The sequence below is a fragment of the Stakelama portus genome (assembly GCF_003171655.1).
Taxonomy (GTDB): Bacteria; Pseudomonadota; Alphaproteobacteria; order Sphingomonadales; family Sphingomonadaceae; genus Sphingomonas; species Sphingomonas portus.
Genome location: NZ_QFZL01000005.1, coordinates 1 through 230,686 on the forward strand (window position 1 = coordinate 1; position 230,686 = coordinate 230,686).

The following is a 230,686-nucleotide window of genomic DNA, read 5'->3' on the forward strand; positions in this document are numbered from 1 at the left end:
GCAGAGGACCTGTGTGAAGCCTGTCAAACAGCTGTCTCGAGTGGCGGACCGGTCGCGCTGGTATGGTGATGCACAATCTTGAAATGACGCTTAGGACCGACGCCCCGTTTATGGGTTCACAACCTAGGTTCAAACCTGTGGCGCACGAAGATAAATCGGCGTACCGGATAGCTGGATCGGCGAATCCACGCTAATCATGGTGCCGAAACAATTGTATGCGTGTGCACCCGGCGGCGGCCTTACCATCAGAGGTGCACCGCTCCGTGTCCACACGATGTTGCCAAAACGTCCGGCTGAGTCGCGGAACTTCTGCGACAGAACACCGCCTTCCTCGAACGGACGGAAAAGAATTGCGCCGTCGAGCATGTCAGCAAGCACCGCCAGCGCGTGACCGGGCGCGGCGATGCGCAAACGCGGCCGATCGGCGAATAGGTGGATCAGGCTGAAATCCTTGTCCGCCGCATAATAATATTGGCGCTCAAGGCCGTAGCCGAGCGAAACCGCGAAGCCTCGGAGCAGATAGCCGATCGCCTGTTGCTCAGCCATAGAATGCGTGCGCTCAATCGCCGATGCCTCCTCTCTGCGATATTCGCCCCAGCCGAATTCGGTGGACCATAGCGGTTGATGAAAGCCGCGATCGTCGGCAAGCTTACGCAACCGCTCGACCAGCGGTCCTATAATCTCGGGCTCGCGCGGCTGGACATACGTGTGGCAGCCCAGCGCATCAATCAGCGAGCCCGCATTCGCGCGCTGCAAATGAGTGAGATAGCGTCCAAAATAGGCGCCCCCATCCGAAAAGGGCTGGGGCGCGGCGGAAACTACGATGATGTCGCGCCGCGCCGCGCGCGCGGCGGTCGCCTGGGCCTTGGTGATCGCGACAAGCTGTTCAATCGTGCCGTCGAAATAGCGTTCGAAATTGGGCTCGTTCCAGATTTCGACGGCCTTGATCTGCGGATAGCGATTCAGCAGTTCGGTAACGAATTCGGCGCCATAGGCCGGATCATTGGGCACGTGTGGACTATAAGTGCCGCGGCTACTTTTCGGCCGGGTCGCCCAGTCGGGCGCTTGGCCAAGACAAAAGAGCACGTCACGATACGCCTTTCTCCATTGCGCCATCTCTGCGTCGAGCGTCCGCCAGTCATAGCGATTACGCGCGGGATTGAGCATCCGCCAGGTCGCGCCGGTGTCCCACACGCGCACCGATCCGCAGCCGAAATTGACCGGGGGCGTCCGCGCGCCGCCGGGCTGGCTCCATCCGGTCACACCCACCAGGTGCATACCAAAGCTGGTGCGAGTGATTCGCCGCCCCACTGATCCGTCCGGCCGATCGAGCGGCGGCATCGCAATCTGCGGAGCGCCGCGCCGCGCAGCCGCACCGTTCTTGCTGCCGGACGTCGCTAGCAGAAGCGCCGTCCGACCGGCGAGCCTCAATGATTCTCGACGGTTAAGCATCGTGATCTGCATTCCAGAGCCCTGCGCTGCGCATTGCCTGACGATCCCGGCGAGCAAATTTAAGCGACATGTGTACTGTGCCGGCATCTCTACTCACAGAAACCGCAATTCCTTCCCTCGATGAGGCAATATCAGTTTCGCCCCCCATTCCAAGCATGCCTTGCGTGCAAAGCCCGCAGCCACGCAAGTATTTGCCCCGGCACTGACATGAGTATCATTCGCGCCGCCTATTGCGTCAGCAGCGAGACAGTCGGAGCAGACGGTGGAACGCCAAACGCGTTGCGCGATCCTGGACATGCTGCGCGGCCTCTCCGCAGGGCTGGCGCTGCTCGGCCACGCCGGCGCCATGTTTCTGGGTCGCGAAAGCAATCGCGTCCCTGGAAAGGGGCTGGCAGTCATTTTCTTCTTCATGCTGTCGGGATTCGCGATCGCGACTGTCTATCGATCATGGCGTATTACATGTCCGGCTCGGCCGACAGCGCGTCGAATATCCGTTTGAAGACATCGGCATCGCGCCACTTTCGGAAACGCCGGAACGCTGTGCTCCAGTTGCCGAAGCGCTCCGGCAGGCTGCGCCACGGACTGCCCGTATCCATACACTGCCTCCATGAACAGCCGGTTGTCCCTCCTGCTGCGTCCGGGATCGCTCGGCTTACCCAGACATTGCCGCTCGATCTTCACCCATTGGGCGTCTGTCAAAACATCTCGGTCCACCCGAAGCGCGGATCACATCCGCCGACCCTCGTGAATCCCCACAGGCCCTAGCATGAAGCGTAACGTTTAGGTGTTGTGCCGCTTGCGGGTGCGCCGGCGATCCGATATTGCAGCGCAGCCGGAAGAGACCGCCGCAACGTTCCGTGAGGCCTTACCGGCTCGCGCAGCGAAATGGCGAACATGTGATCACGTTGTTGCGAGTGAACAGAACCTCAAGTGACGCAATACTCTTCCTCACCTGGGTCGCTGTCGCGGCTTTCAACCATCAGCCTGATCCGCGCCGATCTTGCCGCGAATAGTTACCGCAAAGGTCTCGGAGGCTTCGTAACCGCAACGCTTTTCAATCCAGGCTTTTCCACCATCTTGCGCCATCGTCTGGTCGCCTCCATCAGCCGCCGCGGACCGCTAGGCAGTTTGCTCGGCCGCTGGATCTGGCGTGCGGGCGTACGCAAGACCGCGTGCCATATCCACTGGCGCTCACGCATCGGTCCGGGTCTTGCGCTCCCGCATCCGACGGGCATCGTCATCGGCGAAGGCGTTCAAGTCGGCGCGCGCGCGACGATCTACCAGCACGTCACGCTGGGCACCAATCGCAAGGGAGGAACGCTCTATCCGGTGATCGGGGACAATGTGATCCTTTATGCCGGCAGCGCTGTGATCGGATCGGCGACGGTCGGTTCGGACAGCATCATCGGTGCCAATGTTGTCATCCACCAGGACGTCGACCCGGGGATGAGCGTCACCGGCAAGGAGACCCGTCCGCTGCAGGAGCGCACCGCGTGAACGACCGGCAGTCTGCACAGGCAAATCGCGCAAATGCGGTAACGTTGTTGCCGGTGGTTCTCATCTTCTCGAATCTGCTGAGTGTACTCACGCAGGTGTTGGTTCCGCATCTGCTCGTTCCCGACGAATATCTCGGCTTTTCTACAGCATGGGCCTATGGACAGTTCGTCGCGGCCGCGCTGTTCGAATGGTTGCGGCTTTCGGCGCTCCGTTTCTGGGAGGGCGCCGATGCGGATCAGACGCGGATGCGGCGCGCGTCGATGCTTGTCAGCGCGACCGGTATCTCGCTGGCACTCCTCGCACTCAGCCTGATCGCCTACGGGCTAAATGTGCTGGCCGGTATACCTGTGCTTCTATCGGTGCTGCTGTTCTACGCGCGCTGCCAGGGAATGTTTGATTTCGGGCAGGCACGCAATCGCGCGCTCGGGCTCCATGGGCCGTTCGTGCTGGCGTGGTCGACACGCAGCATTCTCGGCCTGATCTTCGCGCTCGTTGCTGCATATCTCACCGGCTCGGGCACACAGACGGTCCTGGCGATCGCGTTGAGCTACCAGGTTATCCTGTTTTGGCGCGGCTCGATTGCGCGGTCGATCCACGAACGGCACAACGTGGATCGCGCCACCCTGGGGCATCTGCTGCATTTCGGGCTGTTTATGGCGAGCGCAAACGCGCTCGGCCTGCTGTTCCCTGCGGTCGTGCGTTCGCTGGGTGTGCTGATGCTTCCGGACGATCAAGCCGGTGGTCTCGCGCTAGCGTTCGACTATCTTCAGAAGATCGTGGGACTCTCCGGACTCGCGGTTAATATCATTGTCGCTCAGCAATCGTTCCGCGCCGCTGAATTCGGCACCGCCGATCAGCAACTTAAGCAGATCCGGCGGCAGATGCTCGTGCCGCCAGCGTTCATACTGCTTTCCGCAACCGGCTTCACCGCAGTTCAGGGTGCTCTCGCGCCGCTACTGATCCCGCACGCGTTCTTACCGTCCTATCTAACGGCGGTGCATTATGCGGCTGCGGCATCGACAATCATTGCAATTCGCATGTACGCGCTCGATCCACTATTCGTGATGTCGGGTGCGACCCGCTTCGCGCCAGTCGGGCCTACAGTCACCCTGCTGCTGTGCATTGCTGTGGCGGTTCTGCTGGATGCGGCAGGCGTTTCGGGCTATCACGCGATCGGCTGGGGCGCGATCATCGGTACTGCAGCCGGATCAGTGCTTTCTTATCTAGCTCTGCGCGACAAGCTTACTTTACCGGCAGTAGGGCGCGAGTTTGCTGCTTTAGGTTTGGGAACCGCGACCGCGATCGGCGCCGCCGCGCTGCTGCCCGACGCCCCGATTTGGACTGGTTTCTTCTTCAAGGGCGCGCTAGTGTCGGTGGTGATGGCAGTGGCTTTGGCGTACGCGTTACGCAAAGAACTGGTAGTATTAACTCATCATTTGAGACAGCGTCCGAGAGCCTAGGCCTCGCTGGATGCTCGCGCAATACGAAAGAGTAGCCTGCGTATGGTTATCACACCTGCTCCTGTTTTCGAAGCCGAAGCCCGCGCTGATATAAGAATGGCCGCACGTCGCGCGAGCGTTCTTGATATCGTCGTGCCCCGGCTGCTTGCCTGGGGCAGTGGTGTGCTGATCTTCGCTATGCCGATTGCTTCGGCTGCGCGCGGTTTTTCGGATGAGATTGGTCGGACACTCCTCGCGATGACTGACGCGATGCTGATTGCGCTGTTCGTCCTATCCCTGCGTTACTCGCGGAATCGCTGGTTCAGTTGGTTGGTCGTATTTTTGCTGGTCTATGCGTCGCTGTTCATGGTGGTTGGGAGCGATTTCCCGTCCTTTAGTATTTCCTACCAAGGTCTTCGCAAATCGATGCTGTGGCTGTTCGCCATCGGCGTCGGCCTCGCGCTTCCGCAGAGGTCGATCCGGCCGCTGTCGCGAGCGATGATCGCCGTGCTATTCTTGGTCTGCCTCTATGCGGTCAAGCAGTTCTTCATAACGTCCGATTTTGACAGAAACTTGCTCGACGCCCAATCAGCATCTGTCTATGCTAACAAAATCGGGCAATATACGCGCGCAACGTCGATCCTCTCATCAGGGTTCCACGTAGGCATCGCGGGCTGTTTGTTGATCTGCTTCGCACTCAGCACACGGAAGATGTCCTTAATCGTACGCGTTCTGCTAATCGGCGTCTCCTTGTTCGCGATCTACGCGTCGTTCACGCGCACGTTCCTCATCCTTGCTGGAGCGGCAATCATCCTGCGCTTCACCGCACGCAGCGCTAGCCGAATGTACGTCGTTATCACTAGCGCCTTGCTCGTGCTCACGGCGCTGCTGATGCTCAACTTCGACGTCGTCGACGATGTGTATTCCGCGCTGGTCAACGACGACCGTTTTACGGGCCGCGGCGATAGCTATGATGCGTTTGTATCTTACTTAGAGCAATCGCCGGGTGGACTGCTGACTGGATTCGGACCGGGTACTGCTGGAAGTACGCTGGGTGACCTCTACCACCCCTACGGCGCTCCGTGGATCGAGCCGCACAACATCTTCACCAAGTATATCTTCGAATTTGGCCTGCCGCTCGCGCTGGCGCTATTTCTGACGGTCGGCGCAATGGTGCTCCGACGCCCCGCCTATTACGAGGAAAAACAGTTTCCACGCGAGATCGCTCGGCTTGCGATGTTCGTTTTAGCCTTTTCCGGACTCTCGATCACGTCGGTCGAGACCTTTCCAGTTAGCATCTACATTGGCTTTCTAGTCGGCATGCTCTGCCGGAACGGATAGGCTCGTTGAGTTTGCATCTGAGGAGAATGATCGATTGCCAAAAACAACCCTTGTCTGCGGATTCTACAACCGGTCCCATCTAGTTAAGCGGACCATTGCCGGTCTCGCCGCCCAGACCCTTCAAGACGTTGAGTTTTTATTATTCGACGATGGCTCGTCGGACGATACCGCCGAGGTGATCGCAGCCGAGCTTGCGCGGCTCGGCGATGCGCGCTTCCGCTTTCGTCGGCATGTGGAGAATATGGGGCTTACGCGCGGTTTAATCGCTTCAATTGAGGCGACCGATTCCGCATTCATAGCGATACATGACGCGGGTGATTTTTCGATGCCCAACCGGCTTTCGCATCAGGCCGACTTTCTGGCCGCGCATTGCGATATCGTCGTTACGGGCTCACACTATATCAATTACATTGAGGAGATAGGGATCGCACGAACTCGGAAGCCCTGCGCCGATGGCGCAGATCTCGCAGTACTGCTAAGCGATCCCACCTTCACCCATGGTGAAGTTATGTTCCGCCGGGACGCATATCTTAGGGCCGGTGGATATAGGCCAGAATTTCGCTTCTCGCAAGACAATGACCTTTGGCTGCGGATGATCCATGAAGGCCAGTTTCACACTGTGCCCGAGATTCTCTACATCCGCTGCATCCAGCAGCAGGGTATTTCGTACAATCCGGCGAGCCTTGCGCAGCAATCGGCCTTCTATGTCTTGGGCAAGAAGATCGCCACCGGCGAGATTTCGGCCGATACTGCACTCAATACACTACGTGAAAGCGGCGACGTATTCGCGGTGCTCCCAAAGGAAGCGCCCGATGTTCAACGCGTGATCCAGCGCGCCGCGCTGCGTTCGCTGGCGTTCGGATCACCCAGAGGTGCCGACCGGATCGCAGAGCAGCATGTTCTGAACGGCGCTTCCAGCGCGGCCATTCGCGTAGCTGCAGCGATGTTTTCCAATCTTTTGGCGGATAAGGTGCTAAAGGCAATTTGGTCTGGGAAAACTCGCGAAGCTCAGAAGTATATATCGGTGATGCTCGCGGCTGAACAAATCTGATAAGGACTGTTTTTTAGCGCTGCCCCAGTCCCACATTGTGTTGTTGAAGCGCAGCGCTAATTTTTCTCGCCTTGATCTGGGCGCGAGGCGCTGGTGCTATGACGATGCCATGTGATGATGTTGGCACGAGCGAGGTCCAGCAGTTCGAAGTTTTCACCAGACGGGGACGACGGAGGGACGGGGACCCGAGACGAAGGCGTTGATCGTCGCCGAGAGCTATTCCGAAGCGGAGACGGTGAGTGCGGTGGCGCGCCGGCATGGGATGAGCCCGCCGCAGTTGTTCAAGGGGCGGGGCGAGTTTCGCAAGCAACTGGAAGATCGCGGCCTGACCTTCCCAGTTGCATCGTCACCGCCAACGGCATTCGTACCCGCCATGATCGAGCCCGAGCCAGCGTGCGAACCTGCTCTGGCGGTGAAGCGCTTCCGCAGACAGCGGCGTTCCAAGGCCGGAGTTGTCGAGCTGGAGTGACCTGTGAGGTGGTGCTGGAAACCTGGACAGGGTGTTAAGCTAATCCCGACCTGATGGATTGGTACGGGAATGAAGACGACCAGGAAGCGCTACAGCGCGGATTTCAAGGCCAAGGTGGCGCTGGAGGCGATCCGGGGCGACCTGACGCTGGCGGAGCTGGCAGCCAAGCACGGCGTGGATCACACGATGATCGCGGCGTGGAAACGGCAGGCCATCGACGGGATGACGGGCACGTTCTCTGGCGCTGGCGATGTGGCCACTATGCTCAATTTTGAGGGGATGGGCCCGGACAAACGCGAACAAATATGAACCGTCGAGGAGCCAATGCGGGCAACTGTATCGCTAAAAGTCGAAAAAAACCGAACGATCTCGAACGTCAGCGGTCTGACGCGGCCGCCTGATTTGAGGACTCCCGCTCCGCCAGTTTTTGTTTGCGCCTCAAGCGCCGGTGGCGACATCCGTCGCCTTGGCTTTCCTCGCATAAGCTCGGGCGGCCGTTCGGCCTTGCGAACCGTGACGGGTTCGAAGAATCTCGCTCCCGCTCCGGCGCTCTTTGTGCGCTACCGCCTTCGGCTGCTTGAGCGCGTGGCTCCGAGTTCGAACTACGTACGAACGCTCCCACAGTCTCCCACGCTATTGCGATGGGAGGGCTATGTCGACACCGCCTCCGCGCTCGACTGAGCGGATATCCGCCCTGGCTGTATCGCGGTGATCAGGTCGATATCGGCCTCTCGCGACCGGCCCAGAATCTGATCGGCAAGCAGTCGCGCGAGTGCGGGTGCGCTCTGGACGCCAAAGCCGCCGAGCGCGCCCAGCCAGTGCAGTCCCGGCACGTTCGGATCGGGACCCACCAGGGGGCTTTCGTCGGGCACGAAGCTGCGCAGGCCCGCCCAGCTGCCATGGACATGGCTCACCTTGTTGCCGGTGAGCCTTTCATAACGATCGACGGCGATGGCGAGATCGAGATCCTCGGGCCAGCAATCATGCGGTTCGACTGGTGTGGCGTCCGCAGGGGAGAGCATCAGCCGGCCGGCATCGGGCTTGAAATAGACCGTCTCGTCGACGTCGACGACCATCGGCAGCCCGGCAATCTCGATGTCGCCCGGCGGGTCGATCAGCACCGCACTGCGCCGCATCGGCGTGACGCCGCGTGGTGACGCGCCGAACAGCATCGCGACCCGGTCCACCCAGCCGCCCGCGGCGTTGACCACGACCGGCGCCGACAAGCGCTGCCCACCGGCTTCGACGTGCCAGCGGTCGCCACGATATTCGGCCAATCGTACCGGTGCCTCGGCGATCAGTTCGCCGCCATGCGCCCGCAGGACGCGCAGATAGCCGGTCTGCATCGCATGGACGTCGATATCGCACGCCCCCGGTTCCCACCAGCCATGATCGATCCGGTCGGCGTCGAGGCACGGCATCAGCCGCACCGCCTCACGCGCGGTCAGATATTCGCGGAACGGTGCCTCACCCGAATTGGTCGAACCGCTGGGCGTCACCACCATCACCCCGCGCGGCGGCGCGAATGCGGAAAAAAGCCCGTCGGATTCGGCCTGGGCGAACAGGATGGCGGCGCGCGCGGTGATCGCCTGGACCACGTCATTTCCGTAACTGCGCACGAAGATCGCGGCGGAACGCCCGCTGGAATGGTGGCAGGGATGCGCTTCCTGTTCGACGAGCGCGACCTTCCCGGCCGGTGCCAGCTCGGCGGCGGCGGCGAGCCCGGCAATCCCTGCGCCGATGATCAGAAAGTCGAATTCGCCCATCTCCTCGCCTCCCTTGCGCGTCTTTGGACCGTTCTGTATATAAACCTGATGTCAGTGTCATCTTTTTTTCGGATCCCGGTCGCCCTCGCCTGCGCGGCACTGGCGTCGGGCTGCGCGTTCGGGCCGAACTATGACATCGTGATCGCGGGGGGAACGCTGTACGACGGCACCGGGGCCCCGCCGCGTGAGGCGAGCATAGCGGTGAAGGATGGCAGGATTGCCCGCGTTGCCGCGCCCGATACGCGGCTGCGTGCGCGCCGCCATATCGACGCCACCGGCCTGGCGGTTGCCCCCGGCTTCATCGATCCGCACAGCCATGTGCCCGAATCGGTCCCCGAAATGCCCGGAGCGATGCTGGACATTCAGGATCTCTCGCAAGGCGTGACGACGATCATGGCGAGCCCCGATGGCGAGCTTTCGGTGCGGCAGATGGGCAGGTTGCGCGACGAACTCGCGCGGCGTGGCTCGGGCCCCAATTACGGCTGTTATGTTGGCCATAACGGTATTCGCCGCGAGGTGATGCCGGGCGAACACCGCACCGCGACGCCGCAGGAAATTGCGGCAATGGCGGTACAGGTGCGCGCGGGGATGGAAATGGGCTGCGTCGGCCTGTCGACCGGGCTGATGTATGATCCGGGCATGTATGCCGATGAGGCGGAGGTCCAGGCGCTCGCGCGCGAAGTGCTCCCCTTTCACGGCAGCTATGATTCGCACGTCCGCGATCCCGGCGCGCATCTGCTCGAATCGGATCGCGAAGTCGTGCGGCTGGGCCGCGCGACCGGTGTGCCGGTTAAGATCGCGCATCTGAAGGCCGTGGGCCTCGCTAATCGCGGCCGGATCGGCGACGTGATCGCGATGGTCGAAGCCGCCCGCGCCGAAGGCGTATCGGTAGTCGCCGATCAATATCCCTATGACGGCGCAACCCTGCGCTTTGCGCGCGAACTTCTGCTCGGCCCCGACGGCAAAGTGCCCGACGCCGATGCGCTGACCGCGATGCTCGCCGATCCCGCGCGGCGCGCGGCCCTGCGCGAGGCGACCGAGCAGGGCGTCGATGGCGGCTTTTCCTGGATCAAGGCCGTCGGCGGATATGGATCGATGCGCATCGTCGACGCGCCGGATGCGCCCGACCTGATCGACCGCAACCTGCAACTGCTCGCCGAGGATTGGGGCGTGCCGCCGTTCGAGGCGCTGATCCGGCTGGTGACGCAGCATCACGACGTGCGGCTGACGCTCGGCAGCATCGACGAGGCGGACATCCGAAAACTGATCGTCCGGCCCTGGGTGATGATTTCGAGCGACGGCTTTTATGTCGACGATACGGTCCGCAGGCTGGGCAAGGCGCATCCGCGTTCCTGGGGCAGCTTCACGCGCGTGCTCGGCCATTACAGCCGCGACCTGGGCCTGTTCCCGCTCGAAGAGGCAATTCGCAAGATGACCTCGCTCCCCGCCGATCATCTGGGCTTTTACGATCGCGGGAGGATTGCCGTGGGCAAGGCCGCCGATATCGTCATCTTCGATCCCGCGACAGTCGATGCGCGCGCCGATTATCTCCATCCCTCACGCCCCTCTGCGGGAATCGGCACGGTGCTGGTCAACGGCGTCGTCGTCTATCAGGACGGCGCGGCGACCGGCGCGACGCCGGGCGGGTTCGTGCGGCGGCAGCAGCCCGAGTGAGGCGGCGCCTCTCCCTCGTCTTCGTAGCGTTGCTCGCCTGGGCGCCGGAGGCGCAGGCGCAGGCGCTTCCTGTCGAGGCGATTGCCAGGCAAGCACATGACTGGGTAGCCGAGGGCAAGGCACCGGGTATCGCTATTGGGGTAATGGCGGGGCATCGGATCGTGCTCGCGCGCGGCTATGGCCTTGCCGACCTCGAACATGATGTGCCGGTAACGCCCGACACGGTGTTCCGCATCGGATCGGTGACCAAGCAATTCACTGCCGCCGCCGCACTGCGGCTTGCCGAAGCGGGGCAGCTGACGCCCGACATGCTGCCCGGCCCGGCGACCCTGTATCAACTGCTCGGCCATATCGGCGGCGTCCCCTCCTTCACCGACAGTAATGTCGCCCCGGCCCAAGGCTGGTCACGTCGCCGCAGCGAAGCCGAAATGCTGGCGATGATCGCCGGCCTGTCGCCGCCGCGGCGTTTCGCGGCCGGAGCCGGCTGGGATTACAGCAACAGCGGCTATTATCTGGTCGGCACCGCGATCGCGCGTGCGAGCGGGATGCCGCTTGGCAGCTATCTGCACAGCGCCTTGTTCGTCCCGCTCGGAATGAATCGAACCGCACTCGACGACGAACGCGACATCGTGCCCGACCGCGCCATCGGCTATGCGACCGATCCGGAGGCACCGGGCGGGTTCGTCCATGCCGCCTGGGTGTCGATGACCGTTCCGGGCGGCGCAGGCGCGATGCGATCGAACGTGCCCGACCTGCTCCGCTGGCAGGACGCGCTGCTCCATGGCGCGGTGCTGTCTGCGGAAATGCGTGCGCGGATGCTGATGCCGACACGGCTTTCCGACGGCAGCCTTGCGCGGCGCGGGCCAGAGGGGTGCCGCGTCGCCCAATATGGCCTCGGCGTCTATGTCGACGCACCGAACGGAGTCGCGCATGTCAGCCACTATGGCGTGATCGCGGGCTATCGCGCCTATCTCGCCAGCTTTCCCGAGCGCGGATTGGCGGTGGCAATTCTCACCAACGGCGAAAGCGACCTCGCGCCACTGGTCGCGCGCGTCGAAACGCTGATGGTCGGCGCGGATCCGGTGCCGCTCTGCTCTGCTGAAACCGTCGCGCGCATGTCGCGCCCCGAGGGGGCTATCCCATGATTTCGAACGTGCAACGCCGGCTGGGCGGGCTCGCCGCGATGCTTGCCCTCACGCTCGCGCAGATCGCTCCGGCGGCGGCGCAACACCGTGTCGATATGGCAGCGTTCGACCGGCAAGTGCGGGCGGAAATGACGCGCTGGCATCAACCGGGCCTGGCCCTCGCCGTCGTGCGCAGGGGGCAGCCGGCATGGTTGCGCGGCTATGGCGTGCGCGACATACGCAGCGACGAACAGGTCGATCCCGACACGCTGTTCGCGCTCAGTTCGTGCAGCAAGCCGTTCGCCGCCGCAGCGATTGCCCTGCTGGTTCAGCGCGGCAAGCTCGGCTGGGACGATCCGGTGACCGACACCCTGCCCTGGTTCCGCGCGCGCGATCCCTGGGTGACGCGCGCGCTCACGATCCGCGACATATTGTCCAATCGGTCGGGTCTGCGCAGCCAGTCGATCCGCGCGGTCGCGCCGAGCCGCCGGGCGTTTCTGGAAGGCGTCGCGGCTTCGGAGCCGATTCACCCGTTCCGCGCCAACTATGCCTATGCCTCGGACATGTTCGCGCTGTCGGGCGAAGTCGTCGCGTCGCAAACCGGGATGTCCTGGCGCGATTTCGCACGGGACAATTTCTGGCTGCCGCTTGGCATGACGCGAACCGATGCCGATTATCGCATCGCGCGCGCCGATCCCGACTCTGCCACGCCGCACGACCTGATCGACGGCAGGATGGTCCCGATCGCATGGCGTTATGACGATCAGGTCGGCCTGCCTGCGGTCGGCATCAACAGCAGCGTACGCGACCTTTCGAAATGGCTCGCCTTCCAGCTTGGCGAGGCGGAGGGGCCGGAACTGACGCAGGCGAGCCTCGCGGCGACGCGCGAGGCGCAGATTCCCTTGCGCGGGCCCTATTATGATTCACCGTTCCACGACGTGCCCGGCGTCACCGACGAAGCCTATGGCCTCGGCTGGTTCATGATGCGCTATCATGGCACCAGAATATTCTATCACCATGGCAGCCAGGACGGGTTTCGCTGTTTTGCCGCGATCGTGCCCGACCAGGGGCTGGGCTTTGCCGCGCTGGAGAACAGCCCCAATGCCGCGCTCCCGCGTGCGCTGTTCCTCGATCTGATGGACCGGATCGACGGGCGCGAACCGGGCCAGTGGGGACGCGATTTTCTCGCCCGGCAGGACGCGATCATCGCGCGTATCGCTGCGCGCGAGGCTGCATTGCGTGCGGCCGCGCAGGCGAGCCCCCGCCCGCCTTTGCCGCTCGCCGCCTATGTCGGGCGCTATGACGATGGCGGACCGATCGGCGCGGTGGAGGTAACGCGGCAGGACGGCTCCCTCGTCCTGCGCGTCGGCGACGGCAGCTTTGCACTGCACCACTGGAACGGCGACCGGTTCGAAATGCTCGGGTTGGACGATCCGCGTGCGCAGCGCCTCGCCTTCGTGACGTTCCGCACCGGCCCCGACGGTGCGGTGGCGGCGATGGCGATCGACGACCTTCCACTGGAGCGACAGCAATGATCTCGATGAAGCGGCTCGGGCGGATCGCCCTGTTCACCGGCGTGGGCCTTGCCGGGCTGGCCGCCGCGGCAACCGGCGGCGGCTATCTGTGGCTGCGCAGCTCGCTGCCCGACTATTCGGCCAGCCAAACCGTTGCGGGACCGCGTGCGGGAATCGAGATCATCCGCGACTCCCATGCGGTACCGCATATCTTCGCGCAATCGCGCGAGGACGCCTATTTCGCGCTGGGCTATGTTCATGCGCAGGACCGGCTGTGGCAGCTAGAGATGGCGCGGCTCGCCGGACAGGGCCGGATTGCCGCGGCGGTGGGCACCTCCGGCCTTGCGACCGACAAGCTGGTCGCGGCGCTGGATCTCGACCGCGTCGCCGCCGCGACGCATGCGCGCAACAGCCCGGAAACGCGATCGGCGATCCATGCCTATGTGCTTGGCATCAATGCCGGCATCGATACGCGCAAGGGCGCGCTGCCGCCCGAATTCATACTGCTGGGCGTGAAGCCGGGCCATTGGACCGACGCCGATGTCGATCGGCTGGGCGGGCTCGCTGCGCTGGGGATGGGCGACTGGCGCGAGGAAATGCTGCGCGCGCGGCTGGCAACGAAGCTCGATTGCGCACATCTGCACGACCTTTATGCGCGCCCCGACGAGCGGCCGGTCACCTATCCCGCGCTGCCCGCGCAATCGCGCGAAACGGCCGATAGCTGCGGCGCGATATCCTGGCGCGGAGAGTCGGCCGCGAAGCTGCCGTCGCTGCCCTTTGGCCGATCGCAGCCCGCGTCGAACAGCTGGACGGTGTCCGGCAGCCGCACGGCCAGCGGCAAGCCGATGCTCGCCAATGATCCGCACGGACCGCTGGGCGCACCGGCGGACTATTATCCCGTGCGTATGCGCTGGCCCGGGTTCGAAATCGTCGGCGCCTCGCGTCCCGGATCGCCGGCGGTGGCATCGGGGCGCAACGGCTTTATCGCCTGGGGCATCACCGACATGATGGCGGACCAGTCCGACATTTTCGTCGAGCGCATCGACCCGGCTGATCCTGGGCGCTATCTGACGCCCGACGGATCGGCGCCGTTCCGCACGCGCCGCGTTTCGATTCCCGTAAAGGGCGCCGAACCCCAGCAGGTTACGTTGCGCTACACCCGGCACGGCATCGTTATTTCGGATATCGACGATGACGCCGCGCAATTGGTGAAGGACCAGATCGGTCCGGGCTATGTCCTCGCGGTTTCCGGGCTCGACAATTCGGAGGGCAATCCACTGGTGCAGGCGTTTCTCGGCATGGCCGAGGCACGCGACTGGCAGCAGTTCGAGGTCGCCGCCCGCGCATTCGGATTGCAGCATAACCTCGCCTTCGCCGCGCGCGACGGAACCGTCGGCATGATTTCGGCGGGGCGTATTCCGTTGCGCAAGGGCGACGGTTTCCTGCCCGTTCCCGGCTGGGAAACACGGTTCGACTGGACCGGGTATCTGCCAGCCGACCAATTGCCCGCGCAGCGCGATCCGGAGGCAGGGTTCCTCGCCAACGGCAACAACCGGCTGGTCGCGGGGAGCGGCGGACCGCTCGACAGCGCGGCGTTCGAACCCGGTTGGCGCGCGGAACGGATCGAGGCGGTACTCGCACCCGCACAGGGCATCGGCATCGATCGGATGACGGCGCTGCAACGCGACACGGTCTCACTCGAAGTCGCGGCGCTCAAACCCGTTCTGCACGAAGCGCAGCCACAGACCGAGCGGGGCAAGGCGGCATTGGCGATGCTGCTCGCATGGGACGGCGACATGGCGCCCGACCGGCCCGAGCCGCTGATCTGGGCCGCATGGCAACGCGCGGCGGGGCTGGCGCTGCTGCGGCCCAGGCTCGGCGCGCTCGCCGACAGCTGGCTCAAGGAAAACCGCCCCCGGCTCGACCGGCTGCTATGGGCGAAAAACGGTTGGTGCGCCGATTGTCCCGCGCTCGCGGCAAAGGCACTCGATGACGCGGTCGCGACACTTGCCGAAACACAGGGTGGCGACATCACGCGCTGGCGCTGGGGTAAGCTCCATCGCGCCACGTTCCGCCACGACATCCTTTCCTATGTTCCGCTGATCGGCGGGCTGGTGACGATCCGCGTGCCCGCGGGCGGCGACGCCCACACCATCAATGCCGGGCAGACCGATTTATGGGGCGCCGATCCCTGGTCGGATATTTATGGCCCGCGCTATCGACAGGTGATCGATCTCGCAGCGCCGGAAAAGAGCCTGTTCATGATCGCGCCCGGTGTTTCGGGCAATCCGCTGTCGCACTGGTTCGGCAGCTTCGCAAAGCCGTGGAGCCGGGGCGAATATGTCATGCTGACCGGTGATCGCGAAACGCTGCGCAAGACGGCAGTGGGTGACATGACGCTGACGCCTGCGCGGTAAGCGCCGTTCCCGAAATCGCCGACACACCGCCGCGACGGCCGCCAGCCGCTTCAGCTAGGAAGCAGCTGGCTTGGCCTCGCCCAACCTGCGTTTCCCGCATTCGGGGGAATGACGATGCGAGTCAGTCCCGGGGAACCAGTCGATTGTGACGCGCCAGGATTTCCACCAGCTGGTCCCTGGGCAGCGCATAGACCTTCACGCCGTTGGCGCCGGTCATCGTCTCCGAAGCGACAAGCTGGTTGACCAGCGCCTCTTCGGTCGCCTGCACCACAGCCGCGAACAGCGCGTTCATCGTGTCGCTGTCGGTGTCGGCGATCATTCCGTCCATATGCACTTCGCCGCCGGGCGTGGAGACGTTGGTGGTGGAGAATGCCAGCACCATTTCGCCCGACAGATTGCTTGCGGTGCTGCCGTTGCGCCCGACGCCCATCGCGGCGCGGCGCGCCATGCGCTGGAGCTGATGCGGCATCAGCGGCGCATCGGTGGCGATGACGATCAGCAGCGAATTCTTGTCCTGCGGTTCGCCTGCATTGGGGCCGATCGCGGCGATGCCGTTCACCTCCGGCCAGTTCTGCTCGATTTCGCGGCCGACCGGAATGCCGGCGATGCGCAGGTCGTCGCGGTTGCCGTGATTGGCCTGGACCAGCACACCGACCGTATAGCGTTTGCCGCCGACTTCGATGATTCGCGACGACGTGCCGATCCCGCCCTTGAAAGTATAGGCGATCATCCCCGTGCCGCCGCCGACATTCCCTTCGGCGACCGGACCGCTCGCGGCATTGTCGAGCGCGGCGAACACATCCTCGCGCGACAGCGGGTGGCCGAACACGTCGTTCAGGCGGCTGTCGAGCGTTTCGCCGACCACCGGCAGCACGCGCGTGACGAGCAGCGGCGCGGGCACATGTTCGAGCGACCAGTCCATCATGCTCTGAATCACCAGCCCGACATTGCCCGATCCGGTGAGCGCGACCGGCCCGAAGAACAGTCCGGTTTCGTCGACCAGATGCATCCCGGTCCATTCGCCGGTACCGTTGATCACCGCGCGCCCGGCAGCGACACCATCGACGCTGTTCTTGCCGAGCGGATGGATGATGGTGACGCCCGTGCGGGCGGGGCCTTGCCCGACCCGCAACGGTCCGTCGCCACGGATCACCGTGGTCTGGCCGACTTCGACGCCGGGGACGTCGGTGATCGCATTATATTCGCCCGGCGTACCGTCAAACGGCACGCCCAGATCGCGCGCGCGGTCCTGCGCCGCGGCGGGCGCCGCCGCGAGGAACAGCGCGGCAAGGCCGAGCGTGAATGCGGCGATCAGATCGGACTTCACGGCATATCCCTTCATTGGTTCGGCTCCACCCCCGGGCTCAGAAGCGCATCCGGGCTTCGAGCCCGACCGTGCGGGGCCGGCTGGCGACGATGCGCGGCCGACCGGGAAGTTCGATCGCCAGCGACGGCAGGTCCGACAGATTCGCCGCTTCATCGAACAGATTCTGGGCAAACAGGCTGATGTCCACACCGGCAAGATGCGCCGTCGCGCGCAGATTGACCATGTCATAGGCCGGACGGACGCGCCGCGTGGCGGGTACGTTCGAGCGGCTGTAGCTCATGTCGACATGCGAATAATCGGCGTGCAGCGTCAGCGGAAAGCCGACATCCACATCGGCATCGACCCCGCCATTATAGGTCCATTCGGGCACCTGCTGGATCCGCGCGCCGTTGGGAAAGGCCGGATTGCCCCCGCCATTGGTGATATGCGCATCGGTATAGCCCGCGCCGAAATTGAAGCTGAGCCAATCGGTCGCTGCGAAATTGCCTTCGATCTCGCCGCCCTGGCTGCGCGCTTCGCCGCCATTGACGAGCACGCCGAACCCGCAGGAAAGCGACATGCCCTGCTGCACATCGGACCAGTCGATCCGGTAGAGCGATCCGTTGAGCGTCAGGCGGCGTCCGAACCAGCGCGTCTTGGCGCCGATTTCATAGCTCCACAGCGAATCGGAATCATAGGAACGCACATCGTCGGGCGTCAGCCCGACCGCGGCGAGCGATCCCGAACAGAGCGAGGCCGAAAAGGCGTTGACCCCGCCAAGCCGGTATCCCTTGGCGGCGCTGATATAGACCATCGCATCGGGCGCGACATCGACCTGCACTGCGAAACGCGGATCGACGCCGCTCTCCTTCTGCCGTCCGGTAAAGCTTGCCGGCGTGACGGCGACGCCCCCCTGGCTGCCGGTAAAGGTCACACGCGCGTCGAATACACGCGCGCCGGCGATCACGCGGACCCCTTCGACCGGTGTGACGGTGACTTCGCCGAACGCGGCATATTCCTCGGTCTTGGTCAGGAAGTCCTGATCATAGACGTTCGACACGACGCCCGGCAGCGGCGAGGGCGGGAAGACGAGACGATTGCTCGCGTCCTGATAGAAGAGACCTGCAGTGAGATTCACCGGGCCGTCGAAGTCGGACGTGAAGCGCAACTCCTGCGCGGTGCTGTCATAATCGCTCGAAGCCGTCATCACCGCCGGGATGGCGGGGGTGCCGAACAACAGCATCGCGACTTCGGAATAATCCTCGCTCGCATCGACACGGCGATCGAAGAAGGTCGTCGCCGAGGTGATCTTGCCAAAGCCCGCGTCATATTCCAGCGTCAGCGTGCCGAGGTCCCAGTCGTCGCTGCCCGGTTCGGCGATGTTGAACAGTCGCTCCTGGACATAATTGCCCGCCTTGACGTCGGCGAGCGAGCGGCCATCGGTCGTGCCGCGCTGGAACATGTAGCGCGGCGTGAAGGTGAGCGCGCCCATCTTTGCGGCGAGCGTGATGGTGCCGCCGAAACGCTCCGAGCTGTCGACATCGCGTATCGTGCCGAAATCGACCGGCGCGGCGGGGGAAGCGGTGCGATCATAGACGCCCGATTGGGCCTCCCAATAGCCCGACACGCGCAGCGCAAGCTGGTCGCGTACCAGCGGAACGTTGATAGCGCCGTCGATCGAGCCGTTTTCGCCGCCATGCGTCGTGGTGGAAACGCGGCCGAGCAGCGACCCGGAAAATTCGTCGGCATCGGGCTTGCGGGTGATCAGGCGCACCGTGCCGCCCATCGAACGGGCGCCATAGAGCGTGCCCTGCGGCCCGCGCAGCACTTCGATCCGGTCGAGATCGAGCACGCGCGGATCGATACTCCCCGGCAGCGGTGAGTCGTCGAGATAGAAACCGGTCGTGTTTTGACCGAACACGCCGCGCAAGGTCACTGTCTGGGCGGTGCCGCCAAGGCTCTGCGTATAGCCATAGGCGATATTGGGGATCTGCGCCGCATAGTCACGGAAATCGGTGATGCCCTGTGCCTCGAGCTTTTCGCCCGACAAGGCGGTGATGCTGAGCGGCACATCCTGCACCGACTGGGCGCGATACTGGGCGGTGACGACGATTTCGTCCGACGCGGCGGCTTCCTGTTGCGTGCTGTCGTCCGATGTCGCCGACTGCGCCAGCGCCTGTCCCGGCAATGCCAGCGCCACCAGCAGCGAAGCCGATCCGAGCCAGCGAGCGATTCCCGTCTTCATGCCGTCACCCCCAATAAAATAAATGTGACGTCAGTGTCATTTTTATCGATGCTTCTGTCAACCCGATAGCGGAGTGCCTCTAAATGGCAGTAATCAGACGATTTCAGCCGTTGCTGTCGCCGAGCATCCGAGTCAGTGCCTGTGCCGAATCGCCGATTCGCGCGCCCTGGGGGATCGGACCGTACAGCGCCTGGTACCAGAGCACGGCGAGGAAATCGGCGAGATCCTCATTCTTCGGCACGGCGCGCTCCTTGAGCGCGAGCAGGGCGGGATCGGGATGGATCAGCAGCTTGCGCGCCAGCTCGTCCATCATCGCGCCGAGCGCATAGGCGGAAAGCAGCGCCACGTCATAGGGAACTGCCGTCTGGGGATGATCGCGCAGCAGCGACTGGGCAATCCGTTCATACCATTGCTGGTTGGCGCCATGGGCGAGATCGCGGAAATCCTCGACTTCGTCGCCGAGTTGCAGGATGCAGCGCATCAGTCCGGCATTGGCCTGCATCACTTCGAGCCATTTAAGGTGCGAGGCACGAATCGCCTCGAACGGCCCCTTGCCTTCCGGCCGCACCGCCATCATTTCCATCGCCGCTTCGAGATATTCGGCAAGGACGACGTGCGTCACCTGCTCCTTATTGTCGAAATAGAGATAGAAGGTCGCCGCCGCGACGCCTGCCGCCTCGCATATGTCGGACACGCGCATCGCGTGATAGCCGACATCGTCGAGCACCTTGATCGCGCCGAATTTCAGCATGTCGCGCGTGCGCTCACCCTTGGTGCGCTTGGGCGCTGCGTCGATCACATGCGCCAGATAATCGGCATATCGCGCAAAGGAATTGACCTCGCGCAGAGGAACTTCCCGGGTTTTCTGTTTTCTTGCACTGCTCGCTGTCCGCGCCATCGGCTCTACCTTGCGTCCTAAAACTGATGCTGATATCAGGTTTCTATTCTTCAGGGGACAGTATGGACGTTCAGGACAAAAGAGCAATCGTGGCGGCAACTCCGGGCACGGCGCTGGGCGAATCGCAATGGCTTACCGTGACTCAGGCGATGATCGACCATTTCGGGATCGCGACGCTGGACGATGATCCGATGCATGCCGATCCGGAATGGGCGGCGAACAAGGGGCCATTCGGCAAGACCGTCGCCTATGGCTTCATGACGATGGCGCTGCTCACCCATATGCTCCACGAGACATTGGGTGAGGGCCCGGCGCGCGAGCCGGAGCGGACCGGCTATTTCCTCAATTACGGATTCGACAAGATGCGGCTGGTTGCGCCGGTCCCGGTCGGATCGCGCATCCGTGGCAAGTTCCGGCTCGACGATCGCACGCTCGACGAATCGGGGCGCGCACGGCTTACGATCGGCGTCGAGATCGAAATTGAGGGCGAGGAACGCCCCGCGCTTGCCGGCACCTGGCTGGCGATCTGGGTGCCGCCCAGCCGCGACGCTCAGCCGTGACCGAGCGCGCCGCGCTGACCGGACCCAGGCTCGGTTTCTGGGCGCTGGGCGGATTCGGGACGGGCGTGATCAACACCGTCCCGGCCGCCCTGCTTCTTTATTTCTGTACCGAGATACTGGCGATATCGCCGGGACTGGCGGCGCTGGCGGTGCTGTTGCCCAAGCTGTCGGCGATCCTCTGGGATCCGATCGTCGGCGGCTGGTCTGACAATACGCGCAGCCGGATGGGTCGACGGCGGCCCTTTATCCTCGCCGGTACGATCGGCGTGCCGCTCTTCTTCATCCTGCTCTTTTCCTGGCCTTATCCGCAGGGCGACGCGGCGTTTTTGCCGGTGATGCTCTTCTATCTGTTGATGACCAGCGCCTATTCGCTGTTCGCCGTGCCGTTCGTCGCGGTGCCCGCCGAGGCAAGCCCCGATCCGGTAGTGCGCGAGAGGATCACGGGATGGCGGATCGGCTTTGCGATGATCGGGGTCTTCTTCGGCGCGGCGGCCGGCCCCTTCATCGCCGAACAGGTCGGTGGCGGACGTGGCGGCTATGTGGTGATGTCGATCGTCATCGCGGCAATGTGTCTGTTCGCGCTCACCAGCACCTTCTTTGCCACGCCGTCGCATTTCGTCGCTCCGCCTTCTGGCGACGTTGCTCCGGCGCGCGCGCGATTCCGGGCCGGCGCCCTGATCCGGGGCGCGGGCAGGTTCTGGATGCTCACCGCCGTCTATATCCTTCAGCTGATCGGAATCGGCGCGGTTACGGCGCTCACACCCTATTGGATGGTGCAGCTCGCCGGGCATTCCGCCGGAGAGACCGGCACCGCGCTCGGTGCGATGTTCCTCGCGACGATCGTCACCGTGCCCCTGTGGATGCGTGGCATCGCGCGCTGGGGAGCGAACCGGGCGCTGATTGCGGCAGCGGCGATGTTCGGCGGCGCCGCGCTGCTGCTGTCGATGCCGGACCGCGTGCCCATGCTGCCGATCTATGTCGCGCTCGGCGTGCCCTTCGCGGGAATCCAGGTCGCGGCGTTCGCGCTGGTGGCGCATGCCATCCATGCCATTCCGGACGATCGCGAGGGGTTGTTCACCGGTATCTGGACCGCAGGCGAAAAGAGCGGCCTCGCTCTGGGTGCCGCACTGTCGGGGCTGGGGCTGCAACTGGGCGGATTCATCTCCGCCGCACCGACGCAAAGCACCGAAGCCGTCGAAACGCTGCGCTGGCTGATCGCGGCAGGGCCGCTTGCCTGTATGGTGCTCAGCCTCGCCCTGCTCGTTCTTGGGAACCGCAAATGACCGATCTGCCCGATACGCTGCTGATCGACGCCATTCGGCGCTGGGCACGGGATACACCCCAGGCCGAGGCGCTGATCCATGGCGCGCGGCGCATCTCCTATGCCGAGCTTGAGCGTGAAATCGACCGGCTGGCACTGGCGATGCTTGCCAGCGGTGTGGCGCCGGGCGATCGGGTCGCCTGCCTCGCCCCACCCGAACCGATATTCGTGACGAGCCTGATCGCGGCCAATGCGATCGGGGCAATCTGGATCGGGCTCAACCCGCGCTACAAGCTCGAAGAGCTGCGCTTCATCGTCGGCGACAGCACCCCCCGGCTATTGATCGCGCGCGGCGAGATCGACGGGCGCGACTATGGCGAAGAACTGGCGGCGCTTGCCGCGGAATGCCCGGGGATGCGCATCGTCGTCGATCGGGACCTGCCCCAATTCCTCGCCGAAGCCAAAGCGCTTCCCGCCAAGGATATCGCCGCGAACCGACCGGACGGACGCGAGGCGAGCATGATCGTCTACACTTCGGGCTCGACCGGCCGCCCCAAGGGCGCGCTGTTGTCGCAGGCGGCGATCCATGCCTTTGCCGAGGCGCAGAACCGGCTCTGGCCGATCGCTCCGCTGCGCGTGCTCAACTATTTCCCGATCAACCATATCGGCAGCGTGGTCGACATCAGCCTGCCCGCGCTGGTCGCGGGCGGCACGGTGGTGCTGATGGAGAAATTCGATCCGGCCGCATCGCTCGAGCTGATGCAACGCGAAGGCGTCACGCTCTGGGCAAGCGTGCCGAGCGTTTTCCAGATGCAGCTCGACTTGCCCGATTTCGACCGGTTCGACCTGTCGGCGGTGCAGCTGATCGTCTGGGAAGGCGCGCCGATGGCCGAGCCGCTGATCCGGCGGCTGCACGCGATCCTTCCGCAGCTGGCGACCAACTATGGCATGACCGAAGCGACAAGCGCGATCCTGGCGACGCCGCCGTGCGACGATCCGGCGCTGCTCGCCCGATCGGTCGGCCATCCTTTCGCCTATGCCGAAGTGCGACTGGTCGACGCGTCGGGCAATGTCGGTGAGGAAGGCGAAATCCAGCTGCGCTCGCCACTGGCAACGCTCGGCTATTGGAACCGGCCCGACGCCACCGCCGAAGCGATCGACGCCGATGGCTGGCTGCACACTGGCGATATCGGACGACGCCTGGCTGACGGCAGCTACGCGATCGCCGGGCGGATCAAGGAAATGTACAAGTCGGGCGGCTACAATGTCTATCCGCTCGAAGTCGAAGCGGTGATCGAGGAGCATCCGGGCGTCCATGGCTGTGCCGTTATCGGCGTCCCCGATCCGCTATGGGATGAAGTCGGCGTCGCCTTCATCATCGCCGATGCGAACGTGACCCAGGCCGATATCCTCGCACATTGTCGCACGCGGCTGGCCAACTACAAGCTGCCCAAGCGCATCGAACTGCGCAGCGCGCTGCCGCTGCTGCCGATCGGCAAGGTCGACAAGGTGGCATTGCGCCGCGAAGCCCGCGAACACGCGCCCGGCTGAACCGGGCACCGAAATCGTTCCTGCGCAGACCGTTGGCGGACATGAAGCCATGTCCGGACCATGGGCATGCCTGTCGGAAATGAAGGAAAATCTCGCGCCCAACCCGCCTGACTCGTCACAAAACGGATTAGACATTTGTAAAACTGATGTCATAATCACTTTTGGGAATCAGGGAGGGTCGTTGTGACAAGTCATATTCGCAAGATCGTGAAGTGGAGTCTTTGCACCGGCGTCGCATTCGCCGGCATCGCACAGGCACAGGCACAGCGGGCGCCGCAGAGCAGCCCGACCGCACAAGACGATGCGGTCCCCGAGATCGTCGTCACCGCCGAACGTCGCGAAACGCGGCTGCTCGACACGCCAATCGCGCTGACGGCATTCACCGCCGCCGATCTGGAAGATGCCAATGTCTCGCGGATCGAGGATCTGGCGGGGCAGATTCCGGGCGTTTTCATCGCCGACCGCAGCCTGCGCACACAGTCGATCGCCATTCGCGGGCTTTCGGCCGATCTCAACAATCCCGGACTCGATCAAAGCGTCGGCATCTATGTCGACGGCGTCTATATGGGCCGCGCGACCCCGGGCAACGCCAGCCTGTTCGACCTGCAACGGATCGAGGTTCTGCGCGGGCCGCAAGGCGCGCTCTATGGCAAGAACACCATTGCCGGCGCGATCAACTATATCACGCGCCTGCCGGGCGATACACTCGAAGGCAGAATCGAAGCGGGATATGGCAATTACGATGCCTGGCAGCTCCGCGCTTCGGCGAGCGGGCCGCTGAGCAACGGCATATCGCTCGGGCTGGCCGGTGCAATCGATCAGCGCAGCGGCTTCGTCCACAACACGGCCACCGGCACCGATCAGGACAATCTCGACGCACTGGCGCTGCGCGGCACGTTGCGCATTCAACCGAGCGCCGACATCGATATCATCCTGCGCGGCGATATCGGCCGCGACCGCACCAATGCGGGCAGTTCGGATGTGCTGAACAATGGTGCCTTTGCCGGGACGCCGCTGGCCGATGCCGATCCGAACGACCGCACCGTCACGCAGAATCGCGATCCGGTGCAGGATCGCGACACCTGGGGCGTTTCGGCGGAAATCGACTGGACGCTCGGCGCCGGGACGCTGACCTCGCTCACTGCGTGGCGCGGCTTCACCTGGCACAATTTCGCCGACAACGACTATACCGTGCTCGACATGCTCGCATCGGGCATCGACGAGGACCAGCAACAGGTTTCGCAGGAAATCCGCTATGCGGGCGAAGCCGGCGCGCTGACCTATGTCGCCGGGCTCTACTATTTCCATCAGCAACTCGACACCAACTCGATCTCGACGGTCGGCGTCGATCTGGGCATCTATCCCAACCCGGTCGACGCGATCGTGAAGGGCGACGTGACGAGCGACAGCTATGCCGCGTTCCTGCACGGCGACTATGCCTTTTCGGACCGGCTGAGCCTGACCGCCGGGCTGCGCTACACCTATGAAAAGAAGAAGCTGGTGCATGCGCAGCAGGGCGACCCGTTGCAGCTATTGCTTCCCAATATCCCGCAGCGGACGCTCGACCGGTCGGAGGATAATTTCTCCCCTTCGGCGAGCCTCAACTACAAGCCGGGCGAGGATGTGCTGCTCTATGCCAGCTATTCGCGTGGCTTCAAATCGGGCGGCTTCAACGTCTTCGGCGTCTCGCCGACCGACGATGCGCGCTATGCCCCGGAACATGTCGACAGCTATGAAATCGGCGCCAAGGCAGCGATACTGGGCGGCCGCGGGCGTATCGCGATTGATGTCTTCCGCATGGATTATTCCAACCTGCAGGTGAATCAGCTGATCAATGTCGGCGGCGTGCCGCGTTTCATGACGTCGAATGCGGCATCGGCGCGGACGCGGGGGCTGGAGGCGGAACTGGTGCTGCGTCCGGCACGCGGCTTCGATCTGACCGCCACCTACACCTATCTCGACGCGAATTTCGTCGACTATCGCAACGCGACCAGCGGCGGCGCCGACTATACCGGCAACCGGCTGCCTCGCGCACCCGAACATAGCGGCAGCATTGCCGCGCAATATGTGACGCCGCTCGCCGGCTCGCTTGAACTGTTCGTTCGCGGGGAAGCGACTCTGCACAGCCGCGTCTATTTCGGCGCCGACAATGCCTACAGCCAGGGCGGCGTTGCGCTGTTCAACGCGCGTTTCGGCATTCATGACGAAAAGAGCGGCTGGGGCGTCTATCTCTGGGGCCGCAATATCGGCAATCGCGACTATGCGATCCAGCGATCGAGCGGCGCGATCGTGCCCGGACAGGCGATCCAGACGCTGGGCGCGCCGCGCACCTATGGCGTCGAAGCGACGTTCGACTTCTAACCCCATCCTTCGGGTCGCAACAAAAAGGGGCGGCGCGGGAATTCCCCGCGCCGCCCCAATTTTTATCGCGGTATGCTATTGTGCGGCCTTCACCATCGGGAAGTCGCCGTCATAATAGCGCATGCTGAGCGTCACCGACCCGTCGGGACGCCGGGAGAAAGTGAAGCGCTGTTCGGTATCGACGCGCGATGCATAGCGCCCTTCGCCCAACCGTATCAGTGCGATCGGCGGAGCGCCGCTGTCGACGCCGCCAAAGCTCAGATAGAGCCCATCCTCTTTCGCGACGAAGCCAAGCCGGTCGAAGCCGAGCCGATGGGTGGTGACGTCGTAATTCCCCGCGATCCATGCTGCCTCGGCCGGATCGAACGCGATTCCCGACAGATCGGGTTCGGCCATCCCCAGGAAGATGCGCGCGATGCGGTGCTCGAGCGTCAGCGCCGGGAAATTGCGCCCCTGGCTGTTGGTCAGCACGACCACGGTGAGGCGATCATCGGGATAATAAGCGAAATGGCTCGAAAAGCCGTAGATCGAGCCGGGGTGCGAAACTTTGCGCCGCCCATCGAGATCGCCTTCGATCAGACAGCCCTTGAGATAGGTGTTCGCAGCCCCATCGGTCAGCGTATCGCCCGACAGCGCCAGCGCACGTACCGCTTCGGGCGTCGCATCGCCGAACAGCCCGTCGGAAAAACGCACCAGATCTTCCGCAGTGGAAACGATCGCTCCGGCGGAAAACGGCGCGAGCCAGTCATAGGCGGGGGCAGGAGCAAATTCGCCTGCGCGGGCCAGATAGCCGCGCGCATGATCGGGATCGGCGCCGAAATCGGCCTGGGCCATTCCGAACGGCGCAAAGACATGGTCGGCGACATAATGATCATAGCTTTGACCCGTCACCGCTTCGATCACCAGTCCAAGCAGGAAAGTGTCGGAGTTGGAATAGTTGAACCGGGCTCCGGGCGCGAACATCAGCGGCTTGTCGGCGAAATAGCCGAGCATCTTCTCCCGCGTCAGATCGACTGGGTTGCTGTACGGAAATTCGCGGTTTTCGAGATAATTGGGAATGCCCGACGTATGTTCGGCGAGCTGCCGGATCGTGACGTCGCGGCTCGGCGCGGGAAGATCGGGCAGATAGGTCCCGACCGGTGCGTCGAGCGCAATCTTGCCCTGGGCGACGAGTTGCAGCGTCGAGAGGCATGTCACCGGCTTGGTGATCGAACCGATCGGAAAACGCGTCTGCGGCGTCACCGGCGTGCCGCTATCGCGGTCGGCGACTCCCATGCCGCGCGCATAGACTATCCGCCCGTCCCGCGCGACCGCCACCGATATGCCGGGGAACGGTCCGTCTGCCATCGCCTGCCGGATTGCCGCATCGGCACGCACCGCAAGCGATTCGACAGTGCCTGATGCATTGGCGCCCGGTTCGACGACAACCGACCGGGCGGTCTGCGCGCAGGCCGATGCGCTGCAGGCGAGCAACGCCAGAAATGCGGCATGGTGGCGTATTCCGATTGTCATTGCTGTGCTTCCCTTCCCCGGGGCATCGTCGCAACAGACGAACTGCCCGAACCAAAACTGACGTCAGTGTCATAAAATGCTTGCAGGCAAAGTGCAATGTGGGTCAGGATGACCGCATGACGACGCCATCGCCCCAATCGCAATCGCTCGACCATGCGCTTGCCGCCGCGCTCGACACGCTGCGCGAAGCCGGCTTGTTCAAGGAAGAGCACCCGCTGGTTTCACCGCAATCGGGTCATGTCACCATCGCCGAACCGTGCGGGAATCGTCAGCTGCTCAACCTGTGCGCCAATAATTATCTCGGCCTTGCCGACGACCCGCGGCTGATCGAAGCGGCGCGGAACGCACTCGATCGCCACGGCCTGGGCATGGCGTCGGTGCGCTTCATCTGCGGCACGCACGAACTGCACCGCCGACTCGAAACACGGCTCGCGGCGCTGACCGGACAGCAGGATGCGATCCTCTTCCCCTCGTGCTTCGATGCCAATGCCGGGATTTTCGAAGCGTTGCTCGGGCCCGAGGATGCGGTGTTCAGCGACGCGCTCAACCATGCCAGCATCATCGACGGCATCCGCCTGTGCAAGGCGCAGCGCCATCGCTACCCCAATGGCGACATTGCGGCGCTCGACGCTGCGCTTGCAGAGGCGAAGGACGCGCGGCGCAAGCTGGTCGTCACCGACGGCGTCTTCTCGATGGACGGCGTCATCGCCGATCTGCCGGCGATCCGGGCGATGTGCGATCGTCACGGAGCGCTGCTGATGGTCGATGATTCACACGCCACCGGCGTGCTCGGCCCCGATGGCAGCGGCACTGCCGCGCATCACGGCGGGGTGCCGGTCGACATGGTTTCGGGCACGCTCGGCAAGGCGCTGGGCGGTGCGGCGGGCGGCTATATTGCCGGGTCGGCCTCCGTCATCGCGTGGCTGCGGCAAAAGGCGCGGCCCTATCTGTTTTCCAACGCGCTGCCGCCGGCGCTGGCGGCGACGGCGCTGTGCGCGCTGGATATCGTGGCGCAGGAACCCGAACGGCGTGCGCGATTGGGCAGTCATGCGGCGCGGTTCCGCGCGGCGCTGACCAAAGCGGGCTTCACGCTGGCCGGATCGGGGCATCCGATCATTCCGGTGATGATCGGCGACGCGCCTGTTGCCGGACAATTTGCGGAAAAACTCTATCGGGCCGGTATCTACGCCGTCGCCTTTTCCGCGCCGGTCGTCCCGCCGGGTCAGGCGCGCATCCGCACCCAGATGTCGAGCGCGCTCAGCGACGCCGATGTCGACCGCGCCATCGCCGCCTTCATCCAGGTCGGCCACGAACTGGGAGTCATTCCGGCATGATGCTGCACGGCAGAACCGCGATCGTCACCGGCGGCGGCAGCGGGATCGGCCGCGCCGCCGCCCGGCGTTTCGCGCAGCAGGGCGCGCGGCTGTGCATTGCCGACGCCAATGAAGCGGCCGCGACCGCCACCGCGCAGGCGCTGCGCGATGCCGGGCATGACGCCTTCGCGCTCGCCACCGACGTTACCGATCCGCAAGCGGTCGATTCGGCCGTCGCGGTCACGCTCTCGCGCTTCGGCCGGCTCGATATCCTGCTGCACAGCGCGGGGGTCGGCATCGAACAGGCGTTTCTCGACACCGAACTCGCGCAATGGCGCCGCGTGCTCGACATCGATCTTACCGGCACCTTCCTGATGTGCCAGAGTGCTGCCCGCGCGATGCGCGATCAGCGCTATGGCCGGATCGTCACCATTTCGTCGACCGCGGGAATATTGGGCGGCACCGGGCGCGCCGCCTATGGCGCGGCCAAAGCCGGCGTGATCGGCCTGACCCGGGTCATGGCGGTCGAACTCGCGCCCTATGGCATCACGGCCAATTGCCTCGCCCCCGGCGCGATCGAAACCGAACTGGTCGCGCGCATGCATTCCGATGAAACGCGAACCGTCTATCGCGCCGGCATTCCGATGGACCGTTACGGTACGCCCGAGGAAGTCGCCGAGGCCGCGCTGTTCCTTGCAAGCGAAGCCGCGTCCTACGTCACCGGCCATGTGCTCGGTGTCGATGGCGGCTTCCTTGCCGCCGGCGTGATGCACCGCCGCCAATCCGAACAACAAGGCTGAACTGCCGGGAGAGGACCAATGGATCAGAACGCCATCGAAGCGGCACGGGCCGCGTATCGCCGCGACGGCGCAACGGTGCTGCGCGGCATACTCGACTCTGCATGGATCGATCGCATGCGGGTTGCGGTCGAACGCGCCATTGCCGCGCCTTCGGACGCATCGGTGGAATATACGCCCCAGGGTCGGCAGGGCCGCTATATCGGCGACTTCTTCGTCTGGATGCGCGACGCGGACTTTGCCGCGCTCATGCTGGATTCGCAGCTTCCCGCGCTCGCCCGGGCAGTCATGGAGTCGGACGAGAGCCGCCTCTTCTATGACCAGTTGCTCGTCAAGGAGCCGGGGACCGAGGAACATACGCCCTGGCATCAGGACCTGCCCTATTGGCCGGTGCGTGGCGAGCAGATCCTGTCGATCTGGGTCGGGCTCGACCCGGTCACGATCGAAAGCGGCGCGGTGCAATATGCGCGCGGATCGCATCTCGAAGGCAAGCTTTATGCCCCGCGCGCATTTTCGGCGACGTCGGGCTTCGCGGAAGTCTATGCGCGAATGGGCCTCGACCCGGCGCCCGATGAAGCCGCTCTGCGGGAGCGCTACGACGTCATTTCGTTCGAGACCCAACCGGGCGACATCATCGTGCATCACCCGCTGACCTTTCATTTCTCCGCGGGAAATCTGTCGCGCGACACGCGGCGGCGCGCGATTGCGATCCGCTATCTGGGTGACGATGCGCGCTGGGATGCGCGACCCGGGACATTCATGGACAAGGACAGCGTTCGCGCAATGCTCCGCGAACCGATAACGCTCGATGACGGCGACTCGCTTTGCGAGCCCAATTTTCCGCGCTGCTAGGCCATGAAGATTCGCGCTCAGGCGGTTATGTTCTGAAGCACCTTCGCGATCACGCCCATGCTGTTGGCGAAGGGGCGTGCCTGTGTCATGTCGGATATCTTAGCCCAGTTATCGCGGATATCCTCCGGCGCGACACCGCAGTCGCGCCCCAGGACCACGCCTTCGGATTCGAACGTCTGCACCCGCGCGAAATAGCCGCCACCGGCTTCGATCACCGCGCCGCTTTCGGTGCATTCCTCGGCACAGAGCCACCCGACCGCCGGGCTGACCAGTTCGGGGCGGAACAGCTCGGGCGTGCCCTCCGGCAAAATGTCGGCAGTCATTCGCGTTGCGGCAACCGGAGCGATGGCGTTCACCCGCACATCATATTTCGCGCCTTCATCCTTCAGCGACAGCATCATGCCGACCACCGCAGCCTTTGCCGCGGCATAGTTGGACTGGCCGAAATTGCCGTACAGGCCCGACGCCGACGTCGTCACGACAATGCGGCCATATTGCTGTTCGATCATGCGGGGCCATGCGGCGGCGATGCAATAAGCGGTGCCGAACAAATGGGTGTCGATGACCGCACTGAAATCCGCCATGCCCATCTTGATGAAGGATTTGTCGCGCAGATTGCCGGCATTGTTCACCAGCATATCGATCCTGCCGAACGCGTCGATGGCGGTCGCTATGATCGCCTGGCCACCCGCCTGTGTGGCGACGCTGTCATAACTGGCGACCGCTTCGCCCCCTGCGTCGCGGATTTCGCACACCACCGCATCGGCGGCAGCGCTGGACGCGGCATTGCCGTCAACCGAGCCGCCCAGATCGTTGACGACGACTTTCGCCCCTCGCCGCGCCAGCAGCAGGGCATGCGCCCGGCCCAGCCCCGCACCAGCGCCGGTTACCACAGCCACCCGGCCCGAATAGTCAATCGTCATTGCTGCGCCTTCCCTTCGCTGCGTCAGCGGGGGAGGTCGCCGATTGCGCTCACGGGGGGAAGCGGCATCGGGCGCGGTGGCCGCAATTCTACATATGCGTATTGCTGCTGGAATTCGCGCGGCCGCAACGGTCGCCCTCACTCCTCGCTGAAACGGGCGGAGCGTTTGGCAACGAATGCGTCAACGCCTTCGGCAAACTCGGCCCCGCCCGCGACTGCCATGAACGCCGCGCGCTCGGCATCGAGATGCCCCGCAAGCGGCGCGGTTTCCGCGCCATAGACGAGCTGCTTGATCAGCGACTGGGCCGTACGCGGTCCCCTTGCCAGCCGGGCCGCGGTTCCAGCCACGACATCGTCAAGCTTATCGCGCGGCACGACCCGCGTCACCAGCCCCTTCACCAGTGCTTCGTCGGCATGCATCGCGCGATTGGACAGCATCCAGTCCAGCGCCTGACGGCTTCCCATCAACCGGGTGGCGAACCAGCTGAGCCCGCCATCGGCAGGCGCGCCCAGCGTGACATGCGCCGGAAGCAGCTGTGCATCGTCCGCAGCGATGACGATGTCGCTGGCCAGCGCGATGCCCAGCCCGCCACCGGCAACATATCCCTGCAACCCGGCGACGATCACGGCATCGAGCGACCGCATCCGCTGCACGACCTGCGTCGCGCGCCCGACCGTGTTCCACACCCCCTCGCGCACTTCCTCCGCCGCGCCGCGAAAGATAGCGATGTCGCCGCCCGCCGTGAAATTCGCGCCATCGGCGGTCAAGATCACCGCCGCCACACGCCCATCGGCGGCGATCCTGTCGAACGCCTCGATCAACTCGTCGCACAGATGGATGTCGAGCCGGTTCATCCGTTCGGCATCGTCCAGCCGGATGCGCGCGATACGCCCGGCGATACCGAATTTGATCCGCTTCACACGTCTCTCCTCAAAGTCTGGTGCACCTCACTCAGCGCCTGAGAATGGGGATCGTGCAATCGATCGCGGGGTGCGAACGCAATTGTCCAGATATGTGGAACGATGCCGCGAAACCGCGCCGAAGGCGGCTGCGCGCTTGGCCTGACATCGGGTTGGGTACATCCTGACCGGCATCCGATCGGCGGCAGCAAAGGATCCGCCGACACGAGAGGACCACTGGCGGAGGGTAGTTGACGATGCTGATGAGCCAGGCGTTGCGCCGCATCGCGCGGTCCTACCCGGATCGCACCGCGATCATCGAAGGGGAGCTTCGCCGCACCTGGCGCGAGTTCGAAGACAGAGTCGCCCGGCTGGCCGGTGCACTCCGAAAAATGGGCGTCGGGCCCGGCGACCGGGTGGCGATCCTTGCCGGCAATTCCGCCCGCTTCGCGGAATTCTATTATGCGGTGTTCTGGATCGGCGCGGTCGCAGTTCCGCTCAACTGGCGCCTGTCTCCCGCCGAATTGATCTACACCCTCAACGATTCCGAACCCGAAACGCTGTTCATCGGCGAACAATTCCTGCCGCTACTCGAAACGTTGCGCGCGAGCTGTGCGAGCATCCGGCAGGTGGTGCTGGCAGATGGCGGGGACGAACGCGCCAACATGGCCATTCAGGATCTGATGATCGCGAACGGCGACCGGGTCGAACCGGTTACGGGACCCAATGATTGGCTCGCGTGCCTGTCCTATACCAGCGGCACGACCGGCATGGCGAAGGGCGTGATGCTGTCCCATGCCGCGATCTGGGCATCGACCGTAGCGCAGTCGATCGATTTCCACGGCATGCTCGGCGACGGCACGACCTTCCTCCATTGCATGCCGCTGTTCCACACCGGCGGCGCGAGCGGCTTGTTTGCGACGACGATCGTCGGCGGCACGCATATCTTCCTGCCCGAATTCACGCCCGCCGGATTTCTGGACACGCTGGAGCGCGAGCGCGCGACGCACAGCATGCTGGTGCCCACCCTGCTGACCATGGTGCTCGATGAAGTCGCGAAAGGCGGCCATGATCTCTCGTCGCTCAGAACGATCATTTCCGGCGGCGCGCCGCTGCCCGAAGAACCGGTCCGCGAGGCGCAGCGATTATTGCCGCACATCGTCGTGTCGCAGGCTTACGGACAGACCGAGTTCGGGCCGTACATCGCCTGTATGCAGCCGGGGATGGTCGATCTGGATGGCGCCACGGCGGGCCGCCTGCGCTCGGTCGGGCGCGCGGGATACAGCGTCGAAGTCATCATTGCTGACGATGATGGCAACGAGGTTCCGCGCGACACAGTCGGCCAGGTGCTGGTGCGCGGGCCCAATATGATGACCGGATACTGGCGCAAGCCCGAAGAGACCGCCGCGACGATCCGCGCCGGCTGGGTCCATACCGGCGATGGCGGTTACATGGATGCCGACGGCTTCCTCTATCTGGTCGACCGCATCAAGGACATGATCGTCACCGGCGGTGAGAATGTATTTTCCTCCGAAGTCGAAAACGCCCTCGCGAGTCATCCGGCGGTGGCGCAATGCGCGGTATTCGGCATCCCCGATGCACGCTGGGGCGAAGCGGTGCACGCCGAAGTGATGCTGCGCGCAGGCGCAACTGCCAGCGAGAGCGATCTGGTGGCGCATGTCCGCGGCCAGATCGCGGCGTTCAAATGCCCGCGATCGATCGCGTTTCGGACCGAGCCGTTTCCGATCATCGGGCTGGGCAAGATCCTGAAACGCGCGCTGCGCGAGGAATATCTGGCAGCTCGCGCAACCGCCGACAGCAACCAGCCCTAAAAGCCGACCGCGTCGCTTCCCTTGGTATCCAGCATCGCGCGGGCTTCGGCAGGCGTCGCGATGGTAAGGCCGATATCTTCCAGGATGCGGCGAATCTTCGCCACCTGCTCGGCATTGGATCGCGCCAGTTCGCCGCGTCCGATGTAGAGGCTGTCCTCCAGACCGACGCGAACATTGCCGCCCAGGATCGCACTCATCGTCACGAAGGGCAGCTGGTGCCGCCCCGCCGCAAGTACCGACAGATAATAATCGTCACCGAATAACCGGTCGGCGATGGTGCGCATGTGGATCAGATTTTCGTGATCGGCGCCGATCCCGCCCAAGATGCCGAAGATACACTGGATGAAGAAAGGCGGCTTCACCAGCCCGCGCTCGGCGAAATGCGCGAGATTGTAGAGATGGCCAACGTCATAGCATTCGAATTCGAAACGGGTGCCGTTGGCGCTCATCTGCGCCAGCCCATATTCGATCTGGGCGAAGGTGTTCGACAGGATGAAGTCGCGCGTCCCTTCGAGATAGGGGCGCTCCCAGTCGTGCTGGAAGCGATCATATTTGGCTGCCGCGCCCGAAATATTGAAATTGAGCGAACCCATGTTCATCGACGCCACTTCGGGCTGCAGGCTGACGGCCGGCGCAAGCCGCTGATCGATCGGCATGCCCAGCCCGCCGCCTGTCGTAATATTCAGGATCGCGTCGCATCCCTGTTTGATCCGCGGCAGGAACTGGCGGAACAGGTCGGGCGACTGATCTGGCGCGCCGGTGTGCGGATCGCGCGCGTGGAGATGCAGCATTGCGGCACCCGCCTCCGCCGCGCCAAGCGCCTGCTCGGCAATCTCGTCCGGGGTGATCGGCAAATGCGGCGACATGGTCGGCGTATGAATGCTGCCCGTCACAGCACAGGTAATGATGACCCTGTCGGCATGTTTCATGGGAATTTCCTCTGCATGATCACAGGCGGAACACGCCGTAGCCGGGGTCTCCCAGCGGCGTGTTGCGCGAAGCGGCGATCGCGATCCCCAGCGCGTTGCGGGTATCGACCGGATCGATGATGCCATCGTCCCACAGCTGCGACGTCGAATAATAAGCGGAAATCTGTTCCTGATAGGCGGCCAGCGTTTCGGCACGCTGTTGTTCCAACAGCGCTGCGTCGACCTCCAGGCCGTCGCGGCGCATCTGGTTCGCCTTGACCTCGGCCAGCGTGTTCGCGGCCTGCTCGCCGCCCATCACGCCAATCTGGTGATTGGGCCAGGTAAACAGAAAGCGCGGATCCCATGCGCGGCCGCACATGCCGTAATTGCCCGCACCGAACGACCCGTTGACCATCACTGTGAATTTGGGAACGCGCGATCCACCCTGCGCCATCAGCATCTTCGCGCCGTCCTTGGTGATCCCGCGCCGTTCATATTCGCGGCCGACCATGAATCCGGTGATGTTTTGCAGGAACAGCAAAGGCGTTTCGTTCTGGTTGCACAATTCGATGAAATGCGCCGCCTTCAGCGAGGAATCGTTGAACAACACGCCGTTATTGCCGAGGACGCCGACCTTATACCCCCAGATATTGGCGTAGCCACAGATCAGCGTCGTGCCGAAATCGGGCTGATATTCATGGAAACGGCTGCCATCGACGATACGCGCGATTACTTCGCGCATGTCGAACGCCTTTTTGATGTCGTCCGGGATGATTCCATAAAGTTCGGCGGGATCGAACGCAGGCGGTTCGGGGGTTTCGCGCTGGCACTGCCATTTCGGGCCACGGCGCCACTGGCTGACGATTTCGCGGCCGATGGCAATCGCCTGCGCTTCGTTTGCGGCGGGATAGTCGCACGTCCCCGACACCGAGGTGTGCATCGCCGCACCCCCCAGTTCCTCCGCCGACACATCCTCGCCGGTCGCGGCGCGCACCAGCGGCGGCCCGCCCAGAAATACGGCACCGGTCCCACGCACGATCACATTGTAATCGGACAGCGCGGGCACATAGGCGCCACCGGCCGTGCAATGGCCGAACACCAACGATAATTGGGGCACGCCCATTTTCGACAGGATCGTCTGGTTGCGGAATATCCGTCCGGCCATCCGCCCGCCGGGAAAGACTTCGGATTGCAGCTGCAGCTGCCCGCCGGCGGAATCGCACAGATGAATGACCGGAAGCCGGTTCTCGATCGCGATATCGAGCGCGCGGACGATCTTGGTGACGGTGAGCGGATACCAGGCGCCGCCCTTTACCGTGGAATCATCGGCGCGGATCATCACTTCGCGCCCTGATACGATGCCGATGCCGACGATCGAACTGGCCGATGGCGAAGCACCGCCATAGGCCATGTTGGCGGCGAGCGACGACAGTTCGAGGAAAGGCGTGCCGGGATCGAGCAGCGCAGCAATCCGGTCGCGCGGCAGCATCTTGCCCTGACTGGTCAGCCGGTCGAGGCTGCGCTGGGGCCGGGCGTGACGGGCCGCATCCTGCCGTGCGTGAAATTCGCTGACCAGCCGCCGATTGTGCGCAGCATTTTTGCGGAATTCGGCGGAGCCGGTGGCGATATTCGATTGGATACGTCGCATCGTCTATGCGCCTTCCACCGGTTCGAGCTGAACAAGGACTGCGTCTTTTTCGAACGTGCTGCCTGCCGCACCGGGGATCTGGGCAACAATGCCGTCGCGCGGGGCGGCCAGCGCCTGTTGCAGCTTCATGCTTTCTATCGTGATCAGCGCCTGCCCCTTGGCCACAGTGTCGCCCGGCGCGCAGTCGATCGACACGACGACGCCGGGCATCGGTGCGACGACGCTGTCACGCGCGGCGGCACCATCGGCATCGGCGGCAAATGGGTCGACTTGGCCGATGACAAAGCTGCGCCCGTCGAGCCGTACCGTGACGCCCTTGCCGTCTTCGCTGCGCGCAAAGGTGATCTCACGGCCATCGAAAACCATCCGATGCCTGCCATCGCCAAGCGGCGGCAGCGAGGCGATGCGATGCGCCACGCCGTCGATCACCAGCGTCAGCTGCGGCTTCAATTGCTGCGCAACAATGTTGTGGATTTCGCCATCAAATTCCAGATGGATGGTCATCTCAATTCCTCCACCCGCCCATTTCGGCATAGGGCTCGGGCGTTCCGGTAACTGCATCGTGCAGCGGCTTGAGCCCCAGCGCCGCTGCCGCAAGCAGGATCGCGCGTTGCGTCGGATCGGGGGGCGCCGGGGCGAGCGCCTCGGCATGTTCGCCGACAAAGCCGGTGTGCAGTTGCCCGTCACGAAAGGCAGGATGGTCGATGCTGCGCGCCAGATAGTCGATGTTGGTCTTCACCCCGAGCAGGTCGAGCGCCTCCAGCGCCGCGATGGAGCGGTCGATCGCCTCCGCCCGGTCGGCGCCATGTGCGACCAGCTTCGCCAGCATCGGATCGAAATCGGCGGTGACTTTCTGTCCGGCGTTCAGCGCACTTTCGAAACGGAGCCAAGTCGCGTGCGGAACATCGAGCACGGAAATGGCGCCGGTTTCGGGCAGGAAATCGCGCTCGGGATCTTCGGCGCAGATCCGGCATTCGATGGCATGGCCGTGCACCGCGACATCCGCCTGCGCGCACGGCAGGCCCTTGCCCGCGGCGATTTGAATCTGCGCCTGCACCAGATCGATCCCGGTAATCATCTCGGTCACGGGATGTTCGACCTGCAGCCGGGTATTCATTTCGAGGAAGAAGAAGCGGCCGTCCGCCCCCAATATGAACTCCACCGTCCCGGCATTGCGATAGTGCGCGACCTCGGCCAGTCGCACTGCAGCCGCGCAGATCGCTTCGCGCAGTTGCGGGGCAAGCCGGGCGGCCGGCGCTTCTTCGATGATCTTCTGAAACCGCCGCTGGATCGAGCATTCGCGCTCGAACAAGTGGATCACGCCGCCATTGCCGTCGCCCAGTACCTGAACCTCGATATGGCGCGGTCGTTCGAGATAGGTTTCGGCATAGATGCGCCCGTCGCCGAAATAGCGCAGCGCCTCGCTGGTCGCGATGCGCGCCGCCGGTTCCAGCTGATCGGCGCTGCGGACGATACTCATCCCCTTGCCGCCGCCACCCGCCGATGCCTTGATCAGCAGCGGGAACCCGATTCCGGCAGCCTGCTCCACGAACGCGTCGAAATCGTCGGTTGCGGTCACCGATGGCGCGACCGCTACACCGTTTGCGGCCGCGAATTCGCGCGAGGAAATCTTGTCCCCCATTAACGCGATCGCGCGCGCATCCGGCCCGATAAAGGTCAGCCCTGCTGCTTCGACCGCTCGTGCGAATTCGGCATTTTCCGAAAGGAAGCCATAGCCGGGATGCACGGCATCGGCGCCTGCCGCCTTTGCCACGGCAATGATCTGCGCAGCATCGAGATGCGCCGAAACGGGTGTATCGCCGGTGATCTCGACGCTGTGATCGGCCATCGCGACATGCGCCGAAACGGCATCGGCGGCATGATAGACCGCAATCGATTCAATCCCCATCGCGCGCAGGGTGCGCATAACGCGGCACGCGATTTCGCCGCGATTGGCGATCAGGATGCGGCGAAACAACGGGTCGGTCATCGGCTCTCCCAAATGCATGCCCAAATGCAGCGGCGAGCCTTCTTCGGCGCATCGCTCCCTGCATCGTGGCGTTTGGCCGCTGCGCCTGCCCTTGGCTACCGATCCGCCGAAAGCGCCGTGAGTTTACAAGGATATGGATTCTCGCCGCCGCCCTTGCCTGATCGGTCAGGAGGCGCATCGATGGACACGCATTCGATGGGGGCAGCGCGCTTCGCGCCCAGGCCCGGCAAGAGGATCAAAGGCGCGGACATGTCATCAGATAACGAAGCCAATCAGTTCGAACTCAACCATGAGCAGCAGCTGATATTCGACAATGCCGACCGGTTCGGTCGCAACGAACTCTATCCGCTCGCGCAGCGGATGGATGACGAGGAATGGTGGCCGGATCAGATCTTTCCGACCATGGGGCAAAACGGGCTGCTGGGCATCACTGTGCCCGAGGAATATGGCGGCGCCGGGCTAGACCTGTTGTCCGCCGGACTGGTGCTGCAGGGCTTCGCGCGCTGGAACCATGCGCTGGCGCTGGCATGGGTCGCGCACGACAATCTTTGCCTCAACAACCTCTATCGCCACGGCAATGAAGCGCAGCGTCGCAAATATCTGCCTGGCCTGTGTTCCGGCAGATCGATCGGCGCACTGGGCCTGACCGAGCCCGGCGCCGGCTCCGACGCGCTGGGCTCGATGCAGACCACGGCGCGGCGCGACGGCGACCATTATGTCCTGAACGGGCGCAAGATCTATATCACCAACGGCCCGGTCGCCGATGTCCTGCTGGTCTATGCCAAGACCGACCGGGAAAAGGGCGCGCACGGCATTTCGGCGTTCATCGTCGAATCGAACATGCCGGGGTTCAAGGTCGCGCAAAAGCTCATCAAGATGGGCTATCGCGGCAGCCAGACCGCCGAATTGCTGTTCGAGGATTGCCGGGTTCCGGCCGAAAACCTGCTCGGCGAGGAAAATCGCGGCGTCGGCATCGTGATGAGCGGGCTCGATCTGGAGCGCGCGATGATCTCGCCGATCTGCGTCGGGATCGCCGAACGCGCGCTCGAACTGGCGGTCGACTATGCCGCAACCCGCACCCAGTTCGGCAAGACGATCGGGTCGTTCCAGATGGTCCAGTCGATGCTCGCCGAGATGTATACCGAAGTCGAAGTGATGCGCACCTTCAACTTCAGCGTGCTTGCGGAGGCGTCGAGGATAGCCGAAGGTGAAGGCGGGCGCGGCGAGATCCACAAGCGTACTGCGGCATCGGTGATGTTCTGCGCCCAGGCGGTGAACCGCGTCCTCGACAAGGCGGTGCAGGTCCATGGCGGCACCGGTTATATCTGGGAATCGGAAATCAACCGGTTGTTCCGCTCGACCAAGCTGCTCGAAATCGGTGCAGGCACCACCGAAGTGCGCAAGCTGATCATCGCCGGCGAATTGCTGAAGAACCGCTGATGGGGTCCGGCCAACCCTATGCCGACCGCAAGACCGTCTATGCCGCCGACGCGCTGGCCGGTCAGACGGTGCTGATATCGGGCGGCAGCGGCGGGATCGGGCAGGCGACGGCGTGGCTGTTCGCCCGCCTCGGGGCGCGGATCGTGATCACCGGTCGCGATGCGGAAAAGCTGAGCGCCGTTGCCGGGGCGCTGACCGACGCCGGGCATCGCTGCGCTTCCCATCCTCTGGACATTCGCGATCCCGAAGCGGTGGAAACGACGCTGGCGCAGATCTGGCGGGATCATGGGCCGATCGACGCGCTGATCAACAGCGCCGGCGGCCAGTTTCCGCAGGCGGCGATCGATTTCAGCGTCAAGGGCTGGCAGCGGGTGATCGACGTCAATCTGAACGGCAGCTGGTTCATGATGCAGGCGATGGCACGCCACTGGCGCGACGCCGGGCGCCCGGGCAGCATCACCAACATCGTCGTCGTCACCAGCCACGGGCTCTACGGCGTTGCCCATTCGGTGGCCGCGCGCGCCGGCGTGATCGGCCTGTCGCGCAGCGTCGCGGTCGAATGGGCGCCGCTTGGCATTCGCGTCAATTGCATCGCGCCCGGGCTTATCGAAACCGATGGCTGGCGCGTCTATTCTCCCGAGGTTCGCGCGCGCTACGCCCGATCCAACCCGATGATGCGCCCCGGCGACGCTTGGGATGTGGCCGAAGCCTGCGCCTATCTGGCGGCGCCCAGCGGCAATTATGTGACCGGCGAGGTGCTGACCGTAGATGGCGGCGGGCAGCTGTGGGGCGAGACCTGGACGATCCCCAAACCCGAATATTTCAACACCGAAGGCTGATCGCGGCGAGTGGCAGCGCGGGGGATTGCGCCTCGCGACACTGGACCATGGGGCGAGGAATTAATCGATGGCAAGCACCAGACTGGCATTGGAGGCGCACGGAAGCTTGCCCGACCTGTCGGGCATCCTCGGGCGTGGCGATGCGATTGTGTGGGGCCATGCCTGCGGCGAACCGGCAACGCTGATCGAAAGCGTGCTGGCACAGGCCGGATCGATCGGCGGCCTGCGCGCCTTTGCGGCGAGCAGCTTCTCGCGGCTGCTGAGCGCCGACACCAGCGCCGATGTCGCGCTGTCGAGCATGGGCGCAATCGGATCGCTGCGCAGCATCGCCAGGGCGCAGAAGCTGTCCGTGATCCCCTGCCATGTCGGCCAGATTGGCGGGATGATCGCCGACGGCACGATCCCGTGCGACGTAGCGCTGGTGCAGGTCGCACCCAACCCTGCGGGCGCGGGGTACAGCTATGGCCTGATCGGCGACTTCGTACCCGCTGCAGTCGCCAAGGCGCGCGTCGTCATCGCCGAGCTCAGTCACCGCGTCCCGCGCACGCATTCGATGCAAATATTGCCGGAGGATCAGATCGACTATCTGGTCGAAACCGACCGCCCGCTGATCGAACTCGCGCGCGGCACGATCAGCGATATCGACCGCAGCATCGCTCGCCATGCGGCGGATTATATTGGCGACAACAGCATCCTGCAGGTCGGGATCGGCGCCGTTCCCGAAGCGCTGATGCAACTGATCGCCGATCGACGCGATCTGGGCATCCATTCGGGCATGGTCGGCGACTCGCTGGTCGACCTCTATGAATGCGGGGCGCTGACCAACGCCACCAAACCCAATGATCGCGGGGTTTCGATCACCGGGGCGCTGATCGGTTCGGAGCGGTTGTATCGCTTTGCCGACGCCAATCCGGCGCTGTTGCTATGTCCGTCCTCTTATACGCACAGCGACGCCGTGCTGAGCGCTTTGCCCGGTCTGGTATCGGTCAATTCGGCAGTCGAAGTCGATCTGAGCGGACAGGTGAATGCGGAACAGATCGGCGAATCCTATATCGGCGGCACCGGGGGTCAGGTCGATTATGTGCGCGCGGGCGCCCGTTCGCCGGGCGGGCGATCGCTGATCGTGCTACCATCATCGGCAGGCGACAAAAGCCGGATCGTGCCGACACTGAACGGGCCGGTGACCACCGCGCGCAGTGAAGTCGATGTCGTCATCACCGAATATGGCGCCGCCGAACTAAAGGGTCGTTCGATCGGCGAGCGCGCGCGCCGACTGGTCGAAATTGCCCATCCCGATTTCCGCGAAACGCTCGACCGCGCCGCGCACGCGCTGATCCGGCGCGGCTATTGAATCCAGCTGATATGCCACAGGAGCACCCGACCCAAATGGACGCCATCTTGTTCGAAACGCCCGCCGAGGGCGTCGCCCTGATCACTATCAATCGGCCCGAACGGCGCAATTCGCTGGGCAAGGAGGTTCGCGAAGGGCTGTTCGCCGCATGGGAGCGGTTCGAACGCGACCCGGCGTTGCAGGTGGCGATCCTGACCGGTGCCGGCGACAAGGCGTTTTGCGCGGGCGGCGACCTAAAGGAAATGGCCGAAACGGTGCTCGAAGTGCCGCCGCTCGACATGTTTCCCATCCTTGGCCAAAGCATCGAAGTGACCAAGCCGACGATCGCGGCGGTCAACGGCGTTGCCTTTGCGGGCGGCTGGCTGATGGCGCAGGGATGCGACCTGTGCGTGGCGAGCCACAATGCGCAATTTGCGGTCACCGAAGCCAAGGTGGGGCGCGGATCGCCCTGGGCGGTGCCGCTGATCACGATGATCCCGCAACGGATCATGATGGAAGTGCTGATGACCGGCCGTGCGCTGAGTGCGCAGCGGGCCTATGAAGTCGGGCTGGTCAACCGGGTCGTCGAGCCCGACCAGTTGATCCGGGCGGCGCTGGAACTGGCGAAGGAGATCGCCGCCAACGCGCCGCTTTCGGTCCGGGCGGCGAAGGAAACCGTGCGGCTGGCGACCGAAATGGGGCAGTCGGCGGCACTGCGGGCGGCGCGGCATTTGTGGCACCCCGTCTATACCAGCGACGACGCCAAGGAAGGGCCGCGCGCCTTTGCCGAAAAGCGTGCCCCCGTCTGGCAGGGGCGCTGATCGATGACCGCGTCGATGTGCCGATCCTTTCTGTTCGCGCCGGGCGACAGCGAACGCAAGATGGCCAAAGCATTCGCAAGCGGTGCCGATGCTGTGATTCTCGACCTTGAAGATGCCGTAGAGGCATCGGCCAAGCCGCGCGCCCGCGACATGGTGCGCGAATTTCTGGCGGAACCGCGCGTTGCCGGGGGCCCCGAGCGCTGGGCGCGGGTCAATCCGTTCGACGGTGAAGACATGGCCAGCGATCTTGAAGCGGTGATCGGCGCGGGGCTGGACGGCATCATGTTGCCAAAGGCGGAAGGCACCGAGCAGGTCGAAGCGCTGAGCGCGATGATCGCGAAGCTGGAGCGCGCGCGCGGCGACATTGAGGGGCGCACGAAGCTGTTTCTCGTCGCCGGAGAATCGCCGCGCGGGGTATTGCGCTGTGTCGATTATCCGAAGGGGATGGCGCGATTATGCGCGATGAGCTGGGGTCCCTGGGATCTTGCGACGGCACTGGGCGCAAGCGGCAATCGCCATCCGGACGGGACGTTGAAGCCGCCCTATGAACTGGCGCGCTCTTTATGCCTGATCGGCGCGGTCGCAGCAGGCGTCGCCCCAATCGAAACCGCGCCGATGGAATTTCGCGATATCCCTGTCGTCCGCAATTTCGCCCGCGCCGCTGCCGCCGACGGCTTCACCGGGCTCATCGCCATCCACCCCGATCAGATCGCCGCCATCCACGAGGCGCTGGCGCCAAGCGCGGAAGAAATCGAACATGCGCGGAAAATCTGCGCGCTGTTCGCCTCCGGGGATCAGGTCGGAACGATCGGACTCGATGGTCAGATGCTCGACCGCCCGCATCTGGTGCAGGCCGAACGAATCCTGTTTCGTGCCGGGCTATCCGAACAAGTCGTTTCAATCGCGGAACAATAAAGCCTCTTGGCATTCGGCGCCGTTAATGAGTACGCTTCATCAAGGAAATACAATGCCGTGAGAGAGCGAGCACAGCTCGCCGTCGGAACGGGCGCATGAGCGCCCACCTTGTCTGGAGGGGCGAATGACTGCCAATCGCTGCGAAGCCGGTGAGGAATCCGGTACGATCAAATCGGCACGCCGGGTGCTGCAGATACTCGAACTGTTCCGCCATGAAGACCGGGCACTGTCCACCACGGACGTCGCTCAGGCGCTCGGCTATCCGATTTCCAGCACGGCGGCGCTGTTGAAGAGCCTGTTGGCGCTCGGATATCTGCTGTTCGATCGGCACCAGCGCACCTATCGCGCGTCGATCCGCATGGGATTGCTGGGGTGCCCCACCGGCCATTGGGGCGCCAGGGTTGCCGCCGCCACCGAAAGGCTCGCCGAATTTTCGGACAAGCTGGGCATGGCGGTCGCGGTGGGCGTCCGCAACGGCAACGACATCCAATATGTCCAGCGTTTCGATCCGTCCGCCGGTCGCGTCGATTATGGCACGCCGGCGGGCAGCGTGCAGCGGCTGGTCGACACGCCGATGGGGCGCACGCTGCTCGCACTGGACGATGACCGCGCGATCGACCGACTGGTACGCCTGTTCAACGCCAGCCGGTCCACAGAGGCGCTGATCGACGGCGCCAGATTGCTCACCGAAGTCCGTTCGATCCGCGATGCCGGGCTCTATTATTCGACGGACAGCATTCACAGCGGCTTTGCCATCGCCGCCACCAATATTCAGGCCACCAACGGCCAATGGCTGGTGATCGGGATCGGCAATAGCGCCGCGCTGCCCGGATCGGATCGCGCGAGCATGACGGATGCGTTGCAGCAGATTGCCGATGCCGTGATCGTGCAGATGGCGGCGAGCAATCGTCCGGCATCTGTGTCGATACCAACCGACGCGATAGTGCCTCACGAGGGCGAGCTGATGGCAGCGCAGGCGTGACCAAAGCGCGCGCCTCGGCGCAGTCGGACGCACTCGACGAACCCGTCACGACGCCCGCGCGGCGATGGCGCGATCGCCAGGTATCCCGCCTTCCCGCCGAACAGCGCCGCAGCGAGATCATGGCCGCCGCGCTGTCGGTATTGCGCGAAAAGGGATGGCAGGACGCCACGCTCGCCGAAATCGCGCGCCGCGCCGACATTGTCGAAGGCAGCGTCTATCGCTTCTTTGCGAACAAGCATGACTTGCTGATCGCGGTGCTGGAGCGCTGGTACGAAGGCATGATCGCCGATTTCGATGCACAGCTGGCGGGCATTCCGGGCGCGCAGGATCGCCTGCACTTCATGATCCGGCGCCACCTGACGACGATTCATGACGATCCGATGCTGTGCAACGCGATGTTTCGCGAAGTGCGATCGAGCCCCGGCTATGCCGACAGTTCGAGCGCCGAACTCAACCGCCGCTATGTTCGCCGCACACAGGACGTGGTGCGCGAAGGGATGGAGAGCGGCGCGTTTCGCGCCAGCCTGCCGATGCCGCTGGTCCGCGATCTGATCTTCGGATGTATCGAGCATCACACATGGGATTATCTGCACGGGCGCGGCGACTTCGACGTGGGCGCCGTTGCCGATGCGATCATCGATCTGCTGCTGCACGGACTGGCTGCCGACGATTGATGCGGCTGGCCGGCCAGCGGTCATATTCCTCATGCGTGGAATAGGCCGCACCAGCCCGCGCCCAGGCCGCTCGCGGCTTTACATTCGCTCGCCCGGCTCCCCAAAACCCGGCTCAGACGACCGGGTCGGTGACCGAAAGCAGGACAATGGATTTCCAGCCAAGCGAAGCGGAACTGCGGTTCCAGCAAGAGATACGAGCGACGCTGGCCGCGTGCCTGCCACCCGATATCCGCGCCCGCGCCGAACGCAGCGCGCTGTTTTCTGCCGACGATTTCCGGCGCTGGCTTGCCGCGCTCGACGCGCACGGGCTGGCGGCACCGAACTGGCCGACGGCCTATGGCGGGCGCGACTGGACGCCGACCCAGCGGCTGATCTTCGGGCGCGAGCTGGGCGCACTACCGGCACCCTGGGTCTATCCGTTCAACATCGCGATGATCGGGCCGGTGATCTGCGCGTTCGGCAGCGATGCGATGAAACAGCGTTTCTGCGCCCCGCTGCGCGACGGATCGATATTATTCTGTCAGGGATTTTCGGAGCCCGGCGCTGGATCCGATCTGGTGTCGCTGCGCACCAGCGCGGTGCGCGATGGCGACGACCTGATCGTCAACGGTCAGAAGATCTGGACCAGCTATGCGCATATATCCGATTGGATATTCCTGCTGGCGCGTACCGAAACCAATCCAAAGCCGCAGCAAAATCTGTCGATCCTCCTGATCGACATGAAATCGCCCGGGGTCACCGTCCGCCCGATCGTCAGCATCGATGGCCAGCATCATCTGAACGAAGTGTTTTTCGAGGATGTGCGGGTGCCTGCCGACAATCTGGTCGGGCAGCCCGGCGACGGCTGGACGCAGGCCAAGTTCCTGCTGGGCCATGAACGCACCACCATCGCAGGCATTCCCGAAGCACAGCGCGAGTTTCGGGCGTTGCAGGCATTTGCGCGCAGCGGCGACTTTGGCCCGCTGGCCGATTGCGACTGGCATGCCCGCGAAGCGACGCGGCTGGAGGCGCGGCTCGAGGCGCTGAACATGCTCGAGGCTCGCACGGCGCTCGACCCGGAAATGCAGGGCCTGCACTTTGCATCCATGCTGAAAGTCGCGGGCACCGAAGTCCAGCAGCAGATCGACGATTTCGCCATCCGTATCCTCGGCCCCGGCATCGGCGGCGTTGCGCCCGAAAGCGTGCGCCCCGGCGGCAACCCGGCCGAACCGGGATTGCCGGGCACGGCGGCGCTGGCAGGCCGCTTTTTCTATCGCCGGGCTGCGACCATTTACGGCGGCACCAGCGAAATTCAGCGCAATGTGATTGCCCGCGCCCTGTTTGCCGAAGCCGGGGAACGCGCATGAATCTGGAGCTGACCGAAGAGCAATCTTTGATCCGCGCCAGCGCGGAGGCGATCGCCGGACAGATCGGGCCGCTCGCCTGCCCGCCCGAGCGCGAAGCCGAAAGCTGGCGCGCGCTTGCCGAAGGCGGGTGGCTGGGCATGGCGCTGCCAGAGGATGCCGGCGGCATGGCCATGGACGCAGTTGCGACGATGCTGTTCTGCAGGGCGCTCGGCGCCGAACGGGTTTTGTCTCCGTTTCGCATGGGCGCGCTGGTGGCAGGGCGGCTGATCCAGAGCACCGGCACTGGCGGCACGCAAACCGAATTGCTGCGACAGCTTGTGAGCGGCGACCGGCGATTCGTCGTCGCGCTGCACGAACATGGCGTACGCTTTACGCCCGACGCACCACTCAGCCATGTCCGGATGGATGATGCGGGACTGGTGCTGAACGGCGCCAAATGCTTCGTTCCTGTTGGCGCGGACAGCGATGCGGTGTTGCTGCCGGTGCGGATCGATGGCGATGCGCTGGCCATCCTGCTGGTCGATCTGAACGCAACGGGTGTCACCGCCGAACCGTTCGTCGCCACCGACGGATCATCTGCGATGCATATCAATTTCGCCGATGCCGTGTTGTCGGCCAATGCCATGCTGGCGCGCGGCACGCTTGCAGAGCGCGCGCTCGCGGACGCGCTCGATTTCGGATCTGCGGCTTTGTGCGCGGAAATGGTCGGCGTGATGGATCGTATGATACGTCAGACGCGCGAGTATCTGGTCACCCGCAAACAATTCGACGCGCCGATCGCCGGCTTTCAGGCGATCCAGCACAGGATCGTCGATATGACGCTGGAATATGAGCTGGCGGCTTCGGCAGCCATGAATGCCGCCGCCGCGCTGGACGCAAAGCCGGACGATCGGGCGCGCCGGATTTCACTGGCGCGTATCCAGTGCAGCCATGCCGGCCAATGGATCGGTCGCCAGGCGGTGCAGCTGTTCGGCGGTATGGGCATGACCCAGGAGGTCGAGATCGGCTGGCTGCTCAAGCGGCTGCTGTGCCTCGATGTCGAACTGGGCGACTCCGATTATCACTATGGCCGCTGCAGTTAGGTCGTGAACCCGGCTTCCCGAGCGCCGCTTTCACGGCACCCGGGAAGTCAGATCCGCAGCGTTACTGGTCCGATTTCTTCACATATTTGTCGAACCAGTCGAATGCCTCGGCAAGCACGTCGAGACGCGTTTCGCGCGCGGCATAGATGTGATCTTCGAACGGCAGCATCACGAGCCGCGCCTTGCCGCCCAGTCCCTTGATCGCCTGGAACAGACGCTGCGACTGGATCGGATAGGTGCCGGTGTTGCTGTCGATTTCGCCGTGGAACATCAGGAACGGCTCATTGATCTCGGTCGCGTGCATGAACGGCGACATGGCGTAATAGATTTCCGGGGCTTCCCAGAAAGTGCGGCGTTCGCGCTGGAAACCGAACGGCGTAAGCGTGCGGTTATAGGCGCCGTTCAGGGCATAGCCCGCCGCGAACAGATCGCTGTGGGTCAACAGATTGGCGGTCATGAACGCGCCATAGCTGAGCCCCGCAACGCCGATCCGATCGCGATCGGTGACGCCCTTTTCCACCAGCATGTCGACCGCCGCCTGAGCATTGGCGACCAGCTGATCGACATAGGTGTCGTTGGCTTCCAGACCGCCGACGATCGGCATCGATGCGTCCGCCAGCACGGCATAGCCCTGCGTCAGGAACAGCATATAATCGGTGGGAGCCCGGGGCGACGTGCCCGAAAAGGCATAGGACGTCCCCCGCACCTGACCGGCGCCCTGGGCATCGGCAAACTCGCGCGGATAGGCCCATACGACCGTCGGCACCTTGTCGCCCGGCTTGTAGTTCGGCGGCAGATAGAGCGTGCCGCTGAGCGGAATGCCGTCCGCGCGGGTATAATGGACCAGTTCCTTGCTCGAATAGGTGAGTGCGTTTTCCGGGCGCGGGATGCTGGTCAGCGCAGTACGCGTATCCGCCGAAAGATCGTGCAGGATGTAATTCGCCGGATCGAGGCTGGTTTCGTAGCGCGTGACGATCTTGCTTGCACCGTCATCGAGCACGTCGACGACCTGTTCGTAATTGGCGCCGCTGGTTTCGAACAGACGCTCGGTCACGCCGGTTGCAAGATTGTAGCGCGAAAGGAACGGATGGTCGCCATCGGGCGAACCGCCTTCACCGGTCAGATAGATCCAGTCGCCATTCTGGCGCAGGACACTGCCTTCGGCCCGCGTCACGACCGTGCCGGGATCGCCATACCAGTCATCGTCATTATGCTCCCACAGCGTCTTTGCTGCGGCGCCGGCTCCGGCTGCATCGACCAGCCACATTTTGGTTTCGCGCGTGCCCCAGGTGAATTGCTTCACCATTGCCTGACCGCCGTCTTCGGTGAAGGCGAACAGCGATTGCGAATACCAGCTGGGGCCGTTCGAAACGACGCGGCTGGTGGTGCGCAGCAATTCCTTCGCTTCGCCGGTGAACGGCGCGTCGAGCAGCATCACCCGATCGCGATAGTCCGCATCCTGCTTGGGATTGCCGTGGTCGAGCGGCTCGACATAAAGCAGCGCCGGTTCCGCCGAGGGACGCCAGGCAAAGCCGCGCAGCGCATCGGGCGCCCAGCCGAGCGATTCGGGACCGCCATTATTCGCCGGGACGCTGGCGACATGGTGGACCAGCGTTCCATCGGCCGAAAGCACTTCGACTTCCTTGGGGAAGCGGCTGGCGGGAATGGTGTAGGAATAGGGTTCGACGATCTTCACCGCGAGCAGATATTGCCCTTCCGGAGACGGCGTCAGCTGTTGATAGATTGCCGGCGCACCGACTGCGGTTTTGGTGCCGCTGACGACATCGACCAGCATCGGCTGCGACGTCATGTAATAATCGTACAGCTTCTCATCGAACTTGCTGGTGAGCAGGTTGGTGAAGGTCCAGACCGGCGCTTTCTGCCCGTCGCTTTCCTGGATCGACGGGCCGGTCGGCACGCCTTCCACCGGCGCCGGACCGCGCCCTTCGGGAATGAAATGGCACAGCAGGCGAACGCTGTCGTTCATCCAGTTGCACGGGCCGTCCGACTGATAATCGATGCTGCGCGCGGCGTTGATCGACGGCCCCGAAAGCGCATGCGACTGGCCGCTGGCGACATCGGTGATCCACAGTTCGATACCGGTATCGGTGGTGTGCAGAAACGCGAAGCGGCTGCTGTCGGGCGACCACATCGGCACGCCCAGCTTGGCATCGGGCACCGAAAGGTCGCGCGCTTCGCGGGTTTCCAGGTTGATCAGGCGATAGCCGATACCCTGTCCGGTATAGGAGGAATGCATGTCATAGGGATCAAGGTCATAGGGGCCGTTGGTCGCAACATTGACGCGCACCCCGCCCAGCCGGCGGAACGGCGCGGCGCGATCGACGATCGTCGGCATGCCCTGAAGCGAGGTGACCACCATCCACTTGCCGTCGGGGCTGACGCTGGCGGCGGGGGCAGGCGCGATGTCCAGAATGTCGACGACCTGCTGGGGCGGCGTGCGATATTCGTCCTGCGCAAAAGCGGCCTGCGGGAGGGATACTCCCGCGGCCGCCACCGCAGCGATCGCAATTGCGAATAATGGTTTCATGCTGTGTCCTCGGAATGGGCTCACCGGATTTCGCGGCAAGCAGGGAGAGGAAACTGAAGCGGGCCGGACACGATGTCCGACCCGCCCCAGGATGCTGGCTTAGAAGTCCTTCGAGAAGGCCACGAAGAAATAGCGGCCGATATTGTCGTAGAGCGAACCGTCGAACGTGCCCGAATAGGTATAGGGCGTACGCGGCGGATGTTCGTCGAACAGGTTGTTGACGCCCAGGCTGAGCTTCACGTCCTGCGGCATGCCGTAGCTGAGGAACACATCGTTGTAGAAACGTTCGTCGACGCGGACACCGGCATTATATTCGGAGCTCTGCTGCACATCGATCTGCGCCGATCCGATATAGCGGACCTGCCAGTTGGCCGAGAAGCTGCCCGACACATAGTTGATGTTCAGATTGCCGCGCCACGTCGGATCGCCATATTCGCCGTCCGAAATCAGCAGGCTGCCCGGATCCTCGCGATCGACCAGTTCCTCGAGCTTGGCGAGATAGGTGACGTTCGCCGAAATCCCGAGCGATCCCGGCAGGCCGATGCCCAGATCCTCAAGATGCGAGCGATAGCTGATCGCGAAATCGATGCCCTCTGCGGTCAGCTTGCCGATGTTGATCTGGCGAAGGTCGATCTTCGAGATGACATAAGGATCGCTCAGCCCCACGAAATTGCCGCGCGTGACCAGCGGGCAGAAGGCGTTGTCGAGCGAGTCCGAATCGACGCACTTGTCGACGATCGAGTTGCCGTCGAGCGTCTGGATCGCGTCGTCGATCTTGATCGACCAGTAATCGACCGAGATGTTGAGGCCGCGGAACGGCCTGACCACCACACCCGCGGTCCAGCTGTTCGACGTTTCCTCGGTCAGATCCGCATTGCCGCCCAGCGCCGTGCTGAGCGCCAGTGCCGCAGCCGGATCGACCCAGCCGACGGGAATGCCCAGCGCGCGGCAATTCGCCTCGCGATTGGGAGTCAGGTTGATCACGGACACGTCGCAGGGATCGGCACCAATGTTGAGCGTGCCGAGCGTGTCGGGGCTGTACAGTTCGACGATGCTCGGCGCACGGACGCTGCGCGACCGCGTGACGCGCAGGCGGATGCCATCGATCGGGGCATAGTCGGCACCCAGCTTCCAGGCCACGGTGCTGCCGATCGTGTCATAGTGCGAATAGCGCACGGCACCTTCGATATCGAGCGAGTTGGCAAGGAAGCTGTTGCGCAGCACCGGCACGACGATTTCGGCGAACGCTTCGGCCACATTGGTGCTGGCATCGACCGGCGGACCGCCATTGTCGGTGCGATAGAGCAGGCCCTTGGCGCCCAGGCCGTCATCGAGCGTCTGGAGCTTGTCCTTGCGATATTCGCCGCCCACAGCGACCTGAACCGCGCCGGCGGGCAGATGGAAGATCGGTCCGGTCAGCTGCGCGCCGGCCAGGATCTGCTCATTGGTCACGCTGCGCTGGAAGGTATAACCGAAATAGGCCTTGTCGGCGTCGCTCAGCGCCCCGCTGAACAGATCGATCGGCGTGCACCCGGCGGCCTGCGCGCTGGTGCTGCGGCAGACCGGGTCGCCCGATACCGGATCCAGAACCGCGTCGACCGCCTGATAGAAATTGCTTTCGATACGCGTATTGCCGGTGCGGAACGTCTGGTCGCGGCGACCATATTGATAGAAGGCGTCCCATTTGAACGGGCCCAGATCGCCACGCACGCCGCCCGAAGCGGTATAGGTATAGCGCGAATTGCTATATTGCTTGTTGCCGAAAATCGCTTCGCCTTCATAGCCGATCTTGATGCTGGACATGCCATTGGCATCCATCAGCGTGGTGACTTCGGAAGGCAGGAAGGGATTGTCGCGCTGCAGCGTGAGGCTGGCGTCGAAGAAGCTCTGGCCGTTGGTCTTCGTGCTCGCATAGGAGAATTCGAAGTCGGCATAGGCGGTTACGCTCGGCGCGATTTCATAATCGACACCGCCCATCGCCGAAAAGGTCTCGCGCGGGTTGCGCAGCGCGCGCTCGCGGCTGTCATAGCCATAATTGCCGCCGCTGCAGACCGAGCCATAGCAGTTGGGATTGGTGTAGGTGACCAGGCCGTTGTCATAGATGTAGCGCTGGCCGCCGATGATGAAGGTCGGCTGATAGGAATAGCCGATCGTGTGCGGCGAATTGACGATGATCCGGTCGGGGATGCCGTCGGCCGGGCCGGTATTTGCCGGATTGGCCACAAAGCTCAGCGCGCCGGCGCCATAGCTATAGTCGCGATCAGGATAGCCGACGCGATCGCTCTTCTGATACGACATGCCCAGGCGCGCATGGCCGCGATCGTCCGCGAATGCACCGCCGCCGGCGACCGACAGCATATAGGTGGCGGCATCGCCTTCGCCCGAAATGCCGGTGCGGCCCGAAACGTTGAAGCCGTCGAAATCATCCTTGAGGATGATGTTGACCACGCCGGAAACCGCGTCCGCGCCGTACACCGCCGAAGCGCCGCCGGTGATGACTTCGACGCTTTTGACCATCGAGGCCGGGATCGAGGAAACGTCGACCTGCGACCCGTCACGCGAACCGGAAACGCGGCGACGGCCATTGACCAGGACCAGCGTACGGTTGGTGCCCAGGCCGCGCAGGTTGATGAACGTCGCGCCGATGTCGCGCTGGAACGTATCGTTGCTCGAACCCAGGCCGACGCTGATCTGCGGCTGTTGCTGCAGCACGTCGCCAATGTCGTTCATGCCCGAACGCTCGATCTGCTCCTCATCGACCACCGTGGTGGGCGTCGGATTTTCGAAACCCAGGCGCGCGACGCGCGATCCGGTGACGACGATCGTTTCGAACTGATCCTCGTCCTGAACCTGCGGATCCTCGGCTTGCTGCGCATAGGCATGCGCGCCGGAAAACAATCCGACCATCGCAACCGTGCTGAGAAGTATTTTCTTCATTTGGCGACCCCCTTTTTCACGTCGGCTATTGCCGTCGGCGCATTGCGCCGCGGCCTGCCATTCAGGATCGCCTCACCAGTCCGCGCCCGGTCGGTGCCCCGTCGCACCGCCGTGTCGCCCTATTGTTTTCGCCGGGCTGATCGGACCGCGTTGCTGCCGTCGCCCCCCTTTTGCGACACAAATATGAAACGGATTCGATCCCCACGCTTGTGCGATCGGATCATTTCCCTTTGCCATCGGGCCGTCTTGAGCCTTGAGAGCGGGCCAGTGCGCTTTGCAGGGCGAGTGGCACCAAAGCGCAACACTTTTTCTAACTAATTGTAATATGTACGAATATATCTAATTTCAAGACGCTGCCCGGGCTCGACCGCTATGCGGCCAACGCCTAATTTGTCCGCAAAGTCATCCTTTTGGATTGACAAGCCATCCCATTTTCATGCGAAACAATCGCTCATAGTCAGGCGTTAATGGAACAACATTATGATCGAAAGGGTCGCAGTTCCAGTCGATTGCGACAGCGCACTTCGCCCGGTCATGGTCAGCGCAGCGGGGTGCCCGTCGCGCCTGCACATCCCGCCGCATTCGCACCGGCGCGCCGAATTCGTCTATGTCGGTTCGGGTACGCTCACGGTCACGGCGCATGACCGGCTTTTCACCATTCCGTCGCAAAACGCGATCCTGATCCCGCCCGGCACGGTGCACGAAATGCGGATGCTGAGCGACGCGTCGGTTTTCACGCTCTATATCGCGACCGAAGAGACGTTCGGCGGACACTGTCGCGAACTTCCCGTATCCGGCCTGTTGCGCGAGCTGATACAGGCTGCGGTCGAACTGCCTGCCGAATATCGGCTCCACGGCCGCGATGCGCACATCATGGAGTTGATCACGGAGGAACTGGCATGGCTGAATCGCCAGCCGGCCGCCCGGATGCGCCAGACGCCGGTGCCCAGGGACCCGCGCCTGTTGCGCGTATGTCGCGAGATTCTCCGCGAACTCGAACGAACATGGTCCATCGACGAAGCGTCGAAGGCGGCGGGCATGGGACGCCGCACCTTCACCCGCGCATTCCGGCGCGAAATGGGAGTCAGCTTCAGCAGCTGGTGCCAGAGCGCACGGTTGAACGCCGCCGTCTGTCGGCTGAGTTCGGGCGCGTCGATCACCGAAGTGGCGCTGGAAGCGGGCTATAACAGCCCCAGCGCCTTTGCGACGATGTTCAAGCGCACGCTCGGCGTGCCGCCATCGACCTATCAGGCCGACCATCGGCCCGGCGGCGGCGTGCAGGGGCTGCGGCGCAACTGATACGCGGCGCGCCGCCACCAACCCTCACTCCCGCGAAACCGCAGGCCCATAGAGCAGCCCGTTGAACAACAGCTTGAACGTTGCATAGGGCTGCGCGCGCTGCGTGACTTCGGGGCCCATCATGAACACCTTGCCGCGCCCCACATCGGCGTCGAACACCGCGACGGTATCCTCCAGCTTGTCCTGTCCCACGGCCCAGCCGCTTTGCAGCGGCGTATCGCTGTCATACCAGGCGACGCGCGTCACGCCCTCGCCGGTCGCGACAAAGGACTGGCTGTTGGCAAAGAACATGCTGACCTTGTCCGGCATCCCGTACGCAAGCGGCTGAGTCGGATCGACCGACGCTTCGACCAGCGATCCGGGAATGTAGAAATCGCGCCGCGACAGCCGCCTGGGCCCGCTGTCGCTTTGGTCCACCAGCGCGGCATCCGCATTCACGCCAAGCAGCTCGGCAAGATAATTGGCGTTGCCGACCGTAATCACCGTGCCGCCGCCATGGACGAACTCCAGCAGCTCGACCGCCGATCGCTGCGCAGTGATATTGCCCAGCCGGTCGCGATATTCCTCCGGAATGTCGGCCGGGTTCGGCTGATCGCCGTCGCCGCGCCCACCATACACGCCGCTGGGATCGGCGGGGCCGGTGCCGTCGGCAAAGATCAGCACGTCATAGCGCGACGCCAGATCGCCCGAATCGATATCTTCGGGAAAGACCAGCTCGAACGGAAATTCATATTGTTCGAGCAGCCAGCGGGTCCAGCCTGAGGGCATCACGCCCCCATATTTGTCGACCAGCCCGATTCGCGTCCGACGAAGCTGCAACAGCCCCCCGGCGGAGGGCGCCGAACCGCGTGCATAGGCATCGATGCCGAGTTCGCGCGTCGAATCGGCGATCACCGATTGCGCTTCGGGGGAATAGGGGACCCAGATCGTACCGGGGCCGAAGCTGCGGCCGTCGACGCGCATCGCATCGCGCACCCACGCAACCTGGCTTCCAGCGGCGAGCAGGCGGTTGGTCAGGGTGAAGCTGTTGTTCGCCTCATGCGCGATCAGCCAGCCGGCGCGCCCGCTGCCGATCACGCGGCCCGCATCTGCCTGTGCCAGATCGTCGATCCTGCGGAACGGCCCTTCAAAGCCTTCCATCACCCGATCGAAGGAAACCCCCATCTGATAGGCAAGGGTATAGCCGGTAATGTCATAGGGCGGGATCGGCGGGCCGCCGGGATATTGGAGATTATGCGGGTGATCCTGCGGCTCGAACATGTCGAGCACATGCGGGCGATAGGCCTGCGCCGTCTTCACGACATAGCTGCCCGCCGGATAGCGCTTGCCGTCGACCGTGAAAGGTGCATCCGCCTGCATCACATCCACTCCGGTCTTGAGCAGCGCGTTCACGAAGGCGACGACGGTGGGCATGTCCGCCTGCCCCGCCGGAATGATATAGCCGCGCGGATCGCGCAGTGCCGGATCGTTCAGCACCTGCGCATACAGGTCGCTCGCCACGCGATCGCTGTCGTTGAACGCGCGCGACGTCAGTCCGCGTTCGGCGGGCGGCGGGCCGTTTCCGGCCGCTTCCTTCAGCGCATCGATTCGCTGCGGCGTGATCGTCCAGCTGTCGCGATCGCCGCGTGCGATATTGTTCGCCCCCATGCGATAGATGTTGAACAACAATCGCTCACGATTGCGCGCCGCATAATCCATCACGGCGCGATTGAGCGACCATTGATATTCGAGCGTATCGCGCAAATGCCACATGCGCGGCGAGATCGGCAGCGGCGCATCGCCGCGCGGCAGCTGTGCCTCCGGAACCAGCGGAATGCGTTCGGGTGTCGGCCCGCCGATAATCTCGGTCAGCAGCCCGACCGAATTGTGGAAATAGGCGACCGAGCGGAGCATGCCGTTGTGCCAGGTCGAATAGCTGGCCTCGCCGCGCATCCCCGATCCGGCCTTGTTCTCCGAAATCAACCGACTGTGCATCGCCGCGCCGACTTCGCCCAGCTCGGTCATCACCAGCGGGTCGTAATTGTAATTGAACGGATCGCGGAACGGCGGAACGAACACCACTTCGCCGGTCGGCCCGGTCTGGTGCTGGTTATAGATGATCTGCGGATACCATTGCCGGAACAACACCCGGTTGATGTTCGTCGTCTCCGGCATCTGCGACATGAAGAAGTCGCGGTTGTTATCGTGGCCGATATATTTCTGATAAAGCCGGGGGATCGAACCGAACTCGCGGTCCGCCGGATCGGAATGGCGCATATACCAGTCCGACACCAGTTCCATGCCGTCGGGATTATCCTGCGCGAACAACAGGATGACATTGTCCAGAATGCGCAGCGTTTCCGAGTCCGACTGGCTGAGCATGCGATAGAGGACGTGGATCTGCGATTGCGACGTCACGGTTTCGGTGGCGTGCAGGCCGGCATCGATCCACACCACGGCCTTGCCCTGCCGCGCCAGCGCCTGCGCGTCTTCGTCGGTCAGTCCGTCGGCCCGCGCCAGGCGGCGGGCAATGTCGCGATAGTGATCGAGATTGGCCAGATTTTCGGGCGACGAAACGATCGCCATCCATTGCGTCCGCCCTTCGGCGGTCTTGCCGATATCGACCAGCCGTATCCGGTCCGATTGCGCCGCAAGCGTCTTCAGATAGGCTTCATAGGCGGAATAGTTGGCGAGATAATAATCGCTGCCAGGTTCCTGGGGAAAGGCATCCACGGGCGCCGTGATGCCCAGATCGTTGGCCGACGAGATAGGAGTAGTGCCCTGCGCCGCAGGAGACTGCGTCTGCGCGGCAAGCTGCGGCACGTAACTCGACAATGCCAGGGCGGCGATATGCGCCAGCCATCTCGTCTTCATTCGCTTCCCCTTTTTGCATTGCCCGATCGCAGCGGTCAGCGCTCTCTCGGCGCCATGAAGCTGCCTGCGATCGGGATGACCCGGCGGCAAGGCTGGCGCACCATCGCACGGCATGTCCAGCGCGAAGCGCTGCAGTGCACAAACTCTGGCCCATATTCGGAACCCGCGCCGCGCCAGCCTCTCGATCGGGACACATGGCTGGCGCGAAGGCGCGAATCGCCGATCGGCCCGGGCATGGTTCGACCACGGGCTCAGGGACGTGTCCCACCCGACACCGACCGATGACTGTCGGCCAGCGGGGTGCGGCTTACGCTTTCAGTATCGGTGAATATGCCCAGCCGCGTCGTTCGCGGTCGGCAGCGCGGAACGCTTCGATGCGATCGCGCAGCAGCAGCGTTTGACCGATCGGATCGAGGCCAAGCAACAGCGCCTCGCGCGCTTCGTCGCTGATGTCGAAACGCCATGCCTGTCCGGACGGGGCAGTAACCGTGCGGCTTTCCAGATCGACGGTCAGGATCGGTTCGGCTCCGGTTTCCAGCAACGCGCCAATCTGCTCGATCGCGACATCGCACATCGCCGCGGGCACGATACCGTTGGCGATGCAATTGCCGCGAAAGATCGCGTTGAACGACGACGCGATGACGGCGCGGAAGCCATATTGGGAAAGCGCCCATGCGGCATGTTCTCGGCTCGACCCGCAACCGACATTGGCGCCGGTGACAAGTATCTTCGCATCGGCATAGCGCGGTTGATTGAGGACGAAATCGGAATCGGGTTCGCGCGATCCGATCGCGGTATAGCGCCATCCGGCGAACAGCCCCTCGGCAAGCCCGCGCCCCAGCGGGTCGCGCATTTCGCGCGAGGGGATGATCGCGTCGGTGTCGATATTGTCGCGCAGCAACGGCGCAGCAACCGCAGTGAGGGTGGTGAACGGCTCCATCAGTGCGCCACCTTCCGCGGATCGGCGATACGCCCGGCAATTGCCGACGCCGCTACCGTTTCGGGCGAAGCGATATGCGTGCGCGTCCCCGGCCCCTGACGGCTTTCGAAATTGCGGTTGGTGGAGGACACGACCCGCTCCTGTGGGCCGAAGCTCTCGCCGCCCGCGAAAAAGCACATCGAACAGCCCGATTCGCGCCATTCGAACCCGGCCTCGCGAAAGATCCGGTCGAGCCCTTCGGCTTCGGCAGCACGCTTGACGCTGCTCGATCCGGGGACGCAGATCGCCTTGACCCCCGGCGCGACATGGCGCCCTTCGAGCAGCTTCGCCGCGCGGCGCAGATCGCTGATCCGGCTGTTGGTGCACGAACCGATAAAGGCCGCGTCGATCGGCAAATCGGTCAGTCGCCGGCCCGGCTCCAGACCCATATAGGCATGGGCGCGCGACTGGCTTTCGGCATTGCCCTGTTCCGGGGTGGCGGCGGGGTCGGGTACGGCACCGTCGACCGGCACGACCTGCTGCGGGCTGGTACCCCAGCTTACCAGTGGCACCAGCTCGGATGCGTCGAACCGCAATTCGGTGTCATATTCGGCGTCTTCGTCGCTGTTCAGCTCGCGCCACCGGGCGACGGCCGCGTCCCAGTCGGCGCCCTCGGGCGCGAAACGGCGGCCCCTGATATAGTCGATCGTCTTGTCGTCGGGCGCGATGATGGCAGTGAAGGCGCCGAATTCGGTACCCATGTTGCACAATGTCAGTCGCGCCTCGATATCCAGACCCGAAACCGCGCTTCCGGCATATTCGACGACATGGCCCGATCCGCCGCCGACGCCGAATTTGCCGAGCAGCGCGAGCGCCAGATCCTTGGCAGTAACGCCGGGGGCAAGCTCGCCGTCGATGGTGATCCGCATCTGCGGCGGGCGACGCACCGCCAGCGTCGACGTCGCCAGTGCATGTTCCGCCTGCGTCGTGCCGATCCCCCATGCCAGCGCACCCAGTGCACCTTGCGAACAGGTGTGACTGTCCGGACAGATCAGCGTCGCACCGGGCAGCACAATGCCAAGCTCCGGCGACATGACATGGACGATGCCCTGCAGCGGATCGTTCAGATCGAACAGGCGAATGCCGGCGGCGCGCGCGGCATCGCGCGTGGTGGTGATGAATGCCTTTCCGGTGGGCATGCGCGTATCGTCGCTGCGGCCCGGAATGGTGTCGACAATATGATCCATCACCGCGAACGCCTGTTCGGGTGCCATCACCTCATGACCGCGATCGAGCAGGCGGCGGATCGCTGTGCCACCGGTACGCTCATGCAACAGGATACGGTCGATCAGGATCAGATCGGCGCCGTTATCCAGCGTTTCTATGCGATGCGAATCCCAGATCTTGTCGAAAATCGTGCGTTTCAACGGCCCGCCGCTCCACCTTCGGTCTTGGGCAGCACATCGGCACCGTCTTCGCCGGCTTTGGGCAGATCGTGGCGCAGGCCCATCCGCGCGCCGTCGATCTCGATCGGAAGCGCGGGCAGCCGGGCCTTGCTTCCGTCCTCCAGAGTCACTTCGACCAGACCGCCTTCGGCCTGAAGATGCGGATCGTCGAGCAAATCCTGCGGACGCACGATCGGGGCAAAGGGCAAGCCGATCTTGCCCAGCCGCGCGACCAGTTCGTCACGCGTCATCTCCGCGAACAACGCACGCAGCACCGGCAGGATACGGTCGCGCTGCAGCACGCGATTATTGTTGAGCGCCAGATCGGCATCGGCGGCGAAATCGTCCAGGCCCAGCTCGGCGCAGAATTCCTTCCACTGCCCGTCGCTGACCACGCCGACGAACAATTGCTCGTCGGGATTGCGGGTTTCGAACACGTCATAGACGGCCCAGGCCGAAATCCGCGCCGGCATCGGATTGGCGGGCTGACCGGTGACGGCATATTGCGCAATATGCTGCCCCACAAAGAATGCCGTGGTTTCGAACAGCGAACATTTGACGTCGGCGCCCTGACCATCGCGATGGCGACGTTCGAGCGCGGCGAGGATGCCGATCACGCCGAACATCGACCCGGCAATGTCGATAACCGAAGCACCCGCGCGCAGCGGCCGTCCCGGCGGGCCGGTCATATAGGCAAGCCCGCCCATCATCTGCGCGACTTCGTCGAGCGCAGTGCGATTTTCATAGGGACCGGTCAGAAACCCCTTGGCCGAGCAATAGATAAGGCGCGGATTGCGCTTGCGCAGATCCTCTGCGCCCAGACCCAGCTTGGCGAGCGCGCCGGGGCGGAAATTCTCGATCACGACATCCGCGTCGTCGATCAGGCGCAGCGCATCGGCAAGCCCTTCTGGCGACTTGAGATCCAGACACACGCTGCGCTTGTTACGGTTGAACATCGGGAAATATCCCGCACCCGAACCGAGCAGCCTGCGCGTATGATCGCCGCCTTCCGGCTCGATCTTGATGACATCGGCTCCGAGATCGCCAAGGATGAGCCCGACCGACGGCCCCATCACCATATGGCTGAATTCAACGACCTTCAGACCTTCAAGAGGAAGCGATTCCATATTTCCCCAACGCGTTGCTGCCCCAAGCCGTGCCTCGACAACGGCTGGTCATTTGATATAGAGATAGGACAATAAAGCAAGCAGAGGTTTTGATGGCCAGCGACATTTTGGTAAGCGAAGTGGGTCCGCGCGACGGGCTGCAGAGCATCAAGGCAATCATGCCGACCGACGCGAAAAAGGCGTGGATCGCGGCGGAAGCCGCCGCCGGAGTGCGCGAAATCGAAGTCGGAAGTTTCGTACCTGCAAAGCTGTTGCCGCAGCTTGCCGATACCGCGGAAATCGTCGCGTTCGCCCGCACCATTCCCGATCTTACCGTCGCAGTATTGGTGCCGAATTTGCGTGGTGCACAAGCCGCCATCGCCGCCGGTGCCCACAAGATCACGCTGCCCCTTTCGGTTTCCGAATCGCACAGCATGGCGAATCTGCGCCGTACCCATGCACAGGTGATAGACGAAGCGGCAGCGATAGCTACCGCCATTGCCGAACTTCCCGAAGGCGAACGCCCGCATTTCGAAGGAAGCCTGTCGACGGTGTTCGGTTGCACTATCGAAGGCGCGATTCCGCTGCCGCAGATACTTGGCCTTGCGGAACAGCTGATGGCGGCGGGTTGCGACGAAGTCGGCCTTTCCGACACCACCGGCTATGCCGATCCGACTGCCGTGAAGAACATGATTCGCGCGGTCCGCGGCGTGGTCGGCGATGCCGCGGTAACCGGCATTCACTTGCACAACACGCGCGGTTTGGGCCTCGCCAATGTGCTCGCGGCGCTCGATGCGGGGCTCGAAACGGTTGATTCGTCGCTGGGCGGAATCGGCGGTTGCCCGTTTGCGCCCGGCGCGAGCGGCAATATCGTGACCGAGGATCTGGTCTTCATGCTCCAGGCGATGGGACTGAAGACCGGGATCGACCTGCCCCGGCTGCTCGAGGTGCGCAAGATCGTCGCCGATGCGTTGCCCGGCGAGCCGCTTTATGGATTCACCCCCGATGCCGGGCTGCCGCTCGGCTTCACGCCCGAACCGAACCCCGCCAAGCTGGAGGCCGCCGAATGACGATTGGTACGAAGATGGTGCGCGACGACCGCACCGCGCGCCAGATTTTCGAAGATGTGATGGCCAATCCGGCGCGCACCAAATTCGGCTTTGGCGAAAAGCTCGCCATCGTGAATGTCGATTTCCAGAACGCCTATACGCGGATCGACGAATTCAAGACCGCCTATGAAACCGATCCGCGCCAGATCGAATATGCCAACACCATTTCGCGGCTGGCGCGCGAGCGTGGCATGCCGGTGATCTGGACGCATGTCGCCTATATGGACGATGCCAGCGATGCCGGCGTCTGGGGCACGCGCACCGACACGCCCGACAGCCTGCAGAACATCAAATATGGCTCGCGCCGCCATGCGTTCGACGATCGCTGCGAAATCGATCCCGACAAGGACGCGATCTATACCAAGCGGATGCCCTCGGCCTTTTTCGAAACGCCGCTGCAAAGCCTGCTGGTGTGGCACAAGGTCGACACGCTGGTGATTACCGGCGGATCGACCTCGGGCTGCATCCGCGCGACTGCGGTCGACAGCCTCAGCCGCGGCTATCGCACGATCGTCCCGATCGAAACCTGCGCCGACAAGCATGAAAGCTATCACTTCGCCAATCTGACCGATCTTCAGCTCAAATATGCCGATGTCGAACCGGTGCAGACCGTGATCGACTGGCTGGAGGCACGCTGATGCGCGAAGGCGAAAAGGATCCGGGCCTCTATGATTTCCGGCCGTATCGCGACCGGACCAGGCTCGAATGGCCCGATGGCAAGAAAGTCGCCGTCTGGGTGTCGCCCAATCTCGAATTTTACGAGATCGACCCGCCCGCCAATCCGCATCGCAAAAGCTGGCCCAAGCCGCATCCCGATGTGGTCGGTTATGGCCATCGCGATTACGCCAACCGCATCGGCCATTGGCGCATGGCCGAAGTCATGGAAAAACACGGTTTCAAGGGATCGGTGTCGCTCTCGGTGGCGCTTTGCCAGCACCACCCGGACGTAGTGGCGAATGCCAATGATCTGGGCTGGGAATTCTTCAGCCACGGCATTTACAACACGCGCTACAGCTATGGCATGGATGAAGCGCAGGAACGCGCGATCATCGAGGATTCGATTCGGACGGTCCGCGACGCCACCGGCCAGACGATCAAGGGCTGGCTCGCGCCCGCGCTTACCCACACGCCGCGCACGCTCGATCTGATCGCCGAATATGGCATGACCTATACCTGCGATCTCTATCACGACGATCAGCCGGCGCCGGTGCATGTGAAGTCGGGCAAGCTCGTCTCGATGCCCTACAGCATCGAAGTGAACGACCATTATGGCTTCTTCGTCTATAACATGAGCCCGCGCGAATATGCCGATACGCTGAAGCGCCAATATGACCGGCTGGCCGCCGAAGCCGAAGCGAGCGACGGGCCGGGCGGCACGGTGATGTGCATTCCGCTGCACAGCTATCTGATCGCCCAGCCGCACCGGATCGGCCCGTTCGAGGATGTGCTGCGCCACATCGCTGCCGATGGCCGCGCGTGGATCACCCGATCGGGTGACATCGCCGATCATTTCCTGTCGCATGGCGGCTATGACGCCGTCGCCGCCGACGCAGCCCGTTATGCAAAGGGTGACGCATGAGCCTCGATCCCGCCTATCTCGAATATCCCAAGCGGCGCGAGGGCATGGACCATGACCTCTACACGCCTTCGCCGATGCCGAGCCGCAAACCGGTTGCGTGGCCGGGAGGCAAGCCGGTTGCAGTTACGCTGCTGGTCAATCTGGAATGGTTTCCGATCACGCCGGAGGACAAGCCGTTCCGCGCACCGGGGCATATGGTCACGCCCTATCCCGATTTCCGCCATTATACCGCGCGCGAATATGGCACGCGGGTCGGCTTCTATCGCCTGCTCGACGCATTCGCCAAAGCGGGAGCGACGGCAACGATCGCAGTCAATTCGGCGATTGCCGAACGCTATCCCAGCATCATCGCCGATATTCTGAACGCGGGGCATGAGATCATTGCCCATGCCACCGATATGAACGCGACCATCGCGTCGGGCATGGGCGAAGATGCCGAGCGCGCGATCATCGCGCAGGCGCGCGACACGCTGGCGCAGGCGATGGGCAAGCCGCCGCGCGGCTGGCAATCGATTGCGCGGTCGCAAAGCTTCGACACCCCCCGGCTGCTGGTCGAAGCGGGCTTCGACTATATGTGCGACTGGGTGAATGACGACCTGCCCTATCTCGCGACGACCGAGGCCGGCACGATCGTGTCAGTGCCGTTCAACCACGAATTGTCCGACCGCCAGATGATCGCGGTGCAGCAGCATTCGATGGACAGCGTCGCGCAGCAGATCGAGGATGCGCTCGACTGGCTGAAGCGCGAAGCGGCGCAATATGGCGCGGGGCGCGTGCTGCCCTTCACGCTGACGCCTTATATCACCGGCCTGCCCTATCGCATGGATGCGTTCGAGGCGCTGCTCGGCGGACTGGCGAAGGACGATGCGACGTGGTTCGCCACCGCGGGCGAGCTGGTCGACGCATGGAAGCCGCAGGCTGGGTAAGGGCCTCGACCCTCAACACCGTTTGCGCTGAGCCTGTCGAAGCGCAGCCCTGCTCTTGCGCCACGTTGCAGAAAGAAGAGCAGGGCTTCGACCGGCTCAGCCCAAACGGCCCCTTTTGGGGCACAGGCTGCGGCCAGACATCCCCCGGTCGGGCTGCGCTTTGTCGAAGCCCTGCCCTTCTCTTTCATGCCATGTCGATAGGGGAGGGCCGGCGTTCAAACCGCTCGGCCCTGAACAGCGACCTAGGTGTCAGTATCCGCCGCGCCCTCATGTCCGCGCGGATCGAGGATCACGCGCAGCGCGCGCGTCAGCAGCGCTTCGGTCGCGTCATAGCGTTCCTGCGCAATGTCGCCATCATAACGGATGTCGCGCAGATCCTCGACCGGCTCGCCGCGCAGTTCGGCAACCAGCCGCTCGAGCCGGTCGATCCGATCGTTGGAAACCGCCAGCTCGACGGTCAGCGCCAGCGCGATATTGAGCACTTCCTCTGCCTCGCGGCTTTGAAGGCTGATCGGGCGCGGCCCGCGTGCAGATGCGATCAGCGCCGAAAGCGCCTCGGTCTTGCTGGTCATGGTCAGGCAGGCTTCCGTCCGCTGATGGCGTACCAGCGATTATTGGCAAAGCCCTGGAGCGCGGCAAGATCGTGTTCGATCACCGTATCGGCGGGAAAGCCCGCGGCGATCATGTCGGCGCGCAGATCGGCGGTGGCATAGGTGTTCCAATGCACTTCGCCGTTGAAATGGGTGTCCCAGTCCCGCTCAACCTGATGCACTATCGTCGGCTGGTTCCGGATCGCGACATCCTGATGGATGACAATTCCGCCCGGACGAACGACGCGGAAGGATTCGGCGATCATCTTGCGACGCTTCTCCTCTCCGATTTCGTGCATCAGATTGTGCGAGACCACGAGGTCGAAGCTGTCCTTTTCGAACTTGAGCTCCGACGCGTCCATTTGGTGAAAATGGACGGCGACTCCGAGGGACTCCGCACGCGCATGCGCGTAGCGGAGCATGCCTGCACCCAGATCGAGCGCATGCACTTCGGATTGCGGCCAGTGCGCGGCATAGGCAGCCGAAGCCGCGCCCGCCGAGCACCCGATATCGAGCATCTTCCTAGGAACGAAACCGCCGAAATGTTCTTCGAGCAGTTTCAATATCACCCCTGCCTTGCTGTCCCCCCGGCCAATGCCCTGGCCGAAGGAAAAGACATTGCCGCCGCATTCGTACAGTGCGCCGGCAACGACATCATATGCGCCCTTGTCCATGGCATAGCCGCCGGGCTGAAGATGAATGTCGACATCGGCGACTTCGGGCGAAGGATCATAGGATGGGTCGAGCGCAAGGCTGCCCAGCTTGTCGGGCGAATCGATCAGATTCGCAGTCGCCCGCGTCATGCGATCAAGGTCGCGATAGATCGGTTCGCCGACCGAAACCCAGATCATTTCCTGCGCGGCGCGATTGGCGGCGCTCCAGCGGCGATAGCTGGGCGACATCAGGAACGCTTCCTGCACTTCGGCGGGCGATTGCGGCAGGCGGCCATGCGCGGCGACGAATGCCGGTCGCGCTTCCTCGCCATAACGCTCGACATTCTTCGAGCGGACTTTGGCGTTGAGCAGCTTTCGCAGCATCACCACCGCTTCCTGACGGCTGCGCTCTTCGGCGGTGGCTTGCGGCAATACCGCGTGCTGGACGTCGCGAACCTTCATCACCAACCCCATGCTTTGTAGCAGGATGAGACCATAATCAGCGGTTTGATGCAACTATTTTGTTCTAGATATAGAACAATTACCGCGCTTCGATCAGTTCGACCAGTTCGCCCGCCGGGCCGCGCAGCACGCATGCCTGGCGCCCGCCATAGACCGCCTCGTCACGGCGGGCGGGCGGCCAGATCGCCTCGCCCGCGAACGGCGCGAGCGATTCGACTTCGAACGTCGCGATCGCATTGCCCGGCGGCAGGTGCCCGGCGATCACCGGGCGCGGCGCGGCGGGGAAACGCGGTCCGGTGGGATAGGCGTCGAGCTCGATCAGATTGCCGCGCTGGCGCATGCCGATCGCGCTCAGTTCGATCGTCTGTTCCGGATCGAGCCGCTGTGCCGCCTGAATCACCGCAACCTTGCTCTGGCGGACCGGGCGCTCGCGCAGTTCGAACTTGTCGACATACCAGCGCAGCAGCGCGTTGAAGTCCCACCCCGCCGTCACGACGATGAAAGTGCGCCCGACAAAACCGGCGGGCGGCGGCAGGATCGACGTTTCGCGATCGCCGCTTTCCATCGTGAAATAAAGGCATTCGTTCGCCGGGCCGCGCACCTGCATCGCGACGATCGAGGGCATGAACTGCAGCGGCTTTGGTGGACCGATGATCTCGAACGGCGAATCGGCAAGCCGTTCGGCAAGCGCATGGACATCGTCGACGATGATTTCGAACGCATTCCATCCGAAGGTCGTCAGCGGACGATAGCCGCGCGGCGCAGGCGTCTGCACCAGCCGCACGAACACATCGCTTTCGCCTTCGGGCACCAGCGTCACCATCGGCGCACCCGCGCTTGCCGGCGCTTCCCAACTGGCGGCGAGCGCGGCGGGAACGGTGCCGCGCTCGACCACGCGGTGGCCCAGATAGTCGCACCATACCCGTTCGGACGCATCGATGTCGGGCGTCGCCGTGGTTGCGGCAACGATCCGCAACAGCCCAGGCTGCGTGTCTGTGGTCCAGTCGTTCACATGCCCTCCGCTCGGTTGCCGCTATGGCGCTCGGCGAAGATGTACGCTTGCTATTGTTATATATCTATAGCAAATCGTCACCTGACGGTGACGGGTTCACAACAGCCGCACGTCGCCGCTGGGGGAATTGAGATCGAGCGTGATCTGATATTTGTCGGGGCGGAATTGCGCCAGGATATGCTGGACGGGGCGCCCGTGCACATCCTCGACCGTACGGCTGACGCGCAGGATCGGCGACCCGATATCGACCTGGAGGATCGCCGACAGTCCGGCGTCGGCAAGCGTCGCCGAAATCGTCTGACGCGCGGCACCGATCTGCACGCCCGCTTCGGCGATCAGAGTCAGGATCGGCGTCGAATTGAGCTTGGCCCGCGTCATCCCCGCGCCGATATCCATCGGCAGATAGGTGATATAATGGCCGATCGGGCTGTCTTCGAGCCAGCGGACACGGCTGATCCGCAGCACTTCGGTGCCCGCTTCGATATGCAGCGCTTCGTCGATCGGCGGTCGCGCCGGGACCGGATCGACTTCGAGCAGCTTCACCCGCGTCGTCCTGCCGAAGCTCAGCAGCGATTCGAGCGCCTGTTCGATATTCCCCTGAAACGGCTTGGCCGGCGAACGAAAGATGACCGTCGTGCCCACGCGCCGCTTGCGTTCGACCAGATGGTTGTCGGCCAGTTCGTCGAGCGCCCGGCGCGCGGTAATCCGCGACACGCCGAACTGGGCCGAAAGCTCCTGCTCGGTGGGAAGACGCGATCCGAACGCACGCTCGCCGCTGGTGATCTCTTCGCGCAGCTGAAGGAATATCTGATGATAGAGCGGTACCGCCTGCATCCGATCGACGCCGACCGGCTCATCGCTTTCCATGGTCAACAACCGGCACCCCCATCTACTTGATATTGTTCGTGGCTGCTGCCCGAGAGGATTAACTTACCTGAATCAATTTCCATAGGGATGTATTCATGCTGACGAAACCCGTTCTTGCACCGACCGACGCCCGCCGCCTGCTCGACGCTGCGATCGAGGCGGCGGATGCTGCCGGATATGCGATGAGCATCGCCATTGCCGATGACGGCGGATACCCGCTGGCGATGCAGCGTATGGCCGGTGCCGGGCTGATGACCGGCAAGGTTTCGCTGGAAAAGGCGCGCACGGCTGCGCTGCTGCGCGCGCCGAGCGCCGTGTTGCAGAACCGCGTCAAGGAAGATCCCGCGCTGCTCGCGCTCACCGACTATCTGCCGATGGCGGGCGGCGTTCCGATTCGTGTCGATGGCACGGTGGTCGGCGCGATCGGCGTATCGGGCGGCACGCCCGAACAGGACGAATCGGTGGCGGAAGCGGGAATCGCCGCGCTCTGACGCGCGATCGGCGAATCATTCGTTCCGGTGCTGGGGCAATGGCAGGCGCAGACCGGCAACCACTCCGGCGAGCAGGCAGGCGGCTGAAATCGTCAGCGCCGTACCGACGCCCACCCGGTCGGCAATGATGCCCCAGAGCGCCGATCCGATCGCCAGACCGCCGAACGTCGTCGTCTGGTACAAGGCGATGGTGCGCCCGACCAGGTCGCGCGGCGTCGCCAGTTGCAGCGTCACGTTGAAGGTGGACAGCGTCGATACCCAGCCCGCGCCCGCGAGCAGATGCGCGACGATCGCGATCGGGACCGATCGCGTCAGGCCGATCGCCGCCACTGCGGCCAGGAACACGCCGATCCCGGCGCGCAGCACGAATTCCGACCCGTAACGCCCGCGCAGCATCACCGACGCCACCGCGCCGCCCATCGCCCCCACGCCGAAACAGCCGAACAACATGCCGAGCAGGTCCGGCCCGCCATCAAGCCGCACCGCAACCACCGGCATCAGCCCCCAGATCGCCGCCGCGCTGAGGCTGAACATCCCGGCGCGGATCAACAGCCCGCGCGTGCGCAGATGCGTCATGCCATAGCGGAACCCCTCGGCCAGCACCGCCCAATAGCCGCGCCGCGCCTGTTCGGTCCGCTCCGGGCGCCAGCGCCACAGCACCGCGATGATGCCCAGATAGGACAGCGCATTGACGATGAAGGCGAGCGTCGCTCCGGCAACCAGCACGATCGCGCCGCCGATCGCCGGACCCAGGCTGCGCGCGACATTATTGCCGACGATATTGGCAGCCACCGCCGACGGGATTTGCGCGCGCGGCACCAGTTCGCCCACCGATGCCTGCCAGGCGGGCCAGTGCACCGCCGTGCCGCATCCGATCAGAAAGGTAAGCGCCAGCAGCAGCATCGGCGTCAGCGCGCCGATCGCGGCGAGCGCCGCCAGCACCACCGAAAGCAGCAGCATGACGAACTGCGCGCCCAGCATCACGCTGCGCCGGCTGAAGATATCGGCAAGCGCGCCCGCCGACACGGCGAACAGCATCACCGGCAGGTTGGCGGCGGTCTGGACCAGCGACACCATCGTCGCCGATCCGTTGAGCTGCACCATCGCCCAGCTGGTCGCGACGACCTGAATGAAGGTGCCGAATTGCGACACGATCGTCGCCGCCCACATCGCGCGGAACCGCGCATGGCGCAGCGGTTCGGGCAACAGTGCGAAAGCCCGTGTCGCGATCAGTGCATCTCCTCGCCGCCCGAGACATTCATTGCCTCGCCGGTGATGTAGCGCGCCTGCCCCGAACACAGGAACGCGCAGGCATTGGCAGTGTCGGACGGCTCGCCAACGCGGCCCAGCGGGATGCGGCTGCGCATCGCGGCGAGATATTCCTCGACCGTCTGGCCGCGCGCCTTGGCCATATATTCATTCTGCCAGCTGCCCAGACCGGTGGTGACATGGTTGGGGCACACCGCGTTGACGGTGATCTGCTCGGGCCCCAATTCGATCGCGGCGGAGCGGGTCAGGCCGACAATGCCGTGCTTCGATGCGATATAGGAGGATGTCAGCGCCGAACCCGATTTCGACCCGCGGCTGCCGATCGAAACGATGCGGCCACGGCCCCATCCTTCCTGAATTTCCTGCTTCAGCATCTGGCGGACCGAATGCTTCATCGCGAAAAATGCGCCGCGCAGATTCACGTTGAGCACCGTGTCCCACATTTCCTGCGTCGCATCGACCAGCGGCCCGAACAGATAGCCGACTCCGGCATTGTTCACGAGGATGTCGAGCTTGCCATAGGTTTCGACGGCGTGCGCGACCATCGCCGCCACCTGCGCCTCTTCGCGCATATCGGCCTGAAAGGTCGAGACATGCGGGTTGATCGCGCGCAATTCCTCGGCAACCGCCGCCATTTCCTCGCTCGCGCCGACGCCATGCGCGGGCGCCATATCGCCCTTGGTCTCCCCCAGATCATGGAGGACGAGCTTCACGCCATCCTCCGCCAGCTTGCGCGCAATCGCTTCGCCCAGCCCCTTGCGGCGGCCCGCGCCGGTGACGATGGCGACCTTGCCTTCCAGATCGGGATACATGGTGTAGCTCCTTAAATGTCCATCGCCGCGCGATAGCCTTCGCTCGTCGCCGACAAAGTGATGCGCGGTGCCTTGCAATCGCCGACCAGCCGCACGTCGATTCCTGCCGCGCGCAACGGTGCGGCAAGGCCATCGTCGGGAATGCGCGGCGTGGCAAAAGTGAGGAAAGACACGCCGGTCAGCGTTTCCTGGGCACCGCTGAAGATATTGGCATAGGCGATCTCGCCGTCCTCGATCCGGGGCGCGGGCAGCGGGCGTACCGAGGTGAGGATGCGCGCGCCCTTGCTGTAGAGCCGCTGGTACACGCCCTGCCGCACGATCAGCGATTCGTCGCTGGCGATGCGTTCGCGCGGGGTCAGGATCGTTACCTGCTCGAACCGGGTCATCAGAAACTCGGCGGCGTCATAAGTGAAGGCGCTGTGATCCTCGTCCCAGATCACCGCCATGCCTTCCATCTGCGTCGCATAGGGGCGCAGCATCACTGCCGCCGCGCGAATATCGGGCACCAGCCCTTCCTCGCGCCATTCCTTCGGCAGGAAATCCGGCCAGGACGGAGTCGATCCGGTGGCGAGAATGACCTGGTCGGGCGCCAGCGCGATGATGTCGTCCACCTCGGCCCGCTGCCCCAGATGCAGCGTCACGCCGTGGCGCGCGGCAGCAAGCGCCTGATAGTCATATATGCTGCTCAGCCCTTCGCCACCGGGCAGATCGGCATGGACACGCGTCTTGCCGCCCGCTTCGTCCGATGCGCCGAAGATATGGACATCATGCCCGCGCGCGGCGGCGACCCAGGCCGCTTCCATTCCGGCAATGCCCGCGCCGACCACCACCACGCGCTTGCGCACCGAAGCGGGCGGCGGCGTCCAGTCGGCCTCGTCGGGCGCACCCACGCGCGGATTATTGTCGCAGAGCAGACCCCGGCCCGACGTGATCATGCTCCAGCAGCTGTTGCACGACACGCAATAGCGTATCTCCGCCTCGCGCCCCTCGCGCGCCTTGTTCGGCCAGGCGGGATCGGTGACCAGCGGGCGGGCGAGCATGATCAGATCGGCCTTGCGCTCACGGATCAGCCGCTCGCCTTCATTGGGATCGGTGATCAGCCCCAGCGCGCCGAGCGGCACACCCGGTGCGCCTGCGCGCCCGAGTGCTTCGATCGTGTCGACATAGGGCAGGCGCGGCCCGTGATTGTCGGGCAGGTGCCTGTAGAGCGTGTCCGAATGGCTGCCCCAGCAATAGGTGAGATAATCCATATCGCCGGTCGCGTGCAGCGCCCCGGTAATCGCCTCGGCTTCGGTCAGGTCGATCCCGTCGGGCATGCCGTCTTCGGCGGGCAGCTTCAGCCCGATCAGGAATTCCTTGCCGCATTCGGCGCGAATGCCCGCCATCAGCTCGCGCAGCAGCCGCGTGCGCCCGTTCAGGTCGCCGCCATAGGCGTCGTCGCGATGGTTCGACCGGCGCGACAGGAACTGGTGGAAGATATGGCCGTGCCCCGCCGAAATCTCGACACCGGAAAATCCGCCGGCGGCAAGCAGGCCGCACGAGCGGACGAATTCGTCGATCATCCGCTTCACGGCGTCCGTTTCGAGCGCGTGCGGGACCGTCCAGCTCAGATCGTCGGCAAGCGCGCTGGCGCCGCGCGCATCGAGATTGCGGAACCCCGCACGAAAACCGCGGCCATTGTCCTGGATCTGGCCGAGCATATGCCCGCCCTCGCTGCGAACCGCCTCCGCCCAGCGCGGCAGCATGTCGGCATTGATCCCCGAAAGCACGGCAGGTCGTGTCGGGATATTCTGCCAGTGCAGCATCCCCATCGGCTCGCTGACCAGCAAAGACGCGCCGCCGCGCGCGCGATTGGCATAATAGGAAATCAGCCGGTCGGTGACCCGGCCCTTGTCGGCATAATGCGTCGATGTCGACGCATGGACAATGCGGTTGGGGAGCGTCAGCCCCCCAACACGCACCGGGGAGAAAAGATTCGGATAGGCAGTCACACTTAATGCGGTTCGTGCGCGCGCAGCACCCGGCGAATGAATTGCTGGGTCCATTCGGAACGCTCGGCCTCGGTCGATGCGCCGGGCTTGTACGCCTCGATCTCGTCGCGGCTGACGCTGCCCTTTTCGTCGAGCAGCCGCTCGATCGTATCGACACGCTCGCGCAGTGCCGCCGTTTCGGCCATCAGTTCGAGCAGGAACGTCATCATCTGGTCGACGGCGGGATCTTCGTAAAACTGCGATCGCTTGCCCTTGGCCGCACGCGGCAGTTTCACTGTGTCTTTCGATTCCGTCATTGCCGAACCCTGTTTTCCTGCAAGTCGCAATAAAATGGGGCGGAGCATCCGAAGACACTCCGCCCCATTCGGATTACATCATCAGAAGTCGAACCGTCCACGCAGCATCCAGGTGCCCGGAGCATTGAGGTACGGATAGATCAGGTACGATGTACGATATACTTCGTCGAAACAGTTGCTGCATTCGAGCGTCAGCGACACGTTCGACGGCATCTTCAGCGTCAGACCGGCGTTGAAGATGCTGTAGCCTTCCTGGAAACCACGCGGATCGTTCGAGGTCGAAACCCAGGTGTCCGACGTGTAGCGCCACGCCACCGACGGAGTGAGCGTATATCCGCCGCCCATTTCGGCAGTGTAGTTGCCGCCCAGAGTCGACGTGAAGTCGGGCGCACGCGTCGGCTCCGCGATCCGGCCGTCGGGCGTGACGATGCTGTTGTTACAGCGGGCAGCCACGCCGTTCAGGCAATCTTCCTGCTGGTCGATCGTACCGGCATTGATGTTCTTGTACGTCGCATGCTGGAGACCAGCCGACCAGTACAGGTTCAGATTGCGGATCGGCGATGCCGAGACTTCGATTTCCAGACCATAGTTTTCAAGATCGGCGACGTTGCGCGTCAGATAGGTGATCGTGCCCGTCGTCGGATCGAGACCGCCGCCCGGAAGCTGCTGATCATAATCCATGAAGTAGAAGCCGGTCAGATTGACCCGCAGCGCGCGATCGAACCATTCCGAACGCAGGCCTGCTTCATAGGACCAGATGGTTTCCTGCGTGAACGCCTGAGCACCGGTGGCGTAATAGGCACGCGCGTTCCAGCCGCCAGCCTTGAACCCGCGGGTTGCCGAGGCATAGACGTTGATGTCGGGCGTGATCTTGTACTGAAGCGCGAAACGCGGCGTCCATTCCTTGGACTTGAGCTCGACCGGGATACCGGCGTCGATCAGGTCCTGGGTGCTGAACGGCACATAGAGCGCATTGCCGGCGGGAAGCGGGCTGTCGTTCGGCTTGAACCGGATGTCCTTGGTTTCGTCGGTATAGCGGATACCGGCGGTGAAGGTCAGTTCCGGCGTCAGGTGGAAATCGCCCTGCGCGTAACCGGCATAGTCTTCGATGTCGTTATAGACCGTGCGATCGGCGCTGCGCGTGGCATTGGCCACACCCGAAAGCGGCAGCACGGTATTGGCGAAGTTCGATTCGTTGGTTTCGCGGAAATAATAAACGCCCGCGACATAATCGACGAAGCCGCCGAACGCCGAACCCGACACCTTGATTTCCTGGCTGAACTGCTTGTGCCAGCTGTCATTGGCGAGCGGCGTCGAGAAACCGCGCGACGACGAGACGTAATCGATGCCGTCGAGCACCAGCGACGAACTGCTGACACCAGCAAAGCTGTCCGTCAGATATTCCTGATACAGGTGACGATAGCCGGTGATGAAGTTGATCGTGGCATTGTCGCCCAGACCGACCGTGAAATTCGACGTCACGGCATAGGATTCCGCAGTGTTGCCGAGCATGTTGTCGGCGAGCTGCGGGTTGACCATGTCCGAACCGATCGGGGTATCGGTGCGCAGCGGCGTGAAGCTGATGCGGCGATCATTTTCGGCGTCGTAGAAATTGGGCAGGTTGTTCGCCGACGAATTGACATATTCGCCGGTGAGATCCCAGGTCACGTCCGGGCTGAGATAGGCGCGGATATCGCCACGGAAGCCATAGCTTTCCTCGCCATTCAGCTTTTGGCCGGTCGTCAGATCGTCGACATAGCCGTCGGCCGAAACATAATAGGCCGAGAATTTGGTCAGCAGGCTCGAGCTGACCGGCAGATCGACCGAGCCGCGCAGCTGCACGCGGTTGTACCGGCCATAGCCGCCCTCGACAAAGCCGCCGACTTCATCGCGGGGCTTGCGCATCACGACGTTGATCGCGCCGCCGGTCGTGTTCTTGCCGAACAACGTACCCTGCGGGCCGCGCAGCACTTCGATACGCTCGACGTCGAAGAACGAGAAGTTATTCGCACCCTGACGCGCGATATAGACGTCGTCGACATAGGTGCCGATCGGCGGATCGAAGGTCGCGATCGATTCGGTGTTCGACAGGCCGCGCATCGAATAGGCGTTGGCGGTGCCGACCGACGTGTTGTTGTGGCCGATCAGGTTGGGAACATAGTTCACCAGATCCAGCGTGTTGCTGATCTGCCGCTCGGCAAGATCTTCGGCGCTGAACGCGGAAACCGCGATCGGAACATCCTGCAGCCGCTCTTCGCGCCGCTGCGCAGTGACGACGATTTCGCCCGAAGCGGTCGTGTCCTGCGACTGCGAAGTGTCACGGGCAGTCTGTGCGTGGGCCGAGGCGCTCGAAAGGAGCACGGCACCCACGAAAAAGGCTAACTGGGATTTACGCTGGATCATGTTGCTCCCCCTTTCTCTGGAGTTCAGTTTCCTGCGGAATGTGCAACGGTTTTCCCCGCGTACGACCCGGGGGTTCGCTGTCATTTATTTGTTATATGTTTATATCATTATCGGCCGCTGTCCATAGTCTTTTGCGGCCGCGTCGACTTTGAAGGGAAATTTATTCCCATTCGAAAACAGCGCCTTACGATTCACTATCGGCAATGGTCGCAGAGTGTGCCGTTTTGGCCACACCATCCAAAAACCTCTCGACCGGCACCCACCATTCGGCGATTCGGTCGAGCACCATTCCCGGTCCGCCGGGCAGTTCGGCATAGGCCCAGTCGGGCCGTGCTTCGCGCAGCCGCGCGGCGGAAGGAAACACTGCGTCGGTGCGGCTGCCGATGATCAGAGTCGGCACCGAAATACGCGGCACATCGGCTTGGAAATCGAACAGCGGAATGACCGAATGGCCATGTTCCTTCCACGGACCGTGGAGGAAATAGGTGATCACCGAAATATGGACGGTCTCGTCGCTCCAGTCCTTGTCGCCGACGCGGCGAACCCAGTTCCAGCGCTCGGCGATATGGCTGCCGTCGGGGGCGATTTCCTGATTGTCGGGAAAGCGGCCGATCCGTGCGGCACGGTCTTCGGCCGACATGAACGGCGCGTTGTCGAGGATCAGCGCACGCACCAGATCGGGGCGATCGGCGGCCAGCCGCCCGGCGGCAAGCCCGCCGCCACGATGGCCGAGCACCACTGCTGGCGCCAGCCCGAGCGCATCGATCAGCGCACCGGTCGCCGCCGCATAGGCCTCGATCGACGGAGCGGCGGGCGGATCGGACATGCCGTGCCCCGGCAGGTCGATCGCCACCGCGCGATAGCCGGCCTGCGCGATCAGCGGCATGGCATGGCGGAACTGGATCGACGACCAGGGCGCCTGATGCACCAGCACCACCGCCGGCCCTTCGCCCATGCTGCGATAATGAAGCTGGCCGTCCGGCCCGTCGACATAACCGCGGCGTTCGCCCGGCAAGGCAGTAAGGATCGGCAGCGTCATACGGCTTCCTTCAGGGGTATCATATGTGCGCCCAGCAGGCGGCCGAACGTCATTGCCGGCGTCACCATCATGCCGCCGCACGCGGCCTTGCCCATGGTCTGGCTCGATCCGAGCACTTCACCGGCGGCATAGAGATTGGAGATCGGCGTGCCGTCGCGGCGGATCACGCGCAGCATGTCGTCGACCGCAAGGCCCACCGCGCTGGAAATCGCGCTCGCCTGCATGCGGATCGCATAATAAGGCGGTCTGGCGATCGCCAGCGGCGCATGTTTGCGCCCGAAAAAATCATTGCCGGTCAGCACGCCATAGTTGAACCCGGCGATCGAGGTTTCGAGACCCGCCGCATCGATCCCGGCTTGCTCTGCCAGCGCTTCCACGCTGTCCGCGCGGATGAAGGCGGGGCCGCCACGATCGAAGGCCGCGACCATCTCCGCATGCGTCCAGCCGACGACGATCGGTGGGGCGGCGTTGAAAATCGCATCGTCGAACACGACCCAATATCGATAATGCGGCTGGAACAGCAGCGCCATTTCGCGTGCGTCGACGCTTTCCACATCCTCGCGGACGAACCGGCACCCCTTGTTGTTGACATAGATTTCCCACGGCTTGCGCCGCTCGGGGAAATGCTCGATCCGGCCCGCCATCCGCGCGGGAAAATCGTCGGTGTCGAACAGCGTGCCGAAATTGACGAAGATATTTTCCGCACCGCGGGCATAGCCGCCGACCGCTTCGCCAAGCATCAGCCCGGCCCCGCGCGACCATCGATATGGCCCGGCATTATATTGCGGATATCCGTTCAGCCGCTCGAACATTTCCGGATTGGCGGCATATCCGCCGCAGGTCAGCAGCACCGCCCCGGCATCGATCCGTTGCGACACGCCGTCCGCGCGGCGCGCGATCAGGCCGGTGACCGCGCCGCTATCGTCGGTCGTCAGCTCGGTGACTTCGTGGCGCAGCGCAACCGTCATGCGCCCTTCGGCCACCAGTTTCTCAACGATCGGCAGCAGCACGTCCTTGACGCTGATGCCGCCTTCGGCACCCCAATAATAGCGCGGCTGAAGATAGGGTTCGTGGCCGAATCCCTTGACCGGATGTTCGGGCAGCGGCTCGAACCCTTCGTCCATCAGCCAGTCGAACGTGTCGGCGGCATGATCCACTGCCAGCCGGACGAGCCCCGGATTGGCCGTGCCGCGGCTGATCCGCATCACGTCCTCATAATGCTGTTCGGGGCTGTCCTCGATACCGCGTTCACGCTGCAGCCGGGTGCCCGCCGCGCTCATCTGCCCGGTCGCGACCCAGAGCGATCCGCCAAGCTGATCGGCATGGTCGAGCACGAGCACGCGGGCACCGCGCCGCGCGGCAAAGATCGCCGCAGGCAGTCCGGCCGATCCCCCGCCGACAATGGCAAGATCCCAGTGCCCGGACAGGTCGGGGGCGGTCGATCCGCCGGGGGTCATATCGCTGCTCGAAACATCTTGCACCAATTCGCGTCAAATGTTCTATTTTTATATCAAATCAGGCATTGCCGATGAAATCAAGCGCGTTCCCGATCCATTTTAGACAAGAAGGGTAATTCGATGTCCCAACATCCGAAACGACGGGGGCTGACATGCTCCGCCGCCGCTCTTGCGCTCTTCTCCATTCCGGTTGCGATCGCCCGGCCCGCCTGCCCGCCCGAAGCCACGCAGAGCACCGAATGGATCGGCCTCAGCCAGCTTCATGGCGGCAAGGGCTATGTCGATACGCCGATGGGTCAGGTCCATTACCGGCTGGCGGGCGCAGGCGATGGGCCGGTGATCGTGCTGCTGCACCAGACGCCCTGGTCGATGGTGCAATATGCCGAGGTACAGGCATGTCTTGCCCAACGCGGCGTGCGATCGCTGGCGATCGATACGCCCGGCTATGGCATGTCGGACATGCCGGAGGGGCATCCGACGATCGCACAATATGCCGACAATCTGGTCCCGCTGCTCGACAAGCTCGGGCTCGAGCGAGTCATTGTCGCGGGGCATCATACCGGCGCAGCGATCGCGGCGTCGTTCGCGGCGCGCCATCCCGATCGCACCGCGGGGCTGTTGATGCACGGCACCCCGCTCTACACGGACGAGGAACGCGCGACACGACGTGCCGCCGCGCACCGGACCCGCGATCTCAGCGCCGATGGCAGCCATTTGTCGGAATATTACGCCTATATCCGCAACTATGCCGGCGCGAACCCGCGTACCGAAATCACCGCCAACTGGTCGACCATCACCTGGTGGCTGTCGGGCGTCGCCGACGTTGCGCATGAGGCGGTGTTCGAAAATGACCTCGGCGCCGATCTGGCGACGGTAACCGCGCCGACAATGATCTTTTCGGATGCGAAGGATTCGCTGCACGCGAATGACCGCCGCGCCGCCGCGCTGCGGCCCTGGTTCCGCTACACGCAATTTTCCGATGGCGGCGCGCATGCGATGATGATCGACCCCGCGCGCTGGGCCCGCCTTGCGGGCACATTCGTCGGCGAGGTTGCAGATGGAAGCGCGCCGACGGGCAACTGACCCGCCGGGGCGCCTGCCCGTTACGCGATAGTGCGCGCCGCGCCCGGCATCTTGGTCGGGTCGATCGTGTCTTCGGGCGCATTCGCCGTGGTTGCCGCCATATCTTCGGCAAGCTTGCGATAATGGCGGAAGCCGAGGAACACGACCAGGATCGACGGAATACCGATCAACAGGACGAACCCGCACAGCACGACGCCGATCGATGCCGGATTGCCCGACCAGTCGGTCGCCGCCCCGATCAGCGGCGGGCCGAGCAGCGGGCCGATCAGCGTGATGACGGCGTTGAAGATCGCGACCGAGCGGCTGCGCATTTCACCCGGCGTGATCATCTGCAATGCGGCAGGGCCGCCCGCAGTCGCCGCCGACTTGCCGATAAAGGCAAGGAACATTGCGCAGACCGCCAGTTCGGGAGACGGCATGATCGGATAAAGCGCGCTCATCGGCACGGTGATGCACAGGCCGAGCATCAGCGTGCGCATGCCGACCAGATCGGCGTTCTTGCCAAGAAACTTGCCCGCCCAGAGCGCGAGCGCAGTGCCGAGCGGCCCGGCAGTGAAATAGAACAGCCCGGTCACCGCGCCGATCGCCGCGACATCCCAGCCCCAGACGCGTTCGAACAGCGGCACGTTCCAGAATGTAAGCGTGCTCATCGCGAAATTGCAGGTCGACCCGACGATCAGGACGCCGAAGCCCTTCCACCGATCGAGCATATAGCGCACTGCGCTCATCTTCGCGCCTTCGGCTGCGCTCGCGCTGATCGTGTCGCGCTTGGCCGGTTCCTTCACGGTCAGCATCAGCAGCATGAAGATGAAACCGGGAATGCCGACGAGCAGGAAGGTCGTCTGCCACGGCGCGAACTGGCGCCCGAGGATGGTGACATGGCCGACATCGTGCAGCGCCGCGACCAGCATCCCGCCGACCAGAAAGGCGAGCCCCGCGCCAAGATAGGGGCCGGCCATATAGAGGCTGATCGCCTTTGCCCGGCCGTCGCGCTTGAAATAGTCGCTGATGATCGACACCGAACAGGGGCTGACCACCGCTTCGCCGATGCCAAGGCCCAGGCGCAGCAGCAGCAGCGGCAGGAACGACATGGCAAAGCCGCTCATCGTCGTCATCGTGCACCAGATGAAGATGCCGACGATCAGCATCCATTTGCGGCTCGTCCGGTCGGCCATCACGCCCAGCGGCACCGTTACCGCGACGTTGAACAGCGAAAATGCCGGGCCGAGCAGCAGCCCGATCTGGAAATCGGTAAGCCCCAGCGACTCCTTGATCGGCCCGACGACCAGCGAAAGAATGAACCTGTCGAAATAGGACAGGATGAACACCGCGAGGAGAAGGACGACGACATACCAGCGATACACCGTGCTCTTGGGTTCGGTCGTCACATGATTCCCCTGCTCATGCCGGCCATAACGGCCGATCTCTCGTCAAAATCCGCCAACGGCGATCGTCATTCGGAAAGGCTGCTGCCGAATATGTACCAGCCGCCCTTGCCGTGACGCGGACGCCCCGGTTCGTCCCACGCGAATTCGGCGGCACGATCGGGATAGGTATTCGCATCAGGCAGGATGTGGGCGAAGCTGCGATCCGCGTCGAACCCGGCTTCCGCGCACAAGGCAATCGGATCCTGGGCGCGGAAAGCGGTATAGTGCGGTTCGTTATTGTGCTGGGTATCCCAGTTCCAGAAATAATCTTCCCAGGGATCGACCAGATTGGTCGCCGGCAGTTCCTGATGCACCATCAGGCCGCCGGGACGCAGCAGGCGCCGGCATTCCTTGAGCACATTGCGCGTCGCCTTCACCGAAATCTCGTGGAAGAAGAAGCTCGATACGATCAGGTCGAAATGCTGATCGGGAAAATCGAGATTTTCGGCATTTTGCTGGCTGAAATGGATCGGCACATTCAGGTGCTCCGCCACCGCATGGCCCCAGCGGAGCAGCGGCGCGCCGACATCGACGCCATGGATTTCGGCATCGGGGAAGGTTTCGGCATAGGGGATCAGATTCTTCCCCGACGAGGTGCCGAGATCGAGGATGCGCAGCGGCCGGAAATCGGGACGCTTATGCTTGATCCAGCGACTGATGACGCGGGCAACGCCGCCCCAGCTGCGGAAATTCATGCTCGCAGAGAACACCCGCGCGCCCAGGCTGACGACCGCGCCCTGCGCGACATCGTCGTCGATCCATTCGGAATGGAAACAGCCGGGGGTGAGGTGCACGTCGAGCGCCGTGACATAGCGCGGGATTTCCAGGTCGGGATCGAGCCGGAGCGATCCGCCCGCCGGATTGCGTTCGGCGGCGTCGCGCGCAACTTCGATCATTTCGGGCAGCGCGCGCTCGACTTCATCCTGTACCGACAGAAAGCACATCTCCTGCGCATTGTATCGCAGCGCGCTGTAGAGCTGATAGCTGGGCCGGCTTTCCATCGCCGCGTCGATCGCCCGTGCGCTATCGAAAACCGTGCCGTGCGCTTCGGCCGCGGGTCGTACCCGCGATTCGAAATCTTCATGCACCACTTCGGGCATGTCCTGGATGGCATAGCGTCGCAACGCGCTGCAGAAACGCTGCCGCCCGCGCTCGTCCAGCGTCGGCGTGGCGATCGTCTCAATGTCAGGAATGGCGGAATTCTGGCGGTCCAGCGTCGTACCCACTGCCATGGCGTACCTCCATCTATAGCGTCCGTCCCGCGCAGAAGGGAGCAAATTTTCGCTTGACCTTATACCGCACAGGGGCGTTTACGCCGATTGAATAGTCTTATATCTAGTACAAATGAAAACACAAGGGGGACGCCATGGACGCGGATAAGCGGCGGACATTGATCGTGGGGGCGGGGCCGGTAGGGCTTAGCGCCGCGCGGCTCATGCAGGAAAAGGGCATCCCCTTTGTCGTCATCGAATCACAGGCCGAACTTGCCGACGATCTTCGCGCCTCCACCTTCCATCCCCCCACGCTCGAAATGCTCGACACGCTCGGCGCCGGCGCACCGCTGATCGCCGAGGGGCTGATCGGCCGCACCTGGCAGATTCGCATGCACCCCAGCGGCGAAAAAGCATTGTTCGATCTCGCCGCCATCGCCGGCGACACTGCCCATCCCTATCGGCTTCAGTGCACACAATCGACTCTCTGCCGCATCCTGCTGGCACAGGTGCGCCAACGCGGCGGCGATGTGCGCATGGGCACGGCGGTTACCGCTGTCGAACAGGACGATGCCGGCGTTCGCGTCACAGCCACGCGCCCCGACGGCAGCACCGAAGTCTTTGAGGGCGGCTGGCTGATCGGTGCCGACGGTGCGCGCTCGGTCGTGCGCGGCGCAGTGGCGACCAGTTTCGAAGGCAAGACCTATCCCGAAACGACGATCCTCGCGACGACGCGCTTTCCGTTCGAGGAACATCTGCCCGATCTTTCCAACGTCAACTATGTCTGGAAGGACGCCGGAACCTTCAGCCTGTTGCGCCTGCCCGGCCTGTGGCGCTGCAGCCTCTATCCCGATGGCGACGAAACGATCGACGACGCCGTGCAACCGGCCAGCATCGCGCGCAAACTTCAGGAAATCGCGCCGAGCGATACGCCGCATGTCGTCGACGAAATCCGCCCCTATCGCATCCACATGCGGATCGTGGACCGGTATCGCAACGGCCGCATCCTGCTGGCGGGCGATGCCGCGCACCTCAATTCGCCATCGGGCGGCATGGGGATGAACGGCGGCATCCATGACGCGTTCGAACTGGTGAATACGCTGGAGCAGGTGATCGACGGCGCATCGCCCGATCTGCTCGATCGCTATGGCCGCCGCCGTCGCCCGATCGCCGAGGCCGAAATCCTGAAACAGGCCGACCGCAATCGTTCGCGGATGCAGGAGCGCGATCCCGCGCGCCGCCGCGAAATGCTGACCGAGCTTCAGGCGATCGCCGCCGATCCCGACCGGGCGCGCGACCATCTGCTGCGCACGTCGATGATCACCGGCCTGCGCCGCGCGAGCGAAATCGCATGAGCGGGCGTTATGATTATGGCCGTGCCGGGATCATCGGCATCGGCACGCCGCAGGCCAATCCGACGGTCGAGGCGGAAATGCGCATCCTGTTCGACCCGGCCGTGCTGACACAGACGGTGCGGCTGACCAGCGGCGCGGAAGCATCGAACGATCGGCTGCGCGACTATCTGCTCGGGCTGGAGGCGACGCTCGAGCGGTACGACACATTGCGCCCGGCGGCGTTCGGCTTTGCCTGTACCGGCTCTTCCTATCTGGTCAGCGCCAATGATCAGGCGCTGCTGCTCGACCGGCTGCAACAGCGGTTCGGCTATCCGATCGTCACGGCAACCGACGCCATCGCTGCCGAGCTCGACTCGCGGGGCGCAAAGCGGATCGCGCTCGCCTCGCCCTATCCGGGCACGCTTTCGGATGCCGCTGCGGAATTCTGGCGCGCCGCCGGATTCGATGTCGCCACGGTGCGCCGGATCGAAACCGGCATCGCCGATACGCGCGGCATCTATACGCTGGGCAGCGCCGACGCCCGCCCGATTGCCGAAGAACTGGCAACGCTCGACGTCGATGCAGTGCTGCTCAGCGGCACCGGCATGCCCTCGCTCGCGCTGCTCGCCGAAGCGCGCGACGCACCCGCGATGATCTCCTCCAACTATTGCCTCGCCGCGCAGCTTTGCCGCGTCGCCGGGCTTCCCGATCTCGATCGCGCGCAATGGACCGCGCGGCTTGCCGAAGCCACTTCGCAAAAGGACTCCAGCCGATGACCGATACGCCGACCGCCATCATCGACGCACAGCCAGTCACCGGCAACGGCACGCCGTTCGACGTCGTCGATCCCGCGACCGAAGAAGTCATTGCCACCATCCCGGGAGCAGAGAGCGCACTGGTCGATCGCGCGGTAACCTCCGCCCGCGCCGCGTTCGACAAGGGCGACTGGCGGCTGCTGCCGGTCGCCGACAAGCAGAAGGTGCTGCGCGACAGCGCCGATGCGATCGATGCCGCAGCCGACGCAATCGCCGATATCGAATGCGCCAATACCGGGCTTCCCTACAGCCAGGTTCGCGGGCGTCAGGTCGGGCGCGCGGCGGACAATTTCCGCTTTTTCGCCGATTATATCGGCCAGATGACGGCGGAACTGTACGAACAGGAAGCCAATTACCTCACGTATGTCCGGCGCGAGCCGATGGGTGTCGCGGCGCTGATCTCGCCCTGGAATTCGCCGCTGGCATTGGGGTCGATGAAGATCGCCTCCGCCATTGCCTTCGGCAACAGCTGCGTGATCAAGCCCGCCGAACAGGCGCCGCTCGGCCTGACGCTGATGACTCAGGTGATTCAGGATGCCGGGCTGCCGCCGGGTGTCGTCAATCTGCTCAACGGGCTTGGCGCGGAAAGCGGCGATGCGCTGGTCCGCCACCCGCTGATCGACGGAGTCTCCTTCACCGGCGGCACCCGCACCGGCAAGATCATCATGGAAGCGGCCGGCGCGATGCTGAAGCCGTCGATCATGGAACTGGGCGGCAAATCGGCGAACATCATCTTCGACGACGCCGATTTCGACCAGGCGCTCGACGGCGCGCTGATCGGCATCTTCACCAATAACGGCCAGCAATGCCTCGCCGGATCGCGCATCCTCGTCCAGCGCGGCATCTATGACCGGTTTGTCGAAGCCTTCGTCGCCCGCGCGAAAAAGGTGCGCGTCGGCCATCCGCGCGATGCGGATACCGAAGTCGGCCCGCTGATGACGCGCGCGCATTACGATCATGTGATGAGCTTCATCCCCGCCGCCGAAGATGCCGGTGCGCGCATCCTGGCGGGCGGCGACCGCGCGCCGGGCTTCGATCGCGGCTATTATTTCCAGCCGACCATCGTGGAAGTCGATTCGAACAGCCATCGCCTGTGCCAGGAGGAAATCTTCGGCCCGTTCGCGGCGATCATGCCGTTCGACACCGCCGAAGAGGCCTGGACCATCGCCAATGAATCGCGCTTCGGTCTGGTCAGCTATATCTGGTCGCGCGACATCGCGAAGATCATGGAGGGGCAGGAGCGCATCTTTGCTGGCACCGTATGGTGCAACACGCCGATGATCCGCGATCTCCACGCGCCGTTCGGCGGCTATCGCGAATCGGGCGTCGGCGCCGAGGGCGGCCGCGCCGCCGAATCCTTCTACACCCGGCAAAAGACGGTCAGCATTCCCCGCCGCCCGCTCACTCTGCCCAAGCTGGGAGCCTGAACCCATGGCAAGCCTGCACGAAGAACTGACTCAGTTTCTCGACGCCTATTTCGAAGCGTGGAACCGCTATGACGTGGCCGATATGCGCGCGCTGTGGGACGAGGAAGAGCCGGACGTCACCTATCTTGCCGAGGAATGCGAGCCGCATCATGGCTGGGACGCGATCCTGGGCTATTGGGGTGTCGATCGTTCCCGGTCCGAACGGCTGGTCAGCTGGCACAGCCTGCACGCGACTCAGGCGGGCGAGGATGTCGCCATCGCCTTTTTCCATGCCAATTGGAGCACCTATATCCCCGGCAACCGGCTCTATCCCAAACCGTTCGGCGGGCCGGTGCGCATTTCGATGGTGTTGCGGCGCAAGGCTGGCGCATGGCGTGCGATTCACTATGTCGAATGCCCGCTGGCCTCGATCATTCAGCTGCGCAAGGCGCATGAAGATGCGGTCGAACCGGCGCTGCACGAACGTCTGGCCGCAAAGGGCATCACCTACTGAGCCGCCCTGCACCAAAGGAACCGCAAGCCTATGACAACCGAAATCCAGTCCATCCCGGTCCGCACCATCGACGGCAAGGATGCGAGCCTTGGCGATTATGCCGGCAAGGTGCTGCTCGTCGTCAATGTCGCATCGAAATGCGGCCTGACCCCGCAATATGAAGGGCTCGAAGCGCTCTATCGCGACAAGAAGGACGCCGGACTTGTCGTGCTGGGCTTCCCGGCGAACAACTTCCTTGCGCAGGAACCGGGCACCGAAGCGGAAATCGCCACCTTCTGCTCGACGCAATATGACGTCACCTTCCCGATGTTTTCGAAGATCAGCGTCGCGGGCGCGGATCGCCACGCGCTCTACGCGGCGCTGGTCGCTGCCGAGCCCGACGCACAGGGCCCCAATGGCGACGCGATGCGCGAGCGGCTGGCAAGCAAGGACATCCCGATCCATCCCAAGCCCGAAGTTCTGTGGAATTTCGAAAAGTTCGTGATCGGGCGCGACGGCGAAGTCGCCGCGCGCTTCTCGCCCGATACGCCGCCCAATGATCCGGCGCTGCTGGCGGCGATCGACACGGCACTGGCCGCCTGAACTCTGCCTCCGCCAAGGCCGGGCCCGGTTCGCCGGTCCCGCGCCCTGGCGGCGTTCAGCGCTCCAGAATGGTCCGGTACAGCGCGAGATATTTGCGCGCCATCGCCTGGGCAGTGAAACGTTCCTCGACCGAGTTGCGGCACGCCCGGCGGCTGATTTCGCCGATCTGTTCCAGCGCCTCGACGGCCTCGCCTCTGTCATGGACCAGAAATCCGGTCACGCCATCGGTGATCAGTTCGGGCATGCTGCCGCGATTGATCGCGATCACCGGGGTCCCGCACGCCATCGCCTCGACCACGCTCAGGCCGAACGGCTCGTCGAAATCGATCAGGTGCAGCATCGCCCGCGCATTGCCCAGCGCCTTTATCCGCGCCTCGCCACCAACCGGGCCATGCCAGACGATCTGCTCGCCATCGACATGCGGCTCGACTTCGCGCTCAAAATAGCCCTTGTCCTGCACGATCCCGTAGAGATGGAGGCGCAGGCCGGCGGCCTTCGCCACCGCGATCGCTTCTGCCGCCCCCTTGTCGGGATGGATACGCCCAAAGAACAACAGGTCGTCGCTGCCCCGGGCATCGAAGGCAAAATCCTCGATCCGGATGCCGTGATGAATCGTGGCGGCATAGCGAAGATCCTTGTGCCGGTCGGCCGCGCTGATCGCGACATAATGGACGCGATCCTCGAACGGCTTGTACATCGGCAGGATGCGGGGGCTGGAAAAGCCGTGGATCGTCGTCACCATCGGCGTATCGACCAGCGGCGCAAAGGCATGCGCCGGAAAATCGGCCTGATTGTGAATCAGGTCGAATTCGCCCGCGCGCGAAAAGACATGGCTCAGATGGCGATATTCCCACACCTTGGCGTCAAGGCTGCGATCCTCTTCATATCCGCGCGGCACCACGCCATCGAGCGCGCCGGAGGTTTCCGAATCCCGCGTCGCGAACAGCGTGACGTCGACGCCCTCGGCCACCAGCGCCTCGGTCAGAATGCTCGTCACCAGTTCCCACGGGCCGTAATGGCGCGGCGGCGTGCGCCATGCGACGGGCGCGATCATTGCGATCCTCATCCCAAAATCACTCCCTCGTTGCGGCGCAGCTGCGGCGGCTCGCCATCGCCATGCGTCGACAGCAGGACGCGCAACCCCCGCGCCCATTCGGGCAGTTCGAAACGCTGCGGCGCGTCGGTAAGGTTGAGCAGCACCAGCAGCCGGTCGTCGCCGTCGCGCCGTTCATAGGCAAGTACGGCATCATTGCCGGCCACGGGCAACCAGTCGCCCACCGACAGCGCGGGATGCCGCCGCCGCAGCGCCAGCAGGTCGTGATGCAGCCGCCACATCGACCGCGTCTCGCGGCGCTGCGCGGCAACATTGCGCGTCTGCCAGTCGCCATGCATCGGCAGCCAGGGGTCACCGTCGCTGAACCCGCCATTGGGCGCGCCGTCCCATGCCATCGGCGTCCGCACCGGATCGCGCCCCAGCCCCTTGCCCGGCTCGTTGAGCTCGCGCGGGTCGTGGATACGTTCCGCCGGAATGGCGACATCGGCCATCCCGATCTCGTCGCCATAATAAATCGTCGGCGTGCCGCGCAGCGTCAGCAACAACATCGCCGCAACCCGCGCCTGCGCCGGTCCGACACGCGTCGCGGCGCGCGGCCGATCGTGATTGCCCAGCACCCAGTTGGGCCAGCCGCCCGCGGGCAGCGCCGCTTCATATTCGGCGATCAGCCGCGCGAGCGCCGGAGCATCCCAGGGCGCCTCGATCAGCTGAAAATTGAACGGCAGATGCACTTCGGGTTCGCCGCGCCCATAATAGTCCATCAGCTTTTCGACCGGCAGATAGATTTCGCCGATCAGCACGCGCGCCGGGGTATAACGCTCCGCCAGCCTGCGCATCGCCGCCGCGATCCCATGCACTTCGGGCTGGTCGGTCGAATGGAGCTGGAACACGCGCAGCATCTCGCCCATCGCCGGGGTCCAGTCGGGATTGGCAGGATTGTCGGGAAAATCGGCGTGCTTGACCATGTGCCAGAGCACGTCGATGCGGAAACCGTCGATCCCCCGGTCGAGCCAGAAGCGCAGCACGTCGAGCATCGCTTCGACCACTTGCGGATTGCGCCAGTTGAGGTCGGGCTGCGCCTTCAGGAACGCGTGGTAATAATATTGGCCGGTCGCCGCGTCCCATTCCCATGCCGATCCGCCGAAATCGCTGATCCAGTTGTTGGGCGGGTGGCGATTGCCCTCGGCATCGATCACCGGATCGCGCCAGAGATACCAGTCGCGCCTGGGATTATCGCGGCTCGACCGGCTTTCGAGGAACCAGCGATGCTGATCCGAAGTGTGATTGGGCACGAAATCGAGCAGGATCTTGAGGCCGCGCGCGTGGCACGCCGCAATCAGCGCATCGAGATCGTCGAGCGTGCCGAACCGCGCATCGACATCGCAATAATCGGCGACGTCATATCCGAAATCCGCCATCGGCGAAGGAAAGATCGGCGAAATCCAGATCGCATCGATGCCCAGCGCCACCAGATCGTCGAGCCGCGTGGCGATTCCGCGAAGGTCGCCGATCCCGTCGCCGTTCGAATCCTGGAAACTGCGCGGATAGATTTGATAGATCACGCCGCGTTGCCACCAGGCCGGTTCGGTCATCGCACGTCTCCCTTCGCACCCGCAGCATAGCGCGGGCGTGCATCGGAAGGAATCCCGCGTCTAGGTCGTGAACCCATAAACGGCACCGACGAGGCGCCGGAATGGCAAACATATCGGGCCAAAGTGGCCGCCGGGAGGGCTGGGCGCCCTTCCAAGGCCGCTTTGGGTCGAGATGGAAGCCATTCCGGCGTCCGCAAGGATTTGACCAAAATGGCCCGGCGCTGCGTCGGCAGAGCTTGAAATATCGCCATATTCCTGCGCCCTGCCTCCTTGCGCTGAGCCATTTTGCCTCAAACCTCGGCGGCGCCCTTTATGGGTTCACGACCTGGCCAAATCGTTCCTTGGCGATATGCGTCACGCGACACGCCAGGTCCGCTTCGCCCGACGCGACGATATAATGATCGCCCGCATCCGCCAGGCCGGTGGTGAACACCACCGGGGTCGGCAGGTACATCTGATGCGCGATGCTCTGGGTCAGCGCCGGATCGGCTTCGATCAGCGGCGTGGCGTCCTCCTGCCGCACGATGCGAGTCGGATCGTCGCGGTCGAGCAGCGCCCAGAAGGTGCGATAGATGCCCACCGAATCGCGCTTTTCGACGCCGTGATAGAGCATCAGCCATCCCGCGGGAGTCAGCACCGGCTGCGAACCCCCGCCGACCCGCAGCGCCGACGTCGAATCCTTTCGCGCGCGCAGCCCCGGAGCATCGGCGGGCTTCCAGTGCAGCCCGTCGGGCGACGATGCGAAGTGGATCGCTGGCCCGCCCGCAAAAATGCTGTCGGGCGGCGGCGCGAAATAGCATTCGCCAAGCGGCCGGGTCAGCGCCATGAACTTGCCACCCGGCTTGCCCTCGAACAGCACCATGTCCTTGTTCTGATGATCGAGCACCACGCCCATCGGCTCGTAATCGAGACCGTTTACCGAGCGGTACATCGCGGTACAGTGCCGTTCGGACGATACCGCGCACACCGTCATCCACCAGCATCCGCCGACCAGGCTGATCCGCGCATCCTCGATGCCATATTCCATATACGACGCGCCTGGCGCGACTGCCTTGTCGTAATGGACCTTCACCACCTGTCGGGCGTCGCGCGACAATTCGACCGGCAACAGCCAGGAAAGCGACGTCAGCCCCAGCTGCGGCGGATGCCGCCCGCGCAGCGCGAACTGGCGCGGGTCGTTCATTTCGATCCCCGCCACCGGATGCCGGTCGATCCGATAACGGCCCGCCTCCCACCGGATCGCCAGCGCATGCCCGTCGACGACCGGATCGGTCAGCGCTTCGGCGACGCGCACCATCATCAGCAAATTGCCGCCCGGCAACCGCGCCAGCCCGGGATTGAACGCACCGAGCACATAAGTCGGCACATCGATGCCATTGCGCAGCGGCGAGCGTGTCAGATCGACATCGTCCGGGCGAAAGATCAGATAATCATTGTCACCCATCGACTGGCTCCTGCTCCGACGCGTTTATTCCTCGCGCAGCTTTTCGTGATGCCGAATCACTTCATCGATGATGAAACGCAGGAATTTTTCGGAAAATTCGGGGTCGAGATCGGCATCCTCGGCCAGCTTGCGCAGCCGTTCGATCTGCCGCCCCTCGCGTCCGGGATCGGCCGGCGGCAGCCCCGATTCGGCCTTGTGGCGGCCCACGGCCTGAGTCACCTTGAACCGTTCGGCGAGCAGATAGACCAGAGCCGCATCGATATTGTCGATGCTCTGGCGATAGCGGTTCAGCGTGTCGTCGCTCATCTGTTCGGCTCTCCGCAGCGCAGGGGAACGCCCTTTCGCCCGAGCGGCGTGGCGACGCAAGCCCGCAAGGGGCTTCCCACATGTCGGAAACGGTTTCATCGGGCATCAGAACCCTTGCCTTCCGCTCGGTTAATCGTCAGAGGACGGGGCAATGTCCGCTACCATCCATCGCATCGGCGCGCGCTCGGAACCTTCGCTGGAGCCGATGATCGCGCTGGTCGCCGCCGACATGAATCTGGTCAACAGCGTCATTCTGGATCGGATGCAGTCGGACGTGCCGCTTATCCCCGAACTTGCGGGGCATCTGATCGCCGGTGGCGGCAAGCGGATGCGCCCGATGCTGACGCTCGCCAGCGCGCGGCTGCTCGATTATCCGGGGAAACGCCACCACCGGCTCGCCGCCGTGGTCGAATTCATCCACACTGCCACGCTGCTCCATGACGATGTCGTCGACGGATCGGACCTGCGCCGCGGCAAGCGCACCGCGAACATCATCTGGGGCAATCCGGCCAGCGTGCTGGTCGGCGACTTTCTGTTCAGCCGCAGCTTCGAACTGATGGTCGAGGACGGCAGCCTGAAAGTGCTGAAAATTCTGTCCAACGCCAGCGCAGTGATTGCCGAGGGCGAAGTCAATCAGCTCACCTCGGTACGTCGGCTGGACCTTAGCGAAGAACGCTATCTCGACATTATCGGCGCCAAGACCGCCGCGCTGTTCGCCGCCGCCTGCCGCATCGCCGCCGTGGTGGCCGAACGCAGCGAGACCGAGGAAATGGCGCTCGACGCCTATGGCCGCAATCTCGGCATCGCGTTTCAGCTGGTCGATGACGCAATCGATTATGTGTCGGACGCGGGCACGATGGGCAAGGATGCGGGAGACGATTTCCGCGAAGGCAAGATGACGCTTCCCGTCATCCTGGCGTATGCCCGCGCCGAAGGCGAGGATCGCGATTTCTGGCGCGAGGCGATTGCCGGACGCAAGATCAGCGACGCCGATTTCGCGCATGCCGTCGAACTGGTGCGCCGCACCCGCGCGCTCGACGACACGCTCGCCCGCGCGCGCCATTTCGGCCAGCGCGCGATCGACGCGCTCGGCATCTTCCCGGCAGGCGACGCACGCGACGCGATGGTTCAGGCCGTCGAATTCGCAGTAGCCCGAGCCTATTGAGCACACCCAGATCTCTCCGCTTGGGGGAGAGACAGCAAAGCTTGACGGCGAAGCCATCTGGCGACGCTTGAGAGGGGCGGCCACAAACCGAAACGCCTCGTGTATAAACCCCTCTCAACTGCGGCTAGGCGCCAGGCGCCAAGCCTTCGCAGCTCTGCCCAAGGGAAAGAGTTGTCGAATTACCTTCCGGCGATCACTCGTCATCCTCGTCGCCGTCATCATCCTCATCCGCCATCAGCAGATCGTCATCGTCGCGCTCCAGCTCCTCGGCAATCGCATCGGTGATCAGGTCGAGCTGATCGAAACTCGCGACGAATTCGGACGTGTCGCCGTCCTCGTCTTCCAGCATCAGCACATAATCCTCGCCCGTGCGCGAGATGGAAAAATGGGCAAGCAGCTTGGCCATCCTCTACTCCTCTTTTCAGCCTTCCGCCCCGCAACGCACCACATCGCGGCTGGTGCCGTGAAAAAATCATCGCGATGCTGTCCTACAGGGCGGTTTCTGTGTCATGGCGTGCAGGAATCGCGATGTCGTGCTCCTTTCCCCTTTCCTCTGCCACTGCTCCGCGCGGCTCTGCGCGAAGGGCAGATCATGGGGGACGTACCGTGAACTTCGTAAACTTCCGCGCGCGATCGCATGGGTGATCTGCCGATTCACGCCGTACTTCCCGCGCTGCTCGATTCGCTGCGCCGGGGGAGCAATGCCGTGCTGGTCGCACCGCCCGGCGCAGGCAAAACCACCGCCGTCGCGCCGGCATTGCTCGACGAAGACTGGTGTGCGGGCGAAATCCTGCTGCTCTCGCCACGCCGCCTCGCCGCGCGCGCAGCCGCCGAACGCATGGCCGCACTCGCGGGCGAGCCGGTCGGCAGGACGTTCGGCTATGCCACGCGGATGGATACGAAACGCTCGGCGGCGACGCGCGTCACCGTCCTGACCGAGGGGATTTTCGTCAATCGCATTCAGGCCGATCCCGAGCTGGCGGGCGTTTCGGCGGTGCTGTTCGACGAAGTTCATGAGCGCAGCCTTGACAGCGATTTCGGCCTCGCGCTCGCGCTGGATGCGCAATCGGGGCTGCGCCCGGACCTGCGGATCGTGCCGATGTCGGCTACGCTCGACGGCGCGCGCTTTTCGGCGCTGATGCACAACGCTCCGGTGATCGAAAGCGAGGGGCGCAGCCATGTGCTGACCCTCCACCATATCGGCCGCAATGCCGAGGCACGGATCGAGGATTCGGTCGCCGCCGCGATCCGTCTGGCACTGCGCGAGCAAGATGGCGGTATCCTTGCCTTCCTGCCCGGCGTTGCCGAAATCGAACGGACCGCCGAACGGCTCGATCCCGGCGCAGAGATGGTGCTCCACAAACTTCACGGCAGCCTTGACCCCGCAGCCCAGCGCGCGGCGATCGCGCCCGATCCGCAGGGGCGGCGCAAGATCGTGCTGGCAACCAGCATCGCCGAAACCTCGCTGACGCTCGACGGGATCCGCGTCGTCGTCGACAGCGGCCTTGCCCGCCGCCCGCGCTATGATCGCGCCGCCGGGATGACGCGGCTCGTTACCGAACGCGCCAGCCAGGCATCGGTAACGCAGCGCGCAGGCCGCGCCGCGCGACAGGGGCCCGGCACTGCCTATCGCCTGTGGGAGGAAGCGGCGACTGCCGGGCTGCCACGCTTCGACACGCCCGAAATCCTCGAGGCGGATTTGTCGGCGCTGACGCTCGATTGCGCGATCTGGGGCGTGTCCGATCCGCGCGACCTGCAATGGCTCGATCCCCCGCCCGCCGCCGCGATTGCCGAGGCGCGGTCGCGGCTGGCAACGCTCGATGCGCTCGACAGCGACGGCCGCCCCACCGATCATGGGCGCGCGATCGCCCGCCTGCCGCTGCCGCCCCGGCTCGGCCATATGCTGGTCCGCGCGAGCGAAATGGGGCTCGCACGGATGGCCGCGCAAGTCGCCACGCTGCTCGGCGAGCGGGGACTTGGCGGCAACGACCCTGATCTGGAGCTGCGCTTGCGGCGATGGGGCAATGAGCGCGGCAAGCGCGCCGAGGGCGCCCGCAAGCTCGCCGAACGCTGGGCGAAGCTCGGAGCAAAAACCCCGCTCGACCCGAGCGAAGTCGAGGGACGCGCCGGAGGCGCCGGGCATCGTGTCTCGACTGCGCTCGACACGAACGGCCTGGCCATCTGCATCGCGCTTGCCTTCCCCGATCGCATTGCCCGGCGCCGCGATCCCACCGGCGAAAACTGGGCATCGGTGGGCGGGCGCGGATTCCGGCTCGATCCCACCGCATCGCTTGCCAGCCACGAATGGCTTGCCGTCGCCGAAACCCAGGGCATGGCATCGGGCGCGCGCATTCTTTCCGCCGCCGCCATCGACTTCGCGACAGTCGAAACGCTGTTCGCCGACCGTATCGAAACGCGCCGCAGCGTCCGGTTCGATGCCGCCACCGGCGCCGTCGAAACGCTGCGCGAGCGGCGGCTGGGCGCGATTCGCCTGTCGAGCGGCCCCGATTCGGCAGCCAGCACCGAAGAGATCGAAGCCGCGCTTCTCGAAGGCGTGCGCGGCGGCGGCCTTTCGCTCCTTCCCTGGCGCGACGCAGCGCTGGCCCTGCGCACCCGCGCCGCCTTTGCCTTTGGCGCGGATGCCGATCCGATCAGCGAAAGCGCGCTGATCGAACGTCTCGACGAATGGCTGCCACCGCTGCTGTCGGGCAAGCGACGCCTCGACGCGATCGGCGCCGATGCGCTTCATGGCGCTTTGCAGGGCCTGCTCGGTTGGGATGGCATGCAGACGATCGATCGCCTCGCCCCCGCCCGGTTCGAAACCCCCGCCGGATCGAGTCACGCGATCGACTATGGCGCCGAAGGCGGTCCGCGCGTCGAATTGCGCGTGCAATCGCTGTTCGGCCTGTCCGAACATCCCGCGATCGGCACCAACCGCATCCCGCTGGTGCTCAGCCTCACTTCGCCCGCCGGTCGCCCGATCCAGACGACGCGCGACTTGCCCGGATTCTGGGCGGGAAGCTGGGCGGCGGTGGCCAAGGAAATGCGCGGGCGCTATCCCAAACACCCCTGGCCCGAAGATCCCGCCAGCGCCAATGCGACGCTGCGCACGAAAAAAGCCGATGCAAGAGGCGGCGGCCCGCGATAAAGAAGCGGCAATGGAGGCAGCAGTGAACAGCGCACGTATCTATCAGCGACCCAAAAACGCCATGCAGTCCGGCCGTTTCCGGACCGATCAATGGGTGCTGGAATATGATCCGATCGAACCGCAGCGTCCCGACCCGCTGACCGGATGGCCGGGATCGGGCGACACCCGCAACCAGCTGCGCCTCAATTTCCCGACGCTCGACGCGGCCAGGGAATATGCCGAACGCGAAGGCATCCCCTTCCACGTCGTCCCCGCGCCGACCCGCAAATTGAAACTTCAGGCATACGCCGACAATTTCCGGTGATCGGACTGCTCACCGCGCTGTTGCTGATACCGTTGCCTGTCGCGGCCCAGGACGTGCCGAGACGCCCGGCACCGAGCCCCTCGCCCACAGCCACGCCGCGCGGTGCGTCTCGCTCGACTGTCTATTATCCCAATTGCGCGGCGGCTCGGGCGGCAGGAGCAGCGCCGATTCGCCGGGGTCAGCCCGGCTACCGACAGGCGCTGGATCGCGACAATGACGGGATCGCCTGCGAGCCGCGTCGCTAGCTCAAAGCCTCAGCGCAACCAATCCTGCGCGAGCAGCAACAATAGTTTGACGTCCATCGCCACGCCTGCCGCCCGCTTGGCGGCGACGAAATCACCGATTTCGCTGAGCGGGACGCGGTGGACAAGGATGTCCTCGCCCGCCACGCCGCCGCCATCGCCGATTCGGGTCAGGCCATGCGCGCGCAGCAATGTGAAGCCTTCGCTGACCATGCCGGGGGAAGAAAAGAACCTGCCCAGTTCCTCGATCCGGTCGGCCTGATAGCCGGTTTCCTCTTCCAGCTCGCGGATCGCGGCGGCGTGCGGTGTGTCGCCATCATGTTCGTCGCCGATCAGGCCCGCGGGCAGTTCGAGGCAGCGCTGGCCCAGCGGCACGCGATATTGCTCGACCAGCAGGACATGCTGCTCGGCATCGATCGCCAATATCACCGCCGCCTGAATGCCGCGCGTGCGCGCAACATATTCCCAACGGCCCTGCCGCCGGGCGACGATCCATTTGCCCTCCCACATGGTTTCGACGGGGGCATCGAAATCGGGCACAGTCACAGCTGGATCAGCCGGTCGGGCAGTTCATTCTCGTCATCGTCGGTCTTGGGCAGATGCTCGGACAGGATTGCGCCGATCTGTGCCACCGCATCGGCCATGCCGCCCGCCGGATCGCCCGCGCGCACCTTGTCGATCAGCGCAGCCATCGCGTCGCCCCAGCGTTCCATCGGCACTGCCTGGTGTATCGCTTCGTCGGCGATAATTTCGGCGCGATGTTCGGCAAGCGAGAGATAGAGCAAAATGCCCTCGCGCGCCGCCGTCCGCTTTTCCGCGCTGGCCCGGAACAGGGCGAGCGCGCGCCGCTGAACCCGGCGCGCCTTGGTCGCTGTCGGCGTCAGCGCCATGCGCAGCGGCCGATATTCGAGGCCATAGCGTACGATCAGAAACGCAACGACCTGAATCAGCATCGTGAAGAAGATCAGCAGCCCCGGCGCGACGGCGTCGATCCAGCCGCCATGGCCGAGCGTCACCAGCCATTCGGGCACCGCCGGGAACAGCGCGCATAGCCCGCCGACCAGCAGCATCGCCGCGACTGCATAATGGAGTGCGACGTCGCGATAGCTGTCCGACTGATCGGACAGGATCGTGACGATTTCGCCATTGGTGCCGCGCTCGGCCTCCGCCACCGCAGCGGTAACACGGGCATGATCCGCCGCGTCGAGTTTCCAGCCTGCCATTACCAGCTCCCCGATGCGCCGCCGCCGCCGAACGACCCGCCGCCGCCGCCGAACCCGCCAAATCCGCCGCCACCAAAGCCGCCCGACGAGCCACCGCCCCAGCCAGAGCCATGATGGCCGCCGCTGCCCCAGCCGGGGCCCCAGATGATCACCGGCCCCATGCCGCCGCGATAGCGCCTGCGGCGACCGCCGCCGCCCCCCCCGCCGCCACCGCGTCCGCCGCCGATCGCAGCGAAGATGATGAACAGGATGACCAGAATCCAGAAGGCGACGAACAGCGCCGCAACCGGATTGCCGTCGTCGCTCTTCTTGGCTTCCTGCGCCTCGAGTGCGCGTTTTTCGGCCGCCTCGAGCGGCAGCTTCATCTGTTCGGCAATGGCATTGGCCCCGGCGACGATCCCGCCGGGCATATCGCCGTCGCGAAAGCGCGGCAGAATATCGTCGCGAATGATCCGGCCCGACAGCGCGTCGGTCATGATCGGTTCCAGGCCATAGCCGACCTCTATCCGCACCTTGCGTTCGTTGGGCGCGACGATCAGCAATATGCCGTTATTCGCGTCCTTTTGTCCGATTCCCCAGGCGCGACCGAGCCGATAGCCATAATCCTCGATCGGATAGCCTTGCAGATCGGGGATCGTCGCGACCACCAGCTGGCGCGAGCTTGCCTGTTCGACCTCCGCCGACAATTGCGTCAGCTGCGCCACGGTCTGCGGGTCGAGAATATGCGCCGCATCGACCACCCGGCCGGTCAGTTTCGGGAAATTCTGCGCCAGCGCCGCCTGAGTGCCCAGCAGGAGCATCAACAAGGCGGCCAGCATTGGCTTCAGGCGGTTCACTCGGTCTCTCCGATTTCGGCGATGATGCCGTCGGTCCCGGCGGCGATTCCGCGCGGAAAATCGCCGTCGCGAAAGGCGGGCAAGATGGCCGTATCGATAATGTCCGCCGCTTCGGCATCGGTCAGTTGCGCTTCAAGGCCATAGCCCACTTCTATCCGCACCTTGCGCTCGTTCGGCGCGACGATCAGCAGCACGCCATCATTACTTTCCTTGCGCCCGATGCCCCAATGATTGCCAAGCGCGAGGCCGTAATCGTTGATGCTGTGATCACCGAGGCTGGCCAGCGTGACGATCACCAGTTGATGTCCCGTTGTACGCTCGAGCATTTCCGAGCGGGCCGAAAGCGCGGCTTCCTGATCGGGATCGAGCAAATCCGCCTGATCGACGACCCGGCCTGTCAGTTCGGGGAAGGCATAATCGACCGAACTGTTGTTGGTGATCGGCGCCGTGTCGTTTGCCGACAGCGAATCAGCAGCGGCACCACATCCGGCGAGCGCGATCGCAAGCACGACCGGCGAAAGCAGACGAAGGAGACACCGCGTCCCCCCTGCCTTCCCCTCTCGCGCAGTGTCATCGAGCGACTGCGGGGGAAGGGATGCGTGCGTCATGCCCGCATCCCTTGCACAAACCGGTTCCTGTAGGACAGGCATTTCGGTTTCCCGCCGCAGACGATGCCGCGGATCAGTTGCTGTTGCCGAAATTCACCGTCGGCGCGACGTCGGCACCTTCCGCCGCTTCAAACGGCGATAGCGGCTTTGCGCCGTAAAAAATCTTCGCACCGATCGCCGACGGGAAGGTGCGGATCGTCGTGTTATATTGCCGCACCGCCTCGTTATAATCGCGGCGTTCGATCGCGATCCGGTTTTCGGTGCCTTCAAGCTGGTCCATCAGCGTCTGGAAATTCGCCTGGCTCTTGAGCTCGGGATAGCGCTCGACGGTGACGAGCAACCGGCTCAGCGCACCGCTCAGCTGGCCCTGTGCATTCTGGAATGCTTCCATCTTGGCCGGGTCGGTCAGGTCATCGGCGGAAAGCTGAACCGAGCTTGCCTGCGCGCGCGCCTGCGTCACTTCGGTCAGAATCTGCTCCTCGGATGCCGCAGAAGCCTTCACCGTTTCGACCAGATTGGGGATCAGGTCCGCACGCCGCTGCAGCGCCACCTGCACATTGGCCCATTGCGCTTTGGCAGCTTCCTCCGCGGTCGGAACGCTATTGAGCCCGCACGCCGAAAGCAGCAAAGCGGAAACCATCACCAGCGCTGCACGTATCTTCATCGATCCCTCCGGTTGTGTGTGGTCGATATAGGACACGGCAGGCAGGCGTGAAAGGGGCAGCAGAGAGAGGGGACATTCGATGCTCAAGGAATTCCGCAAATTCGTGATGCGCGGCAATGTGATGGATCTTGCCGTCGGCGTCATCATCGGCGGCGCGTTCGCCACCATCACCAAGTCGCTGACCGACGACATCATCATGCCGGTGGTCGGCTGGATTTTCGGCGGGTTCGATTTTTCGAGCTATTTCATCCGGCTGGGCGCGATCCCGGAAGGCTATACCGGCTCGACCAGCAACTATGCCGCGCTCAAGGAAGCCGGCGTGCCGTTGCTCGGCTATGGCGAATTCATCACCGTGATGATCAATTTCCTGATCCTTGCCTTCATCATCTTTCTGTTCGTCCGCGCGGTGAACCGGATGATGGAAGCGTTCGAGGAAGATAAACCCGAAGTCGCCGCCGCAGAGCCGACCGATGTCGTGTTGCTGCGCCAGATCCGCGACGAATTGCGCGCGGGTCGTGGTGCCGGTGAAGGCTGAGCCATTCCGCCTGCGCCGGGGCGGACCGGACGATCATGATGCGCTGGGCGCGTTGATGTTCGATGCGGTCCGTTCCGGCGAGAGCCCCTATAGCGACGCGCAGCGCGCCGCCTGGGTGCCCGAACCGCGCCGGGGTGCGGATTGGGACGCGCGGATCGGCTCGCAATATGTGATTATGGCCGAAGATGCGGCGGGAAAGCCGGCTGGATTCATGTCGCTGGCCGAAGGCGGCTATATCGACTTTGCCTATATCCTGCCCCCAGCGCGCGGCACCGGGCTGTTTCGACGCCTGTTCGCCGCCATCGCAGAGGAGGCCGTAAGGCAGGGCATTTCGCGCCTGTGGGTACATGCCAGCCTGATGGCCGAACCGGCCTTCGCCGCGTGCGGGTTCACGGTTACGCAGCGCGAGCAGGTGACGATCGGCACCGAAACGCTCGACCGGTGCGAAATGGAATTAGCGTTTTAGCGCCGGCCATTTCTCGCCCGAGGGGCGGTAGCCCGCATTACGCGGCCGCCAGTTCCTCGGCATTGGCATCGGCCAGGCTGGTGCCGTCGAGGATCCGCGCGGTTTCGTCGCGCACCCGCGCCATCGCGATGCGGATCGCGCAGCTCGCTTCGTCCTTGCAATCCTTGCACGGGCGGTAGGCAGTACGGCTGACGCAGGGGACCAGCGCGAGCGGCCCTTCGATCACCCGGATAATCTCCCCCAGCGACACCAGATGCGTCGCGCGCGACAGGCAATATCCGCCCATTTTGCCGCGATGGCTGTGGAGCAGGCCGGCCTCGCGCAGATCGGCGAGAATCAGTTCGAGAAACTTGCGCGGAACATTGGCTTCGGCGGCGATGCGCGTCATCGGTACCGGGCGGCCACCGGCGGGCTGCTGTGCCAGAAACAACATTGCGCGAAGGGCGTAACGGGAACGCTGCGTTAACATGCCAGTCTCATGCCAGATTAATGTGGCGCCGTCATGGCGCGGAATCACTTTTCATTTAGTGAACCGCCCCTATATTGGAAGGCGTCGGTTTCGGCCGACTATGGCGATAAACTGTGGCGTGCAATAGGCGCAGCGGACCCGGGGGCAGTACCCGGCGGCTCCACCATAACCGGTGGTGTATCTGGACACCGTTTCTGACGGGGCCGAACCAGGATCGACGTGTGTTGAAAAGCGCCGTTTTCGCTCGGAATGGGACCACCGCGACGGCCCATACACACAAGTGCCAACGATAACGAAGCACTCGCTATTGCGGCGTAACCCCACGGCCTAACGGCCTAAGGTTATTCTGAAATGCGCGGTCGGGCCACACCGGGCAACAGAAGTGGATTCCAGCGGTACGGGAGGCACCGGGCAACAGAAGCCTCCCACTTTCCCCGATATGATTGATCGTCGCAAGCGCGTTCAGGCGCGATTTACTGCGGCGGACTCGCCACCTTCCTGCAGGCTCATAGCCACCAGCAGATCGCTTTCCAGCTTCACCCGCTCATGCAATCGCGGCAGCATCGCCTGCGTCTCGACTGCAAAGCTGTCGCGATCGGCGGCGATGGCGCCCTCGCTCCAGCGGTCGATATAGCTGACCCAATTGTCCTTCAGCGTTTCGAAATCGCGTTTCACCCGATCGATGCTGCCGCTCGCGATACCCGGCCGCGCGCGCATCGCGAGTTCATAGATCAGCGCGTCCTCACGCTTCAGATGATCCGCCACCGTGCGTGCCAATAACGCGAGCGCATCGGCCAGCCGTCGCGGCGGCGCCCCCTGGTCGGCCAGGCGTGCCAGATCTTTGGCACAGCGATCGATCATCGCATGTTCGATCAGATATCTGGAATGCTGACGGTCAGGCATCGTTCGACTCAGTAAACCCCGCGTGCAACGAACGCCCGACATACCAGATTGCCGGTCAGGCCGGTAGCATCAGCCGCGCCGTCGCGCCCTTGCCGCCGACCAGTTCGAACCGGCCGCGCAGTTGCTGCGCCAGCATCGCGGCGATGCGCAGGCCCAGATTGTCGCTCGCTTCGATATCGAAGCCTTCGGGCAGCCCGTGACCGTCATCGCGGACTTCGACGCGCAGCATCTCTTCACCGTCGCGCACCAGTTCCACTTCGATCGTGCCGTCTTCGCGTCCGGCAAAGCCGTGCTCGATCGCATTGGCGACGGCTTCGGCGACGATCAGCGCCAGCGGGATCGCGGCGTCGGGAGCGAGCAATGCGTCATGCGCGGCGCTGACGCTGCAGCGCACGTTGCGCCGGCCGCTGGCTTCCACCACATCGGCGCATAGCGGCTCCAGAAATTCGGCCATCGAACGGGTGGCGCCTTCGGCATCGTAGAGCTGGCGGCTGATCCGCCCGATCAGCCCCAGTCGTCGCGCGGATTCGTCCAGCGCAGCGCGGGCTGCTTCGTCGCGCACGCGGCGCTTCTGCACCGTGAGCAGCCCCGCCGCGACCTGAAGATTGTTCGATACGCGATGCTGCAATTCGCGGAACAGCAATTCGCGCGTCTTCGCCAGCGTGCGGCTGACTTCGCGCTCGGTGGCGAGATGGCCGTTCGCACGCTGCAGCCAGTGGATGATGACGATATCGGTGCCGACCACCAGAATGTAGAAGCAGAGCGCGATCATCGCGCCGAGATTGACCGTGAACGCCTCCCGCTCGCCGATGAAGAAATACCAGCTGAGCACGCCGCAGATCACGCCCGCCGCCCCGCCGATCCGCACGCCGAACAGGAAGGACGAGATAATGACTGCGGGAAAGAACGTCACATAGGGAAAACCGGACGGCAGCCAGGGATCGGCAAGGAAACGCGCCGCCAGCGCGACCGCGCAAATGGCCAGCATCGCGACAACCGCCAGCGCGGGCCGGTCGCGCGCAATCGGCAGGCGCTCAAGCCATCGGCCCGGTGCGGTCGGCTTGTTCTGCCCCACGTCCCCTCTTCCCGGCATTCAGGGACTTCGCGATACGCGGGCCGACCTGATACCGGCATAGCTATAGCGGACTGTGATTCCAACGAAAAGAGGGCCGGAAACCCGGCCCTCTCTCGCGTTCAATCAGATCGCTGTAACGATCAATTCTCGGTGATGAAGGACGGCAGACCGATGTCCTCGCCGCCTTCGTCGTCGCTCTTGGATTCGCTGCGCTCGCGGCGCGGACCGCGATCGCCGCCACGGCCACCACGGTCGCCGCCGCGGCCGCCACGGCCACCATCGCGACCACCGTCACGACGACGGTCGCCACGGTCACCACGATCGCTGCGCTCACCCTTTTCACGCGGTTCGCGTGCCGGGCGCGTGTCTTCCAGCTCTTCGCCAGTTTCCTGATCGACGACGCGCATCGACAGACGGACCTTGCCGCGCTGGTCGATTTCGAGAACCTTGACCTTCACTTCCTGCCCTTCGGACAGGACGTCGGACACCTTCTCGACGCGCTCGTTCTTGATTTCGGAGACGTGCACCAGGCCGTCCTTGCCGCCCATGAAGTTCACGAACGCACCGAAATCGACGAGGTTGACCACCTTGCCGGTGTAGATCTTGCCGACTTCGGCTTCCTCGACAATGCCTTCGATCCACTTGCGCGCGGCTTCGATCTGGCTGAGGTCGGAGGACGAGATCTTGATCACGCCTTCGTCGTCGATATCCACCTTGGCGCCGGTGGTCGCGACGATCTCGCGGATCACCTTGCCGCCCGTGCCGATGACGTCACGGATCTTGGTCTTGTCGATCTGCATCGTTTCGATGCGCGGAGCATGCGCCGACAGCTCGGTGCGGGTTTCGCCCAGCGCCTTGGCCATTTCGCCCAGGATGTGCGCACGGCCGGCATGTGCCTGGTTCAGCGCGACCTTCATGATCTCTTCGGTGATACCGGCGATCTTGATGTCCATCTGAAGGCTGGTGATGCCTTCGCTGGTGCCCGCAACCTTGAAGTCCATGTCGCCCAGGTGATCTTCGTCACCCAGAATGTCCGACAGAACCGCGAAGTCTTCGCCTTCGAGGATCAGGCCCATCGCGATGCCGCTGACCGGACGCTTGAGCGGAACGCCCGCGTCCATCATCGACAGCGAACCGCCGCACACCGTCGCCATCGACGACGAGCCGTTCGACTCGGTGATGTCGCTGGTGACGCGGATCGTGTACGGGAATTCGTCATGGCTCGGCAGCACCGGGTGCAGCGCGCGCCATGCCAGCTTGCCATGACCGACTTCGCGACGGCCCGGCGCGCCGAAGCGACCGACTTCGCCGACCGAATAGGGCGGGAAGTTATAGTGCAGCATGAAATGCTGATAGCTGAGGCCACCCAGGCCATCGATCATCTGCTCGCTGTCCTTGGTGCCCAGCGTCGTCGTCGCGATCGTCTGGGTTTCACCACGGGTGAACAGCGCCGAACCATGGGCGCGCGGCAGGAAATGCACTTCGGCTTCGATCGGGCGGACCTGATCGGTCTTGCGTCCGTCGATGCGGCGGCCTTCCTTGAGGATCGCAGTACGGACGATATCGGCTTCGAGCTTCTTGACCAGCTTCGACGCGACGAGCTGCTCCTGCGGCTCCTTGTCGGCCATGGCTTCCTTGGCCTTGGCGCGCGCATCGCCCAGCGCGACCTGACGCTGCTGCTTGTCGGTCAGCTTGTAAGCGGCTTCGATATCCTTGCCGACCAGCTTCTTGAGCTCGGCCTTGAGCGCGTCCTTGCCGTCATTGCCGGCAAGTTCCCACGGCTCCTTGGCGGCCTGTTCGGCCAGCTTGATGATCGCCTTGATGATGTCCTGCGACGCCTTGTGCGCGAACATCACGGCGCCGAGCATGACGTCTTCGGAAAGCTCCTTGGCTTCTGATTCGACCATCATCACCGCATTGTGGGTGGCGGCGACGACCAGGTCGAGATCGCCTTCGGCAACCATCTCGTCGGTCGGGTTGAGCTGATATTCGCCGTCCTTGTACCCAACGCGCGCCGCGCCGATCGGGCCCATGAAGGGAACGCCCGACAGCGTCATCGCGGCCGAAGCGGCGATCATCGCCAGAATGTCGGGCTCATTTTCGCCGTCATAGGACAGCACCTGACAGATGCAGTTGATTTCGTTGTAGAAACCTTCGGGGAACAGCGGGCGGATCGGACGATCGATCAGGCGCGAAACCAGCGTTTCCTTTTCGGTCGCGCCGCGTTCACGCTTGAAAAAGCCGCCGGGGATACGGCCGGCCGAGCTGAACTTTTCCTGATAGTGCACGGTGAGCGGGAAGAAGTCCTGCCCTTCCTTCACCTTCTTGGCGGCCGTAACGGCGCACAGCACCACGGTTTCGCCGAGCGTCGCGATCACCGCGCCGTCGGCCTGACGGGCAACCTTGCCCGTTTCGAGCGTGAGGGTCTGACCGCCCCACTCGATTTCCACTTTCTTCGTGTTGAACATGATATTTCCTTTTCACCGGGCGCCCTATGCGTCCGGGGCATCTGATCGAGCCGTTCGCGGCTCTTTCGATTCCCTCCCAACCCGTTCGGGCTGAGCCTGTCGAAGCCCCGTTCTTCTTTCTGCTTCCGAAGAAGTGCAGCCCTTCGACAAGCTCAGGGCAACGGGAGAGGGTTTGGTTCGGGCCGAGTGCCGGATTGCACCTGTCCCGATAAACGAAACGGCCCCGCAAGCGGGGCCGTCCCTTGTTACTTGCGAATGCCGAGCTTCGCGATGATCTCAGCGTAACGCGCGTGATCTTTCTTCTTCAGATAGTCGAGCAGGCTGCGACGCTTGTTGACGAGCATCAGCAGGCCGCGACGCGAGTGATTGTCCTTCGCGTGCGTCTTGAAGTGTTCGGTCAGGTTCGCAATACGCTCGGTGAGGATCGCGATCTGCACTTCGGGGCTGCCGGTGTCGCCGTTGCCACGGCCATGTTCCTTGACGAGCGCGTCCTTGCGCTCCTGCGTGATCGACATGTCTTTTCCTTCGACATCATGGCTTACAGATTGAAACCACGGACGACCCGGACAATGCCGGATTGAACTTCGGCCAGTGCGACCGGAACATCGTCCAGCATCGCAAAAACCAGTCCATCGTCTGCTGCGGCCCCGATCACTTGCTGCCCCGAACGGAGCAGTCCCGCCTGATCGGGAGTGAGGGATAGAGCCGGGATGTCGTCCAGCCCCGCCCTCAACGGCAGGATCAGTTCTTCAAGGCGCCGCTCCTTAGCGGCATCGGTCAATTTGTCCAGCGAAATCGCGTGTTCGAGCGTGAACGGACCCGCCTTGATACGGCGTAGATAGGTGACGTGCCCCACCGATCCAACCGCATGTGCGATGTCCCGTGCAAGGCTGCGGATATACGTCCCCTTGGAGACATGGGCAGTGAGCGTGGCATATTGCAGCCCATCCTCGTTCCACCACTCCTGAAAGCGCAGATCGTGAATCGTGACGTCGCGCTTTTTGAGTTCCACCGTTTCGCCAGCGCGCGCCAGATCATAGGCGCGCTCGCCATCGACCTTCAGCGCGGAATAGGCCGGCGGCACTTGCTGAATCGGTCCGATGAAATCGACCAGCACGTCTTCGACATCGGCATGATCGACAGAGGTGTCGGACCGGGCAGTCTCCTTCCCCTCAGCATCCAGCGTATCGGTTTCCACTCCGAAGCAGATGGTGAAGTCATAGACCTTGTCGCTGTCGAGCATTCGCCCGGCCAGCTTGGTCGCTTCGCCGATCGCGACCGGCAGCACACCGGTCGCCAGCGGATCCAGTGTCCCGCCATGGCCGACCTTGTACTTGCCATATTTCCCGTCGCGCAGCGCGCGCTTGACGGCGCTTACGCCCTGGGTCGAGCCGAGCCCGAGCGGTTTATCGAGGATGATCCAGCCATGCATGGCGGGCGCGTCTAAACGACGCGGCCCGCCGGGCCAAGCGACGTCAGTCGAGCGTCACGACCGATTTGGAATCGACCTGAGGCGGCGCCTCGCTGGCGCGAATACTGGCGACGCCGCACATGATAGCGAGTTGCGGCACGCGCAGAGTCGAAAACCGGTCGAACCGGGAGCTGTTTTTGGTATCGACGAGCACCGTCATCGATTGGTCATAATGGCGAAGGCAACCCTGATTGGTCTGCACGCGATACCAATGGTCGGTCCGGTCACGCATGAACAACACGTCCCCATTGCCCTTCACGATCTGACGGATGCCGCCGTCGCTCGCGTAGGGGATCGTCGTTTCGGTGTCGCTGACGCCGGAAAGCGACTGCGCGGAAACCGGCATCGCAATGGCGGCCGCCAGCGTTGCACCGATCAGAATAGGGGTTCGCATCATTCGCTATCCGACTCTTTCTGCGTTTCCGGCTGTGCGCCGTTGCGATCACGATGGCCCGGCGGGGGTGCGCTGGTCTGCACACTGATCACGCTGCACCATTGCCCCGGAAAGTCCGACGACGCGACCTTGGTCTGCGTGTCGAAACTCCCCATCGGGCCGGTCTTGTAGACCAGCTGGAACGAGGACGGGTTGGTCATGCACGGTCCGGCAATCTGAACCCGGTACCAGTCCCGACGCGAGTCCTGAACGTACAGATCGTTCGAACCCACCGGGCCGACTTCCCAGTTTCGAATGCCATTGGAATCAGCGAACGGAATTGTCGTTTCGACACCCAGTTCGCGGGCGGATTTGTCCTGCGCCATGGCGGGGGCCGCGACGGTCAGCGCCAACAGGGCAGGTGCCATGAAAAGAATCTGTCTCATGGTCGATTACCTAGCATGAACCACCTGAACCTAGGCTGAGCAGGCTTCGCCTTTCAATGCGCGTGCAAAGTGCCGGCGGCACATCGCGACATAGCGTTCATTGCCGCCGATTTCGGTCTGTTCGCCTTCGCGGATCGGATTGCCCGCAGCATCGACGCGCAGGTTCATCGTCGCCTTGCGCCCGCAATCGCAGACCGATTTGATTTCGACCAGCGCGTCGGCGATCGCCAGCAGCCGCGACGATCCGGGGAACAGCGCGCCCTGAAAATCGGTGCGCAGGCCATAGGCGAGGACGGGTACATCATGTTCGTCGCACAATTCCGCGAGCTGATCGACCTGACGCTCGGTAAGGAACTGCGCCTCGTCAACGAACACGCAGGCGACTTTCCCGTCGCCCGGCGTATCGGTCACGATCCCCAGAATATCAGTGTCGGCGCCGAACGGAATCGCCCCTGCCTCCAGCCCGATCCGCGATCCGATCGTCCCCGCCCCCGACCGGTCGTCGATCGCGGCGGTAAACAGCATCGTGCGCATGCCCCGCTCGCGATAATTGAAATCGGCCTGCAACAGCGTGGTCGATTTTCCCGCGTTCATCGAGGCATAGTAGAAATAGAGCTTGGCCATGTCGCTTCTTTAACAAGCTCGGCGGCGAAGGCGATCAGCTTTCCGCTTCGTCCGCCGCATCCTCGCCCAGATCGCGCGCGACACCGGGCGCGCGCAGCAGCTGGTCGATATGGCTCGCTTCCTCGAAGCTTTCGTCGGCGAGGAATTTGAGCTTCGCGGCATATTTCATCTTCACGCGGTGCGCGACTTCGCGCTGCAGATAGGCGGTGTTGGTACGCAGCGCCTTGATCACCGCTTCCTCGTCCTTGCCCAGCAGCGGCTTTACGAACACCGTCGCGTGGCGCAGGTCGGGCGACATGCGCACTTCGGTGATGCTGACCATATGCTTTGCCAGCACATCGTCATGCACATCGCCGCGCTGCAGGATCTCGCTGAGGATATGGCGCACCTGTTCGCCCACGCGCAGGACGCGGACGGAACGATCTTCGTTGCTGTCATTGTGGCGCATATTGAATTTTTCGCGACTTTTGCTTATAGAGTTAGCACTACAGCGGAAATGTCCACGCTTCCACCTTCTGAGCCCGGGTGCTGCAACGCCCGGGCTCAATGCGTTTTGGGGCTTTGACGCTGCAACGCCAAAGCCCCGCAGACGCTTACTTGTGCCTCAGCTCAATGAGCTTCACCACCAGACCAAGCAACGCGACAACGAATGTCGCGCCACCCAGCGCCATTACTACAGCATTTGTGTCCATCAGCCTTCACCTCCTTTCGACCGCAGTTGCGGCCGAGAGGAGGTGTAGCGGCAAATCATCGATGGATACCAATTGACCTTGTTGTGAAGCGGGGCGCCACAACAAGCCCATTTGGTTACAGCGTCCGTTCGCGCATCTCGACTTCGAAGGTTTCGAGATAATCGCCCGGCTTGATGTCGGTGAAGTTCTGCGTAAACGTCACACCGCATTCGAGGCCCGCGCGGACTTCCGGAACATCGTCCTTGAAGCGCCGCAGCGACGCGATTTCGCCATTGTAGATAATGACGTCGTCGCGCGTGATGCGTGCCTTGAGCGCCTTGCGGATCGCGCCTTCGGTAACCAGCAGACCGGCTGCCTTGCCGTGCTTGCCCGCCGAGAAGACTTCCTTGATCTCCGCACGGCCAACGACCGTTTCGAACGCTTCGGGGCCCAGCTCGCCGGCCATGCCCGCACGGATTTCGTCGGTCAGATCATAGATGACGTCATAATATTTGAGCGCCACCTTGTTCCGTTCGGCGATTTCGCGCGCCTTGGCATTGGGACGGACATTGAAGCCGATGATCGGCGCGCCGCTGGCACCCGCCAGCGTCACGTCGCTTTCGGTAATGCCGCCGACGCCCGAATGCAGGATCCGCACCTTGATCTCGTCGGTCGAGATCTTGTTGAGGCTGCCGATGATCGCCTCCACCGTGCCCTGGGTATCGCCCTTGACCACCAGCGGATATTCGATCGCCTGCTTTGCCTGCAGCGCCGAGAACATGCTTTCGAGGCTGGCCGGAGCCTGGGTCGTGCGCTTCTGCTGGATGACGCCCTGGCGATATTCGGCGACTTCGCGCGCACGCGCTTCGCTTTCGACCACCTGGAGCGGATCGCCCGACATCGGCACGCCCGAAATACCCAGAATCTCGACCGGCATCGACGGGCCCGCCTGCTTGATCTGGCGACCCTTGTCGTCGATCAGCGCACGCACCTTGCCGCTTTCGGCACCGATGACGAATACGTCACCGACCTTCAGCGTGCCGCGCGTGACGAGCACCGAGGCAACCGGGCCACGGCCCTTGTCCAGCTTGGCCTCGATCACGGTGCCTTCGGCATCGCGATCGGGATTGGCCTTGAGCTCAAGCAGTTCGGCCTGAAGCTGGATCTTGTCGATCAGATCGTCGAGACCCGTCTTCTTGAGCGCAGAGACTTCGACGTCCTGCACTTCACCGCCCATATATTCGACCTGCACGTCATGTTCGAGCAGGCGTTCGCGAATGCGCTGGGGGTTGGCTTCATGCTTGTCGACCTTGTTGATCGCCACGATCATCGGAACGCCAGCGGCCTTCGTATGATTGATCGCCTCGATCGTCTGCGGCATCAGCCCGTCATCGGCCGCCACCACCAGCACGACGATATCGGTGACATTGGCACCGCGCGCGCGCATTTCGGTGAAGGCTTCATGGCCCGGCGTGTCGAGGAAAGTGATCTTCGACTTGTCCTTCAGCGTTACCTGATAGGCGCCGATATGCTGGGTAATGCCGCCCGCTTCGCCCGACGTGACGTCGGTGCCGCGCAGCGCGTCGAGCAGGCTGGTCTTGCCGTGATCGACATGGCCCATGATCGTCACCACCGGCGGACGCGGCTTCATCGACTCTTCCGAATCCTCGGTCGTGTCGAGCTGAAGGTCGATGTCGCTGTCCGAAACGCGCACGATATTGTGCCCGAATTCGGTGACGAGCAGTTCGGCCGTATCCTGGTCGATCGTCTGGTTGACCGTGACCGGCATGCCCATCTTGAACAGCGCCTTCACCAAGTCCGCACCCTTTTCGGCCATGCGGTTGGCGAGTTCCTGCACCGTGATCGCTTCGGGCACCTTGACGTCGCGGACCTGCTTGGCCTGCGGTTCGCGCGGGCCGGAATGCGAACGCTTTTCCTTTTCGCGGGCACGCTTGAGCGCGGCAAGGCTGCGGGCGCGCGCGCCGTCATCGCCGCCGAGCGCGCGGTTGACGGTCAGCTTGCCCGACTGGCGACGATCGTCGCGGCTGCGGTCGTTGCGCGACGGCTTGGCCGGGGCCGAATCGTTGCGCTTGGGCGCGGGGCCACGGCCTGCACCACCGCCACCGCCGGCATTGTTGCCGGACAGATCGGGCGCACTGCGCGGTTCGACCTTGGGCTTGGGCTTGGGAATTTCCGGGCGCTGCACCGGCGTGAACCGGCGCGGTGCGGGCAGGCTCGGATCGAGCGCAACCGCCTGCGGTGCGGCGGGTGCCGCCGGCTGTTCGGGCGAGCTCGGCGCCGGAGCGGGAGCAGCCTTCGCTTCCACTTCGGCTTCCGCCTTCGGCGCGGGCTCCGCCTTGGCAGGCTGCCTGGCTTCCTCGGCAGCCTTTGCGGCAGCCTCTTCTTCGGCCTTGCGGTTTTCCTCGGCGCGGCGGCGCTCCTCTTCGGATGCCTCCTGCTTCTCGCGCTCCTCGCGACGACGCGCTTCCTCAAGCGAGGTCATGCGTGCCTCTTCGGCCTCGCGCAGCAACTTGGCCTGCATCTCCTGACGCGAAAGCAGGCTGTCGCCCGCCGGGCGCGGCGTGGGAGTCGGCTTGGGCGCGGGCGCCTTTGCAGCAGGCGCAGGCGCAGGCGCAGCCTCGGGCGCAGCACTTTCGTCGCGCTGTCCCTGCTCCTCGCCCGGACGGCCGAGGACGCGGCGGCGCTTCACTTCCACGACCACGGTGTTCGACCGGCCATGGCTGAAGCTCTGCTTCACCTTACCCGTCTCGACCGTGCGCTTCAGACCCAGCGGCGCGCGCGCACCCAGTTTCGGCTTTTCCTTGTCCGTCGTGTCGTCCATGCGGCTACTTATTTCCTTCGTTCTTCTCGTCTTCTGCGGCGTCGGACGCTTCCAACGCCGATGCGCCCTGCGATTGCTTTTCGCAAGGCGCCGATACGCGATCGGGTCCGATAAAATGCAGCCAGCGATCGAGCGCTTCGCTCACTCGCCTCGCCGCCTGAGCGTCGGTCAGCCCGGCATGTACCACATTTTCGCGGCCAAGGGCCAAGGACAATATGGTGCGTGAGACCGGCAAAGCCAATCCCCTGAGCCCCGATCCTTCGCGTTCCGACCCGACACGCCATGCCTGAGCCAGCTTTCCGGACCCGTCCGAACCGGCGTCGGCGGCGTGATAGAGCGCGCGCAGCTTGCCCTGGCGCGCAGCGGTTTCGATCCGCTCCGATCCGGTAAGCAAATGCCCGGCGCGCGATTCGAGCCCCAGCCGGTCGAGCGCGCTACGCTCCAGCGCAGCCGCGATCCGGGCACCCAGATCCTCCGGGATCGTCATGGCGGCGCCTTTGAACGCGCGCGCCAATGCCCCTTTTAGCTTGCCCTTCGCCTGCGCGGTTTCAAGCTCGCTGCGCGTCACCCCGATCCATGCTCCGCGGCCCGGCGCCTTGGCCCGGACATCGGGCAGCACTTCGCCATCGGGCGAAAGCGCAAGCCGGATCAGCCCTTCGCGCGGCGATTCGTCGCGCGAAAGGATACAGGTGCGCACAGGGCCGTCGCCTGCCGGACGCTTGCCGGCGGGCGCAGGGCGCTTGCCCCTGTGCCCCTTCCGCGCGGGCGGAAGGGGTGCAGTGCCATTACTGTCGGTTAGGCCGGGGCGCTCATTGCTCGGAGTCCGCAACAGCGTCCTCCTCACCCGCCGGGGCTTCCGCCGCAGCAGGTTCCTCTTCGTCCGCGAACCAATGCGCGCGGGCGGCCATGATGATCTCGTTGCCCTGTTCGTCGCTCAGACCATATTCGCCGAGCACGCCGCCCTTGTCTTCGGCACGTTCCGAACGGTTGGGGCTGCTGTCATTGCCACGGCGGCGCGGTTCTGCGCGCTTCTTCTGGACGAGTTCGTCGGTTGCCAGATCGGCCAGATCGTCGAGCGTCTTGATCCCCGCCTTGCCGAGCGTGACCAGCATCGCTTCGGTCAGATACGGCATCGTCGCCAGATCGTCCTCGACACCCAACGCGCGACGTTCCTCGCGATTGGCTTCCTCGCGGCGTTCGAGCGCTTCTGCGGCGCGGCTCTGAAGCTCCTGTGCCAGCTCCTCGTCAAAGCCTTCGATCGTCGCCAGTTCGTCGAGTTCGACATAAGCGACTTCTTCCAGCGCGCCGAAGCCTTCGGCGACCAGCAGCTGGGCCAGCGTTTCGTCGACGTCGAGTTCGTTCTGGAACATTTCCGAACGTTCGACGAATTCCTTCTGCCGCTTTTCGCTGGCATCGGCTTCGGTCAGGATGTCGATCGCCTTGCCGGTCAGCTGGCTGGCGAGGCGGACATTCTGGCCACGACGGCCGATGGCGAGCGACAGCTGATCGTCGGGAACGACCACTTCGATACGGTCATCCTCTTCGTCGATCACGACGCGGGCGACATTGGCCGGCTGCAGCGCGTTGACGACGAAGGTCGCGGTGTCGGGCGACCAGGGGATGATGTCGATCTTTTCGCCCTGCATTTCCTGAACGACCGCCTGAACGCGGCTGCCCTTCATGCCGACACAGGCGCCGACCGGATCGATCGAGCCGTCATGGCTGATGACGCCGATCTTGGCGCGCGAACCCGGGTCGCGGGCAGCGGCCTTGATCTCGATGATGCCGTCGTAGATTTCGGGCACTTCCTGCGCGAACAGCTTCTTCATGAAGTCGGGATGCGCGCGGCTGAGGAAAATCTGCGGTCCGCGATTTTCGCGACGGACGTTGAGGATGATCGAACGGACGCGATCGCCGACGCGAACCACTTCGCGCGGGATCTGCTGGTCGCGGCGGATCACGCCTTCGGCGCGGCCCAGATCGACGACGACATGGCCAAATTCGACGCGCTTGACGACGCCGGTGATGATTTCACCGACGCGATCCTTGAATTCCTCGAACTGGCGCTCGCGTTCTGCGTCGCGCACCTTCTGGAAAATGATCTGCTTCGAAGCCTGCGCCTGAATGCGACCGAATTCGATCGGGGGCAGCGGATCGACGATATAGTCGCCGATCTTGGCGTCCTTCTGGAGCTTTTGCGCACCCTTCAGGTCGACCTGCTTGAAATAATCGTCGACTGCCTCGACCACTTCGACGACGCGCCACAGGCGCAAGTCGCCCGAATTGGGGTCGAGCTTGGCGCGGATGTCGTTTTCGACGCCATAGCGGTTCTTGGCGGCGCGCTGAATGGCGTCTTCCATCGCCTCGATCACGATCGCGCGATCGATCAGCTTCTCCTTCGCGACCGAATCGGCAATCGCGAGCAGCTCGGCCTTGTTGGCGGAAATGGCAGTGGCCATCGTCTCTTACCCTTCTACCTGTGCGTCGTCCGACGCATCTTCGCTATCTTCAAATTCTTCGGCGCCCTCGGCCGAAATCGGCACGGTGGCGGCGATCAGCCGGTCGGTCATGACAAGCTTTGCGTCCCCGATCCTGGCGAACGGCAGCTCATATTCCGCGCCGTCGATGTAGATCAGTACGTTCCGGCCGGACACACCAACCAGATCGCCCTTGAACACCTTGCGTCCGTCTTCATTCTTTTCGGCCAGCGCGATCCGCGCTTCATGTCCCGCCCAGTCGGCGAAATCCTGAAGCCGCGTCAGCGGCCGATCGATCCCCGGCGAACTGACTTCGAGCCGATAGGCATAGTCGATCGGGTCCTTGCCCGCTTCCTCGAGCGCGTCGAGCTTTTCCGAGATACGGCGCGACAGATCGGCGCAATCGTCGATCGTCAGCTGGCGCGTATCGGGGCGCTCGGCCATTATCTGCAGCGTCGGATCGCTTTGCCCGCCGAACATCTTGACGCGCACCAGCGCAAACCCGAGCGCTTTCGCTTCGGGTTCGATGATGTCGGTCAATGCGGCGATATCGGCCATCCGATCTCCTGAAATACATATGCGGCTTCGTAGCCGGAGCCCCGCTGGGCCCCGACCTCGGCAAAGTCACCAATGTCGAGAAAGCACGCGCTATATATGCCGTTGTCGCACATCGGGCAAGAGCGGCGATGGCCATGCCGGATAAAGCCCGTGGCGATGGAACCTGGCCCGTCGTCAGGAGATACTGAAAGGCGCCCGACATAGAGCTGTCGGCATGGTGTCGGACCGCCCAAAGCCGGCTATTCTGCCACCGACCGACCCGAGAATCGAAGGACGAGGAGAAACACCATGACCCGACTGCCCCTGCTGGCAATCACTGCCCTGCTCACTTCGGCAGCCTGCTCCACGCCCGATCCGCAGCGCGCTTCGGCGCCCGACCAGTCGGGCAATCCCTTCGTCGTGACTGAAGTGGCGGATTTCGATTCGCCCTGGGCAATGACGTTCCTCCCCGACAATCGGATGCTGGTCACCGAAAAGGCAGGGACGCTCTGGCTGTTGTCGCCCGACGGCGCGACACGACAGGAAGTCGCAGGCATTCCCACCGTCGACAGCGAAGGACAGGGCGGGTTGATGGACGTCGTCCTCCATCCCGATTTCGCGAACAACAAGCTCGTCTATTTCAGCTATTCCGAAGCGATCGAAAGCGGCGACAAGGGCGTGGTGCTGATGCGCGGTCGGCTCGACGAAAGCGGCGATGCGCCGCGCCTTGCCGATGTCGAGCGGCTGTTCGAAGCCACGCCCTATGTGTCCGGCAACGGCCATTATTCGGGCCGCATCGCCTTTTCGCCCGACGGCCACCTGTTCTTCACCAATGGCGAGCGGCAGAAATTCGATCCTGCGCAGGACAAGTCGGCAACGCTCGGCAAGGTGCTTCGCCTGACCGAAGACGGCGAACCGGCGCCGGGCAATCCGCTGGCGGCGCAGGGCTTTCATCCCGCCATCTGGTCCTATGGCCATCGCAATCTGCTGGGCATCGCCTTCGATGCCGAAGGCAATTTGTGGGAGCAGGAAATGGGGCCGAAGGGCGGGGATGAAGTGAATCTGATCCTGCCGGGCCGCAACTATGGCTATCCGCTGGTATCGAACGGCGATCATTATGACGGACGGCCGATCCCCGATCACAGCACGCGACCGGATCTGGAAGCGCCGAAAGTCAGCTGGAACCCGGTAATCTCTCCGGGCGGGCTGATCGTCTATTCGGGCGACATGTTCCCGCAATGGCGCGGCGATCTGTTCATCGGCGGCCTGTCGAGCAAGTCGCTGGTCCGCGTCGATGTCGAAGGCACGCAGGCGCGCAAGGGCGATCAATGGGACATGGGCACGCGAATCCGCGAAGTCGAACAGGGGCCGGACGGCGCGATCTGGCTGCTTGAGGATGGCGGACGCGGCGCCGATGGCACGCTGATGCGCCTGACGCCGCGCGAATAATCGCCGCAATGCGATCGTCGCGACAAGGCGACGGCGCCGCACCCAGGGGGGTGGTGCGACGCCGCCGCCCGGCGCGACGAACCGCGCTTACCAATAGAAGTTGTTGTACACCCGGACGACGGTGCCGCGGCGGACATTGACCACCAGCAGATCGTCATAGTGACGGACATAGCGCAGGTTTCCGCGCAACGCCGGCAGGTGATAGCGCCACGGATCCGCAATCACATAGCGCGGACCGAAATAGGCCGGAGCGATCCGAACGCCGGCGCGGAACGAAGTGCGGCGGAACGGAGCCGACCAATGGCCGCGCGCGAAATAGGTGCGATTGGCCCTGCGATAATGGCGCCAGTCGTCATCGCGCCAGGCATGGGCGCGATCGCGGCGATCGTCACGACGGTCCCAACGGCTGTCGCGGCGGTCGTCCCGGCGATCATAGCGGTGATCGCGCCGGTCATGACGATCGTCGTGCCGGTCATAGGCGTGGCGCGACTGGGCATTGGCCGTCGCGGGCAACGAAACGGCGGGGATGGCGACAGCGGCGATCAGCGCCGTGGCAAGAAACTTCCTCATCATGTCCTCCTCAGCAATGGTCGGCATTGCATCCCTGGAGGGAGTTGGCCGCCGACGATTGCGTAATGGAGGATGCCGGCTGAACGCGCTGGGAACGCGCGCTTCATCGCTCAGACAGCAAGGTTAATGTGAGGCCGCGTCCTATTGACCGCCAGTGCCGCCCGTCGTGCCCGGCGCACCCACCGTGCCGATATTGCCGAACAGATCCTGGAAGAACCCGTCCTTTCGGCCGAGCGTCGGCGTCGTCTTGCCATAGGGTTCGACCGAGGCGATCAGCGATTCGTCGGTGCGGTCGACCGACTTCACCGTGCCATCGGGCTGAAAGCGCACGATGATCGTCGCCTGTTGCGACGGCTTGGGATTGTTGAAACCCAGATTGCGCGTGTTGCGCGAGATATAATACCAGGTGTCGTTGGTGAATTCGCCGCTCAGCGTCGGATGGCCCAGCGTCTGCAGCACCGAATCGCGATTATCGATGCCGGGCTGAATCGCATTCACCAGATCGGGGTCGATCACATAGCCCTGATGCCCCTTGAGCGGCGTGCAGGCCGAAACGAGCACGGCCACTGCCAGCGCCAGGGCAGGGATGCGTGGGAAGGACACCGACATTCGATTCTCCGGGTACAGGAACATTCTGGGCTCCGCACAATTGCATCGCGGCGCAAAGGCCTCAATATGCGGCATCGCCGCGCCAAACAAGGTGCGGTCGGATCGATCGGTCGCGGCCCTGTCCCGCCACCGTCAACCGCATAGTTGGAACCGACGCGAAATGACATTGCTGAAACGGCTGCTGCGCCGCGATCGCAGCGAAGCGGCCGAACTCTATACCGCCATCATCGCGCGCGGACGCGAACCGCACTGGTATGTCGAGGGCGCGGTTCCCGACACGCTCGACGGGCGGTTCGACATGATCGCCGCGATCCTGTCGCTGGTGCTGCTGCGGCTGGAGCAACAACCCGAAGCGGCCAAACTCAACACCGCTCTGGCCGAACGATTCGTCGACGATATGGACCCGCAATTGCGCCAGATCGGCATCGGCGATCTGGTGGTCGGCAAGCATATCGGGCGGATGATGAGCATGCTCGGCGGGCGGCTGGGCGCCTATCGCGACGGGCTGGCGGCGGGCGATATCGACGGCGCGTTGCAACGCAACCTCTATCGCGGACAGCAAGTGGCGCCCGAGGCGCTGGCGCATGTGCGCGACACGCTGATGGCGCTGCATGCCGGGCTGGAAGCCGCATCGCTCGAAACGCTCGCTGCCGGAGGCCTGCCGCGATGAGCGCGCCGGAATTTTCGCGGCCCTGCCGCCTCGACCGGATCGGCGCGGGCGAATCGGTCCAGACCGTGGAGGCGACCCCCGAGGAACGCGCGGCGCTCGCGCGGCGATTCGGACTGATCGCGCTCGATCGGCTCGAAGCGGAATTCCGCCTGCGTCGGGAGGGGGAAGGAGTCGCCGCGAACGGGCAATTGCGTGCCACGGCGACACAGCCCTGCGTCGTGACCGGCGATCCCGTACCCGCAAGGATCGACGAAGCGTTCGAACTGCGATTCCTGCCCGAAACCGCCGATGGCGAACCCGATGCCGAGATCGAGCTTTCGGAAAGCGAATGCGACACGATGTTCTTTACCGGCGGCGCGATCGATCTGGGCGAAGCCGCGGCGGAGACGATGGCGCTCGCGCTCGATCCCTATCCGCGCAGCGAAGGCGCCCAGGCCGCGCTCAAGGAAGCCGGCATATTGAGCGAAGAGGAAGCCGGGCCGGTCGGCGCACTGGCGGCGGCGTTGAAAGACAAGCTGTCGGGCAAATAGGGCCCGGCTGCCCGGCCTGACTTTATGCCTCGCCCCGACCGATCCCGCGGGCCAGCATCGCGGCGACGATGTCGGCGATTTCGTCGGGCGTCCCTTCCTCTGCCCATACGCCATAGCGCAGACCGAGAAACACATTCATCCCCATGATCGCCCAGGCGTGGACTTCGCCCACGCCGTCGCGAATTTCGCCGCGCTCGGTCGCAGCTTCCAGTCGCGACCGGATGCGGTCGGCAGTGCTTTGATAGTGGAGGCGGAAGCTCTCCGGATCGACGAATTCGGCCTCGTCGATGATGCGATAAATTTCCTTGTGCCGCCGCACGAACGCAATGAACGCTTCCAGACCCGCCCGTTCGGCATCGATCTGATGTTCGGCTGCGCGAAGCGCCGGAGCGACATTGTCGCGGACCTGAGCCGACATGTCGCGCACCAGCGCGCGGAACACTTCGTCCTTCGAATCGAAATAGGTGTAGAAACTTCCCAGCGCGACGCCCGCGCGGCGGGTGATCCCGCTGATCGACCCGTCGTGAAATCCCTTTTCGCCGAACTCGACCGCCGCCGCGTCCAGAATCGCGCGCAGCGTGCGGCGCCCGCGTGCCGTGCGCGGCGATTTGCCCGCACTGGCCGCGTCATCGGGTGCGACACCAGCGCCATCGCTTGCCGATGTGGCCTCCGTGCCACGCCTGGTCGCCATATTTTGCCTCTCCTGTTCGTACCAAGTTGAAACCCGGTTCAGGTTTCAGTATAGCCTCCGCCAACTTCATACAACCCGCGCCATCGAAGCCGGGGTTTTGACTGGGGAGGAAGACCATATGTCACGCATGATTCCGTCTGCCCGCACGATTCTCTGTGCAGGCGCCGCTTTTGCCGCACTGGGCTCTGCGCCCGCATTCGCTCAGGACGCCGGCCAGACGACCGACGCCGCGCTCGAAGCACAGTCGGGCGACGAAATCGTCGTCACGGCGCGCCGCCGCGAGGAAAGCCTGATCGATGTTCCGATTTCGCTGTCGGTGATTTCGGGCGATACGCTCACCGAACAGGGCGCGCCCGATATCACTGCGCTGCAGGATCGCACGCCGAACCTGACGCTTCAGATCGCGCGCGGTTCGAACTCGACGATGATCGCGTTCAGCCGCGGCGTCGGCCAGCAGGACCCGCTCTGGGGCTTCGAACCCGGCGTCGCGCTGTACATCGACGATGTCTATGTCGCGCGTCCGCAGAACGCGATTCTCGACATTTTCGACGTCGAGCGCGTCGAAGTGCTGCGCGGCCCGCAGGGCACGCTCTATGGCCGCAACACGATCGGCGGCGCGATCAAATATGTCACCAAGAAGCTGGGCAATGAATTCCACGCGTCGGGCCGCGCTTCCTATGGCAGCTATGATCAGCTCGATCTGGTCGGCACGCTGACGATTCCGCTCACCCAGTCGCTGTCGATCGGCGGCTCGGTCGCGCGCTACACTCGCGATGGTTATGGCGAGAACCTGACCACCGGCGTCGATCAATATGACAAGGACGTGCTCGCGGCCCGCGTTTCGGCCGAATGGGCGCCGACCGACAATATCTTCGTGCGCGTTGCGGGCGACCGCACGCTCGACAAGTCGCACCCGCGCCACGGCACCCGGCTCGAAGGCAATGGCGGCCTGCCCGCCTATGAACCCACCGACAGCGTTTATGACACGCGCGCCGGAGCGGGCGATTATAACCGGGTGATGAGCCAGGGCCTGTCGGCAACCGCCGAAATCGGCCTGTCCGACGAGCTCACCTTCAAATCGATTTCGGCCTGGCGCAACGGCAACACCGATACGATCATCGATTTCGACAATACGCCCGATCCGACGCTCGACATCCCGGCCTATTATCAGGACCGCCAGTTCACCCAGGAACTGCAGCTCCTCTATACCGGCGATCGGCTGCAGGGCGTGTTCGGCGTCTATTACCTCAATTCGCGCGCATCGGGTGCGTTCGACACGGTGGTCGGCCTGCTGGGGCTCACCATTCTCACCTCGGGCACGGTCGATACCAAAAGCTATGCCGCGTTCGGCGATCTGAGCTACGATCTCACCGACCAGTTCTCGCTGTCGGTGGGCGGTCGCTATACCAAGGACGACAAGACCGGATCGGTCTATCGTCAGAACTTCACCGGCCTGCGCAGCCCGCGTTTCGGCAATGCTGCGGCGGTGCCGGGCCTGCTGCGTACCGATTACACCAATGACCGCAGCTTCGATCAGTTCACGCCGCGCGTATCGCTCAGCTATCACCCGCGCCAGGACCTGAATTTCTACGCCAGCTGGGGCAAGGGCTTCAAATCGGGCGGCTTCGACATGCGCGGCGACGCGATCCTGACGCCGACCACGGTCAACGGGTATGAGCCGGAAACGATCGACTCCTATGAAGTCGGCATGAAGGGCGCGTTCCTCGATCGCACGCTGTTCTTCAATCTCGCCGGCTTCTATTCCAACTATAAGGACCAGCAGGTCACGATCCAGTCGCCGGCTGCCGGTGGCGGCATCGCGAGCTTCGTCGACAATGCCGGCAAGGCCGAAATCTATGGTTTCGAAGCCGAAGCGCGCATGGTCCCGTCGCGTCACTTCACTGCGAACCTCGTCGTCGGCTACACCCATGCCGAATATAAGGAGTTCTTCACCTACATCGCCGGCGGCACGACCCCGGTCGATGTGTCGGATCAGCGCGTGTTCCAGAACACGCCGCGCTGGACCGTGAACGCCTCGGCCACCTGGTCGGAAGATGTCGCGGGCGGCACACTCGCCTTCACCCCGGCCATATCGATGCGCAGCGACATTTCGATGTTCGAGTATGTTTCGCCGCTCGATCAGGACGGCTACTTCCTCGTCGATGCCAGCCTCAACTGGACCTCGGCGGACGATCGCTATCGGATCGGCGTCGCCGCGCGCAACCTGACCGACGAACGCTACCGCGTCGGCGGATACTATTTCCCGGGCGCGCTCTACGGCAATTCGATCATCGGCTATTACGGCCCGCCGCGGACCGTGACCGGCACGATCCAGTTCCGCTATTGATCTGCCAGCTTTCACTTTTCCAACGGGCTGATTAGAATGCCCGGTATGGGCCGGTCGCAGCACCCGCGAACCGGCCCAATTTTTTGGAGAGAAACGCCATGAACGCATCCGGCGCGGCCGTGGACCTGCGGTATAGCAGAGTAGTGCTGGCGATGCTGCTGCTCGTCTATACCTTCAACTTTCTCGACCGGCAGATACTGGGCATTCTGGCGGGCCCGATTCAGGCAAGCCTGCACCTTTCCGATGCACAGTTCGGGATGATCGGCGGCACTGCCTTCGCCATCCTCTATTCGGTTCTCGGCGTTCCTCTTGCGCTGCTGGCGGACAAGATCGGCAAGACGCGCGTGATCGCCGGATCGCTTACGGTATGGAGCGGCTTTACCGCGCTGTGCGGCACCGCGACCGGCTTCTGGTCGCTGTTCCTCTATCGCCTGGGCGTCGGGGTCGGCGAAGCGGGCGGCGTGGCGCCTTCCTATGCGCTGATCGCCGATTATTTCCCGGTCAACCGGCGCGCACGTGCGCTTGCCATCTATTCGACCGGCATTCCGATCGGTCTGGGCTCGGGCGTACTGCTCGGTGCCTATATCGCCGCGAATGTGAACTGGCAGGCAGCGTTCATCACTGTCGGCATTGCCGGCATTATCCTCGCACCGATCTTCCTGCTGGTCGTGCGCGATCGCCCCATGCCGGTCGCTGCGGCGACGCGCGAGCCGGTTCTTTCGGTCCTTCCGATCCTGACCAGAAAGCCTGCATTCTGGCTGCTCTCGGTCGGCGCGGGGTGCAGCTCGATGGCGGGCTATGGCCTCGCGCTGTGGGTTCCCAAGATCGTCGGCGTCCAGTTCGGCTGGACCGCGCCGGAGGATCTGGTGAAGGTCGGCCAGTTCATGGCATCGCTGCTGCTGATCGGCGGCACCGCCGGGATTTTCCTCGGCGGCGTGCTGGCCGACCGGCTCGCCCGGATCAATCGCGCCTGGTACGCCCGCATCCCGTCGATCGCATGGCTGATCGCGGCGCCGATGTTCATGCTGGGGATGCTGACGCCGTCGCCGGTGCTGGCCTGGTGCTTCCTGATCGTCGCCAATGCGCTCAACACGCTGTGGCTGGGACCGATCATCACCGCCGCCCAGCACCTCGCGCCCGAACGGATGCGCGCGGGCACGTCGGGCACGTTCCTGATGGTCAACAACCTGCTCGGCCTGGGCGTCGGTCCCTGGCTGATGGGCGCGATTTCGGACGCGATGAAGGGCAGCTATGGCGACGATTCGATCCGCTATGCCGCGATTATCTGCGTGGCGCTCTATCTCGTCGCCGCGGTGCTGGTTCTCGCCGCGATCCGCCCGCTCAAGCGCGGATGGGTCGAATCGACGATCTGATTGCACGGGCGGCGGGTCCAGAGTGATCCGCCGCTACGTACAACACCGAGTCGGACTATTCCCGACTCCCCGCCCGGCGAATTCTGCGGCAAAAATGCCGCAAATCCGAGAGCGAACAAGCCTTCCGGGTCGCCGGGCCGGACGATTGCCCCCCCGCATCGTCCGGCCCCTTAGCCGTCAGCGTTCGCGCGTCGCGGCGAATTTCACATCCGGGTAGCGTTCGGCGATATAGCCGACTTCCCACGCCGATTTGGCGAGGAACACCGGATTGCCGTCGCGATCCTTGGCCATCGCCCCGCGATTGATGTCGGTGAAGTTCTTGAGCGCCGCCGGATCGCCGGAAACCCAGCGCGCCGTGTCATACGGCGAAGGTTCGAGCGCCGCCGCAACCTTATATTCCGCGTCCAGCCGCGAAAGCAGCACTTCGAGCTGGAGCTGCCCGACCACGCCGATGATCCAGTTCGACCCGATTTCGGGATAGAAGACCTGAGTCACGCCTTCCTCGGCCATATCGTCGAGGGCCTTGCGCAGCTGCTTGGTCTTGGTCGGGTCCTTGAGCGCGACGCGGCGCAGAATTTCGGGCGCGAAATTGGGCAGGCCGGTGAACCGGATGCCGCCCTTTTCCGACATGGTATCGCCGACGCGCAGCGTGCCGTGATTCGGGATGCCGATGATGTCGCCCGGAAATGCCTCGTCCGCCAGCTCGCGCTGCTGCGCGAAGAACAGGATCGGCGAGTGGATGGCGATCGGCTTGCCATGGCCGGTCGGCGTCAGCTTCATGCCGCGCTTGAACGTCCCCGAACAGAGCCGCATGAAGGCGATGCGGTCGCGATGGTTCGGGTCCATATTCGCCTGGACCTTGAAGATGAAGCCAGTGACTTCGTCATTGTCGGGCTGAACCGGGGCGGGCTCGGCAGGCTGCGGGCGCGGCGGCGGGGCGTGTTCGGCAAGCGCGCCGATCAGCGCATCGACGCCGAATTCCTTGAGCGCCGATCCGAAGAATACCGGCGTCAGATCGCCGTTGCGATAGGATTCCCCGTCGAATTCGGCATAGCCCGCCAGCGCCAGTTCGGCATCTTCGCGCAGTTTGGCGAGATTTTCGGGCGAGATGAGGGCATCGAGCTGCGGATCATCGAGCCCGCTGGTCTGAACCACCTTGCCGTGAAATTCGCGGCTGGGGCCTTCGGGCAGCAACAGCTTGTTGGTGCGCAGGTCGAATATGCCTTCGAACTGCCCGCCCATCCCGACCGGCCAGGTCATCGGCGTGACGTCGAGCTGGAGAAGTTCGGCGACTTCATCGAGCGTTTCGAACACCGCGCGCCCTTCCCGGTCGCATTTGTTGACGAAAGTGATGATCGGCACGTTGCGCAACCGGCACACTTCGAACAGCTTGCGCGTCTGGCTTTCGATACCCTTCGCCACGTCGATCACCATCACGGCCGAATCGACGGCGGTCAGCGTGCGATAGGTGTCTTCGGAAAAATCCTCGTGCCCCGGCGTATCGAGCAGGTTGAAAGTGATGCCGTCGCGTTCGAACGTCATCACCGAACTGGTCACGGAAATGCCGCGCTGCTGTTCGATCTTCATCCAGTCCGACCGTGCACGCCGCGCCGCGCCGCGCGCCTTCACTTCGCCGGCAAGGTGGATCGCGCCGCCGAACAGCAACAGCTTTTCGGTAAGCGTGGTCTTGCCGGCGTCGGGGTGGGAAATGATCGCGAAGGTGCGGCGATCGGGAGCCTTGTTCATCGCGGCGCTTTAGCGCCTCAGATGCCCAGCGTCACGCCCATTACAAAGCTGCGCGCTTGTCCCGGCGCAAAGCGCAATATCCCGGGCTTGTCCCAGATTTCGCCAGTAAAGCCTTCCGGGTCGGCAATGCCATGCCAGGGTTCGATGCAGACATAGCGCGCGCCCGGCTTGGTCCAGATGCCCAGCATCGGCGTGTCGGGAAAATCGACGGTCAGGTCATGTTCGCCATCGCCATAGCACAGGCTGCTGCTGGCGATTTCGGGCCAGATCAACGCGTCATCGACGAACAGCGCGTCGCGCAGCGCCAAGCTTGGCGGATCGCCGACCAGCGGGCTGGGCTGCGGATCGGGCGCGATCAGCCCGTCCGCGCCGACACGCCGAATCGGGATGCCGCGATCGCCCTGCCCGAACGCAATCCTGTGATCGGCGCGTTGCCCGCCATAGGGCAACGGCCAGGCAAAGGCGGGATGAAAGCCGAAACTGGCGGGCATGTCTTCCGCACCGCAATTGGTCACTGTCGCCGTGATCATGAGCGAAGGCCGATCACCGCCCGTCACCTGAAACGCGACGTCGAGACGGAATGCGAAGGGATAGGCCGGCCGCGTCGCCGGGCCATCGACCAGCCGGAACACGGCGCGATCGGCCTCCCGCACGATCGGGTCGAAGGGGAGCGTGCGGGCAAAGCCATGTTTGGGCAGAGGATATGCGCGCCCGTTCACCCGATAGGCGCCGCCGCTGAGCGCGCCGACAATCGGAAACAATAACGGCGCCCGCCCGGTCCAGAATGCCGGATCGGCATCGGTCATCAACTCGCGCCCCGCCGCGTCGCACAGGCTGGAAAGCTCTGCCCCGAACGGGTTGATTTCGGCGCTCAGCGTGTCGCTGGCGATCCTGATCCAGTCATCGGCCATGGCCCCAGCATAAGCGTGCCATGCGATCGCCGTCGAGCGGGTTTCAGGCCGCCATATGCATCCCGGTCCCGCTGCCCGGTCGCGGCGCGGGCATCGCGCCCTGCCGCCCGCTCACCGTGAAATGATCGGTTTCCTGACGCAGCGAGACCGCTTCGGTCATCAGCGTGCGCGCAGCCGCCGATGTTTCCTCGACCATCGCGGCATTTTGCTGCGTGGCCTGATCCATCTGGCCCATCGCGGTGTTGATTTCGGCGATGGTATTCGCCTGCGCGGCGTTGGCGCGCGCCATCGCTTCGACCAGCCCTTGCACCTGGTCCATATTGCCGTTGATCCGGTCGAGCGCGCCGTCAACCTTGTCCACCGCCACCACGGCGCGACCGATCTCCTCCTGCGTGGTGGTCAGCTGTTCGCGCGCATTGCCCGCCTCTTCCTCAGCACGCATCGCCAGCGCCGCGACCAGATCGGCGACGACCGCAAAGCCGCGCCCTGCCTCGCCTGCCCGGCCGGCCTCCACCGCTGCGTTCATCGCCAGAACGCGCGTCTGGAACGCGATCTTGTCGAGCCCCTCGATCACCGCGTCGATGCCCTTGGCGCTTTCCGAAACGCCTTGCATCGACTGGGCGGCTTCGGCGGCAACGGAGCGGCCTTCGCGCACGGCCGCATCGGCGGTCTGTGTCGTCTGCGACGTTGCCGAGGCCGACCGCGCGGTTTCGCGAATCTGCGTCTCCAGATTGGCGACCGCCGCCGTCGTCTCTTCCAGCGAAGCCGCGTTGCTTTCGGTGCGGCGCGCCAGATCTTCCGACGCCTTCGAAATTTCGCGGCTGCTCGCGCTGATTTCCTCGATGCTGCGCAGCGACTTGCCGATCAGTTGCTCCAGGCTTTCGACCGAACGGTTGAAATCGGTCTTCAGCGACGCAAGCGGACCATCCAGCGTCGCATTGACGCGATAGGTAAGATTGCCCTCGGCAAGCGCGGAGAGCCCGCTGCCGATGCTTCCGGCGATAAGCTGGGTCTGGATCTCGCGCTCGCGTTCCTGCGCGTCGCGGGCAGCTTCCGCCTCGGCAAGCTTCACCCGGAACGCGCGCACCGTATCGCCCAGCTTGCCCAGTTCATTGCCGCCCTCTGGCAGCACGGGTTCGCCGGTCAGGCGTCCGGCGCTCATGTCGTCCATCGTCCGGATCACCTGCGAGACCGGATTCATGATCGAGCGCGCGACGAACCAGATGATCGCCGACAGTGCCAGCACGAGAGCGACGAACAGGCCGATTGCCCAGGTCAGCGCATTGGTTGCCTGGCGCAAATCGGCCTCCGCGCCTTCGACGATCTCGGTCGCGACGTAATTTTCCAGCGCATGCATCTCGTCGATCCGCGCGGTCGTCGCCGCCCACCAGCGATCGGCGCTGCCGACCAGCGGCACATCGGGTTCGATGCTGCGGTGCGCGGCATCGCGCAGGGCAGTGGCTTCCTTTGCCGCCGCGCCGTTTTCGATGGCATCCAGCCTGTCAATGTCCTCGGCCGAAGCGAATTCGCGGAAGGTGGAAAGGTTGCTGCGGCTCAGCGCGTCATAGGCCGCGAATTTCCGCAGGATCGGATCGTGAAAAATGCCTGCCCCAAATCCCGTGGCGCCCATGGCGCGTTCCAGCCCCGCGCGCTCCTTGGCATGCAACAGCAACAGATAGGCGCTGCGCTCGCGCGAAGCCTCGCCGCTGCGCCCGATCGAAGACAGTTCGTTGAGCGTTTCGAGCATCAGGTCGATCACGCCGGTATAGCGCGCCGCCGCCTCGGGCACCGGAATCGCAAACTGGTCGACTTGCTGCCGGGTGGCGGGGATCTTGTCATATTCGGCGCGAAACCGCTGAATCGGTTCGCCGAGCGGGCTGTTCATGACCACGTAGGAATGCTCACCGGAGGAGCTGCGCAGTGCTTCGCGCGCCTTGTCGGTCCGCTGGCGCTGTTCGCGCAGCTCCCTGGCGAATTTTCCACCACGGCTGCTGATGAAACCTGCCGAAAGTCCGCGCTCGCGCTGTATTTCGTGCATCAGCGCGCCCATATGTTCGGACACCTCGACCAGTTCGAGCACAACATCGCTCTGCACACGCTGATCGTTAAGCCGCACCACATCGACGAATGCGAAATAGGCGACAGCAATCATCGGCACGATACCGACAAGCAAAATGCGGTGGAAAAGCTTCATTTTCTGCAACATGAGCACGCCCCGGCCGTCTGGAATATCTTCCAGATTATAGAGGCGTGCGCGGAGTCGAGTCGGCTCGCGCCGGCTTTTTATACTATCGAACCGGAGTCGATCAGCCGCGTAATTCAGCGCCCATCTTGCTCGCCACCGTAACGATTTTGTCTGCTATTGCCTTCAATTCGGCATCGGTGAAGCTTTTTTCGGCCGGTTGCAGCGTTACTTCGACGGCGAGACTCTTCTTGCCTTCGGGAACCCCGGTACCGGTGAAGACGTCGAACAGTCGCGCATCGACAATATTCGCCTTGTCCGCACCCTTTACTGCACGAACCAGGTCGCCGGCGGCGACATCGACATCGACCAGGAACGCAAAATCGCGTGTCACCGGCTGCAGCGCGGGCGGCGTATAGGCCGGGCGCATGAAACCGGTCGCACGCTTGCCCGGGATCGCGTCGAGATAGACTTCCACCGCCGCCACGGCTTCATCCAGGTCGAACGCGGCCGTCACGCGCGGATGCACCATGCCGAATGCGGCAAGCACGTTTTTGGGGCCCAGCCGCAACGTGCCCGACTGGCCCGGATGCCACACATCGCCGGCATCGCCCATGACGAGCAGATTGGCGACCGGCGCCCCGGCGGCTTCGAGCAATGCCAGCGCTTCGCCCTTGGCATCGAACCCGTCAAAGGGCTGCGCCTTTCCATGCTTCCACCCGCGCGGTGTCTTGTCCCCTGCCAGCACGGCAGTGAGTGTCGCGCGTTCGTCGAGCTTACCGGCGGCATCCGCCAGATACCGGCGCCCCAGTTCGAACAGGCGCACGCTGTCCGCGCCGCGCTTGAGATTGCGCTCCGCCGCCGCCAGCAGCCCCGGCAGCAGCGAGGGGCGCATCACTTTCATTTCCTCGCTGATCGGATTGGCGAGCGTCCATGCCCCGCCGCCGAACGGCGCGGCTTCGCCTTCGGAAATGAAGCTCCAGGTAACCGCTTCGTTGATGCCGCGCGCAGCCGCCGTGCGGCGCAGTTTGCGCTCCAGCTTCTGTTCGGGCGTCGCAGTCGGCTTTGCCACGCCGGGAATGCGGGCGAGCGGCGTGGCAGGCACCTTGTCGATGCCTTCGATCCGGATCACTTCCTCGACCAGATCGGCCGAACCCTCGACATCGCGGCGCCAGCTGGGAACGGTAACGCGCAAATCCTCGAAACGACCGGTGATATCGACCGGATCGCCATTGGCGTCGAGCGGTTCGACGCGGAAACCCAGGTTTTCGAGGATGTCCTTCTGCCGTTCCGGCGCAATCGCCAGCCCGCCCAGCGTTTGCGCGCGATTGGGGTCATAGCCGATGATATGCGGTTGCGACGGCGCCTCTCCGGCGCGCGTGACGGCGCTCGGCGTGCCGCCGCACAGCGCCAGTACCAGCCGCGTGGCGATCGCCAGCCCGTCGTCGAGGAACGCCGGATCGACGCCGCGTTCGAACCGCTGGCGCGCGTCCGAGGTCAGCATCAGCTTCTGGCCGGTACGCGCGATATGATCGGGATCGAAATAGGCGCATTCGATCAGCACATCGGTGGTGGTTTCCGAAGCACCCGATTCCTCGCCGCCCATGATGCCGCCGATATCGTGCACCGCCGCGTCGTCGGCGATGACCGTCATCGTCTCGTCGAGGCTATAGGTCTTGCCGTTGAGCGCCAGCAGCTGCTCGCCGGGCTTCGCCTTGCGCGCGACCAGCCCGCCGGTCAGCTTTGCCATGTCATAGACATGGAGCGGGCGGCCAAGCCCCACCGACACGAAATTGGTGATGTCGACCAGCGCCGAAATCGGCTTTTGCCCGATCGCTGCCAGCCGCCGCTGCAACCATGCGGGCGAGGCACCATTGGTGACGCCGTGCACGCTCTGCGCAAAAAAGGCGGGACAGCCTTCGCTGTCTTCGGTCCGCACATCGGGGCCGGCGCCGCTCGCTGCGATCTTCGGCAGCGAACCGATGATGTCATCGAGCGGACGCAAACTCCCCATGCCCGCCGCCGCCAGGTCGCGCGCGATACCGCGCACGCCCATGCAATCCTGCTTGTTGGGGGTGATCGACACATCGATCACCGGGTCGTTCATTCCCGCATAATCGGCAAAGGCCACGCCCACGGGAGCATCGTCGGGCAATTCGATGATGCCGTCATGATCCTCGCCCAGTTCCAGCTCGCGCGTCGAACACATCATGCCGTTCGAGGTGACGCCGCGAATCGCCGAAACCTTCAGCTCCATGCCGTTCGACGGCACGACCGCGCCCGGCAATCCGAGCACGCCGACCATTCCCGCACGCGCATTGGGCGCGCCGCACACGACCTGCAGCGGATCGCCCTCACCGGCATCGACCGTCAGCACCTGCAGCTTGTCGGCATCGGGATGCGGCGCCGCGGTCAGCACTTTGGCGACACGGAATCCCGCCAGCTTCTCACCGGGATTTTCGACCCCTTCGACTTCGAGGCCGATCCGCGTCAGCGCTTCGGTGATCGCGTCGATATCGGCGTCGGTTTCGAGATGCTCCTTGAGCCAGCCCAAAGTGAACTTCATGCGCCGACTCCCCCCGAAAGCGTGGGTACGTCGAGCGCCGAGAAACCGTAATGGCGCAACCAGCGCAGATCGCCGTCGAAGAAGGCGCGCAAATCATCCATCCCATATTTGAGCATTGCGAGGCGATCGATCCCGCATCCGAATGCGAATCCCTGCCATTCCTCGGGGTCGAGCCCGCAGGCGGCGATCACCTTGGGATGGACCATGCCGCTGCCCAGCACTTCCATCCAGCCTTCGGATCCGCCGATGACGCGTTTGCCCTTTTCGATCGAAAAGCCGACATCGACTTCGGCGCTCGGCTCGGTGAAGGGGAAATAGCTGGGGCGCAGGCGCAGCACGATATCGTCGCGCTCGAAAAACGCCTTGAGGAAGGTTTCGAGCGTCCATTTCAGGTGGCCGAGCGTGATCCCCTTGTCGATCACCAGCCCTTCGATCTGATGGAACATCGGCGTGTGCGTGGCATCGCTGTCGCTGCGATAGGTACGGCCCGGCGCGATGATGCGGATCGGCGGCTTTTGCTGCACCATGGTGCGGATCTGCACCGGGCTGGTATGCGTGCGCAGCAGCATCTTCTGCGCGCCGTCCTCGCCTTCCGGGAAATAGAAGGTGTCGTGCATCGCCCGCGCCGGATGCGTGTCCGGAATGTTGAGCGCAGTGAAATTATGCCAGTCGTCCTCAATCTCCGGACCGGTGGCGACCGAGAAGCCCAGATCGGCGAAGATTTCGGCCAGTTCGTCCATCACCTGGCTCACCGGATGGACGCTGCCCTGTGGCGTCGCATCGACCGGCAGCGTCATGTCCTTCACTTCGGCCGCGAGCCGCGCTTCCAGCGCTGCGCCTTCGAGTGCCGCCTTGCGCGCGGCGATCGCTTCGGTCACCGCTTCGCGCAGGCCATGGATACGCGGGCCTTCGCTCTGGCGTTCCTCGGGGCTCATCTTGCCCAGCGTCTTGAGCAGCGCCGTCACCGCGCCCTGTTTGCCGAGCGCATGGACGCGCAGCGACTCCAGCGCATCAAGGCTCATCGCGGCATCCACGGATGCAAGCAGGTCCTGGCGAAGCTGATCGATATCGGTCGTCATGTCGGCGCCTCCAAAGCAAATGGGCGCGGGTGGCGCAATGGGCGATTGGCGCCCGGCCTTCTGATTCAGGGTATTGCCGCAAACAGGCTGGCGCGCAGCGCCTCGATCGCTTGCGTGTCGGCAAGGCTTGTCGGCGCGGGAAGCGGCGACACTGCCCAGCGATCCTCACCCACCGTCACCGGCGCGAAAATCTCGGCTGCATGATCGACGAACAATTGTTTCAATCCCGGCTCGACCGATACGAAGGCAACGAGCGATCCGGGCGCCGCGCCCGCTGCGCCGAACCCCAATCGGGGAAGTTGCCGCATCGGCCGCGCCAGCCGTGCCTTTTCCGCCAGCGCGCTCAGCGCATCGGCATCGATCGCATTGCCCAGCTTCAGCCCCTCGGGCGAAATCGCGCCATAGGACAGGAACCATAATGCGCCATAATGCGCCTCGATCAGAAACCCGCCCTGCGCCGGCAACACGCGAAACGGCACATCGGGCAGTCCGGTAACGCGCAGCGGCATGTTCGCGCGGCGATCGGCGGCAAGCGCCTGTGCCGATGCGGCGTCGAGCCGCGTCAGCGCGTCGCTAGCCATCAGCGCGGTCAGGTCGATCAGCCCCTTCTGGTCGATGAAATGGACCCGATAGCCCGCATCTTCGCGCGTGAAGAACAGCGCCAGCCCCAGCCGGGGATGGACATAGGCCGTCCGCAATCCCGCCGGATCGATATCGCCCGGCGCATCGGCGATCAGCGCGGCGGGCAGGACGATGCGATCCATCCGCCGGTCGACCATCGCCGCATCATCGGCGTCGAACCGCAAATCGCAGGCGCCAAGCGCGAGCAACGGCAGCAAAAGGACGAGGCGCCGCATCATGACGCCTCGATCCCGGCGACCCAACCGCCGCGCAACACACCGCCGCGCACCAGCCCCTGGCGGATCGCTTCGCGAAGATAGCGGGCAAGCGCCGTCTGGGTTAGCGGGACGATCCGTCGCTGATGTCCGTCGAGTGCGAAGTCGCGCGCGCCGGCAAACCGCATCAGGATCGTCGCGGTGCATCCGCCGGCAATATGATGCGGCACGCGCGCCGCACCGGGATCGAATCCGCACAATTGCTGCGGGTCGCTCTCGGTTTCGGCAAAGGCAAGCGGATCGACCAGCGGCCCGAGCGGCACCGCCACTGCCCGCGCGGACGGCCCGACCAGCGGCACGCCGCGCAGCTTGGCAAGGACGGCAATGTCCTGCACCGCTTCGCACAACCGATCGGGATCGCGGCACCGCGCGCTCGCTTCGACCGAAGTGAGCGCGAGATAGATATCCTCGATCTCGGCTTCGCCCAGCAAGGCGGTGTCGCCACCGCTCGTCGGGGCCAGCCGCGCCGATCCGCCCGGAAACATCGCTGCGCGAATGGCGGCGCCCAGCCCAGACTGGACCCGATCGGCGCGCACCAGATAGCGGCGAAGCACCGACCCCTTTCCGGCGGCAGGCGCAATCGCGATACCCGACTCGCCCTCAAGCGGCGTCACGCGCGCACCCCGGTCGGTGGTGAAGCCTGCGCCGATCGGCAATTTCACGCCATTTGCCGCCGCCCAGCGCGCCAGCACATCGGGCGCAGCGACGCCGCCTGTCGGCTCTCCGCGATTTATCGGGATCGTCAGCGCGGCGAGCGCGATCAGCACCAGCGCCAGACGCAATGTGAACACCAGCAAGCTCCCCCCAGTGCGGCGACGCTAAGGGGCGGTCATGACGTCAGCAAGCCGAAAGCGCGTCCCGGCAAGGGGCAGCGCAGATGCGATCCAGGTCGTGACCTAGGTGGCGAATCGGGCAAAGACCTCCGCCCCGGTCAGGCGTTCACGCTCCCCGGCGAAATCATAGGCTCCGGGCTTCTCGTCGATGAATATTTCGCTGGTCATCGGGAAATCATCGGCCCCCGCAAACAGCCCTGCGGGGCAGCTATAGCTGTCTTCGGGCAGCAGATGATAAAATAGATGCGTGCCGCAACTGCCGCAAAATCCGCGTTCGGCCCAATCGGACGAGCGATAGCGCACCACCCTCTCCGCGCCGCCGATGACAATGTCGCGCACCGCCGGAGTCGACAGAAAGGCGCCACCGCCCCAGCGACGGCACATGGCGCAATGACAGGCATCGATATGCCGGTCGGCCGGTGCGATTTCGATGGTGACCGCCCCGCACAGGCAACTGCCCTGCAATTGGTTTGCGCTATCCGGCTTGCCCATATCGAAACTCCTCGCTGAAAGGCGGCGTGCGACGTTGCCATCCACGCCGCGCGGCGTTAGAACATATTAAGAACAATTATCGCCGCGTCGCAGCCATGTCCACTGTCCATCGCCTGTTTTTCGCCCTGTGGCCCTCGCAGAGGCTGCGCACGCGCATCGGTGCGGTCAGCGACGGTCTGGGCGCGCTCGATCATCGCGTCGCCGATGACAGGCTGCATCTCACGCTCGCCATGGGATGCGATTCGTCCCGTTTTCCGGAAGCGGCGGCCGAAACGATGCTGGCGCTGGCCGAACGCGTCGATTCGTCTCCGATCAGCCTGAGGCTGGAGCGGCTGGCCGGAACCGAACACAGCCTGGCCCTGCAACCGCGCCGCCGATCCACGCCGTTGCATGCTCTCGCCCGCGCGCTGGGCGAGCCGCTGGCGCGGTGCCATCTGATGCGGGCCGACTGGCAATTTTCGCCGCACGTCACGCTGGGCTATCGCAAACAAACGCCCTTCACCCGCGGCATCGCGCCGATCGGGTGGGACAGCGCCGATTTCGTGCTGATTCACAGCGTCGTGGGCCGCGAATATCGCGAGCTGGGCCGCTGGCCGCTCGTGTCGCGCCAGGGCGATCTGTTCGCCTGAATAGCGGCACGAAAAAGGGGCCGCAGGCTTGCGCCCACGGCCCCCTTTTCATTCCGTTCGGCGAACCGGAGTTCAGGCCGCTGCGGGCAGTGCTGCCTTCGCCTGCGCGACGATCGCCTTGAACGCATCGCCTTCATGCATCGCGATGTCGGCCAGCACCTTGCGGTCCAGATCGACGCCGGCGAGCTTCAGCCCGTGCATGAACTGCGAATAGGTGATGCCTTCGGCGCGGACGCCCGCATTGATGCGCTGAATCCACAGCGCGCGGAACGTGCGCTTCTTAACCTTGCGGTCGCGATAGGCGTATTGGCCGGCCTTTTCGACGGCCTGGCGCGCAACGCGGATCGTGTTCTTGCGACGGCCGCGATAGCCCTTCGCCTGATCCAAAATGCGCTTATGCTTCGCCTTGGTGGTCGTACCACGCTTTACTCGTGCCATGTCGCGGTCTCCTTACTTCAGGCCGTAGGGCGCCCAGGCCTTGACGTGATCGACGTCGGCCTTGGCGAGCACGGAGGTGCCGCGGTTCTGGCGGATATATTTCGAATTGTGCGAAATCAGGCGGTGGCGCTTGCCGGCGACGCCGTGCTTCACCTTGCCGGTGGCAGTGAATTTGAAGCGCTTTTTGACGCCGCTCTTCGTCTTGAGCTTGGGCATTTTCGTCTCCTTGGTTACGCGACGACTTGCGAACGAACTCGGCAGCCCATTTCGGCCGGCCCATTCCTTTGGATCGCGGAAAGCGGGGCGCTTAGCCGAAACACCCCGGCAATGCAACGGGTGCGATCATCCGCGCGTGTCGAATGCGGTCCGCGCCGCCTCCACTTCGTTCAGATGCTCCTCGGCCCAGAGCCATACGCCACAGAACGCCGCGCCCAGACTGTTTCCCAGATGCGTCAGCCGATAATCGACACGCGGCGGCACGACGGCGTGGACGGTACGCGTTACCAGCCCGTCGCGCTCCATCTGGCGCAGCGTCTGAGTCAGCATCTTCTGGCTGATCCCGTCGATCCCGCGAAAAATCTGAGTGAACCGCAATTCGCCCTGCTCTTCCAGCAGTTCGAGGATCAGCATCGTCCATTTGTCGGCCACGCGCCCGATCAGCTGAGTCACCAGCGCCTCGACCTTGGGATCGACCGTATCGGGCGGCGTCGTTTCGGCAATCGCCCGAGCCCGGGCGACCACTTCGTCGTCAAAGGCACGCGAAACCACGATACTCTCCTTTTGGTGCGTATAAATCTTTCGGGTGCCTTCTTTCGAATCGGCAGCGACCTTCTAGATCGACCAGCATCCCAATTCCAAGGAGCTGTCCCATGAAAATGTCCGGAAACACGATGCTGATCACCGGCGGCGGATCGGGCATCGGCGAGGCGCTGGCGCACCGTTTTCACGATGCGGGCAACATTGTCATCATCGCCGGCCGCCGTCGCGAAGCGCTCGAAAAGGCCTGTGCAGGCCGCGCCAATATGCACGGCATCGAACTCGATATCGAAAGCCCCCAGGCGATCGCCGCCTTTGCCGAAAAGCTGATCGCCGAACATCCTTCGCTCAATGTGCTTGTGAACAATGCCGGGATCATGCGCTTCGAATCGATCGATACGCGATCGGACCTCGCCGATGCCGAAGCGACGGTAGCGACCAATCTGCTCGGCCCGATCCGGCTTACCAATGCGCTGGTCGATCATCTGGTCGCGCAGGAAGACGCCGCGATCGTCAATGTGACGTCGGGGCTCGCTTTCGTACCGCTGATCGACACCCCGACCTATAACGCCACCAAGGCGGCGATCCACAGCTACACGCTCGCGCAGCGCGAACAGCTGAAGGGCAAGGTGGAAGTGATCGAACTGGCACCGCCTGCGGTCCAGACCGATCTGACGCCCGGGCAGGCCGAACTGGAAGGCTATCAACCGCTCGACGAATTCATCGATGAGGTCATGGCCCTGTTCGCCCAGACGCCGACCCCGCGCGAGATACTGGTCGAGCGCGTGAAGCTCCTGCGCAATGCCGAAGCCGAAGGCCGGTTCGACGATACATTCGATCAGGTGAACGCGTTCATCCGCAAGGTGCGCGGGATGTGACCCGCGCCGGGGCGCTTCCCCGCCACGGGAAGCGCCTCAATGCCCGCGACAGGCAAGCGCTTCCAATATGTCGTCGATCCGCGCCGAATCGCCCGCTGCCACGACTTCGCCGTTGCTGCCGGCATGGAGCGGATCGCCGTTCCAGTCGCACATGCGACCGCCAGCCCCTTCGACCACGGGAACCAGCGCGGCAAAGTCATACAGCTTCAGCCCCGCCTCGACGACGATATCGAGATGGCCCGACGCCAGACAGGCATAATTGTAACAATCGCCGCCCAGCACGGTGCTCATCACTTGGGCATCGAGATGTTCGAACGCATGCAGCTGGTCATCTTCAAACAAGGCAGGCGACGTGGTCGCGAGCAGCGCCTTGTCGAGCGACCGGCAGGCGCGCGTACTGGCAGGCTTGCCGTTGAACAATGTCGGGCGGCCCGCGACACCGGCCCAGCGTTCGCCCAGGATCGGCTGGTCGATAATACCCAGCACCGGCCAGCCATCGTCGAGCAGCGCGATCAGCGTTCCGAAGATCGGGCGACCCGAGATAAAGGCGCGCGTGCCGTCGATCGGATCGAGCACCCAGACGCGGCCGCTAGTGCCTTCGCGTACGCCCTCTTCCTCGCCGACGATCCCGTCCATCGGGCGTTCGGCGACGATCAGGCGGCGCATCGCGGCCTCGGCAGCCTTGTCGGCGTGAGTCACCGGCGAATCGTCGCCCTTGCGCTCCAGCCCATGCTCGGCGCGGAAATAGGGGCGGATCGCGGCGCCGGCGGCATCGGCAAGGCGCCCGGCAAGTTCGATATCGGCGGAAGTAATCGGCATATCATGCCGTTACCGCAACCGGCCCTCTCCTCGCCAGCCCGGCAGCGGATTTTTACTGGCGATTCATTCTGTCCAATGCCAAGCCATGCCGCGATGCGCCGCCTGCCGATCCTGATTGCGAGCCTGCTCGTCGCCACCCCCGCCGCCGCGCAGCTGCGCACGGTTCCGGTCCAGCCGGCAGACGAGGCCGCCACGCTGCGCGGCGTCGATGTCTATCTGATCAACGAAGGCACCGACACGCAGCCCGCAGAGGCCCCGCGCCAGATCGAAGTCACCGCCGCCGACGGCACGCGGCTGATCCTCGAACGCGTGCCCGCGCCCGACCGCACGATTCCGCCGGGCGGCTTTGTCAGGCTCCGCTATGTGCCTGTCGCGCATGCCGGCACCGCCGTACCGCCCGCCGCCGCCTGGCAACCCGCACCTGCGGCGAGCGAAGGCGAGACCGTCGTCGCGAGCAGCACCGGCTCGTCCGCGACGTTCCTCGACCGGTTTGCGCTGCACGAGCCCAATTATGCTGCCTGGGGGCCGGACGAGACGGGCATCAAATTGCAGTTCAGCTTTGCCTTCAAACCGTTCGCGGGCGAAAGCCCGCTGCGCCACCTGCGCTTTGCCTATACGCAAAGCATGTATTGGGCGATCGCCGCCCCTTCGGGCCCGATCCGCTCGACCGATTACAGTCCCGAACTCTATTTCGAGATTCCGGCCGGGGACACGACTCAGCTCGCCTTTGGCTATCGGCACGACAGCAACGGCCGCGACAAGGGCAGCAAGGACGTCAATCGCATCTTCGCCCGCGTCGAACAGCGGATCGACATCGGCGAGGGGTGGCGGCTCGATCTGGCGCCCATGGCATGGTTTTATTTCGCCGATCAGGGAACGGCACAGGATATCGAAGCGTATCGCGGCTATACCTCGCTGACCGCGGCGATCAGTCAGGTCGACGGGGTCAAGCTCGCGCTCACCGGGCGCGGCAATTTCGATACGGGCAAGGGCGCGGTAGAAGCGTTTCTTTCCTGGCCGCTGTCGCGGATCGATTCGCGGCTGGGCGGCTATGCATTCGTTCAGGGCTTTACCGGCTATGGCGAATGGATCGACAGCTATGACGTGAACGATACGCAAGTCCGGTTCGGCATCGCCTTTACGCGCTGACCGACCTCAAGGAGAGAAGATGATGCGCCACCTGCCCCTATTGCCGATGCTGGTCGCTCCGGCGCTGATGGTTGCCGCCCCCGCTGCCGCACAGCTCGCTCCGGGCGCTGCAGCGCCCGATTTCACGACGCAGGGCGCGCTGGGCGGAGAGGAATTCACGCTGCATCTCGCCGCCAGGCTGCGTCAGGGCCCGGTCGTGCTCTATTTCTTCCCCGCCGCCTTCACGCCCGGCTGCAACGCCGAAGCCGCCGCCTTTGCCGCCGCCGTCGATGATTTCAAGGCCGCGGGCGCCAGCGTGATCGGCATGTCCGCCGATGGCGTCGAACAGCTCAAGCCCTTTTCGGTCCAGCATTGTTCGAGCAAGTTTCCGGTGGCGAGCGCGACCCCGGCGATCATGCGCGGCTATGCCGTGGCGAGCGACCGCCAATATCAGGGCCGTTCGATCACCAGCCGCACCAGCTATGTCATCGGGCGCGACGGCAAGATCAAATATGCGCTGACCGATTCGAACCCGGCGCGCCATGTCGCCGGAACGCTCGCCGCAGTCCGCGCGCTCGGCAACTAGGTCGCCCGATCGAGCAGGTCGTCGGTCACCGTCATGGTAAAGGCGGGTGCATTGCCGGGCGGCGTTTCGACGATCGCGTCGACAAAGGCCGCCCGCGTTTCCGGATCGTCATAGACCATCCTGGCATCGAACGCCTTTTGCCAGGTCGCTTCGTCGGGCCATTCGGCATAGCCGACGAAGCGCCCGTCGCGCTCCTGATGGAGCCGCGAGCCCATGCTGCCATAGCGTTCGCGGATCAATTCCGTGCCCCGGCGCCAGGCGTTGCGGAACTGCGTTTCCTTCCCCGGCGCGACACGCCACCAATATACCGCGACGAACATCGCATTTTCCCTCTACATATTGAGTATCGATACCAGACCAACGAAGGCGTCCGCGATTTGCTCACCGATTTTTAGCAGTTGGCAATTAGACACACATATCGGCTGCGATCGCGCGCGAGTAGACGCGGCGGCAAGACATGAAAAATGTAGGGGAAGAAGCAACCATGGCCGGACTCAAGGCCGTATCCGGAAATGACGCGGCCTATTCCGCCGCCTGTCTTTTCGATCGGATCGGCGAGTTCCTCCATGCCCATCGGCTCGATCCCGATCCCGGCAACTATGCCTTTGCCTATCATCTTATCGCCGCGCCCGAGGGACCTCTGGCGCGCGCTGTCGCCGAACTGACCGACGGCGGCGTGCGGCTTACCCGGCGCGACATCGAATCGCTGGGCGGCACACAGTCGGACGAAAAGTCCGCCGGCCCTGCCATCGTCCAACGCAAGACCGAAGGGCTGGTCGCGCAGACCCAGATGCAGGTCGAAGGGTTTGAGGACATGGTTCAGGCGATGCGAGTCGAAGCACAGGGCTTCGGTCGCGACCTCGCCGAAAGCGCCGCCGCGATCGACCGGTCGCGGTCGGATGCCGGAATCGGCGGTGCGCCGATGCTCGATAATGTCGCACGGATCACCGCCGGCATGCTCGAACGCGTCCGCGTCGCCGAAACCCGGCTCGACGCGGCAACGCGCGAGGCAGCCGAGCTGCGCACCAAGCTTGAAGAAGCGCGCGACAATGCGCGGCGCGACCCGCTGACCGACTTGCCCAACCGTCGCGCTTTCGAAGAAGCCTTTGCCGCGCAGACGGCATCGGGCGAGCTGATCTGCGTCGCGATCTGCGATGTCGATCACTTCAAATCGGTCAATGACCGCTTCGGCCATGCCGTGGGCGACCGGGTGTTGAAGGCAATCGCCGAGGCGCTGACACAATCGTGCCAGGGCCATCTCGTCGCGCGCTATGGCGGCGAGGAATTCGCGATTCTCTTTACCGGCATTTCGCGCGGAGCCGCCCGGGCAACGCTCGATCATGCGCGTTCGATCGTTGCCGCCAAACGCTATCGGCTGCGCGACAGCGACGAGCCGCTGGGCGCCATCACCATTTCCGGCGGCGTTACTCTGGCCGGCACCCGCGAAGATTATGCGACCGTGTATCAGCGTGCCGATGCCCTGCTCTACGACGCGAAGTCGGCCGGGCGAAATCGGATATGCTACGACAAATAGGATTTCCCATCAGTTGGTGAAAATTGCCAACACAAACGGGATAATTCACCTTGTAAAAATAGCACAATCCATATTTATCAACGACTTATAAAATTGGCACGCAAGCTGCAATTCCCTGAGCATCGGCGGCCGGATGGTCCGGCAAGCCAGATTTCAGGGAGTATATCATGTCTGCACGTCTCGCTTCGGTTCCCCACTCGGTCGCTCTGTTCGGCGCCGCGCTGATCACCTTCGTGATGATCGCCACTTCGGGTTCGGTTCTGCCGATCGCCTGATCGTACGTTCGATCGACTGGAGAAACCCCATGTTTCGCAAGATGATTGTCAGCGCGACCGCCTTGTCGTTCACTGTCGTGCTGATCGCCGCGAGCGCATCGGAAACGGGCCTGATCGCCTGAATCCGGTGCCGCTCCGGCCAGCCGGCCGAACCCCGGCAACACCCGCAAAGGCCGCGCAGCGAACGCACCCCCTCCTCCTTCGGAACCCTGTCCGGCATTGCCGAGTTCGAACAGAAAGTTCTGCGTACACAGGAGGATAGCCGTGACCGACACTGTCGAAATGATTCACGAAGATTCGCTGCCCGGCCATGAAAGCGGTCTAGATCCCAAGCCCGAATGGCAGCCGCGCTACCCCGGATCGGGGCGGCTGCGCGACAAGGTGGCGGTAATCACCGGCGCCGACAGCGGGATCGGCCGCGCCACTGCGGCTTTGTTCGCGCGCGAAGGCGCCGACGTCGCGATCCTCTATCTGTGCGAACAGGACGATGCGGAAAAGACCGCCGAAATCGTCCGCGCCGAAGGGCGTACCGCAATGACCTTTGCCGGCGATCTTGGTGATCGGGCGACTGCCCAACAGGCCATCGACGCCGTGATCGCCAAATTCGGACGCATCGACGTGCTGGTCAACAATGCGGGCGAACAGCATCCCGATCAGGATATTACCGACATTAGCGAGGAACAGCTGCGCCGCACGTTCCAGACCAATATCTTCGCGATGTTCCACATGGTCCAGGCGGCGCGTCCGCATCTGAAAAACGGCGCCGCGATCGTCAATTGCACGTCGGTGACGATGTACAAGGGCGCGAGCGAGCTGCTCGATTACAGCGCGACCAAGGGCGCGATCACGGCCTTTACCCGCAGCCTTTCGGAAAATCTGGTCGGCGAGGGCATTCGCGTCAACGCGGTCGCGCCCGGCCCGGTCTGGACGCCGCTCAATCCGTGCGGCGGCGCCAGCGAGGAAAAGCTCGAACATTTCGGCGAAGGCACGCCGATGGGCCGCCCCGGCCAGCCCAATGAAATCGCGCCCGCCTTTCTGTTCCTGGCCTGTGAGGATTCGAGCTATATGTCGGGACAGGTGCTCCATCCCAATGGCGGCGTCGTGATCGGCAGCTGATCGTTCAGGCGAGCGCCGTCTTGCCGACAAGCCCGCCGGGCTTACGCTCCCCGCGCGAATAGGTGCCGGTGAGCAGCCCGGCCGCCAGAACATGACCGGCCATCGCCTTTACCAGCGCGCTTCGCCCCGGATTATTGGCGATTTCCGGCCCGTCGGACAGCGCGAACAGCTGAAAGGCATAATTATGGACGCCATGGCCGGTCGGCGGATCGGGGGGTAGCCAGCCTTCGCCGAAATAGCTGTTGCGACCGACATCGCGCCCATCCTCGCCGCCTGCGCCATCGGCGCGAATCGCGCCTTCCTTGAGTTCGTCCACGTGCGGAGGCAGGTCCCAGATCACCGCATGGACCAGCGGGCTGGGGGTCGGCGCGTCGGCATCCTCGACGATCAGCGCCAGCCGCACAGTGTTTTCGGGCACCCCGGTCCAGAAAAGCGGCGGTGAGACCCCGGCACCGTCGGCGGTGAAGCGTTCGGGCAGCCGCGCACCGTTGGCGAATGCGGGACTGGCAAGCCGAATATTTTCGAAACTACCCAGCTCGGGCTGAACGATCGCCAGCTTGTCGGCGCCCGCGCGAAGCCCTTTCAGGCTGCTGCCGAGCCAGCGAGGTATATGTTCCAGCATCCTGCCGCCAATTTCTGCCCGTCTCTTGGCGCAATCGCAACCGCAGCGATGCGTTGCCCGCCGGTTCGGGCGCGACGGCGGTCAGAAATCGAGCTTCTCATAATGGTCGGGCGGATTGATGCCTTCCATCCGCTCGGCAAGCAGCGGACGGAAACTGGGCCGGCTCTTCATGCCGATATACCAGCGTTTGGCCTGTTCATTGCCCTTCCAGTCGATCCCGCCAAGGTAATCGGTGATCGAAATCTGCGACGCGGCGGCCAGATCGGCCAGGCTCATCGTCGCACCGCCCACCCAGGCGCGGTAATCGAGCAGATAATCGATATAGTCGAGATGCGCGACCGCCGCCTTCATCGCTTCGCGCAGCACGCGCGAATCGGGCGCGGCGCGATGGACGATGCGCTTCTCCATCCGCTCGTGGAGCAGCGGCGCCGTGACGTCGCGATAGAAATGGGTGTCGAACCAGGTGACGAGACGGCGGATTTCGGCGCGCTCGACTGCGGTGCCGTTGAGCATCGACGCCTTTTCGACCGTTTCCTCGAAATATTCGCAGATCGCCATCGAATCGATCAGCGGCAGACCCGAGCGGGTGGTGTCGATCATCACCGGCGTCTGGCCGGCGGGATTCATGTCGAGAAATTCGTCGCGTCGCTGCCACGGCGCCTCGGGCTCCAGCTCATAGCCGATGCCCTTTTCACCCAGCAGCAGCCGGACCTTGCGCGAAAAGGGACAGAGGGGGAATGTCAGCAGCTTCCACATGATGCCGCTGTAGCGCCGCGCGGAGTCGCGGGGAAGCGGGCGCCGAAAGTAAAATGCGCCTGCGGCGACCTGCCCCCTCCCCGCAGGGAGGGGGACGAAGCCTTCATTCCGCCGCGACAACCTCGCCTTCGGATTCCCGCTCGGGCGCACGGTCGCTGAGCGGATGGCTCAGGCGCGTGAGCATTTCGCGCGGCACCACTTGCCAGAATTTGCCCCGCGCCTTGCTCCAGTCCTCCAGGATGCCCGCCGACCATTTGCTGTCGGTGGCGATGCGATGCTGTTCGATCAGGTCGCGCAGCACGCCCTCCCAATGCGCCGAATCGAGCCGTTGCCAGGTGATGCTTTCGGGATTGGCGAGCGAATCGAAGCTGCCGTCGACGTCATAGACGAACGCCATGCCACCGGTCATGCCCGCGCCGAAATTGTCGCCGACAGTGCCCAGCACCACGGCGACGCCGCCGGTCATATATTCGCAGCCATTGGCGCCACAGCCTTCGACGACAACCTGCGCGCCCGAATTGCGGACCGCGAACCGTTCGCCCGCCTGCCCCGCCGCGAACAGCTTGCCCGCCGTCGCACCGTACAGCACCGTGTTGCCGATGATCGTGTTGTTCCAGCTTTCGAGCGGCGAACTGACCATCGGGCGCACGACGATCCGGCCTCCTGAAAGCCCCTTGCCGACATAGTCATTGGCGTCGCCGAACACTTCGAGCGTCACACCGCGACACAGGAAGGCGCCGAGCGACTGCCCCGCCGATCCGCGCAGGCGGACATGGACATGCCCGTCGGCGAGCTTGTTCATCCCGATCGTACGCGTGATCTCGCTCGACAACCGCGTACCGACCGCACGATGCGTGTTGCGTACCGAATAGGTGAGCTGCATCCGCTCGCCGCGCGCAAAGACCGGCGCCGCATCCTTGATCATCTGCGCATCGAGGCTGTCGGGCACTTCGTTGCGGAAGCTGTTGAGCGAGAAACGGCGCTGATCCTCCTCCGCATCCACCTTGGCAAGGATCGGGTTGAGGTCGAGATCGTCGAGATGTTCGGCGCCGCGGCTGACCTGCTTCAACAGCTCGGTGCGGCCGACCACTTCGTCGAGGCTGCGACAACCGAGCCGTGCGAGAATTTCGCGCACTTCCTCGGCGATGAAGGTCATCAGGTTGATGACCTTCTCGGGCGTGCCGACGAATTTGGCGCGCAGCCGCTCGTCCTGCGTGCACACGCCGACCGGACAGGTGTTCGAATGGCACTGGCGCACCATGATGCACCCCATGGCGACCAGGCTGAGCGTGCCGATACCATATTCCTCGGCGCCCAGAATCGCCGCGATGACGATGTCGCGCCCGGTCTTGAGCCCGCCATCGGTGCGCAGCGTGACGCGCCCGCGCAGGCCATTGAGCGTCAGCGTCTGATTGACTTCGCTCAGCCCCATTTCCCACGGCGTTCCGGCATATTTGACCGACGTCTGCGGGCTGGCACCGGTGCCGCCGACATGGCCGGCGACCAGGATGACATCGGCATGCGCCTTTGCCACGCCCGCCGCGACCGTGCCGATCCCCGCCGAACTGACCAGCTTCACGCACACACGCGCCTTGGGATTGATCTGTTTGAGGTCGTAAATGAGCTGCGCCAGATCCTCGATCGAATAGATATCGTGATGCGGCGGCGGCGAAATCAGCGTCACGCCGGGCGTCGCATGGCGCAGCTTGGCGATGAACTCGGTCACCTTGAATCCGGGCAGCTGCCCGCCCTCGCCGGGCTTGGCGCCCTGCGCGACCTTGATCTCGATCTCGTCACAGGCGTTGAGATATTCCGCCGTCACGCCAAAGCGGCCCGACGCAACCTGCTTGATCGTCGAATTGGCGTTGTCGCCATTTTCGCGCGGAGTGTAGCGCTCCTTGTCCTCGCCGCCTTCGCCCGAAACCGCGCGCGCACCGATCCGGTTCATGGCGATGGCGAGCGTTTCATGCGCTTCGGGCGACAATGCGCCCAGGCTCATCCCCGGCGTCACGAAACGCTTGCGGATCTCCGTGATCGCCTCGACCTGATCGATCGCAATCCCCTCCTGGGGAAAATTGAATTCGAGCAGGTCGCGCAGATAGACCGGCGGCAAGTCACGCACGCCGCGCGAGAAATTGAGATAGGTCGAATAGCTGTCGGTCGAAACCGCCGTCTGCAACAGATGCATCAGCTGCGCCGAATAGGCGTGCGTCTCGCCACCATGACGCTGGCGGTAAAAACCGCCGATCGGCAGCGCGGCGACCACCGGGTCCCATGCCGCTTCATGCCGCAGCATCGCGTTGAGATAGAGCGAGGCATAGCCTTCGCCCGAAATCTTGGCCGGCATGCCGGGGAAGAAATCGTTCACCAGCGCGCGGCTGAGCCCGACGGCTTCGAAATTATAGCCGCCGCGATAGCTGGAGATCACTGCGATCCCCATCTTCGACAGGATCTTGAGCAGCCCTTCATCGACTGCCTTGCGATGCCGGGCGAGGCAATCGGCGAAGGAAAGATCGCCGAACAGCCCGCGACCATGCCGGTCGGCAATCGCCGCTTCGGCCAGATAGGCGTTCACCGTCGTCGCACCGACGCCGATCAGCACGGCATAATAATGCGTGTCGAGACATTCGGCAGAACGGACATTGACGCTGGCATAGGAGCGCAGCCCCTTGCGCACGAGATGCGTGTGCACCGCCGCCGCCGCCAGCACGCTGGCGATTGCCGCGCGATCGGCGCTGATATGCTCGTCGGTCAGGAACAGCTCGGTCTTGCCTTCGCGTACCGCCTGTTCGGCCTGGGCGCGAATTTCGGTGATCGCGGTGCGCAGCGCTTCCGGCCCGCCCTTCGCATCGAAGGTGCAGTCGATCTCGGCAGCCTGATTGCCGAAATGATGCTTGAGCCGTTCCCAGTCGGCACAGGTCAGCACCGGGCTGTCGAGCACCAATACGCCCGATTTCTGCCCCCCGGTGTCGAGAATGTTGGCAAGATTGCCGAACCGCGTCTTGAGCGACATGACATGGCGTTCGCGCAGACTGTCGATCGGCGGGTTGGTGACCTGGCTGAAATTCTGGCGGAAGAACTGGCTGATCAGGCGCGGCTTGTCCGAAATCACCGCGAGCGGCGTATCGTCGCCCATCGATCCGATCGCTTCCTTGGCCGTTTCGACCATCGGCGCGAGGATCAGCTCCATATCCTCCAGCGTCTGACCGGCGGCGACCTGACGCCGGGTCATTTCGGCGCGATCCCAGTGCGGCGTGGCCGCATCGCCGGGCGCAGCAAGATCGTCGATCGTCAGGAATTCGCCGATCATGGCGGCATAATCGGCTTCGCCCGCGACGCGATCCTTGATCGCGCGGTCGTGATAGACCGTGCCTTCTTCCAGATCGACGGCAAGCATCTGGCCCGGCCCCAGCCGGCCCTTTTCCACCACGGTCGCTTCGGGGACCGGCACCATGCCGGTTTCCGATCCGACGATCAGTAGCCCGTCCGAAGTACGGGTATAGCGCAGCGGACGAAGCGCATTGCGGTCCATGCCCGCAACTACCCAGCGGCCGTCGGTCATCGCCAGCGCGGCCGGGCCGTCCCACGGCTCCATCACGCTGGCCAGATATTGATACATGGCGACATGGGCCGGCGGCATTTCGTCGCGCCCCTGCCATGCTTCGGGCACCAGCATCAGCTTGGCAGTCGGCGCATCGCGGCCCGAGCGGCAGATCGCTTCGAACACCGCGTCGAGCGCGGCGGTATCGCTCGCGCCCGCCGGGATTACTGGCTTGATGTCCTCGCTACGGTCGCCGAACGCGATGCTCGCCATCTTGATCTCGTGGCTGAGCATCCAGTTCTTGTTGCCGCGGATCGTGTTGATTTCGCCATTATGCGCCAGCGTGCGGAATGGCTGGGCCAGCCACCATTGCGGAAAGGTGTTGGTCGAATAACGCTGGTGAAAAATCGCGACGCGGCTGATGAATCGCTCATCCTTGAGGTCGGGATAGAATTCCGACAGCGATTCGGCGAGGAACAGCCCCTTGTAGATGATCGACCGGCACGACAGCGAACAGATGTAAAATCCGCTGATCTGCGCCGCGATGACGCGCTTTTCGATCCGGCGGCGGACCAGATAGAGTTCCTTTTCGAACTCGGCCGCGCTGGTAGTTTCCGGATCCGGCCCGGCGATCATGATCTGCTCGATCTCGGGCCGCGTCGCCTTTGCCTTGTCGCCGATTACCGACACATCGACCGGCACCTGGCGCCAGCCATAGATGGTATAACCCGCCTCGATGATTTCGCTTTCGACGATCGTGCGACAGCTTTCCTGTGCGCCCAGATCGGTGCGCGGCAGAAAGATCATGCCCACTGCGAAGCGATCCGACCGCATCGCATGACCCGAATCGGTGACGGCTTCCTCAAAGAACGCGCGCGGCAAGTCGACATGCAGACCCGCGCCGTCGCCGGTCTTGCCATCGGCATCGACTGCGCCGCGATGCCACACTGCCTTCAGCGCATCGATCGCCGACTGCACCACCCGCCGCGACGATTTGCCGTCGGTCGCCGCGACCAGGCCGACGCCACAGGCGTCGCCTTCGAATTCGGGGCGGTACATGCCCTCACGGGCAAGGCGGATGCGTTGGTCTTCGGTCATTATGTCGCTCATTCTGCTGTCTTTGCGCCTTCTGCGGAGAGGTCTTGCATGAACTCTCCGAGGCTTTGCTGCGCTTCGGCCATCGCCCGCTGCATCATATTGCGCTGCACGGCCAGGATGGCTGGATCGGCCATGACCTGCGGCATGCGTTCGATATATGCCTGCCCCGTCGGCGTCCCGAAGAACGCCGCCATCTCATTCAGCTCATCCACGGAAAAGTTGCGGGCATAGGCTTGTTTCATTGCCTCGATCATCTCCGGCATCGCTTCGCGCGTCATCGCGATCGTCCGCTCCAACTGAGCGCTGAGATAGCGATCCAGCTTCGCGGACATTTCCGGGCTGTCCTTGGCCATCCGTTGAAAATCGGGCGATTCCGAAATCGCCCCGCGCATGTTGGCCATCATCGGGCGCAACATGCCGTCGACCAGCGCATCCAGGCGCTCCGGCGGCATCATCACGTCGAGCAGCGCGTCAGCCGCAGCCAGCCGGGCGGGATCGATTGCAGGCACTTCAACGGATTGCGACACTTCCGCTGTCTGCGCATGCGCAGACAGGGGCACCGCGAAAGCAAGCGCGAAGAACGCCAGCTGCTTCACGCCGCCACCTGCGCATTTACGCCGGTATCCACCCGCGCCTTCAGCCACTGGTGCATATGTTCCGCCACATCGCGGCCATCGCGGATCGCCCAGACGACCAGGCTGGCCCCGCGCACGATGTCTCCCGCGGCGAACACGCCGTCGAGGCTGGTCATCATCGTCTGCCCGTCGGTGCGCACCGTGCCCCAGCGCGTCAGCCCCAGTTCGGGCGCGTCGAACAGGGTCGGCAGGTCTTCGGCATCGAAACCCAGCGCCTTGATCACCAGATCCGCCTGCAGCGTGAAATCGCTGTCGGGTTCGGCTTCGGGGGTGCGGCGGCCGCCGGCATCGGGCGCACCAAGCCGCATGCGCGACGCGCGCACGCCGGTGGCAACATCGCCGCCATCGACTGCCTTGGGCGCCGACAGCCAGACGAATTCGACGCCCTCTTCCTCGGCATTGGCGACTTCGCGCTGCGATCCGGGCATGTTGGCGCGGTCGCGGCGATAGAGGCACTTTACCGACGCCGCGCCCTGACGCACCGCCGTGCGCACACAGTCCATTGCGGTGTCGCCGCCGCCGATCACAACGACATGCTTGCCGATCGCATCGAGCCCGGCCGCATCCGGCGACAAGGTGTCGCCAAAGCCGCGCCGGTTCGATGCGGTCAGATAATCGAGCGCCTCGACCACACCCGAAGCATCGCTGCCCGGCATCTTGATCGCGCGCGGCTTGTACACGCCCGTGGCGATCAGAATCGCGTCATGCTTCTCGCGAAGCTGTTCCAGCGTCGCCTCGCGCCCCACTTCGAAACTATTGTGGAAAACGATGCCGCCCGCTTCGAGCCGCTCGACGCGGCGCATGACGACTTCCTTCTCCAGCTTGAAGCCGGGAATGCCATAGGTCAGCAGCCCGCCCGAACGATCGTGCCGGTCATAGACATGCACGTCATATCCCGCGACGCGCAGATATTCGGCCGCCGTAAGGCCGGCAGGCCCCGCGCCGATCACTGCGACCGACTGGCCGCGATCGGGGCCCGGCTGCAGCGGTTCGACCCATCCCTGTTCCCAGGCGGTGTCGGTGATGAACTTCTCGACCGAACCGATGGTCACGGCGCCGTGGCCCGAAAATTCGATGACGCAATTGCCTTCGCACAAACGGTCCTGCGGACAGATGCGGCCGCAAATTTCGGGCATGGTCGAAGTGAGGTTCGACAGCTGATAGGCTTCGCGCAGCCGCCCCTCGGCGGTCAGGCGCAGCCAATCGGGGATATGATTGTGCAGCGGGCAATGCACCGAACAATACGGTACGCCGCATTGCGAACAGCGCCCGGCCTGATCCTCGGCCACCTGCTCGACATAACGTTCGGAGATTTCGGCGAAGTCGCCCGCGCGTGCACCGGCCGGCCGCTTGGGCGGATAGGCCTGGGTACGATCGACGAACTGAAGTGTCTTGTTGCCAGTCATGGGCGCGCCCTTACGCCAATTTGGCGAGGGAGTCACGAGCGAAAACAGCTATTGGGTCAGCAATGCTGACCTATCGAACTTAATTTCCTGTTCCGCGCCGATCTTCTTCAAGGCGGGCATCTTATATTGCGGCCGATTCGGAACCAATGCAATTGTTGCTCCGCAGGGCGGCGGTACGCTACCGCCCCCGTCCCGATGCGTTTTAGACCGGCTCCCCCGCCGCGGTGAAGCGGCCATGTTTGCGAAAGCGCACCAGCCATTGCGGCGCCACCGCCGCCATCGGCGTCGCAGCGATCCCCAGAGCATCGATCCCGGCTGCGCCGCGCGAAACGACATTGTCCTGCATCAGCATTTTCCACTGGTCACGCGTGATCGGCGTGCCCGGCAATGCCGCGATCATGCCGCCAAGCGCGTCGGGGACTTCGAAAAATACAGGCTCCCGCTCAAGCTGCTCGGCAAGGAAGCGATGCAGCTCCAGCATCGTAACGATATCCGGGCCGCCAAGTTCATAGACATGGCCGGCATGCTGGCCCGCATCGGCGACCACGCGGGCCACTGCCTGCGCGACATCGGCGACATAAACCGGCTGAAACCGTGCGGCGGGGCGCAGCACCGGCACGACCGGCGCCGAAGCGATCATTCCCGCAAAGCGATTGAGAAACGCGTCCTCGCGCCCGAAAATCACCGAGGGGCGCAGGATCGTCGCGCCCGGAAACGCTTCGAGCACGGCACGCTCGCCCGCGGCCTTCGACCGGCCATATTCCGATGGCGAATCGGGATCGGCGCCGATCGCCGATATCTGCACGAACGCACCCGCGCCCGCCCGCGACGCCGCCTGCGCCACGGTCTGCGCTCCCTTTACCTGGATGCCGTGATAGTCGCTGAAGCTGCCGACCAGATTGACGACCGCATCGGCACCCGCAACCGCGTTCGCCACGCTGTCGGCGTTGGTGACGTCGGCAGCGACGAACTGGGTTTGACCCACGCCGCCCAGCGGCCTCAGGAAAAACGCATCGCGCGGACGCCGCTGCGCAATCCGCACCCGCGCCCCGGCGCGCAGCAACTCCTGCGCAACATAGCGGCCGACGAAACCGCCGCCGCCGAACAATGTGACCAGCTTGTTGTTCATCGCCTGACCCTGCGCATATTCCGCTATCTGAAACCGCTCCCAAATGCCCGCTGCGACGGCAAACGGCAAGCTTCACGGACAAGCATTGAAGATCACTATCGTCGCTGTTGACAACCGCCCCACCCCTCCACTAGAGCGCGCCCCCTACCCCGTGCCCAGATGGCGGAATTGGTAGACGCACCAGCTTCAGGTGCTGGCGGGGGTAACCCCGTGGAGGTTCGAGTCCTCTTCTGGGCACCATTTGTTCTTCTCACGTTCTCCCAAATAATCTATAAAACCCGCAGAAATCCTAGGGATTTGGCCCTTGGATCGTTCCGGATCGTCCCGCCTGTTCTCGGGGGTTCCAGACACTTTTGTGGGCCTTTTGAGGCCGTTTCGCAAAGGCCCAGATGAAAAGGCCCCCACATGCCTCTGACAGATACTCGCCTCCGCGCTCTCAAGCCCAAGGATAAGCCGTACAAGGTAACCGATGAGCGCGGCCTATATGTTGAGGTCACGCCCACCGGCGGCAAGCTTTGGCGATTCCGATACCGGATCGGCGGTGCGCAAAAGAAGCTCTGCATTGGTAGCTATCCAGACATCAGCCTCAAGCAAGCGCGAGACGTGGCCTACGAGGCGCGACGAGCTGTCGCTTCTGGAGGCGACCCGGCCTTTGAGAAGCGGAAGCGGAAAATCCGCGCCGAGTTCCTTTCTGCACAGACGTTCGAGGCAGTCGCACGTGAGTATATTGAACAGATGATGGTCCAGAATGGCCGCGCCGATGGCACGATCGTCAAGGCCAACTATTTCCTCGACAAGCTTGCGCCTGCCATCGGAAACCGACCCATCAACGAGATAGAGCCGTTTGAGGTCCTGGCTCCCCTCAAACGACTTGAAGCCACTGGTAAGCACGAGACTGCGAAGAAATGTCGCTCGTTCGCTGGCCGCGTGTTCCGCTATGGGGTCGCAACGACCCGTTGCAAATCCGATCCGACCAGCATGCTGAAAGGTGCTCTCGTAACGCCAAGAGCCCAGCACTATGCAGCAATCCTCGAGCCCACCGAGCTAGGCGGGCTGCTGCGCGCAATCGACGACTTCACTGGTTACATGGTGACGAAGTTAGCTTTGCAGATCGCGCCGCATGTGTTCGTACGCCCTGGCGAACTCCGGCACGCCGAATGGCATGAGATCGACCTTGTCGATGGGGTCTGGAAGATCCCCGCCGGTAAAATGAAAGCGCGCCGAGCGCATGCCGTCCCGCTTTCCAAGCAGGTTAGAGGTTATCTCACTGATCTGGCCGAGATGCTCGGCCGCGAAGGATATGTTTTCCCATCTGCGCGCAGTTCCAAGCGTCCCATGAGTGAAAACACGCTCAATGCCGCATTCCGTCGCATGGGATACTCGAAGGAGGAAGTCACCGCGCACGGACTCCGGGCAACAGCATCGACATTCCTGAACGAGTCGGGACTGTGGAATCCGGATGCAATCGAGCGAGCCCTGGCACACGGCGACAGCAATGTTGTGCGTGGCATCTACCATCGCGGCAAACATTGGGACGAGCGAGTGCGCATGGCTCAATGGTGGAGCGATTACCTTGATGAACTGCGGCTATCGAACAAAGCTCACGACGCAAATTTTCAACGTCAGCTCACAGGGTAGGGCCAATCTACGTTGCCCAACCTCTCTTCTCTAAAGCGCTTGCGAGAGCACCGACCATCCCTTCGAAGTCAGCTTTGGAGAGGCTGACACCTGACAATTGGATTTCGCTCCCGAATAATCGAACGCCAAATATGGTGCGATCTAGGTTGCCTTCCAAGGCACGCAGTGCAGACCAAGATACTCCCTTCGCTTCCTCGAATTGTTCCTTCCACGCAAATCCTTTGGTCGTGAAGGAGATGCCTGTCCCGCCTCCCCCGAAGAGAGAAGTGTCGATGAGAGCGACGGGTTCACCTATTTCTGCAAGCCTGAATTCAGCATGTCCCTCGGGAGGTGGAACACCCTCCTTCAGATATTCCTTTTTCGCCCCTGAAAGCTTCCTTGCGGGGATATGTGGGCTGATGTGTAAATCCTTGGTCGAGAAGCGCGCGAAGACTTCTAGCAAGTCGTCAAACCAGTATGTGAGTGAGCTTCCCGTATTTCCAATTGCTCCTTTGACGTTGTCCTTGCTCGCGTGTTCCCGATAATCGATCCCGAGAAAATCGGAGAACTCCTCGCACATTTCATTGCCACCAAATGCGCCGTGTAGGAGCACGTGGCCGGCTGGATCGTACGGGTTCTTCTCCAGCGCCGAAGCCATAACATCTTCTCTCTTGGCTTCCGGGACGCGCCCCTTGGAAAGATTGGACAGAAGGGCACGCGCTTGCCTCACGTCATCTTCTGAGGGGAATTCAAGCGCGTCAGATTTGCGAGACGCGACAAGTCTCGCAGTCAGCCATAGACCTTGGTCAACTAGCTGCTCGAATGCATCGATGATTTTTCCAAGATTGCCGGGTTTTCTCAAGTCCGCGGCCGCTGATTGTCTCGCAGCGCTTCGTTGGCCCGCCGCTGCTGCGCTCGAAAGTACACCTGTAAGTAGGTTTACGGCACCAGCTATGGCCATGCCTCGCAGGGCGCCCTCCGCGCCAAACCCTCCGCCTATCAGTCCGATCCCTCCGCCGCCTTCAATCTCTTCGATGTCATCAGCAGCAACTCCAATCGCTTGGATCGGAGCAAACAGATCGAGCTTCTTTGCTTGTTCGATCAATCGATCTTGAAACGATTCCTCGTCGATATCGTAAATGTCGTAGCTGCAAAGCGTTTGCACACTCAGGTCGGTGGTTTCGGAGAGGCAATCAGCGACTGCCCTGGCTAGATGTGTTGGGAGCTCTGAAAAATCTGAAATCGCTGCTTCTAGATCGAGTTCAACGTCGATCAGCATATCCTCTTTCAGCTTCTCAAATAGGCTGCGTATCCTGACAAACTCGAGTTGTTTGTCGCTAAAGGTGATGCTCTTGCCTAGTATCTCAAATTCGCGCTTCATGTGCCCCCCGGCCTCATCGCTGCCATACAGCGCAAATTCCTTAGAAAGAGCAACATGTTTTCAACCACTCGATGACCGTACGCACCGCGAGTACCAGCCCCAACAGAGTTACTGATGCCAGCAAGGCGAATTCGAATCGGACGGCCCAATTTCGAAGCCACTTCCTCATCGTGCCGAGCCTCAGTTCGAGGAGCTTTGGCAGCTAAGCTGATTGAAGCGCTCAGCAACAGTTTTCCACGTTGCAATGCCTGCCTCGTCCCCTTCGTTGGATAGCCGCTGGATTTGCTGCGCGATATAAGCGGTTCCCTCGTCGCCATGGTTCTTTTCGACCCAGAGTGCGACGGCCCACAATTCCTGATCGCGGTTCAGCACCATGGTTCACGTCTCCCGGTCCAGGTTCGCGCCAGGCCTTCGCTGACCAGCTGATCGCCAAGCGAGCGGCCGCCGCGCGTTACAACCCGCAATTTGCGACCGTACTGATCCTCGTCTCTGCTACCGACGGTCCTCAGTTCAAAGGGCCCGCCATTCAGCAATTCGACAAGGCGGTGCGTCGCGCGCATGCCGAGCTGGTATTCATAGTCGCAACGAGGCTCGCTGATCTCGGGAGTGTCGATGTCGGCAATCCGGATCTTCACGCCATCAAGCCAGAAAGTATCTCCATCCACGACGCATGTGCGCCGGATGGATCCGCAGATGTCGAATTGTGGGAAGCTTGCTTGCTGGAATAATGCCTGAGGCTGCTGATCGTCGTTAGCAAGGCTGGCATCATGGACTGGCCAGTTGAGTGCCAGCAACCCTCCAGCAAATACGATCGCGAATGCTCCCAAACCCAACGCGATCTCCTTTCTCGGTTTCCGGCGCTTCTTTGCCTTCAACGCCTTGCGAAAATCGAACGGCTCACCGGGGGTCTCATTCACTGGCGTTGTCCGTCTTCATTCCGACATATGATTTCAGACGATAGCCGGAAATCAGGTAGTTTCGTCAATTGTACGTACCAATTGCTTGCCAACGTCCCAACACAGACCGGACATATTGCGGCGTTTCACCATTGTTGGGAATGCCGCGTGATCGGGAGACGGCACCTGGGCCAGCATTGTAAGCAGCCAAGGCCAGGTGGACTGCGTCGAACCGGTCCAACATATCGCGAAGGTACCTGGCGCCACCGTCGATCGATGCAAGAGGGTCATGGCGGTTCCGGACGCCCAGTTCTCTCGCCGTGGCCGGCATAAGCTGAGCCAGCCCGGCAGCACCGGCTGGACTAACAGCCATCGGATTGAAGCGGGACTCAGCCCAGATAAGAGCACGAAGCAGGTTGGTCGGAAGCCCGTAACGGCGTTCAGCCTCGGCTATCGCCGCCATATACAAGCCTTCCCGGTAGGATACGTTTGCTGGCTCGGCTTGGTAGATTGCAGGAAGATATTCCCTTGCCGGCTGCTGGTCCGTCTTCGGCGGAACGATCGCGTGCTCGAACAAGGTGAAATCCTGGGCGCAAACTTGCTGTGAGGAGGTCGCGATCATCCCCAGACAGGCGACCGCTAGCGCGGTCAGACGATTGAGGCAGGTCATCTCGACTTGTGCTCCATTGATTCGAATCGAAAGAGAACATAAAAAGAACATGCGCCTGTAGGAAATCGGGAACTGGATTTTGGGGCTGCCGACCAAGCGAAAAGTGACATCGGGTGGTGCGATGGACGGGATTCGCGCAGGTTGATCGCGGATCAGCGCCGACTGTGCCGGCTTTGGCGCGAAGCGTGCCGCGATGCGCGTGAACGCGACCGGAATTTGCGCGAATCACTGAAGGAAGCTGATTCGTTCCTTCCTCCATGTTCTCTAGATGTTCTTTTCTTTTTCCTACAGGCTTCCTTCGCGGTTAGCCGGTGAGTCGACCACCTCTGGAGAAAAGGATTCGTCGATGACCAACATGGCGCTCTTTGCCGAACAACAGGTTCGCGCCGACCTCGCCCGGCTGCTTTTGGCTGCCGTCGAAGCCAGCGGCCGCGCCCGCTGCGACATCGCGCGCGATACGCAGATCCATAAGGACGCTTTGCGCCGCATCCTTGCCGGCGAGCGCTCGGCCAGCCTCGGAGAAGCCTTGCGCATTCTTGCCGCGAGCGGCGTCGCTCCTCATGCGCACCTGCTCCTCTTCCTCGTCAGTAGCGGTGATCACGCGATTGCGTGGCTGCAATCGGACCTCGCGCAGTTCTTCGAGGACTTTTCCGGTGAACTGCCTTCAGCGCTCGAGCGTGTCTTGGGTAACCAGGTTCACGACGTGAAGCCGCGCTGGGCCAAGGGCACCGCGCATCGCGTCGCACGGCTGCTTTCCGACCACATCGATGAGCTCGAGCGCAAGGACGCGCTACTCGGCGAAGTCTTCGCCGGTGCAGAAGGAGGTCATCGTGGGTGAGGAGATCGACAAGGGAGCAACCGAGACCCGGCGTGTGACGCGGCTCATCCGCTTGCCCGAGGTTCAGCACCGCGTCGGGCTTGGCCGTTCGACGATCTACCGTTGGATGGCCGAGGGCAAGTTTCCGAAGCCCGTTCAACTGGGTGGCTATGCGGTCGCCTGGGCGGAAGACGAGGTACAGGCCTGGATAGCGACGCGGCTTAAATGAAGGCGAACAGTCCAATCGGGCGATCTGGATCTGAATTTCGGGATGGCAGAAGCGTACGGGGCTTGAGGTCTTACGCCGGGACCATCGCAAACGGATCGAGGCCTGGATAAGCCCGATCGAGGCCGACCCATATGTTCGCATCGATCCAAGCAAGGGATCCTGGCCTGACCGCTTGGTTGCTGGCAGTTTTCAAGGTTTTTGCGATTTATCCTGCAATCCTTAAAAATCGGAAATTGCGGGATAAATCGCAACAGGCGCGGTCACATCACAATCTTCTTAAGTTCGATGCTTGCTTGCTACTGGCTTGCGGGGACGCGGGCCTGTCCGGAGCGCAAAAAACTCAACTATGGATCGTAGCGAAGAAGTCGCAACGCATTGAACACGACGAGGAGCGTCGATCCTTCATGCATTACGACAGCGGGCCCGATCCCAAGGCCGAATATGGTCGCAGGAACCAGCAGAGCGACAACGCCCAGGCTGACATAGACGTTCTGGCGGATGATACTGCGCGATTTGCGAGACAGGCCGACGGCAAAGGGCAGACGGCGCAGATCGTCTGCCATCAGTGCGACGTCCGCCGTTTCCAGCGCTACATCGGACCCGGCGGCACCCATAGCGATGCCGACCGTAGCGCGCGCCATGGCGGGCGCATCATTCACTCCGTCGCCGACCATGGCGACCTTCGCCTCCCGGCTGAGCGCCTCAATAGTCGCGACTTTGTCTTCGGGCATCAGGTCGCCGCGCGCCTCGTCCAGCCCCACTTCGGCGGCGATAGCCTCCGCGACCTTGGTGTGATCGCCCGAGATCATCAGCATCCGTTCAATGCCAAGCTTGCGCAGTTCCAGCAGCGTCTCTTGCGCGCCGTCGCGCGGCGTATCCATCATCCCGATTACGCCGAGATCGCGCCCGCCGTAGCGCACGGCCATGGTTGTGCGCCCCTTATCGCGCAGCGTCCCGATGGCATCGGCTGACGGTGTGCCGAGCGGTTCGAGCCCATCCGCGCCGAACATCTCCGCCTTGCCGATCCATGCCGTCTCACCGCCGAGCATGGCTTTCACACCGCGTCCGGTCAGGCTTTCCAGACCCTCGGCTTTACGATCCGCTGGTGCGTCCAGACGCGCTTTCCCATCCCGAACGACCGCTTGCGCCAACGGATGGTCGCTCAGCGCCTCGACTGCCACGGCGACTTGCAGCAGCTCATTTTCATCAATTCCCGGAGCCGGGATCACATCGGTTATCCGCGGCTCACCTTCGGTGAGCGTGCCGGTTTTGTCGAAGGCGATGGCCTTTAGCGTGCCGAGATCTTCCAGCGCTGCGCCGCCTTTCACCAGCACGCCGCCACGTGCTGCGCGGGCGACGCCGGACAACACGGCGCTTGGCGTGGCGATTGCCAGGGCACAGGGACTGGCCGCGACCAGTACGGCCATGGCACGATAGAAGCTCTCGCTGAAAGGCTCGTCGATCACCAGCGGCGCACAGAACAACAGCGCGGCCAGCAGTAGCACGAGCGGGACAAATATGCGTTCGAACTTATCGGTCATCCGCTGGGTGGGGGAGCGTTCGGTTTCCGCTGCAGCCACCAGCGCGGCAACCTTGCTGAGCGTGCTTTCGTTCGATTTACGCGTTACCTCGATTTCCAGCGCGCCGCTGCCATTGATGGTCCCGGCAAAGGCGCGCGAGACGGCATCGACGGCGCCGGCAGCCGTGCGCGCTGCGGCACGATCCTCAACCGGACGTTTGTCGACCGGAATGCTCTCGCCGGTCACGGGTGCCTGATTGATGGCAGACTGACCCTTGATGATGAAACCATCGGCAGGCAGGCGCTCGTTGGGACGGACCAGCACGACGTCGCCGACGACAAGTTCCTCGACTGCGACATCGACCGGCGATCCGTCGCGCAGCACGGTCGCGCGTTCGGGTGCAAGTTCGGCCAGCGCGTCGATCGCGCGCTTCGCGCGGCCCATGGCGAAACTTTCCAGCGCATGACCCAGGCTGAACAGGAACAGCAGCAGTGCGCCTTCCGCGAACTCGCCCAGGATCGCCGCCCCCGCCGCCGCGACGAGCATGAGCGAATCAATCTTGAACTGGCGTGCCAGCGCATTCTCGACTGCTTCGCGAAGCGTGAATAGTCCGCCGAAAAAGTAGGCGGCGACATACCCTGCCAGAGGCACCCAGTGCGGCGCGGTGGGCACCAGCTTCTCTACCGCAAACCCCACCGCCAGCGTGATGCCGGAAAGGAGTGCGAAGGCCAGTTCTACGGGGAGGCCGAAAAGCTTGGCAACCCCATGCGCGTGATCGTGATTGTCAGCCATATATTCAGATCTCCCTAGAGGGATATTCGCGGCGTTCGGCGCGAGTCAGGTTGAGCCGGAGCATCGCTCGCCAATTCTCACGCCATCCGACATCTTGGCCGTTCGCGCGCAGCACCAGCCGGGCAATGGCAGGAAGGACGAAGAGTGTCAGCGCGGTTGCGGTGATCAATCCGCCGATCACGACAGTGGCGAGCGGACGCTGGACTTCCGCGCCCGTGCCGGTCGCAAGGGCCATCGGCACGAAGCCGAGCGAGGCCACCAAGGCTGTCATCAGCACCGGTCGCAACCTCGCCAATGCGCCATCGGTGATCGCCTCATCGAGAGGCAGTCCCTTGTCGAGCCGCTGGCGTATCGCGGTCATCATCACGAGCCCGTTCAATACCGCGACACCCGATAGGGCGATGAAACCCACGGCGGCGGACACCGAGAACGGCATCCCCCGTAAGGCAAGCGCGAAAACCCCGCCTGCCAGTGCCATCGGGATCGCGCTGAACACCGCCAGCGCTGGCACCCATCCGCCGAGCGCCATGAACAGGAGCAGCAACACCAGCGCGAAGCAGACCGGAACGACGAGGGCGAGCCTTGCCTGCGCGGCCTGGAGGTTCTGGTATTGCCCGCCCCATTCGATGTAGGAGGCAGCCGGCAGTTCGACGCTTTCGGAGACGCCTGCCCGGGCCTCCTCGACAAACGACCCGAGATCGCGTTCGCGCACGTTCGCCGACACGATCACCAATCGGCGACCCTGCTCCCGGCGAACCTCGGCGAGACCATCTACCACTTGGAAATCCGCCAGCGTGCGAAGCGGGACCGTGACCCCGCTTTCGAGGACTATGGGCAGAGCGCCGAGCTGATCGAAATCGTCCCGGGTCGCATCGGCAAGCCGCACGACGACATCGAACCGGCGGTCACCCTCGAACACCAGCCCGGCGGGGCGGCCGCCCAGCGCGATGGCCACGGACTGCGCGACCTCCTCCACGGTCAGACCATAGCGGGCAATCGTCGGTCGATCGAAGGCGATGTCGAGCGTGGGGAAGCCGGTGACCTGCTGGACCTTGACGTCGGCAGCACCCTCGACGCCGCGAAGCACCCCGGCCACTTCTCCGGCTGACCGGGTCAGCGCCGTGAGGTCGTCTCCGTAGAGCTTGACCGCTACGTCGCCGCGAACACCCGCGATCAGCTCGTTGAAGCGCAGTTCGATGGGTTGGCTGAACTCGTAGAGGTTGCCGACCAGACCGCTGAGCGATTCCTCCATCTCGGCGACGAGTTCGTCCTTCGACAGGTCGGGATCGGGCCACTCTTCGCGCGGCTTCAGGATGACGTAGGCATCGGACGCGTTCGGCGGCATCGGATCGCTCGCGACCTCGGCCGTGCCGGTGCGCGAGAAAACCAGTTCTACTTGTGGGAAGGTCTCGAGCCTGTCCTCCACCTGTCTCTGCATGGCGAGCGAGCGTTCGAGCGAGGTCGACGGTATCCGCAGCGACTGAACCGCGATGTCGCGTTCATCCAGCTGCGGTGTGAACTCGCTGCCGAGGAAGGTGAACACGAAAGCCGCTACGGCGAAGAGCCCGGCGCCCGCCCCGATCACCGGCCAGGGACGTGCGATGGCGCGGCGCACCGCCGGGCCATAGCGTTCCTTCGCCATCCGAACGGGCTTGACCTCCTTCTCGGTCAGCTTGCGATTGAGAAGCACCGCGATCATCGCCGGCACGAAGGTCAGGGACAGCACGAAGGCGGAGGCGAGTGCCAGCATGACCGTGATGGCCATGGGCGAGAACGTCTTGCCCTCGACCCCCGTGAAGGTGAGCAGCGGCGCATAGACCAAGAGGATGATCGCCTGGCCGTAGACGGTCGGCTTGATCATCTCCTGGGCAGCCAGCCGTGTCTCCGTCAGCCGTTCGCCGAGGCTGAGCAATCGACCTTCGCGGTGCTGCCTCGCAGCGAGCCGCGCGACGCTGTTCTCGACGATGATAACTGCGCCATCGACGATTAGGCCGAAGTCCAGTGCCCCGAGGCTCATCAGGTTGCCCGAGACACCAAGCCTGTTCATTCCCACCGCGGCCATCAGCATGGATATCGGAATGACCAATGCGGCGATGATCGCTGCCCGGATATTGCCGAGCATCAGGAACAGGACTGCGATCACCAGAAGCGCGCCCTCGACGAGGTTCTTCTCGACCGTGGCGATGGTCGCATCGACCAGCGACGAGCGGTTGTAGACGATCTCGGCGACCACTCCGGCAGGGAGCGAGGCGCGGACTTCTTCCAGTCGCTCGGCCGAGGCGGCAGCCACGGTGCGGCTGTTCTCGCCGCTGCGCATCAGGACCGTGCCAACGACCGCTTCCTCGCCGTTGAGCGAGGCAGCGCCGGTTCTGAGGTCGCCGCCGATGCGAACCGAGGCGACATCTCCGATCCGGATAGGAACGCCCTCGCGGGTCGCGACCACTGCCTGTTCGATGTCCTGTGTGCCCCCAAGCCGCGCATCGACGCGGACGAGCAGAGCCTCTCCTGCACGATCGACGAAGTTTGCGCCTTCGGCGAGGTTCGCCGCTTCCAGAGCATCGATCAGGGAGTCGAACGACAGACCGTAGCCGGTCAGACGAGCAGGATCGGGCTGGACCAGGAACTGCTTCTCGTAGCCACCGATCGAGTCCACGCCCGCCACCCCGTCGATGGAGCGCATGAGCGGAGCCACCACCCAGTCCTGCACCGTGCGAAGATAGGCTGCCTTGGCGACTTCGGTGTCGAGGCGCTCGCCGCGTTCGGTGATGAAGCTCCCGTCCGCCTGCCAGCCGGTTCGACCACCCTTGGGCGCATCGCGACCTCCCGGATACTCGTATTCGATCGTATACATGAGCACTTCGCCCAGGCCCGTCGAGATCGGCCCCATCGTAGGCTCGGCGCCTTCCGGCAGGGAGGCGCCGATCGGGGCGAGCCGTTCGTTCACCTGGCTGCGTGCGAAGTAGATATCGGTGCCTTCTTCGAAGATCGCCGTGACCTGGCTGAAGCCGTTGCGCGAGATCGAGCGGGTCATCTCGAGCCCCTCGATCCCGGCAAGCCCGGTCTCGATGGGAAATGTCACCTGCGTCTCTACCTGCGAGGGGGAGAGCGCGGGAACGCTGGTGTTGATCTGCACCTGTGTGTTGGTGATGTCCGGCACCGCATCGATCGGCAGGCGCAAAAGGTTCATGGCGCCGTAGATCGCGGCCAAGACGGTTAGGACGATGACCGCCCAGCGGAACCGCACGGCGATGTCGAGGATGGCCCCGATCAAACCGTGGCGATGGCTGGCCGAACCGGCGTGACTTCCCACGTCGGGTGTGAGCCCTGTCTCAGTGACCATGTTCGGCGCCCTCCTTCCCGAGTTCGGCCTTGAGCAGGAAGGCGTTGGCGACAGCGATCCGCCATCCCTCCTGGAGGCCGGAGAGAATCGTCACCATGCCTGCAGACCGAGTTCCGACTTGGACCTCGCGGGCCTGGAACCCGGTCTGCGTCCGGACAAAGACGACATCGCGCCCCTCGACCACCTGGATGGCGTCTTCCGGCACCGCGATGCGGTCGCGGTCGATCTCACCCGAAGGTCTGATCCGCGCCTGGAGAAACGCGCCCGGCTGAAGGCCAGGAACACCGCGCGACAACGACAGGACCGCAGTGGCACTGCGGCTTTCCGGATCGAGAGAAGGCGTGACCGAACGAACCCGGGCGCCGATTTCGCGGCCATCGCCGACGACCAGCACCGCCTCGTCACCAGGTTGGATGCGTGAGGCTTCAGCCGAAGGCAGTGCCACCTCGATCTGGAGTCCATTGGGATCGACCACGCGGTAGAGTTCTTCGCCGGCATCCACGAAGGCCCCCAGCACAATCGGTGCCGCGGTGATCCTGCCAGCGAGGGGTGAGGTGACTGCCAGCGAACGCCCGTCGCCGCTGACACCGGCTGCTGCTACTGCCGCCTGCGCCCGTTGCAATTCCGAACGCGCTACGCTGAGATTGGCCTGCGCGGCTTCCAGATCCTGACGGGCCGTGACATTCTCCTCGAACAAACGCCGTTCGCGTTCGTAGGCGGAGGACAGCTCGGTCACCCGGGCCCGTGCCGCGCTGAGTTGCGAGGCAAGCGCGGCGGCATCCGCGCTCTCGATGCGCGCTACGATCTCGCCGCGCGAGACATAGTCGCCGAGCGTCTTGCCCACGGAGCGGACGACTCCCGAAGCGCGGGCGTCGATCCGCGCCGAAGCGGTGGGGCGTGCCGCGACCGTTGCCGGGAAGACGAGTTCGACAGCGGCTCCAGAACGCACTGCCGCCACCTGTATCCCGGCCTCGCTGATCTGCTCGTTGCTCAGCGTGACTACCCCCTCGGGTGTCTCCGCCTCCGTTTCTTTCTGCGCATGGTCGTCGACTTCGGCGGTCGGCCAGAAGATCAGCGTCAGCGCGCCGATCGCGATTACGATTCCGACGAGGATCGCAAGCTTTTTGCGTGTCATGGATGTATCTTTCATTGTGCGGCCAGCCCGATCAGTTCGGCTGCGGCCAGGCCCCTCTGCTCGCGGGCTGCGATAAGCGCCTCGCGGATCGTGTCGCGCGCCTCGGCGGCAGCGAGAACTTCGATCAGGGGGAAACGTCCGTTGCGATATCCGATGCTCACGAGGCGTAGCGCCTCCTCCGCCTGCGGGAGCGATGTTTGCGACAGGGTCTCGACGCGCGCTTCGGCACCAAGATACTTCGCTCGGGCGCTGGCAACCGCCTGCTCGTAGTCCGCGAGGGCTACGGCTTCGCGAGCGTTCGCTGCCCGCAACCGAGCCTCGGCAGCCGCAACGTTACCCTGGTTGCGATCCCGAAAGGGAAGCGGGATCGAAACACCGACGAGGAAGGCGTTATCGCCGCTTTCCCCGAAGCGCCGCACGCCCGCGGAGACTGTCGGATCGGGAATACGCAGACTTCGCTGCCGCTCGATTTCCGCCGCAGCAGCCGTGCTCTCGGCACGCGCAACCCTGTAGGTCAGGCTATCGGCCGCCCCGGCCATGAGGGAAGCGGGCGGGAGGATATCCGGAAAATCCGCCGGAACGAAGGGCGCTTCACTGCCCGCCCATAGAGCGGCAAGCGCAATCCGGGCCGACAGGCTCTCCGCCTCGGCCTCGACCAGATGCGCGCGCGCTTCGGCGAGGGCTGCATCCGCTCTCAGCGCGCGCAGAGGCGGCTCGCGGCCGACCTCCACAAGGACACCGGCGATGCGCGCCAGTTCGTCATTGCGCGCGACCACATCCTGCGCAAGTTCGACCCGGGCAGCAGCGGCAGCAGCCCTGAGGTATCGTTCGCGCACTAATTGTCCGAGTTCCACCGTGGTCAGATCGGCCCTGAGGGCTGCGAGTTCCGCCTGGGCTTCAGCCGCACCGACACGGGCGGAACGTTTGCCGCCGAGTTCGAGACGCTGGCCTACAGAGAGGGTATACTCGGTCGCCTGAAGGCCGGAAAAAGCCCCGCTGCCAGCGAGGTTCTCGACCTCGAAGGACACTTCGGGATTAGGCCGGAGACGGGCCTGATCGACAAGCGCCGCTGCCGCCTCGGATTCCGCGCGGGGTCCCACGAGGCGAGGGTTGGTGGCGGGGGTATCGGTCTCAATGGCAACCCCGCTGAGCTCGAGGGCGTCGTCGAGCGTGACGACACGCTGGGCCTGCGCGCTGGCAGATCCCGTGGACAGGGCGAGTATCAGTCCCCAGACGGGGACTGCTCGCCACGATATGGCGGACATGAATGACTATTCCTCTGCTGACGTTCAGTTCGGCGTCGGATCACTGGTCCGACGCGCGGCGAACGTCAGGCTCGAGGAGGGGGTGTGGCCAGTTCTGCCAGGCCAGAAGCGGACCAGGGTTGGTCGGCCGCCCGGAGCACCGCTACAACCTTGCCGAGCACAGCAGGTTTTGACGATTGGCCCACGGCCTGCGACGCGTGATGGCAATGGCCATGCGCACAGGTACCGTGCTTCTCCGGACCCGTGTCGTCATTGCCCGGCTCGTCATGCTGCTCAAGCTGAGATGCGACCGGAGTCTCTCCCGCGCATTCGGCCGCTTCCGCCACCGGAGTCCACAGGACACCGAATGCGGTGCACAGCGTGATCAGCTGCAGCAAGAAGGAGCGGGCGAAGAGCCGAGTCATCGCGTGTCCGATACCAGCGCGAACTCCACTACGGAAGAACTATTTTGAACGAGGAAATGTGATGTCATCACAAAGCGATAGTCCTCTCTAGCGCGTTTCTTTTTCACCCATCATTTCGATTTGTTGGTAGACCTAGCACACGTCTGATCTCCGGCTCTATTTCCATCCGGGTGAAAGCACTGACATTGGAACGGCCGGTGTTTCCGACCGGCAGCTTTCCTGTAGCGTTACCCAGGGGAGCGAGCGCAAGCCTGAACATCTGACCGCAGACCTCCCGCCAGTCTCCTACTCTCCAGGCAAGCCGCAGCATGCGCAAATGCGCGACGCAGTGCGGTCCGAAACGGTCTTGAGCGACCACGTGGGCGCGCTCGAGATGGTGCCAGGCTTCCTCGAAATTCTGCTCCTTCGCGGCCTTCGCTGCGCGTCGGTATTCTTCTGCGAGGAATGCATTCCTGCTGCTGATAGTATTGCTATTCATGGGCCAGCTCCCGCCGCGCCTGCCCGAATACCTCGATGCTTCCCCAGAACGCCAGTCCGGCCATGATCGAGGCGACCAGCAGGTCGGGCCATGCCTGACCCGTTCCGAAAACGCCGAGAGCGGCCCCGAGAACCGCGATGTTCCCGATGGCGTCGTTGCGCGAGCAAATCCAGACCGACCGCATGTTCGCATCGCCCTCGCGGAAGCGGAAAAGCATAAGTGCGACGATTACGTTGGTCGCCAACGCCAGCGTGCCGACTATTCCCATCGTCGAAGGCTCCGGATCGGCACCTGCTATGAGGCCATAGATGGCGTAGCCGATCACCCAGATACCGAAGGCGAGCATGGTTGCTGCCTTTATCAGAGCAGCTTTCGCCCGCCATGCGAGCGCCATCCCGGCAACGCCCAGGCTGATCGCATAGTTCGCTGCATCGCCGAAGAAATCGAGCGCGTCGGCCTGAAGGGAGCGGGAATCGGCAGCGATACCCGTTACCATTTCGACTATGAACATGGCTGCGTTCGCGATGAGCGCGATCCAAAGGGCGCGGCGCCAGCGCGGCTCATTGTGCGCAGCGGTATCGGGTTCCGGTGTCTGGCAGCAGGACTTGGCCATGCGGCTCTCCTTGCAACATTCGAGTCGCAAGCACATATGCACCTTGTAGCAACTACAAGGTCAAGCGATGCGTATCGGAGAACTCGCCAAAGCCACCGGCACCAAGGCGGAAACCATCCGCTATTATGAGCGTGAAGGTGTTCTGCCCGTCGCCGACAGGACTGATAGTAACTACCGTGATTATTCCGACAGCCATTTGGCTACCCTGACTTTCGTGCGTAGGGCTAGAGGCTTGGGATTCAACATGGTGCAAGTGAAAGAATTGCTCATGCTTTCCGATCACGACGACAAGCCCTGCGAAGATGTTGATCAAATCGTGCGGGATCATCTCGAGGATGTCGAACGCAAGATCTTAGATTTGCAGTCACTCCATGGCGAGCTTGGGCAGCTTCTTCATTCCTGCCGTTCGGACAGGGTAGGCGAGTGTCGCATTCTCGAAAGCCTCGCGCGCCCCATGCGTTGACAATGACTGGCGGAGGGTCGGCTTTGGACGTCATTGGATGCAGTCTCAGAAGACCGAAATGAGGTGCAAGGCGTACATTGATCCCGCCCTGACTTCAGTAGCCGCAGAACCAATGTTGAGTCCCAAAAAAGCTACGTGATCATCCAAATAGGATGTTCATTAGCTGTCCTAAATTGAACACATCAAAAATGAAGGCCCGCCATTCGCCCACACTAAGCGGCGGTGTTCAAAACCAGAATCGGACGCCCACAACGTAGTTGGTCACGCTCGGATCCTCGCCCGCAATGCGGGCATAGTCGGCGCTTTGGCCCACCTTCCATTCCTGTTCAACGCCGACATAGGGCGCGAATTCACGCGCGAATTCGTAGCGCAGCCGCAGTCCGAGTTCGACCGATTCGAGACCTGCTCCGACACCCAGTTCGGGAATGTCCTGCGCTGACAGGTTCACTTCGGCGCGCGGTTGCAGGATCAGGCGCTGGGTAATGCGCTGGTCTAGTTCGGCTTCCACACGTGCCGTCAGATCGCCTTTGGTGGACAGGAACGCGGCCGCGTCGATCTCGAACATATAAGGTGCAAGTCCCTGCACGCCGATGACGGCATGGGTGCGTTCGGGACCGGTCAGGTCCTGTCGAACACCAGCCTGCAGGTCCCACCAAGGACCGATCGCGTGGCTCCAAAGGCCTTGGATTTCGGCGGACTCGGGCTTCTCTCCGAAGGTACCTTCGCCCTCGCTCTTGAACCAGAATTTGTCGAGGTCGCCGCCGTAATAGCCTTGCACGTCCCACAAGTAACCATCGCCACCTTCCCGTGCGCGATACTCAGCCCGATCGCCCTGGAACCAGAACACGTTCATCCCGCCGTTCTCGGCGCGCAGAGCATCGCGCGAGGCGCGCATCGCTTCGGCGCCCCAGATCGCGTCGGCGGCGCGGGGCGGTCCCGATCCCGCCGCTGCCGGAGGCGGTCCTTGTGGGATGGGTGTCATGTCCATCGTGCCATGGTCCATGGCTCCGTGGTCCATGTCTCCATGGTCCATCGTCTGATGGTCCATCGGCGCTTGGCCGGACGATTGCATCCCTTCATGGCCCATCGCCGCGTGGTCCATGCTTTCCATATTGGAATGTTCCATCGCCGGCATCTCGCTATGATCCATCGCCGAATGGTCCATGGCGGAATGGTCCATTCCTTCCATTTGAGCGTGGTCCATCTGCGAATGATCCATGCCAGAATGGCCCTCGTGCCGATCGGCGGAGACTGGTTCCCCCGGTGGCGTGGCAGGCTCACAAGCCCCCTCGGGCACCGGATGGCCCATGGCGCGATGGCGTGCGGCTTCCTGTTCGCATTCGGTCTGGGCTGGCGATTGCGCGCTAGGCAGCGCGTGACCTGAATGGTCCTGTGCGATAGCGGGAGTTGCGGCGCTCGCGAGGAGCATGGCGACGACCAGGCGCATCAGTCTTCTCCCACCCGCTTCACATCGGGTGCCGAAGGCGGCTTGGCGACGGTCACGATCTGAAACATGCCCGAATGCATGTGGTAGAGCAGATGGCAGTGGAAGGCCCAGTCGCCCTGTTCGTCGGCGGTGAGGTCGAAGGTCGCGCTGCCGCCGGGCTGGACGATCACCGTGTGCTTCTGCGGCTGGCGATCGGCAGGCGCGCCGTTGACCAGTTCGAAGAAATGGCCGTGCAGGTGGATCGGGTGCGCCATCATCGTGTCGTTGACGAGTTTGACCCGCACGCGTTCGTTATAGGCGAAGCGGATCGGATCGTCGCTCACGGCGGTGAACTTCTTGCCGTCGAACGACCACATGTAGCGCTCCATATTGCCGGTCAGATGAATCTCCATTTGTCGTGACGGGCGGCGCAGATCGTCGTTCGGTTCGAGCGCGACAAGATCTTTGTAGTTCAGGACTTTGTGCGGCACGTCGTCCAGCCCAAGGCCAGGATCGCCCATGCGATCGACCGGATTCATCGACACCATGTCGATACCGGGGCCGACCTTCACACTGGGCGGCAGCAGGGACGTGTCGCGCATGTTCATGCCGCTCATATCCATTCCGGACATCGGATCGGGGGTCGCACCCTGCGATGACATGTCATGGCCCATGGCCGTATGATCCATGCCGGCCATGTCGCCGCTGCCATGGTCCATTCCACCCGACCCGTGGCTCATACCCATGTCCGCCATCGTCAGAAGCGGCGGATCGCGCAAGGGCGGGATAGGAGCCCGCGCGCCGGGACGCGAGGCGAGGGTCGCCACCGCCATGCCCGACCGGTCCATGCTCTCGGCCACGATTGTCCGCGCCTCACCGGTCGGCTCGACAACGATGTCGTAGGTCTCCGCCGTGCCGATCTGGAACTCCTCGACCTCGACCGGGCGCACGTTTTGCCCATCGGCGCCAACCACCCAGAACTTCACCCCGGGAATGCGGACGTTGAAGAAGGTCATCGCGCTGCCGTTGATGACGCGCAGCCGCACCCGCTCGCCGGGATTAAATAGGAACTCGAGACCCTCTTCCGGGCCGCGTCCGTTGGCGAGATAGGTGTAAGTCGAGCCCGTCACGTCCAGGATGTCGGTCGCCATCATGCGCATGCGCGCCCACATCCGCCGGTCTTCGCCAGAGAGTGGATAGTCGTCGGTCCAAGTGTTCTGCTGGTAATTGAAGTAGCCTTCGCCCTTCTTCAGCTTGTCCATGATGGTGTGCGGGTGGAGCGGGGTGAAATCGCTCAGCAGCAGCACGTAATCGCGGTCTGCCTGCACCGCGTCCGGGCCGGAGGGTTCGACCACGATCGGCCCGTAATGCCCCGCCTGTTCCTGCAGTCCCGAATGGCTGTGCCACCAGTAGGTGCCGTGCTGGCGAAGCGCAGGGATGTCGTAGACGAAGGTCTCACCCGGCTTAATCCCGGGGAAGCTGACGCCAGGGACGCCATCGAACTGGAACGGCAGCAGCAGGCCATGCCAATGGATCGAGCTGTCCTCATCAAGAGTGTTCGTGACCGCGAGGCGAACCGGCTGACCTTCGCGCAGGCGCACCAGCGGACCGGGCACGCTACCGTTCACGGCGACTGCGTGTCCGCGGCGGCCCTGCACGACGCGCGGGCCTTCGCCGATGGTCAGCGCGATGTCCCGACCCGAGACTTCATCGAAGCCAGCGCGGATGGGGCCGCCGCCGTGAAGGTCGGCGCCGCGGGCCCAGGCCGGCAGGGCCAAGGCGCCTGCACCGACCGCTCCCGCTCCCAAAAGTCGTCGACGCGAAACCAGCAATTCACTCATGGGTCTTGCAACTCCTTCGGCCGCTGACATATATACCCCCCAGGAGTATTGCAAGATACCCGGGAGGGTATCGTCGCCGATGGAGTGCTAAACGTGGCAGCAACCGATGGTTCCCGCATCGTAAATCGTCTTCGCAGGATCGAGGGACAGGTGCGCGGCGTGGCGCAGATGATCGAGGATGATCGTTACTGCATCGACGTCCTGAACCAGGTCCAGGCGATCAAAGCTGCTCTCGGCCGTGCCGAGAGCGAAATCTTGAAGCGCCATGCGGCTTGCTGCGTGGCTGAAGCGATCGCCAGCGGTGACGCCGACGAACAGAAGCAGAAATTCGGCGAACTGGTCGACCTTTTCGAGAAGGCCAAGCGGTGAACTCCGTTCTACGCCTTTTGGCCAGCCTGGCTCTTCTTCTCTCGGCAACGGTTGCGTTCGCGCACGGCGACGAGAAGCATGGGGAGGAGGGCACGCGTCCTGCTGTAACCGCTGAGGTCCGTGCTCAGCCCGGTCACGAAATGGAAACGATGGGCAGCGCCGCAGTTCCCAACGAAACCACGCAAGGCCATGATGCCGAGCAGGTTGAGAGTGAAGGCATAACCGGAGCTCTCAAGAGCCTGCATCCGGCAACCGTCCACTTCCCGATAGCGCTCTTGCTGATGGCTGCGCTAATCGAGATGTTCGTAATGTCCCGCCGTACTTCAGAACGCGAAGCGGCCATGAAGATCATGATCTACGGCGGCGCTGCGGGATCTGTCGTGGCAGCGCTGTTCGGGTGGATACATACCGGACTGTGGTTCGGCGGCGATACCGTCATGCAGCTTCACCGCTGGAACGGGATGCTGATCGCCGCCCTTGGCCTGGTGGCAGCCTGGATCGCTTACCGAAATCCGCAATCGCGCCTTGCTCTTCGCCTGACGCTTTTTCCGCTTGCGGTCCTACTGATCGCTCAGGGCTACATGGGCGGCGAACTCGCTCATGGTCTCAATCACCTCAAACTCTGAAGGAGCCTGCCATGCGTTTCAATTCTTTCGCCTGCGCCGGAAAGTCGTTGCTTGCGCCAGCGCTCCTGCTCCCGCTGTATGCATGCAGTGATGCCGCCGCTCCGGTGGAGGAGGAAACTCCGGCAGCCGAGGCGGCTGTCGCTACCCCCGCTCCGGTTGCTTCCGAGGCGGTCACCGAGCCGGTCTCCGAGCCGCGATCTGATGCGCCAGTCGCCGCGTCGAGTCCGCAGCCTGCAACCACCAGTGCGCCCGTGCCTTCCGCTCGCAAGGTCGCGCCGGCACCCGTCGCAACCCCCACGCCGACGGCAGCCGCAACGCCCGCCGCTGATCCGCATGCGGGCCATGACATGACCACCATGTCCGACGAAGACATGAAAGCAATGGGACACAACTGATGAGCCAACGCAGAAATCCGACCCGTCGCCCGCTTCTCCCCATACTTGGCACGATGTTGCTCGCAGCCTGTACGGGCGCGGCGCAGGCAGCCAGCTTCACCATGTATCGCGATCCCAGCTGCGGATGCTGCGAAGCCTGGGCCGCGCACATGCGGCAGGGCGACCGGCACGAAGTCGCCACGGTCGATCACCCCGACATGGCGTCGGTAAAGACGCAGAACGGCGTCCCTGATGACCTTCGTTCGTGTCACACCCTGATCGCGGATCGCTACGTCATCGAGGGCCACGTACCCGCCGCCGAAGTCGAACGCCTGCTCGCGGAAAGGACCGACTGGGTCGAAGGGCTCGCGGTCGCCGGTATGCCGCTCGGATCGCCCGGCATGGAAGCGGGGGGCAAAGTCCAACCGTACCAGGTAATAGCGTTCGGCAACGGCCGCCGCGAGGTTTTCGCATCCTATCCCTGATTTCAGTCATACGCACCTGCGAAGCAGAGGAGGCAATCCATGAGCTGTTGCGACACCCACCACGCAAATCACGCGGAAGGTGAAGCTACCGCCGTCGACCCCGTCTGCAGCATGAGCGTGACGATCGAAAGCGCGGCTCATGTCGCCGAGCACGATGGCGCGACCCATTACTTCTGTTCGGCACGATGCAAGGACAAGTTCGTCAGCGATCCGGAGCACTATCTGTCGGGCGCGCATCCCATGCAGGTCGAAGACGTTCCCGAAGGGACGATCTACACCTGTCCCATGCATCCCGAGATCCGGCAGGTAGGACCGGGAAGCTGCCCCATCTGCGGAATGGCTCTGGAGCCCGAGACGGTCAGCCTCGAGGATGGCCCCGATCCCGAACTCGTCGACATGACCCGCCGCTTCTGGGTCAGCGCGCTCTTCACCCTGCCGTTGTTCGCCTACGCGATGAGCGACATGGTGCCCGGGATCAGCTTCGACCGGCTGATCGAACCGGCACGTGCGCAATGGGCGCAGCTGGCCCTCGCTACACCGGTCGTACTTTGGGGCGGCTGGCCTTTCTTCGAGCGCGCATGGCAGTCGCTCAGGACCCGCAACCTCAACATGTTTACGCTGATCGGCTTCGGCGTTGCGATCGCATTCCTGTTTAGCCTCGTCGCGACTCTCCTTCCCGATATATTCCCGCCCCCCTTCCGCGATCATTCGGGTCGGGTTGGGGTATATTACGAAGCAGCGGCGGTCATCACCACGCTCGTCCTACTTGGCCAGGTGCTCGAACTCAGGGCGCGGGGCTCAACCTCGAGCGCGCTGCGTGCACTGCTCGAACTTGCGCCGCCGACCGCGCTCAAGATCTTCGGCAGCGGCGACGAGCGCGAAGTGTCGCTCGACCAATTGGCAAGCGGTGACCTGCTCCGCGTCCGCCCGGGTGACAAGGTGCCGGTCGATGGCGAAGTGACCGAGGGCGCGAGCGCCATTGACGAGTCCATGATCAGCGGCGAGCCGCTGCCTGTTTCCAAAAAGGCCGGCGACCAGGTGATCGGCGGAACGGTCAACCAGACCGGCGGCTTCGTTATGCGGGCGGGCGCGGTCGGCAAGGACACGATGCTGTCCAAGATCGTCCAAATGGTCGCCGAAGCTCAGCGCAGCCGCGCACCGATCCAGCGTCTGGCCGATCAGGTCGCGGCCTGGTTCGTGCCTTCCGTGGTCGTGATCGCGGTCGTTACCTTTATCGTCTGGGCCATCTGGAGGCCATTCCCCGCGCTTGCCTATGCGCTGGTCAACGCAATCGCCGTTCTCATCATTGCCTGCCCATGCGCGCTCGGCCTCGCAACGCCGATGTCGATCATGACCGGGACCGGCAAGGGCGCCCAGCACGGCATCCTCATCCGCAACGCCGAGGCGCTCGAGACGCTCGAAAAGATCGACACGCTGGTGGTCGACAAGACGGGCACTCTCACCATGGGCAAGCCTGATCTCGTCGCCGTCACTCCCCGAGTGGGCCTGGACGAGGCCGAGTTCCTTTCCGCCGTCGCCGCGGTCGAATCGGGGAGCGAGCATCCGCTTGCCCATGCAATAGTTGAAGGCGCCAAGGCGCGAGGCGTGGCGTTCGAGGCAGCGTCTGATTTGTCGTCGACTACCGGCGAGGGTGTCGAGGCGCGCGTGGGACCGCGGAAGGTCGCCATTGGTAACGAGAAACTGATGCGGCGGCTCGGTATCGATGATGCGGAATGGCTCGCGTCCGCAGAAGCCGGACGCTCCCAGGGCCAGACCGTGATGTTCGTGGCCATCGATGGCGCACCGGCAGGGCTGATCGCGGTCGCCGATCCGATCAAGCCGACCAGCGCTGCGGCCATTCGGGCGCTGCACGAGCGCGGGATCGAAGTGGTCATGCTGACCGGCGATAGCCGGGCCACCGCCGAAGCCGTGGCCCGCCAGCTCGGTATCGACGAGGTCGAGGCCAATGTGTCGCCCGAGGACAAGCATCGCAAGATCGAGGCTCTCAAGGCCGCCGGCAAGCGCGTTGCGATGGCAGGGGACGGCATCAACGATGCGCCGGCGCTGGCGGCGGCGGATGTCGGCATTGCGATGGGAACCGGCACCGACGTGGCAATCGAAAGCGCTGGCGTCACGCTGGTTCGCGGCGACCTGACCGGTGTTCTCCAGGCGATCGTCCTGTCGCGCGCCACCATGCGCAATATTCGCCAAAACCTCGTATTCGCGTTCGGATACAATGCGCTCGGCATCCCGGTGGCAGCGGGCGTGCTGTTTCCCGCCTTTGGCCTTCTTCTCAATCCAATGATCGCCGCCGCGGCCATGAGCCTCTCGTCGGTGTCGGTCATCGCCAATGCCCTGCGTCTTCGCGGGCTCAGCCTTCCAACCTTGAGCGAAGGTCGGGCATGATCGCGGCAACGGCTATCGGAATAGCGCTCTTCCTTGCTTCGCTGACATTGCATCTCGCCATGCTGCGCCTGGCGAAGAAGCTTGCACCGCCGGGGCTTGCGCCGACCGGTCTGAGACTAACGGGCGGCTCATTGCTCGTTCTCATCAGCCACATGATGGTAGCCGTTGTCTTCGCGGCCGGTTTCGCATGGGCAGCCTCGCTCGGTCTTGGCGGGTTCGCCAAGGAACCGGCCATGTTGCCCATGGATTATTATTACTTCGCCCTGATCACCGTGACGACAGTGGGCCTGGGCGACATCTATCCAACCGATCATCTCAGGGTGATTGCGGGCATCGCGTCGCTGACGGGTTTCATCCTGATCAGCTGCACAGCCCAGTACGTATACAAGACGATGAGCCAACAGGAGGATTGAATGGCTGACAACCACAGCGCGGACCACCAGCAGAACGGTGGTGGAAGCCACTACTGGCGCTTCATGGCGATGGTGGCGACGTCGACCGCGATCATGTTCGGCCTGATGTATCTAAACACATACGAGCTTAATCACGTGTTCTGGAGCGAGACGCGCTTTTGGATGACGTTCGTTATGGGCGGCATGATGATGATCGTCATGCTCCTCTTCATGTGGGGCATGTACAAGGACAAGACCAAGAACTTCATCATCCTGGGCGTAGGCGCGCTGGTCTTTGCGGTGGCGCTGTGGCTGGTCCGCAGCCAGGCGACCGTCAACGACGAAGAGTACATGTCCGCTATGATCCCTCACCATTCGATCGCAATCATGACGAGCGCGCGGGCCGAGATCACCGATCCGCGTGTTCGCAAGCTGGCGGACTCGATCATCGAGGCTCAGGTCAAAGAAATTGCAGAGATGAAGTTGCTGATCGAAGATATCGAAAGGAACGGTGAGATGGGCGACGGCACGCCACTCCCCGCGCGGACGACCGATCTCACACCAGAGCTATTGCAGGAAGCCAAACAGGCGGTTGAGCGTCCTATCAGCCCGGAGGTGCGCGACGAGGTTACGGTGGACGAATAGAAGCTTCGAGATGATTTATCCCGCAATTTGCGAAAACGTGAATTTGCGGGATAACCACGTGATCGGATGGCTGTGCGAAGGTGGTTTGCTGACCGTTCTTGCTGACTTGCAATGACGATATCAAAGCGGGATTAGCGCTAATGCTGAGTCCTGAAAAAGGCATCGAACCAATGCATTAGACGGGTTTTGAGGGCCTTTTGAGGGCTTTTTGGAGATAGCCGAATTTTTAACCATCTGATAAGACTTAAAAAACTAGCTCGAATGTGATGCCTCTTCTGGCACCATTTCCCCCTAAAAACATCCCAGAACCATCGAAAAAACGGCAGAAATCTGCCATTTTCCACGGTGTCGGATATCAAGCCGTCCGATCAGATTTCATCGGACGCCCCCACATTTGGGGCCACCGTTTGGGGCCAATTGGTGACCCCAAAATTCGATGGCCCAGGAGCCATTTCGTGGGGATCGGGAAGGGTCGCTCAGGCTGAACCATTTGAACGGGAATGTTCGCCATGGCTTTGAGGGATCGGGAGATTCGCACGCTCAAGCCGCAGGACCGCATTTACAAGCGCGCCGACGAGCGCGGACTATACATCGAAGTGCATCCCAGCGGGTCGAACTTTGGCAGGCACGCCCGAGACCGCGCGCCGTTGCCGCTCCTTAGCGAGCCGAGAGTTTCGCTACGGGGTGGCGACCGGCCGCTGCGAAGCCGGCCCGACCTCGGTGCTGCGCGGTGCGCTGATCACGCCAAAGACGAAGCGCCATGCGGCGATTCTCTATCCGAAGGCAGTCGGCGAAGAGCGGGTAGCGATGACGGCGAGCAACGGTGATTCGCGCGCGGCGCGCACCTCGGCGAGCTTGCGATCGCGCTCGGTGGTATCGGGAGCGGGCACAGTGGCTGGCCCTTCGACAAGCATCGCCCCACGCTGATGGTCGAGGATCGGCTTGCCGAGATCGCCGGGCAACGGCAGCCCGAGTTTCGGCAGTCGCCAGAGGAGACAGCCAGGCTGCCGACGGTCTCGTTCGGCGCTGGTTCCCGTGCGGGCCGGGTCCTCGGGCGCCTGCCCGCCGGAATGCATCGGCCGTAGCGCCTCCTCGTCGTTTTCATTCCCGTCCGTCCTCACGTCGGGATTAGCTTGGTGACCTGATCAGAAAACCGGGACCACCTCAGCCGAACGAGCCAGCCCCGGCACGTCAATATTTGAACCCCAGTTGCAGCGCGATGGTCCGCGGTGATTCCGGGATCGCGAAAACATTGCCGGCGGGCATCAGCGGGCCGGGGAAAACGAAGCCGAAATTGCGTTCGTCGTTCAGGTTCTTGCCGATCAGCCGGATACTCCAACCCTGATCGCTGACCAGCCCCATGCTCACATTGACCCGCTGCGAGCCAGGGATACGGATGACATTGGCCTGATTACGCTGACCGGCCTCGCTGGAACGATAGGTCAGGTCGCCATCGAGCGAGAAGCGCAGATCGCCGCTGATCCGCGGATGCAGCGAGAAACCGGCTACGCCGCTCCAGCGCGGAGCATGGGTCGTGTCGCTGTCGGTAACGGTGTCGCGGGCATGGGCGTAGGTGTTGTTCCAGAAAAAGCTGAAGTCGCGATTCGCGGTCCAGCGGATTTCCGATTCCAGGCCATAGGTTTCGAGGTTGGTGTTATCGACCTCGAACGCCAGCCCGGTGAAGGTGACGAGCTGAAAATCCCTGACCTTGGTAAAGAATGCCGCCGCATTCACGGTCAGCCGGCGATCGAGGAACTGGCTCTTGAAGCCGATTTCGCCGGTGCGAGCACGCTCCGGATCATATTCCGACTGGTCGAGATAGGAGGCGGACTGGGCGAAGCCGCCAGCCTTGGTCCCCTGTCCCACCGAACCATAGACGAGAATATCGGGCGTCACCTGATAGCTGAGCCCGAGCGACGCATCGACATTGCCCTCCGTCTTCGACATCGAAAAGGGCGCATAGGGCGGCAGAACAACCTGGCTGTAGATGCCCGGCTCAATCGCCGTGCGCGCCAGATCGACCGACTTCTTCTCGTTGGTGTAGCGCAGGCCGAGCGAGATGGTGACATCGCGCACCGCCTCATAATCGACCTGACCGAAGGTCGAAATCGCGCGATCATCCTGCCGGAACTTGGTGAGCGACACGCCGGTGACCGGCGTTGCGCCGGGATAATGGAAGCTTCCCGTGGTGTCGTTGTCATAACTGCCGTCGAGATAGAGCGCGCCGACGATGAAGCGGAACGCCCGGCTGTCGGGCGAGGCGAGCCGCACTTCCTGCGAGAATTGCTCCGAACTGTCGCTGACATATTGCAGCCCATAATCGCCGGGAACGAACGCAACATTGCTGTTCGCATCCGACGTGGACTGGGTATAGCCGGTCTGCGCGGTGAGCGTGTATTCGCCGAGCGACCAGTCGATCGTCACCGATCCGCGATGGCTGTGCAGGTCACCATGCCCGGCGCCGCCCAGCGCGGGCGAATAGATGGCGGTGCGGTTGTCGAGATCCGCGTCGACCGCGCCGGGATAGCCGGCCGCGGCCCCCAGTGCTTCCGGAACGCCCGTGCTGCGCACCAGTTCGGCGGTGGCGCCGTCGCTGACATCGTGGCTCAACTGGAACATGGCGGTGATTTCAACCGCCGGATCAGGGGTCCAGACGCCGACGATACGTCCGGCCGTGGTTTCCGAGGCAGGCCCGTAGCTGCCGTCGATCAGATTTTCGATCGCCCCGCGATTATAGTTGTACAGGCCGGCCACGCGAAAGCGCAGGTCCTGGGTAACGGGAAGGTCGATGCCTCCCTCCACCCGGTTCTTATAAACCTCGAACTCGCGCGTGGCGCGAATGTCGAAGCCGAAGTCCTGGCCGGGCTTGCGCGTGATCAGGTTGACGGCGCCCAGGCTGGTATTCTTGCCGAGCAGCGCCGCCTGTGTGCCCTTCACCGTTTCGATGCTGCCGACATCGAACAGCGAGGTCGAAAATTCACGCGAGCGCGGCGTGTAGACGCCGTCGACGAAGAGCGAGACCGAACTGTCGAACGACGGATTGCCCGGCTCCGACCCCAGTCCGCGGATCGTGATCGAAAAGGCGTTGGGCAAGGGTGCATCGGATATGTTGATCGCAGGCGCGACCGAGGAAATATCGGTGAAGTCCTGAACGCCGCGCGCGGCGATGGTGTCCGCATCGATCCGGCCGACGGTGGCGGGCACTTCCTGCGCCAACTCGCTGCGCTTGCGCGCGGTCACGACGATTTCGGGTGCGGCACTGGATTGCGTGTTGTCCGGTCCCTTGGAATCGGTGCCGGCGTCCTGCGCGCATGCCGGTGTGGCGAGCAGCGCGCCTGCCGCGACCGAACACAGGAACAACTTGTATTTCTGCATATTAAACCCCTCCTTATCTTATTTTTATAGGAAAAAATATATTATTTGCAGAACTAGTCAATCTCCAATTCGTGGCGATGCAAGCCACGGTAATCTCTTTGTTTTTCGTACTTTTCCGACTGGGCCGCCCGCCGGGGACGTCAAGGACGGACGAATCCGGATGCCGTGCGGTCGGCCCTAACCACGGTCTTGCGCCCCCGTTTCGAACAGGTCCCCTTTATTCCGCAAACACGCCGCCGGGCTGGGCCAGGCCGAGCATGCCCTGCCATCGCTCGGCCAGTTCCCCCGCCGTTCCGGTGCCGAAGACATAGCGGTCCGGGCGTACCAGCACGGCCTGCGCCTCCTGTTCGTCGAGCCATGCCTCGATCGCTTCGCGGAAGGGCGCAAGTTCTCTGTCCGACGTGGCAAGGTGGCGAAGTCCGGGCGTATCGGCTCCGCCCTTCCGGTCGATCAGCCAGGTACCGGGCCCGATCGCATCGTCTAGCCGGACCGAATCACCGGCCACGAATTGCGGAAAGATGGTTCCCGCAGCCGAATCGCCCGGGACGAAAACGCCATGCTCGCGCCCGGGTCCGCAGGGCTGCGGCAACGGGATTTCGGTACCGGCTGCAGCGGCAGCAAGCATCGCCGCATCGCGCTGCGCCGCCACTTCGGGATCGAGCGAGCATACGAGGCGACCCATATGGATGGCGAGCTCGATATAGCTGCGCGTACACGGCTCGCGCTCAGCCTGATAGGTCTCGAGCAGCGCATCCTCGGCGCCGTTCCGGAAAATCTCGCCCAGTTTCCAGGCCAGGTTCACCGCGTCACGGATGCCCGAGCACATGCCCTGCCCGGCAAAGGGCGGGGTCTGGTGCGCGGCATCGCCGGCCAGCAGCAGCCGCCCGTCGCGCCACTGTTTCGCCACCAGCCCATGGAAGCGATAGACCGCGCGGCGCTCGATCTCGACCCTGGCGTTCCACGGTTCGAGCAGCGTTTCGACAAAATCCGGATCAAGCGCGCGGTCAGGGTCCTCGCCGGGCAGCAGCATGAATTCCCAGCGATGACGCCCCGGTCCCATCCGCACGCAGGTCGTCGGCCGGGCGGGATCGCAGATCTGCAGATTCACCCTGGGCACGCTCTCAGGATCGTCGGGAATGGTGTCCACCACCAGCCATGGCTCGTCGAACTGATAATCGTCGAGGCCCACGCCCATCGCATCGCGCACCGCACTGCGCGCGCCGTCGCATCCGACGAGGTAGCGCGCCTCGATTACCGTCCTGCTACCGTCTTCCCCCGTCGCGGTGACATCGACATGGTCACCGGCCTCCGCGAACCCGGTAAATGCCTGCCCCAGCCGTACCGAGACATTGGCCATCGCGGCGAGCCGCGCGCGCAGCGCCCGCTCCACGCCCGGCTGGTTGAACATATAGGAAGCCGCCCAACCCGAAACGCCGCGCTCGCCAAGCTGGGCGTCCATCAGCAGTTCGCCCTTGGCATTGCGGAACTCGTACGGACCCGCGGGCTCGGCGTGCTTCAGGACCTCGTCGGCTATTCCGATCGACTGGAACACGCGCATGATCTCGTGATCGAAATGCGCCGCGCGCGGCAATGGATAGACTTCGTGCGACCGCTCGAGCGCAATCACGTTCAGCCCCTGCTGGCCCAACAGGCAGGCAAGCACTGCGCCGACCGGGCCAAGCCCGGCGACGACGATATCGGCCCGTTCGTTCATCGACACATCGTCTCCGTCATTCTGGTTGGTCATCCGGGGCACCCGCAGCTGCGCGCGAAACCGGTGCCATCGCGCGAAGCAGTTCGACCTCGCCGGGCGATCCGACCAGCGTCAGATCATACTGCCAGCGCGCCAGCCACTGCCGTGCTTCTGCCGCGGGCAAAGCCCGCTCGCCGACGATCGGCGAGCCGCCGATCAGCGTGAGGCGCGAGGCAAGGAACGAGGTCGGTCCGCCGCCATGGCTGAAGATGAAACGGATATTGCAGCGCCGGTCGAGGGCGCCCGAATAGAGCAGGCTTGCGATCGCACGCGTCGAATCGAACGGAAATTCGATCATCGGTGCCGGCAGTCCCAGCCCGAAGGCTTCGAAGCAGCAGGGCATGGTGGGGTGGACGAAGACATTCGCTCCCCGCTCGTCGAGCGCATCGAGCAAGGGCGCGAACGCGGCCTCGCCCAGATACGCGCCCGCCGCGTTTGTCGGCAACGCGACACCGTCGAGCCCGAGCGTGTCGAGCGCATGCTCAAGCTCGGCGAGGCTTTCGGGGACCATCGGTGCGGGCAGCATCGCGAGCGCGCCGAAACGGGTGGGATAGTTCGTCTTCAGTTCGGCGGCATAATTGTTCACTTCCCGGCACAGACGCGGGGCCTCGCCGTCGGCCAGTGCCACCGCGAAGGGAGACGAAACCGAAAGCAGCGCCCCGGCAATTCCCAGTTCGTCCATGAGACCGATCGCCGCTTCGGGTGACCAGTCGGGCACTGGAATACCGCCATCGAGCCGGGTCAGCCCGGCGCAACGCAACGCTTCGCGATAGGCGGGCGGCAGGAAATGGGCGTGGACATCGATCGCCTTTTCGGGAAGCAGCATCGCCGAGCGCCTCTCGCGTCAGAAACTGTCGAGATCATTCGCGAAGGCGAACGGGCCGGCATAATATTTGGCGATCGTCTCGCGCGCAGCGGGGATATCGTCGTCGGGGATCGCGTCATGCGTGAGGACCAACTGCTTCACGCCCGCGCGCCGCGCCATTTCGCCGACCTCCTGTGGCGAGAGATGCTCGCGGCGGAAATGGTCGGCGATCATGTCGCGGATCATCATCGGCGTGTCCGGATTGTCCGCGAAAATGCTGACGAGCGAGATGTCGGGGTCCATGACCTCCGCCACCAGCAGATCGGCACCCTTCGCGAGTTGCTCGACCGCCTCGCTAGGTCCGGTGTCGCCGGTGAAGACCACCGATCTGTGCGGTGTGTCGAAACGATAGGCGAAGGAGAGCGCATCGGGCGCGTCGCCACCCGGGGTCGCCACGTAATGCGTGTTGCGGACCGCCTTCACCTTCACATCGCCGAGCGCGACCTCGGCCCCGTCGGTCAATTCGGTAACGTGAAGATTGGCGGCGGGATCGCCGGGCATGAAGGCGCGCATATTGTTGCCACCCATGCTCGACGCCATGATCGCCGCGACCAGGTCGTCGACCAGCGCCTTGGTACCCGGCGGGCCGTAAATCGCGAGCGGGCTGGGTTCGAGCATCTGATAGCGCTGGCTGATCAGGGCGAACAGGCCGCCGGTATGGTCGAAATGCAAGTGGCTGATGAAGATGGTGTGGATTTCGGGCAGGTGAACGCCCGCCTTGGCGAGTTGCCACGCCGCGCCGTCGCCGGCGTCGATCAGGATATTCCGGTCACCTACCTTAAGCAGATTGGCAGGTTCGGCGCGCTCCGGATTGGGAATCGGGCCCGAATTGGTGCCCAGCGTGACGAAACGGACGTCCTGCGCGGGCGCCGCTGGCGGCGCCGAGGCAGTTTCCGCGCCCAGCATGAGGGGCAGCAGCGCAACCGCCAGTTTCGTTCGCATATCCGTCACTCCTTGGTTTGATTCGATTGAAGCCCGTCTTTTGCGGACGCAGTGGTAGGCGGGATCAGTGCCAGGGGCGCGGCGGGTCCTTCATCGCCCGCATCAGCGCCCTGGCGCGGGCGAAGGACATTTCCTCGCTCGCGCGAACGTTGCGAAAGGCGCGCCATAAAAGCCGGGGCGACATTTTGGGCTTTTCGAAATCGGCCGGCACCGGTGGCCCCCATTGGTAGAGCCCTCCGCTCGATAGCGGCGAGACATCGGGCGGGCGGGCGGCGGTAAACTTGTCGCTGTCGATGAAATGTTCGTGCTTGGCGCCAACGGGGTCGCGCCAGTAATTGAAGATCTGACTGCCCAGCAGGTGGCGGCCCATCCCCCAGGCATGTTTCCAGCCGCGCGAATGCAGCCATTCCTGCCCCATCGCGATATCATCGACATCGATGCATTCGAAGGCGCAGTGGCTGAACCCGTTGACCACATTCTGCGCGATCACCAGCGTGTGATGGTCGGTGGGCGTGTCGCCCCGGTCGCAGCGCATGAACATCAGCGCGGGATCGCCCTCGCCGATCGTCTGGACGTCGGACGGAATCAGTCCGAAATGATCCATGTACCAGCGCACGCAGCGGAAGAAATCGACCACGCCCAGCACCGCGTGCCCCAGCCGCAGGATCGTCGCCGGCTGGGCGGGCGGACGCTGCATGGCGTTGAGCCGGCGAAGCTCGCCGTCGATATTGTGCGACAGCGACTCGCGGGGCGCGGCCGCCGGGGCAAGCGGCCCGTGGACCGCATGCACGCGGTTCCCCGCCGGATCGGTCAGCTTCACCTGTTCGCCCTCGGGCCAGCAAAGCGCGGGTTCGATCGCCGATGCGTCCGGCAGCGCGGCCAGACGTTCGAGATCGCTCCGCGAACCGACCGCAAGCGCCAGCCCGCGAAACGCATCATCGCCTTCGCTGAGCAAATAGCATGGCCCGTAGCCGCCGACTGCGGAAAAGGCGGTCCAGCCTTGCGCGCGGCCCGTCTCGTGCAACCCGAAATCGGCGAGAAAGTCGGCTTGGCGCTTCACGTCGGTGCGGCTGAAGCGGACATGCGCGATGTCGACCGCCCGGACGACCGGATCAGTGCAGCGCGCCAGTCGCGGGTCGGCACGCACCTTTTCGACCGTGGCGGCCCAATCCGAATCATCCGTCATGTCAGCCTGCTCCTATCGTGTCCTCGCGGTCGGCCTTGGGGGCGTTGCCGCCGGTGAAAGGCCGGCAACGGCACCCTGTGCCCGCTCTCGACCTTGCCCAATAAGTCATAAAAACATTTTTTTTCTAGTCAAATCGGTTTTTTGGTCATTATGCTTGGGAACGATGCAAGGGCGAATCCCCGCGTGCGACCGAGGTAGAACAGGAGAAGCTGATGCGATTGGTGCGTTTCGATGATGCCGGAAAGACACGACTGGGCGTTGTCCGGGACAGCGAGATCATCCCGCTTGATACGCTCGAAGCGCGCTATCCCACGATGCTTTCCATCGTCGCGGGCGGCGGTGACGCGCTGCGCGAAATCGCAGTGATCCGTGACGCGGGCGCGGACGCGCTGCCGCTCGACCAGGCGACGCTGCTCGCGCCGATCGAGCGGCCCGGAAAATATCTCGCGATCGGCATGAACTATCGCAAGCATATCGAGGAAGCCAAGAAGCTGGGTGTCGACACGCCGAAGAATCAGTTCTGGTTCAACAAGCAGACGAGCTGCATCACCGGCCCCTTCGCCGACACCGATCCGGGGGTTTCGGCCGCGCTCGATTATGAGGTCGAACTGGGCGTAGTCATAGGCAAACCCGCCAAGGGGGCGAGCAGGGACCAAGCGCGAGACCATGTCTTCGGCTATCTGGTGTGCAACGATGTCTCCGCGCGCGACTGGCAGCAGCATTCGCCGACATTCACCGTCGGCAAGTCGTTCGACACGCATGGACCGATCGGCCCCTGGATCGTCACCGCCGACGAGATTGCCGATCCGCATACGCTCCGGCTGCGCTGCTATGTCAACGGCGAGCTGCGGCAGGACGGCAATACCGATCAGCTGGTCTATGACATCTGGGACCAGATTTCCTATCTCTCGACGGCGTTCACGCTTGAATCGGGCGACCTGATCGCGACCGGAACCCCCAATGGCGTGGGCGCCGCGATGTCGCCGCCGAGCTTCCTCCAGCCCGGCGATGTCGTACGCTGCGAAATCGATGGTGTCGGCGTCATCGAAAATCGTGTCGTGGCGAACGCGGCGCACTGACCGCCGAACCGCTTCGCGCGGGATATGGCGCGGCGCTTCGCTTTGTGCCACCTAATGAACGTGATCGGTGTGAAAATGGATTATGCTGCAGATTAGAGATATTCCCGATCTGGACCGGGACGGCCCGCGCAGCCAGACGACCATGGCCTATGAGGTGATCCGGTCGGACATTCTCAACGGCCGCCACGTTCCCGAAAAGAAGCTCAAGATCCAGGAACTCGCTGAGGAGCTGGAAGTCAGCCCGGGCGCGGTGCGTGAGGCGCTGTCGCGGCTCGTTCCCGAACAGCTGGTCGTATCGCGCGATCAGCGCGGTTTTGCCGTGGCGCCGCTTTCCATCGCCGATCTGCAGGATCTCACCGATCTGCGCTGCGAGATCGAGGCTGTGGCGCTGCGCCGTTCGGTCGAACACGGCGATGTCGATTGGGAAGCCGGCATATTAGCGGCCGAACACCGGTTGCGCGGTGAGCCGGTGATCGTCGGCGACACGGAACCCAAGCTCAATCCCGAATGGGTTACCCGCCACGCTGCGTTCCATCAGGCGCTGGTCAGCGCTTGCGGCAGCCGCCGTCTGCTCGCGCTGCATAACCAGTTGTACGAGCAGTCCGAACGCTATCGCGGTCTTTCGCTTCATATCGATGCCGAGCGCAACGTTCCCGACGAACATCATGCGATCGTCGAGCTGGCGCTGGCGCGCGAGGCAGATCGGCTCGTCGACGTCACGGTCGAACATCTGCGCCGAACGACCAATCTGATCGTCGAAGCCGCGCGACAAAGCGAGCCCGCCGCGGCCGCCGGCTGAACCCTTTTTCTCAGCAGGAGACTGCCATGACTCCCTCGCCGCTGATTGCGCGGTTCCGGCAGAGCCTGGTCGATGCCGGCAATCCCCGTTTCGACGATTTCGAGGCGCTGCACCGCTGGTCGGTCGAACGGCCCGACGCCTTTTGGCGCGCCGTGTGGAATTTCGACGGGATCGAATCGCCCGACACGCCCCAACAAATGCTCGCGTCCAACGCCATGCCCGGCGCGCGCTGGTGCCCGGGCGTGCGCGTCAATTATGCTCGGCAGATGTTCCGCCATGTCGCCGTGGCCGAGGCTTCGGGGCATCCCGCCATCATTGCGGAGGACGAGCGCGGGCCAGTGGAGACGATCAGCTGGACCGCGCTGGCGCGCCGGGTTTCCGCCTTCGCGCTGGCATTGCGCGACCTGGGTGTCGCGCGCGGCGACCGCGTGGCCGCCTATCTGCCCAACCGGCCTGAAGCGGCGATCGCGTTCCTCGCCTGCGCGTCGATCGGCGCAGTGTGGGCGATCTGCGCGCCGGACATGGGCGTGCCGGCCATTCTCGACCGGTTCCGCCAGATCGAACCAAAGGTCCTGATCGCCACCGACGGTGTATTCTATGCCGGTCGCGCACTCGACCTCAGCGGAACCGTGCAGCAGCTTCGCGACGCGTTGCCCAGCGTCGAAGCGCTGGTTCTGGTCCGCTCCGGACTGGGGACGGGCGACTTCGCCGATGCGCATGATTTCGGCGCGATGCAGTCGGCGACCGGTACGGAGGTCGATGCTTTCGAACCCGAATGGCTTCCCTTCGATCATCCGCTGTGGATCGTCTATTCGAGCGGCACTACGGGCAAACCCAAGGCGCTGGTCCATGGCCATGGCGGCATCCTGCTCGGTTCGGCCGCCGGGCGCATCCATTCGGACCTCGGCGCAAGCTATGGCGACCGCACGCCCGGCGAGCGGTTCCACTGGTTCAGTTCGACCGGATGGATGATGTGGAACACGCAGATCGGCGGCCTGCTGAGCGGTGCGACCATCTGCATTTTCGACGGCAGCCCGATGGGATCGCGCGATACGCCCGACTGGGGCACGCTTTGGCGTTTCGTCGCGCGCAACAGGGTGACGTTTTTCGGGTCCGGCGCACAATTTTTCACCCTGTGCGCCAAGTCGGGGCTCGATTTTTCGCAGCTCGGCGACCTCTCCCGGTTGCGCGCGCTCGGCAGCACCGCATCGCCGCTCCCCGCCGCGGTCCAGTCGGACATCAGCGAACGAATCGCGGCTGCCGGGTGCCGCGATATCTGGTGGCTCAATAGTTCGGGCGGCACCGATATCTGCGGCGCCTTTTGCACCGGCAACCGCGAACTGCCCGAGGCACGGGGCAAGCTGCAGTGCCGCCAGCTCGGCGCTGCGGTCGAAGCCTGGGACGAAGACGGCAGATCGGTGATCGACGCGGTTGGCGAACTGGTCTGCACCCGGCCGCTTCCCAACATGCCGCTCTATCTGTGGGGTGATACCGATGGCAGCCGGTATCGCGATTCCTATTTCGACCTCTATCCCGGCGTCTGGCGCCATGGCGACTGGCTGAAGATCGAACCGGACGGCACCTGCGAGATTTTCGGGCGCAGCGACGCCACGATCAACCGCGGCGGCCACCGGATGGGAACGAGTGAAATCTACTCTGCGGTCGAACGGCTGGACAGCGTCGCGGATTCGCTGGTTATCGACGTCCGGCGGGAAGACAGCGACAGCGAACTGCTGCTTTTCATCGTTCCCGCACCCGGTGCCGATCGCGAAGCCACCCATGCCGCCATTCGCGGCGCGATCCGTGCCGAACTGTCACCGCGCTTCACGCCCGACCGGATTATCGAAGTGACAGCCGTGCCGCGCACGCTTTCTTCGAAGAAGCTCGAACTGCCGATCAAGCGCCTGTTCGAAGGCGCGCCGGTCGAAAGAATCCTCGACCCGTCCGCAATGGCCAATCCCAAGTGCCTGAGCGAGTTCGCCGCCTTGGCTGAGAAATTTCAAAGGTAATTCTGTCTCGGCTGCAAAGCCGGCGCGGTTCGACTCTCCCCGTCGATGGGGTGGGCGACGCTTCGCTTCAGGCCCGCCGCGCCGCAACGGCCGCTAGGCGCGCTTACCTTCTGTGCATGTCGGTCCTTGCGGATGCGCGGAGCGATATCCGGCCCATCGGGAAGCGTGGTTTCGGTCTCCATAGCGCGTCGAGTCCATACAGGCGTAAATACGCTGCTGCAGGTCACCCAGCGTGTTCTCACTACGGCAGCAAGACGGCCGATGCTCTTATCTACATAGAGACCCGCAGCCCAAGTCCGTAGTATGTTTGCCAAAGCTGTTGCGTGGTTGAACACGCGGGCTAGCTCTGTGTCAGCAATTAGCGTTTCGCGCGTCCCCTCGTTTCGCAGCTATCAGGATGAGGTTGGCCACCGTATCCGCATGCGAAATAAGCGAGAGATGGCTCGATGGAAGCGTGAGCGCGGCAGCCGCTGTGATCGAGCTGGTCATCATTGCCCGACGCTTCGAACAGTACTTCCTGAACGCTGCCAACCGGCAGAGATCGCGAAGTACAGCGCGCCGACAGCGGCATAGGGCGCCACGTCCGCGCCCCCCGCGGTTGCCGCCGGGTCGATTGCCTTCATCACGAAGTGGACGGCCGCGAAGCGCGCCTGTGCACCCGGAGCGGAAAAAGGGCCGAGAAGAGGAGCGGCGAACGGCGCCGCGACACGGTTAGAGTCGGAAGCGCCAGGGCAGCAGCCAGCGTGCGGCAGCGGTGACCGCGATGACGCCAACCGAATACCAGACCATAATGTAGAGCGGATCATTCATGCGGCAGCACGCCGTGAACACCAGCGCGCCGCACATCGACGCCGCAAGCCCTGCTGCGATAGCGCTCTGGCGTGGGCGCATCGGTGCCGCCTCGCGCATGAACATGCCCAGCAACGCTACCATCGGCAGCGCCAGGATAATGATCCACATCGTGCAGATCACGCCCTCCGCCGGGTCGAGCCGCGCGAGGATGCTCCTGGCGCTATCGGCTGCCGGGGTCACCAATATGCCAGAGACGATCACCGCAGCACCCATGAACAGCATCGGCAGCAGCCATCGCCGCGACGAGGGCTGCGGTGCGAACGAACGCATGGCGGCGACGCAGCTCACCGCTGCGAGCAGCGCAAGGCTGCCGATCTTCCAGATCATGAACGGCGACAGGATCACCTGCCCCATGTCGTCGCGCGGGCCGTGCAACATCAGGATCAGGGCCAGCTCGGCCACGCCCAGCGCAAGCACCGCGAGCGCCTCACGCCCTATCTTCCGCCGTTCTACAGGCGCCAGATTGGCCGAAAGATCGTGGATCAAAGCGTCAGTCGAGGTCATCGGACTTCTCTATAAAGGATGTGAGCGAGCCCAGCCCGCGATGGATGTTCATTTTGATTGCGGACTCGGAAAGTCCGGTCTGCTGCGATGCGTCCTGGATGCTGAAGCCCTGGACCTTGACCAGCATGATCCCGCGCGCCTGCTCGGGCCGTAATTGCTCCAGCAGCCCGGCGAGCACCGTGGCGCTCGTGATGGCCGATTCATGGTCACCAACCGCCAGATCGTCGGACAGCTCCGCCGTCGACCGGCCTGCGCTCCTGCGCAGCTGGTCGACCCATTTGTGTTTGGCGATCGCCGCCACCCAGGGGCCAAGCGGATAGCGCGGATCGAACGTATGTCGCCTGCGGTGGATCGCCATCAATGCCTCCTGCACCGCATCGTCGACATCTCCGGCGGGCAGGCGCCGTCGGAAATACCGACTCAGCCACTCGGACAGCTCTCCAAGCAGCCGTCGATAGGCACCGCCATGACTCTTCTGCGCGGCCACCATCAGGACGCCCCACGCGTCGCGGCCCGATGCCGCAGAGCGATCCGCTTCGCGCTGGTGTGCGCTCATCCCGGGCAACGGTTTTGATGCAAATGGCAACGGCATGATCTGTTATTCGGGCGGCACCCCAAACCGGTCACCGCGTGTGAAAGTTTTTTGACGCGATCATGCGACGTAGGTTGCCCAACCGACTTGATGCCGTCCGATGATGCCCGATGCCGATAGCTATCCCCTTTGCGTGACCTGATGGACGATGGGCACTACCGGCCCGTCAGTTCCACAAGTTCGAAAATCAAGGTCGAGGCGTCGTAGACGATATTCGCAATCGCCCCCATCCATCGCGCCTTTCAAAGCGAGGGCCCCATCGTCCCACCACAAATGGCGGTTCTCACTATGGCATGCGTTTGCAATGCTGCGCTAAGCGGTGACGCCGTGGCCGGCCAACAGCGCGCGCGCGACCCCATGCGCGGCGGGGCCGAGGGCATCGTCCGCAAGTTCACCGGCAGTCCAGAACGAGAGCGCACCGCGAAACGCCAGGGCGAGCTGGTCGGGAAGGTGTTGCAGCACTTCGGCCCGGCTGTCGTCCGCGAATCCTTCCCCTTCGCCCAGCGCCTGGCGCCAGAGAGCGGCGGAGCGCGCCAAAACCGTTCCGCCTTCGAGATCGCTGCCGCCAAGGGCGCTCATCACCGCGCGGTTCACCTCCGGCTCCTCCATCATCACGGCAACCGCGATGTCGACCGCGCGCGCGACCCGCTCCGGCGCCGTGTCCGCCTGCGCTGAGGCTGCGAACCGAGCTGCCATCTCATCGATCCGGATCATCGACAGCGCATGCATGATCCCGCTCTTGCTACCGAACTGGTTGAACGGCGTGGCAAAGCTGACACCGGCCTCTGTCGCCAGATCGCGCATCGAGAAATCCGGGCGATTCTGGCGAAGCAGCCGTTCCGCCGCCGCGATCACCCGCCGACGCACAGGCTCCCCGCGCTGCCCGTCCAGTGTGCCCATCTTGTCTTCTCCACTTTCCTTTCTATATCATGATATAGATACAGAAATATACGCCGACAATGACGGGAACGACCATGAACGATCAAGCTTCCAAGACCTTCCTCATCACCGGCGTCAGTTCAGGGCTTGGTCGGGCCTTTGCCGAAGGGGCGCTGGACGCGGGGCATCGCGTCATCGGAACCGTGCGGCGCGCGGAAGATGCTGAGGCCTTTCGGGCGCTGGCACCGGAGCGCGCGCACCCGCTGCTGCTCGACGTGACCGACTATGCGGATATCCCCGGCGCCGTGGCCGGGGCCGAGAAACAGGCCGGGGTGATCGACGTGCTGGTCAATAATGCAGGCTATGGCCACGAAGGCGTGCTGGAGGAATCGTCGATGGACGATCTCCAGCGCCAGTTCGCTGCCAACGTCTTCGGACCCGTTGCGATGATTCAGGCGGTTCTGCCCGGCATGCGGGCGCGGCGGCGCGGCCATATCGTCAACGTCACGTCGATGGGCGGCTTCATTACCATGCCGGGGATCACTTTCTATTGCGGCAGCAAGTTCGCGCTCGAGGGCATATCGGAAGCGCTCGGCAAGGAGGTGGCCAGCTTCGGTATTCATGTCACCGCGCTGGCGCCGGGGCAGTTCCGAACCGATTGGGCCGGTCGCTCGATGGATCGCACACCGCGCAGCATTGCCGACTATGATGAGGTGATGGATCCGATCCGCGCGGCGCGGCAGGCCAAAAGCGGCAACCAGCCTGGTGACCCGGCCAAGGCGGCACAGGCACTCCTAAGCCTGGTGGCAGCGGAAAATCCACCGTCGCGGCTATTCCTCGGTGAAGACGCTCTGGGCTTGGTCGACCAAAAACTCGATTCCGTGAAAAAGGAGCGCGAGCAGTGGGATGCGCTTTCTCGCTCCACCAGCTTCAACGACTGCGCATAGCGACGCTCGATCCAACTTTCCGCTGTAGCCAGCGCAATTTCGAGTGTCGGGTCAGTCTGTCTGGCTCGCACAGATCAGCCACCGAAGTGCCATTTCCAAATTTTTTGCCCTGCCCGGGCCGTTCCCTGTGACTCACCCGCCGTTCCTACCGAATACCCCATCAGACGGCAGCAGATCACCAGATCATCCGCCAGCTTAGATGCAGCCTCTACGGTCGTCCTGCGACGGTTGGGCCAGGCGAATTCGCCCGCTGCAGATCGTTTCACAGGAGAAACCACATGAACCTCGCCGCCACGGATCCGAAATTGTCTCAAGACCCCTCGAAGTGGCTCAAAAACTACTATTTCACACGCTTCGCTTTTTCGGCGGTTTGGGTAGCAGCGGCATTTACCGTGGCAAAAACAAACCCGCCGCTCGCCGCCATTCTGCTCATTGTCTATCCGGCATGGGACGCTGCGGCCAACTTCGTCGACGCGCGTCGCAGCGGCGGTCTTTCGAACAATAAGAGCCAATTGCTCAACTTCGTCTTCAGCGTTTTGACAGCAGTGGCGGTCGCGATAGCGCTTGGCCACAGCCTGTTTGCGGTCATTGGCGTGTTTGGCGTCTGGGCATTCTTCGCCGGCCTGTTCCAGCTGGTTACCGCTGTGCGCCGCTGGAAATCGGTTGGTGCGCAATGGGCCATGATCCTCAGTGGGGCCCAGTCGATGCTTGCCGGTGGCTTTATGCTGACGGTCGCCAACGGAACGAAGCCCGTGAGCATTGCCGATATCGCTCCCTATGCGGCATTCGGCGCCTTCTACTTCCTCGTTTCCAGTCTTTGGCTGCTGGTCGGCGACGCTCGTCGCCGGGCTGCCGCCACGGCTGCCTGATCCGGACTCCACCCGCGACAAACCTGAACGAAATTTACCGCGTGCGGGCCATCCGACCTGCACGATCACCAGGAAAGGACTTGCGGCCAATGGCGTGCGTATCACGCGGGTTGGTGCGTTTGGCGTGAGCCAGAGAACTGGAGAGCGGCGCGCTGGTCCCGCTGCTCAACGCATTCAATCCTTGCGATGTCGCGCAGATCCATGCCGTTTTAGGTCGCAAGGCGGCAATGCTCCCTACAAGCTGTCGATCGTTCCGCCATCGACACGCATCGCGGCGCCGGTGGTCGCCGAGGACAGCGGCGATGCCAGATAGGTGACCAGGTTCGCGACTTCCTCGACAGAGGCGGCGCGCTGGAGGATGTTGCTCGGGCGCTGCCGGCGCACGAACTCGGCGGCGGCTTGTTCGAGCGACTGGCCGGTTGCCGCCTGCGCGTCCTTCAGCATCTGCGCGACACCTTCCGACAGGGTCGGCCCCGGCAGCACCGAATTCACCGTGACGCCGGTCCCCGCCATCCGCTTTGCCAGGCCGCGGGCCACCGCGACGTCTGCGGTCTTGCTGACACCATAGTGGATCATGTCGGCGGGAATGTTGAACGCCGATTCCGAACCCAGGAAAATCACCCGCCCCCAGTCGCGCCGCTCCATTCCCGGCAGATAGGCGCGCGCAAGGCGGACTGCGGACATCACATTGACCTGCCAATGCCGGTCCCAGACATCGTCTGTCGCCTCGAAGAAATCGACCGGCTCGAAAATGCCGGCATTGTTTATCAGCACATCGCAATCGGGAACCGCGGCGACCAGTGTGGCGCAACCCTCGGTCGTCGACACATCGGCAGCGACGTCGCGAACCTGTCCATTGGGTACGCCCTCCCGGATGCGGGCCGCGGCGGCAGCGGTCTTCGCCTCGTTGCGGCCATTCACGACCACCGTTGCGCCCGCCACGGCGAGCTGCCTGGCGATCGCGAACCCGATGCCTTCGGTCGATCCGGTCACGATCGCGGTCTTTCCGGACAAGTCTATTTTCATGCCAAATTCCTCAAATTTCGGATTCACGGGAAATGTATCTGTGCGCTAGCCGTGCTGCAGGACGTGGACGAGATTGCCTTCGGGATCACGGACCATCGTCGAATGGAGGCCGCGGGCGAGTTGCATCTGGTCCCACAATATCTCGGTGGCGGAGTGCGCCAGCATCTTCGAAAAGGCGTCAAGATCGTCTGTCTGCAACACGAGCGCCTTCCAGCCGAGATGCTCGAGATGATGCGGCGGCGGCGTACGGTCTGCCGCGATCGGAAAGTCGCTTGGTCGGCAGATAAGTTCGATGGTGCAGCCGCCACCGGAAAGCAGCACATAGTCCGCTGCCACCGGCTCGAAACGGCCGCGCGCCTGGCAATTCAAGCCCAGAACCGTCTCATACCAGCGAGTCATCGCGGCGAGGTCCCACACCGCCAGAGCGACGCAGCTGAAGCGAAGCGAGATGTTCGCCACCAGCAGTTCCCGCATCGGGCCTGGCAGGCTGCGATCGGTGGGGCCGCAACCTTCCGCCTGCTCGCTCCAGCTGCGCATGCGCGTCGCCCCGCTCAGCCGTGCGCTTCGGAGCCGCCGAACATCGCCGTCGCATAGGCGATGCCGATACCATAGGCCCCACCATGCACCGCCGCGATTCCGGTCGTCGTCGCATAGGTATCGGTCCGCGCCCAATCGCGCTGGAGCTCGAGCAGATACTGGAGCGCGGTCATCGGATGCGCGCCGGCCTGCACCATGCGGGTGACGGCGCGCTCATGCGCTTCTTCGGACGTGTCGCCGCACGCATCGGTGATGACATAGACTTCAAAGCCCTGATCGAGCGCGGAGAGCACCGGCCCGACGATACAGACCGAGGTCCACAGCCCGGCGATCACCAGCCGGTCCTTTCCGATCGCATTCACCCGGGCGATCACGGCCGCGTCTTCCCAGCTGTTCATCGAAGTGCGATCGCTGATTTCGACATCGGGAAGCGCGTCGGTCAGTTCCGAAAAGATCGGACCCGAGAAGGATTTCGCCGCGACCGTGGTAAGGATGGTGGGGGTGGCAAAGCCCCGCGCCGCCTGGGCGACCAGTGCGACATTGGTGCGCAGCAACGTGATGTCGATCGACTTGGTGGCGAACGCCATCTGCGACTGATGGTCGATCATCAGCAGCGCGTGATCGCCGGGCGACAGCAGCAGCGGACCGGGCGTAGCAGTTGCGGTTTTGGTCATGGGTCTTGATCCTTTGGTTGCCTCGTCCGATTGCCCGGGCCGCGTCCTGCCGGCTTGAAGAATGCTGGGCGGGTTGGATGATCGTCCTCTCAAATGGCGGGCCGCCGGAGACGCCGTTGGGGGGGCAGGGTCGATGCCTCGGCGGCCCGCTTGCCCGGCAGCTGGCTATAGCGGTCGGACAGTGCCGGCGCGTTCGGGGCGGAGTGGAGCAGAACGACGCGACCGGCCCTGCAACCATAGCCGCGCGCGCCGCAGCGGCTTGTTCGTCACGGTGCTTTTTGGTGATTCCTGCTCTCGCGTCGCAGACCAGCCCGATTCCTCGACGTCGGAGCGAGTTGCAGACAATCGCCGCACGCGCGTTCAAGGCCTGCGCTACGCCCTGCGGCATTCAGGACATGCACCAATCAAGGAGGTTTGCATGTCTGACGCCAAGATCGCCATCGTCTATCATTCCGGATACGGCCACACCGCATCGCAGGCGCGCGCGGTAGCGCGCGGCGCGGCGATCCCCGGGGTAGAAACGGTGCTTGTGCCGGTTGAAGGGGCCGATGCGCCGTGGGAAGCGCTTGCCGAATGCGACGCGCTCATCTTCGGGTGCCCGACCTATATGGGCGGCCAATCCGCGCAGTTCAAAGCGTTTCAGGACGCCACTTCGAGCACGGTGTTCGCGGCGGGATCGCTCTGGCGCGACAAGATCGCGGCGGGCTTTACCAACTCCGCCTCGCGATCGGGCGACAAGCTTGCCACGTTGCAGCAACTCGCCATCTTCGCCGCGCAGCACGGCATGCACTGGGTCGGGCTCGGCCTGCCTCCGGGCAATAATTCGTCGAGCGGATCGGAAGAGGATCTCAACCGGCTCGGCTTCTTTCTGGGCGCCGCCGCCCAGTCGAACGCCGACGAGCCCGCCGACACAGCACCGCCCGCCGCCGACCTGCGCACGGCCGAGCATCTCGGCCGCCGCGTCGCCGAAGTGACGCTTCAGTTCGTGCGCGGACGCGAACCGGCCTTCGCCTGACCCGCAAGCCGACCGGGCAAGCACCACTAGCCGCGTCCGGTCCCGATACGCCTTCGTCACAGAAAGGACTTCGCATGAATCCGTTTTCCACGGCAGTCGCGGTTGCGCTGTTCGCAGCAACCCCTGCGGCAGCGCAGGTCATCCCTTTCCCCGCCAGCTTTCATACCCAGGAAGTGGCGGCGAACGGCACCATTCTTCATGTTCGGGTCGGCGGAACCGGCCCCGCGGTGCTGGTGATCCACGGCTATGGCGAAAGCGGGGACATGTGGTCGCCGCTCGCCGCCGACCTCGCCCGCGATCACATGGTGATCGTCCCCGATCTGCGCGGCATGGGGCTGTCGGCCCGCGCGAGCGATGGCTTTACCAAGCAGAATCAGGCGGCAGACATGGCCGGCCTGCTCGACCGTCTGGGTATCGAAAAGGTCGATATCGTCGCGCACGATATCGGCAACATGGTCGCCTATGCCTTTGCGATGCTCCACCCCGACCGGGTGCGCAAGCTGGTGGTGATCGACGCGCCGGTTCCGGGCATCGGGCCGTGGGACGAGATCCTGAAGAACCCGCTGCTGTGGCATTTCCGCTTCGGCGGGCCGGACATGGAGCGGCTCGTCGCCGGGCGGGAGCGTATCTATCTCGATCGCTTCTGGAACGACTTCTCCGCCGATCCCAGCCGTTTCAACGAAGGCGCGCGGCGCCATTATGCAATGCTCTATGCCCGCCCCGGCGCGATGCATGCCGGATTTTCGCAATTCGCCGCATTCGATCAGGATGCGATCGACAATCGCGCGCTGCTCGCCGAACGCGGCAAGCTTCACATGCCGGTGCTGGCGCTGGGCGGCGAGAAATCCTTCGGGCCGATGATGGCGACGGCGATGCGCGCAACTGCGGACAATGTCGAAGAGGGGGTGATTCCCGACAGCGGCCACTGGATCATGGAGGAAAATCCGGCTGCCACGACACAGATGATCCGCAGCTTTCTGGTGCGGAAGTGACGCGCCGCCGCATCCTTGTCGGCGCCGGCGGGCTTGCCCTGCTGTGCGCCGCGACCGCTGTCGCACAGATCGCCGCCGGCCCGGAGCTGCGGCTTACACCCGAAGAGATCGCGCAAATGCCGGCGGTCCAGCCCAGTGCCGGTACCTCGGGCATCGCCGCGATCCGGATGGTGGTGCTGTACGGCGATCCGGAGCGCGCCGGCCCCTATACGATCGCGCTGGAAGTGCCGCCGAACACGCGCATCAAAGCGCATACGCACCGGGACGAACGGACCGCAGTGGTCGTGCGCGGCACCTGGTATTTCGGGTACGGGGCGCACGCCGATGATGCTGCGTTCAAGGCGCTCGGCCCCGGCAGCTTCTACACCGAGCCGGCCGGAGCGGCGCACTTTGCAAGGACCGGGGCCGATGGGGCCACGGTTTACATCAGCGGGATGGGGCCGAGCGACACCCACTATCTGGAGTGAGTGTCAGAAGTCCTTGCCGATCCTCACGCCCAATGTGCGCGGGCGGGCGCTGGTGTTCAGTGTCCTGCCCGCGCTGACGCCGTTCGCGGTTGACGCAGTGATCGCCACTTCGTCGAACAGGTTCGCCGCGAACAGACCGACCGACCACCCCTGTTTCAGATCGACATCGGCGGTCAGGTTGACGAGCGTATAGGCGGGAAGCCGGCGGTAGAAGACATTGTCCGGCCGGAATTCCGAGGCGGAAGCGCCGACATGCGTGACGTCGAGCCGCAGATGCGCCTGCACATCCGGAGCGGCCTGCCAGGAATAGGACGCTGAACCGCCGGCGGCGAAGCGCGGCACATAGGGAATGCGATCCCCGCGCCGCCCGGTCGCGATGATGTTCGCGTTGCGCTGATCCTCGGAAAGCTTCGCATCGGTGTAGCTGCCGGCGGCACTCAGTTCGAGGCCGCGCGCCGGGCGAAGCGTCGCTTCGACTTCGACCCCGGTGATGCGGGCGGCACCCGCATTCGAGATGATCTGGAACGGACCCGCCGGGGTGGAGCCACCCACCTGCATGTCGTGCCAGTCGGTCCGATAGAGCGCGATGTTGAGCGTCGCCATATGGTCGAGCCAGCTGGATTTCACGCCCAGTTCGTAGGTCCACAAACTGTCCGACCGATAGGGACCCAGTTCAGCGGGAAGCCCAATCACCTGATTGACGCCGCCGGGCCGAAACCCCTGTTCCGCCTGCGCATAGAACATCAGGTCGGCGGTCGGCCGGACGGCAATATTGCCCTTGAACACCCAGCCGGAATCGTTCGAGGACACCATCGTATATGCTGATGCGCGCGCGTTGATCAGATCCAGCGGGACGACCGTGTTGCCGCCGACTTTCCGGCGATAGTCGAAATAGCGCAGCCCCACCGTTGCGGTCATCCAGCCGACCGGCGTCGCCGACAGCTCGCCATAGCCGGCATATTGCGTCAGCCAGTCGTCGATGACGCGCTCGGTCTGACGGATCAGGGGCTGCAGAACCTCTCCGGTCACCGGATCGGCCTTGAACTGGTTGTTGTCGTCGAACGCATGGCGGTCGCTGACGAACCCGCCCGCCGTCCATTGCAGCCAGCCGGCGCCGGTCGAGGCGAAGCGAAGCTCGCCGGTGTGGGTGGTGGAACGTTGCAGGCCGGTAAGCAGGCCGTGGACATAGTCCTGGACATAGTCATTGAACGCGGACTGCATCGCCGGCGTGCAGGGATTGCCGCCCCCGCGCAGCCGCGCGCAGGTCGCGGGGTTGTTCTGCTGCGACTGGAAGAAGTAGCTCGGGTCGGAAATCGCCACTTCGTAACGGCGGTGCGCGATCGATCCCGTCGCCGTGCCGGTGAAGCCGGGGCCATCCCAGCGCGCGGTTAGGCTGTAGATCGTCAGTTCGTCGAGCGAAGGCAGCCGGACCTGATTGACTGCCTGATACGGCCCCTGTTCGCCATACCAGATCGGGCGATCGCCGGTGCCATGCTGATATTGCACCGCCGCGTCGAGCGTCAGATCTGGGGTCGGCGTCAACCGGGCGAGCAATCGCCCGCCATAGCTGTGATCGCTGTTGAAGTTGGTCAGGCCAAGGACCGGATTGTCGATATAGCCCGCATGATAATCGTCATAACCCACCGCGCGCACCGCGAAGATGCCGCTGGCGACGGGAATATTGACCATCGCGTTGATGCCATGATTGAAGCCGCCGCCTTCGGTCCAGCTCGCCTCGCCCTCCACGCGCGCGGCCCAGCTATCGTCGGGCTTGCGGAACAGCACGCGCACGGTGCCGCCCATCGATCCCGAGCCGAACAAGGTGCCCTGCGGCCCGCGCAACACCTCGACACGCTCGACGTCGAACAGCTTGAGGCGCGGTGCGTTGCCGCCCGCATCATTGGCGGGTCCGACGACACCGCTGACCGGCACTTCGTCGTAATACAGCCCTACGGTCGGCTCTCCGACGGTCTGGATGCCGCGAACGATCAGCCGTGTATTGGAAGGGCCGCTGTCGACGAAGCCAAGCCCTGGCACCAGCGGTATGCCCGTAAGCTCGCGTATGCCTGCTGCGCTCAGCGCACGCCCGCTGACGACCGTGACCGCAAGCGGCGTGTCCTGCAAGCGCGTCTCGCGCCTAAGCGCCGTGACGACGATTTCCGGATCCTGCTGCGCCGGTGCGACTTGCGCCCAGGCAGCGCCGGGTATGGCGAGTGCGACGCCGCACCAAAGGGGAGTCAGGGGACGCATCAGGCAAGCTCCTCATTGGCGTGTCCGGCAGGCGCGAGCAGGATCAGGGCGGCGCAGAAAAACAGAATGGCGGCAAGAAAGAGCATCAGCGCCAACGGCCCGGCGCTGCGCAGCAGCGGCAGCAGGCAGAGCGGCGCGACGGCCATGCTGACGCGGTTCATCGCCCACAGCCTGCTGGTTGCCGAAGCACGGGTTTCGCGCGGGAAGAACTCTGCCGCGTAAAGGCTCATCAGCGGGACATAGAGACCGATCGCCATGCCGAAGAGCACCGCCGCCATGCCCAGAAGCCACGCCGTGTCGCTGAACCCGAACGCCAGCAATGCTCCAGCGCCAACGATCAGCGTCACGAACACCGCATCGCGCCGTGCGAACCGATCGACCACCAGACCCGAAAGCAACGTGCCGATGGGCGGACCGAGCATCATCGCCGCGACGAACAGCAACGCATCGCCGAGTTCGAACCCCTTGCCGAGCAGGATGAGGCCGCTCAACAGGGGGAAACCTACGCCCGCCCAATGCACCAGCACATAAAGCGCCGGAAGGACGATGTGTGCAGTGCGATCATGCCCCGGCGGCGGAAGCGGGCGCGCAGCGGGCTGCGATGAAGCCGCCCCGCTCCCTGCCCGGGCATCGTCAATGCCGCGCAGCAGGGCAAAGCAGAGACTCACCCCCCCGGCGGCAACCGCACCGGCAATCAGTGCGCTCCGCCATCCGGCAAGACCGCCGACCGGATGTTCCGCCAGTTGATGCGTCGCATAGACCATCAGCGGCCCGCCAAGCGCACCGATCGCGCTGGCAGCGAGGATCAGCGAGGCGCGTCGGCGAGCGGGCAAATGCGTCGCCAGCAATGCGACTGCGAGGGGGGGATAGGCGCCGATCCCAAGCCCGCTGACCGCCCGCGCGGCGATCAGCAATTCGATGTTCGGCGCGAATGCGCCTGCGAGAGATGCCACACCGAGCAGCCCCATCGCCACCGCAATAGCGCGCTGCGTGGAGATGCGTCGCGCCAGCGATCCGAACCCGATCGCGCCGATCGCGGCTCCGACATAGGTCGCCGAAAGCAGGATCGATATTGCGGCAGTGCCTCCCGCAGCGCCGCCACGGTCCGCAAATATGGCGCCGAGCGCGCTTGCAATCGAAACCTCGCCGATGTCGACGAAAAAGCCCAGGACGCACGCCGCCCAAAGCAGAAAATAGCTTTCCGAAGGCACGTGCATATCATCCGGCGCGCGAACCCCTCGGTTCGCGGCGCTGGCCGCCCCGGCAACTGGCATCGGACATTCCTTAACCCGCCGGGCGGTGGCCCGTGCTCGACAGCATCCTTCCGCAAAGCCTCGTCCGCATCAATGGCCGGAGGCTGCCGACAGCAATGTTTAACAAAATTTGATATGTAATGATTTGCCCGAAAACCGCTCCCGATCGACGGTTCTCCATGACTTTTCGGCCGCAACGCCAGAGCGCATGGAGTATAAACGGTGACTTCGCACACCCCACACATGTCATATGACCGAAGCGGGACCACGCGCATCGCAGTCCTGCTGAAAGATGCCGCCACTTTGGTGGCGCATGATCCGGCAGCAACGCTGGTAAGGCTCGAGGAGATATCCGCGCTGCTCGTCGCACTGCCGGCAGCATCGCCCTGCGAAAGCAGTATCGTTCTCCGGCTTCTTGCGCCCTGGCAGGCGCGGCGGGTTCGAGAATTCATCGACGCGCATCTTGAAGAAACGATCCGGATCGAGACGTTGGCCGAGCACACACGTCTCAGCGTGAGTTACTTTTTCCGTGCTTTTCGCGGCACGTTCGGAATGCCGCCCCATGCCTTCATCGTGCAGTGTCGCACCGACCGGGCGATGGCGATGCTTGCGGAGAGTGACGAGCCGATCGCCCAGATCGCAATCGCCTGCGGATTTGCCGACCAGGCGCATTTCTCTCGCGCCTTTGCCCGCCGGGCGGGTCTTCCGCCGGGCGCCTGGCGGCGGCTTCAGCGCGGTGGCGTCTCAATCTCGGCTTGAGGCGATAGCGAAAGTGCGTCCGAACTGTGCGATGCCCGCAGGGTCTGCTACGCTGCGACTCGTCGGGCGGAGCGGTGCAATGGAAACGTCGGGGCAACGGACGGACTCGACGGCTGACACCGAAACGCAATTCGCGTTTGCAGACTATTGCCTGTTCCCCATGCGCCGGACGCTGTTCAAGGGCCAGAGCGAGATATTGCTACGCGGGCGCGAGTTCGACCTGCTCGTCGCACTTCTGGAAAATGCCGGCGCATTCATCGGCAACGATGCGCTGATCGCGCTGGTCTGGCCGACGTCGACGGTCAGCGAATCCAACTTGCGCGTGCAGGTGGCCTCGCTGCGCCGTGCGCTGGGCGACAACGGCCCCGCCGGACGGATGATCGTCAACGTCACCGGCCGCGGCTATAGTTTCGCGATTCCGGTGTCGCGCGGCGCGATGCCCGCCATCGCCCCCGATCCCAACTTTCCCGAGGCGGAACACCCCCAAGTCACTGCGGTGCGCGCGCCCAGCCTGCCGATGCGGCTCACCGATCTCGTCGGGCGCGACACGGCACTCGCCCGGCTTCAGGTGCATTTGCCGCACCGCCGCCTGATGACGGTCGTCGGACCCGGCGGCATCGGCAAGACGAGCATCTCGATCGCGCTTGCCGAACGCTGTGCGGAAATGTTCGCCGACGGCACCTTCTTCATCGACCTCATCACTGCGGAGCACGGATCGGACCTGGGCGCCACCCTGGCCAAGGGACTGGGCCTGAGGCTCGAAAATGGCGATTATGGCGAGGCGGCGCTCGACTGGCTTACCGATCGCAACGCGCTTCTGCTGTTCGACAATTGCGAGCATGTCATCGAGGCGTCGGCGAAATTCGCGGAGACGATCCTCCAGCGGGCGGCGGGGGTGCACCTTCTCTGCACCAGCCGCGAGCCGCTGCGCGTGCAGGACGAGTGGGTCCATCGTCTCGCCCCGCTCGACGCGCCGCCGCCTTCGGGCTCGCTGACCACCGAGGAAGCTATGGCCTATTCGGCGATCGAATTGTTCGTCGAGCGTGCATCGGCGTGCAAGGACAGCTTCGCCCTGTCCGACGAGGACGCCGCCCATGTTTCCGAAATCTGCCGCAGTCTGGACGGCATCCCGCTCGCCATCGAACTGGCTGCGGCGCGGGTGGACAAGCTCAATGTCCGTTCGCTTGCCGAACTGCTGCCGCAACGACTGCAAATTCTCGGGCCGGGAAAGCGCACGGCAAAACCGCACCAGCAAACACTCCGCGCCACCCTCGACTGGAGCTATGATCTTCTCGCGCCGCGCGAGCGGACGATGCTCAACCGGCTCTCGATATTCCGCAACGGTTTCACGCTCGAAGGCGCGATGACCATCGCCGGTGACGACACGATCGACGAGCTGGACCTTACCGACAGCCTGTTCGAACTGATCGGCAAGTCGCTCGTGGCGGTCGAGGTGTCCGAGGAAGGCGACTTCTATCGCTTGTTGGAGACCACAAAGGTCTATGGTCGCGAGAAGCTCGAAGCCATGGGCGATCTTCCGCGCGTCGCGCGGCTCCACGCCGAATATTGCCTGTTGCTCGTCCGCCGATCGCGCGGGCTGTGGGGCACCGAAGAGGGTGTCGGATGGGTCGCAGCCTATGATCGCTGGATGGACGATATCTCGGCGGCGGTCGATTGGGCCTATACTGCGGATTCCGGCGCGATCGACCTGGGCATCGAGCTGGCCGCAATGTCGGCGCCGCTCGCCGCGCGATTGTCGCGCCTGCGCCGCTATCTGGACCATGTGTCGGTGGCGCTCGACAGGACGCGCGCGCTCGATCCCCCCGATCCAAAGCTGGAGTTGCGGGTCGCGTTCGAGCTCTCCTACCTGCTCCAGCACATTGACGGCGATACCGAGGAGCTCCGTGCATTGTCGCGGCGCAACTCGGAACTGTTCGCCAAATTCCGCGACGTCGAAGATCGCATCAACGCGCTTTTCTATGACTTTGGCCTGCGCTTCAGCGTCACGGACTGGAGCGGCGCGCTCGAGGTGGCAGATGCCTATTATGCACTGGCCACCGAGTCCGGCGCCGGAGACCTTGCAACCAACGGGCTGCGCATGCGCTCCCAGGCGTTCCATTATCTCGGCCGGCACGCCGATGCCGTCGCCAGTGCGCGTCCGGTGATCCACCCGATGGCGCCGATGCCGTCCGCCTATGAGATCAACACGCGCGTCGACCCGCGCGTTTCCTCGCGCGTGGTGATGGCGCGATCGATGTGGCTGCTCGGCTCGCCCGCCGAAGCGACCGAGGTGATCCACGATTGCCTCGCGCAAGCCGACAAGACCGGGAACAACACGCTCTGCCAGGCGCTGGCGATGGGCGCGGTGACCGTTTCGGCATGGAGCGGGGACCACGCCACGGCAACGCGCTATTGCAAGGCCGCGATCGAAGTCGCCGAGGCAACCGGGCTCGACTATTGGCACAGCTGGGGATCGCGCCTGATGGCGATCCTGGACGGAGACGTCGATGCCGTCGCCGCCCTCGGCGTCGAATCGCTGATGCTCGACGATTTCTGCACCTATGACCGGCGCCTCGTCGACAGCGCGATGGTGGACCGGGTTTCGCGCGGGAACGCCGCATGGTGCGCGCCGGAAGTGCTGCGCGCGAACGCCGCCAACCTGCGCGAGCGCGGCCTGATCGACGTCGCGGCAAGTGAGCGATTGCTGCTCGAAGCGCGCGCGATCGCGCAGGCGCAGGACGCAGCCGGATGGGAATTGCGCATCGCGTGCGACCTTGCCGATCTCGCGCTCGAACGCGGCGACCGTAGGGCGGTCGAGCCTCAGCTGGCGCCGCTTCTGGCCAAATTCCGCGACGGCTCGACCGCCGATATCGCGCGCGCGCGGATGCTGCTTTCCGCTTCGGGATAGGCGGCGGCCAACGCAGCAGGATCGTCCAAGAAGGACGGCCGCCGGGCAGCTCAGATACCGGCATGCACATCGCGACGCCCAGCCCGTTATCCAGACCGGTCCAACTCGCGGCCCGAACCGCGACACGGTGCGCGCGGTGAAACCCTATCTCCTCTCGCTCGGCGCCGGCCTGCTTATCGGCCTCATATATTCGCTCATCGGCGTGCGATCGCCGGCACCGCCGACGATCGCGCTGCTGGGGCTGCTCGGCATTCTGTTGGGCGAGCAGATCCTGCCAATCGGGAAATGCATCATCGAGGGCCGGGCCGTGATGCGGGTCGTACGCACACGCTGCGCCGACCATGTCCTCGGCCGCCTTCCTTCTGGAAATCCGCCCGACGAGCCCGTCGGCTGAACAATGGTGGAGCCCTGCTCATGTCCTATCTCGTCCTGACCACAATCTTCCACACGGCGCTCAGCATCGTGGCGCTGCTGATCGGCATCGTCGCGGTAGGGGAGCTGTTTCGGGCGGAATCCCGGGGTCGCGCGCAAAGCGTATTTATCGCGCTCGCGGCTGTGACCAGCGCGACCGGGTTCGTCTTCCCCTTCCACGGAGTCACGCCTGCCATCATCATCGGCGTCGTGGCGCTGGCCATCCTGGCAATGGTTCAGCTCGCCTGTCGCCGGTTCGCCCTCATCGGCGCATGGCGATGGCTCTACGCGGCCGGCCTGGTCGCGAGCCTGTACCTGCTGGTGTTCGTCACGATCGTGCAGGCGTTTCTGAAGATTCCCGTGCTCCATGCATTGGCACCCACCCAGTCGGAAGCCCCCTTTGCCGCCGTTCAGCTTCTCGCGCTGGGGCTGTTTGTCTTCCTGGGCATCGCCGCATCGCTGCGTTTCAGGCCGGCGTCGGAAGAGGGACACGTCGACGCACTGCACACCGCCAAGCGGAGGGCATGATGACCGATCTGATCCTGAAGAATGCCAAGGTGACGACGCTCGACCGCGCGAACCCTCAGGCAGAGGCGATCGCCGTCCGCGGCGGCCTCAACTACAATATGGAATTGCGTTGGGACGGCGTGCCGACACTGGCCGACGCGATGATACGCGATGCGACCTGTCACCGGCGCGTGACGCGCGGCTCCGCATCCGGCGTTCAGCGTTGACGAGCGGTGATACGTTGCGCGACGCGACCGACGAACCGATCAACGGCCAGCAGGATGAGCAACGATACGCCGAACAAAGGCAGCAGCAGCGCCAGCAAGATCAACACTGCGATCATCCAGGGCTTGCCTGCTCCTGCGCCCGTCGGCGGCGCACCGAAGCGACCTTGCGGCTTCCGCTTGAGCCACATCGTCACGCCAAGAATGCTGATCGTGATCAGAGCGATGGCAGTGAGAACGCCGATAAGCTGGTTCACCCAGCCGAACAGCTGTCCCTCGTGCCAGGCGACACCCGTGTTCACGATCCGGTCGATCACATGCTGGTCGGCAAAGCCGCGCCGCCCCGTCTCAGCACCGGTGACGGGATCATAGGTGACCTGTCGTCCGAGCCAGCGGTTCTGCGCCTCGGACTTGGCGGTCCACACGTCACCTGTCGGCGGACCGAAGCGTTGCGGCGCGTGCGGCGGCAGCACCAGTGCAGGAAAAGCGAGGTGTTCTTGCTGTGCCTTTGCAACGAACACCGACAGGGGCAGCCCGACCGCCTGGCTCATCGATGGCATCGCCATCGGCATGTCCGGATGATGCCCGGCATGGCCGGTATCGACCCCGATCTTCCAGTCCTGCGGCCCCTTGACCAGGCCGAGCTCGGTCCGCGCCCATTGGAACGCGCTGCCCCAGGCACCGGCCCATGGGAGACCGCTTGCCAGCATCACCAGCACCAGCCCTGCAATCCAGAAGCCGGTAACGCGGTGGATCTCCCTGAGTAGCGGCCGGCCCCTGAGCGACAGACGCGGCCATAGCGTGCCGGCGAGCCGGAACGGCCGCGGCCACCAGAGATAGAGGCCTGTCAGGATCAGGACGATCGTCCAGCTCGCCGCCAGCTCGACCAGCCAGTCGCCCCAGGTGCCGATCAGCAGCGACCCGTGGATGCGCGCAATCGTCTCGGAAATCCCGGCGGTCGGATCGCGGCTGCCCAGCACCTTGCCCTGCGGCGAAACGAAGACGTCGCGCTGCGCGCCATCGGGGGCGATCATGTGGATCAGCGCAGCGTCGTCCGGACGCGCGGGCAGGCGGTAATAATTGAACCGCATTCCCGGGCTGGCGGCGAGCGCGGCGGCCAGCTGCCGATCGGCCGACACCGCGCCCGACATCGGCTGACCTTGATACGCGCGCTCCTCCCAGCGGTCGATCTGCGGTTTGAAAAGATAGATCGCACCGGTGACGGAAAGGATCATGATGAACGGGAGAACGAACAGGCCGGCATAGAAATGCCAGCGCCAGATCGTCCCATAAGCCCTGGAGGATGCGACGGTCGCCATGCCCGTCACCACCGGAACCGCACGCCGCCATAGACGGCGCGACCCGTGCCCGGATTGAAGATCTCCGATGTCGGGCTGGCGGTGCCGGCGATCGCCACGGTGGAGATGTAGCGCTTGTCGGTGAGGTTGCGCCCCTCGACATAGAGCGACCAGCGCTTGCCCAGATCAAACCCGGCCTTCAGGTTCAGCAGCGCATAGGGATCGACCGTCAGCGTGTTGGCATTGTCGGCATAATAATGGCCCGGCGCCCATTCGACATTGGGACCGGCATAAAAGCCACTTGGATGCTTGTAGAGCATCTCGGCGCGCAGATAATGTTTGGGCACGCCGGGGATGCGATTGTCGCCATAGATCGCGTCATCATCGAAGAAGAAGTCGCTATAGGTGTAGGCGGCGGTCAGCGCGAGGCTGCCCCCCGACGCTGACAGCGGAATTGTGGCATCCAGCCCCGCTTCGAGACCCTGATGCACGGTGCGATCGGCATTGGTCGTCGTGCATGGCGCCCAGGGGAAGAGCGTGAGGCACTGCAACTCGTTGCGGATCTCGGAACGATAGAGCGAGACATCCCATCCGATGGCGCCACTGCGCCCGCGCGTGCCGATTTCATAGGTGGTTGCGCGCTGGGCCTTCATACTCGTCGTCGGCGATGAGAAGATGCCTGCGTCGTAACTCGGCACTTCTGCACTGCGCGAGACATTGGCGAAAAGCTGGACGTCCGGCTGCACGTCCCACAGCACGCCAACCTTGGGGCTCCACAGGTCGAAGCTCTGGCGGCCGGACCCCGTGCCGATCCGATCCCGCCGATCGCGGGTGGCGTGCAGATACTGAACGCCCGCGATCAGCGCGAGGTTGGGCTGCACATAGAGCGAGTCCTCGGCATAGAGGGAGAGATTCTTCGACTTGTCGGCCATCGACTGGGTCAGCGCGCCTTTCACTGCGCCGGGCAGATTGACGAACTGCTGCGTATCCATGGTGCCGTTGTGGAGGTTGGCGCCGGCGATCAGCCGGTTGCGCAGGCCGCCGAGATTGCGATCATCCACGGCGCGCAGGAACCCGCCATAATCGTCCACTGTGTAATCGAGATACTGGTAGATGGGATGATCGACGTGGCGCCAGTTGTAGAAAGCGCCGAACTCCAGCACCGTCTGGTCGAGCCGGACCGTCGTCTTGTTCGAAATACGGATGGAGTCGACGTTGCGCTGCTGGTCCTGGTCCACCCAGGCAGGGTTCGCCGCACGGGGATTGCCGAGCGCACTTGCTTTCGAGACTTCGCCCGGAATGCGCTGATTGGTGGAGGCGCCGGTCAGGTAGAAGCGCGTCTCGACATCGGGCGAGATCCGGTATCCCACATTCATGTTGCCGCGCATGGCATTGCCGTCGCTATGGTCGCGATAGCCGTCGATCCGCTGCGCCGAAACGGTCGCGAAATAGTCGAGCGCGCCCGAAACACCGCCTGTGCTGGCCTGACCCTTCACATAGCCGAAGCTGCCGAAGTCGACGCGGGCATCGAGCGGCGAGGCATCGTGGCCGGTCGGCGTAACGAGATTGACCGCGCCGCCAAGCGCATTGGCACCATAGCGCAGGGCATTGCCGCCCTTGAACACCTCGACATAGCGATAGGCACTGGGATCGACCTCGAAAAAGTCGACCAGGCCATCCGCCGTGTTCATCGGCACGCCGTCCATAAGCAGGGCAATGCCGCGTGCGCCATAAGCCCGCGAGAGCCCCGATCCGCGCACCGAAACGCGCGCGTCGTCGCCCATGCGCGGCTGGGTGATGACGCCGGGGACATAGCCAAGAATGTCCTTGATATGCTGGACCGGCGTGTTCTTGAACGCGGTGTCGGGGACGACTTCGACCCCGCCGGGCGTGCGGTCGATCGCGACGGTTGCCTGTTGGGTGGTGGGTGTGGCGGTAACGATAATATCGTCGGGCCGCGCTGTATCGGTGTTCGCTGGCGCATGGTCCTGGGCGATGGCGGGGCTCGCGGCCAGACAGGCGGCGAGTGCGATAATGGATGTCTTCATGGTTCTTCCCTGAATCTCTGATTGCACGGGCAGGCAAATTTGCCGTCGCGCGACACGCAGCCGCATGCGGCCACGCCGATTCACATGCGCGGCTACGCGGGCGATGGCGCCCACAAGCGCCAACACCCGCCGCCGTCATGCGACACGAAGATCAGTGGAGAGGCGGCCCTCTTAGAGGCGGGCGGAGATAGGGTGGCGCTTTGGAAGCGGGCAGCACCAGCGGGCGCATACCCAGCGCCAGCACGAACAGGACCGCGGCTGCCAACAGCAGCGGATCGGCAGCGGCAAGCGGAGGCGCTGAGAGTCCGGCGAAGGCGCAGGGCTGCTCGGCCTTGCTCCCATGACCATCGCCTTCCGATTCATGCTCGAGGCCGGGGATGGTCATGATCATCGTCGTCGGCCCTATGCCCGAACAGATGCTGATCACGATCTGACCGTTTGACATCGTCGGCATGAAGCCCGTCGGGATGACGATCTTCAGCAGCAACGCGAGCGCCAGGACCGCGCAGGCGAAGGGCCTATTTGCAAGGACGAGGCGACGCAGCCGATGCACGATGGACGCCGTTAGCGACGGTAGTCGGTGTTGTCATTTCTTATCGCTCATTTTCTTCGCCTTCATGCTTGCGCGGGTATATCCCGGGCAGAACAGAACCTGCGCAAGCCGGCGAAAATGCAACCGATGCCAAGGCTCGCAACAGCCTGAGCGGGAGCGAACCTCCGTTCGACCGTCACGACGATGCCCGCAATCCGCCTTTACCAGGTCGTGCTTTCGCGCGCCGGAGCCCCCCCCCCCCGGAAACGGGGGTGGAAGCATCGCGCAGGGCTCCAATTTCTGATGGGTGGCCGGACAGCTTCGCGTGGTGCGGTCAATCGTTCCAGTATAGCCGGTCGGGATTGTCCACCAGTGCCTGCCGACGCCGTTCGGTGTCGGGGATCCAGCGCGCGAGCTGATCGAACAGCCGGGCGCCATCAACCGGAATATGCTGTTGCGCGGCAACCGGATGGGGCCAGTCACTGCCCCAGACCACGCGTTCCGGCGCATCGGCAGCAAGCGTCTGCGCCAGCATGTCGACATCGTCGAACTCCGGCGCGCCGCTGCGCGAGGACAGATAGGGGCCGGACAGCTTCACATAGACATTGCCGGTGGCGAGCAGGCGGCGCAGCATCACGCCGGTGGCGCTGTTCGGTCCGGCGGGCTGCGGTGTCCAGCCCATATGGTCGACCATGATCGGGCACGGCGCGTTCGCCATCGCGTCTTCCCAGTCGAGCAGCACTTCGCGATTCCGATTGCCGACGACATTGACCGACCATCCCCGTTCGGCCGCCAGTCGCGTCAGCCGATCGAAGCCGGCACGATCGGGCACCTCGCCCTTGGCGAAATAGACCCGGATGCCGCGCACTCCGCGCTCATGCAACGCCAACAGCCGCGCGGGATCGACATCGCCGTGCAGGATCACAACCGCGCGCATCCGATCGGTACCGACCTGTTCGAGGGCATCGAGCACGACACGGTCATCGGCGCCATAGTTGGACGAAGCGACGAACACCGAGCGCGACAGGCCCAGCCGCCGCTGGAAATCGCGATACTCCGCAACCGTGGCATCGGGCACCGCGATCTGCCCTTCGACATGAAAACGATTGTCGAAGATATGATGGTGGCAGTCGACGGCGCCGGGCGGCGCCGGGGTCTGCGGCGCTGCCGTCCCGGCGGAGAATTTGACGCTGGTCGGCTGGCCGGGAATCCAGCCCGCCATCGGCGGTTCGTCAGGCATCGGCCTTTGTCCCTCCCATCGGTTGCGCCGTTTCCCGGGGGGCCGCTTCGTTCAGCCGTTCCGCCTGTGCGACCGCGGCGTGCAGCGGTTTCAAGGCGAGCCGCAGCAGAATCAGTGCGGTCGGCATCATGACCGATACCGCGAAGCCCAGCGAAACGCCGAGCCCTGCATCGCCCCCGAACAGCAGGTCATTCATCGCCCCGACCGACGACGTGCCAAGGCCGCCGGCGATCGCGAAGATGATCAATGCGGCCGACGTGATCCGTGCGCGGATATTGCCCGGGGCGATCACCTGAAACGTTGTGGAAGCGTAGGAAATGAACGGAATAGTGACGACCTGCACCAGTCCCAGCATCACCAGGAACAGCCATTTGTTGTCGATCAGGAACATGGTCCACACGATCGGCAGCGATCCGGCGAGAAGCCAGGTGTACAGCCGGACATAGGCATCCTTCACCCCGCGGATATACAGCCAGTCGATCAGCATCCCCTTGACCATCAGCGTCAAACCGGAGACGACGCTGAGCAACGCCAGGATCGGTCCATATTCCTGCGGCTGCATGGCGAAGCGACGCGAGAGATAGGCGGGTATCCAGTTGCCGAGCGAAAAGCCGCAAAAGCACACCGCCGCAAATCCGCCCATCAGCAGCAGCAGCAATCGCCGCTGGCTCTTCAGATACGCGACCAGCTCGCTGCCCTTCTGTTCCCCGAACACCGCCATGCGCTGGCGCGGCGGCTCCTTCAGCGTCAGGATCAGCAACAGGCAGAGCAGCATCGGGCCGGCAAAGATCAGAAACTCGATCTGCCATGCGAACAGCCCGAAGCCATGGCCGCGCGCGACGATATCCTGCGCGAAGATCAGCACCGCGCCGGCAAGCGCCAGCGACGTTGCTACGCCCGCCTTGGCCCCCATCGAAAAGAACGCGATCGCCGTACCCACACGCTTGCGCGGGAAGCTGTCTGCCAGGAAGGAATAGGCTGCGGGCAGGATCGCAGCCTCGCCGACCGCGCCCAGCGCGCGCGCAGCCATGATTTCCCACGCGCCATCGGAAAGCCCCAGCAGCACCGTCGCAACCGAAAACAGCGCCACGCCCGCGCCAATGATCCATTTGCGGGGCCAGCGGTCAGCCGCAAGTCCAGCGGGCAGGCTGGCGATCGCAAATGCTGCAGTGGGGATCGCGCCGAGGATCATCCCCACTGCGGTGTCGCTCAGATGAATGGTGCGCTTGATTTCAGGCACCAGCACCGAAGCCAGCGAACGATCGACATAAGTGAAGCTGTAATAGAGGAAGAGTACCGCAAGCGCCCACCAATGCGGCGCGATGCCCCGCCGAAAACCTTGTACGTCGCTCTGCCCCGCCTTGCCGTCACCCGCCATGGGTGGCGTCCGCATAATCGATGGTGACGACAAGGTTCGCATGCGCATCGACCTCGGCCACCGCTTCGGGGCCGATGATGAAACTCGATTCGCGCTCTTCGAACACCGCCGGCCCCGCGATCCGCGTGCCGGGCGGCAAGGCATAGCGATTATAGACTCGCGCCCGGACAGGCCCATGACCGGGGAACGTCACGTCGCGCGCCGCGCGTTCGGCAGGTTCGTTGCTGACGCTATGGGCCAGGCTGATATCCTGCACGGGCAAGGAGGCAGTAAGCCGCCAGTTCACGGCCTCGACCGGGATATTGTCGACCGACCGGTTGAAGCGTTCCCGATATCGGGTCTGAAATGCCTCGCGGACCGCATCGGTGCGACCACCCTCAATGCAATCTCCGGGCAGCGGGACCGTGATTTCGAAGCCCTGCCCGCTGTATCGCATGTCTGCCGCATATTCGATGCGGACATCGTCCGCCCCCGCGCCCATCGCCGCGAACATCGCGCGCGCGCGCGCTTCCATTTCGCCATAGAGGCCCGAGACATGGCCCCAGTCAACGCGCTCAAGCCGTTCGAAATAGCCCCGCGAATCATTGACCGCAGGCGCCGCCACCAGAAAGCCGAACGCCGAAATCACGCCCGCGCCCATCGGCACGACAAGCCGCCGCACACCGAGCAGCCTCGCCAGCCCATAGGCATGGACGGGCCCGGCCCCACCAAAGGCGAGCATGGTGTAATCCCGTGGATCCTTGCCCTTCTCCGCCAGATGCATGCGCGTCGCCGCGGCCATGCTTTCGTTGACGATCCCCTGAATACCCGCCGCGGCGTCCACACCAGGAATGCCGAGCGGCTCTGCCAGCCGTCCGGCGATCGCGTTGCGCACATCGTCGAGCCGCAGCGCCATTTCGCCGCCCAGGAAGAATTCCGGGTTCAGATATCCGAGCAGCAGATCGGCATCGGTCACCGTCGGCTCTGTCCCGCCACGACCATAGGCGACCGGGCCCGGCACCGAGCTTGCGCTGCGCGGCCCGACCTTCATCAGCCCCAGCTTGTCGACCGCAGCAATCGAGCCGCCGCCGCCACTGATCTCGATCATGTCGACCACCGCGACCTTGAGCGGAAGCCCCGATCCCTGTTTGAACCGTTCGAGCCTGCCCGCTTCGAAATCATGCTTCACATGCGGCGTGGCGTTTTCGATCAGGCACATCTTGGCCGTCGTGCCGCCCATATCGAACGAAATCAGGTGATCCTCGCCGATCTTTCGCGCGATATAGGCTGCGGCGATCGCACCTGCCGCCGGGCCGGATTCGATCAATCGCACCGGAAACGCCTTTGCTTCCTCGATCGTCGTGACGCCGCCGCTCGACAGCATGATCGACAGGTCCCCGGAAAAGCCCATCGCCGCAAGCTCTTGCGTCAGCCGGTCGAGATACCCCTGCACGCGCGGCTGGACATAGGCATTGACGCACGCAGTGTTGGTCCGCTCATATTCGCGAATCTCGGGCGCCACTGCCGACGAGAGGGTGACGGGCAGATCGGGAAAAAGCCGCTCGACGATGGTCTTTGCACGCAGCTCATGCTCGGGATTGCGATAGGCATTCATGAAGGCGATCGCGAGCGCCTCGACACCTGAATCGACCAGCGAACGCAGCTGTGCCTCCAGCATCGCGACATCAAGCGGCGTGTGGACGGTTCCGTCGGCAAGAATGCGCTCGATCACGCCGCGGCGAAGATCGCGCGGCACAATCACGGGCACCGCGGGCTGAAACAGATTGTCGGTGTCGTAGCGCGTTTCGCGTCCCATCTCGATCTGATCGGTCAGCCCATCGGTGGCGATCAGCCCGACGCGCGCGCCGGTACGTTCGAGCACGGTGTTGGTGACCAGCGTGGTGCCATGCACAATCGCACCGATCTGATCGGCCCTCGTACCGGTCTCTGAGAGCAGCCGCGCAATTCCTTCGATGATCGCGCGACTGGGCGCTTCGGGCGTCGTCAGCCGCTTTCCGGTGTGCGTGATGCCGCGCGCTTCATCATGCAGCACCAGATCGGTAAAGGTGCCGCCGATATCCACGCCGATACGAGCCGTCCGCAGCCCCGTCATGCGCGCGCTCCCATTGCCTGCGGATAGTCGCGCCTGGCGTCATCTGCCGATATCAGTCCAAGCCGCAGATCGGTCGCCACCGCGTCCGGATCGCGTTCGGCAGGATCGCCGAACCCGCCGCCGCCAGCGAAATGGAAGGTTACCGAGGCACCGGGCTTGAGCGGACTGCGGGACTTGAGCGAGACAGTTCCCAGCCCCTCGACCGACGCCGATGCGTATGCGCCCGGCAAACCGCCCAGCACGCCGCGCGCGGGATGCTGCTCGCGTTCGCCGATGATCGTCACATGCACGGTTTGCGACGCGAGATTCTCGATCTCGCAAACCTGGCCAAGTCCGCCGCGATATTTGCCGGCGCCGCCCGAATCGGTACGCAATTGCTTGCGCTTGAACAGAACCGGCGCGGAAGCTTCCAGCACCTCGAGGCTCCCCGCGCCCGAATTGGTCGGGAAGGCAGTGGTGGAGAGCCCGTCGCCATGCGCGGAGGCACCCATGCCCGCGCTGGCGAACAGGATCATCGTGAAGGGGTCCCCGGCATCGGATCGCCCGACGATCCCGGCGCGCAACGCCGGCGCGCCGCCGCTGTCGGCAAGCACCCGGTCGGGCAGTATTTCCGCGAGCGCCTGATACAGCGCGCAACTCAGGGCGTGCCCCGACAGATGGCGCGCATTGACGGCGGCGGGACGCGCCGCGTTGAGCACCGTACCCTCGGGCGCGGTCACCCGGATCGGGCGGTAGGACCCTTCGTTCCGGCGCGTGTCGGGATCGAGCACGCATTTGAGCGGATAAATGCTGTAGGCATGCGTGTAGTTGAGCGTGCAGTTCGTCGCGCGGGCATTCTGTTTCGAGCTGCCGGCATAGTCGACCGTCATCTCGTCGCCCGCGACGGTGATCGTGCAGCAAATGCGGGTGGGATGATCGGGAAAACCGTCGAGCTCGATTTCGGAGCGATATTCGCCGTCGGGCAGTGCGGCGATCGCCGATCGCATCGCGCGTTCGGACATGCCGTGGATCGCGCGCGCCAGCGCTTCGAAATCGTCGAGCGCCGCCTCTTCAAGAAACGCCGTTGCGCGGCGTCGGCATACCGCATTCGCGGTCACCTGTGCCTCCAGGTCGCCGAGCAACAGCTCGGGCTGGCGCACATTCTGCAGGAAAAGCTCGAGCATTTCCTCGCAGCGTTCGCCCCCGCGATACAGGTGCAGCGGCGGGATGCAGACGCCTTCTTCGAACAGCTCGCGATTGTCGGCGCCCTGCCGCCCGCCGATATCCGGCGTATGCGCCACCGTGCCGGAGAATCCGACCAGCCGCCCCTTGAAGAAAATCGGAGCGATCATTGCCACATCGGGCAAATGCCCGGTGGCGATCCAGGGGTCGTTGGTGAAAACACAATCGCCTTCGCGCCAGACCTCATGGGGAAATTTGCGAAGGACATGCTGCGCCGCGCGGCCGAGCAGCCCGGCAAATGCCGGGATACCGCCACTGCATTCGGCCAGGGTTTCGCCATCCACTGTCATCAGACAGGTCGCGAAATCGTTCGATTCCCGGATGATCGGCGTGAAGGCGGTCCGCAACAGGGTCGTAGCGGATTCATCCGCTACCGCGATCAGGCGACTCCACAGGATTTCCAGAGTCACCGGATCGAATTCCGGGGCCATACTGCCTCTCCAGCTGATTATTGTCCCCCTCGGCTAGCAGTCGCCTCGAAGTGCATCCAATTCGCTTTGCGCATCAAATCATCCACGCGCTCGCTGGCCATGCCGGGGCAACGACGCTAACGGGCGAACGGCAAGGCATTTGCGAAAGGGCTGCCCGGCCGATGGATGTGACCTGGCTCGAGGACTTTCTGGCGCTGATCGATCATGGCGGCTTTTCGCGCGCCGCCGAAAGCCGGTCGGTCAGCCAGCCGAGCTTCAGCCGCCGGATCAAATCGCTCGAGGACTGGGTGGGCACGCCGCTGATCGACCGGCGCACGCATCGCATCGCGCTGACCGCAGCGGGAGAGAGTTTCCGGCTGATTGCCGAAGAGACGTTGCGTCGCCTGCAGCTTGGCCGCGAAGCCGCGCGCGCGGCGGCGAAATTCGATCACGAAACGCTGCGTTTCGCGTCGACGCACGTCCTGTCGCTGACATTCTTTCCCCGCTGGCTGCGCCGTCTGGAAGCAGAACAACCGGTCGAAGCCACGATCGCGCTCACCGCCGACCATATGGTCGCCTGTGAACGGCTGATGGTGGAAGGCAAGGCGCAGTTCCTGCTTTGCCACCATCATGAAGCCGCATCGACGCGCCTGAGTTCGGACTTCCGCTCGGTACAGCTCGGCCAGGACCGGCTGTTGCCGGTGGCAGCCCCCGCGCTCCTGCGCGAGAGCGATGTCGGGCAGGCACCGCAACTGGCCTTCACTGCAGAATCGGGGATGGGCCGCATTCTGGCATCCGCCTGGGAGCGTGAACATCGCCAGCCTCCCGCACAGCCCGCTTTCTCCTCGCATCTCGCAAGCGTGCTGACCGCGATGGCGCGGGACGGGCGCGGGATCGCCTGGACGGCCCTGAGCCTGGTGCAGGAAGATCTCGACGAAGGGCGGCTGGTTCGCGCCGGCGCCGAGGAAGAGGATGTCGAGATCGAGATACGGCTCTGGCGCCCCCGCGCCCGCCAGTCGATGGCCGCCGAAAGCTTCTGGTCGCGCATATTGGCCAGCACGCGCGAAGCCCACGACTGACCGCCGGGCGCGCATCAATTGATTGGATTTCCGCATTGGTCTCGCCGCTCGGCGCTCCCTATCCGGGGCGCAACGAATTACAGGGAGAGCATTTCGTGTCCGATCGGCGAGTGGTGGTCACCCAGCGTTTCTTCGACGACGCGACCATTTCCTATTTGCGCGACCATGGCTGCGACGTCGTCATCGCGGACCTGCCGGCGGGACAGGCCGATGGCGGGCTGAGCCACGATACGCTGGTCGGGATGCTGGCGGGGGCCGCAGGATGGATCGTCGGCCATGCGAAGGTCACGCGCGAGCTCCAACAGGCCCTGCCCGATCTGCGGATCATTTCGCGCCGGGGTGTCGGCTATGAACGCGTCGACCTCGATGCTGCCCGGGACCTGGGCAAGGTCGTGTGTATCGCCGCGGGCGGCAACGACGCGTCGGTCGCAGATCACACGCTCGCCCTGATGCTCGCAGTGGGGCACCGTTTTCGCGAAACCCAGGCGAAGATGATCGATGGTGACTTTTCGATCCTGATGGGGCGGGATCTGTTCGAAAGCACCGTCGGCATCATCGGCATGGGCCGGATCGGGCGCAGCGTCGCGCGGCGGCTGCAGGGATTTGATTGTCGCATTCTGGCGGTTACGCAAGGCGATCTGCCGTCGGATACGCCCGCAAATGTCGAAGTCACCGATCTCGATACGCTGGTACGGACGAGCGATTACATCACGATCCACGCCCCGCTGACATCCGAAACGCGCTTTCTGTTCGACGCCGCCCGGATCGCGCAGATGAAGCCGGGCAGCTTCCTCATCAATGCCGCACGCGGCGGGCTGGTCGACGACCGGGCGCTGCTCGCTGCGCTCAGGGACGGCACCATCGCGGGCGCGGGCCTCGACGTGTATGCCAGCGAAAGCGACCCCTCCTATCGCGACGTCACCGAACAGCTGGTGGCCCTTCCCAACGTGATCGCCACCCCGCATGCCGCCGCGTCGACGCAGGAAGGACTGGCGCGTACCAACATGGTCGCCGCGCGCAGCGTGGTAGCGGTTCTCGATGGCAAAGACCCCGCGCCCGAAACGGTCGTGGCCGACGGCCGGTCTCGCTAGGATCGGCGCCGTGCCGACTGTGGAGCCAGACGACGGGAACGAAGCGCCGGAAGGCCTGCTGCGCCGGATGTTCGACGCGGCAGTAGCGAGCGCGCAGCCCGCTCGATGTGTTCCCGCGGCGTTGCCGGCCCGGCCGAAGGGCCGCACCATCGTGATCGGCGCGGGCAAGGCCGCCGCCGCGATGGCACGCGCAGTCGAAACGCACTGGAACGGACCTGTCGAAGGGCTGGTTGTCACGCGACACGGCCATGGCGTCCCATGCGACCGGATCGCCGTGCGCGAGGCCGGACATCCGGTTCCGGATGCAGCAGGGGTCGCCGCGACGCAGGAGATGCTGGCGCTGCTCGACGGGCTGACCGAGCATGATCTGGTCCTGTGTCTGATCTCCGGCGGCGGTTCGGCGCTGCTCGCTGCACCCCCGCCGGGCGTTACGCTGGCGATGCTTCAGGACACCAATCGCGCGCTGCTCCGATCCGGCGCGACGATCGCGCAGATGAACTGCGTCCGCAAACATCTCTCGCTGGTCGCCGGGGGCCGGCTCGCCAAACGCGCTGCGCCGGCGCAGCTGGTGACGCTGGCGATATCCGACGTGCCGGGAGACGATCCCGCCATCATCGCTTCCGGACCGACCGTCGCCGACCCCACCACGCGCCACGATGCGCAGGCGATTATCCATATGTTCGGGCTGACGCCACCACCGGCCATCGTGGACTGGCTTGCCCGGCCCGAGAGCGAGACACCCAAGCCCGACGCGCTTCCCGCAACCGACTATCGCCTTGTCGCCAGTGCGCAAATGGCGCTCGATGCCGCCGCGGAGGTCGCGCGGAACGCAGGCTATACGCCGCTGATCCTGGGCAGTGCGATAGAAGGCGAGGCGCGCGAGGTCGCGATCGTTCATGCCGGCATCGCGCAACAGATACGCCGCCACGATCAGCCGGTCGCAGCCCCCTGTATCCTGTTGTCGGGCGGGGAAACCAGCGTCACGGTGCGCGGCGAGGGACGCGGCGGGCGCAACGGCGAGTTCCTGCTGGCGCTGGCACAGGCGCTGGACGGCGCGCCGGGCATCCATGCGCTGGCCGCCGATACCGACGGAATTGACGGCACCGAAGCAAATGCGGGCGCGGTGATCGGTCCCGAAACACTGGCGCTCGCCCAAGCGCGTGGTTTCCCCGCCGCCCGCGCGCTCGCAACAAGCGACTCATACGGCTTTTTCGAATCCGCCGACGCGCTGGTCGTGACCGGCCCCACCCACACCAACGTCAACGACTTCCGCGCGATCCTGATCGATGCCGCGGCGGACGAAAGGAAATGACCATGCGCCGATCCAACGCCCATCATATCGCCGTGATCGCCGGAGACGGCATCGGCAAGGAAGTCGTCCCCGAAGGACTGCGCGTGCTGGAAGCGGTGGCTTCGCGGTTCGATTGTGCGTTCGCGTTCGATCATTTCGATTTCGCCTCGTGCGACTATTACCAGCAGCATGGCACGATGATGCCCGATGACTGGAAGGCGCAGATCGGCGGGCATGACGCAATCTTCTTCGGCGCCGTCGGCTGGCCCGAAACGGTGCCCGATCACGTATCGCTATGGGAATCGCTGATCCAGTTCCGGCGCGAATTCGACCAATATGTCAATCTGCGCCCCGTCCGGCTGATGCCTGGCGTTCCCTCGCCGCTGGCCAATCGCGAGCCCGGCGAAATCGACTTTTACGTCGTGCGCGAAAATACCGAGGGCGAATACAGCTCGATCGGCGGCAAGATATTCCCCGACACCGATCGCGAAGTGGTGATGCAGGAAACGGTGATGACCCGCATCGGCGTCGATCGCGTGCTGCGCTATGCCTTCGACCTCGCCCAGCGGCGCGAGAAAAAACACCTGACCTCCGCCACCAAATCGAACGGCATTTCGATCACCATGCCCTATTGGGACGAGCGAGTGGAGGCGATGGCGAACCATTATCCCGACATCCGCTGGGACAAATATCACATCGACATCCTGACCGCGCATTTCGTGCAGCATCCCGACTGGTTCGACGTCGTGGTGGCATCCAACCTGTTCGGCGACATCCTTTCCGATCTCGGCCCGGCCTGTACCGGCACGATCGGCATCGCGCCGGCGGGGAACATCAATCCCGAACGTCGCTTTCCCTCATTGTTCGAACCGGTGCACGGGTCCGCGCCCGATATCGCCGGCCAGTATATCGCCAATCCGGTCGGGCAGATCTGGTCGGCGGCGCTGATGCTCGATCATCTCGGCGAAACCGCCGCCGCCGCCGCCGTGGTGCGAGCGATCGAGGAGGTGCTCGCCCGACCCGAATATCGCACGCGGGACCTGGGCGGCGCCGCGAACACCGCCGAATGCGGCAAGGCGATCGTCGACGCGCTCACCGGGTAAAGCGGCGCCAGGCTGAAGCGAGAGCAGGCGCCGCTCGCGCGAATTTTCGCAATCGTCGTTGAACGGCGCGGCGGGATCGCGCGCGCCGGGCGCCCAGTCGAGCAGCGGGCAGCCACCGGCGCGCGCGACAACTGCCGTCATTGCTTGTAGCTGGGGTCGATCCTGTCGAGCTTACGGCGCAACGCGGGCCAGGCGAGCTTTTCAACCGCCATCGCCATTTCAGTGCCCGAAACCTGGTCGCGGACCACGTCCGCGACTCCCGCCGGCGGTTCGTTGAGCGCGTCGCGTCCAGCGGCCAGCATCATCACCTGCGCTTCGCATGCACGCTCGAGGAAATACATGCGCATGAACCCCTGAGCGACGCTTGACCCCAGCGTCAGCGTGCCGTGATTGCGCAACAACATCGCGTTCTTCGTGCCCAGATCGGCGACCAGCCGCTCGCGCTCCTCAAGGTTCGTCGCGATACCTTCATAGTCGTGATAGGCGACATCATGACGCGCGATCATCGCCGACTGGGTGTGCGGCAGCAGGCCTTCCTTCATTGCCGAGACTGCCTGTCCATGCGGGGTATGCAGATGCAGCACCGCCATCGCGTCCTCGCGCGACATATGCACCGCCGAATGAATGGTGAAGCCCGCGGCATTCACCGGGGCGGGCGTATCGTCGACCTTGCGGCCCTCGACATCGATCTTGACCAGGCTCGACGCCGTGATCTCCTCGAACATGTGCGTATAGGGATTGATCAGGAAATGATGTTCGGGCCCGGGAATACGCGCCGACAAATGCGTGAAGATGAGGTCATCCCAGCCATAGAGCGCGACGAGGCGATAGGCGGCGGCAAGATCCTCGCGGACCGCCCACTCCGCGTCCGATACCCGCTCGCGAAGCGACGGTGCCGATTGCAGCATGCTGGCCATAATGTTTCTCCTGGTCCGAGTTGATGTCAGCCCGCGCGCAGCTCTTTTTTCGAAAGCTTGCCGATCAGCGTCTTGGGCAATTCGTCGCGCAGTTCGATTTCGCGCGGCATTTCGATCTTGCTGAGCCTGTCTTTCAGGAAGCCCCGCAGGCTCTCCGCTGTGGTTTCCGCGCCCTCGCGCAGTTTGACGAACGCCTTGGGCGCTTCGCCGCGATACGGGTCCGGCACGCCGATCACGGTTGCTTCCGCAACATCGGGATGCTCGTACAAGGCGTCTTCGATCACGCGGGGATAGACGTTGTAGCCTCCGCACAGGATCAGGTCCTTGATCCGGTCGACGAGGAACAAATAGCCGTCGCCGTCGAGATACCCGACGTCACCGGTACGCAGCAGGCCGTCGGACAACACCTCGGCGGTTTCGTCCGGCCGGTTCCAATAGCCCTTCATCACCTGAGGGCCGCGCACGCAGACCTCGCCGCTCGATCCGGCCTCCATCGGCCTATCGTCCTCGAGCGACCGGATTTCGATACCGGTGTCGGGATAGGCCGGCCCGGCGCTGCCGTCCTTTACCAGGCCGTTGATCGGGTTGCAGGTGACGATCGGCGAGGCTTCGGACAGGCCATATCCCTCGACCATCCGGCATCCTGTTCGCGCCTCGAACCGCGCGCGCACTTCGGGAGGCAGCGGCGCACCGCCGGATATACACATGCGCAGCTGGCCCATCGGCGGCAGCGCAGAATCGGGCAGGTCGTTCAGGGCGATGGTGATCGTCGGCACGACGAACAGCCGGTCGGGCCGCGTGCGCCGTATCGCCGCCAGGAACGGCTTCATTTCAAAGCGCGGCAGCAGCACGATGCAGGCCGCATCACGCACCGAATGATTGAGCACGGTCGTCAACGCGAACACGTGGAACATGGGCAGCACGCCCATCACGGTTTCGCGTCGGTCCGGGCATTCCGAATCGTGTTTCGCCGTTTGCAGGCAATTGGCGATCAAATTGCCATGAGTCAGCATCGCGCCCTTGGGAAGCCCCGTGGTGCCGCCGGTATATTGCAGCACCGCCACATCCTCCGGCCGATTGCGATGCGGAGGAGAATTGCCCTCATGCGCCGTCAGATCGTCGAACGCGACCATCCGCGATTGCGGCCAGGGCGGCGTGACGCGCAGCTTGCGCTTGAGAATACGATATGCGAGCGCCTTGACCGGCGGCAGCACGCGGTCGATCGGGCAGATGACGATATTCTGCAGCGTTTCGAGCGCCGCGGCCTTTTCGACGATGTCGGGCAGGTCGGGAACGAAGATCAGCTTTGCGCCCGCATCCGTCACGAGATGCGCCATTTCCCGCTCGGTATAGAGCGGATTGATGCTCGCGACGATTCCTCCGATCCGCAACACTGCGAAATAGGCAATGACGAAATAGGGCGTGTTGGGCAGGCAGAGACCGATCCGGTCGCCCGGCCTGACGCCCATTGCCAGCAGGCCGGCGGCGCAGCGAGCGGCAAGCCGATCGATTTCGGCATAGCTCCAGCGCCGCCCCATGAAATCGAGCGCCGGGCTGTCGGGATACCGGGTCGCCGCCGATTGCAGCAAGTCGCTCAGCGTCTGCGGCGGTGTTGGCGCCGCGCCCATCAGTCCAGTTCTACGTCGAGCACACGGACATATTGCTGGCCCGAATGCATGTCGCGCTCCTCTACGCCGCCCTGCGGCGTCGCGCGCGGATAGGAGATCTTGACCATGTCGAGGTCCGCGACCGGGATATGCTTCACGAGCGCCGGATCGGTGCCGTAAAGCCGCGCGAACAGATCGGGCGCGAGCGCAGGGCTGGCATGGTATTTCTCGAAATTCTCCGGCCCGTCGAAAAAGAAGTCGAACGTCACCCAATAGGGGCCGGCGTTTTTCGAGCGGACGTGGCGACAGACGTCGCGAACCTTAGCCATTGACTGCCTCCTGCATCGTGCCCTGCTCGGTTTCGGATAGGTCGATCCATTCGGTGCGGATCAGTTCGCGCCAGTCGTCGACTTCGACGACGTGGTTGAGCTTGAATTCGTACACGCGTCCGCGCGGGACATCCGCCGGCGTGAAGGCGAAGCCGTAGGACGGCAGTTCCTTGTCCATCACCGCGGGATAGTGAAAGAAATAGGGGTTGCAGGCATGCGCGATGCTGTTCGCGATTTCCTGCGTGTCGGCGGTCGCGACAAACATCATGCAGATCTCGGGCGGCGGCGCAGTCCCGGCGGGCACCGGCTGACCGGTAACGCCGTTCCAGCCATACATGCGGAGCGAAATGTGGAACTCGCCCAGTTCCTCCGCCGGAATGGCGCTGCGCGTGCGCTGGTTCAGCACCTTCAGCATCCGGTCGTGAAATCCTTCGATGTCGTTCAGGACGTCGGGATCCTGAATGCCGACCAGCATCAGTGTCTGATACTTCCCCCCGCCGGCGCCTTCGAGTTTCATCGTATAGGGGCGCTTTTCCCATTCGGAGCCGGTGACGCGCACCGTGCGCCGGTCGCACTGCTCGTAATGCGCCCTGGTGACGTCGAGCACCCCGCCCGGTTCGATCAGGCGGAACGGGTCGGTATTTTCGTACAGCATGTGCGCAGAAACGCTGTGGGGCGTACAGAAATTGGTCTCGCTCAGCGGCTCGACTTCGAAGCCGTCCGCCTTCACCGTCAGCAGCACGCCCGAGCTTTCGCGCTCCTCGGTGCACTGCGCGCCGCATTCGCCGGTCTTGCCCGCGTGCCAGGCGGGGCCCCAAGGCGCGCCCTTCCAGATCGGATAGGCCGCCAGCACGGCCGTGTCGGTCGAACGGCCGCCCAGAATGATGTCGGCGCCAGCCTCCAGTGCGGCAACATAGGGCTCAACTCCCATCGCCGCGACGATGTGGTCGCAGGCGTCGATGGTGGCGTCATCGAGCGGGCCGAGGGGCGGCAGCGGCTTGACCCGACCATCACCGTTCAGGCGTTTGAGGACCGCCTTGTCCTGTTCGCATCGCAGCAGCGCGATCTTCGGCGCGATACCCAGCTCGCCGGCCAATTCGAGCACGATGTCGCGCGTCCAGTCGAGATTGAGGTCGCCGCCTGCCTGCCCCGCCGTGCCGATGATGATCGGAACGCCGTGCTCAGCCTGCGCCTGCATCAGGATGCGCAGATCGCGCTTCACCGCGCCGCGGTTATTCTTGGACTTGCCGGTGGCAAGATAGGCAGCGCCGCTGTCGGTCGATCCCGCGTCGGACGCGATCGCATCAACGCCTCGCGCCATGCCATAGGCGACTTCGTCTTCGCGCACGCCTGCACCCAGCGACCCGGTCGGCACCAGAACCTTTACGCCGTCGGCAAATCGACTGTCCATTTCCACTCCCATTCAAAACAACTGTCGGAGTGCCGGATGCGGCCTGCGATCCGCATCCGGCACCGCGCGTCAATAATTCCAGCTCAGTGTCGCGCCGTAGGTCCGGGGCGGATTGAACGCGCCGAAGTTCGCTCCAAGGAACACGCCCTGGAACACGCGCGTGCGCTCGTCGGTCAGGTTCTTGCCCCAGATCGAGAAAGTGAAGTGATCGGCGATATTGTCGATCACGATCCGCGCATCGACGAAATTGGTCGGATCGCGGAACTCCGGCGGCTCGTTGCTGGCATCGTCGTAGATGAAGCTGGTGTAGCGATAATCGCCCGCCAGCGTCACATCCGGACCACCCGGCAGATAGAAGGTGTAGGACGGCGACACCGTGACCATGTGCCTGGGCGCCCGAGTTACGCGGTTCCCCGAATAATCGTCGCCCGCTTCGATATAATCGTCATATTTGGCGTCGGTATAGGCATAGGCGACGGAGAGATTGAACCCGTCGAACAGGCGGGCATCGAGCTGCGTCTCATAGCCCTTGATGGTCGCCTTGCCGGCGTTCGACGCGATCTGGAGCCCGTTGACCAGCTGGATCGTCTGCAGGTCGGTATAATCCAGCCAGTAGAGCGTGTTGTTCCAGATCAGCCGGCCGTTGAGGAAGGTGCTTTTCTGACCGACCTCATACTGGATCGCACTCTCCGGCTCGAACGGCGTCGATGCGGCAACGGCATCGCCCGGCGTATCCTGGAAGCCGCCGCTCTTGAAGCCTTTCGACACCGAGGCATAGAACATGTGGTCGCGGGCGGGCCGGAACTCGACGCCGCCGCGCCAGGTGACGGCATCGAAACTCGCCTCGTTGGTCACATCGAAGAATTCGGTGCCGCGCAAGGGCGCCTGGCTACGCGTGTTGGCTACGCGCACCGTCTTGTCGTCGCGGGTGTAGCGGACGCCACCGAATATCTTGAACTGGTCGGTCAGCGGGATCGTCGCATCGGCGAACACGGCGACGCTGTCCAGTTGCGCGTCCTGATCATAGAGTTCGGTCAGCGGGATGGGCGCGACCAGCCGCGTGTCGAGCACGAAGCTGTTGGTCCGCGCTACGTCCTGATAATAATGATAGAAGCCGACGACCCAGGTCAGCGGGCTGTCCGGCAGCGACGACAGTCGCAGTTCCTGGCTGGACAGTTCGGATTTTTCGGAATCGCCGCCGCTGATGTTGATCCCGTTATAGCCCGGCGACGTCGGATCGGCATTGCCGCCATCGACGTCATAGAAATTGCGATAGTCGAGATTCCGGTAGGAACCGAGGAATGTCAGCGTCGCGAACGGGAAGTCGTAGGACAGTTCGCTACGCACGCCAAAGGTGTCGCGATCCTGATAGCCCGGGATCGAGCCATAGGTCGTGTCGGGATTGAAATTCGGCGTGTAGAAGTTCGACCGCGGATCGCTGGTATCCAGCTCGAGGACATGGTTCGCCGGGCCCAGTGCGCGGTCGCGCGTACCATCGAGCGTGAAAAGGAAACGGAAATTGTCCGACGGTTCGCCATAGATCTGGAAGCGTCCGGTCAAGGTGTCCTGATCGTCGACCCGCGTGCCGAGATAGGGGTTCGATTCATAGCCGTCATGGCTGCGATACGCCCCGCTGATCCGAACCGCGCCGCTATTGTGCGCGAACGGCACGTTGATCATCGCCGCGCCGTCGATGCGGTCGAAATTGCCATAGGTGAATTCCGCCGCAGCATCGAACCGGTCGATATCGGGCTTTTTGGTAATGACGTTGATCGCGCCGCCGACGACGTTCCGTCCGAACAGCGTCCCCTGCGGGCCCTTCAGCACTTCGATGCGCTCGACATCGAATGCGTCAAAGGCAATGGCCGACGGACGGCCCATATAGATATCGTCGACGAACACGGCCGAACTGGGATCGCCCGCCGCGCCGCGGTCCGACGAACCGATACCGCGGATATAAAGGCGCGGCTGCGACGTCGGGAAATTATCGAATGTCAGGCCCGGTGTCCGGGTTGCGACATCGTCGATCTGCTGGATGCGCGCCTGGGCGATTTGCTCGGCGCTGAACACCGTCACGGTGACCGGCACATCCTGCAGATTCTCGCTGCGACGCTGCGCCGTGACGACGATCATATTTCCCTGCTGCTCGGACTGCTCGGCGTCGGCGGCCTGTTCTGCGGTCTGCCCGGCACCTGCCGTATCGACCTCCTGGGCCTGAGCGGAGCATGTCCACAGCAATCCCACAACGGCCACCCCCGAAAGCATGCAGCCCTTTGCCTTCCCTCTCATATTCCCACTCCCGTGCTTTTTGTTTGTTCTGGCCGCCTCTAAAATAGAATTGGATGCAATTTGTCAACGAGGTGCATCCCGTTCAGTCGGGACAGATTCCGCGAAAGGAACATAATCGCGGGCACATGCGCATCGCGCATCAATTGATGTTGCAGAGATCAGCGCTATTCAGCGATTTTTGGGCGTTCCAGACGCATTCTGCGCTCGCCATATCCGACCCGTTCCGGCGTTTCAGGCGCCGCGTCGATAGCCCGCGCCGTGGCCGAACCGCAGGGACGGAGATAGTCCGGGCATCAAACTATACGGAAAATCACGCCACACCCCGTCTGGCGTTTCGCATTATTTCCGGCTAATTGGATTCAATATGCTATTGATCGGATACGAACCTGAAACCCAGCTATCGGCGCGTGGCTATGGCCATCAGGCGATGCCGCGACTTCTGTACATGGTCTAGCATGGCCGCCTCCGCCTGTTCCGCATCCTCCGCCGCGATCGCATCCAGTATCTTCTGATGATCGCCTTGCGACTCGATAATATGATTCGGCACGCTTTCCGGAATCGCGCGGAAACGCTGGGGCACATAGCGCGCAATCGCCGGGCACAGTCGGGCGATGTCGCCGAATACCGGATAGATCACGGTCATGCGGATCGCGTTGCGGATCGCACCGTTGCGCGAAACGCGGACGATCAGCGAATGAAAGTCGCGATTATGTTCGTACCATTCGCGTTCGATTGCTTCGGACCAGTCGCCGCGCTGAACGATCGCAGCGCCCTGGCGCACCGCAGCACTCAATCGCTCGAATTCCTCGGGCGCCCAGCCATAGTCCACCGAAAGCCCGCACCCCTTGGCTTCAAGCACCGCGCGCGCGTCAATTGCATCGAGCACGTCGCGCAACTGGATATCGCGCACGGCATAGCCGCGATTGACGTGATAGGCGGCCAGCCCCTCGGCGGTCAGTACGGCAAGCGCACTGCGGACCGGCGTTCGCGAAACGCCCAGTTCCTTGGCAATCGTCTCGGCCGTAAGCCGCGTGCCGGCAGGCATTTTTCCGGTCACGATCAGTTCGCGCACGCGCGTGAGGACCGTAAGCGTCGCGGGCTCGGCCCGTTGGCCGGCATCGTCTGCGCCGAAGTGAGTGGTTTCGCGTATCGCCATGGTCGTCGGCTGTTAGCATCGGAATTCGGTGCTGCGAATGCCCCAATTGCATCCATTGTGCGCACCCGACGCGCAACTCCAACGATATAATGAACGGGAGAGCAGATTCGTGAACCTTGCCCTGCTGGGCTTCGCAACGATTGCGGCCTTCATCACTCTCATCATGACCAAGCGGTTGTCGGCGATCGTCGCACTGATCGCGATACCGATCATCGCCGGCCTGCTCGTCCCGGGACGGCCGGATCTTGGCGGCATGATCGTCGAGGGCATTTTGCAGGTCGCACCGATAGCGCTGCTCCTTTCGTTCGCCATCCTGTTCTTCGGCATCATGATGGACGCGGGACTGTTCGATCCCCTCGTCCGGCGCATTCTGCACCTGGTGGGCAATGATCCGCTGCGCATCGCGATCGGCACGGCTGCGCTGTCGGCGCTGGTCTCGGTTGACGGTGACGGCACGACGACGGCGCTGATCGTCATCACGGCGCTGCTGCCGGTCTATCGATCGATCGGCATGAACCCGCTGATCCTCGCCACGCTGCTCGGCAGCACCAACGCGATCATGAACTTCGTGCCCTGGGGTGGTCCGGCAGCAAGAGCCGCCGCCGCACTGAAGATTGATCTGCTTTCGGATCTCTTCCTCCCGCTGCTGCCGGCTATGGCCGCCGGGCTGCTCGCCGCCTTCGGCCTGGCCTGGTGGTTCGGGGTCACCGAGCGCCGGCGGCTCGGCTGGCAGCCTGCGCAGATGCAGCACGGCGCCGCGGTCGAGCATGAAACGCCACCCGAGCGGCGGCCGCACCTGTTCTGGCCGAATCTCTTGCTCACGCTTGCACTGATGGCGGCCATGTTCACCGGCATCGCCTCGCTTCCGGTGCTGATGATGGGCGCCTTCGCCATCGCGGTGACGCTCAACTATCCCAGCCTCCAGGTCCAGCGCGAACGAATCAACGCGCACGCCAATAATGTGGTGATGGTCGCGCTGCTGATCTTCGCCGCCGGGTCGCTCACCGGCATCATGGAAGGCACCGGAATGCTTGATGCGATGGCGCAGGCTCTGGTCCGCGGCATCCCCGATGCGATGGGCCCGTATCTGGCGCCGGTAACGGCGGTACTCAGCCTGCCGATCACCTTCCTCATGTCCAACGACGCCTATTATTTCGGCATCGTGCCGGTGCTGGCGGAGGCCGCGACGAATTTCGGCATCCCGCCCGAAGCGATCGGTCGCGCGTCGATGATGGGACAACCGATCCACCAGCTCAGCCCGCTGCTGGCACCGGTCTATCTCGCCTGCGGCCTGCTGGGCGTCGAAGTCGCCGATGTTCAGCGCTTCGCGCTCAAATATGCCGCGCTGATTTCGCTGGTACTCACGCTCGGGGCGATACTGACCGGAGCCATCCCGCTGGCGGTCTCGTGACGCACGGCGCGGCGCCGGAATCGACCGAGGATTTCGTCACTGCCAATCTGAAACGCAATTACACGGCGCATTTCCTGGACGGCATGTTGAGCTTTGCCGGTTTCCGGTTGATCTCCACGCCCACCTTCACCCCGGCCTATCTGTTCCTGCTGACCGGATCGAAGGCGCTGGTCGGGGTCGGCAGTTCGCTGCTCCAGGCGGGGATGATGCTCTCGCCTATGCTGATTGCCGCGGCCCTCTCGCATCGCAGTCTGGTGCTGCCTGCGGCACTGCGCGTCGGCCTGTTCATGCGGCTGATGATCCTTGCGCTCGCGCTGACCGGCTGGATGCTCGACGGACAATCGGCGATCGCGGCAACCTTCCTCGTTCTGTTCCTGCTGGGCATTGGCACCGGCGGCCAGCGCGTGGCGTTCAACCTGTTGTTGAGCAAGGTGATCCCGATCCGCCGCCGGGGGCGGCTGCAGGGTTGGCGCAACTTTGTCGGCGGGCTGATCGCGGCGGGCATGTCCTATCTGGCGGGCGCATGGCTGATCGAAGGCAATTTTCTCGGCAATGGCTATGCCAGCGTCTTCCTCCTGACCTTTCTGCTGAGTTGCGCCGGGTTGCTCGCGATCGGGCTGGTGATGCGCGAACCGCGCGACTCGGCAGTAGCGCCGCGCCAACCGCTGTTCGCGCATATCGCCACCTTTCCCCGACACCTCGCCGATCGCGACTTCCGCGCGTTTCTGATCGCCCAGTCGACCTGCACGCTCGCCCGCGCCGCCGCGCCTTTCTACATCCTGTTCGCGGGCAGCAAGATCGGCCTCGACGGCCATGCGGTGGGCAGTCTCGCTTTGTGCTTCATGGCGGCCGACACGGTGTCCAATCTGCTTTGGGGTCGGATAGGCGACAGAGCCGGATACCGCCTTACCTATATGCTGGCGGTCGCGCTGTGGATCGCATCGACGCTGGTGCTGATGCTGATGCCTTCCGCCTTCGGCATGGCGCTTGCCTTTTGCGGGCTGGGCGCATCGATTTCGGGGTATCTCATGAGCCAGCAGACGATGGTGCTCGAATTCGGCGCGCGGGAGGATGTCGCGATGCGGCTGGGCCTTACCAATACGCTGGATGGCGTCGTGTCGGCGATCGGGCCGCTATTCGGCGGGTTGGTCGCGGCGCTTTTCGGCTATGATCCGCTGTTCATCGGGTCGATCGTGATGCTGTCCGTCACGCTGATGCTGCTGCTCCGGCTGCGCGATCCCCGGACGATCGCCTGACAGGCGCGTACCGATGTCCGTCATGGCGGACGGCACCCGATGGCAAGCGCAGGGGCCTGTCATCGGCCTGTTATAATCCCGGCTATGGTGCGCCGCTGATGGAGCGGGAAACATGGTGCGCGCTGACGAGCCGGCGAAGGTGCGAACAGGGCGTGCGCCACCCGGATTCCTTCCCCTGGCGATCACCGAATTCTGGGAGCGTTTCGCGCTTGCCGGCGTAAAATCATTCCTGATCCTCACACTCATCGACGATGTTCTGGCAACCGATCGCGGCAGCGTGCTGGGCCTGTCGGGAATCGGGCGCCTGCTCGGAGGCTGGTTCGGGCCGCTGACGACAGCCGGGCTCGCCTCTCAGATCTATGGAATCACCAACGCGCTGCTATATCTGGCAGTGCCACTCGGCGGCCTGTTCGGCGACTATCTCGGCAAACGGCAATATGGCGTCCATCTCGGCGCGCTGACCATGATCGCCGGGCTGACGGCCATGTTCACGCGCACGTTGTTCCTGCCCGGACTGATGGTGTTCGCGCTGGGCGCCGGCACGCTGAAGGGCAATCTTTCGGTCGTCGTCGGCGCGCTGTTTACCGATGATGGCGCGCGGCGGCGCGGCTTTGCCGTCTATCTGGGCTTTCTGAATGCCGGAGTGATTTGCGGCCCCCTGGTCTGCGGCGCGCTCACGGTATTCGGCGGCTGGCGCTGGGGCATCGCGGCGGCGGCGGTGGCGGTGGCGGCGGGACTTGCCTGCGCACTGACCGCCACCCGCCTCCGCGCGGCAACTGGCGATTCTGCCGGATTCACGTCCCTCGCCCGCACCCGAAGCCCGACAGGCCATCGCGCAAACCTGCCGCTGCTGCTCCTCATGTTGCTCTCGGTGTTTCTCGCCTTTGGTGCCTATGAGCAGGTCGGCAACATGTTCCTCGTCTGGACGCGCGACCAGGTGGACCTGCGCATTGCCGGGTGGCAGATTCCGCT

At 63.8% G+C, this 230,686-nt stretch carries 202 protein-coding genes, 1 tRNA gene, 1 other RNA gene and 3 pseudogenes (1 of these 207 cut by a window edge); 90 read left to right on the forward strand and 117 right to left on the reverse strand.

All coding sequences use genetic code 11. The features are described from left to right. Positions 1 to 129 precede the first annotated feature (129 nt). Together DKB74_RS14130 and DKB74_RS14135 are read right to left on the reverse strand one after the other, a co-directional pair. The gene (locus tag DKB74_RS14130) at positions 130 to 1,509 is read right to left on the reverse strand and encodes a glycosyl hydrolase (protein ID WP_161956874.1); all 1,380 of its coding nucleotides are present in this window, start codon (positions 1,507 to 1,509) and stop codon (positions 130 to 132) included. Between the two features lie 398 nt (positions 1,510 to 1,907). Further along, complete coding sequence (locus DKB74_RS14135) at positions 1,908 to 2,048, reverse strand: transposase (protein WP_109808840.1); 141 nt, start codon at positions 2,046 to 2,048, stop codon at positions 1,908 to 1,910. Positions 2,049 to 2,382: 334 nt separating this feature from the next. On the opposite strand from DKB74_RS14135, the gene DKB74_RS14140 reads away from it, so the two are divergent. The 6 genes and pseudogenes from DKB74_RS14140 to DKB74_RS14165 form a co-directional block, all read left to right on the forward strand. Beyond that, positions 2,383 to 2,949 (forward strand): serine O-acetyltransferase, encoded by a 567-nt coding sequence (locus DKB74_RS14140; protein ID WP_109808841.1) that lies wholly within the window; start codon positions 2,383 to 2,385, stop codon positions 2,947 to 2,949. Further along, positions 2,946 to 4,409 (forward strand): polysaccharide biosynthesis protein, encoded by a 1,464-nt coding sequence (locus DKB74_RS14145; protein WP_145961011.1) that lies wholly within the window; start codon positions 2,946 to 2,948, stop codon positions 4,407 to 4,409. Before DKB74_RS14140 ends, DKB74_RS14145 begins: the two co-directional genes overlap by 4 nt. Positions 4,410 to 4,451: 42 nt before the next feature. Next, positions 4,452 to 5,729, forward strand: a complete 1,278-nt coding sequence (locus DKB74_RS14150) for an O-antigen ligase family protein (RefSeq protein WP_109808843.1) — start codon at positions 4,452 to 4,454, stop codon at positions 5,727 to 5,729. A 34-nt stretch (positions 5,730 to 5,763) separates the two neighbouring features. After that, the gene (locus DKB74_RS14155) at positions 5,764 to 6,780 is read left to right on the forward strand and encodes a glycosyltransferase family 2 protein (protein WP_109808844.1); all 1,017 of its coding nucleotides are present in this window, start codon (positions 5,764 to 5,766) and stop codon (positions 6,778 to 6,780) included. 196 nt (positions 6,781 to 6,976) lie between these two features. Further along, positions 6,977 to 7,249: pseudogene (locus DKB74_RS14160) on the forward strand (transposase); the annotation flags it as partial. A 69-nt stretch (positions 7,250 to 7,318) separates the two neighbouring features. Continuing rightward, positions 7,319 to 7,507: pseudogene (locus DKB74_RS14165) on the forward strand (transposase); the annotation flags it as partial. 392 nt (positions 7,508 to 7,899) lie between these two features. Here the strand turns inward: DKB74_RS14165 and DKB74_RS14170 are convergent. Next, the gene (locus DKB74_RS14170) at positions 7,900 to 9,015 is read right to left on the reverse strand and encodes an NAD(P)/FAD-dependent oxidoreductase (protein ID WP_109809018.1); all 1,116 of its coding nucleotides are present in this window, start codon (positions 9,013 to 9,015) and stop codon (positions 7,900 to 7,902) included. Between the two features lie 54 nt (positions 9,016 to 9,069). Here DKB74_RS14170 and DKB74_RS14175 point away from each other — a divergent pair, with 54 nt between their 5' ends. From DKB74_RS14175 to DKB74_RS14190, 4 genes are read left to right on the forward strand one after another with little or no spacing between them, the layout of a single operon-like run. After that, entirely contained in the window at positions 9,070 to 10,689 is a 1,620-nt protein-coding gene (locus DKB74_RS14175) for an N-acyl-D-amino-acid deacylase family protein (RefSeq protein ID WP_161956875.1), read from the forward strand. Beyond that, complete coding sequence (locus DKB74_RS14180) at positions 10,686 to 11,834, forward strand: serine hydrolase domain-containing protein (protein ID WP_145961013.1); 1,149 nt, start codon at positions 10,686 to 10,688, stop codon at positions 11,832 to 11,834. The genes DKB74_RS14175 and DKB74_RS14180 overlap by 4 nt, the downstream gene beginning before the upstream one ends. Beyond that, positions 11,831 to 13,348: a serine hydrolase gene (locus DKB74_RS14185; RefSeq protein WP_109808848.1), complete on the forward strand. Its 1,518-nt coding sequence runs from the start codon at positions 11,831 to 11,833 to the stop codon at positions 13,346 to 13,348. Before DKB74_RS14180 ends, DKB74_RS14185 begins: the two co-directional genes overlap by 4 nt. Beyond that, positions 13,345 to 15,744, forward strand: a complete 2,400-nt coding sequence (locus DKB74_RS14190; protein ID WP_109808849.1) for a penicillin acylase family protein — start codon at positions 13,345 to 13,347, stop codon at positions 15,742 to 15,744. The genes DKB74_RS14185 and DKB74_RS14190 overlap by 4 nt, the downstream gene beginning before the upstream one ends. A gap of 121 nt (positions 15,745 to 15,865) precedes the next feature. Here DKB74_RS14190 and DKB74_RS14195 read toward each other — a convergent pair whose 3' ends face one another. From DKB74_RS14195 to DKB74_RS14205, 3 genes are all read right to left on the reverse strand, one after another. Then, positions 15,866 to 17,086: a DmpA family aminopeptidase gene (locus DKB74_RS14195; RefSeq protein ID WP_109808850.1), complete on the reverse strand. Its 1,221-nt coding sequence runs from the start codon at positions 17,084 to 17,086 to the stop codon at positions 15,866 to 15,868. Positions 17,087 to 17,108: 22 nt separating this feature from the next. Further along, positions 17,109 to 19,295: a TonB-dependent receptor gene (locus tag DKB74_RS14200; RefSeq protein WP_109808851.1), complete on the reverse strand. Its 2,187-nt coding sequence runs from the start codon at positions 19,293 to 19,295 to the stop codon at positions 17,109 to 17,111. A 103-nt stretch (positions 19,296 to 19,398) separates the two neighbouring features. Continuing rightward, a complete protein-coding gene (locus tag DKB74_RS14205) occupies positions 19,399 to 20,193 on the reverse strand; it encodes a TetR/AcrR family transcriptional regulator (protein ID WP_109808852.1) in 795 nt (264 codons plus the stop codon). 89 nt (positions 20,194 to 20,282) lie between these two features. Here DKB74_RS14205 and DKB74_RS14210 point away from each other — a divergent pair, with 89 nt between their 5' ends. The 4 genes from DKB74_RS14210 to DKB74_RS14225 all read left to right on the forward strand — a co-directional run bounded on the left by DKB74_RS14210 (position 20,283) and on the right by DKB74_RS14225 (position 25,926). Continuing rightward, complete coding sequence (locus DKB74_RS14210) at positions 20,283 to 20,753, forward strand: MaoC/PaaZ C-terminal domain-containing protein (protein WP_161956876.1); 471 nt, start codon at positions 20,283 to 20,285, stop codon at positions 20,751 to 20,753. Next, positions 20,750 to 22,036 (forward strand): MFS transporter, encoded by a 1,287-nt coding sequence (locus DKB74_RS14215; RefSeq protein WP_161956877.1) that lies wholly within the window; start codon positions 20,750 to 20,752, stop codon positions 22,034 to 22,036. Before DKB74_RS14210 ends, DKB74_RS14215 begins: the two co-directional genes overlap by 4 nt. Further along, positions 22,033 to 23,565, forward strand: a complete 1,533-nt coding sequence (locus tag DKB74_RS14220) for a class I adenylate-forming enzyme family protein (protein WP_109808855.1) — start codon at positions 22,033 to 22,035, stop codon at positions 23,563 to 23,565. The genes DKB74_RS14215 and DKB74_RS14220 overlap by 4 nt, the downstream gene beginning before the upstream one ends. 183 nt (positions 23,566 to 23,748) lie before the next feature. Continuing rightward, positions 23,749 to 25,926 carry a TonB-dependent receptor gene (locus DKB74_RS14225; protein ID WP_109808856.1) on the forward strand — a complete coding sequence of 726 codons (2,178 nt, stop codon included), beginning with the start codon at positions 23,749 to 23,751 and terminating at the stop codon, positions 25,924 to 25,926. A gap of 75 nt (positions 25,927 to 26,001) precedes the next feature. On the opposite strand, the gene DKB74_RS14230 is transcribed toward DKB74_RS14225, so the two are convergent. Beyond that, the gene (locus DKB74_RS14230) at positions 26,002 to 27,438 is read right to left on the reverse strand and encodes a serine hydrolase domain-containing protein (protein WP_109808857.1); all 1,437 of its coding nucleotides are present in this window, start codon (positions 27,436 to 27,438) and stop codon (positions 26,002 to 26,004) included. Between the two features lie 116 nt (positions 27,439 to 27,554). On the opposite strand from DKB74_RS14230, the gene DKB74_RS14235 reads away from it, so the two are divergent. The 3 genes from DKB74_RS14235 to DKB74_RS14245 are packed head-to-tail and all read left to right on the forward strand — an operon-like array spanning position 27,555 to position 30,400. Next, entirely contained in the window at positions 27,555 to 28,772 is a 1,218-nt protein-coding gene (locus DKB74_RS14235) for a glycine C-acetyltransferase (RefSeq protein ID WP_109808858.1), read from the forward strand. Further along, positions 28,769 to 29,551 carry an SDR family NAD(P)-dependent oxidoreductase gene (locus DKB74_RS14240; protein WP_109808859.1) on the forward strand — a complete coding sequence of 261 codons (783 nt, stop codon included), beginning with the start codon at positions 28,769 to 28,771 and terminating at the stop codon, positions 29,549 to 29,551. Before DKB74_RS14235 ends, DKB74_RS14240 begins: the two co-directional genes overlap by 4 nt. Before the next feature lie 18 nt (positions 29,552 to 29,569). Then, positions 29,570 to 30,400: a phytanoyl-CoA dioxygenase family protein gene (locus DKB74_RS14245; protein WP_109808860.1), complete on the forward strand. Its 831-nt coding sequence runs from the start codon at positions 29,570 to 29,572 to the stop codon at positions 30,398 to 30,400. A gap of 17 nt (positions 30,401 to 30,417) precedes the next feature. Here DKB74_RS14245 and DKB74_RS14250 read toward each other — a convergent pair whose 3' ends face one another. Beyond that, complete coding sequence (locus DKB74_RS14250) at positions 30,418 to 31,323, reverse strand: SDR family NAD(P)-dependent oxidoreductase (RefSeq protein ID WP_109808861.1); 906 nt, start codon at positions 31,321 to 31,323, stop codon at positions 30,418 to 30,420. 137 nt (positions 31,324 to 31,460) lie between these two features. Continuing rightward, positions 31,461 to 32,243, reverse strand: a complete 783-nt coding sequence (locus DKB74_RS14255; RefSeq protein WP_109808862.1) for an enoyl-CoA hydratase/isomerase family protein — start codon at positions 32,241 to 32,243, stop codon at positions 31,461 to 31,463. A 236-nt stretch (positions 32,244 to 32,479) separates the two neighbouring features. Here DKB74_RS14255 and DKB74_RS14260 point away from each other — a divergent pair, with 236 nt between their 5' ends. Continuing rightward, positions 32,480 to 34,054 carry a long-chain-fatty-acid--CoA ligase gene (locus DKB74_RS14260; RefSeq protein ID WP_109808863.1) on the forward strand — a complete coding sequence of 525 codons (1,575 nt, stop codon included), beginning with the start codon at positions 32,480 to 32,482 and terminating at the stop codon, positions 34,052 to 34,054. On the opposite strand, the gene kce is transcribed toward DKB74_RS14260, so the two are convergent. From kce to DKB74_RS14280, 4 genes are read right to left on the reverse strand one after another with little or no spacing between them, the layout of a single operon-like run. Next, positions 34,051 to 34,983 (reverse strand): 3,5-dioxohexanoate:acetyl-CoA acetone transferase, encoded by a 933-nt coding sequence (gene kce, locus DKB74_RS14265; protein WP_109808864.1) that lies wholly within the window; start codon positions 34,981 to 34,983, stop codon positions 34,051 to 34,053. The genes DKB74_RS14260 and kce overlap by 4 nt on opposite strands. A gap of 19 nt (positions 34,984 to 35,002) precedes the next feature. Beyond that, positions 35,003 to 36,610, reverse strand: coding sequence for an acyl-CoA carboxylase subunit beta (locus DKB74_RS14270; protein WP_109808865.1), 1,608 nt, complete (start codon positions 36,608 to 36,610; stop codon positions 35,003 to 35,005). A gap of 3 nt (positions 36,611 to 36,613) precedes the next feature. Then, positions 36,614 to 37,114: an acyl-CoA carboxylase biotin carboxyl carrier protein subunit gene (locus DKB74_RS14275; RefSeq protein WP_161956878.1), complete on the reverse strand. Its 501-nt coding sequence runs from the start codon at positions 37,112 to 37,114 to the stop codon at positions 36,614 to 36,616. Position 37,115: 1 nt separating this feature from the next. After that, on the reverse strand, positions 37,116 to 38,600 hold the full coding sequence (locus tag DKB74_RS14280; protein WP_164497951.1) for an acetyl-CoA carboxylase biotin carboxylase subunit: 1,485 nt from the start codon (positions 38,598 to 38,600) through the stop codon (positions 37,116 to 37,118). A 249-nt stretch (positions 38,601 to 38,849) separates the two neighbouring features. Between DKB74_RS14280 and DKB74_RS14285 the strand changes: the two genes are divergently transcribed. From DKB74_RS14285 to DKB74_RS14325, 9 genes are all read left to right on the forward strand, one after another. Beyond that, a complete protein-coding gene (locus DKB74_RS14285; RefSeq protein WP_109809020.1) occupies positions 38,850 to 40,040 on the forward strand; it encodes an acyl-CoA dehydrogenase family protein in 1,191 nt (396 codons plus the stop codon). Continuing rightward, positions 40,040 to 40,879: an SDR family oxidoreductase gene (locus DKB74_RS14290; protein WP_109808867.1), complete on the forward strand. Its 840-nt coding sequence runs from the start codon at positions 40,040 to 40,042 to the stop codon at positions 40,877 to 40,879. Before DKB74_RS14285 ends, DKB74_RS14290 begins: the two co-directional genes overlap by 1 nt. A gap of 67 nt (positions 40,880 to 40,946) precedes the next feature. Continuing rightward, on the forward strand, positions 40,947 to 42,230 hold the full coding sequence (locus tag DKB74_RS14295) for an acetyl-CoA hydrolase/transferase family protein (protein WP_109808868.1): 1,284 nt from the start codon (positions 40,947 to 40,949) through the stop codon (positions 42,228 to 42,230). A 35-nt stretch (positions 42,231 to 42,265) separates the two neighbouring features. After that, entirely contained in the window at positions 42,266 to 43,030 is a 765-nt protein-coding gene (locus DKB74_RS14300) for an enoyl-CoA hydratase/isomerase family protein (RefSeq protein WP_109808869.1), read from the forward strand. A 3-nt stretch (positions 43,031 to 43,033) separates the two neighbouring features. After that, positions 43,034 to 43,945 carry an HpcH/HpaI aldolase/citrate lyase family protein gene (locus DKB74_RS14305; RefSeq protein WP_109808870.1) on the forward strand — a complete coding sequence of 304 codons (912 nt, stop codon included), beginning with the start codon at positions 43,034 to 43,036 and terminating at the stop codon, positions 43,943 to 43,945. A 124-nt stretch (positions 43,946 to 44,069) separates the two neighbouring features. Then, positions 44,070 to 44,927 (forward strand): helix-turn-helix domain-containing protein, encoded by an 858-nt coding sequence (locus DKB74_RS14310; protein WP_109808871.1) that lies wholly within the window; start codon positions 44,070 to 44,072, stop codon positions 44,925 to 44,927. After that, positions 44,924 to 45,601: a TetR/AcrR family transcriptional regulator gene (locus DKB74_RS14315; RefSeq protein ID WP_109808872.1), complete on the forward strand. Its 678-nt coding sequence runs from the start codon at positions 44,924 to 44,926 to the stop codon at positions 45,599 to 45,601. Before DKB74_RS14310 ends, DKB74_RS14315 begins: the two co-directional genes overlap by 4 nt. 146 nt (positions 45,602 to 45,747) lie before the next feature. Next, positions 45,748 to 46,947 (forward strand): acyl-CoA dehydrogenase family protein, encoded by a 1,200-nt coding sequence (locus DKB74_RS14320; RefSeq protein WP_109808873.1) that lies wholly within the window; start codon positions 45,748 to 45,750, stop codon positions 46,945 to 46,947. Next, positions 46,944 to 48,029, forward strand: coding sequence for an acyl-CoA dehydrogenase family protein (locus DKB74_RS14325; protein ID WP_109808874.1), 1,086 nt, complete (start codon positions 46,944 to 46,946; stop codon positions 48,027 to 48,029). Before DKB74_RS14320 ends, DKB74_RS14325 begins: the two co-directional genes overlap by 4 nt. A gap of 61 nt (positions 48,030 to 48,090) precedes the next feature. Here DKB74_RS14325 and DKB74_RS14330 read toward each other — a convergent pair whose 3' ends face one another. Together DKB74_RS14330 and DKB74_RS14335 are read right to left on the reverse strand one after the other, a co-directional pair. Beyond that, positions 48,091 to 50,577 carry a S9 family peptidase gene (locus DKB74_RS14330; RefSeq protein WP_109808875.1) on the reverse strand — a complete coding sequence of 829 codons (2,487 nt, stop codon included), beginning with the start codon at positions 50,575 to 50,577 and terminating at the stop codon, positions 48,091 to 48,093. A gap of 99 nt (positions 50,578 to 50,676) precedes the next feature. Then, positions 50,677 to 53,514: a TonB-dependent receptor gene (locus DKB74_RS14335; RefSeq protein WP_109808876.1), complete on the reverse strand. Its 2,838-nt coding sequence runs from the start codon at positions 53,512 to 53,514 to the stop codon at positions 50,677 to 50,679. 480 nt (positions 53,515 to 53,994) lie between these two features. Here DKB74_RS14335 and DKB74_RS14340 point away from each other — a divergent pair, with 480 nt between their 5' ends. Beyond that, positions 53,995 to 54,813, forward strand: coding sequence for an AraC family transcriptional regulator (locus tag DKB74_RS14340; protein WP_109808877.1), 819 nt, complete (start codon positions 53,995 to 53,997; stop codon positions 54,811 to 54,813). 24 nt (positions 54,814 to 54,837) lie between these two features. Here DKB74_RS14340 and DKB74_RS14345 read toward each other — a convergent pair whose 3' ends face one another. The 4 genes from DKB74_RS14345 to DKB74_RS14360 form a co-directional block, all read right to left on the reverse strand. Continuing rightward, the gene (locus DKB74_RS14345) at positions 54,838 to 57,666 is read right to left on the reverse strand and encodes a M14 family metallopeptidase (protein ID WP_109808878.1); all 2,829 of its coding nucleotides are present in this window, start codon (positions 57,664 to 57,666) and stop codon (positions 54,838 to 54,840) included. A 307-nt stretch (positions 57,667 to 57,973) separates the two neighbouring features. Next, positions 57,974 to 58,606, reverse strand: a complete 633-nt coding sequence (leuD, locus tag DKB74_RS14350) for a 3-isopropylmalate dehydratase small subunit (RefSeq protein ID WP_109808879.1) — start codon at positions 58,604 to 58,606, stop codon at positions 57,974 to 57,976. Next, positions 58,606 to 60,012 carry a 3-isopropylmalate dehydratase large subunit gene (locus DKB74_RS14355; RefSeq protein WP_109808880.1) on the reverse strand — a complete coding sequence of 469 codons (1,407 nt, stop codon included), beginning with the start codon at positions 60,010 to 60,012 and terminating at the stop codon, positions 58,606 to 58,608. The genes leuD and DKB74_RS14355 overlap by 1 nt, the downstream gene beginning before the upstream one ends. Then, complete coding sequence (locus DKB74_RS14360) at positions 60,009 to 61,157, reverse strand: CaiB/BaiF CoA transferase family protein (RefSeq protein ID WP_109808881.1); 1,149 nt, start codon at positions 61,155 to 61,157, stop codon at positions 60,009 to 60,011. Before DKB74_RS14360 ends, DKB74_RS14355 begins: the two co-directional genes overlap by 4 nt. Before the next feature lie 92 nt (positions 61,158 to 61,249). Here DKB74_RS14360 and DKB74_RS14365 point away from each other — a divergent pair, with 92 nt between their 5' ends. The 4 genes from DKB74_RS14365 to DKB74_RS14380 are packed head-to-tail and all read left to right on the forward strand — an operon-like array spanning position 61,250 to position 64,750. Then, the gene (locus DKB74_RS14365; protein WP_193504470.1) at positions 61,250 to 62,206 is read left to right on the forward strand and encodes a hydroxymethylglutaryl-CoA lyase; all 957 of its coding nucleotides are present in this window, start codon (positions 61,250 to 61,252) and stop codon (positions 62,204 to 62,206) included. Continuing rightward, positions 62,203 to 62,883: an isochorismatase family protein gene (locus DKB74_RS14370; protein WP_193504472.1), complete on the forward strand. Its 681-nt coding sequence runs from the start codon at positions 62,203 to 62,205 to the stop codon at positions 62,881 to 62,883. Before DKB74_RS14365 ends, DKB74_RS14370 begins: the two co-directional genes overlap by 4 nt. Next, positions 62,883 to 63,824: a polysaccharide deacetylase family protein gene (locus DKB74_RS14375; protein ID WP_109808883.1), complete on the forward strand. Its 942-nt coding sequence runs from the start codon at positions 62,883 to 62,885 to the stop codon at positions 63,822 to 63,824. Before DKB74_RS14370 ends, DKB74_RS14375 begins: the two co-directional genes overlap by 1 nt. Further along, positions 63,821 to 64,750 (forward strand): polysaccharide deacetylase family protein, encoded by a 930-nt coding sequence (locus DKB74_RS14380; RefSeq protein WP_109808884.1) that lies wholly within the window; start codon positions 63,821 to 63,823, stop codon positions 64,748 to 64,750. Before DKB74_RS14375 ends, DKB74_RS14380 begins: the two co-directional genes overlap by 4 nt. Positions 64,751 to 64,992: 242 nt before the next feature. On the opposite strand, the gene DKB74_RS14385 is transcribed toward DKB74_RS14380, so the two are convergent. The 4 genes from DKB74_RS14385 to DKB74_RS14400 all read right to left on the reverse strand — a co-directional run bounded on the left by DKB74_RS14385 (position 64,993) and on the right by DKB74_RS14400 (position 68,334). Next, positions 64,993 to 65,322 carry a hypothetical protein gene (locus DKB74_RS14385; RefSeq protein WP_109808885.1) on the reverse strand — a complete coding sequence of 110 codons (330 nt, stop codon included), beginning with the start codon at positions 65,320 to 65,322 and terminating at the stop codon, positions 64,993 to 64,995. 2 nt (positions 65,323 to 65,324) lie between these two features. After that, complete coding sequence (locus DKB74_RS14390; protein ID WP_161956879.1) at positions 65,325 to 66,455, reverse strand: class I SAM-dependent methyltransferase; 1,131 nt, start codon at positions 66,453 to 66,455, stop codon at positions 65,325 to 65,327. 79 nt (positions 66,456 to 66,534) lie between these two features. Beyond that, positions 66,535 to 67,467 carry a VOC family protein gene (locus tag DKB74_RS14395; RefSeq protein WP_145961016.1) on the reverse strand — a complete coding sequence of 311 codons (933 nt, stop codon included), beginning with the start codon at positions 67,465 to 67,467 and terminating at the stop codon, positions 66,535 to 66,537. A gap of 96 nt (positions 67,468 to 67,563) precedes the next feature. After that, positions 67,564 to 68,334: a GntR family transcriptional regulator gene (locus DKB74_RS14400; protein WP_109808888.1), complete on the reverse strand. Its 771-nt coding sequence runs from the start codon at positions 68,332 to 68,334 to the stop codon at positions 67,564 to 67,566. Positions 68,335 to 68,429: 95 nt separating this feature from the next. On the opposite strand from DKB74_RS14400, the gene DKB74_RS14405 reads away from it, so the two are divergent. Next, positions 68,430 to 68,825, forward strand: coding sequence for a GlcG/HbpS family heme-binding protein (locus DKB74_RS14405; RefSeq protein WP_109808889.1), 396 nt, complete (start codon positions 68,430 to 68,432; stop codon positions 68,823 to 68,825). A gap of 15 nt (positions 68,826 to 68,840) precedes the next feature. On the opposite strand, the gene DKB74_RS14410 is transcribed toward DKB74_RS14405, so the two are convergent. The 7 genes from DKB74_RS14410 to DKB74_RS14440 form a co-directional block, all read right to left on the reverse strand. Beyond that, the gene (locus DKB74_RS14410; protein ID WP_109808890.1) at positions 68,841 to 70,031 is read right to left on the reverse strand and encodes an MFS transporter; all 1,191 of its coding nucleotides are present in this window, start codon (positions 70,029 to 70,031) and stop codon (positions 68,841 to 68,843) included. 23 nt (positions 70,032 to 70,054) lie between these two features. Further along, a complete protein-coding gene (locus DKB74_RS14415; RefSeq protein ID WP_109808891.1) occupies positions 70,055 to 70,906 on the reverse strand; it encodes an SDR family NAD(P)-dependent oxidoreductase in 852 nt (283 codons plus the stop codon). Positions 70,907 to 70,917: 11 nt separating this feature from the next. Next, on the reverse strand, positions 70,918 to 72,897 hold the full coding sequence (locus DKB74_RS14420; RefSeq protein ID WP_161956880.1) for an oxidoreductase: 1,980 nt from the start codon (positions 72,895 to 72,897) through the stop codon (positions 70,918 to 70,920). 2 nt (positions 72,898 to 72,899) lie between these two features. Continuing rightward, on the reverse strand, positions 72,900 to 73,193 hold the full coding sequence (locus tag DKB74_RS14425; protein WP_109808893.1) for a hypothetical protein: 294 nt from the start codon (positions 73,191 to 73,193) through the stop codon (positions 72,900 to 72,902). Positions 73,194 to 73,274: 81 nt separating this feature from the next. Then, on the reverse strand, positions 73,275 to 75,596 hold the full coding sequence (locus tag DKB74_RS14430) for a TonB-dependent receptor (protein WP_161956881.1): 2,322 nt from the start codon (positions 75,594 to 75,596) through the stop codon (positions 73,275 to 73,277). 184 nt (positions 75,597 to 75,780) lie between these two features. Continuing rightward, entirely contained in the window at positions 75,781 to 76,635 is an 855-nt protein-coding gene (locus DKB74_RS14435) for an alpha/beta fold hydrolase (protein ID WP_109808895.1), read from the reverse strand. Then, positions 76,632 to 78,092, reverse strand: coding sequence for an FAD-dependent oxidoreductase (locus tag DKB74_RS14440; RefSeq protein ID WP_145961018.1), 1,461 nt, complete (start codon positions 78,090 to 78,092; stop codon positions 76,632 to 76,634). Before DKB74_RS14440 ends, DKB74_RS14435 begins: the two co-directional genes overlap by 4 nt. Before the next feature lie 120 nt (positions 78,093 to 78,212). Between DKB74_RS14440 and DKB74_RS14445 the strand changes: the two genes are divergently transcribed. Further along, positions 78,213 to 79,175: an alpha/beta fold hydrolase gene (locus tag DKB74_RS14445; RefSeq protein ID WP_109808897.1), complete on the forward strand. Its 963-nt coding sequence runs from the start codon at positions 78,213 to 78,215 to the stop codon at positions 79,173 to 79,175. Positions 79,176 to 79,195: 20 nt separating this feature from the next. Here DKB74_RS14445 and DKB74_RS14450 read toward each other — a convergent pair whose 3' ends face one another. Together DKB74_RS14450 and DKB74_RS14455 are read right to left on the reverse strand one after the other, a co-directional pair. Next, a complete protein-coding gene (locus DKB74_RS14450; RefSeq protein ID WP_161956882.1) occupies positions 79,196 to 80,563 on the reverse strand; it encodes an MFS transporter in 1,368 nt (455 codons plus the stop codon). A 65-nt stretch (positions 80,564 to 80,628) separates the two neighbouring features. Next, positions 80,629 to 81,834, reverse strand: coding sequence for a class I SAM-dependent methyltransferase (locus tag DKB74_RS14455; RefSeq protein WP_109808899.1), 1,206 nt, complete (start codon positions 81,832 to 81,834; stop codon positions 80,629 to 80,631). Between the two features lie 134 nt (positions 81,835 to 81,968). On the opposite strand from DKB74_RS14455, the gene DKB74_RS14460 reads away from it, so the two are divergent. Genes DKB74_RS14460 through DKB74_RS14480 form a run of 5 tightly spaced genes read left to right on the forward strand, consistent with a single transcriptional unit; the run spans position 81,969 to position 86,464 of the window. Next, the gene (locus DKB74_RS14460; protein WP_109808900.1) at positions 81,969 to 83,168 is read left to right on the forward strand and encodes an FAD-dependent oxidoreductase; all 1,200 of its coding nucleotides are present in this window, start codon (positions 81,969 to 81,971) and stop codon (positions 83,166 to 83,168) included. Next, positions 83,165 to 83,923, forward strand: a complete 759-nt coding sequence (locus DKB74_RS14465; protein ID WP_109808901.1) for a maleate cis-trans isomerase family protein — start codon at positions 83,165 to 83,167, stop codon at positions 83,921 to 83,923. Before DKB74_RS14460 ends, DKB74_RS14465 begins: the two co-directional genes overlap by 4 nt. Beyond that, on the forward strand, positions 83,920 to 85,389 hold the full coding sequence (locus DKB74_RS14470; RefSeq protein WP_161956883.1) for an aldehyde dehydrogenase: 1,470 nt from the start codon (positions 83,920 to 83,922) through the stop codon (positions 85,387 to 85,389). Before DKB74_RS14465 ends, DKB74_RS14470 begins: the two co-directional genes overlap by 4 nt. Before the next feature lie 4 nt (positions 85,390 to 85,393). Beyond that, the gene (locus DKB74_RS14475) at positions 85,394 to 85,882 is read left to right on the forward strand and encodes a YybH family protein (RefSeq protein WP_109808903.1); all 489 of its coding nucleotides are present in this window, start codon (positions 85,394 to 85,396) and stop codon (positions 85,880 to 85,882) included. Between the two features lie 30 nt (positions 85,883 to 85,912). Beyond that, positions 85,913 to 86,464, forward strand: coding sequence for a glutathione peroxidase (locus tag DKB74_RS14480; RefSeq protein ID WP_109808904.1), 552 nt, complete (start codon positions 85,913 to 85,915; stop codon positions 86,462 to 86,464). Between the two features lie 55 nt (positions 86,465 to 86,519). Here the strand turns inward: DKB74_RS14480 and DKB74_RS14485 are convergent, their stop codons facing one another. The 4 genes from DKB74_RS14485 to DKB74_RS14500 all read right to left on the reverse strand — a co-directional run bounded on the left by DKB74_RS14485 (position 86,520) and on the right by DKB74_RS14500 (position 90,860). Then, a complete protein-coding gene (locus tag DKB74_RS14485; RefSeq protein ID WP_109808905.1) occupies positions 86,520 to 87,530 on the reverse strand; it encodes a glycosyltransferase family 4 protein in 1,011 nt (336 codons plus the stop codon). After that, positions 87,527 to 89,110, reverse strand: a complete 1,584-nt coding sequence (locus tag DKB74_RS14490; RefSeq protein ID WP_109808906.1) for an alpha-amylase family glycosyl hydrolase — start codon at positions 89,108 to 89,110, stop codon at positions 87,527 to 87,529. Before DKB74_RS14490 ends, DKB74_RS14485 begins: the two co-directional genes overlap by 4 nt. Positions 89,111 to 89,420: 310 nt before the next feature. After that, a complete protein-coding gene (locus DKB74_RS14495; protein ID WP_109808907.1) occupies positions 89,421 to 90,554 on the reverse strand; it encodes a glycoside hydrolase family 130 protein in 1,134 nt (377 codons plus the stop codon). A 24-nt stretch (positions 90,555 to 90,578) separates the two neighbouring features. Next, entirely contained in the window at positions 90,579 to 90,860 is a 282-nt protein-coding gene (locus DKB74_RS14500; protein WP_109808908.1) for a chorismate mutase, read from the reverse strand. Between the two features lie 151 nt (positions 90,861 to 91,011). On the opposite strand from DKB74_RS14500, the gene DKB74_RS14505 reads away from it, so the two are divergent. After that, complete coding sequence (locus DKB74_RS14505) at positions 91,012 to 92,025, forward strand: polyprenyl synthetase family protein (RefSeq protein ID WP_109808909.1); 1,014 nt, start codon at positions 91,012 to 91,014, stop codon at positions 92,023 to 92,025. A 193-nt stretch (positions 92,026 to 92,218) separates the two neighbouring features. Here the strand turns inward: DKB74_RS14505 and DKB74_RS14510 are convergent, their stop codons facing one another. Next, positions 92,219 to 92,431 (reverse strand): hypothetical protein, encoded by a 213-nt coding sequence (locus DKB74_RS14510; protein ID WP_109808910.1) that lies wholly within the window; start codon positions 92,429 to 92,431, stop codon positions 92,219 to 92,221. Positions 92,432 to 92,662: 231 nt separating this feature from the next. Between DKB74_RS14510 and hrpB the strand changes: the two genes are divergently transcribed. From hrpB to DKB74_RS14525, 3 genes are read left to right on the forward strand one after another with little or no spacing between them, the layout of a single operon-like run. Then, positions 92,663 to 95,173, forward strand: coding sequence for an ATP-dependent helicase HrpB (gene hrpB, locus DKB74_RS14515; protein ID WP_109808911.1), 2,511 nt, complete (start codon positions 92,663 to 92,665; stop codon positions 95,171 to 95,173). A gap of 22 nt (positions 95,174 to 95,195) precedes the next feature. Continuing rightward, on the forward strand, positions 95,196 to 95,477 hold the full coding sequence (locus DKB74_RS14520; protein ID WP_109809022.1) for an ETC complex I subunit: 282 nt from the start codon (positions 95,196 to 95,198) through the stop codon (positions 95,475 to 95,477). 53 nt (positions 95,478 to 95,530) lie between these two features. Continuing rightward, positions 95,531 to 95,722 (forward strand): excalibur calcium-binding domain-containing protein, encoded by a 192-nt coding sequence (locus DKB74_RS14525; protein ID WP_239987549.1) that lies wholly within the window; start codon positions 95,531 to 95,533, stop codon positions 95,720 to 95,722. A 9-nt stretch (positions 95,723 to 95,731) separates the two neighbouring features. Here the strand turns inward: DKB74_RS14525 and DKB74_RS14530 are convergent, their stop codons facing one another. The 5 genes from DKB74_RS14530 to DKB74_RS14550 all read right to left on the reverse strand — a co-directional run bounded on the left by DKB74_RS14530 (position 95,732) and on the right by DKB74_RS14550 (position 99,050). Next, positions 95,732 to 96,265, reverse strand: a complete 534-nt coding sequence (locus tag DKB74_RS14530; RefSeq protein WP_239987538.1) for an NUDIX hydrolase — start codon at positions 96,263 to 96,265, stop codon at positions 95,732 to 95,734. Continuing rightward, positions 96,262 to 96,942, reverse strand: coding sequence for a TPM domain-containing protein (locus DKB74_RS14535; RefSeq protein WP_109808912.1), 681 nt, complete (start codon positions 96,940 to 96,942; stop codon positions 96,262 to 96,264). Before DKB74_RS14535 ends, DKB74_RS14530 begins: the two co-directional genes overlap by 4 nt. Then, positions 96,942 to 97,760 (reverse strand): TPM domain-containing protein, encoded by an 819-nt coding sequence (locus DKB74_RS14540; RefSeq protein WP_109808913.1) that lies wholly within the window; start codon positions 97,758 to 97,760, stop codon positions 96,942 to 96,944. Before DKB74_RS14540 ends, DKB74_RS14535 begins: the two co-directional genes overlap by 1 nt. A gap of 14 nt (positions 97,761 to 97,774) precedes the next feature. Then, a complete protein-coding gene (locus DKB74_RS14545) occupies positions 97,775 to 98,386 on the reverse strand; it encodes a TPM domain-containing protein (protein ID WP_109808914.1) in 612 nt (203 codons plus the stop codon). A 73-nt stretch (positions 98,387 to 98,459) separates the two neighbouring features. Further along, positions 98,460 to 99,050: a LemA family protein gene (locus DKB74_RS14550; RefSeq protein WP_109808915.1), complete on the reverse strand. Its 591-nt coding sequence runs from the start codon at positions 99,048 to 99,050 to the stop codon at positions 98,460 to 98,462. Between the two features lie 79 nt (positions 99,051 to 99,129). Between DKB74_RS14550 and mscL the strand changes: the two genes are divergently transcribed. Next, positions 99,130 to 99,585 carry a large conductance mechanosensitive channel protein MscL gene (mscL, locus tag DKB74_RS14555; protein WP_109808916.1) on the forward strand — a complete coding sequence of 152 codons (456 nt, stop codon included), beginning with the start codon at positions 99,130 to 99,132 and terminating at the stop codon, positions 99,583 to 99,585. After that, a complete protein-coding gene (locus DKB74_RS14560; protein ID WP_161956884.1) occupies positions 99,575 to 100,051 on the forward strand; it encodes a GNAT family N-acetyltransferase in 477 nt (158 codons plus the stop codon). Before mscL ends, DKB74_RS14560 begins: the two co-directional genes overlap by 11 nt. Before the next feature lie 37 nt (positions 100,052 to 100,088). Here DKB74_RS14560 and DKB74_RS14565 read toward each other — a convergent pair whose 3' ends face one another. Next, a complete protein-coding gene (locus tag DKB74_RS14565; protein ID WP_109808918.1) occupies positions 100,089 to 100,520 on the reverse strand; it encodes an RrF2 family transcriptional regulator in 432 nt (143 codons plus the stop codon). Between the two features lie 44 nt (positions 100,521 to 100,564). On the opposite strand from DKB74_RS14565, the gene ssrA reads away from it, so the two are divergent. Next, positions 100,565 to 100,911: a transfer-messenger RNA gene (gene ssrA / locus DKB74_RS14570) on the forward strand. 71 nt (positions 100,912 to 100,982) lie between these two features. Here the strand turns inward: ssrA and DKB74_RS14575 are convergent. The 13 genes from DKB74_RS14575 to rimP form a co-directional block, all read right to left on the reverse strand. Next, positions 100,983 to 101,423 carry a hemerythrin domain-containing protein gene (locus DKB74_RS14575; RefSeq protein WP_109808919.1) on the reverse strand — a complete coding sequence of 147 codons (441 nt, stop codon included), beginning with the start codon at positions 101,421 to 101,423 and terminating at the stop codon, positions 100,983 to 100,985. Positions 101,424 to 101,478: 55 nt separating this feature from the next. Further along, positions 101,479 to 102,498, reverse strand: a complete 1,020-nt coding sequence (locus DKB74_RS14580) for a sensor histidine kinase (protein ID WP_239987539.1) — start codon at positions 102,496 to 102,498, stop codon at positions 101,479 to 101,481. A 140-nt stretch (positions 102,499 to 102,638) separates the two neighbouring features. Then, the gene (gene pnp, locus DKB74_RS14585; RefSeq protein WP_109808921.1) at positions 102,639 to 104,966 is read right to left on the reverse strand and encodes a polyribonucleotide nucleotidyltransferase; all 2,328 of its coding nucleotides are present in this window, start codon (positions 104,964 to 104,966) and stop codon (positions 102,639 to 102,641) included. Between the two features lie 245 nt (positions 104,967 to 105,211). After that, on the reverse strand, positions 105,212 to 105,481 hold the full coding sequence (rpsO, locus tag DKB74_RS14590) for a 30S ribosomal protein S15 (RefSeq protein WP_109808922.1): 270 nt from the start codon (positions 105,479 to 105,481) through the stop codon (positions 105,212 to 105,214). Positions 105,482 to 105,504: 23 nt separating this feature from the next. Beyond that, positions 105,505 to 106,398 (reverse strand): tRNA pseudouridine(55) synthase TruB, encoded by an 894-nt coding sequence (gene truB, locus DKB74_RS14595; RefSeq protein ID WP_109808923.1) that lies wholly within the window; start codon positions 106,396 to 106,398, stop codon positions 105,505 to 105,507. A gap of 43 nt (positions 106,399 to 106,441) precedes the next feature. Continuing rightward, a complete protein-coding gene (locus tag DKB74_RS14600) occupies positions 106,442 to 106,834 on the reverse strand; it encodes a hypothetical protein (RefSeq protein WP_109808924.1) in 393 nt (130 codons plus the stop codon). Then, positions 106,831 to 107,256 carry a hypothetical protein gene (locus DKB74_RS14605; RefSeq protein ID WP_145961019.1) on the reverse strand — a complete coding sequence of 142 codons (426 nt, stop codon included), beginning with the start codon at positions 107,254 to 107,256 and terminating at the stop codon, positions 106,831 to 106,833. Before DKB74_RS14605 ends, DKB74_RS14600 begins: the two co-directional genes overlap by 4 nt. Before the next feature lie 30 nt (positions 107,257 to 107,286). Beyond that, positions 107,287 to 107,880 (reverse strand): thymidine kinase, encoded by a 594-nt coding sequence (locus DKB74_RS14610; RefSeq protein WP_109808926.1) that lies wholly within the window; start codon positions 107,878 to 107,880, stop codon positions 107,287 to 107,289. 34 nt (positions 107,881 to 107,914) lie between these two features. After that, a complete protein-coding gene (rbfA, locus tag DKB74_RS14615) occupies positions 107,915 to 108,328 on the reverse strand; it encodes a 30S ribosome-binding factor RbfA (RefSeq protein WP_109808927.1) in 414 nt (137 codons plus the stop codon). Between the two features lie 359 nt (positions 108,329 to 108,687). Then, positions 108,688 to 111,393, reverse strand: a complete 2,706-nt coding sequence (gene infB, locus DKB74_RS14620; RefSeq protein WP_109808928.1) for a translation initiation factor IF-2 — start codon at positions 111,391 to 111,393, stop codon at positions 108,688 to 108,690. Between the two features lie 4 nt (positions 111,394 to 111,397). After that, on the reverse strand, positions 111,398 to 112,090 hold the full coding sequence (locus DKB74_RS14625) for a DUF448 domain-containing protein (protein ID WP_109808929.1): 693 nt from the start codon (positions 112,088 to 112,090) through the stop codon (positions 111,398 to 111,400). 112 nt (positions 112,091 to 112,202) lie between these two features. Continuing rightward, positions 112,203 to 113,852 (reverse strand): transcription termination factor NusA, encoded by a 1,650-nt coding sequence (nusA, locus tag DKB74_RS14630; protein ID WP_109808930.1) that lies wholly within the window; start codon positions 113,850 to 113,852, stop codon positions 112,203 to 112,205. Positions 113,853 to 113,858: 6 nt separating this feature from the next. Beyond that, positions 113,859 to 114,428, reverse strand: coding sequence for a ribosome maturation protein RimP (gene rimP, locus DKB74_RS14635; protein WP_109808931.1), 570 nt, complete (start codon positions 114,426 to 114,428; stop codon positions 113,859 to 113,861). Between the two features lie 288 nt (positions 114,429 to 114,716). Between rimP and DKB74_RS14640 the strand changes: the two genes are divergently transcribed. Further along, positions 114,717 to 115,856 (forward strand): PQQ-dependent sugar dehydrogenase, encoded by a 1,140-nt coding sequence (locus DKB74_RS14640; protein WP_109808932.1) that lies wholly within the window; start codon positions 114,717 to 114,719, stop codon positions 115,854 to 115,856. An 87-nt stretch (positions 115,857 to 115,943) separates the two neighbouring features. Here DKB74_RS14640 and DKB74_RS14645 read toward each other — a convergent pair whose 3' ends face one another. Then, positions 115,944 to 116,426 (reverse strand): RcnB family protein, encoded by a 483-nt coding sequence (locus DKB74_RS14645; RefSeq protein WP_109809025.1) that lies wholly within the window; start codon positions 116,424 to 116,426, stop codon positions 115,944 to 115,946. A gap of 141 nt (positions 116,427 to 116,567) precedes the next feature. Then, complete coding sequence (locus DKB74_RS14650) at positions 116,568 to 117,035, reverse strand: outer membrane protein assembly factor BamE (protein WP_109809026.1); 468 nt, start codon at positions 117,033 to 117,035, stop codon at positions 116,568 to 116,570. Positions 117,036 to 117,195: 160 nt separating this feature from the next. On the opposite strand from DKB74_RS14650, the gene DKB74_RS14655 reads away from it, so the two are divergent. Both DKB74_RS14655 and DKB74_RS14660 read left to right on the forward strand, forming a co-directional pair. Then, positions 117,196 to 117,705, forward strand: a complete 510-nt coding sequence (locus DKB74_RS14655) for a ubiquinol-cytochrome C chaperone family protein (RefSeq protein ID WP_109808933.1) — start codon at positions 117,196 to 117,198, stop codon at positions 117,703 to 117,705. Then, positions 117,702 to 118,235: a YceD family protein gene (locus tag DKB74_RS14660; RefSeq protein WP_109808934.1), complete on the forward strand. Its 534-nt coding sequence runs from the start codon at positions 117,702 to 117,704 to the stop codon at positions 118,233 to 118,235. Before DKB74_RS14655 ends, DKB74_RS14660 begins: the two co-directional genes overlap by 4 nt. A 22-nt stretch (positions 118,236 to 118,257) precedes the next feature. On the opposite strand, the gene DKB74_RS14665 is transcribed toward DKB74_RS14660, so the two are convergent. Next, complete coding sequence (locus DKB74_RS14665) at positions 118,258 to 118,926, reverse strand: TetR/AcrR family transcriptional regulator (RefSeq protein WP_109808935.1); 669 nt, start codon at positions 118,924 to 118,926, stop codon at positions 118,258 to 118,260. Between the two features lie 118 nt (positions 118,927 to 119,044). Between DKB74_RS14665 and DKB74_RS14670 the strand changes: the two genes are divergently transcribed. Together DKB74_RS14670 and DKB74_RS14675 are read left to right on the forward strand one after the other, a co-directional pair. Next, positions 119,045 to 121,273 (forward strand): TonB-dependent receptor, encoded by a 2,229-nt coding sequence (locus DKB74_RS14670; protein ID WP_109808936.1) that lies wholly within the window; start codon positions 119,045 to 119,047, stop codon positions 121,271 to 121,273. 98 nt (positions 121,274 to 121,371) lie between these two features. Then, complete coding sequence (locus DKB74_RS14675; RefSeq protein ID WP_109808937.1) at positions 121,372 to 122,646, forward strand: spinster family MFS transporter; 1,275 nt, start codon at positions 121,372 to 121,374, stop codon at positions 122,644 to 122,646. A 177-nt stretch (positions 122,647 to 122,823) separates the two neighbouring features. Here DKB74_RS14675 and DKB74_RS14680 read toward each other — a convergent pair whose 3' ends face one another. The 8 genes from DKB74_RS14680 to DKB74_RS14715 all read right to left on the reverse strand — a co-directional run bounded on the left by DKB74_RS14680 (position 122,824) and on the right by DKB74_RS14715 (position 133,351). Further along, positions 122,824 to 124,392, reverse strand: a complete 1,569-nt coding sequence (locus DKB74_RS14680; protein ID WP_109808938.1) for a peptide chain release factor 3 — start codon at positions 124,390 to 124,392, stop codon at positions 122,824 to 122,826. A gap of 17 nt (positions 124,393 to 124,409) precedes the next feature. Then, positions 124,410 to 125,303, reverse strand: a complete 894-nt coding sequence (locus tag DKB74_RS14685) for an aldose 1-epimerase family protein (protein WP_109808939.1) — start codon at positions 125,301 to 125,303, stop codon at positions 124,410 to 124,412. A 43-nt stretch (positions 125,304 to 125,346) separates the two neighbouring features. Next, positions 125,347 to 127,509: a methyl-accepting chemotaxis protein gene (locus DKB74_RS14690; protein ID WP_109808940.1), complete on the reverse strand. Its 2,163-nt coding sequence runs from the start codon at positions 127,507 to 127,509 to the stop codon at positions 125,347 to 125,349. Positions 127,510 to 127,609: 100 nt separating this feature from the next. Further along, entirely contained in the window at positions 127,610 to 130,051 is a 2,442-nt protein-coding gene (gene pheT, locus DKB74_RS14695) for a phenylalanine--tRNA ligase subunit beta (RefSeq protein ID WP_109808941.1), read from the reverse strand. Next, the gene (pheS, locus tag DKB74_RS14700) at positions 130,048 to 131,130 is read right to left on the reverse strand and encodes a phenylalanine--tRNA ligase subunit alpha (protein WP_109808942.1); all 1,083 of its coding nucleotides are present in this window, start codon (positions 131,128 to 131,130) and stop codon (positions 130,048 to 130,050) included. The genes pheT and pheS overlap by 4 nt, the downstream gene beginning before the upstream one ends. A gap of 65 nt (positions 131,131 to 131,195) precedes the next feature. Next, on the reverse strand, positions 131,196 to 131,990 hold the full coding sequence (locus DKB74_RS14705; protein WP_109808943.1) for a hypothetical protein: 795 nt from the start codon (positions 131,988 to 131,990) through the stop codon (positions 131,196 to 131,198). Continuing rightward, the gene (locus tag DKB74_RS14710; RefSeq protein ID WP_109808944.1) at positions 131,987 to 132,817 is read right to left on the reverse strand and encodes a hypothetical protein; all 831 of its coding nucleotides are present in this window, start codon (positions 132,815 to 132,817) and stop codon (positions 131,987 to 131,989) included. Before DKB74_RS14710 ends, DKB74_RS14705 begins: the two co-directional genes overlap by 4 nt. Before the next feature lie 105 nt (positions 132,818 to 132,922). Beyond that, positions 132,923 to 133,351 carry a GFA family protein gene (locus DKB74_RS14715; RefSeq protein ID WP_109808945.1) on the reverse strand — a complete coding sequence of 143 codons (429 nt, stop codon included), beginning with the start codon at positions 133,349 to 133,351 and terminating at the stop codon, positions 132,923 to 132,925. Positions 133,352 to 133,446: 95 nt separating this feature from the next. Here DKB74_RS14715 and DKB74_RS14720 point away from each other — a divergent pair, with 95 nt between their 5' ends. Then, positions 133,447 to 133,980, forward strand: a complete 534-nt coding sequence (locus DKB74_RS14720) for a 2'-5' RNA ligase family protein (RefSeq protein WP_109808946.1) — start codon at positions 133,447 to 133,449, stop codon at positions 133,978 to 133,980. A 72-nt stretch (positions 133,981 to 134,052) separates the two neighbouring features. On the opposite strand, the gene rplT is transcribed toward DKB74_RS14720, so the two are convergent. From rplT to DKB74_RS14735, 3 genes are all read right to left on the reverse strand, one after another. Continuing rightward, positions 134,053 to 134,418 (reverse strand): 50S ribosomal protein L20, encoded by a 366-nt coding sequence (rplT, locus tag DKB74_RS14725; RefSeq protein ID WP_109808947.1) that lies wholly within the window; start codon positions 134,416 to 134,418, stop codon positions 134,053 to 134,055. A gap of 12 nt (positions 134,419 to 134,430) precedes the next feature. Then, positions 134,431 to 134,634, reverse strand: coding sequence for a 50S ribosomal protein L35 (gene rpmI / locus DKB74_RS14730; RefSeq protein WP_109808948.1), 204 nt, complete (start codon positions 134,632 to 134,634; stop codon positions 134,431 to 134,433). Positions 134,635 to 134,760: 126 nt separating this feature from the next. Beyond that, positions 134,761 to 135,159 carry a winged helix-turn-helix transcriptional regulator gene (locus DKB74_RS14735; RefSeq protein WP_239987550.1) on the reverse strand — a complete coding sequence of 133 codons (399 nt, stop codon included), beginning with the start codon at positions 135,157 to 135,159 and terminating at the stop codon, positions 134,761 to 134,763. Between the two features lie 128 nt (positions 135,160 to 135,287). Here DKB74_RS14735 and DKB74_RS14740 point away from each other — a divergent pair, with 128 nt between their 5' ends. Beyond that, positions 135,288 to 136,052 carry an SDR family oxidoreductase gene (locus DKB74_RS14740; protein WP_109808950.1) on the forward strand — a complete coding sequence of 255 codons (765 nt, stop codon included), beginning with the start codon at positions 135,288 to 135,290 and terminating at the stop codon, positions 136,050 to 136,052. Between the two features lie 36 nt (positions 136,053 to 136,088). Here the strand turns inward: DKB74_RS14740 and hisN are convergent, their stop codons facing one another. Then, on the reverse strand, positions 136,089 to 136,871 hold the full coding sequence (hisN, locus tag DKB74_RS14745; protein WP_109808951.1) for a histidinol-phosphatase: 783 nt from the start codon (positions 136,869 to 136,871) through the stop codon (positions 136,089 to 136,091). A 75-nt stretch (positions 136,872 to 136,946) separates the two neighbouring features. Between hisN and DKB74_RS14750 the strand changes: the two genes are divergently transcribed. Both DKB74_RS14750 and DKB74_RS14755 read left to right on the forward strand, forming a co-directional pair. Further along, the gene (locus tag DKB74_RS14750; protein WP_239987540.1) at positions 136,947 to 138,020 is read left to right on the forward strand and encodes a phospholipase A; all 1,074 of its coding nucleotides are present in this window, start codon (positions 136,947 to 136,949) and stop codon (positions 138,018 to 138,020) included. 19 nt (positions 138,021 to 138,039) lie between these two features. Next, a complete protein-coding gene (locus DKB74_RS14755; RefSeq protein WP_193504474.1) occupies positions 138,040 to 138,585 on the forward strand; it encodes a peroxiredoxin in 546 nt (181 codons plus the stop codon). On the opposite strand, the gene DKB74_RS14760 is transcribed toward DKB74_RS14755, so the two are convergent. Then, on the reverse strand, positions 138,582 to 138,905 hold the full coding sequence (locus DKB74_RS14760) for an antibiotic biosynthesis monooxygenase family protein (RefSeq protein WP_109808952.1): 324 nt from the start codon (positions 138,903 to 138,905) through the stop codon (positions 138,582 to 138,584). The two genes, DKB74_RS14755 and DKB74_RS14760, sit on opposite strands and share 4 nt — an antisense overlap. 164 nt (positions 138,906 to 139,069) lie before the next feature. Between DKB74_RS14760 and DKB74_RS14765 the strand changes: the two genes are divergently transcribed. Next, positions 139,070 to 140,119, forward strand: a complete 1,050-nt coding sequence (locus DKB74_RS14765; protein WP_109809029.1) for a GGDEF domain-containing protein — start codon at positions 139,070 to 139,072, stop codon at positions 140,117 to 140,119. A gap of 539 nt (positions 140,120 to 140,658) precedes the next feature. After that, on the forward strand, positions 140,659 to 141,510 hold the full coding sequence (locus tag DKB74_RS14770; RefSeq protein WP_109808953.1) for an SDR family oxidoreductase: 852 nt from the start codon (positions 140,659 to 140,661) through the stop codon (positions 141,508 to 141,510). Positions 141,511 to 141,514: 4 nt separating this feature from the next. Here the strand turns inward: DKB74_RS14770 and DKB74_RS14775 are convergent, their stop codons facing one another. The 6 genes from DKB74_RS14775 to DKB74_RS14800 form a co-directional block, all read right to left on the reverse strand. Beyond that, a complete protein-coding gene (locus DKB74_RS14775) occupies positions 141,515 to 142,132 on the reverse strand; it encodes a YbhB/YbcL family Raf kinase inhibitor-like protein (protein WP_109808954.1) in 618 nt (205 codons plus the stop codon). Between the two features lie 81 nt (positions 142,133 to 142,213). Continuing rightward, positions 142,214 to 142,888 (reverse strand): glutathione S-transferase family protein, encoded by a 675-nt coding sequence (locus DKB74_RS14780; RefSeq protein ID WP_109808955.1) that lies wholly within the window; start codon positions 142,886 to 142,888, stop codon positions 142,214 to 142,216. Between the two features lie 103 nt (positions 142,889 to 142,991). Next, the gene (gene gltB, locus DKB74_RS14785; RefSeq protein WP_420822419.1) at positions 142,992 to 147,539 is read right to left on the reverse strand and encodes a glutamate synthase large subunit; all 4,548 of its coding nucleotides are present in this window, start codon (positions 147,537 to 147,539) and stop codon (positions 142,992 to 142,994) included. Further along, a complete protein-coding gene (locus DKB74_RS14790; protein WP_109808957.1) occupies positions 147,536 to 148,123 on the reverse strand; it encodes a DUF2059 domain-containing protein in 588 nt (195 codons plus the stop codon). Before DKB74_RS14790 ends, gltB begins: the two co-directional genes overlap by 4 nt. Further along, entirely contained in the window at positions 148,120 to 149,568 is a 1,449-nt protein-coding gene (locus DKB74_RS14795; RefSeq protein ID WP_109808958.1) for an NAD(P)-dependent oxidoreductase, read from the reverse strand. The genes DKB74_RS14790 and DKB74_RS14795 overlap by 4 nt, the downstream gene beginning before the upstream one ends. Positions 149,569 to 149,770: 202 nt before the next feature. Further along, positions 149,771 to 150,697, reverse strand: a complete 927-nt coding sequence (locus DKB74_RS14800; RefSeq protein WP_109809030.1) for a complex I NDUFA9 subunit family protein — start codon at positions 150,695 to 150,697, stop codon at positions 149,771 to 149,773. A 153-nt stretch (positions 150,698 to 150,850) separates the two neighbouring features. Here DKB74_RS14800 and DKB74_RS14805 point away from each other — a divergent pair. Together DKB74_RS14805 and DKB74_RS14810 are read left to right on the forward strand one after the other, a co-directional pair. Next, positions 150,851 to 150,937 (forward strand) — tRNA-Leu (locus DKB74_RS14805). Between the two features lie 165 nt (positions 150,938 to 151,102). Beyond that, a complete protein-coding gene (locus DKB74_RS14810; RefSeq protein WP_109808959.1) occupies positions 151,103 to 152,335 on the forward strand; it encodes a tyrosine-type recombinase/integrase in 1,233 nt (410 codons plus the stop codon). A 7-nt stretch (positions 152,336 to 152,342) separates the two neighbouring features. Here DKB74_RS14810 and DKB74_RS14815 read toward each other — a convergent pair whose 3' ends face one another. The 4 genes from DKB74_RS14815 to DKB74_RS14830 form a co-directional block, all read right to left on the reverse strand. Beyond that, on the reverse strand, positions 152,343 to 153,695 hold the full coding sequence (locus DKB74_RS14815; RefSeq protein WP_109808960.1) for a hypothetical protein: 1,353 nt from the start codon (positions 153,693 to 153,695) through the stop codon (positions 152,343 to 152,345). A gap of 180 nt (positions 153,696 to 153,875) precedes the next feature. Beyond that, positions 153,876 to 154,070 carry a DUF6961 family protein gene (locus DKB74_RS14820; protein ID WP_109808961.1) on the reverse strand — a complete coding sequence of 65 codons (195 nt, stop codon included), beginning with the start codon at positions 154,068 to 154,070 and terminating at the stop codon, positions 153,876 to 153,878. Further along, entirely contained in the window at positions 154,061 to 154,612 is a 552-nt protein-coding gene (locus DKB74_RS19035; protein WP_239987541.1) for a thermonuclease family protein, read from the reverse strand. The genes DKB74_RS14820 and DKB74_RS19035 overlap by 10 nt, the downstream gene beginning before the upstream one ends. Before the next feature lie 64 nt (positions 154,613 to 154,676). Then, positions 154,677 to 155,261: a lytic transglycosylase domain-containing protein gene (locus tag DKB74_RS14830; protein WP_109809032.1), complete on the reverse strand. Its 585-nt coding sequence runs from the start codon at positions 155,259 to 155,261 to the stop codon at positions 154,677 to 154,679. Between the two features lie 346 nt (positions 155,262 to 155,607). Between DKB74_RS14830 and DKB74_RS14835 the strand changes: the two genes are divergently transcribed. Continuing rightward, positions 155,608 to 156,099 (forward strand): hypothetical protein, encoded by a 492-nt coding sequence (locus DKB74_RS14835; protein ID WP_109808962.1) that lies wholly within the window; start codon positions 155,608 to 155,610, stop codon positions 156,097 to 156,099. Beyond that, complete coding sequence (locus tag DKB74_RS14840; RefSeq protein ID WP_061927473.1) at positions 156,092 to 156,307, forward strand: helix-turn-helix transcriptional regulator; 216 nt, start codon at positions 156,092 to 156,094, stop codon at positions 156,305 to 156,307. The genes DKB74_RS14835 and DKB74_RS14840 overlap by 8 nt, the downstream gene beginning before the upstream one ends. 344 nt (positions 156,308 to 156,651) lie before the next feature. On the opposite strand, the gene DKB74_RS14845 is transcribed toward DKB74_RS14840, so the two are convergent. The 6 genes from DKB74_RS14845 to DKB74_RS14875 form a co-directional block, all read right to left on the reverse strand. Beyond that, positions 156,652 to 158,619 (reverse strand): heavy metal translocating P-type ATPase, encoded by a 1,968-nt coding sequence (locus DKB74_RS14845; RefSeq protein ID WP_109808963.1) that lies wholly within the window; start codon positions 158,617 to 158,619, stop codon positions 156,652 to 156,654. A 4-nt stretch (positions 158,620 to 158,623) separates the two neighbouring features. Next, entirely contained in the window at positions 158,624 to 161,890 is a 3,267-nt protein-coding gene (locus DKB74_RS14850; protein ID WP_145961024.1) for an efflux RND transporter permease subunit, read from the reverse strand. A gap of 58 nt (positions 161,891 to 161,948) precedes the next feature. Then, positions 161,949 to 163,094, reverse strand: coding sequence for an efflux RND transporter periplasmic adaptor subunit (locus DKB74_RS14855; RefSeq protein ID WP_061921337.1), 1,146 nt, complete (start codon positions 163,092 to 163,094; stop codon positions 161,949 to 161,951). 11 nt (positions 163,095 to 163,105) lie between these two features. Then, positions 163,106 to 164,359, reverse strand: coding sequence for a TolC family protein (locus tag DKB74_RS14860; protein ID WP_109808965.1), 1,254 nt, complete (start codon positions 164,357 to 164,359; stop codon positions 163,106 to 163,108). A 507-nt stretch (positions 164,360 to 164,866) separates the two neighbouring features. Continuing rightward, the gene (locus DKB74_RS14870; RefSeq protein ID WP_109808967.1) at positions 164,867 to 165,241 is read right to left on the reverse strand and encodes a DUF3703 domain-containing protein; all 375 of its coding nucleotides are present in this window, start codon (positions 165,239 to 165,241) and stop codon (positions 164,867 to 164,869) included. Further along, on the reverse strand, positions 165,234 to 165,854 hold the full coding sequence (locus tag DKB74_RS14875; RefSeq protein WP_109808968.1) for a cation efflux transmembrane domain-containing protein: 621 nt from the start codon (positions 165,852 to 165,854) through the stop codon (positions 165,234 to 165,236). Before DKB74_RS14875 ends, DKB74_RS14870 begins: the two co-directional genes overlap by 8 nt. Before the next feature lie 67 nt (positions 165,855 to 165,921). Between DKB74_RS14875 and DKB74_RS14880 the strand changes: the two genes are divergently transcribed. Continuing rightward, positions 165,922 to 166,317 carry a MerR family transcriptional regulator gene (locus tag DKB74_RS14880; protein ID WP_109808969.1) on the forward strand — a complete coding sequence of 132 codons (396 nt, stop codon included), beginning with the start codon at positions 165,922 to 165,924 and terminating at the stop codon, positions 166,315 to 166,317. Positions 166,318 to 166,543: 226 nt separating this feature from the next. On the opposite strand, the gene DKB74_RS14885 is transcribed toward DKB74_RS14880, so the two are convergent. Together DKB74_RS14885 and DKB74_RS14890 are read right to left on the reverse strand one after the other, a co-directional pair. Further along, complete coding sequence (locus DKB74_RS14885) at positions 166,544 to 167,764, reverse strand: copper resistance protein B (RefSeq protein WP_109808970.1); 1,221 nt, start codon at positions 167,762 to 167,764, stop codon at positions 166,544 to 166,546. Further along, a complete protein-coding gene (locus DKB74_RS14890; RefSeq protein WP_109808971.1) occupies positions 167,764 to 169,584 on the reverse strand; it encodes a copper resistance system multicopper oxidase in 1,821 nt (606 codons plus the stop codon). The genes DKB74_RS14885 and DKB74_RS14890 overlap by 1 nt, the downstream gene beginning before the upstream one ends. A 93-nt stretch (positions 169,585 to 169,677) precedes the next feature. On the opposite strand from DKB74_RS14890, the gene DKB74_RS14895 reads away from it, so the two are divergent. The 8 genes and pseudogenes from DKB74_RS14895 to DKB74_RS19150 form a co-directional block, all read left to right on the forward strand. Continuing rightward, complete coding sequence (locus DKB74_RS14895) at positions 169,678 to 169,953, forward strand: metal-sensitive transcriptional regulator (protein ID WP_109808972.1); 276 nt, start codon at positions 169,678 to 169,680, stop codon at positions 169,951 to 169,953. Further along, the gene (locus DKB74_RS14900) at positions 169,950 to 170,579 is read left to right on the forward strand and encodes a DUF2231 domain-containing protein (RefSeq protein ID WP_239987542.1); all 630 of its coding nucleotides are present in this window, start codon (positions 169,950 to 169,952) and stop codon (positions 170,577 to 170,579) included. Before DKB74_RS14895 ends, DKB74_RS14900 begins: the two co-directional genes overlap by 4 nt. A gap of 11 nt (positions 170,580 to 170,590) precedes the next feature. Further along, complete coding sequence (locus DKB74_RS14905; RefSeq protein ID WP_109808973.1) at positions 170,591 to 170,974, forward strand: hypothetical protein; 384 nt, start codon at positions 170,591 to 170,593, stop codon at positions 170,972 to 170,974. Next, positions 170,974 to 171,438, forward strand: a complete 465-nt coding sequence (locus DKB74_RS14910; protein ID WP_109808974.1) for a DUF411 domain-containing protein — start codon at positions 170,974 to 170,976, stop codon at positions 171,436 to 171,438. The genes DKB74_RS14905 and DKB74_RS14910 overlap by 1 nt, the downstream gene beginning before the upstream one ends. A 39-nt stretch (positions 171,439 to 171,477) precedes the next feature. Further along, positions 171,478 to 173,844 (forward strand): heavy metal translocating P-type ATPase, encoded by a 2,367-nt coding sequence (locus DKB74_RS14915; RefSeq protein ID WP_109808975.1) that lies wholly within the window; start codon positions 171,478 to 171,480, stop codon positions 173,842 to 173,844. Beyond that, positions 173,841 to 174,257 carry an ion channel gene (locus DKB74_RS14920; protein WP_109808976.1) on the forward strand — a complete coding sequence of 139 codons (417 nt, stop codon included), beginning with the start codon at positions 173,841 to 173,843 and terminating at the stop codon, positions 174,255 to 174,257. Before DKB74_RS14915 ends, DKB74_RS14920 begins: the two co-directional genes overlap by 4 nt. Continuing rightward, positions 174,258 to 174,881 (forward strand): DUF305 domain-containing protein, encoded by a 624-nt coding sequence (locus DKB74_RS14925; protein WP_193504476.1) that lies wholly within the window; start codon positions 174,258 to 174,260, stop codon positions 174,879 to 174,881. It abuts the gene before it with no gap. 618 nt (positions 174,882 to 175,499) lie between these two features. After that, positions 175,500 to 175,565 (forward strand): annotated as a pseudogene (locus tag DKB74_RS19150) (hypothetical protein); the annotation flags it as partial. An 89-nt stretch (positions 175,566 to 175,654) separates the two neighbouring features. On the opposite strand, the gene DKB74_RS18730 reads toward DKB74_RS19150, so the two are convergent. The 6 genes from DKB74_RS18730 to DKB74_RS14955 all read right to left on the reverse strand — a co-directional run bounded on the left by DKB74_RS18730 (position 175,655) and on the right by DKB74_RS14955 (position 183,002). After that, entirely contained in the window at positions 175,655 to 175,843 is a 189-nt protein-coding gene (locus DKB74_RS18730) for a hypothetical protein (protein ID WP_154670836.1), read from the reverse strand. 229 nt (positions 175,844 to 176,072) lie between these two features. Beyond that, a complete protein-coding gene (locus DKB74_RS14935) occupies positions 176,073 to 178,256 on the reverse strand; it encodes a TonB-dependent receptor (protein ID WP_109808977.1) in 2,184 nt (727 codons plus the stop codon). A 217-nt stretch (positions 178,257 to 178,473) separates the two neighbouring features. Continuing rightward, positions 178,474 to 180,003 carry a bifunctional 3-(3-hydroxy-phenyl)propionate/3-hydroxycinnamic acid hydroxylase MhpA gene (gene mhpA, locus DKB74_RS14940; protein ID WP_109808978.1) on the reverse strand — a complete coding sequence of 510 codons (1,530 nt, stop codon included), beginning with the start codon at positions 180,001 to 180,003 and terminating at the stop codon, positions 178,474 to 178,476. Continuing rightward, on the reverse strand, positions 179,987 to 180,835 hold the full coding sequence (locus DKB74_RS14945) for an amidohydrolase family protein (protein WP_109808979.1): 849 nt from the start codon (positions 180,833 to 180,835) through the stop codon (positions 179,987 to 179,989). Before DKB74_RS14945 ends, mhpA begins: the two co-directional genes overlap by 17 nt. Positions 180,836 to 180,853: 18 nt before the next feature. Continuing rightward, the gene (locus DKB74_RS14950) at positions 180,854 to 181,816 is read right to left on the reverse strand and encodes an MBL fold metallo-hydrolase (protein ID WP_109808980.1); all 963 of its coding nucleotides are present in this window, start codon (positions 181,814 to 181,816) and stop codon (positions 180,854 to 180,856) included. A gap of 64 nt (positions 181,817 to 181,880) precedes the next feature. Next, entirely contained in the window at positions 181,881 to 183,002 is a 1,122-nt protein-coding gene (locus DKB74_RS14955) for a VOC family protein (protein ID WP_109808981.1), read from the reverse strand. Positions 183,003 to 183,214: 212 nt separating this feature from the next. On the opposite strand from DKB74_RS14955, the gene DKB74_RS14960 reads away from it, so the two are divergent. From DKB74_RS14960 to DKB74_RS14970, 3 genes are all read left to right on the forward strand, one after another. After that, positions 183,215 to 184,081, forward strand: coding sequence for a fumarylacetoacetate hydrolase family protein (locus DKB74_RS14960; protein WP_109808982.1), 867 nt, complete (start codon positions 183,215 to 183,217; stop codon positions 184,079 to 184,081). A gap of 82 nt (positions 184,082 to 184,163) precedes the next feature. Beyond that, on the forward strand, positions 184,164 to 184,880 hold the full coding sequence (locus DKB74_RS14965) for a GntR family transcriptional regulator (RefSeq protein WP_109808983.1): 717 nt from the start codon (positions 184,164 to 184,166) through the stop codon (positions 184,878 to 184,880). After that, positions 184,877 to 186,889 (forward strand): acetoacetate--CoA ligase, encoded by a 2,013-nt coding sequence (locus DKB74_RS14970; protein WP_275658173.1) that lies wholly within the window; start codon positions 184,877 to 184,879, stop codon positions 186,887 to 186,889. The genes DKB74_RS14965 and DKB74_RS14970 overlap by 4 nt, the downstream gene beginning before the upstream one ends. A 711-nt stretch (positions 186,890 to 187,600) precedes the next feature. Here the strand turns inward: DKB74_RS14970 and DKB74_RS14975 are convergent. The 3 genes from DKB74_RS14975 to DKB74_RS14985 form a co-directional block, all read right to left on the reverse strand. Further along, positions 187,601 to 188,245, reverse strand: coding sequence for an NrsF family protein (locus DKB74_RS14975; protein WP_109808985.1), 645 nt, complete (start codon positions 188,243 to 188,245; stop codon positions 187,601 to 187,603). Then, the gene (locus tag DKB74_RS14980) at positions 188,232 to 188,837 is read right to left on the reverse strand and encodes a sigma-70 family RNA polymerase sigma factor (RefSeq protein WP_239987543.1); all 606 of its coding nucleotides are present in this window, start codon (positions 188,835 to 188,837) and stop codon (positions 188,232 to 188,234) included. Before DKB74_RS14980 ends, DKB74_RS14975 begins: the two co-directional genes overlap by 14 nt. Before the next feature lie 312 nt (positions 188,838 to 189,149). Continuing rightward, positions 189,150 to 189,737: a TetR/AcrR family transcriptional regulator gene (locus DKB74_RS14985; protein WP_109808986.1), complete on the reverse strand. Its 588-nt coding sequence runs from the start codon at positions 189,735 to 189,737 to the stop codon at positions 189,150 to 189,152. Between the two features lie 74 nt (positions 189,738 to 189,811). Between DKB74_RS14985 and DKB74_RS14990 the strand changes: the two genes are divergently transcribed. After that, on the forward strand, positions 189,812 to 190,663 hold the full coding sequence (locus DKB74_RS14990) for an oxidoreductase (RefSeq protein ID WP_109809036.1): 852 nt from the start codon (positions 189,812 to 189,814) through the stop codon (positions 190,661 to 190,663). 278 nt (positions 190,664 to 190,941) lie between these two features. After that, positions 190,942 to 191,532, forward strand: a complete 591-nt coding sequence (locus tag DKB74_RS14995) for a DUF308 domain-containing protein (RefSeq protein WP_109808987.1) — start codon at positions 190,942 to 190,944, stop codon at positions 191,530 to 191,532. A gap of 234 nt (positions 191,533 to 191,766) precedes the next feature. Here DKB74_RS14995 and DKB74_RS15000 read toward each other — a convergent pair whose 3' ends face one another. From DKB74_RS15000 to DKB74_RS15010, 3 genes are read right to left on the reverse strand one after another with little or no spacing between them, the layout of a single operon-like run. After that, a complete protein-coding gene (locus tag DKB74_RS15000; RefSeq protein WP_109808988.1) occupies positions 191,767 to 192,558 on the reverse strand; it encodes an SDR family NAD(P)-dependent oxidoreductase in 792 nt (263 codons plus the stop codon). A 45-nt stretch (positions 192,559 to 192,603) separates the two neighbouring features. Then, complete coding sequence (locus DKB74_RS15005) at positions 192,604 to 193,095, reverse strand: VOC family protein (RefSeq protein WP_145961021.1); 492 nt, start codon at positions 193,093 to 193,095, stop codon at positions 192,604 to 192,606. Between the two features lie 14 nt (positions 193,096 to 193,109). Beyond that, complete coding sequence (locus DKB74_RS15010; RefSeq protein ID WP_109808990.1) at positions 193,110 to 193,769, reverse strand: hydrolase; 660 nt, start codon at positions 193,767 to 193,769, stop codon at positions 193,110 to 193,112. 418 nt (positions 193,770 to 194,187) lie between these two features. On the opposite strand from DKB74_RS15010, the gene DKB74_RS15015 reads away from it, so the two are divergent. From DKB74_RS15015 to DKB74_RS15025, 3 genes are all read left to right on the forward strand, one after another. Beyond that, entirely contained in the window at positions 194,188 to 194,784 is a 597-nt protein-coding gene (locus tag DKB74_RS15015; RefSeq protein ID WP_109808991.1) for a flavodoxin family protein, read from the forward strand. Between the two features lie 74 nt (positions 194,785 to 194,858). Next, positions 194,859 to 195,776 (forward strand): alpha/beta fold hydrolase, encoded by a 918-nt coding sequence (locus DKB74_RS15020; protein WP_109808992.1) that lies wholly within the window; start codon positions 194,859 to 194,861, stop codon positions 195,774 to 195,776. After that, positions 195,773 to 196,243 (forward strand): cupin domain-containing protein, encoded by a 471-nt coding sequence (locus DKB74_RS15025; protein ID WP_109808993.1) that lies wholly within the window; start codon positions 195,773 to 195,775, stop codon positions 196,241 to 196,243. The genes DKB74_RS15020 and DKB74_RS15025 overlap by 4 nt, the downstream gene beginning before the upstream one ends. Positions 196,244 to 196,246: 3 nt before the next feature. Here DKB74_RS15025 and DKB74_RS15030 read toward each other — a convergent pair whose 3' ends face one another. Next, on the reverse strand, positions 196,247 to 198,493 hold the full coding sequence (locus DKB74_RS15030; RefSeq protein WP_109808994.1) for a TonB-dependent receptor: 2,247 nt from the start codon (positions 198,491 to 198,493) through the stop codon (positions 196,247 to 196,249). Continuing rightward, the gene (locus DKB74_RS15035; RefSeq protein ID WP_109808995.1) at positions 198,493 to 199,767 is read right to left on the reverse strand and encodes an MFS transporter; all 1,275 of its coding nucleotides are present in this window, start codon (positions 199,765 to 199,767) and stop codon (positions 198,493 to 198,495) included. Before DKB74_RS15035 ends, DKB74_RS15030 begins: the two co-directional genes overlap by 1 nt. Before the next feature lie 201 nt (positions 199,768 to 199,968). On the opposite strand from DKB74_RS15035, the gene DKB74_RS15040 reads away from it, so the two are divergent. From DKB74_RS15040 to DKB74_RS18845, 5 genes are all read left to right on the forward strand, one after another. Further along, entirely contained in the window at positions 199,969 to 200,505 is a 537-nt protein-coding gene (locus DKB74_RS15040; protein ID WP_145961022.1) for a helix-turn-helix domain-containing protein, read from the forward strand. Between the two features lie 160 nt (positions 200,506 to 200,665). Next, positions 200,666 to 203,413: an ATP-binding protein gene (locus DKB74_RS15045; protein ID WP_161956885.1), complete on the forward strand. Its 2,748-nt coding sequence runs from the start codon at positions 200,666 to 200,668 to the stop codon at positions 203,411 to 203,413. 136 nt (positions 203,414 to 203,549) lie between these two features. Further along, on the forward strand, positions 203,550 to 203,807 hold the full coding sequence (locus DKB74_RS15050; protein ID WP_109809037.1) for a DUF1427 family protein: 258 nt from the start codon (positions 203,550 to 203,552) through the stop codon (positions 203,805 to 203,807). Positions 203,808 to 203,827: 20 nt separating this feature from the next. Then, positions 203,828 to 204,352: a hypothetical protein gene (locus DKB74_RS15055; RefSeq protein WP_109808998.1), complete on the forward strand. Its 525-nt coding sequence runs from the start codon at positions 203,828 to 203,830 to the stop codon at positions 204,350 to 204,352. Beyond that, on the forward strand, positions 204,352 to 204,558 hold the full coding sequence (locus DKB74_RS18845; RefSeq protein WP_145961023.1) for a hypothetical protein: 207 nt from the start codon (positions 204,352 to 204,354) through the stop codon (positions 204,556 to 204,558). The genes DKB74_RS15055 and DKB74_RS18845 overlap by 1 nt, the downstream gene beginning before the upstream one ends. Here the strand turns inward: DKB74_RS18845 and DKB74_RS15065 are convergent. From DKB74_RS15065 to DKB74_RS15095, 7 genes are all read right to left on the reverse strand, one after another. Next, a complete protein-coding gene (locus DKB74_RS15065) occupies positions 204,549 to 205,874 on the reverse strand; it encodes a PepSY-associated TM helix domain-containing protein (protein WP_109809038.1) in 1,326 nt (441 codons plus the stop codon). The two genes, DKB74_RS18845 and DKB74_RS15065, sit on opposite strands and share 10 nt — an antisense overlap. A 5-nt stretch (positions 205,875 to 205,879) precedes the next feature. Further along, entirely contained in the window at positions 205,880 to 207,901 is a 2,022-nt protein-coding gene (locus DKB74_RS15070) for a TonB-dependent receptor family protein (protein ID WP_109809000.1), read from the reverse strand. A 151-nt stretch (positions 207,902 to 208,052) separates the two neighbouring features. Next, positions 208,053 to 208,388 carry a hypothetical protein gene (locus DKB74_RS15075; protein WP_420822420.1) on the reverse strand — a complete coding sequence of 112 codons (336 nt, stop codon included), beginning with the start codon at positions 208,386 to 208,388 and terminating at the stop codon, positions 208,053 to 208,055. A 379-nt stretch (positions 208,389 to 208,767) separates the two neighbouring features. After that, on the reverse strand, positions 208,768 to 209,673 hold the full coding sequence (locus tag DKB74_RS15080; protein ID WP_109809001.1) for an amidohydrolase family protein: 906 nt from the start codon (positions 209,671 to 209,673) through the stop codon (positions 208,768 to 208,770). After that, entirely contained in the window at positions 209,666 to 211,066 is a 1,401-nt protein-coding gene (locus DKB74_RS15085; RefSeq protein WP_161956886.1) for an MFS transporter, read from the reverse strand. Before DKB74_RS15085 ends, DKB74_RS15080 begins: the two co-directional genes overlap by 8 nt. Continuing rightward, a complete protein-coding gene (locus DKB74_RS15090) occupies positions 211,041 to 213,143 on the reverse strand; it encodes a hydantoinase/oxoprolinase family protein (RefSeq protein WP_109809003.1) in 2,103 nt (700 codons plus the stop codon). The genes DKB74_RS15085 and DKB74_RS15090 overlap by 26 nt, the downstream gene beginning before the upstream one ends. Continuing rightward, complete coding sequence (locus DKB74_RS15095) at positions 213,140 to 214,795, reverse strand: hydantoinase B/oxoprolinase family protein (protein WP_109809004.1); 1,656 nt, start codon at positions 214,793 to 214,795, stop codon at positions 213,140 to 213,142. Before DKB74_RS15095 ends, DKB74_RS15090 begins: the two co-directional genes overlap by 4 nt. A gap of 161 nt (positions 214,796 to 214,956) precedes the next feature. Here DKB74_RS15095 and DKB74_RS15100 point away from each other — a divergent pair, with 161 nt between their 5' ends. The 4 genes from DKB74_RS15100 to DKB74_RS15115 all read left to right on the forward strand — a co-directional run bounded on the left by DKB74_RS15100 (position 214,957) and on the right by DKB74_RS15115 (position 219,338). Next, on the forward strand, positions 214,957 to 215,853 hold the full coding sequence (locus DKB74_RS15100; protein ID WP_109809005.1) for a LysR family transcriptional regulator: 897 nt from the start codon (positions 214,957 to 214,959) through the stop codon (positions 215,851 to 215,853). Positions 215,854 to 215,948: 95 nt separating this feature from the next. Further along, on the forward strand, positions 215,949 to 216,944 hold the full coding sequence (locus tag DKB74_RS15105) for a phosphoglycerate dehydrogenase (protein WP_109809040.1): 996 nt from the start codon (positions 215,949 to 215,951) through the stop codon (positions 216,942 to 216,944). Between the two features lie 10 nt (positions 216,945 to 216,954). Continuing rightward, complete coding sequence (locus DKB74_RS15110) at positions 216,955 to 218,256, forward strand: glycerate kinase type-2 family protein (RefSeq protein ID WP_239987544.1); 1,302 nt, start codon at positions 216,955 to 216,957, stop codon at positions 218,254 to 218,256. 2 nt (positions 218,257 to 218,258) lie between these two features. After that, positions 218,259 to 219,338 (forward strand): tartrate dehydrogenase, encoded by a 1,080-nt coding sequence (locus DKB74_RS15115; protein WP_109809007.1) that lies wholly within the window; start codon positions 218,259 to 218,261, stop codon positions 219,336 to 219,338. A gap of 137 nt (positions 219,339 to 219,475) precedes the next feature. Here the strand turns inward: DKB74_RS15115 and DKB74_RS15120 are convergent, their stop codons facing one another. The 6 genes from DKB74_RS15120 to DKB74_RS15150 form a co-directional block, all read right to left on the reverse strand. Beyond that, positions 219,476 to 220,255 carry a class II aldolase/adducin family protein gene (locus DKB74_RS15120; RefSeq protein WP_109809008.1) on the reverse strand — a complete coding sequence of 260 codons (780 nt, stop codon included), beginning with the start codon at positions 220,253 to 220,255 and terminating at the stop codon, positions 219,476 to 219,478. A 26-nt stretch (positions 220,256 to 220,281) separates the two neighbouring features. Continuing rightward, positions 220,282 to 221,883, reverse strand: coding sequence for a long-chain-fatty-acid--CoA ligase (locus DKB74_RS15125; RefSeq protein WP_109809009.1), 1,602 nt, complete (start codon positions 221,881 to 221,883; stop codon positions 220,282 to 220,284). Continuing rightward, positions 221,883 to 222,191, reverse strand: coding sequence for a DUF4387 domain-containing protein (locus tag DKB74_RS15130; RefSeq protein WP_109809010.1), 309 nt, complete (start codon positions 222,189 to 222,191; stop codon positions 221,883 to 221,885). The genes DKB74_RS15125 and DKB74_RS15130 overlap by 1 nt, the downstream gene beginning before the upstream one ends. Then, positions 222,184 to 223,602: an acyclic terpene utilization AtuA family protein gene (locus DKB74_RS15135; RefSeq protein ID WP_109809011.1), complete on the reverse strand. Its 1,419-nt coding sequence runs from the start codon at positions 223,600 to 223,602 to the stop codon at positions 222,184 to 222,186. The genes DKB74_RS15130 and DKB74_RS15135 overlap by 8 nt, the downstream gene beginning before the upstream one ends. 69 nt (positions 223,603 to 223,671) lie before the next feature. Then, positions 223,672 to 225,891 (reverse strand): TonB-dependent receptor, encoded by a 2,220-nt coding sequence (locus tag DKB74_RS15140; RefSeq protein WP_205007885.1) that lies wholly within the window; start codon positions 225,889 to 225,891, stop codon positions 223,672 to 223,674. 397 nt (positions 225,892 to 226,288) lie between these two features. Then, positions 226,289 to 227,047, reverse strand: coding sequence for a GntR family transcriptional regulator (locus DKB74_RS15150; RefSeq protein ID WP_109809014.1), 759 nt, complete (start codon positions 227,045 to 227,047; stop codon positions 226,289 to 226,291). Between the two features lie 109 nt (positions 227,048 to 227,156). Between DKB74_RS15150 and DKB74_RS15155 the strand changes: the two genes are divergently transcribed. The 3 genes from DKB74_RS15155 to DKB74_RS15165 all read left to right on the forward strand — a co-directional run. After that, positions 227,157 to 228,458, forward strand: a complete 1,302-nt coding sequence (locus DKB74_RS15155; protein WP_239987545.1) for a CitMHS family transporter — start codon at positions 227,157 to 227,159, stop codon at positions 228,456 to 228,458. Beyond that, on the forward strand, positions 228,455 to 229,714 hold the full coding sequence (locus DKB74_RS15160) for an MFS transporter (RefSeq protein WP_239987546.1): 1,260 nt from the start codon (positions 228,455 to 228,457) through the stop codon (positions 229,712 to 229,714). The genes DKB74_RS15155 and DKB74_RS15160 overlap by 4 nt, the downstream gene beginning before the upstream one ends. A 112-nt stretch (positions 229,715 to 229,826) precedes the next feature. Continuing rightward, positions 229,827 to 230,686 carry the 5' portion of a POT-type proton-dependent oligopeptide transporter gene (locus DKB74_RS15165; RefSeq protein ID WP_109809016.1) on the forward strand. It continues 511 nt past the right edge of the window, so 860 of the gene's 1,371 nt are visible here — the first part of the coding sequence; the start codon lies at positions 229,827 to 229,829; its stop codon lies off the right edge, out of view.

What these genes read in the sequence shown, in the direction of transcription:
- DKB74_RS15065 (WP_109809038.1), bottom strand. Translation starts at nt 205,874, where the DNA reads ATGGCGACCGTCGCATCCTCCAGGGCTTATGGGACGATCTGGCGCTGG.
- DKB74_RS15045 (WP_161956885.1), top strand. Translation starts at nt 200,666, where the DNA reads ATGCGCCGGACGCTGTTCAAGGGCCAGAGCGAGATATTGCTACGCGGG.
- DKB74_RS14260 (WP_109808863.1), top strand. Translation starts at nt 32,480, where the DNA reads ATGCTGATGAGCCAGGCGTTGCGCCGCATCGCGCGGTCCTACCCGGAT.
- DKB74_RS15035 (WP_109808995.1), bottom strand. Translation starts at nt 199,767, where the DNA reads ATGCCAGTTGCCGGGGCGGCCAGCGCCGCGAACCGAGGGGTTCGCGCG.
- DKB74_RS15080 (WP_109809001.1), bottom strand. Translation starts at nt 209,673, where the DNA reads ATGCCTGACGAACCGCCGATGGCGGGCTGGATTCCCGGCCAGCCGACC.
- DKB74_RS14490 (WP_109808906.1), bottom strand. Translation starts at nt 89,110, where the DNA reads ATGACCGAACCGGCCTGGTGGCAACGCGGCGTGATCTATCAAATCTAT.
- DKB74_RS14345 (WP_109808878.1), bottom strand. Translation starts at nt 57,666, where the DNA reads ATGAAGACGAGATGGCTGGCGCATATCGCCGCCCTGGCATTGTCGAGT.
- DKB74_RS15070 (WP_109809000.1), bottom strand. Translation starts at nt 207,901, where the DNA reads ATGAAGACATCCATTATCGCACTCGCCGCCTGTCTGGCCGCGAGCCCC.
- DKB74_RS14875 (WP_109808968.1), bottom strand. Translation starts at nt 165,854, where the DNA reads ATGGCCAAGTCCTGCTGCCAGACACCGGAACCCGATACCGCTGCGCAC.
- DKB74_RS14485 (WP_109808905.1), bottom strand. Translation starts at nt 87,530, where the DNA reads ATGAGGATCGCAATGATCGCGCCCGTCGCATGGCGCACGCCGCCGCGC.
- DKB74_RS14375 (WP_109808883.1), top strand. Translation starts at nt 62,883, where the DNA reads ATGCGCGAAGGCGAAAAGGATCCGGGCCTCTATGATTTCCGGCCGTAT.
- DKB74_RS14480 (WP_109808904.1), top strand. Translation starts at nt 85,913, where the DNA reads ATGACAACCGAAATCCAGTCCATCCCGGTCCGCACCATCGACGGCAAG.
- hrpB (WP_109808911.1), top strand. Translation starts at nt 92,663, where the DNA reads ATGGGTGATCTGCCGATTCACGCCGTACTTCCCGCGCTGCTCGATTCG.
- DKB74_RS14690 (WP_109808940.1), bottom strand. Translation starts at nt 127,509, where the DNA reads ATGTTGCAGAAAATGAAGCTTTTCCACCGCATTTTGCTTGTCGGTATC.
- DKB74_RS14455 (WP_109808899.1), bottom strand. Translation starts at nt 81,834, where the DNA reads ATGGCAGTGGGTACGACGCTGGACCGCCAGAATTCCGCCATTCCTGAC.
- DKB74_RS14330 (WP_109808875.1), bottom strand. Translation starts at nt 50,577, where the DNA reads ATGAAACCATTATTCGCAATTGCGATCGCTGCGGTGGCGGCCGCGGGA.
- DKB74_RS15000 (WP_109808988.1), bottom strand. Translation starts at nt 192,558, where the DNA reads ATGAAAATAGACTTGTCCGGAAAGACCGCGATCGTGACCGGATCGACC.
- DKB74_RS14765 (WP_109809029.1), top strand. Translation starts at nt 139,070, where the DNA reads ATGGCCGGACTCAAGGCCGTATCCGGAAATGACGCGGCCTATTCCGCC.
- rplT (WP_109808947.1), bottom strand. Translation starts at nt 134,418, where the DNA reads ATGGCACGAGTAAAGCGTGGTACGACCACCAAGGCGAAGCATAAGCGC.
- DKB74_RS14910 (WP_109808974.1), top strand. Translation starts at nt 170,974, where the DNA reads ATGAGCCAACGCAGAAATCCGACCCGTCGCCCGCTTCTCCCCATACTT.
- DKB74_RS14305 (WP_109808870.1), top strand. Translation starts at nt 43,034, where the DNA reads ATGACCGCGTCGATGTGCCGATCCTTTCTGTTCGCGCCGGGCGACAGC.
- DKB74_RS14295 (WP_109808868.1), top strand. Translation starts at nt 40,947, where the DNA reads ATGGCAAGCACCAGACTGGCATTGGAGGCGCACGGAAGCTTGCCCGAC.
- mscL (WP_109808916.1), top strand. Translation starts at nt 99,130, where the DNA reads ATGCTCAAGGAATTCCGCAAATTCGTGATGCGCGGCAATGTGATGGAT.
- DKB74_RS14715 (WP_109808945.1), bottom strand. Translation starts at nt 133,351, where the DNA reads ATGGGCAAGCCGGATAGCGCAAACCAATTGCAGGGCAGTTGCCTGTGC.
- pnp (WP_109808921.1), bottom strand. Translation starts at nt 104,966, where the DNA reads ATGTTCAACACGAAGAAAGTGGAAATCGAGTGGGGCGGTCAGACCCTC.
- DKB74_RS14855 (WP_061921337.1), bottom strand. Translation starts at nt 163,094, where the DNA reads ATGACACGCAAAAAGCTTGCGATCCTCGTCGGAATCGTAATCGCGATC.
- DKB74_RS14990 (WP_109809036.1), top strand. Translation starts at nt 189,812, where the DNA reads ATGAACGATCAAGCTTCCAAGACCTTCCTCATCACCGGCGTCAGTTCA.
- DKB74_RS15130 (WP_109809010.1), bottom strand. Translation starts at nt 222,191, where the DNA reads ATGGCTAAGGTTCGCGACGTCTGTCGCCACGTCCGCTCGAAAAACGCC.
- DKB74_RS14995 (WP_109808987.1), top strand. Translation starts at nt 190,942, where the DNA reads ATGAACCTCGCCGCCACGGATCCGAAATTGTCTCAAGACCCCTCGAAG.
- DKB74_RS14290 (WP_109808867.1), top strand. Translation starts at nt 40,040, where the DNA reads ATGGGGTCCGGCCAACCCTATGCCGACCGCAAGACCGTCTATGCCGCC.
- DKB74_RS14830 (WP_109809032.1), bottom strand. Translation starts at nt 155,261, where the DNA reads ATGACCTGCCTCAATCGTCTGACCGCGCTAGCGGTCGCCTGTCTGGGG.
- DKB74_RS14610 (WP_109808926.1), bottom strand. Translation starts at nt 107,880, where the DNA reads ATGGCCAAGCTCTATTTCTACTATGCCTCGATGAACGCGGGAAAATCG.
- DKB74_RS14275 (WP_161956878.1), bottom strand. Translation starts at nt 37,114, where the DNA reads ATGACCATCCATCTGGAATTTGATGGCGAAATCCACAACATTGTTGCG.
- DKB74_RS14720 (WP_109808946.1), top strand. Translation starts at nt 133,447, where the DNA reads ATGTCCACTGTCCATCGCCTGTTTTTCGCCCTGTGGCCCTCGCAGAGG.
- DKB74_RS14845 (WP_109808963.1), bottom strand. Translation starts at nt 158,619, where the DNA reads ATGGCTGACAATCACGATCACGCGCATGGGGTTGCCAAGCTTTTCGGC.
- DKB74_RS14220 (WP_109808855.1), top strand. Translation starts at nt 22,033, where the DNA reads ATGACCGATCTGCCCGATACGCTGCTGATCGACGCCATTCGGCGCTGG.
- DKB74_RS14285 (WP_109809020.1), top strand. Translation starts at nt 38,850, where the DNA reads ATGTCATCAGATAACGAAGCCAATCAGTTCGAACTCAACCATGAGCAG.
- DKB74_RS14460 (WP_109808900.1), top strand. Translation starts at nt 81,969, where the DNA reads ATGGACGCGGATAAGCGGCGGACATTGATCGTGGGGGCGGGGCCGGTA.
- rpmI (WP_109808948.1), bottom strand. Translation starts at nt 134,634, where the DNA reads ATGCCCAAGCTCAAGACGAAGAGCGGCGTCAAAAAGCGCTTCAAATTC.
- DKB74_RS15055 (WP_109808998.1), top strand. Translation starts at nt 203,828, where the DNA reads ATGTCCTATCTCGTCCTGACCACAATCTTCCACACGGCGCTCAGCATC.
- DKB74_RS14820 (WP_109808961.1), bottom strand. Translation starts at nt 154,070, where the DNA reads ATGGTGCTGAACCGCGATCAGGAATTGTGGGCCGTCGCACTCTGGGTC.
- DKB74_RS14885 (WP_109808970.1), bottom strand. Translation starts at nt 167,764, where the DNA reads ATGCGCCTGGTCGTCGCCATGCTCCTCGCGAGCGCCGCAACTCCCGCT.
- DKB74_RS14755 (WP_193504474.1), top strand. Translation starts at nt 138,040, where the DNA reads ATGATGCGCCACCTGCCCCTATTGCCGATGCTGGTCGCTCCGGCGCTG.
- DKB74_RS15115 (WP_109809007.1), top strand. Translation starts at nt 218,259, where the DNA reads ATGCGCCGATCCAACGCCCATCATATCGCCGTGATCGCCGGAGACGGC.
- DKB74_RS14340 (WP_109808877.1), top strand. Translation starts at nt 53,995, where the DNA reads ATGATCGAAAGGGTCGCAGTTCCAGTCGATTGCGACAGCGCACTTCGC.
- DKB74_RS14835 (WP_109808962.1), top strand. Translation starts at nt 155,608, where the DNA reads ATGACCAACATGGCGCTCTTTGCCGAACAACAGGTTCGCGCCGACCTC.
- DKB74_RS14380 (WP_109808884.1), top strand. Translation starts at nt 63,821, where the DNA reads ATGAGCCTCGATCCCGCCTATCTCGAATATCCCAAGCGGCGCGAGGGC.
- DKB74_RS14430 (WP_161956881.1), bottom strand. Translation starts at nt 75,596, where the DNA reads ATGATCCAGCGTAAATCCCAGTTAGCCTTTTTCGTGGGTGCCGTGCTC.
- DKB74_RS14300 (WP_109808869.1), top strand. Translation starts at nt 42,266, where the DNA reads ATGGACGCCATCTTGTTCGAAACGCCCGCCGAGGGCGTCGCCCTGATC.
- DKB74_RS14750 (WP_239987540.1), top strand. Translation starts at nt 136,947, where the DNA reads ATGCCAAGCCATGCCGCGATGCGCCGCCTGCCGATCCTGATTGCGAGC.
- truB (WP_109808923.1), bottom strand. Translation starts at nt 106,398, where the DNA reads ATGCATGGCTGGATCATCCTCGATAAACCGCTCGGGCTCGGCTCGACC.
- DKB74_RS15005 (WP_145961021.1), bottom strand. Translation starts at nt 193,095, where the DNA reads ATGCGCAGCTGGAGCGAGCAGGCGGAAGGTTGCGGCCCCACCGATCGC.
- DKB74_RS14905 (WP_109808973.1), top strand. Translation starts at nt 170,591, where the DNA reads ATGCGTTTCAATTCTTTCGCCTGCGCCGGAAAGTCGTTGCTTGCGCCA.
- hisN (WP_109808951.1), bottom strand. Translation starts at nt 136,871, where the DNA reads ATGCCGATTACTTCCGCCGATATCGAACTTGCCGGGCGCCTTGCCGAT.
- DKB74_RS15020 (WP_109808992.1), top strand. Translation starts at nt 194,859, where the DNA reads ATGAATCCGTTTTCCACGGCAGTCGCGGTTGCGCTGTTCGCAGCAACC.
- DKB74_RS14510 (WP_109808910.1), bottom strand. Translation starts at nt 92,431, where the DNA reads ATGGCCAAGCTGCTTGCCCATTTTTCCATCTCGCGCACGGGCGAGGAT.
- pheS (WP_109808942.1), bottom strand. Translation starts at nt 131,130, where the DNA reads ATGACGACCGATATCGATCAGCTTCGCCAGGACCTGCTTGCATCCGTG.
- DKB74_RS14385 (WP_109808885.1), bottom strand. Translation starts at nt 65,322, where the DNA reads ATGACCAGCAAGACCGAGGCGCTTTCGGCGCTGATCGCATCTGCACGC.
- DKB74_RS14575 (WP_109808919.1), bottom strand. Translation starts at nt 101,423, where the DNA reads ATGCCTGACCGTCAGCATTCCAGATATCTGATCGAACATGCGATGATC.
- kce (WP_109808864.1), bottom strand. Translation starts at nt 34,983, where the DNA reads ATGAAACATGCCGACAGGGTCATCATTACCTGTGCTGTGACGGGCAGC.
- DKB74_RS15100 (WP_109809005.1), top strand. Translation starts at nt 214,957, where the DNA reads ATGGATGTGACCTGGCTCGAGGACTTTCTGGCGCTGATCGATCATGGC.
- DKB74_RS14985 (WP_109808986.1), bottom strand. Translation starts at nt 189,737, where the DNA reads ATGGGCACACTGGACGGGCAGCGCGGGGAGCCTGTGCGTCGGCGGGTG.
- DKB74_RS14435 (WP_109808895.1), bottom strand. Translation starts at nt 76,635, where the DNA reads ATGACGCTGCCGATCCTTACTGCCTTGCCGGGCGAACGCCGCGGTTAT.
- DKB74_RS14675 (WP_109808937.1), top strand. Translation starts at nt 121,372, where the DNA reads ATGAACGCATCCGGCGCGGCCGTGGACCTGCGGTATAGCAGAGTAGTG.
- DKB74_RS14235 (WP_109808858.1), top strand. Translation starts at nt 27,555, where the DNA reads ATGACGACGCCATCGCCCCAATCGCAATCGCTCGACCATGCGCTTGCC.
- DKB74_RS14950 (WP_109808980.1), bottom strand. Translation starts at nt 181,816, where the DNA reads ATGCGAACGAAACTGGCGGTTGCGCTGCTGCCCCTCATGCTGGGCGCG.
- rpsO (WP_109808922.1), bottom strand. Translation starts at nt 105,481, where the DNA reads ATGTCGATCACGCAGGAGCGCAAGGACGCGCTCGTCAAGGAACATGGC.
- DKB74_RS14310 (WP_109808871.1), top strand. Translation starts at nt 44,070, where the DNA reads ATGACTGCCAATCGCTGCGAAGCCGGTGAGGAATCCGGTACGATCAAA.
- DKB74_RS14240 (WP_109808859.1), top strand. Translation starts at nt 28,769, where the DNA reads ATGATGCTGCACGGCAGAACCGCGATCGTCACCGGCGGCGGCAGCGGG.
- DKB74_RS14390 (WP_161956879.1), bottom strand. Translation starts at nt 66,455, where the DNA reads ATGAAGGTTCGCGACGTCCAGCACGCGGTATTGCCGCAAGCCACCGCC.
- DKB74_RS14565 (WP_109808918.1), bottom strand. Translation starts at nt 100,520, where the DNA reads ATGTTAACGCAGCGTTCCCGTTACGCCCTTCGCGCAATGTTGTTTCTG.
- DKB74_RS14200 (WP_109808851.1), bottom strand. Translation starts at nt 19,295, where the DNA reads ATGAAGACGGGAATCGCTCGCTGGCTCGGATCGGCTTCGCTGCTGGTG.
- DKB74_RS14960 (WP_109808982.1), top strand. Translation starts at nt 183,215, where the DNA reads ATGCGATTGGTGCGTTTCGATGATGCCGGAAAGACACGACTGGGCGTT.
- DKB74_RS15090 (WP_109809003.1), bottom strand. Translation starts at nt 213,143, where the DNA reads ATGACGGGGCTGCGGACGGCTCGTATCGGCGTGGATATCGGCGGCACC.
- DKB74_RS14400 (WP_109808888.1), bottom strand. Translation starts at nt 68,334, where the DNA reads ATGGAAAGCGATGAGCCGGTCGGCGTCGATCGGATGCAGGCGGTACCG.
- DKB74_RS14440 (WP_145961018.1), bottom strand. Translation starts at nt 78,092, where the DNA reads ATGACCCCCGGCGGATCGACCGCCCCCGACCTGTCCGGGCACTGGGAT.
- DKB74_RS15015 (WP_109808991.1), top strand. Translation starts at nt 194,188, where the DNA reads ATGTCTGACGCCAAGATCGCCATCGTCTATCATTCCGGATACGGCCAC.
- DKB74_RS15125 (WP_109809009.1), bottom strand. Translation starts at nt 221,883, where the DNA reads ATGGGCGCGGCGCCAACACCGCCGCAGACGCTGAGCGACTTGCTGCAA.
- DKB74_RS15010 (WP_109808990.1), bottom strand. Translation starts at nt 193,769, where the DNA reads ATGACCAAAACCGCAACTGCTACGCCCGGTCCGCTGCTGCTGTCGCCC.
- DKB74_RS14245 (WP_109808860.1), top strand. Translation starts at nt 29,570, where the DNA reads ATGGATCAGAACGCCATCGAAGCGGCACGGGCCGCGTATCGCCGCGAC.
- DKB74_RS14195 (WP_109808850.1), bottom strand. Translation starts at nt 17,086, where the DNA reads ATGAAGGGATATGCCGTGAAGTCCGATCTGATCGCCGCATTCACGCTC.
- rbfA (WP_109808927.1), bottom strand. Translation starts at nt 108,328, where the DNA reads ATGCGCCACAATGACAGCAACGAAGATCGTTCCGTCCGCGTCCTGCGC.
- DKB74_RS14360 (WP_109808881.1), bottom strand. Translation starts at nt 61,157, where the DNA reads ATGGAATCGCTTCCTCTTGAAGGTCTGAAGGTCGTTGAATTCAGCCAT.
- DKB74_RS14495 (WP_109808907.1), bottom strand. Translation starts at nt 90,554, where the DNA reads ATGGGTGACAATGATTATCTGATCTTTCGCCCGGACGATGTCGATCTG.
- DKB74_RS14365 (WP_193504470.1), top strand. Translation starts at nt 61,250, where the DNA reads ATGGCCAGCGACATTTTGGTAAGCGAAGTGGGTCCGCGCGACGGGCTG.
- DKB74_RS14535 (WP_109808912.1), bottom strand. Translation starts at nt 96,942, where the DNA reads ATGGCAGGCTGGAAACTCGACGCGGCGGATCATGCCCGTGTTACCGCT.
- leuD (WP_109808879.1), bottom strand. Translation starts at nt 58,606, where the DNA reads ATGGAGCCGTTCACCACCCTCACTGCGGTTGCTGCGCCGTTGCTGCGC.
- DKB74_RS14870 (WP_109808967.1), bottom strand. Translation starts at nt 165,241, where the DNA reads ATGAATAGCAATACTATCAGCAGCAGGAATGCATTCCTCGCAGAAGAA.
- infB (WP_109808928.1), bottom strand. Translation starts at nt 111,393, where the DNA reads ATGGACGACACGACGGACAAGGAAAAGCCGAAACTGGGTGCGCGCGCG.
- DKB74_RS14280 (WP_164497951.1), bottom strand. Translation starts at nt 38,600, where the DNA reads ATGACCGACCCGTTGTTTCGCCGCATCCTGATCGCCAATCGCGGCGAA.
- DKB74_RS14505 (WP_109808909.1), top strand. Translation starts at nt 91,012, where the DNA reads ATGTCCGCTACCATCCATCGCATCGGCGCGCGCTCGGAACCTTCGCTG.
- DKB74_RS14600 (WP_109808924.1), bottom strand. Translation starts at nt 106,834, where the DNA reads ATGATGCGAACCCCTATTCTGATCGGTGCAACGCTGGCGGCCGCCATT.
- DKB74_RS14670 (WP_109808936.1), top strand. Translation starts at nt 119,045, where the DNA reads ATGTCACGCATGATTCCGTCTGCCCGCACGATTCTCTGTGCAGGCGCC.
- DKB74_RS14680 (WP_109808938.1), bottom strand. Translation starts at nt 124,392, where the DNA reads ATGAACAAGGCTCCCGATCGCCGCACCTTCGCGATCATTTCCCACCCC.
- DKB74_RS14250 (WP_109808861.1), bottom strand. Translation starts at nt 31,323, where the DNA reads ATGACGATTGACTATTCGGGCCGGGTGGCTGTGGTAACCGGCGCTGGT.
- DKB74_RS14925 (WP_193504476.1), top strand. Translation starts at nt 174,258, where the DNA reads ATGGCTGACAACCACAGCGCGGACCACCAGCAGAACGGTGGTGGAAGC.
- DKB74_RS15030 (WP_109808994.1), bottom strand. Translation starts at nt 198,493, where the DNA reads ATGCGTCCCCTGACTCCCCTTTGGTGCGGCGTCGCACTCGCCATACCC.
- DKB74_RS14445 (WP_109808897.1), top strand. Translation starts at nt 78,213, where the DNA reads ATGTCCCAACATCCGAAACGACGGGGGCTGACATGCTCCGCCGCCGCT.
- DKB74_RS14980 (WP_239987543.1), bottom strand. Translation starts at nt 188,837, where the DNA reads ATGCCGTTGCCATTTGCATCAAAACCGTTGCCCGGGATGAGCGCACAC.
- DKB74_RS14605 (WP_145961019.1), bottom strand. Translation starts at nt 107,256, where the DNA reads ATGAGACAGATTCTTTTCATGGCACCTGCCCTGTTGGCGCTGACCGTC.
- DKB74_RS14935 (WP_109808977.1), bottom strand. Translation starts at nt 178,256, where the DNA reads ATGCAGAAATACAAGTTGTTCCTGTGTTCGGTCGCGGCAGGCGCGCTG.
- DKB74_RS18845 (WP_145961023.1), top strand. Translation starts at nt 204,352, where the DNA reads ATGACCGATCTGATCCTGAAGAATGCCAAGGTGACGACGCTCGACCGC.
- DKB74_RS14425 (WP_109808893.1), bottom strand. Translation starts at nt 73,193, where the DNA reads ATGACGGAATCGAAAGACACAGTGAAACTGCCGCGTGCGGCCAAGGGC.
- DKB74_RS14645 (WP_109809025.1), bottom strand. Translation starts at nt 116,426, where the DNA reads ATGAGGAAGTTTCTTGCCACGGCGCTGATCGCCGCTGTCGCCATCCCC.
- DKB74_RS14665 (WP_109808935.1), bottom strand. Translation starts at nt 118,926, where the DNA reads ATGGCGACCAGGCGTGGCACGGAGGCCACATCGGCAAGCGATGGCGCT.
- DKB74_RS14540 (WP_109808913.1), bottom strand. Translation starts at nt 97,760, where the DNA reads ATGCTGGCCGCCTTGTTGATGCTCCTGCTGGGCACTCAGGCGGCGCTG.
- DKB74_RS15120 (WP_109809008.1), bottom strand. Translation starts at nt 220,255, where the DNA reads ATGGCCAGCATGCTGCAATCGGCACCGTCGCTTCGCGAGCGGGTATCG.
- DKB74_RS14640 (WP_109808932.1), top strand. Translation starts at nt 114,717, where the DNA reads ATGACCCGACTGCCCCTGCTGGCAATCACTGCCCTGCTCACTTCGGCA.
- DKB74_RS14965 (WP_109808983.1), top strand. Translation starts at nt 184,164, where the DNA reads ATGCTGCAGATTAGAGATATTCCCGATCTGGACCGGGACGGCCCGCGC.
- DKB74_RS14325 (WP_109808874.1), top strand. Translation starts at nt 46,944, where the DNA reads ATGAATCTGGAGCTGACCGAAGAGCAATCTTTGATCCGCGCCAGCGCG.
- DKB74_RS14800 (WP_109809030.1), bottom strand. Translation starts at nt 150,697, where the DNA reads ATGAACAACAAGCTGGTCACATTGTTCGGCGGCGGCGGTTTCGTCGGC.
- DKB74_RS14320 (WP_109808873.1), top strand. Translation starts at nt 45,748, where the DNA reads ATGGATTTCCAGCCAAGCGAAGCGGAACTGCGGTTCCAGCAAGAGATA.
- DKB74_RS14150 (WP_109808843.1), top strand. Translation starts at nt 4,452, where the DNA reads ATGGTTATCACACCTGCTCCTGTTTTCGAAGCCGAAGCCCGCGCTGAT.
- DKB74_RS14945 (WP_109808979.1), bottom strand. Translation starts at nt 180,835, where the DNA reads ATGCTGCTTCCCGAAAAGGCGATCGATGTCCACGCCCATTTCCTGCCG.
- DKB74_RS14660 (WP_109808934.1), top strand. Translation starts at nt 117,702, where the DNA reads ATGAGCGCGCCGGAATTTTCGCGGCCCTGCCGCCTCGACCGGATCGGC.
- DKB74_RS15135 (WP_109809011.1), bottom strand. Translation starts at nt 223,602, where the DNA reads ATGGACAGTCGATTTGCCGACGGCGTAAAGGTTCTGGTGCCGACCGGG.
- DKB74_RS14230 (WP_109808857.1), bottom strand. Translation starts at nt 27,438, where the DNA reads ATGACAATCGGAATACGCCACCATGCCGCATTTCTGGCGTTGCTCGCC.
- DKB74_RS14550 (WP_109808915.1), bottom strand. Translation starts at nt 99,050, where the DNA reads ATGAAGATACGTGCAGCGCTGGTGATGGTTTCCGCTTTGCTGCTTTCG.
- DKB74_RS14270 (WP_109808865.1), bottom strand. Translation starts at nt 36,610, where the DNA reads ATGCGACGTATCCAATCGAATATCGCCACCGGCTCCGCCGAATTCCGC.
- DKB74_RS14795 (WP_109808958.1), bottom strand. Translation starts at nt 149,568, where the DNA reads ATGACTGGCAACAAGACACTTCAGTTCGTCGATCGTACCCAGGCCTAT.
- DKB74_RS14955 (WP_109808981.1), bottom strand. Translation starts at nt 183,002, where the DNA reads ATGACGGATGATTCGGATTGGGCCGCCACGGTCGAAAAGGTGCGTGCC.
- DKB74_RS14170 (WP_109809018.1), bottom strand. Translation starts at nt 9,015, where the DNA reads ATGGGCGAATTCGACTTTCTGATCATCGGCGCAGGGATTGCCGGGCTC.
- pheT (WP_109808941.1), bottom strand. Translation starts at nt 130,051, where the DNA reads ATGAAGTTCACTTTGGGCTGGCTCAAGGAGCATCTCGAAACCGACGCC.
- DKB74_RS14705 (WP_109808943.1), bottom strand. Translation starts at nt 131,990, where the DNA reads ATGATGCGGCGCCTCGTCCTTTTGCTGCCGTTGCTCGCGCTTGGCGCC.
- DKB74_RS14650 (WP_109809026.1), bottom strand. Translation starts at nt 117,035, where the DNA reads ATGTCGGTGTCCTTCCCACGCATCCCTGCCCTGGCGCTGGCAGTGGCC.
- DKB74_RS14335 (WP_109808876.1), bottom strand. Translation starts at nt 53,514, where the DNA reads ATGAAGAAAATACTTCTCAGCACGGTTGCGATGGTCGGATTGTTTTCC.
- DKB74_RS14780 (WP_109808955.1), bottom strand. Translation starts at nt 142,888, where the DNA reads ATGTGGAAGCTGCTGACATTCCCCCTCTGTCCCTTTTCGCGCAAGGTC.
- DKB74_RS14415 (WP_109808891.1), bottom strand. Translation starts at nt 70,906, where the DNA reads ATGTATCCCGATCTGGAAGGCAAGGTCGCCATCGTCACCGGCGCGGGC.
- DKB74_RS14815 (WP_109808960.1), bottom strand. Translation starts at nt 153,695, where the DNA reads ATGAAGCGCGAATTTGAGATACTAGGCAAGAGCATCACCTTTAGCGAC.
- DKB74_RS14370 (WP_193504472.1), top strand. Translation starts at nt 62,203, where the DNA reads ATGACGATTGGTACGAAGATGGTGCGCGACGACCGCACCGCGCGCCAG.
- DKB74_RS14760 (WP_109808952.1), bottom strand. Translation starts at nt 138,905, where the DNA reads ATGTTCGTCGCGGTATATTGGTGGCGTGTCGCGCCGGGGAAGGAAACG.
- DKB74_RS15150 (WP_109809014.1), bottom strand. Translation starts at nt 227,047, where the DNA reads ATGGCGATACGCGAAACCACTCACTTCGGCGCAGACGATGCCGGCCAA.
- gltB (WP_420822419.1), bottom strand. Translation starts at nt 147,539, where the DNA reads ATGAGCGACATAATGACCGAAGACCAACGCATCCGCCTTGCCCGTGAG.
- DKB74_RS14810 (WP_109808959.1), top strand. Translation starts at nt 151,103, where the DNA reads ATGCCTCTGACAGATACTCGCCTCCGCGCTCTCAAGCCCAAGGATAAG.
- DKB74_RS14915 (WP_109808975.1), top strand. Translation starts at nt 171,478, where the DNA reads ATGAGCTGTTGCGACACCCACCACGCAAATCACGCGGAAGGTGAAGCT.
- mhpA (WP_109808978.1), bottom strand. Translation starts at nt 180,003, where the DNA reads ATGACCAACCAGAATGACGGAGACGATGTGTCGATGAACGAACGGGCC.
- DKB74_RS14740 (WP_109808950.1), top strand. Translation starts at nt 135,288, where the DNA reads ATGAAAATGTCCGGAAACACGATGCTGATCACCGGCGGCGGATCGGGC.
- DKB74_RS14860 (WP_109808965.1), bottom strand. Translation starts at nt 164,359, where the DNA reads ATGTCCGCCATATCGTGGCGAGCAGTCCCCGTCTGGGGACTGATACTC.
- DKB74_RS14190 (WP_109808849.1), top strand. Translation starts at nt 13,345, where the DNA reads ATGATCTCGATGAAGCGGCTCGGGCGGATCGCCCTGTTCACCGGCGTG.
- DKB74_RS14890 (WP_109808971.1), bottom strand. Translation starts at nt 169,584, where the DNA reads ATGAGTGAATTGCTGGTTTCGCGTCGACGACTTTTGGGAGCGGGAGCG.
- DKB74_RS14685 (WP_109808939.1), bottom strand. Translation starts at nt 125,303, where the DNA reads ATGGCCGATGACTGGATCAGGATCGCCAGCGACACGCTGAGCGCCGAA.
- DKB74_RS14465 (WP_109808901.1), top strand. Translation starts at nt 83,165, where the DNA reads ATGAGCGGGCGTTATGATTATGGCCGTGCCGGGATCATCGGCATCGGC.
- DKB74_RS14205 (WP_109808852.1), bottom strand. Translation starts at nt 20,193, where the DNA reads ATGGCGCGGACAGCGAGCAGTGCAAGAAAACAGAAAACCCGGGAAGTT.
- DKB74_RS14775 (WP_109808954.1), bottom strand. Translation starts at nt 142,132, where the DNA reads ATGCTGGAACATATACCTCGCTGGCTCGGCAGCAGCCTGAAAGGGCTT.
- DKB74_RS15095 (WP_109809004.1), bottom strand. Translation starts at nt 214,795, where the DNA reads ATGGCCCCGGAATTCGATCCGGTGACTCTGGAAATCCTGTGGAGTCGC.
- DKB74_RS14475 (WP_109808903.1), top strand. Translation starts at nt 85,394, where the DNA reads ATGGCAAGCCTGCACGAAGAACTGACTCAGTTTCTCGACGCCTATTTC.
- DKB74_RS14975 (WP_109808985.1), bottom strand. Translation starts at nt 188,245, where the DNA reads ATGACCTCGACTGACGCTTTGATCCACGATCTTTCGGCCAATCTGGCG.
- DKB74_RS15140 (WP_205007885.1), bottom strand. Translation starts at nt 225,891, where the DNA reads ATGAGAGGGAAGGCAAAGGGCTGCATGCTTTCGGGGGTGGCCGTTGTG.
- DKB74_RS14185 (WP_109808848.1), top strand. Translation starts at nt 11,831, where the DNA reads ATGATTTCGAACGTGCAACGCCGGCTGGGCGGGCTCGCCGCGATGCTT.
- DKB74_RS14470 (WP_161956883.1), top strand. Translation starts at nt 83,920, where the DNA reads ATGACCGATACGCCGACCGCCATCATCGACGCACAGCCAGTCACCGGC.
- DKB74_RS14135 (WP_109808840.1), bottom strand. Translation starts at nt 2,048, where the DNA reads ATGGATACGGGCAGTCCGTGGCGCAGCCTGCCGGAGCGCTTCGGCAAC.
- DKB74_RS14405 (WP_109808889.1), top strand. Translation starts at nt 68,430, where the DNA reads ATGCTGACGAAACCCGTTCTTGCACCGACCGACGCCCGCCGCCTGCTC.
- nusA (WP_109808930.1), bottom strand. Translation starts at nt 113,852, where the DNA reads ATGGCCACTGCCATTTCCGCCAACAAGGCCGAGCTGCTCGCGATTGCC.
- DKB74_RS14880 (WP_109808969.1), top strand. Translation starts at nt 165,922, where the DNA reads ATGCGTATCGGAGAACTCGCCAAAGCCACCGGCACCAAGGCGGAAACC.
- DKB74_RS14500 (WP_109808908.1), bottom strand. Translation starts at nt 90,860, where the DNA reads ATGAGCGACGACACGCTGAACCGCTATCGCCAGAGCATCGACAATATC.
- DKB74_RS14655 (WP_109808933.1), top strand. Translation starts at nt 117,196, where the DNA reads ATGACATTGCTGAAACGGCTGCTGCGCCGCGATCGCAGCGAAGCGGCC.
- DKB74_RS14920 (WP_109808976.1), top strand. Translation starts at nt 173,841, where the DNA reads ATGATCGCGGCAACGGCTATCGGAATAGCGCTCTTCCTTGCTTCGCTG.
- DKB74_RS14545 (WP_109808914.1), bottom strand. Translation starts at nt 98,386, where the DNA reads ATGACGCACGCATCCCTTCCCCCGCAGTCGCTCGATGACACTGCGCGA.
- rimP (WP_109808931.1), bottom strand. Translation starts at nt 114,428, where the DNA reads ATGGCCGATATCGCCGCATTGACCGACATCATCGAACCCGAAGCGAAA.
- DKB74_RS15085 (WP_161956886.1), bottom strand. Translation starts at nt 211,066, where the DNA reads ATGCGGACGCCACCCATGGCGGGTGACGGCAAGGCGGGGCAGAGCGAC.